This is a genomic window from Xenorhabdus thailandensis (assembly GCF_037996785.1).
In the GTDB taxonomy this organism is placed as follows: Bacteria; Pseudomonadota; Gammaproteobacteria; order Enterobacterales; family Enterobacteriaceae; genus Xenorhabdus; species Xenorhabdus griffiniae.
Genome location: NZ_JBBMXF010000009.1, coordinates 57,672 through 288,357, shown reverse-complemented (window position 1 = coordinate 288,357; position 230,686 = coordinate 57,672). Strand labels below are relative to the sequence as shown.

At 41.5% G+C, this 230,686-nt stretch carries 190 protein-coding genes, 1 tRNA gene and 13 pseudogenes (2 of these 204 only partly in view); 92 read left to right on the top strand and 112 right to left on the bottom strand.

The window, feature by feature from the left end:
- The 8 genes from AAC853_RS09650 to AAC853_RS09615 form a co-directional block, all read left to right on the top strand.
- Positions 1-591 carry the 3' portion of a cache domain-containing protein gene (locus AAC853_RS09650; RefSeq protein ID WP_338882321.1) on the top strand. 153 nt of this gene lie to the left of the window's left edge, so 591 of the gene's 744 nt are visible here — the last part of the coding sequence; its start codon lies beyond the left edge, outside the window; the stop codon is at positions 589-591.
- A gap of 36 nt (positions 592-627) precedes the next feature.
- On the top strand, positions 628-1,905 hold the full coding sequence (locus tag AAC853_RS09645) for a 4-aminobutyrate--2-oxoglutarate transaminase (RefSeq protein ID WP_338882320.1): 1,278 nt from the start codon (positions 628-630) through the stop codon (positions 1,903-1,905).
- A gap of 80 nt (positions 1,906-1,985) precedes the next feature.
- A complete protein-coding gene (locus AAC853_RS09640; RefSeq protein ID WP_338882318.1) occupies positions 1,986-2,378 on the top strand; it encodes a DUF805 domain-containing protein in 393 nt (130 codons plus the stop codon).
- A 51-nt stretch (positions 2,379-2,429) separates the two neighbouring features.
- Entirely contained in the window at positions 2,430-3,965 is a 1,536-nt protein-coding gene (locus tag AAC853_RS09635; protein WP_340614425.1) for an NAD(P)/FAD-dependent oxidoreductase, read from the top strand.
- A gap of 465 nt (positions 3,966-4,430) precedes the next feature.
- A complete protein-coding gene (locus AAC853_RS09630) occupies positions 4,431-4,778 on the top strand; it encodes an ASCH domain-containing protein (protein ID WP_338882314.1) in 348 nt (115 codons plus the stop codon).
- 204 nt (positions 4,779-4,982) lie between these two features.
- Positions 4,983-5,270 (top strand): glutathione binding-like protein, encoded by a 288-nt coding sequence (locus tag AAC853_RS09625; RefSeq protein ID WP_340614424.1) that lies wholly within the window; start codon positions 4,983-4,985, stop codon positions 5,268-5,270.
- A 207-nt stretch (positions 5,271-5,477) separates the two neighbouring features.
- Complete coding sequence (locus tag AAC853_RS09620) at positions 5,478-6,281, top strand: helix-turn-helix transcriptional regulator (protein ID WP_340614423.1); 804 nt, start codon at positions 5,478-5,480, stop codon at positions 6,279-6,281.
- Positions 6,282-6,323: 42 nt separating this feature from the next.
- Positions 6,324-7,043 (top strand): transglutaminase-like domain-containing protein, encoded by a 720-nt coding sequence (locus tag AAC853_RS09615; protein WP_340614422.1) that lies wholly within the window; start codon positions 6,324-6,326, stop codon positions 7,041-7,043.
- A gap of 117 nt (positions 7,044-7,160) precedes the next feature.
- Here the strand turns inward: AAC853_RS09615 and AAC853_RS09610 are convergent, their stop codons facing one another.
- On the bottom strand, positions 7,161-8,264 hold the full coding sequence (locus AAC853_RS09610; RefSeq protein WP_340614421.1) for an alkene reductase: 1,104 nt from the start codon (positions 8,262-8,264) through the stop codon (positions 7,161-7,163).
- Positions 8,265-8,348: 84 nt separating this feature from the next.
- Between AAC853_RS09610 and AAC853_RS09605 the strand changes: the two are divergent.
- Together AAC853_RS09605 and AAC853_RS09600 are read left to right on the top strand one after the other, a co-directional pair.
- Positions 8,349-8,909: pseudogene (locus AAC853_RS09605) on the top strand (GrpB family protein); the annotation flags it as partial.
- Between the two features lie 78 nt (positions 8,910-8,987).
- A pseudogene (locus AAC853_RS09600) lies at positions 8,988-9,782 on the top strand (DMT family transporter); the annotation flags it as partial.
- A gap of 399 nt (positions 9,783-10,181) precedes the next feature.
- Here AAC853_RS09600 and aptA read toward each other — a convergent pair.
- Positions 10,182-11,513 (bottom strand): annotated as a pseudogene (gene aptA, locus AAC853_RS09595) (omega-aminotransferase AptA).
- Between the two features lie 318 nt (positions 11,514-11,831).
- On the opposite strand from aptA, the gene AAC853_RS09590 reads away from it, so the two are divergent.
- The 3 genes from AAC853_RS09590 (at position 11,832) to AAC853_RS09580 (ending at position 15,519) form a co-directional block, all read left to right on the top strand.
- Positions 11,832-12,812, top strand: a complete 981-nt coding sequence (locus AAC853_RS09590; RefSeq protein ID WP_340614420.1) for a hypothetical protein — start codon at positions 11,832-11,834, stop codon at positions 12,810-12,812.
- Positions 12,813-13,034: 222 nt separating this feature from the next.
- Entirely contained in the window at positions 13,035-13,436 is a 402-nt protein-coding gene (locus AAC853_RS09585) for a DUF2946 domain-containing protein (protein ID WP_340614419.1), read from the top strand.
- Positions 13,437-13,518: 82 nt separating this feature from the next.
- Positions 13,519-15,519 (top strand): TonB-dependent copper receptor, encoded by a 2,001-nt coding sequence (locus AAC853_RS09580; protein WP_340614418.1) that lies wholly within the window; start codon positions 13,519-13,521, stop codon positions 15,517-15,519.
- A 140-nt stretch (positions 15,520-15,659) separates the two neighbouring features.
- Here the strand turns inward: AAC853_RS09580 and AAC853_RS09575 are convergent, their stop codons facing one another.
- Complete coding sequence (locus AAC853_RS09575; protein WP_338882302.1) at positions 15,660-16,154, bottom strand: MarR family winged helix-turn-helix transcriptional regulator; 495 nt, start codon at positions 16,152-16,154, stop codon at positions 15,660-15,662.
- Between the two features lie 215 nt (positions 16,155-16,369).
- Here AAC853_RS09575 and AAC853_RS09570 point away from each other — a divergent pair, with 215 nt between their 5' ends.
- Entirely contained in the window at positions 16,370-17,230 is an 861-nt protein-coding gene (locus AAC853_RS09570; protein ID WP_340614417.1) for an EamA family transporter, read from the top strand.
- 29 nt (positions 17,231-17,259) lie between these two features.
- Positions 17,260-17,856: an NADPH-dependent FMN reductase gene (locus tag AAC853_RS09565; RefSeq protein WP_340614416.1), complete on the top strand. Its 597-nt coding sequence runs from the start codon at positions 17,260-17,262 to the stop codon at positions 17,854-17,856.
- 95 nt (positions 17,857-17,951) lie between these two features.
- Here AAC853_RS09565 and AAC853_RS09560 read toward each other — a convergent pair whose 3' ends face one another.
- Positions 17,952-18,068: a GNAT family N-acetyltransferase gene (locus AAC853_RS09560; RefSeq protein WP_340614445.1), complete on the bottom strand. Its 117-nt coding sequence runs from the start codon at positions 18,066-18,068 to the stop codon at positions 17,952-17,954.
- Between the two features lie 98 nt (positions 18,069-18,166).
- The gene (locus tag AAC853_RS09555) at positions 18,167-19,573 is read right to left on the bottom strand and encodes an MFS transporter (protein WP_340614415.1); all 1,407 of its coding nucleotides are present in this window, start codon (positions 19,571-19,573) and stop codon (positions 18,167-18,169) included.
- A gap of 105 nt (positions 19,574-19,678) precedes the next feature.
- Here AAC853_RS09555 and AAC853_RS09550 point away from each other — a divergent pair, with 105 nt between their 5' ends.
- The 5 genes from AAC853_RS09550 to AAC853_RS09530 all read left to right on the top strand — a co-directional run bounded on the left by AAC853_RS09550 (position 19,679) and on the right by AAC853_RS09530 (position 26,730).
- Complete coding sequence (locus AAC853_RS09550; RefSeq protein WP_340614414.1) at positions 19,679-20,461, top strand: helix-turn-helix transcriptional regulator; 783 nt, start codon at positions 19,679-19,681, stop codon at positions 20,459-20,461.
- Positions 20,462-21,094: 633 nt separating this feature from the next.
- Entirely contained in the window at positions 21,095-24,178 is a 3,084-nt protein-coding gene (locus AAC853_RS09545) for an autotransporter domain-containing protein (protein WP_340614413.1), read from the top strand.
- A gap of 185 nt (positions 24,179-24,363) precedes the next feature.
- Positions 24,364-24,786 carry a trypsin-like serine peptidase gene (locus AAC853_RS09540; protein ID WP_340614412.1) on the top strand — a complete coding sequence of 141 codons (423 nt, stop codon included), beginning with the start codon at positions 24,364-24,366 and terminating at the stop codon, positions 24,784-24,786.
- A 79-nt stretch (positions 24,787-24,865) separates the two neighbouring features.
- Positions 24,866-25,627 (top strand): IS5 family transposase, encoded by a 762-nt coding sequence (locus AAC853_RS09535; RefSeq protein ID WP_340613458.1) that lies wholly within the window; start codon positions 24,866-24,868, stop codon positions 25,625-25,627.
- An 83-nt stretch (positions 25,628-25,710) separates the two neighbouring features.
- A complete protein-coding gene (locus AAC853_RS09530) occupies positions 25,711-26,730 on the top strand; it encodes a hypothetical protein (protein ID WP_340614411.1) in 1,020 nt (339 codons plus the stop codon).
- A 54-nt stretch (positions 26,731-26,784) separates the two neighbouring features.
- On the opposite strand, the gene AAC853_RS09525 is transcribed toward AAC853_RS09530, so the two are convergent.
- Positions 26,785-27,531 (bottom strand): class I SAM-dependent methyltransferase, encoded by a 747-nt coding sequence (locus AAC853_RS09525; protein WP_340614410.1) that lies wholly within the window; start codon positions 27,529-27,531, stop codon positions 26,785-26,787.
- Between the two features lie 123 nt (positions 27,532-27,654).
- Here AAC853_RS09525 and AAC853_RS09520 point away from each other — a divergent pair, with 123 nt between their 5' ends.
- Complete coding sequence (locus AAC853_RS09520) at positions 27,655-28,842, top strand: MFS transporter (RefSeq protein WP_340614409.1); 1,188 nt, start codon at positions 27,655-27,657, stop codon at positions 28,840-28,842.
- Between the two features lie 62 nt (positions 28,843-28,904).
- On the opposite strand, the gene AAC853_RS09515 is transcribed toward AAC853_RS09520, so the two are convergent.
- Positions 28,905-29,801, bottom strand: coding sequence for a LysR family transcriptional regulator (locus AAC853_RS09515; protein ID WP_340614408.1), 897 nt, complete (start codon positions 29,799-29,801; stop codon positions 28,905-28,907).
- 138 nt (positions 29,802-29,939) lie between these two features.
- Between AAC853_RS09515 and AAC853_RS09510 the strand changes: the two genes are divergently transcribed.
- Both AAC853_RS09510 and AAC853_RS09505 read left to right on the top strand, forming a co-directional pair.
- Positions 29,940-30,554 carry a LysE family translocator gene (locus AAC853_RS09510; RefSeq protein ID WP_340614407.1) on the top strand — a complete coding sequence of 205 codons (615 nt, stop codon included), beginning with the start codon at positions 29,940-29,942 and terminating at the stop codon, positions 30,552-30,554.
- A gap of 45 nt (positions 30,555-30,599) precedes the next feature.
- A complete protein-coding gene (locus tag AAC853_RS09505) occupies positions 30,600-31,379 on the top strand; it encodes a class I SAM-dependent methyltransferase (protein ID WP_340614406.1) in 780 nt (259 codons plus the stop codon).
- 70 nt (positions 31,380-31,449) lie between these two features.
- On the opposite strand, the gene AAC853_RS09500 is transcribed toward AAC853_RS09505, so the two are convergent.
- From AAC853_RS09500 to AAC853_RS09480, 5 genes are all read right to left on the bottom strand, one after another.
- Positions 31,450-32,334, bottom strand: a complete 885-nt coding sequence (locus AAC853_RS09500) for a radical SAM protein (RefSeq protein ID WP_340614405.1) — start codon at positions 32,332-32,334, stop codon at positions 31,450-31,452.
- A gap of 12 nt (positions 32,335-32,346) precedes the next feature.
- Complete coding sequence (locus tag AAC853_RS09495) at positions 32,347-33,345, bottom strand: hypothetical protein (RefSeq protein ID WP_338882289.1); 999 nt, start codon at positions 33,343-33,345, stop codon at positions 32,347-32,349.
- Complete coding sequence (locus AAC853_RS09490) at positions 33,342-34,193, bottom strand: TauD/TfdA dioxygenase family protein (RefSeq protein WP_340614404.1); 852 nt, start codon at positions 34,191-34,193, stop codon at positions 33,342-33,344. The genes AAC853_RS09495 and AAC853_RS09490 overlap by 4 nt, the downstream gene beginning before the upstream one ends.
- 577 nt (positions 34,194-34,770) lie before the next feature.
- Positions 34,771-36,714 carry a pyridoxal phosphate-dependent decarboxylase family protein gene (locus AAC853_RS09485; protein ID WP_340614403.1) on the bottom strand — a complete coding sequence of 648 codons (1,944 nt, stop codon included), beginning with the start codon at positions 36,712-36,714 and terminating at the stop codon, positions 34,771-34,773.
- 459 nt (positions 36,715-37,173) lie between these two features.
- Complete coding sequence (locus tag AAC853_RS09480) at positions 37,174-38,061, bottom strand: dimethyl sulfoxide reductase anchor subunit family protein (protein WP_340614402.1); 888 nt, start codon at positions 38,059-38,061, stop codon at positions 37,174-37,176.
- A gap of 266 nt (positions 38,062-38,327) precedes the next feature.
- Between AAC853_RS09480 and AAC853_RS09475 the strand changes: the two genes are divergently transcribed.
- Complete coding sequence (locus AAC853_RS09475) at positions 38,328-39,083, top strand: FNR family transcription factor (RefSeq protein WP_340614401.1); 756 nt, start codon at positions 38,328-38,330, stop codon at positions 39,081-39,083.
- A gap of 129 nt (positions 39,084-39,212) precedes the next feature.
- Complete coding sequence (gene uspE / locus AAC853_RS09470) at positions 39,213-40,157, top strand: universal stress protein UspE (protein ID WP_338882283.1); 945 nt, start codon at positions 39,213-39,215, stop codon at positions 40,155-40,157.
- 118 nt (positions 40,158-40,275) lie between these two features.
- Here uspE and AAC853_RS09465 read toward each other — a convergent pair whose 3' ends face one another.
- The 6 genes and pseudogenes from AAC853_RS09465 to AAC853_RS09440 all read right to left on the bottom strand — a co-directional run.
- Positions 40,276-41,139 carry a DMT family transporter gene (locus tag AAC853_RS09465; protein ID WP_340614400.1) on the bottom strand — a complete coding sequence of 288 codons (864 nt, stop codon included), beginning with the start codon at positions 41,137-41,139 and terminating at the stop codon, positions 40,276-40,278.
- A 116-nt stretch (positions 41,140-41,255) separates the two neighbouring features.
- Positions 41,256-42,173, bottom strand: a complete 918-nt coding sequence (locus AAC853_RS09460) for a tyrosine-type recombinase/integrase (protein ID WP_340614444.1) — start codon at positions 42,171-42,173, stop codon at positions 41,256-41,258.
- Positions 42,174-42,503: 330 nt separating this feature from the next.
- The gene (locus AAC853_RS09455; RefSeq protein ID WP_340614399.1) at positions 42,504-43,430 is read right to left on the bottom strand and encodes an SMP-30/gluconolactonase/LRE family protein; all 927 of its coding nucleotides are present in this window, start codon (positions 43,428-43,430) and stop codon (positions 42,504-42,506) included.
- A gap of 5 nt (positions 43,431-43,435) precedes the next feature.
- On the bottom strand, positions 43,436-44,806 hold the full coding sequence (locus AAC853_RS09450) for a glycoside-pentoside-hexuronide (GPH):cation symporter (protein ID WP_340614398.1): 1,371 nt from the start codon (positions 44,804-44,806) through the stop codon (positions 43,436-43,438).
- 30 nt (positions 44,807-44,836) lie between these two features.
- Positions 44,837-45,120, bottom strand: a pseudogene (locus AAC853_RS09445) (class II aldolase/adducin family protein); the annotation flags it as partial.
- A gap of 2 nt (positions 45,121-45,122) precedes the next feature.
- Positions 45,123-45,509 (bottom strand): annotated as a pseudogene (locus AAC853_RS09440) (Ldh family oxidoreductase); the annotation flags it as partial.
- Positions 45,510-45,822: 313 nt separating this feature from the next.
- On the opposite strand from AAC853_RS09440, the gene AAC853_RS09435 reads away from it, so the two are divergent.
- Positions 45,823-46,209 carry a DUF1440 domain-containing protein gene (locus tag AAC853_RS09435; protein WP_422824202.1) on the top strand — a complete coding sequence of 129 codons (387 nt, stop codon included), beginning with the start codon at positions 45,823-45,825 and terminating at the stop codon, positions 46,207-46,209.
- A gap of 380 nt (positions 46,210-46,589) precedes the next feature.
- Positions 46,590-48,263 carry a cyclic peptide export ABC transporter gene (locus tag AAC853_RS09430; RefSeq protein ID WP_340614397.1) on the top strand — a complete coding sequence of 558 codons (1,674 nt, stop codon included), beginning with the start codon at positions 46,590-46,592 and terminating at the stop codon, positions 48,261-48,263.
- Positions 48,264-48,306: 43 nt separating this feature from the next.
- Here the strand turns inward: AAC853_RS09430 and AAC853_RS09425 are convergent, their stop codons facing one another.
- Genes AAC853_RS09425 through AAC853_RS09410 form a run of 4 tightly spaced genes read right to left on the bottom strand, consistent with a single transcriptional unit; the run spans position 48,307 to position 52,905 of the window.
- Positions 48,307-49,542: an HlyD family secretion protein gene (locus AAC853_RS09425; protein ID WP_340614396.1), complete on the bottom strand. Its 1,236-nt coding sequence runs from the start codon at positions 49,540-49,542 to the stop codon at positions 48,307-48,309.
- A complete protein-coding gene (locus AAC853_RS09420) occupies positions 49,535-50,986 on the bottom strand; it encodes a TolC family protein (RefSeq protein ID WP_340614395.1) in 1,452 nt (483 codons plus the stop codon). The genes AAC853_RS09425 and AAC853_RS09420 overlap by 8 nt, the downstream gene beginning before the upstream one ends.
- Positions 50,979-52,175, bottom strand: coding sequence for an ABC transporter permease (locus tag AAC853_RS09415; protein WP_340614394.1), 1,197 nt, complete (start codon positions 52,173-52,175; stop codon positions 50,979-50,981). Before AAC853_RS09415 ends, AAC853_RS09420 begins: the two co-directional genes overlap by 8 nt.
- On the bottom strand, positions 52,168-52,905 hold the full coding sequence (locus AAC853_RS09410; protein ID WP_340614393.1) for an ABC transporter ATP-binding protein: 738 nt from the start codon (positions 52,903-52,905) through the stop codon (positions 52,168-52,170). The genes AAC853_RS09415 and AAC853_RS09410 overlap by 8 nt, the downstream gene beginning before the upstream one ends.
- Before the next feature lie 349 nt (positions 52,906-53,254).
- Between AAC853_RS09410 and AAC853_RS09405 the strand changes: the two genes are divergently transcribed.
- Positions 53,255-53,557, top strand: a complete 303-nt coding sequence (locus AAC853_RS09405) for a hypothetical protein (RefSeq protein ID WP_340614392.1) — start codon at positions 53,255-53,257, stop codon at positions 53,555-53,557.
- Positions 53,558-53,863: 306 nt separating this feature from the next.
- Here AAC853_RS09405 and pntB read toward each other — a convergent pair whose 3' ends face one another.
- Together pntB and pntA are read right to left on the bottom strand one after the other, a co-directional pair.
- Entirely contained in the window at positions 53,864-55,252 is a 1,389-nt protein-coding gene (pntB, locus tag AAC853_RS09400; RefSeq protein ID WP_340614443.1) for a Re/Si-specific NAD(P)(+) transhydrogenase subunit beta, read from the bottom strand.
- Positions 55,253-55,277: 25 nt separating this feature from the next.
- Positions 55,278-56,813, bottom strand: coding sequence for a Re/Si-specific NAD(P)(+) transhydrogenase subunit alpha (gene pntA, locus AAC853_RS09395; protein ID WP_340614391.1), 1,536 nt, complete (start codon positions 56,811-56,813; stop codon positions 55,278-55,280).
- Positions 56,814-57,196: 383 nt separating this feature from the next.
- On the opposite strand from pntA, the gene ydgH reads away from it, so the two are divergent.
- The 7 genes from ydgH (at position 57,197) to AAC853_RS09360 (ending at position 65,805) form a co-directional block, all read left to right on the top strand.
- Positions 57,197-58,150 (top strand): DUF1471 family protein YdgH, encoded by a 954-nt coding sequence (ydgH, locus tag AAC853_RS09390; protein WP_338882270.1) that lies wholly within the window; start codon positions 57,197-57,199, stop codon positions 58,148-58,150.
- Between the two features lie 527 nt (positions 58,151-58,677).
- Complete coding sequence (locus tag AAC853_RS09385; RefSeq protein WP_340614390.1) at positions 58,678-60,069, top strand: basic amino acid/polyamine antiporter; 1,392 nt, start codon at positions 58,678-58,680, stop codon at positions 60,067-60,069.
- 714 nt (positions 60,070-60,783) lie between these two features.
- Positions 60,784-61,314: a fimbrial protein gene (locus AAC853_RS09380; protein ID WP_338882267.1), complete on the top strand. Its 531-nt coding sequence runs from the start codon at positions 60,784-60,786 to the stop codon at positions 61,312-61,314.
- An 81-nt stretch (positions 61,315-61,395) separates the two neighbouring features.
- Entirely contained in the window at positions 61,396-62,082 is a 687-nt protein-coding gene (locus tag AAC853_RS09375) for a fimbrial biogenesis chaperone (protein WP_340614389.1), read from the top strand.
- A 24-nt stretch (positions 62,083-62,106) separates the two neighbouring features.
- On the top strand, positions 62,107-62,475 hold the full coding sequence (locus AAC853_RS09370) for a FimD/PapC N-terminal domain-containing protein (protein WP_340614388.1): 369 nt from the start codon (positions 62,107-62,109) through the stop codon (positions 62,473-62,475).
- Positions 62,412-64,661, top strand: a complete 2,250-nt coding sequence (locus AAC853_RS09365) for a fimbria/pilus outer membrane usher protein (protein ID WP_340614442.1) — start codon at positions 62,412-62,414, stop codon at positions 64,659-64,661. Before AAC853_RS09370 ends, AAC853_RS09365 begins: the two co-directional genes overlap by 64 nt.
- 145 nt (positions 64,662-64,806) lie before the next feature.
- Positions 64,807-65,805 (top strand): fimbrial protein, encoded by a 999-nt coding sequence (locus AAC853_RS09360; RefSeq protein ID WP_340614387.1) that lies wholly within the window; start codon positions 64,807-64,809, stop codon positions 65,803-65,805.
- Between the two features lie 140 nt (positions 65,806-65,945).
- Here the strand turns inward: AAC853_RS09360 and hrpA are convergent, their stop codons facing one another.
- The gene (gene hrpA / locus AAC853_RS09355; RefSeq protein WP_340614386.1) at positions 65,946-69,866 is read right to left on the bottom strand and encodes an ATP-dependent RNA helicase HrpA; all 3,921 of its coding nucleotides are present in this window, start codon (positions 69,864-69,866) and stop codon (positions 65,946-65,948) included.
- A gap of 288 nt (positions 69,867-70,154) precedes the next feature.
- Between hrpA and AAC853_RS09350 the strand changes: the two genes are divergently transcribed.
- Positions 70,155-70,793: an FMN-dependent NADH-azoreductase gene (locus tag AAC853_RS09350; RefSeq protein ID WP_338882262.1), complete on the top strand. Its 639-nt coding sequence runs from the start codon at positions 70,155-70,157 to the stop codon at positions 70,791-70,793.
- A 471-nt stretch (positions 70,794-71,264) separates the two neighbouring features.
- Here AAC853_RS09350 and AAC853_RS09345 read toward each other — a convergent pair whose 3' ends face one another.
- From AAC853_RS09345 to AAC853_RS09335, 3 genes are read right to left on the bottom strand one after another with little or no spacing between them, the layout of a single operon-like run.
- Positions 71,265-71,585, bottom strand: coding sequence for a YdbL family probable chaperone protein (locus tag AAC853_RS09345; RefSeq protein WP_338882261.1), 321 nt, complete (start codon positions 71,583-71,585; stop codon positions 71,265-71,267).
- A 10-nt stretch (positions 71,586-71,595) separates the two neighbouring features.
- The gene (locus tag AAC853_RS09340; protein ID WP_338805397.1) at positions 71,596-71,781 is read right to left on the bottom strand and encodes a YnbE family lipoprotein; all 186 of its coding nucleotides are present in this window, start codon (positions 71,779-71,781) and stop codon (positions 71,596-71,598) included.
- Positions 71,782-71,816: 35 nt separating this feature from the next.
- A complete protein-coding gene (locus AAC853_RS09335; protein WP_340614385.1) occupies positions 71,817-74,429 on the bottom strand; it encodes a YdbH family protein in 2,613 nt (870 codons plus the stop codon).
- 228 nt (positions 74,430-74,657) lie between these two features.
- Between AAC853_RS09335 and AAC853_RS09330 the strand changes: the two genes are divergently transcribed.
- Positions 74,658-75,662 (top strand): 2-hydroxyacid dehydrogenase, encoded by a 1,005-nt coding sequence (locus AAC853_RS09330; RefSeq protein WP_340614384.1) that lies wholly within the window; start codon positions 74,658-74,660, stop codon positions 75,660-75,662.
- 132 nt (positions 75,663-75,794) lie between these two features.
- Here AAC853_RS09330 and AAC853_RS09325 read toward each other — a convergent pair whose 3' ends face one another.
- The 5 genes and pseudogenes from AAC853_RS09325 to AAC853_RS09305 form a co-directional block, all read right to left on the bottom strand.
- The gene (locus AAC853_RS09325; RefSeq protein WP_340614383.1) at positions 75,795-77,135 is read right to left on the bottom strand and encodes a phosphatidylinositol-specific phospholipase C domain-containing protein; all 1,341 of its coding nucleotides are present in this window, start codon (positions 77,133-77,135) and stop codon (positions 75,795-75,797) included.
- 604 nt (positions 77,136-77,739) lie between these two features.
- Positions 77,740-78,045 (bottom strand): annotated as a pseudogene (locus tag AAC853_RS09320) (YcgN family cysteine cluster protein); the annotation flags it as partial.
- A gap of 18 nt (positions 78,046-78,063) precedes the next feature.
- A complete protein-coding gene (locus tag AAC853_RS09315) occupies positions 78,064-78,720 on the bottom strand; it encodes a fumarylacetoacetate hydrolase family protein (protein ID WP_340614382.1) in 657 nt (218 codons plus the stop codon).
- Positions 78,721-78,757: 37 nt separating this feature from the next.
- Positions 78,758-79,846: a lytic murein transglycosylase gene (locus AAC853_RS09310; RefSeq protein WP_340614381.1), complete on the bottom strand. Its 1,089-nt coding sequence runs from the start codon at positions 79,844-79,846 to the stop codon at positions 78,758-78,760.
- A 46-nt stretch (positions 79,847-79,892) separates the two neighbouring features.
- Entirely contained in the window at positions 79,893-80,174 is a 282-nt protein-coding gene (locus AAC853_RS09305) for a YcgL domain-containing protein (RefSeq protein WP_338882253.1), read from the bottom strand.
- 154 nt (positions 80,175-80,328) lie between these two features.
- Here AAC853_RS09305 and minC point away from each other — a divergent pair, with 154 nt between their 5' ends.
- From minC to minE, 3 genes are read left to right on the top strand one after another with little or no spacing between them, the layout of a single operon-like run.
- On the top strand, positions 80,329-81,012 hold the full coding sequence (gene minC / locus AAC853_RS09300) for a septum site-determining protein MinC (protein ID WP_340614380.1): 684 nt from the start codon (positions 80,329-80,331) through the stop codon (positions 81,010-81,012).
- 23 nt (positions 81,013-81,035) lie between these two features.
- The gene (gene minD, locus AAC853_RS09295; protein WP_338882249.1) at positions 81,036-81,848 is read left to right on the top strand and encodes a septum site-determining protein MinD; all 813 of its coding nucleotides are present in this window, start codon (positions 81,036-81,038) and stop codon (positions 81,846-81,848) included.
- Between the two features lie 3 nt (positions 81,849-81,851).
- Positions 81,852-82,121, top strand: coding sequence for a cell division topological specificity factor MinE (gene minE, locus AAC853_RS09290; protein WP_340614378.1), 270 nt, complete (start codon positions 81,852-81,854; stop codon positions 82,119-82,121).
- Positions 82,122-82,301: 180 nt separating this feature from the next.
- Here the strand turns inward: minE and rnd are convergent, their stop codons facing one another.
- From rnd to AAC853_RS09265, 5 genes are all read right to left on the bottom strand, one after another.
- A complete protein-coding gene (gene rnd / locus AAC853_RS09285; protein WP_340614377.1) occupies positions 82,302-83,459 on the bottom strand; it encodes a ribonuclease D in 1,158 nt (385 codons plus the stop codon).
- A 271-nt stretch (positions 83,460-83,730) separates the two neighbouring features.
- Positions 83,731-85,422 carry a long-chain-fatty-acid--CoA ligase FadD gene (gene fadD / locus AAC853_RS09280; protein WP_340614376.1) on the bottom strand — a complete coding sequence of 564 codons (1,692 nt, stop codon included), beginning with the start codon at positions 85,420-85,422 and terminating at the stop codon, positions 83,731-83,733.
- Positions 85,423-85,896: 474 nt separating this feature from the next.
- Positions 85,897-86,481: a Slp family lipoprotein gene (locus tag AAC853_RS09275; RefSeq protein ID WP_340614375.1), complete on the bottom strand. Its 585-nt coding sequence runs from the start codon at positions 86,479-86,481 to the stop codon at positions 85,897-85,899.
- 124 nt (positions 86,482-86,605) lie between these two features.
- Positions 86,606-87,301 carry a tRNA (adenosine(37)-N6)-threonylcarbamoyltransferase complex dimerization subunit type 1 TsaB gene (tsaB, locus tag AAC853_RS09270; protein ID WP_338882241.1) on the bottom strand — a complete coding sequence of 232 codons (696 nt, stop codon included), beginning with the start codon at positions 87,299-87,301 and terminating at the stop codon, positions 86,606-86,608.
- Between the two features lie 80 nt (positions 87,302-87,381).
- Positions 87,382-89,298 (bottom strand): DNA repair helicase YoaA, encoded by a 1,917-nt coding sequence (locus AAC853_RS09265; RefSeq protein ID WP_340614374.1) that lies wholly within the window; start codon positions 89,296-89,298, stop codon positions 87,382-87,384.
- 100 nt (positions 89,299-89,398) lie between these two features.
- Here AAC853_RS09265 and AAC853_RS09260 point away from each other — a divergent pair, with 100 nt between their 5' ends.
- Complete coding sequence (locus tag AAC853_RS09260; protein ID WP_340614373.1) at positions 89,399-89,743, top strand: RidA family protein; 345 nt, start codon at positions 89,399-89,401, stop codon at positions 89,741-89,743.
- 92 nt (positions 89,744-89,835) lie between these two features.
- On the opposite strand, the gene mdtI is transcribed toward AAC853_RS09260, so the two are convergent.
- The 3 genes from mdtI to zwf all read right to left on the bottom strand — a co-directional run bounded on the left by mdtI (position 89,836) and on the right by zwf (position 92,793).
- Positions 89,836-90,168: a multidrug/spermidine efflux SMR transporter subunit MdtI gene (gene mdtI / locus AAC853_RS09255; protein WP_338882235.1), complete on the bottom strand. Its 333-nt coding sequence runs from the start codon at positions 90,166-90,168 to the stop codon at positions 89,836-89,838.
- Position 90,169: 1 nt separating this feature from the next.
- Positions 90,170-90,580: a multidrug/spermidine efflux SMR transporter subunit MdtJ gene (gene mdtJ, locus AAC853_RS09250; protein WP_338882234.1), complete on the bottom strand. Its 411-nt coding sequence runs from the start codon at positions 90,578-90,580 to the stop codon at positions 90,170-90,172.
- A gap of 737 nt (positions 90,581-91,317) precedes the next feature.
- Positions 91,318-92,793 carry a glucose-6-phosphate dehydrogenase gene (zwf, locus tag AAC853_RS09245; protein WP_340614372.1) on the bottom strand — a complete coding sequence of 492 codons (1,476 nt, stop codon included), beginning with the start codon at positions 92,791-92,793 and terminating at the stop codon, positions 91,318-91,320.
- Between the two features lie 341 nt (positions 92,794-93,134).
- On the opposite strand from zwf, the gene AAC853_RS09240 reads away from it, so the two are divergent.
- Complete coding sequence (locus tag AAC853_RS09240) at positions 93,135-93,983, top strand: MurR/RpiR family transcriptional regulator (protein WP_338882231.1); 849 nt, start codon at positions 93,135-93,137, stop codon at positions 93,981-93,983.
- A gap of 231 nt (positions 93,984-94,214) precedes the next feature.
- Positions 94,215-95,657 (top strand): pyruvate kinase, encoded by a 1,443-nt coding sequence (gene pyk, locus AAC853_RS09235; protein ID WP_338882230.1) that lies wholly within the window; start codon positions 94,215-94,217, stop codon positions 95,655-95,657.
- A gap of 82 nt (positions 95,658-95,739) precedes the next feature.
- On the opposite strand, the gene lpxM is transcribed toward pyk, so the two are convergent.
- From lpxM to znuA, 3 genes are all read right to left on the bottom strand, one after another.
- Complete coding sequence (gene lpxM, locus AAC853_RS09230) at positions 95,740-96,708, bottom strand: lauroyl-Kdo(2)-lipid IV(A) myristoyltransferase (protein WP_338882229.1); 969 nt, start codon at positions 96,706-96,708, stop codon at positions 95,740-95,742.
- Positions 96,709-96,831: 123 nt separating this feature from the next.
- Positions 96,832-98,151 carry a murein DD-endopeptidase MepM gene (mepM, locus tag AAC853_RS09225; protein ID WP_338882227.1) on the bottom strand — a complete coding sequence of 440 codons (1,320 nt, stop codon included), beginning with the start codon at positions 98,149-98,151 and terminating at the stop codon, positions 96,832-96,834.
- Between the two features lie 19 nt (positions 98,152-98,170).
- On the bottom strand, positions 98,171-99,127 hold the full coding sequence (gene znuA, locus AAC853_RS09220) for a zinc ABC transporter substrate-binding protein ZnuA (RefSeq protein WP_340614371.1): 957 nt from the start codon (positions 99,125-99,127) through the stop codon (positions 98,171-98,173).
- A gap of 85 nt (positions 99,128-99,212) precedes the next feature.
- Between znuA and znuC the strand changes: the two genes are divergently transcribed.
- Complete coding sequence (gene znuC / locus AAC853_RS09215) at positions 99,213-99,962, top strand: zinc ABC transporter ATP-binding protein ZnuC (protein ID WP_338885562.1); 750 nt, start codon at positions 99,213-99,215, stop codon at positions 99,960-99,962.
- Positions 99,959-100,744: a zinc ABC transporter permease subunit ZnuB gene (gene znuB, locus AAC853_RS09210; protein WP_189759472.1), complete on the top strand. Its 786-nt coding sequence runs from the start codon at positions 99,959-99,961 to the stop codon at positions 100,742-100,744. The genes znuC and znuB overlap by 4 nt, the downstream gene beginning before the upstream one ends.
- 179 nt (positions 100,745-100,923) lie before the next feature.
- On the opposite strand, the gene AAC853_RS09205 is transcribed toward znuB, so the two are convergent.
- From AAC853_RS09205 to aspS, 20 genes and pseudogenes are all read right to left on the bottom strand, one after another.
- Positions 100,924-101,649, bottom strand: coding sequence for a thioesterase II family protein (locus AAC853_RS09205; protein ID WP_340614441.1), 726 nt, complete (start codon positions 101,647-101,649; stop codon positions 100,924-100,926).
- Between the two features lie 30 nt (positions 101,650-101,679).
- Positions 101,680-104,991 carry a non-ribosomal peptide synthetase gene (locus tag AAC853_RS09200; RefSeq protein ID WP_340614370.1) on the bottom strand — a complete coding sequence of 1,104 codons (3,312 nt, stop codon included), beginning with the start codon at positions 104,989-104,991 and terminating at the stop codon, positions 101,680-101,682.
- Complete coding sequence (locus tag AAC853_RS09195; RefSeq protein ID WP_340614369.1) at positions 104,988-106,208, bottom strand: aromatic ring-hydroxylating oxygenase subunit alpha; 1,221 nt, start codon at positions 106,206-106,208, stop codon at positions 104,988-104,990. The genes AAC853_RS09200 and AAC853_RS09195 overlap by 4 nt, the downstream gene beginning before the upstream one ends.
- Positions 106,208-107,212 (bottom strand): ketopantoate reductase family protein, encoded by a 1,005-nt coding sequence (locus AAC853_RS09190; RefSeq protein ID WP_340614368.1) that lies wholly within the window; start codon positions 107,210-107,212, stop codon positions 106,208-106,210. Before AAC853_RS09190 ends, AAC853_RS09195 begins: the two co-directional genes overlap by 1 nt.
- Position 107,213: 1 nt before the next feature.
- The gene (locus tag AAC853_RS09185; RefSeq protein ID WP_273559014.1) at positions 107,214-108,464 is read right to left on the bottom strand and encodes an MFS transporter; all 1,251 of its coding nucleotides are present in this window, start codon (positions 108,462-108,464) and stop codon (positions 107,214-107,216) included.
- Positions 108,461-112,684, bottom strand: coding sequence for an aminotransferase class III-fold pyridoxal phosphate-dependent enzyme (locus tag AAC853_RS09180; protein ID WP_340614367.1), 4,224 nt, complete (start codon positions 112,682-112,684; stop codon positions 108,461-108,463). Before AAC853_RS09180 ends, AAC853_RS09185 begins: the two co-directional genes overlap by 4 nt.
- The gene (locus tag AAC853_RS09175) at positions 112,684-113,316 is read right to left on the bottom strand and encodes an aminotransferase class III-fold pyridoxal phosphate-dependent enzyme (protein WP_340614366.1); all 633 of its coding nucleotides are present in this window, start codon (positions 113,314-113,316) and stop codon (positions 112,684-112,686) included. Before AAC853_RS09175 ends, AAC853_RS09180 begins: the two co-directional genes overlap by 1 nt.
- Before the next feature lie 53 nt (positions 113,317-113,369).
- The gene (locus AAC853_RS09170; RefSeq protein ID WP_340614365.1) at positions 113,370-113,972 is read right to left on the bottom strand and encodes an acyl carrier protein; all 603 of its coding nucleotides are present in this window, start codon (positions 113,970-113,972) and stop codon (positions 113,370-113,372) included.
- Positions 113,973-113,979: 7 nt separating this feature from the next.
- Positions 113,980-117,866: pseudogene (locus tag AAC853_RS09165) on the bottom strand (beta-ketoacyl synthase N-terminal-like domain-containing protein); the annotation flags it as partial.
- Between the two features lie 172 nt (positions 117,867-118,038).
- Positions 118,039-118,245 (bottom strand): hypothetical protein, encoded by a 207-nt coding sequence (locus tag AAC853_RS09160; protein WP_340614364.1) that lies wholly within the window; start codon positions 118,243-118,245, stop codon positions 118,039-118,041.
- Complete coding sequence (locus tag AAC853_RS09155; RefSeq protein ID WP_340614363.1) at positions 118,238-118,900, bottom strand: AMP-binding protein; 663 nt, start codon at positions 118,898-118,900, stop codon at positions 118,238-118,240. The genes AAC853_RS09160 and AAC853_RS09155 overlap by 8 nt, the downstream gene beginning before the upstream one ends.
- A gap of 135 nt (positions 118,901-119,035) precedes the next feature.
- Entirely contained in the window at positions 119,036-119,998 is a 963-nt protein-coding gene (locus AAC853_RS09150; protein WP_340614362.1) for a TauD/TfdA family dioxygenase, read from the bottom strand.
- A gap of 25 nt (positions 119,999-120,023) precedes the next feature.
- A complete protein-coding gene (locus AAC853_RS09145) occupies positions 120,024-121,193 on the bottom strand; it encodes a pyridoxal phosphate-dependent aminotransferase (RefSeq protein WP_273559021.1) in 1,170 nt (389 codons plus the stop codon).
- A gap of 14 nt (positions 121,194-121,207) precedes the next feature.
- Complete coding sequence (gene blsG / locus AAC853_RS09140) at positions 121,208-122,422, bottom strand: arginine 2,3-aminomutase (protein WP_340614361.1); 1,215 nt, start codon at positions 122,420-122,422, stop codon at positions 121,208-121,210.
- A gap of 668 nt (positions 122,423-123,090) precedes the next feature.
- On the bottom strand, positions 123,091-124,098 hold the full coding sequence (ruvB, locus tag AAC853_RS09135) for a Holliday junction branch migration DNA helicase RuvB (RefSeq protein WP_340614359.1): 1,008 nt from the start codon (positions 124,096-124,098) through the stop codon (positions 123,091-123,093).
- Positions 124,099-124,114: 16 nt separating this feature from the next.
- Positions 124,115-124,732: a Holliday junction branch migration protein RuvA gene (gene ruvA / locus AAC853_RS09130; protein ID WP_340614358.1), complete on the bottom strand. Its 618-nt coding sequence runs from the start codon at positions 124,730-124,732 to the stop codon at positions 124,115-124,117.
- Positions 124,733-124,810: 78 nt separating this feature from the next.
- Entirely contained in the window at positions 124,811-125,332 is a 522-nt protein-coding gene (gene ruvC / locus AAC853_RS09125) for a crossover junction endodeoxyribonuclease RuvC (RefSeq protein ID WP_273559025.1), read from the bottom strand.
- 108 nt (positions 125,333-125,440) lie between these two features.
- The gene (locus AAC853_RS09120) at positions 125,441-126,184 is read right to left on the bottom strand and encodes a YebC/PmpR family DNA-binding transcriptional regulator (RefSeq protein ID WP_273559027.1); all 744 of its coding nucleotides are present in this window, start codon (positions 126,182-126,184) and stop codon (positions 125,441-125,443) included.
- Positions 126,185-126,214: 30 nt separating this feature from the next.
- Positions 126,215-126,649: a dihydroneopterin triphosphate diphosphatase gene (gene nudB / locus AAC853_RS09115; RefSeq protein WP_189759477.1), complete on the bottom strand. Its 435-nt coding sequence runs from the start codon at positions 126,647-126,649 to the stop codon at positions 126,215-126,217.
- Positions 126,649-128,418 carry an aspartate--tRNA ligase gene (gene aspS / locus AAC853_RS09110; protein ID WP_340614357.1) on the bottom strand — a complete coding sequence of 590 codons (1,770 nt, stop codon included), beginning with the start codon at positions 128,416-128,418 and terminating at the stop codon, positions 126,649-126,651. The genes nudB and aspS overlap by 1 nt, the downstream gene beginning before the upstream one ends.
- Positions 128,419-128,686: 268 nt before the next feature.
- Here aspS and AAC853_RS09105 point away from each other — a divergent pair, with 268 nt between their 5' ends.
- The 3 genes from AAC853_RS09105 to cmoB all read left to right on the top strand — a co-directional run bounded on the left by AAC853_RS09105 (position 128,687) and on the right by cmoB (position 131,053).
- The gene (locus AAC853_RS09105) at positions 128,687-129,085 is read left to right on the top strand and encodes an MAPEG family protein (RefSeq protein ID WP_338885488.1); all 399 of its coding nucleotides are present in this window, start codon (positions 128,687-128,689) and stop codon (positions 129,083-129,085) included.
- 214 nt (positions 129,086-129,299) lie between these two features.
- Complete coding sequence (cmoA, locus tag AAC853_RS09100; RefSeq protein ID WP_340614356.1) at positions 129,300-130,085, top strand: carboxy-S-adenosyl-L-methionine synthase CmoA; 786 nt, start codon at positions 129,300-129,302, stop codon at positions 130,083-130,085.
- Entirely contained in the window at positions 130,082-131,053 is a 972-nt protein-coding gene (cmoB, locus tag AAC853_RS09095; protein WP_340614355.1) for a tRNA 5-methoxyuridine(34)/uridine 5-oxyacetic acid(34) synthase CmoB, read from the top strand. The genes cmoA and cmoB overlap by 4 nt, the downstream gene beginning before the upstream one ends.
- Positions 131,054-131,144: 91 nt before the next feature.
- On the opposite strand, the gene cutC is transcribed toward cmoB, so the two are convergent.
- From cutC to AAC853_RS09065, 6 genes are all read right to left on the bottom strand, one after another.
- A complete protein-coding gene (gene cutC / locus AAC853_RS09090; protein ID WP_340614354.1) occupies positions 131,145-131,897 on the bottom strand; it encodes a copper homeostasis protein CutC in 753 nt (250 codons plus the stop codon).
- 28 nt (positions 131,898-131,925) lie between these two features.
- A complete protein-coding gene (locus tag AAC853_RS09085) occupies positions 131,926-133,218 on the bottom strand; it encodes an MFS transporter (RefSeq protein WP_340614353.1) in 1,293 nt (430 codons plus the stop codon).
- Between the two features lie 106 nt (positions 133,219-133,324).
- Positions 133,325-134,473, bottom strand: a complete 1,149-nt coding sequence (gene dgoD / locus AAC853_RS09080; protein ID WP_340614352.1) for a galactonate dehydratase — start codon at positions 134,471-134,473, stop codon at positions 133,325-133,327.
- Positions 134,470-135,087 (bottom strand): 2-dehydro-3-deoxy-6-phosphogalactonate aldolase, encoded by a 618-nt coding sequence (locus AAC853_RS09075; RefSeq protein WP_340614351.1) that lies wholly within the window; start codon positions 135,085-135,087, stop codon positions 134,470-134,472. The genes dgoD and AAC853_RS09075 overlap by 4 nt, the downstream gene beginning before the upstream one ends.
- Complete coding sequence (locus AAC853_RS09070; protein WP_340614350.1) at positions 135,038-135,949, bottom strand: 2-dehydro-3-deoxygalactonokinase; 912 nt, start codon at positions 135,947-135,949, stop codon at positions 135,038-135,040. The genes AAC853_RS09075 and AAC853_RS09070 overlap by 50 nt, the downstream gene beginning before the upstream one ends.
- Before the next feature lie 206 nt (positions 135,950-136,155).
- Positions 136,156-136,704: a VOC family protein gene (locus AAC853_RS09065; RefSeq protein ID WP_340614349.1), complete on the bottom strand. Its 549-nt coding sequence runs from the start codon at positions 136,702-136,704 to the stop codon at positions 136,156-136,158.
- A gap of 194 nt (positions 136,705-136,898) precedes the next feature.
- Here AAC853_RS09065 and argS point away from each other — a divergent pair, with 194 nt between their 5' ends.
- Positions 136,899-138,629 (top strand): arginine--tRNA ligase, encoded by a 1,731-nt coding sequence (gene argS, locus AAC853_RS09060; RefSeq protein WP_340614348.1) that lies wholly within the window; start codon positions 136,899-136,901, stop codon positions 138,627-138,629.
- A gap of 56 nt (positions 138,630-138,685) precedes the next feature.
- On the opposite strand, the gene AAC853_RS09055 is transcribed toward argS, so the two are convergent.
- The 3 genes from AAC853_RS09055 to murJ form a co-directional block, all read right to left on the bottom strand.
- Positions 138,686-144,163, bottom strand: coding sequence for an inverse autotransporter beta domain-containing protein (locus tag AAC853_RS09055; protein ID WP_340614347.1), 5,478 nt, complete (start codon positions 144,161-144,163; stop codon positions 138,686-138,688).
- Positions 144,164-144,282: 119 nt separating this feature from the next.
- The gene (locus AAC853_RS09050; RefSeq protein ID WP_340613462.1) at positions 144,283-145,044 is read right to left on the bottom strand and encodes an IS5 family transposase; all 762 of its coding nucleotides are present in this window, start codon (positions 145,042-145,044) and stop codon (positions 144,283-144,285) included.
- A gap of 303 nt (positions 145,045-145,347) precedes the next feature.
- Positions 145,348-146,886, bottom strand: coding sequence for a murein biosynthesis integral membrane protein MurJ (gene murJ, locus AAC853_RS09045; RefSeq protein WP_340614346.1), 1,539 nt, complete (start codon positions 146,884-146,886; stop codon positions 145,348-145,350).
- 373 nt (positions 146,887-147,259) lie between these two features.
- Here murJ and AAC853_RS09040 point away from each other — a divergent pair, with 373 nt between their 5' ends.
- The 3 genes and pseudogenes from AAC853_RS09040 (at position 147,260) to AAC853_RS09030 (ending at position 149,948) form a co-directional block, all read left to right on the top strand.
- Complete coding sequence (locus AAC853_RS09040; RefSeq protein WP_340613576.1) at positions 147,260-148,021, top strand: IS5 family transposase; 762 nt, start codon at positions 147,260-147,262, stop codon at positions 148,019-148,021.
- A 424-nt stretch (positions 148,022-148,445) separates the two neighbouring features.
- Positions 148,446-148,905 (top strand): annotated as a pseudogene (locus AAC853_RS09035) (IS6 family transposase); the annotation flags it as partial.
- 128 nt (positions 148,906-149,033) lie between these two features.
- Positions 149,034-149,948 (top strand): serine/threonine protein kinase, encoded by a 915-nt coding sequence (locus AAC853_RS09030; protein ID WP_340614345.1) that lies wholly within the window; start codon positions 149,034-149,036, stop codon positions 149,946-149,948.
- Here AAC853_RS09030 and rimJ read toward each other — a convergent pair.
- On the bottom strand, positions 149,943-150,521 hold the full coding sequence (gene rimJ / locus AAC853_RS09025) for a ribosomal protein S5-alanine N-acetyltransferase (RefSeq protein WP_340614344.1): 579 nt from the start codon (positions 150,519-150,521) through the stop codon (positions 149,943-149,945). The genes AAC853_RS09030 and rimJ overlap by 6 nt on opposite strands.
- Positions 150,522-150,696: 175 nt before the next feature.
- Between rimJ and mdtH the strand changes: the two genes are divergently transcribed.
- Both mdtH and AAC853_RS09015 read left to right on the top strand, forming a co-directional pair.
- On the top strand, positions 150,697-151,902 hold the full coding sequence (gene mdtH / locus AAC853_RS09020; RefSeq protein WP_340614343.1) for a multidrug efflux MFS transporter MdtH: 1,206 nt from the start codon (positions 150,697-150,699) through the stop codon (positions 151,900-151,902).
- Between the two features lie 69 nt (positions 151,903-151,971).
- A complete protein-coding gene (locus AAC853_RS09015) occupies positions 151,972-152,535 on the top strand; it encodes a lipoprotein (RefSeq protein ID WP_340614342.1) in 564 nt (187 codons plus the stop codon).
- 93 nt (positions 152,536-152,628) lie between these two features.
- Here AAC853_RS09015 and AAC853_RS09010 read toward each other — a convergent pair whose 3' ends face one another.
- Both AAC853_RS09010 and ghrA read right to left on the bottom strand, forming a co-directional pair.
- Positions 152,629-153,171: a TorD/DmsD family molecular chaperone gene (locus AAC853_RS09010; protein ID WP_338885467.1), complete on the bottom strand. Its 543-nt coding sequence runs from the start codon at positions 153,169-153,171 to the stop codon at positions 152,629-152,631.
- 84 nt (positions 153,172-153,255) lie between these two features.
- Positions 153,256-154,203 carry a glyoxylate/hydroxypyruvate reductase GhrA gene (ghrA, locus tag AAC853_RS09005; RefSeq protein WP_340614341.1) on the bottom strand — a complete coding sequence of 316 codons (948 nt, stop codon included), beginning with the start codon at positions 154,201-154,203 and terminating at the stop codon, positions 153,256-153,258.
- A gap of 317 nt (positions 154,204-154,520) precedes the next feature.
- Here ghrA and AAC853_RS09000 point away from each other — a divergent pair.
- A tRNA-Ser gene (locus AAC853_RS09000) sits at positions 154,521-154,610 on the top strand.
- Between the two features lie 67 nt (positions 154,611-154,677).
- On the opposite strand, the gene AAC853_RS08995 is transcribed toward AAC853_RS09000, so the two are convergent.
- Both AAC853_RS08995 and AAC853_RS08990 read right to left on the bottom strand, forming a co-directional pair.
- On the bottom strand, positions 154,678-155,682 hold the full coding sequence (locus tag AAC853_RS08995; protein WP_340614340.1) for an NAD(P)H-quinone oxidoreductase: 1,005 nt from the start codon (positions 155,680-155,682) through the stop codon (positions 154,678-154,680).
- A gap of 80 nt (positions 155,683-155,762) precedes the next feature.
- The gene (locus AAC853_RS08990) at positions 155,763-156,272 is read right to left on the bottom strand and encodes a DUF6622 family protein (protein ID WP_340614339.1); all 510 of its coding nucleotides are present in this window, start codon (positions 156,270-156,272) and stop codon (positions 155,763-155,765) included.
- Between the two features lie 270 nt (positions 156,273-156,542).
- On the opposite strand from AAC853_RS08990, the gene AAC853_RS08985 reads away from it, so the two are divergent.
- Complete coding sequence (locus AAC853_RS08985; protein ID WP_338885463.1) at positions 156,543-157,139, top strand: hypothetical protein; 597 nt, start codon at positions 156,543-156,545, stop codon at positions 157,137-157,139.
- 378 nt (positions 157,140-157,517) lie between these two features.
- The gene (locus AAC853_RS08980) at positions 157,518-158,426 is read left to right on the top strand and encodes a DUF1266 domain-containing protein (RefSeq protein ID WP_340614338.1); all 909 of its coding nucleotides are present in this window, start codon (positions 157,518-157,520) and stop codon (positions 158,424-158,426) included.
- Here AAC853_RS08980 and AAC853_RS08975 read toward each other — a convergent pair whose 3' ends face one another.
- Positions 158,427-158,693: a tail fiber assembly protein gene (locus tag AAC853_RS08975; RefSeq protein WP_340614337.1), complete on the bottom strand. Its 267-nt coding sequence runs from the start codon at positions 158,691-158,693 to the stop codon at positions 158,427-158,429.
- A 17-nt stretch (positions 158,694-158,710) separates the two neighbouring features.
- Here AAC853_RS08975 and AAC853_RS17835 point away from each other — a divergent pair.
- Both AAC853_RS17835 and ltrA read left to right on the top strand, forming a co-directional pair.
- Positions 158,711-158,844 (top strand): annotated as a pseudogene (locus AAC853_RS17835) (IS982 family transposase); the annotation flags it as partial.
- A gap of 554 nt (positions 158,845-159,398) precedes the next feature.
- Positions 159,399-160,736, top strand: coding sequence for a group II intron reverse transcriptase/maturase (gene ltrA / locus AAC853_RS08970; RefSeq protein WP_340613479.1), 1,338 nt, complete (start codon positions 159,399-159,401; stop codon positions 160,734-160,736).
- A gap of 152 nt (positions 160,737-160,888) precedes the next feature.
- Here ltrA and AAC853_RS08965 read toward each other — a convergent pair whose 3' ends face one another.
- A complete protein-coding gene (locus AAC853_RS08965) occupies positions 160,889-161,278 on the bottom strand; it encodes a VOC family protein (protein WP_340614336.1) in 390 nt (129 codons plus the stop codon).
- A 77-nt stretch (positions 161,279-161,355) separates the two neighbouring features.
- On the bottom strand, positions 161,356-162,048 hold the full coding sequence (locus AAC853_RS08960) for a helix-turn-helix transcriptional regulator (protein WP_338885458.1): 693 nt from the start codon (positions 162,046-162,048) through the stop codon (positions 161,356-161,358).
- A 254-nt stretch (positions 162,049-162,302) separates the two neighbouring features.
- Between AAC853_RS08960 and dauA the strand changes: the two are divergent.
- Positions 162,303-163,990 (top strand): annotated as a pseudogene (gene dauA, locus AAC853_RS08955) (C4-dicarboxylic acid transporter DauA).
- A 127-nt stretch (positions 163,991-164,117) separates the two neighbouring features.
- Positions 164,118-165,029, top strand: coding sequence for a pepsin/retropepsin-like aspartic protease family protein (locus AAC853_RS08950; RefSeq protein ID WP_340614335.1), 912 nt, complete (start codon positions 164,118-164,120; stop codon positions 165,027-165,029).
- Positions 165,030-165,096: 67 nt separating this feature from the next.
- On the opposite strand, the gene kdsA is transcribed toward AAC853_RS08950, so the two are convergent.
- From kdsA to hemA, 5 genes are all read right to left on the bottom strand, one after another.
- On the bottom strand, positions 165,097-165,951 hold the full coding sequence (gene kdsA, locus AAC853_RS08945; RefSeq protein WP_273570881.1) for a 3-deoxy-8-phosphooctulonate synthase: 855 nt from the start codon (positions 165,949-165,951) through the stop codon (positions 165,097-165,099).
- 190 nt (positions 165,952-166,141) lie between these two features.
- Positions 166,142-166,951 carry an invasion regulator SirB1 gene (gene sirB1, locus AAC853_RS08940; RefSeq protein WP_340614334.1) on the bottom strand — a complete coding sequence of 270 codons (810 nt, stop codon included), beginning with the start codon at positions 166,949-166,951 and terminating at the stop codon, positions 166,142-166,144.
- A complete protein-coding gene (gene prmC, locus AAC853_RS08935) occupies positions 166,935-167,795 on the bottom strand; it encodes a peptide chain release factor N(5)-glutamine methyltransferase (RefSeq protein WP_340614333.1) in 861 nt (286 codons plus the stop codon). Before prmC ends, sirB1 begins: the two co-directional genes overlap by 17 nt.
- Positions 167,795-168,877 (bottom strand): peptide chain release factor 1, encoded by a 1,083-nt coding sequence (gene prfA / locus AAC853_RS08930; protein ID WP_189759986.1) that lies wholly within the window; start codon positions 168,875-168,877, stop codon positions 167,795-167,797. Before prfA ends, prmC begins: the two co-directional genes overlap by 1 nt.
- Before the next feature lie 30 nt (positions 168,878-168,907).
- Positions 168,908-170,170: a glutamyl-tRNA reductase gene (gene hemA / locus AAC853_RS08925; protein WP_338885453.1), complete on the bottom strand. Its 1,263-nt coding sequence runs from the start codon at positions 170,168-170,170 to the stop codon at positions 168,908-168,910.
- 298 nt (positions 170,171-170,468) lie between these two features.
- Between hemA and lolB the strand changes: the two genes are divergently transcribed.
- From lolB to AAC853_RS08900, 5 genes are all read left to right on the top strand, one after another.
- Positions 170,469-171,086, top strand: a complete 618-nt coding sequence (gene lolB / locus AAC853_RS08920) for a lipoprotein insertase outer membrane protein LolB (RefSeq protein WP_338885452.1) — start codon at positions 170,469-170,471, stop codon at positions 171,084-171,086.
- On the top strand, positions 171,086-171,991 hold the full coding sequence (ispE, locus tag AAC853_RS08915; RefSeq protein WP_338885451.1) for a 4-(cytidine 5'-diphospho)-2-C-methyl-D-erythritol kinase: 906 nt from the start codon (positions 171,086-171,088) through the stop codon (positions 171,989-171,991). The genes lolB and ispE overlap by 1 nt, the downstream gene beginning before the upstream one ends.
- Before the next feature lie 58 nt (positions 171,992-172,049).
- Positions 172,050-172,997: a ribose-phosphate diphosphokinase gene (gene prs / locus AAC853_RS08910; RefSeq protein ID WP_120211349.1), complete on the top strand. Its 948-nt coding sequence runs from the start codon at positions 172,050-172,052 to the stop codon at positions 172,995-172,997.
- 776 nt (positions 172,998-173,773) lie between these two features.
- Positions 173,774-175,828, top strand: a complete 2,055-nt coding sequence (locus AAC853_RS08905) for an autotransporter outer membrane beta-barrel domain-containing protein (protein WP_340614332.1) — start codon at positions 173,774-173,776, stop codon at positions 175,826-175,828.
- A gap of 229 nt (positions 175,829-176,057) precedes the next feature.
- Positions 176,058-178,040 (top strand): autotransporter outer membrane beta-barrel domain-containing protein, encoded by a 1,983-nt coding sequence (locus AAC853_RS08900; RefSeq protein ID WP_338885449.1) that lies wholly within the window; start codon positions 176,058-176,060, stop codon positions 178,038-178,040.
- Positions 178,041-178,194: 154 nt separating this feature from the next.
- Here the strand turns inward: AAC853_RS08900 and ychH are convergent, their stop codons facing one another.
- Positions 178,195-178,470 carry a stress-induced protein YchH gene (gene ychH / locus AAC853_RS08895; protein WP_338885448.1) on the bottom strand — a complete coding sequence of 92 codons (276 nt, stop codon included), beginning with the start codon at positions 178,468-178,470 and terminating at the stop codon, positions 178,195-178,197.
- Positions 178,471-178,732: 262 nt separating this feature from the next.
- On the opposite strand from ychH, the gene pth reads away from it, so the two are divergent.
- From pth to AAC853_RS08875, 4 genes are all read left to right on the top strand, one after another.
- The gene (gene pth, locus AAC853_RS08890) at positions 178,733-179,323 is read left to right on the top strand and encodes an aminoacyl-tRNA hydrolase (RefSeq protein ID WP_340614331.1); all 591 of its coding nucleotides are present in this window, start codon (positions 178,733-178,735) and stop codon (positions 179,321-179,323) included.
- A gap of 213 nt (positions 179,324-179,536) precedes the next feature.
- Entirely contained in the window at positions 179,537-180,628 is a 1,092-nt protein-coding gene (gene ychF / locus AAC853_RS08885) for a redox-regulated ATPase YchF (protein ID WP_099132307.1), read from the top strand.
- Positions 180,629-180,897: 269 nt separating this feature from the next.
- Positions 180,898-181,866, top strand: a complete 969-nt coding sequence (locus tag AAC853_RS08880; RefSeq protein WP_340614330.1) for an AraC family transcriptional regulator — start codon at positions 180,898-180,900, stop codon at positions 181,864-181,866.
- A gap of 80 nt (positions 181,867-181,946) precedes the next feature.
- On the top strand, positions 181,947-182,525 hold the full coding sequence (locus tag AAC853_RS08875) for an NAD(P)H-dependent oxidoreductase (RefSeq protein ID WP_340614329.1): 579 nt from the start codon (positions 181,947-181,949) through the stop codon (positions 182,523-182,525).
- Positions 182,526-183,422: 897 nt separating this feature from the next.
- On the opposite strand, the gene AAC853_RS08870 is transcribed toward AAC853_RS08875, so the two are convergent.
- Positions 183,423-184,253 (bottom strand): alpha/beta fold hydrolase, encoded by an 831-nt coding sequence (locus tag AAC853_RS08870; protein ID WP_340614328.1) that lies wholly within the window; start codon positions 184,251-184,253, stop codon positions 183,423-183,425.
- Between the two features lie 335 nt (positions 184,254-184,588).
- Between AAC853_RS08870 and AAC853_RS08865 the strand changes: the two genes are divergently transcribed.
- From AAC853_RS08865 to lhgO, 3 genes and pseudogenes are all read left to right on the top strand, one after another.
- Entirely contained in the window at positions 184,589-185,623 is a 1,035-nt protein-coding gene (locus AAC853_RS08865) for a TAXI family TRAP transporter solute-binding subunit (RefSeq protein WP_340614440.1), read from the top strand.
- A 73-nt stretch (positions 185,624-185,696) separates the two neighbouring features.
- A complete protein-coding gene (locus AAC853_RS08860; RefSeq protein WP_340614327.1) occupies positions 185,697-187,667 on the top strand; it encodes a TRAP transporter permease in 1,971 nt (656 codons plus the stop codon).
- Positions 187,660-188,849, top strand: a pseudogene (lhgO, locus tag AAC853_RS17830) (L-2-hydroxyglutarate oxidase). Before AAC853_RS08860 ends, lhgO begins: the two are co-directional and overlap by 8 nt.
- A 72-nt stretch (positions 188,850-188,921) precedes the next feature.
- Here lhgO and AAC853_RS08845 read toward each other — a convergent pair.
- The 3 genes from AAC853_RS08845 to AAC853_RS08835 form a co-directional block, all read right to left on the bottom strand.
- Positions 188,922-189,863: an omptin family outer membrane protease gene (locus tag AAC853_RS08845; protein ID WP_338885440.1), complete on the bottom strand. Its 942-nt coding sequence runs from the start codon at positions 189,861-189,863 to the stop codon at positions 188,922-188,924.
- A gap of 252 nt (positions 189,864-190,115) precedes the next feature.
- Positions 190,116-190,685, bottom strand: coding sequence for a HutD/Ves family protein (locus AAC853_RS08840; protein WP_340614324.1), 570 nt, complete (start codon positions 190,683-190,685; stop codon positions 190,116-190,118).
- A 126-nt stretch (positions 190,686-190,811) separates the two neighbouring features.
- Positions 190,812-192,233, bottom strand: coding sequence for an aminotransferase-like domain-containing protein (locus AAC853_RS08835; protein ID WP_338885436.1), 1,422 nt, complete (start codon positions 192,231-192,233; stop codon positions 190,812-190,814).
- A 371-nt stretch (positions 192,234-192,604) separates the two neighbouring features.
- Here AAC853_RS08835 and yegD point away from each other — a divergent pair, with 371 nt between their 5' ends.
- Complete coding sequence (gene yegD, locus AAC853_RS08830; RefSeq protein ID WP_340614323.1) at positions 192,605-193,957, top strand: molecular chaperone; 1,353 nt, start codon at positions 192,605-192,607, stop codon at positions 193,955-193,957.
- 271 nt (positions 193,958-194,228) lie between these two features.
- On the opposite strand, the gene AAC853_RS08825 is transcribed toward yegD, so the two are convergent.
- From AAC853_RS08825 to ribA, 10 genes are all read right to left on the bottom strand, one after another.
- Positions 194,229-194,939 (bottom strand): class I SAM-dependent methyltransferase, encoded by a 711-nt coding sequence (locus AAC853_RS08825; RefSeq protein ID WP_340614322.1) that lies wholly within the window; start codon positions 194,937-194,939, stop codon positions 194,229-194,231.
- A 21-nt stretch (positions 194,940-194,960) separates the two neighbouring features.
- Positions 194,961-196,163 (bottom strand): MFS transporter, encoded by a 1,203-nt coding sequence (locus AAC853_RS08820; protein ID WP_340614321.1) that lies wholly within the window; start codon positions 196,161-196,163, stop codon positions 194,961-194,963.
- Positions 196,164-196,173: 10 nt separating this feature from the next.
- Entirely contained in the window at positions 196,174-197,382 is a 1,209-nt protein-coding gene (locus AAC853_RS08815; protein ID WP_340614439.1) for an ATP-grasp domain-containing protein, read from the bottom strand.
- A 38-nt stretch (positions 197,383-197,420) separates the two neighbouring features.
- Entirely contained in the window at positions 197,421-199,106 is a 1,686-nt protein-coding gene (locus tag AAC853_RS08810; RefSeq protein WP_340614320.1) for a WD40 repeat domain-containing protein, read from the bottom strand.
- 12 nt (positions 199,107-199,118) lie between these two features.
- Positions 199,119-200,102 (bottom strand): formylglycine-generating enzyme family protein, encoded by a 984-nt coding sequence (locus AAC853_RS08805; protein ID WP_340614319.1) that lies wholly within the window; start codon positions 200,100-200,102, stop codon positions 199,119-199,121.
- A gap of 127 nt (positions 200,103-200,229) precedes the next feature.
- Complete coding sequence (locus AAC853_RS08800) at positions 200,230-201,408, bottom strand: ATP-grasp domain-containing protein (protein WP_340614318.1); 1,179 nt, start codon at positions 201,406-201,408, stop codon at positions 200,230-200,232.
- 4 nt (positions 201,409-201,412) lie between these two features.
- The gene (locus AAC853_RS08795; RefSeq protein WP_340614317.1) at positions 201,413-202,624 is read right to left on the bottom strand and encodes an ATP-grasp domain-containing protein; all 1,212 of its coding nucleotides are present in this window, start codon (positions 202,622-202,624) and stop codon (positions 201,413-201,415) included.
- A 72-nt stretch (positions 202,625-202,696) separates the two neighbouring features.
- The gene (locus tag AAC853_RS08790) at positions 202,697-203,662 is read right to left on the bottom strand and encodes a pyridoxal-phosphate dependent enzyme (protein ID WP_340614316.1); all 966 of its coding nucleotides are present in this window, start codon (positions 203,660-203,662) and stop codon (positions 202,697-202,699) included.
- Positions 203,663-203,725: 63 nt separating this feature from the next.
- On the bottom strand, positions 203,726-204,265 hold the full coding sequence (locus AAC853_RS08785; protein WP_340614315.1) for an NADPH-dependent FMN reductase: 540 nt from the start codon (positions 204,263-204,265) through the stop codon (positions 203,726-203,728).
- A complete protein-coding gene (ribA, locus tag AAC853_RS08780) occupies positions 204,266-204,904 on the bottom strand; it encodes a GTP cyclohydrolase II (protein ID WP_340614314.1) in 639 nt (212 codons plus the stop codon).
- Positions 204,905-205,357: 453 nt separating this feature from the next.
- Here ribA and AAC853_RS08775 point away from each other — a divergent pair, with 453 nt between their 5' ends.
- The 5 genes from AAC853_RS08775 (at position 205,358) to AAC853_RS08755 (ending at position 208,998) form a co-directional block, all read left to right on the top strand.
- Complete coding sequence (locus AAC853_RS08775) at positions 205,358-206,707, top strand: cytochrome ubiquinol oxidase subunit I (RefSeq protein WP_340614313.1); 1,350 nt, start codon at positions 205,358-205,360, stop codon at positions 206,705-206,707.
- Positions 206,697-207,704: a cytochrome d ubiquinol oxidase subunit II gene (gene cydB / locus AAC853_RS08770; protein ID WP_340614312.1), complete on the top strand. Its 1,008-nt coding sequence runs from the start codon at positions 206,697-206,699 to the stop codon at positions 207,702-207,704. Before AAC853_RS08775 ends, cydB begins: the two co-directional genes overlap by 11 nt.
- The gene (locus tag AAC853_RS08765; protein WP_422824201.1) at positions 207,661-207,843 is read left to right on the top strand and encodes a DUF2474 domain-containing protein; all 183 of its coding nucleotides are present in this window, start codon (positions 207,661-207,663) and stop codon (positions 207,841-207,843) included. The genes cydB and AAC853_RS08765 overlap by 44 nt, the downstream gene beginning before the upstream one ends.
- Positions 207,844-208,243: 400 nt before the next feature.
- The gene (locus AAC853_RS08760) at positions 208,244-208,555 is read left to right on the top strand and encodes a type II toxin-antitoxin system HigB family toxin (RefSeq protein WP_338885421.1); all 312 of its coding nucleotides are present in this window, start codon (positions 208,244-208,246) and stop codon (positions 208,553-208,555) included.
- The gene (locus AAC853_RS08755) at positions 208,552-208,998 is read left to right on the top strand and encodes a helix-turn-helix domain-containing protein (protein ID WP_338885420.1); all 447 of its coding nucleotides are present in this window, start codon (positions 208,552-208,554) and stop codon (positions 208,996-208,998) included. The genes AAC853_RS08760 and AAC853_RS08755 overlap by 4 nt, the downstream gene beginning before the upstream one ends.
- Before the next feature lie 34 nt (positions 208,999-209,032).
- On the opposite strand, the pseudogene AAC853_RS08750 reads toward AAC853_RS08755, so the two are convergent.
- A pseudogene (locus tag AAC853_RS08750) lies at positions 209,033-209,254 on the bottom strand (RNA-guided endonuclease TnpB family protein); the annotation flags it as partial.
- A 578-nt stretch (positions 209,255-209,832) separates the two neighbouring features.
- Here AAC853_RS08750 and AAC853_RS08745 point away from each other — a divergent pair.
- Positions 209,833-210,111: pseudogene (locus AAC853_RS08745) on the top strand (type II toxin-antitoxin system RelE/ParE family toxin).
- Positions 210,111-210,425: a HigA family addiction module antitoxin gene (locus AAC853_RS08740; protein WP_338885409.1), complete on the top strand. Its 315-nt coding sequence runs from the start codon at positions 210,111-210,113 to the stop codon at positions 210,423-210,425. The pseudogene AAC853_RS08745 and the gene AAC853_RS08740 overlap by 1 nt, the downstream one beginning before the upstream one ends.
- A gap of 268 nt (positions 210,426-210,693) precedes the next feature.
- Here the strand turns inward: AAC853_RS08740 and AAC853_RS08735 are convergent, their stop codons facing one another.
- The 10 genes from AAC853_RS08735 to adiA form a co-directional block, all read right to left on the bottom strand.
- Complete coding sequence (locus tag AAC853_RS08735; RefSeq protein ID WP_340614310.1) at positions 210,694-210,999, bottom strand: hypothetical protein; 306 nt, start codon at positions 210,997-210,999, stop codon at positions 210,694-210,696.
- 281 nt (positions 211,000-211,280) lie between these two features.
- On the bottom strand, positions 211,281-212,060 hold the full coding sequence (gene phoH, locus AAC853_RS08730) for a phosphate starvation-inducible protein PhoH (protein WP_340614309.1): 780 nt from the start codon (positions 212,058-212,060) through the stop codon (positions 211,281-211,283).
- Positions 212,061-212,388: 328 nt separating this feature from the next.
- On the bottom strand, positions 212,389-213,363 hold the full coding sequence (locus tag AAC853_RS08725) for an endonuclease (RefSeq protein ID WP_338885405.1): 975 nt from the start codon (positions 213,361-213,363) through the stop codon (positions 212,389-212,391).
- Positions 213,364-213,676: 313 nt separating this feature from the next.
- Positions 213,677-214,114, bottom strand: coding sequence for a universal stress protein (locus AAC853_RS08720; protein WP_340614308.1), 438 nt, complete (start codon positions 214,112-214,114; stop codon positions 213,677-213,679).
- Between the two features lie 90 nt (positions 214,115-214,204).
- Positions 214,205-214,633, bottom strand: coding sequence for a universal stress protein (locus tag AAC853_RS08715; protein ID WP_338885402.1), 429 nt, complete (start codon positions 214,631-214,633; stop codon positions 214,205-214,207).
- Between the two features lie 130 nt (positions 214,634-214,763).
- Entirely contained in the window at positions 214,764-216,020 is a 1,257-nt protein-coding gene (locus AAC853_RS08710; RefSeq protein WP_338885401.1) for a NupC/NupG family nucleoside CNT transporter, read from the bottom strand.
- Positions 216,021-216,129: 109 nt separating this feature from the next.
- Entirely contained in the window at positions 216,130-217,074 is a 945-nt protein-coding gene (locus AAC853_RS08705) for a pseudouridine-5'-phosphate glycosidase (protein ID WP_340614307.1), read from the bottom strand.
- Positions 217,071-218,162, bottom strand: coding sequence for a PfkB family carbohydrate kinase (locus AAC853_RS08700; RefSeq protein ID WP_338885398.1), 1,092 nt, complete (start codon positions 218,160-218,162; stop codon positions 217,071-217,073). Before AAC853_RS08700 ends, AAC853_RS08705 begins: the two co-directional genes overlap by 4 nt.
- A gap of 436 nt (positions 218,163-218,598) precedes the next feature.
- Positions 218,599-219,942 (bottom strand): arginine/agmatine antiporter, encoded by a 1,344-nt coding sequence (gene adiC / locus AAC853_RS08695; protein WP_340614306.1) that lies wholly within the window; start codon positions 219,940-219,942, stop codon positions 218,599-218,601.
- A 17-nt stretch (positions 219,943-219,959) separates the two neighbouring features.
- The gene (gene adiA, locus AAC853_RS08690) at positions 219,960-222,233 is read right to left on the bottom strand and encodes an arginine decarboxylase (protein WP_340614305.1); all 2,274 of its coding nucleotides are present in this window, start codon (positions 222,231-222,233) and stop codon (positions 219,960-219,962) included.
- Between the two features lie 393 nt (positions 222,234-222,626).
- On the opposite strand from adiA, the gene AAC853_RS08685 reads away from it, so the two are divergent.
- The 11 genes from AAC853_RS08685 to AAC853_RS08635 all read left to right on the top strand — a co-directional run.
- Complete coding sequence (locus AAC853_RS08685; RefSeq protein WP_340614304.1) at positions 222,627-222,959, top strand: phage holin, lambda family; 333 nt, start codon at positions 222,627-222,629, stop codon at positions 222,957-222,959.
- Entirely contained in the window at positions 222,940-223,335 is a 396-nt protein-coding gene (locus AAC853_RS08680) for a structural protein (protein WP_340614303.1), read from the top strand. Before AAC853_RS08685 ends, AAC853_RS08680 begins: the two co-directional genes overlap by 20 nt.
- Positions 223,336-223,617: 282 nt before the next feature.
- Positions 223,618-223,833 (top strand): transcription antiterminator/RNA stability regulator CspE, encoded by a 216-nt coding sequence (gene cspE, locus AAC853_RS08675; protein ID WP_074021785.1) that lies wholly within the window; start codon positions 223,618-223,620, stop codon positions 223,831-223,833.
- A 694-nt stretch (positions 223,834-224,527) separates the two neighbouring features.
- Positions 224,528-226,636 (top strand): condensation domain-containing protein, encoded by a 2,109-nt coding sequence (locus tag AAC853_RS08670; RefSeq protein ID WP_340614302.1) that lies wholly within the window; start codon positions 224,528-224,530, stop codon positions 226,634-226,636.
- The gene (locus tag AAC853_RS08665; protein ID WP_340614301.1) at positions 226,534-227,013 is read left to right on the top strand and encodes an AMP-binding protein; all 480 of its coding nucleotides are present in this window, start codon (positions 226,534-226,536) and stop codon (positions 227,011-227,013) included. The genes AAC853_RS08670 and AAC853_RS08665 overlap by 103 nt, the downstream gene beginning before the upstream one ends.
- Positions 227,014-227,124: 111 nt before the next feature.
- Positions 227,125-227,286, top strand: a complete 162-nt coding sequence (locus AAC853_RS08660; RefSeq protein WP_340614300.1) for a hypothetical protein — start codon at positions 227,125-227,127, stop codon at positions 227,284-227,286.
- Positions 227,287-227,389: 103 nt separating this feature from the next.
- Complete coding sequence (locus AAC853_RS08655) at positions 227,390-229,024, top strand: condensation domain-containing protein (RefSeq protein WP_340614299.1); 1,635 nt, start codon at positions 227,390-227,392, stop codon at positions 229,022-229,024.
- Positions 228,987-229,310, top strand: coding sequence for a hypothetical protein (locus AAC853_RS08650; protein WP_340614298.1), 324 nt, complete (start codon positions 228,987-228,989; stop codon positions 229,308-229,310). The genes AAC853_RS08655 and AAC853_RS08650 overlap by 38 nt, the downstream gene beginning before the upstream one ends.
- Positions 229,311-229,401: 91 nt before the next feature.
- The gene (locus AAC853_RS08645) at positions 229,402-229,581 is read left to right on the top strand and encodes an AMP-binding protein (RefSeq protein ID WP_340614438.1); all 180 of its coding nucleotides are present in this window, start codon (positions 229,402-229,404) and stop codon (positions 229,579-229,581) included.
- A 9-nt stretch (positions 229,582-229,590) separates the two neighbouring features.
- A complete protein-coding gene (locus AAC853_RS08640) occupies positions 229,591-229,773 on the top strand; it encodes an AMP-binding protein (protein WP_340614297.1) in 183 nt (60 codons plus the stop codon).
- Positions 229,774-229,843: 70 nt separating this feature from the next.
- Positions 229,844-230,686: the 5' portion of an AMP-binding enzyme gene (locus tag AAC853_RS08635; RefSeq protein WP_340614296.1), read on the top strand. Its footprint extends 39 nt past the window's final position; the window shows 843 of its 882 coding nt (coding positions 1-843); it begins with the start codon at positions 229,844-229,846; its stop codon lies off the right edge, out of view.

Genomic DNA, 230,686 nt, shown 5'->3' with positions numbered 1-230,686 from the left:
AAGCAACGCAGCGCATTGCAAAAACATATTCATGATGTACTTCGTAACAATATCTGGTGTAACGGGGCGGGATTTGCCAGTTATGCAGTAACAAAGGCGGTTGGAAAGGAAAACGACGATTACTGGACGCTGGAGTGGTGGCGTCAGGAAGGAAATACTATTCAGTATGCGCAGCTGGAGAATAATCAGGAACAGCGTAGGCGTTTGGATTTCCGATTGTTTGAATGGTTCCGGCAACCTGCCAGTCGTCATCTTCCCGTTATCGACGGTCCTTATGTGGATTATGTCTGTAATGGTGCCTACACGATTACGGTAGCCCATCCGGTACTTATTGGAGAAAAATTTGCCGGTGTGGCAGCAGTAGATATTCTCGTCTCGACGTTGGATCGGTTACTTCTGCCGATTCTGAGTGCTATCGGTAAGCCAGCATTAATTATTAATGACGATGCGCGTGTCGTAACTTCAACAGTACCAGGAGTCCGTTCAGGTTCGCTATTGAAGAACCAAGACATTAGCCAGTCGACCGATGGTGAAATACCCTCACTGCGTTTGGTGATCCTACCTGAATCACCCAAGGCATTTATCTGCTAAAGCCCACTTGTTCAGATTGCTTAGGAGATTTTATTTATGACTGAATCTATGTTAGCTAAAAGGCGTAATGCGGCTATCGCAAAAGGCGTAGGAGTAACCACACAAGTCTATGTTGAACGCGCAGAAAATGCTGAGATTTGGGATTCCCAAGGACAACGCTATATTGATTTTGCCGCCGGTATTGCTGTAGTAAATACTGGCCATCGTCACCCGCGCGTCATTGCCGCAGCCAGAGAACAATTGGAGCAATTTACCCACACCTGTCATCAAGTAGTGCCTTATGAAAATTATGTAGCGCTAGCTGAACGACTGAACCGTCTGGTGCCGGGAAATTTTGCGAAAAAGACTGTCTTTGTGACTACTGGGGCTGAGGCAGTAGAAAATGCCGTGAAGATCGCACGTGCCGCTACCGGACGCAGTGGAGTATTGGCTTTCAGCGGGGCTTTTCATGGCCGTACCTTTCTCGGTATGTCATTAACTGGCAAAGTTACACCGTACAAAATGGGGTTTGGCCCACTGGTTAGTGACGTTTACCGTATCCCGTTTCCGGTAGGACTGCACGGTATCAGCGTAGAACAGACACTAAATGCACTGGATAATCTCTTCAAAACCGATATTGAGCCTACGCGCATCGCTGCCATTATCATCGAACCAGTACAGGGAGAAGGTGGTTTCTATCCTGCACCTCCCGAACTGCTCAAATCCTTACGCGAAATTGCGGATCACTACGGTATCTTACTCATTGCCGATGAGATTCAGACGGGTTTCGCACGTACGGGTAAACTGTTTGCTATGGAACATCATGAGGTTGTGGCCGACTTGACCACGATGGCGAAAGGGCTGGCAGGGGGATTTCCACTGGCGGCTGTAACGGGGCGATCAGAGCTGATGGATGCTGTCGTACCTGGTGGTTTGGGAGGAACCTATGGAGGTAACCCGGTAGCGATTGCAGCTAGTCATGCGGTTCTGGATGTGATCGAAGAAGAAAAGCTGGCTGAGCGTGCTACACAACTGGGGGAGCAGCTAAAAAAATGTCTGCATGAACTACAGCCGCGTGTTCCGCAGATAGCTGATGTGCGCGGACTTGGGCTGATGATTGCGGTGGAATTTAACCGTACGAACAGTCAGGAGCCCGATGCTGGCTTCACCAACGCAGTGCGTCAGAAAGCGCTAGAGCGTGGCCTAATTCTATTGACGTGTGGTGTACATGGCAACGTTATCCGCTTCCTTCCACCATTGACCATACAAAATGAAGTTTTTGATGAGGCGCTCAACATTCTGAAATCTGTATTGCTCGATCTCACTGAACTATAAAGAGGAAAAGTAATATGGGTTATTCTGCCGCTTAAACAGAGACAAATAAGGGATATATGCTCGTAGCGGCAGGGGAGGACATGTACTGGAGGGCAACAATGCACTGGTATTTAAATGTGTTAAAGAATTATACCTGTTTCCGAGGGCAAGCTCAGCGTAAGGAGTTCTGGTATTTCTTTCTATTTCAGATCCTCGCTATTCTCATTATTTCTTTCTTGGAAAGACTGTTTGCGGTTGCCAACCCCGAAATTTATATGGGGTGGTTCAGTTTTATCTATCTACTGATGACCTTTTTGCCGGCACTGGCGGTGAATGCTCGCCGTCTACATGATATCAACTGTAGCACCTGGTGGTTACTGTTACATCTTATTCCGTTTGTCGGCACTGTTATTTTATTGATTCTCGCTTCTTTGAAAGGGCAGTCTTGTAGCAATAAATATAGTTCAAATACTAGGATTCACTCACAGGCATAAGGAAATCCACCGTCTGCTAGCGGTAATTTCCGGTCATAAAGGAGTGCTGAAATGGCAATGAACAGAAGAGATTTTATCTCTACTGCCGCGACCTTTGCAGGGGCAGGAGTACTTTCATCCATATTTCCCGTTACATCTCTGCTCGCACGGACTTTAACTGCGATTGATGATCCGGCCATCAATATTAACCAACTCCGGCCGGCTCTGTTGCAAGATGCACAGTACAGAACCAGCCGATTGGGGTTAGATCCCCGCATATGGAACTGGCATAGAAACGTGGCTGAAAACCCAGCTAACTACTATGAAGCCTCCTTGGCCAATTGGCCGGCTTTTGGGAACCTTTTCAGAGACCAAAGCTGCGAAGTTGTAGTTATTGGCGGCGGGTTGTTGGGGGCTTCTACTGCGCTGCATCTTGCTGAAGCGGGTGTAGATGTAATTTTGGTTGAAAAAGATCACATTGGTTCAGGAGCTTCTGGTCGTAATGGAGGGCAGATGACCCCTGGCATTGCTCGCTGGGCGGCTGAAAACATACAGGAAAAATTTTCACCAGATGAGGCTAAGCGTTTATGGCGCTTTGCATCAATTGAAGCGATGGATCTTGTGGATGAACTCCGCGAACGTTACGGTTTTGAGTGTGACCGCAAATATGGTCACATCACTGCAGCGATACATCCAGGTCATATGGGGCCATTGGTAGCTAATGCTGATGCCAGGCGCCAACTGGGAGATAGGGCAGTAAAGGTTATTGGGCCACATGAATTGCAGGAAGAGTATGTGCGTTCGAGTATCTACTATGGTGCCAATATCGATAGCATCGGTGGACAGGTTCAGCCTCTGGCGTTGCTGCGAGGCCTAATTTATGGCTTTGTCGGACTGGGAGGGCAAGTGTATGACAATACAAAAGTAAAGGGCATTAGGCAAGACACCAACGACACGATCATAGAAACTGAATGGGGAATTATCAGAGCGAATAAAGCTGTGGTACTGGGGGTGCACGGCTCCACCGATGAGTTTATCTCAGGCTCCTCTACGACTGTGCCTTTTTTCACCTATGTGGCGGTAACTTCCCCGTTGCTGGTGGATATCAAAGAGCTTATTCCGTCAGATCTGCCGGTCTACGATACACAATTACAAATAGATTATTATCGCGCGGTGCGTGGTAACCGTCTGTTATTTGGTGGACAGGGTACAGGTAACTCCTGGTCACCGCGTGATGTGAACAACTACTTACTTGATCGTATCAGAACCGTGTTCCCACATTTGGAACAACCTGAACTGGAATATTCTTGGGGCGGTATCAGCGATCTGACCCTGAACGGTGCCACTGATGCCCGTAAAAGTAGTAACAGCATCCCTGTGTACATGGTGCATGGCTGGAGCGGACATGGGGTAGCACAAACGGTACGCATTGGCAAAGCCATCAGCGATGATCTCATTGGACACAACCACGATTTTACTATGCTAACCTGCATTGATCACATGAAGATTCCGTTAGGTTCCTATCTCTCTCCGATGGCTATCCCATTAATTAAAGGCGCTCTGGGGGTAATAAGCACTCTTAATCCAGCAGATATAGTTTCATTTTGAGTAGTGGTTTCCATAGCTAGGAGGCTACAAAAAACGCAAGTGCCTCCTGGTTTACCGGTGTAGCACCAATATTCGCTACTTAAGCGATGGGTCTATTGCTACAAATGTATAGCCGAATTCAAGATCTGTTGGCTTGAGTTCGAATTCAGTGCCAAGAGTTTTCCATTCCTGATATATCAAATCGACATCGTTGCGGGAAACATCAGACTGGCATATTTCAAACCCACCAAAATACAGAGAATTCCTCATAGGTTTCCAAAGGCTCAGATTTTAATATTTTTCTATAAAACTCAGTACCTAGGGAAACATTATCGACATAGATAATTAAGCTATTTGGTTTAAACATGCTGTCAAGGCTAAGTAGAAATGTCCACCTGTTAGCAAAGTTGAAGTTTCCTAATTTATACATGTATTATAAATAATTACAGAAGGCTCTACGAAGAATAACATGAGAAAATCATACTGATGAAAGCCATATCTATAGTCGCACCAGCAGGTGAAAATATTGTGGCAGGAAAAAAGACGTTAGAAATAAGAAAATGGGCACCAAACTTTGATTGTAATGAAGACTTGTTGATTGTTGAGAACCAACATTATCTTTTAAAAGAGGGTGATGAGGAAATGGGGAAAGCTGTCGCAATCGTCAAAGTTAAAAATGTTAGGCCATTTGTTGAAAGTGATATTGATGCAGCTTGCGCATCGTATTACGAAGCGGGTTGGTTAGCTTGGGAGCTAACGGATGTCAGAGCTATTGAAAAACCAATAAAAATGATAGCAAAACGCAAGATTTATGAGGTTGAGCTGAGAGCCTAACGATCATAAACCAGCTTGAAGCCTTACTCATTACAACTACGTACATGTTGACAGTAAACATGTTATAGTTTCTATCTAATAGAATGTGATTAGTGATTTGTATACAACGCCAATTAAGAGGGTTTTTAGGGCAAACGAGATCGGGTACTCAGGGTCAAACCTCAGTACGTTTTTAAAAGGCACGTTTGTCAAGGCTAAGTTAAAATGTCCGCCCCTCAGCAGGATGTAGAAGCTATCAGATTGGCAATTGACCAATTTGAAAATAACTTAATGATTGCCGAAGGGATATTAACTACCAGAGATTACCTAGCGAGTGAATATTTTTCATTAGCTGACATCCAATTTGGACACGTATTATATCGTTATTATGATATTGATATAAAAAGAAAATCACTCCCATACATTGAGGCATATTATAAACGCCTTCTTAAGAGACCTGCTTATCGTGAGCATGTCGCTATTTCGTATGATGAACTCCGGCCAGCAACATAGTAGGACATTACAACTTTGCTATTACATCATTGATTCGCATAATGTATATTATGTTAAATAATGGAACTAATGACAAGATTATCGTCATCCACCCCTTACCTTATCCATACCAAGATAATAAAAAAACTGGTACAGATATTAAGTGAAAGATAGCATCTCGCCTGTCTACTCTGCTTAGGCAGTAACGGTGATGAAGAAATTGTCAGAATGGATAAGGGAGAAGAAATGCCAACCAATACAGTCACAGTCGTTGCGGAAAATCATTTGTCATTGCTAGGTGAAAGTATAAGTACATCTGCTCACCGCCATGCTTTCTTACATCTGATCATATCTCGAACTCATCAACCGATAACTATAAATATTGAAGAGAACTCTATTGTCAGTAAAGCCATATTAATCAATAGCAAAGTAATGCATACAATTTCTCTAGTTCGACAGCCATTTTGGTTAATATTAATTAATCACACTTCCTCACTAGCATACTGTTTACAGCACCAGTACCTACCAGAGAACAAATCTTTTTCTTGTTTTTCTAACTTCATTTCTGATGCATTATCTTTTAATGCAAGAAACCTTCAAAATGGAACACTAAATGTTTCGCATTATAATAGAAAATGGGAAAAACTACTTGCTATCTTAGCAATTAACCATTGTTATCTTCCCCATGATATCAGTGATCAACGTATTCAACAGGTGCTTACAACGATTTCTTTAGCAAATGAACTTCCTGTTCAACAAGATTCACTATTAGAAGATGTTTATTTATCTAAAAGCCGCTTATCACATCTTTTTACAGATATAACCGGCAGTAGTTTAAAAAACTATCTACTCTTTCAGCGTTTGATGCGCGCCCTTTGGCTGATTTCACAAGGCAATCGCATCACTGATGCTGCACTACAATGTGGATTCGACTCCCCTTCTCATTTATCTGCCACATGTCGAAAACTAATGGGAATAAAACCAAGTTTTGCCAAATATGTCAGCCAATTTTTGAAAGTTACGGAGGAATAAATTGCTTACATTGTTCTTTATTTACCCACTAGGAGAATAATGATGGATAGATATTTAGTAAAAACACATTTGCTAGATTTTGAGGCTGAGAACATCCAGCAATTAGTGGAATCACGCCATTGGTGGACTCTCTCTGAGAATGAAAAAGTCAAGTCCATTTATAATTTTGTCCGTGATGAAATTGAATTTGGCTTTAATGAAGATGATTCATTAACTGCGTCATCGATCTTACGATCTGGCTATGGACAATGTAACACAAAATCTATCTTATTTATGGCGCTGTTGCGCGCACTTCAAATACCTTGTCGTTTGCATGGCTTTACAATCGATAAAACCTTACAAAAAGGAATTATGAACGGAACGCTATACGAACGGATGCCTAAAGAAATTTCCCATACTTGGGTTGAGGCTTATATAGATGGACAATGGCATAACTTTGAAGGAGTTATTCTTGATTTGCCTTATTTGTCAGCATTACAAAAAAAATACGCTGATCATAATGGAGTTTTTATTGGTTACGGTGTGGCTATTGAAGAGTTACAAAGCCCACCGGTTGAATGGAACGGTGATAATGATACCTATATTCAGCGTGCAGGAATTACGCAAGATTTTGGCCTATTTGATGATCCTGATAGCTTTTTTGCAAAACATTCACAGAAACTCAGTGACGAAGATAAAGCCCTATTTGCTAATAAGTTACGCCATAAAATTAATAAGAACATTACCAAAATTCGGCAACAAAATTTTAGCGAATTAGAATGATTTTTCCATAAAAGACAGAAAAGTTTTCTGTCTTTTATACAATTTTTTTAGGGGTTAGGATTACCTTTTATTTACCATTGCTTTTTCTGAAATTATTCAGCTAAGCCGCCGATAAAATTAATAATTCGCCTTTAACCAGTCGGTATATCCTTTTGCTCCATTACCGTAATAAGCGTCATTATTGATATCAGTCAGTTCAATCCCGTAGCGTAAACGTTCCACCAAATCCGGATTAGATATAAACGGGCGCCCGAATGCAACTGCATCTACCTTACCTTCCGCACGACGGGAAATCGCCATTTCAAGGTCATAATTGTTGTTACCGATATAAGCCCCATCGAATAATGATCTTAGTTTATCCAAATCAACACCTTCAGGAATATCACGGCTTTTTCCTGTTGTTCCTTCAACAAAATGGAGATAAGCCAGTTTGAATTTATTGAGTTGCTGAATCAGATAGCCATAAGTTGACATCACATTACTATCAAGCGGAGTATCTCCTACTTCTGTTGTCACTGGAGACAATCTAATGCCAACCCGTCCACTCCCCCAAATATGGGTTACAGCTTCAACAATTTCGAGAATTAATCTAGCTCGGTTTTCAATTGAACCACCATACTGATCGGTGCGATGGTTAGTGGAATCACGCAGAAACTGTTCCAATAGATAATTATTAGCAGCATGAATTTCTACACCATCGAACCCTGCCCGTTTAGCACATTCCGCCGCATGTTTATATTGCTCTATAACATCAGGGATTTCGTTGGTTCTAAGTGCACGTGGAATGGACGCTTTCTCAACACCACGATGAGTATAAACGTTACCATCCGTTTTAATAACAGATGGTGCTACTGGTGCTTCTTTATTAGGTTGAAGATCAACATGTGAGAAACGACCAACATGCCACAATTGTATTACAATCTTTCCACCAGCAACGTGAATAGCATCGGTGATTTTTTTCCATCCTGTTACCTGATCTTCTGTCCAGATACCGGGGGTCATGGCATAGCCACGTCCCTGTGCTGAAATATTAGTTGCTTCTGAAATGATTAAACCGGCACTTACTCGCTGAGCATAATATGTAACATTAAGTTCGTTTGGGACACCCTCCTCATTCGTACGGCTACGTGTTAAAGGTGCCATAACAATGCGATTGGCAAGTTCAATTTCCCCTAATTTGGCAGGCGAGAAAAGATCGGTTCTAGTACTATTATAAGTCATAGTATTTCCTGTTTTTTATATTGATATAATGATTCGACCAATATACAAAATGATAACATTATGAAATTATGATTGGAGAAATATATGTCAGAATCATTGATTTCCCTAAAGCCACTTATTATGTCTTTCTGTGATGGGAATCCGAATGAAAACCCTTGGGTTGATGGTATTAATCAGATACAAGATCCTATTATTATCGTTCCCTACAATACAGAATGGAATACTATTTACAATGAAGAAAAAAACAAAATACAGAAACAATTTCAAGATAAAATTATTAGTATTGAACATATAGGTTCTACAGCTGTGCCTGGTTTATCTGCGAAACCTGTTATTGATATCGATTTAATCGTTGCTGATCCTACACAAGAAGCGGACTACATTCCTGCTCTAGAAAAATTAGGTTACCGATTAAGGGTAAGGGAACCTTCTTGGTATCAGCATAGAATGCTGAGGCTTGATTTACCGCGCGTAAATTTACATGTATTTGGTGAAAATTGCCCAGAACATATTCGACATCTTCTCTTTCGTAACTGGTTACGCAATTATGAATGTGATAGACAACAATATGAGATAGCGAAACTAGCAGCAATTGAAGGAGCAGAACATGTTATGAATTACAACGATAATAAGCATTTGGTGATTAAGAATATTTACGGAAAGATTTTTAATAACATAGATAGGTGCTTATCTGAACTAAATTATGGGAATAATGATCATGTTGCAACAAAATTAGCGGTTATGGATTTTGATCCTATTTTTTTAACGGTCGCTCGCGCATCCATTGCGGGTTTATTAGCAGTCATTCTTCTTTTCGTTTTTAAAGAAAAACGCCCCGAATTCAGTCAACTGTTTTCATTATTTATTGTTGCCGTAGGCGTTGTTGTTGGATTTCTACTCTTAACCGCATTAGCTCTTCAGTATGTCACTTCGGCACACTCAATTGTATTTCTTGGTTTATTACCTCTTACTACAGCCATTTTTGGTGTCTGGAGAGGTGGAGAACGCCCTCGCCCCGCTTTTTGGGTATTTTCTATTATTGGAAGTTTATTGGTGATCGGGTTTGCCTTTTTACAAGGCTTATCTGCTTCATTGATCGGAGATGTATTAATGCTTGCTGCTGTCCTTGTTTGTGGACTTGGCTATGCAGAAGGCGCAAAACTTTCTCGTATATTGGGAGGGTGGCAAGTCATCTGTTGGGCGTTACTTATATCATTACCAATAATGTTTATTCTGACATTTCTATTGATGCCAAACTCATTTGCGAATGTCAGTACTCCTGCATGGATTAGCCTTGTCTATGTATCCCTATTTAGTATGTTGATTGGTTTTATTTTTTGGTACCGTGGCTTAGCGCAAGGAGGCATTGCTGCTGTTGGCCAACTTCAATTACTACAACCTTTTTTTGGCCTCGCCCTATCCGCTAGTTTACTTGGTGAATCAGTAAGCCTATTGATGATAGTTGTCACTGTCGGGATAATTTTTTGTGTAGCTGGCTCACGCAAGTTTGCAAAGTAAAGGATCTATACTGTAGAGGATGTTGCCCCCTATTTTTCGAAAGCAAAAGAACTTGGTTTGAATATTATCGAACCGCCCCGAGATTTGCCTTACGGCCAGCGGCGTTTTTTGAATCCAATAACGGCTATTTCGGTAGTAATAACACCAAAAACTGCGATTGATAAGGTCAGCAATAGGATAGAGCTTTTATTTTGCATAATGAAAATCTATTCGGTTTTAAAGAGGTAAAATGATGACAAACCACCAACAAGAATAGAAGGACGCTTTCGTCTACTGTCTGTAGACATAATTTCCCCATGCATGGCAGAAGACCCAATGCCCAGTTTTGGATATTTAGATGATTTTGATGTGGGTTTGGGCGGTTAGGATACCGCCCATAGAATAAGTTAATAATGACCTTTATTGAATTTGGTGCAGAACATCACCAACCGCATTGAACAGACGATCAAGATCATCAATTTTAGCATTGAACATGGGACCAAATTGCAACGTGTCACCACCAAAACGGACATAAAAACCCGCTTTCCATAATGCAATACCGGCATCAAAAGGCCGGACAACTGCATCTCCATCCCGTGGGGCAATTTGAATGGCTCCCACCAGCCCGCAGTTACGAATATCCACGACATTTGGGCAGTACCTTAGTGCATGTAGTTTTTGTTCAAAATGCGGTGCCAATTCCGCGGCTTGTTGAGGCAGCTTTTCTTTTTCCAGCAGTTCCACTGAGGCTAATCCCGCTGCACAAGCAACTGGATGACCTGAATAGGTATAACCGTGGCTGAATTCAATCATATGTTCGGACAGAGATTGTGACATAAAGGCATCGTAGATCTCGCTGGACGCAATCACACCTCCCAGAGGAATTGCACCGTTGGTAATTTGTTTGGTAAAAGTAAGGATATCTGGGGTCACACCGAAATATTCAGCACCACTCCAGCATCCCAGACGTCCGAAACCAGTAATCACTTCATCAAAAATCAGCAAGATATCGTATTGAGTACAGATTTCCTGTAAACGTTGTAAATAACCTTATGGTGGGATAATAGCGCCGGCAGATCCAGAAAGTGGTTCGACAATAACAGCAGCGATATTACTGGCATCATGCAATTCAATGAGTTTTAGTAATTCGTCTGCCAGTTCAATGCCACCAGCTGCTGGCATCCCTTTAGTAAAAGCCATATTCGATTGTAATGTATGCGGAAGATGATCAACATCCATAAACTGACCAAACATTTTGCGATTACCCCCAATACCGCCAAGACTGGTTCCTGCGATATTGACACCATGATAACCCCGTGCCCGACCGATAAATTTAGTTTTTGCAGGTTGTCCTTGAATCCGCCAGTAAGCACGAGCCATTTTTACTGCGGTATCGACAGCTTCTGAATCTGAACTAGTAAAAAATACATGATTTAAATTACCAGGCATAAGGCTGGCAATTTTATCTGCCAACTTAAATGACAAAGGGTGCCCATATTGGAAACCTGGGGAATAATCCAATGTTCCCAGTTGATCTGAAACAGCTTGACGAATTTCAGCGCGTGAATGGCCTGCTCCACACGTCCATAATCCTGATAAACTGTCATAAATTTGACGACCTTGATCATCAAATAACCAACTTCCTTCTGCTGAGACAATCAAACGTGGATCTTGTTGAAAATGACGATTAGCACTGAACGGCATCCAGTGTGCTTTAAAGTTCAGTTTTTGGAAATGATTTCTATCTGGCATCTTATAGCTCCTCGCACAAGGTTGTAATCAAGAGGTTGCAATGAAATACCTCAATTATCGAATCATTATTGATGAGTTTACTCACAAAAGTGAAACTCACAAATTTTAAAATAGATATAATCATAAAAATATGATGTTTTCCATCCGCTGATTGCTTTTATTACGAGGATTGATAAACTAATTAATTATGCACATTAGGAGGAATTAAATTTAATGAATAAGAGTAAAATTACACGTTAAGTTAAATATATAAAACATTATTCACTTCATATCAAATTGTATATATCCATTAAGTTTATTAAAAATAGGATGGGTGTTATGAATGATAAAGCATATTTTAAATTTCTATTATTAATGTTTACAAGGGTGATTTATTTTTTCTTTATTTTAAATGCAATGGAGGTTAACGCTAATGAGATAATAAAATATAGAGCTAGTATCACACAAACTGATCAAGATGAAAATAATTATAACCCAGTGGAAGCTTATGGAGGGGAGATTCGCTATACTATACCGCCTAATGGAGCTGTAATTCATGCTGAAATTTATGATGCTACGAGTAGAATTGATTACTCCGCAGAAATTGAGGCTGCTATAGATTTTTGGCGAAATGTCGCTCGTGATCTATATCCACAATTAACTATTAGGCGCGCAAATAATTCTCAGGAAGCAAACTTCAGGATTGGTCATTCTTCGGCATTAAGTATGTTAGCAGGAAGACCTGGTCTTGAACCTGCTATCGCTTATATACCACAAACTGGATATATAAATACATTGGCATTAAGGAATGCTAATCTTGCAGGACAATATGGTATATATATTGATAATTTCCTTGTAGGAATGAATGATGAAATAATAGAAGCGATAATGAGAACATTTAGTGATATTTATAATCCACATGAAGCAGTAAAAAGATATATGTATATATTATTAGTACGTCATTTTGGTTATGCTCTCGGTTTCGTTCCTGATAATCCAGTGGTTAACTTATTTGGTAATGATATACCTTGGTATTCTCCAGAAATTTATTATATATCATTATATGATGGGGTAACGCCTAGGCTTATGTATAGAAATAATACATTTGAATATATCAACGACTTGATTAGGATTAACAACGAGGAAGATGCCTTTACCATTAACGATATACGTCTTTCACCTCAAGAAGAATTTGTCATAAGAATATGTTCAAATACTGGGTCATGTATGTTCAAAACTGATAAAAATACGCCAGGTAAATCAATAATGAAAAATTATGATTATGGCGATATTAAAGGACAAAATGGAAATACAATGTAATGGAGAATGAGTTACAGTGATATGGGTAGGAGAAGATGCAGGCCATATCTGAACAGGAAGGCGGGTCTTCTTGGAAGAGAACAGATAAATCCAGCGTTCTAGTGAAATTACGATGCACTGGAACGCTGGTGACTGATACAAGATCCTAAAATATTTTAACAATCCCATCCCAAATGCAGTAAGATTAGCCCTCAATCGTAGAAATTGATCCGGATCATTAGCTTGTTATCGCTTTTTCGCCTCTCACAAAACCGAACACCTGCTATCATCGCCTTACTGGCGATTTTGATGTTGTTCATTGCACCGGTGGTATCAAAAACACTGGAGCACCACCGTGAAGAAATAAAAAGTGAAATAAATCATTGTGTGTTTGTGTCTGATATGCCATCGACACACACGATGAATCATCATGGTGTAGATCATGTCCATATGGGCATAATGGACGATATCGCTTGTGGTTACTGTCAACTTCTGATTAATCTGCCATTATTAGCTGGTGGTTTTATTCCTTTCATTTTACTGACACTCATTGTGTTCAGGGCACCACCAATATTGCGTTTCTTTGGCCCTGTTATTCGGCTGTTTTATGGCGAATCACAACCACGCGCCCCACCCCTTATTTAGTCGGTCTGCTTGAAATAAACCATTTTATTTTCCTTGCCTTACGCAATTTGTATGGCAATGTTACTAATTAAGGGATTTTTTTATGTTTATTACGCAACTATTTCGTATATCACCTCTGACAGCAGCTTTGACTATCGCACTCACAATGCCAAGCAGTGGCTGGGCTGCCAATACCAAAGAAACAGAAGGAAAACACATTACTCATGAGCACGATAATGAAACTGTGATAACGGTAACTGCACCGGCAGTTTCACCACTTGAGGTCGTTTCTTCACTAAAAGTACCTCGTCAACCAATACCTGCTAGTGATGGTTCTGATTACCTGAAAACCATTCCAGGGTTTTCACAGATCCGTAACGGTGGCACTAACGGTGATCCTGTATTCCGTGGCATGTTTGGTTCTCGCCTGAGAATGTTAATTGATGACAGTGAAATCTTGGGCTCTTGCGGTGGACGTATGGATGCGCCAAGTTCTTATATTTCACCAGAAAGTTTTGATGTTTTGAGTTTAGTTAAAGGCCCACAAACTGTACTTTGGGGGCCAGGTAATTCAGCGGGAACGATCCGTTTCGAGCGTATTCGCCCTCAGTTTGAACAATTTGGTGCTCAAGGTAATGTCAGCACAGTTATTGGCTCTAATAGTCGTTGGGATGGTAACGCTGATCTCAGTATTGGCAATGAACTAGGATATATCCGTTTGATCGGTAATAAATCCCGCTCCAATGATTATAAAGATGGTGATGGCAATCACGTTCCTTCCCGCTGGGATAAATGGAATACCGATGTCGCCTTAGGTTGGACACCTGATGAAAATACGTTACTGGAGTTAAGCGCTGGACACGGCGATGGTGAAGCACGTTACGCCACGCGAAATATGGATGGTACTCAATTTAAGCGCAAAAGTTTTGGTGTGCGTTTTGAGAAATCCAACATTGGCGAAGTGTTTGACAAATTCGAATCCAATTTTTATTACAACTACACCGACCATGTGATGGATAACTATTCCATGCGTCATTCAAAAATGAAAATGGCCTCAGAACCTGACCGCCTGACAATGGGTGGCCGTATGATGGGAACTTGGGTGTGGGAAGATTTCAAGTTACAGAGCGGTGTGGATATGCAAACTAATATTCACCGTACCAATACCGATCGCATGATGGCTGAAGCTGAAAGAAATGGCTGGATGAAAAATGTCCGCTTCCGTGATTACGGTATTTTTGGTGAATTAACCTGGGATGCAACTACACAGAATAAAGTTATCGGTGGTGTGCGATTAGATCGTGCAACAGCGTATAAATATACGACTCAACAAGAACGTAAAGAGACCCTACCTGCTGGCTTTATTCGGTTTGAACATAACCTGAAAGAATCTCCGGTGATGCTCTATGTCGGCCTGGGTTATACCGAGCGTTTTCCTGATTACTGGGAGCTGGTTTCGGGTAAAGCAGGCAGCAATGCTTTCACTAATATCAAGTCTGAAAAAACAACCCAATTGGATATCGGTGCACAATATAATGATAACCGACTGAAAGGTTGGATATCAGCGTATATAGGTAAAGTGAATGACTTTATCTTGTTCGATTATCATAACAAGAATGTGGTGGCTGGTAACGTGGATGCCACCATTATGGGTGGAGAAACGGGAGTTTCTTATAATTTTAACGAAAATTGGAAAACTGATGCCAGCCTGGCATATTCCTGGGCGCAAAATACCACTCATCATCGCCCATTACCACAAACCCCACCTCTGGAAGCGCGTCTCGGCCTGACTTGGGAATATGGTGACTGGACTAGCAGTGGTTTGTTGCGTTTGGTAAATAGCCAGCACCGAGTGGCAATCAATGAAGGTAACGTTGTCGGCAAAGACTTTGATCGTAGCAAAGAATTCGCCATCTTATCTGCAAATGCAGCCTATCAGGTGACCAAAAACATTCAAGTTAGTGCTGGTGTTGACAATATTTTTGATAAAGCTTATAGCGAACACCTTAACCTAGCGGGCAATCAGGGCTTTGGTTATTCCGGCAATACAGCAGTAAATGAGCCTGGGCGCACTTACTGGGCAAGAATTAATGTTAAGTTCTAATATTCTTTATTCTTAACTCTACCTCGCCCTGGGATAAATCAGGGCGAGTGTTTTGGAAAAAATCTTTAAGTAAAGATATTGAGTCAATTTATTGATATCTTTATGGAAAGCTACTTTCAATTTGTCTGAAAACTTCGTTCTTAAAAACTCTCTGACTCATTCTCCAGCAACCAATGTCGTAGCAGTGTTGCCAGTTGTTCTTGTTGGGTTTTTGTCAATGGCTTGAGAATCGCAGTTTGGTTCTCCAAATGGCTTTCCACTGCTTTGTCTATCAATGCCCTTCCTTCTGGAGTCAGAAAAATTTTGCAACTACGTCGGTCTTCTTCGTTGGCAATACGCCCAATCAATCCCCGTTGTACCATATGCTCAATACGCGTGCTCATTGCGCCAGAAGTTAACATAACGGATTGATATAGCTCAGTAGGTGTAATTGGTATGTTATTACGACGCAATGTCGCAAGAATATCAAATTCAATGAGACTTAGGCTGTGTTCTTTGAAAGCATGTTGCAAGCGTTGTTCAATAATTTTGTGAATGCGACATAACCGCCCAATAACGCTTATCGACGACGGATCAAGATCTGGGCGCTGCTGTTCCCACTGTCTCAGTAATCGGTCAACGTGATCGTACTTCATGCTTTTTCCCTATTCATTTTATTTCGACAAAAAAGATACTTGATAAAAATCAATTAGGCTATTATTTTAATTTATCTTTACATAAAGATACTTTTATTGATGATTTTTTTAGGTAGTAAGCACTAAAAAGGAGTACTAAAAAAAGTGATGTTAAGAACAAAAAACGAACAAATCAGAAGGACAACAGCATGCTAGAAATTAGATCTATCCATAATATGTTATTGACTGCATTAGCCCCAATTGTTTGGGGAAGCACTTACATTATTACGACAGAAGTATTACCACCCAATATGCCTTTGCTAGCTTCTACCATTAGAGCATTACCTGCTGGTATATTATTACTGTTGATTTGCCGTACTATGCCCAAAGGAATTTGGTGGTTACGTATTATGGTGTTGAGCTTGCTCAATATCGGTGTCTTCTTCTATTTTCTCTTTGTTACGGCAGGATATCTACCTGGTGGTACGGCATCATTAATCATGGCTTGCCAACCCATAATTGTTATCTTGTTAAGTACTTACATATTGAAAACTTCTCTCACAATCAAACATATTATTTCGGCAATATTGGGCGTTGTCGGGATTGGCTTATTAGTATTAAACTCAGCCAGTAGCTTAAATTGGCAAGGCGTTATTACGGGGTTCGCGGGGTGCAGTTGTATGGCTTTAGGGGTTGTGCTTACTAAATATTGGAACCGCCCCACCAATTTATCATTACTCAGTTTTACCGGCTGGCAATTAACTCTTGGAGGGTTAATGTTATTGCCTGTTGCTATTTCTATAGAAGGTTTACCACAACACCTCACTGTAACCAATATTTTCGGCTATAGCTATTTGTGTATAATCGGAGCGGTGTTTTCTTATATTATTTGGTTTCGAGGAATTGAAAAGTTACCCGTTGTAACAATCTCATTTTTGGGATTCCTTGGTGCCCTATCTGCTTGTATTTTAGGATATTTGTTTCTAAATCAAACATTTTCCTTGCCACAAATGTTAGGTGCATGCACGATTATTATCGCTGTTTGGTTTTCGATTCCTCGAAACCAGATAGAAAAAACCGATAATCCTACGATTTGATTAGCTATTACAGAATGACAGGAAAATCAATGAAACTTACTATAATTTCAGGTAGTCAACGCCCAAACTCTTTCAGCCAACGTGTAGCGTGTTATTTACAAAAGTTAAGTAGTGAGTATGGGTTTACTAAAATAGAAATTCTGGATCTCTCCAGTGTAGAATTACCATTACATGATGGTTTTACAACAGATATATCAGCAGAATCTCATCCCTGGCAGCCAATCGCACAACATTTAAGAGAAAGTGAAGCATTTATCTTTGTCACTCCAGAATGGCATGGAATGTCAACTCCGGCGTTGAAGAACCTTTTATTGCATTGTTCTATAGCAGAATTAGGCCATAAACCAGCACTATTGGTGAGTGTATCACATGGAATTAACGGTGTTTATCCTCTTTGTGAATTACGGATGACGGGTTTTAAAAATAATCATGTTTGTTTCTTGCCTGATCATTTAATCTTCCGTCAGGGTGAAAGTTTGATTTTAAAAGATCTCATTTGCAACAATGAGGAGTTTGAAAGTCGCGTTAACTATACACTGAAACTACTTAAATCTTATGCTAAGGCACTGAAGCAAGTTCGTGAAGATGTTGGTGAAGAAAGCAGAAATTATCTGTATGGTATGTAGATAAACAATATTCAGTCCCTTATGCATACTCTCGGCTCAAAAATTTTAGCCGAGAGTATGTGGCTCCCTTATTTAAATCCATTTTCTCTTTTTTATCACAGCCCGTAATAGACCGATAACGTGAGTTCAGTTCTTCGATTTTTAGCATCATTCACTAATGCCTTACCAATTCCCTGCCCCTGTTTATCTGGCGATACAAAAACCGCGGCCAAACTATCAGAATTCAGCCGCCACAAAATTATGAGCTTTGATAGAAGCTTCGAGCCAAACCATATCTGCTCCTGTAAATGGTCTGTTCACTTTTTATATCCTATTGATTTAACTTATTTTTATTTAATCTTTTCAATAAGTAAAATGCAATAAAAGTCGCTACGACATTGTAAAGCATACTGTGAACAAAGGCTTTTTGGTATGTAAACAGAAGCAATGTTTCTATTTCATCAAAATGCCATTGAATTAATATGCTAACCACGGTAACCCCAAAAGCAGCGCCAATTTGTTGCAACGTTGCAATTACTCCTGATGCCATACCTGCGAATCTCACGTTAACAAAAGCCAAAACGATATTAAGCAATGGCGTCATAACAAAACCTTGACCATATCCAAGGAATATTAGAATTGGTACTATCACAAATATCAATGAATTTGTTGGTGACAGGGTGGCAATGGCAACAATCAAGGCAATGAAAGAAAGCATATAAAGTAAGCTTCCAGTAATGATGGCTTTACTACCAAAGCGTTTAACCCAATAAGGGGCATTGAGTGAAGATAAAACAAAACCCACGCTTGCTGGAGCAAAAATCAATCCTGCATTGAATGGATTGAAACCTAAACCATTTTGTAAAAGTAAGGCGAAAACAAGGAAAAATGAACTTGATGTTGAATAGATAAACAAAACCAATAAACAACCTAAACTAAATTGTTTGTTTTTCAATAAATCAAAATTGAATAATGGTGTTTTTCCTTTGGCTACATAACATTTTTCATGATAGAAAAATTGCAGCAGTGTCAGGCAGGCTAAAAAGAGAGATACCCAGCACCACATTGGCCAGTTCAATGTTGGTCCAATCAAAAGTGGTAACAACAAAGCAAAAATGCCAATACTGGAAAGTGCTACTCCAATTAAATCTAATTCCGTTTTTTCTTGAGCAATGCTTTCGTTGAGATAACCTGAGAAAATTAAGGATAATAAACCGATTGGTACATTAACCAAGAAAATTGAGCGCCATTGTAAATCCAATAAATTGGCGGAAATCATCCACCCTCCCAAGGTTTGACCTGCAATTGCTGCTAAACCTAAAATCATTCCTAATAACCCAAATGCGCGACGGCTATTTTCTGCGTCAAAGCTGACACGGATACTGGCATAAACTTGAGGAAATAACAGAGCTGCTGATAATCCTTGTAAAAACCGGGAAAAAACCAAAAAAGTTGCTGTAGGTGCAAAACCGCAAAGCAAGGATGTTAAGATAAAAGCGAGCATACCTAATTGAAATAATCTCCTCCGCCCAAATAGATCCCCTAAGCGCCCTCCTGTAATCAGTAACAAACCAAATCCAATTTCATAGGTTACGATAATAAGTGTAATTTGGAATAAACTGGCTTGTAAGTGTAATTGAATATTGGCGATAGCAACGTTGACAACAAAAAGATCAAAAATAGTCACAAATCCAGCTGATAACAAAACCGACAAGGCTAAATAGTCCCTTTTAGTCATGATAAAAATCCTCACCATGTTTGAGATAAACAGATTTTAATCACCCTATTAGCCTGTTACAATTTAACCATTTATACTATTACTAAAAGTAATGGGTTGAAATAAATGACAAAAATGAAAAGATCTCGTATTGAATTAGCTAACTTTTTACGCACAAAGAGAGAAAGTATCAGCCCTGAATCCGTTGGATTGCCTCATATTGGACGTCGTCGTACTCCTGGGTTGAGGCGCGAAGAGATAGCTGCTTTGGCTGGTGTTGGCGTCACTTGGTATACATGGCTGGAGCAAGGCCGAGAAATTGGCGTGTCCGCTGCTTTTTTAGATAACCTCGCCAAAATATTAAAACTGACCACCGCAGAACGCAGGCATTTATACCTACTGGCACACATGCGTGAGCCTATCGAAACTGGGCAAACTTGGTGTGTTGTTTCTCCATTGATCAAACAGATTATGGATGATTTATCACCTCATTTAACTTATGTGCTGAACTTGCATTGGGATGTTTTAGCTTTTAATCAACCAGCAGATGAATGCTTTCGTTTTAGTCTATTTACAGGAGAACAACGTAATTTTTTGTGGTTATTATTTACCAGTGAGTATTATCGTGAACTATTGTGCCATTGGGAACGAGATGCTTATCGTCTACTCGCTAGCTTTAGGCGTGATTATGCTCTTGTCGCTAAAGACAGTTATATTCAAGAGATTGTGAATAAGCTGATTAAAATATCACCGGATTTTTGTGATATGTGGCATAGACATGAAATCTATGAACCTTGTAATGGAATACGGGAGTTAAATGTAAATGGACAGGAAACTAGTTTCGATTACACATCAATGGTCACTGATTTAGAAAGACATTTACGATTAATTGTTTATGTAAAAAGATGATGAGTCATTCGCATTCGGTTATGATTATTTGTTATGGTTTTTTAAAAATGTTTAATTTATATTGGATAACAATTTATTCACACGGGATAATTTATTTTTGAAAATAAATTATCTACTCTAAATAGAGTAAAAAACCAATAATAATTATTAAAACGAAAGCAATTAAATTTAGAAAAATTTTATAAACACCTTGATAGAAACAGTCATTTAATAAATCATCACTCAAGTTAGTATCGCAAGTGGTGATCACATACATGTAACACAAATAATTAACAATATACAATCAATAAATTAACATTATGCCAAAACCATGCCATTTTAAAGAAGATTTAAGAAGGATGATACTATGTGCATGATCTTTTTATTGTTATAAAATAGTTATAATAAAGTTAATTTTTTCACTTGCATTTTTAGTCTTATTATTATGCTATAGCAACTTGTAGGCAGAGAATATTTATGGTCTGCATTGCTCTGTAGCTAATCAAAATATAGGTCAATCTCACCATAGCTTACTTATTGCATTTCAATCATCGTCATCGGTTTCATTAATAATAACTTTTCAATGAGCAATTTGAAAAACAGCAAATTGAAAGTTGCCAATTTTGCCAATTTTTGAAAAATGGAACTTCTATTATGAAAAAAAACAATTCGGCACGACCGATTTTTTTGTGGATGACATTATTTTTTGGGGTATTACCTATTAACACTTCAATAGCTGCTACTGAATATCAGGAACAGGGTAAGAAAAACTCACCGGATAGCTGGTTATCAGATGAATTTAATCATCAGTGGGGATTGGCTGCTATTGGTGCCCATTATGCCTATGCTCGTGGTTACACGGGTAAAGGCATTAATGTTGGTGTATTGGATGAAGCTGTTACCAACCATCCTCAATTTGCCGGAAAACTGAAAATTTTGAGCCCAAACGATACTTGGAACTACGATAAAGATCCCTACACAGGGATTATCAGTTTTGGAGCTCACGGTAACCATGTTTCTGGGATCATTGCAGCAAACCGGGACGGCAAGGAAATGCATGGTGTGGCATTTGATGCAGGTTTGATTACTGGGAAATATTTACAAAACCCGTATAACCGTACAGAAGCCATGATCCAAAGCAACGCACGTGTCATTAATAACAGCTGGGGCGTTCGTCCCTCTTATGAAACTGATGAAAATGGTAAGCCTAAGAGATGGGAAAATGGGACTGTTAAGTATTACCCAGTCACACTGCAAGATCTCATTAATTATGTCACACCAATTAAAGATGATTTGGATAGGCTAAGCCGTTCCCCAATTCCAGAACTGGACGACTATACGACGAAAACTGCGGGTCTATTGCGGGCAGCGCGTCAAGGCAAATTAGTTGTTTTTGCTGCGGGGAATGCGAATAACTATAACGTCACTTGGTTACATGCGGGTATGCCCTATTTCTTTCCTGACGCATTGAAAAATTATCTCAGTGTTGCCAACCTAACCAGGGAAAACGAGATTAACGTTTCATCAACCCGTTGTGGTTATACCGCCAGCTATTGTTTGTCGGCACCGGGCACAAAAATTTACAGTAGTACGGGAAAATTCGTTTCTAACGTGAATGGAAAAATCGACGAAAAGGCTTTCCAAAATGGTGAGTTGACGATAGATCCTACCCATGATGCCTACACAGGTACATCAATGGCATCACCGCATGTGGCTGGAGCCGCTGCCGTTTTGATGCAACGATTCCCTTATATGACTGCTGGGCAAATCGCAGATGTCCTTAAAACCACGGCAACCGATTTAGGTAAACCGGGTTTGGATGATATGTATGGTTGGGGAATGTTGAATCTGAAAGATGCTATTGATGGCCCTAAGATGTTTATTACCGAAAAGGATATTCCGAAGAAATACTATATTCCTGGTTCTTATTCTGAAACTCAATTTATTGCCAATATTCCAGGTATTGGTGGCATAGTTGAGAAAGGCACTACTGTAGAACGAATCTGTAATAGTATTGAATGTGCTTATGACAGCTGGGGAAATGATATCTCCGGTCATGGTGGGTTGACAAAAACCGGTAACGGTATACTTGAGTTGGCCGGTAAAAATAGCACTTATAAAGGGCCAACTTTGGTTGAACAAGGTCATTTATTGGTTAGCGGCTCCATAACTTCAGACGTTACTGTGCAAGATAACGCAATTCTTGGCGGTGATGGTACTGTCGGTTCAATCATAGCCAACTCTGGTGCCAGTATTGCACCAAGCAGCTTAAGTTCTAACGCTGTCAGTTCCAGTGGTACGTTGAACGTTGATCGTAATGTGACGTTCCAAGCTGGTTCACGTTATCTGGTAAAAGTGGCGCCAAATACCCAGGGATATAGTGATCGCATTATTAGCAATGGTTCGGCTATGCTGAAAGGCGGTGAAGTGCAAGTCACTCTGGAAAATAGTAACAATTTGTTATCGAAGCAAGAGGTTCGTAGTTTGCTTGGGCAGCAATATAATATTCTGCAAGCAACCGGGGGAATCAACGGCAAATTTGCAACTGTAGAGCCAAACTATTTGTTTATTGGTACTGAACTTAGTTACCCGTCCAGTTCTCAATCTAATCGGGTAATGTTGGATATAAAACGTAATTCCACCACATTTGCTAGTTTAGGAGTAACTGCTAATGAACGTGCTGTAGCTAATGCCGCTGATAAGCTGAGTTTGGGGCATCCCGTTTATGAAAGTATCTTGATGTTTGATACAGCGGCACAAGCTCGCCAAGCATTTCAACAACTTTCTTCCGGCCAGATCCATGCTGATATTGCTGCGGCACAAATCAATAATAGCCGCTATCTGCGCGATACGCTGAATACCCGTTTGCGTCAGGCTAATGGTGGAACTATCGAACAGAATATTAAAGTAAATAAAAACGGCGCTTGGGGACAAGTAATAGGTAACTGGCAACGTGCTAATGGTAACAGTGAAGTCAATGGTTATCGTGTATCTAACTATGGTGTGTTATTAGGAGCAGATAAAGAGTTAAGTGATAATTGGCGACTCGGTATCGCTACCGGATATACCCGCTCTTCTTTGAACGGTGGATATCACACTTCAGCACGTAGTAACAATTTCCATTTGGCGCTATACGGTAGTAAACGGATTGATGCTTTGGCATTACGTGCCGGCGCTACTTACAGTTGGCATCGTTTTGATACCAAACGCTCAGTTGCTTTTGGTCGTCAATCAGACAATCTGAAAGCAAAATATGATGCTCAAACCGGTCAATTGTTTACTGAAGCAGCTTACGAAATAAATACTTCCTGGCTGAATCTGGAGCCATTCGCTAATCTGTCTTATGTTAATTTCCGCAATGAGGGTATTAATGAACATGGCGGTGCCGCTGCATTGAACGGTAAGAAACAATCGAAAAATGCAACCTTCTCCACACTAGGTTTACGTGTCGATCAAAAATGGCAATCCGAAAATGAAATCACTGTAGCAGCATATGCTGAATTGGGTTGGCAACATCGGTTTGGTAAGGTAGATCAAGGCACTAAATTAAGTTTTAACAATAGTGATGCCACCTTTACTGTCAACAGTGTTTCAGCCGCGCGTGATGCTGCTGTAATCAAGGTAGGTACGGAATTGGAAACTAGTAAAAATACTAAACTGTCACTGGGGTATAACGGTGTTTTATCGGACAGCCATAAGGATAATGGGGTATTCCTGAATGCCAACTGGAAATTCTAGTTAATAAAAATTGCATTTTGATAGCAGAAACTCACTGCTGGCGAGGGCTGGTAGTGAGTTTTTTTATTCCTCGATATTTTTAGGTCTTTGTATCCACTTTGGCACAAATCACCTTGGTAGCACCAAATAATGATTAAATTAGATAATGTATTTGAGTCATTAAATCGATCCAAAGGAGGAAAATTGTGGCTTATCATAAAATCTTATTAATCAGTTTATTTTCCGTTGCAACAAGTTCTTTAGCTTTAAATAATAATGGTGCTCCATTGATGAAATCAACCGATCCTGGCGCTGAAAAATTTAGAACTGTTGGTAAATTCAATGGAACCTCACACTGTACTGCAACCTTGATTTCTGGTGAAAATGTACCGAATGAGGATACACCAGCTTTGATACTTACCGCAGGGCACTGTGTAGATAGCAATGTAGGTACAAATGATGTCATCGTTGATCAACCTGCACCTGAATTTTGGCGATATACACCAGACTATTTCATTGATAAGAAAGAAGAGTTATCACCAATAAAAGTCAACCGTATTTTATATTCAACGATGAAATACGAAGATATTGCGGTATTACAATTGGATGCAACTTATAGGGCGTGTTGACGTTTCGTGGAGGGAAGTTTGAACAGCATGATGATCTGGTATCATTGTCTTCGCGAAAAAACCATTACCCCAGCTCATCATGCCAAGAACAATGTTATCAAAATCTTTATGGAATACGCTAGCTGTATTAATGCAACAACATGGATGTATTTACCACAAAGACGCGCATTACCTGACTTTCGAAGGGATCCTTTATCGAATGAGAACGGGATGTCCGTGGCGGGATTTACCCGATGAATTTGGCAAATGGAATACGCTTTTTAAGCGCTTTAACGCCTGGTCAAAGAAAGGTGTTTTTGAATTATTATTCAAATTGTTATCTGAAAATACAGACACCGAATGGTTATTCATTGATGGGAGTATTATCCGCGCTCATCAACATAGCTCAGGGGCAGCTTCAACAGAAGATGAAGCCATCGGTAAAAGTCGAGGTGGACGTTCGACTAAAATTCATTTGGCCGTAGACAGTTATGGTTTGCCTGTCCATTTTGAGCTGTCAGGGGGTCAAACGCACGACATTGTACATGCAGAAAGTTTGGTCACCCATTCACCCGCATCCGATTTTGTGATCGCGGATAAAGGTTACGATAGCGGTACTTTCAGAGATTTCGTTGAAAAACAAGGTTCAAAAACGGTCATTCCCTATCGAAAAAATAGCCGAAAACCCGATAAAAGTATTGATGAAGTTTTATACTGTTATCGGCATTTGGTCGAAAATGCGTTTGCCAGAATAAAACATTTTCGAGTTATTGCGACAAGATACGATAAATTGGCGCGAAATTACGCCAGTATGTTGGCACTGGCGTTTGTCATTATATGGTTACCGATGTGGGTTGAGTAAATGGTGAACTCAAAACGTCAACAGCCCCTAGTGATTTAGCGAAAAAAGGCTATCATCCTTTGAAGTTGAAAAAAAACCTAGATATGAAACATCAACCTATTGTGTTGACTCATATTCCTGTCGATAACGTTGATTACAATTACGCTTATCTCAGAAAATCTGAGTGTAACATCACCGGAAAATCACCCGTTTTATATGAGGGTGGCTCTCCATGGATTTGGACTCCGGTTTTCTCCGTGAATTGTGATGGAGTCGCTGGTGGAACGTCTGGTTCCCCTGTTTTCGAAAACGATAAAACAGACGTGATTGGTGTGCTGAATACAACCGTAACACCAGGAATGACCGGTTGTGGCCTTGGCAGGCCTTGTACTATCGAAAACAATACAGGCGTTCCAACAGAAGGTGCCAGCTATTTTATCCCTGTCGATAGTATTGCCAATGCGTTGACCAGGGATAACAAGTTAGATCTGTCTAAATTGGAAAATAACAGCGGTAATATTCTGGAAAGAAGTCCTCTTTGGTCACGTTGGATAACTCAGAGCGTTAATCCTGTTGACGGCGAGAAAGCAAAATGGGACATCGTTATCAAGGAAAATGTTAACGTTAAGAATATTCGATATAAAACAGGATTAATCAGTGATATCGATTGTTCTGCTGAAGCAGGATACAGTGCTTCTATTCCTGCAAACCAAAGCCCGCTGCAAAACATGCTGCTTCCTGATAAAGAAGGTATCTATAAACTCTGTGTTATTCACCAGGATAATGATGGACAATGGCAAAAGACAAAAGATGCTTCTGTCATGTTGCGAGAAATTGATAATACTCCTCCATCAATTAAGCCCGTGTTAAATAAGGATGATTATGGGGATGTTTGGCGTATAACCGTTAACACTCGCCCGTATGATATCTCAAGTGTACAAATTAAATATGGGTCTAAAGCAACAACAAATTGTGACGATAAAACAGGTTATAGCTATCCCTGGAGGCTAACAATGTTAGCAAAATCTGAAGCACCATGGCGTGTTTGCGCATATGGTGAAGATATGGCAGGAAATGCTGGCCCGATTAATGTACTTGATATTGAAGCAACTACGACGAAGTAAAATGTAAATAACTCACTGCTGGCAAGGGCTGGCAGTGAGTTTTCTTTTATCGTCTCATTTATTCTTGCTTACGATAAAAATCATTTCTTCTGACTGATCATGATAAGTTTCTCCTTGCCAGTTACCGAATACATTTGTCGCAATTAAATTCGCGTCAGCCAATGCTTGCTGGATCTCAGCAAAACTGGCAAATGTAATTGCTGAAAATGCCTGGTATTCCTGCTTGTTATTTAAAATTTGATAGTAAGTGCCGTAAGTCACAGTAGTATTGTGAACTCGAAAATCATTCCATGCCAAAACAGGGCCGAATGTTGGATGGATAAACTCACGTTTAGAATCTGCTATTGTCCAAGTCAACCACTCTTTTGCTAAAGGATTACGGCTGTCAAAGATACATTGTCCTCCTTCTGCCAAGTGTTCATAAATCCGTTTAAGCACGGTAACTCGCTCTTGATGAGTTAAGAACACTTGAAAAACGTGACCGGATAAAATGATTAAGTCGAATTTCTGAAATAATGCCAACTGCTTAGCATCGGATTGTACCCAAGTGATTCGTGCTCCTGCTGATTTTGATTTAGCGATATCCAACATGGAGCTAGCAATATCACAGCCAAATACCACTTTATCGGGATAAGTGAGGGCAATTTTATTCGTGAGTGTTCCAGTGCCACAGCCCAGATCTAAAATGGCATGAGCATTTTTAGCAAGTTCAACGTAATAATCGTAATCTGGTCCCCATTCGTTATCGAAATCATAAAACTGGGCTAAGTCACTGTCTTGGTAAAGTCGATCAATTGCCATATATAATAATCCCTAGTATGTTATTTAATATCATCGTACTAACTTCCCCTATTTCTCGTTCTTTTTTCATCAAATAATTCTACTGTTACCAATCCCATTTCTTATATTGAAGGAGGCTTAACTATGCCACCACGTACTGTTCTATCTATGATGCTACTTATATTTTCACTTATTGTATTTTTCATTGGTGCGACAGAATTTATGTTATCCCCCATGCTAAAACCCTTGGCCGATGCATTTAGGACAACAACAGACAAGGCCACTTGGCTGGTATCTTGTTATGCCCTCGCCTACGCACTTGCAGCACCAATTTTCGGTTGGTTATCTGATCGGATAAATCGACGCAAATTATTGTTGGTATCATTACTGTTTCTATTCCTTGATGGATTAGCATTAACGATAGCTCCCAACTTGGAGATTGCAATGGGGTTACGTATTTTGGGTGGCATTGCTTCAGCCGCTTTAATTCCGACCATATTTGCGCTGATCGCAGAACTTTTCCCATCCCATAAACAGGCATCGGCAATGGGCATTGTTATGCTTGGTATGACAGCTGGAATTGCAGGAGGTCCTATTTTTGCCGGTGTCTTGACAGAGTTATTTGACTGGCAAGTGCCATTTTTAGTGAGTGCGGTAGGTTGTTTGTTGCTCTATGTTTTAAGTAAAAAAGTTTTGAGAAGAAAATATATTCCAAACAAGATTGACGCCCTAAAAACAGTTCATAAAAAGACAATGTTTCAAATTGGATGCCAAAGAAATTTAATATACTTCCTTATTGCGAAAGGGCTTTGGAATGGTACAGCAGTATCTGCCTTTATATTAGCCGGAGAGGTTTTAAGGCATCATTACGTGATGGGAACAGGAGTTGTCGGTATTTCTGTTTCTGTATTTGGCATCGGGCTTGGTTTGGGTAATCTATCCGTAAATATCGTGAAGCACCTGATTATCAGAGATGAATGTGCTCTTTTGTTAGCCATAATTTTAATTTTCATCACCAGTATTGCATTTATGTTATTTCCCCTGTTTTTGATTTTTAGTTTGGCTTGTCTGATGTTATGGGGATATGCACTTGGACTTGCTGCTCCGATAAGCACTTCAATTCTTGCAAGTCGTGCAAAGCAGGATAAAGGTCAAATACTGGCTATCTCAGAAAGTTTGAATAATCTAACCATTTTATCTTTACTTCCTGTCGCTACTATGTTGCTGACAAAATATGGTACTGAAGTAACGGTGATGCTACTGGGAAGCTGTTTTATCGTAGCAATTGGACTAACACTGAAAGATATGTTAGTGACACCGTCACCTAATTAACGTCATTAACTGCTATTAAAGATAGTAAACACCTTCACAAAATAATAACTGCCAGCAGGCGATTAATGACGGCAAAAATCAGTAAGTCGAATTTGGGTTTCATGGAATGTTTTTTTCAACCATGCAAGAAAAATAGCTTGTGGTGTATTAACCTCGAAAATTTCAGGTGATATCAAATAATAAGCAGAACCATCTGGAATGAAGCCATAAGGTGCACTTATTCTCCTATCACTCAATTCTTGTTCAATCATATATATGGAGCTTATTCCAACGCCATGTCCAGCCATCACTGCTTCTAATAAAATATAAAAGTGTTCAAACCAGAGTTCATTCTGTTTTGGGATAATTTGCTTAATTTCTGACATCCAGTCATTCCATGCTTCAGGACGAGTACGGGTATGTAATAAGGTAAGTGGCTGGTGTGTGGTAACATGATTTTCTGCGTTAGGTAAACAAATCGGGCCTATCCATTCCCTTCCCAACTGTTCAGCAACATAACGTTTATCCCAAAGAAAATCATTGCGGCGAATAGCTAAATTCACTGAATTGCGTGAAAAATCGATATTTCCACCCCCAGAGACTAAATGAATTTCGATATCAGGATGATTTGCTTTAAACGCTATTAGCTTTGGAATGAGCCACTTCATCATAATCGTGGGTTCACATGAAACAACTAATGGTGTTAATTGTGAAGATTGTTGAAGCCCATCAATTGTCAATGTCAGTAATCCAAATGCTTGTTGGCAGGCTTGTTTGAGTTTTTCACCTGCCGTTGTCAAGAAGATCCCCCTATTTCTCCGTTCAAACAAGATTACCCCCAAAGTAGCTTCTAATTGTCGGATTTGACGGCTTACCGCCCCCTGGGTGACGAATAATTCTTCCGATGCTTTAACTAAACTTTGGTAACGGGCTGCTGTTTCAAATACTCGTAGTGCATTTAATGAGGGAAGATTTTTCATTGCTGTCCTTTTGAGCGGTGTTGCGCATTATCGTTGATTTTTTCTCAATCATTCTAGCGTAAATTAATCGTTATTCTTTAGCCAAAAAATAAAGAAAATAAGTCAGTAAAATGTGATAAATGATGATCAGAGGACATAATGACAGAGTTAATTGCTGTAGCCGTTATTACTATTCTTGCTGTTATCAGCCCTGGCGCTGATTTTGCGATGATTACTCGTAACAGTTATCTTTATGGCCGATGGGCAGGTATAGTGGCGGCTTTCGGGATAGCGTCAGGTGTCTTGGTTCATGTTACTTATTCCATTCTGGGTATTGGTATTTTGATTGCTCATTCTCCCAATATATTGCTTGCTATAAAAATGGCTGGAGCGGCTTACCTGATCTATATCGGCTACAAAACACTTATCTCAAAAACGACAGTTGGTGTTGATATTAACTTAAACAAAACTGCTTCAATGGCATCTTTTAGGACAGGTTTTCTAACTAATGTATTAAATCCAAAAACAACACTTTTTGTTGTCAGTATATTTACTCAAATTGTTTCACCATCGACTGGTATTGGATTACAAATTGGTTATGGGATCTTTATGTCTCTTATGCACCTTATCTGGTTTATTGGCGTGGCTGTTTTCTTCTCTCACCATAAACTCAGAGCCACAATGTTAGAAAAGCAAACCGTACTTAATCGTATCATTGGCATTATTTTAATGGGATTAGGTGTTTCTTTGGGGGTAATCCCTATCACCAATTGATACGTTACAAAAGTGATTTTAAAACAACCGTAAGAGGTCACGATTATGCCAATCAACTTTAACGCACCAGAAAATAAACATACTTATTTTGGTCGTGAGGCTCAACAAGAATGGTTCGATTTAATGCAGAAGTTGGTCGATCCATGTGATAAGGAAATCGCGGATATTGGTTGTGGTGGTGGTATTTATTCTCTGGCCTGGCGGAAAATGGGCGCTAAAAAAGTCACTTGCGTTGATTTTTCCCAACAGATGTTAGCTGATGCAGCGGAAAATACCCAAGGTTTGCCAAATATCGTTATCAAACAAGGTGATGCTCTTTGCACTGGCTTACCTGATAGTAGCCAGGATATTGTCTTTGAAAGAGCGCTGATCCACCATATCCGTCGAGAAAATAGAATCTCTTGTTTTGCTGAAGCTCATCGATTATTGCGTTCTGGCGGAGTATATCTCTTGCAGGATAGAACCTTGCAAGATATCCAATTTCCTGGATCGCCTGAACATATTCGTGGTTATATCTTCGACGTCTATCCTCACCTGATGAATTTTGAAAATCAACGCAGGCCAGACAATATTGAAGTGATTGATGGCTTACAATCCGTTGGTTTTAAACAAGTTAAAGCATTTTCTCTTTTGGAAAAAAAGACTGTCTATAAGAATTTTTCACAATTAGCCGTAGAGCTTCAGGCGCGTAAAGGGCGCTCTATATTGCATGAATTAAGTGATGAAGAGATAGCTTATCTAATCAAGCATATTGAAAAATCGCTGGGTAATGATACAGATATCGTTGAGAAAGATTTTTGGACTGTATGGATGGGAATAAAATAAAGAATATCTGCGATGGATGTCTTGTGGAGCATCCATCGCACGAGCCAATTGATGACGTAATAGTGACACATTACATAATTCGGTACTTACTGCGAATATCCCTGACTTGAGATTTTAATTGTCCACAACCTCCCCAAATTTCTGTTCCATCACTTTTATCTGATATACACCGAAAACCGGCTTCGGTAAGTGATTGGGCAAAAAACGGCATATTTTCTGAAGGATTCAATGTTATGCCATTGATATCACTCACTTCATTCAAGTACTTTAACTTGATAATGAATGTGTCTTTATCCACCAGATCTTTTAACCGTGCCAAATCCTCTTGGGAATCATTGATTCCCTCTATCATCAGATAATTGACGATAACAGGTACACCTGTATGGTGATGATATGTTGAAAAATGGTCAAGAAGGTCTTTGATACCAAATTTTGCTTTTGATGGAATGAGCATGTCACGCTGTTCGTCTGTGGTGGCATGAAGAGAAATGGAAATCATATCAAGCGGAAGCTCATAAATTTTATCTCCAGCGTGGCGAATACCCACTGTTGTCAGGGTAACCCTATTTGCCAATGTTTGTTTTTTGAACTCAGTTATTGCCCCGCTGATCTCTTTCAGATTCAACATTGGCTCACCCATTCCTGCAAACAATATCGTATTAAGCCTTTGGCTGTCACCCAATGCTCCTGAATGCAATAAATGTTCATGACATAACAAGACTTGCTGTACTATTTGTTCTGTTGTCATATTTCCCAACGGCTGTTGTCTGCCTGTTTCACAAAACACGCAACCAACCGCACAACCGTATTGGCTGGATATGCAGAGATAAGGCAAATGTTGATCTGTATGCATAAAGAAAGTCGATTCAACGCTTTTTCTTAAATCTGAGTCATTTGCTGATAGCAAATATTTCTTGGAGCCATTTTCTGACTCTACTATTTCGCTGATTTTCATTTTTACACCTTCTCAATATTCTTGGGCACGGCGATGCATATCAGAGACTCCGCACATTTTTGGACTGGACAACGGCAAGTTAGATTGCATAACTTCTTGATGTGTTTTAACGGGATCAAGGAATAATTGATGGATTTCATCCATATCCAGTTCGGAAAGATAACCACTATTAATCCCTTGATAATTTTCTGGAACAGTGGTTGTGGTAGGAAATACGAGCTGATCAGGGTATAACCGACCACTCCAAAATTCGTCGCCTTTATCCAATGGCTTAACCATATCAGGATCAACAATTTCAGAAATTTTAGCCTTGTTAGGGAATCGCAAGCTGTTTTCGGCTGCCGGATAGTCATGAATTACCATCCAATCGACAATATTTTGTTGTCGTTCCATCAATCCAATATCTTTAAAGAATGTTGTTAACACAATGGGGATCACGATCCCTCCTGCGTTGCGATAATACTCAATAAAAGCGAGCCGTTTCTTTAATTGCTCATTGGTATCTAATGCACTAACCGAAACTCTCATCTCAGCCTTTACCGTGATTAAACGCTGCGCAATATCATCAGTCATCTTTTTAAAGAATTTGGTGATGAAAATCATTAAGATCCCAGTTTCTCGTGCCAATTCAGCCATTCGCGTAGATACGGCCCAATTCCATGAAGGATCACTATTCCACCCGCATCTGACGTATTTTTGTGAATCAGGTAATGCTTGTAGATCGCCGGAAAAAATATCTTCATCCAAGTGATTATCGATACGTTTACCAAAGTCGATCCCATTTTCCCAACTAGAGATAGCGGAAAAACACATGCCATAACAAGCCATACTTTCTGGTAAACAACCAGTTACGACATCTGTGGTTAAGCTATTAAATGGCAAATCACCCGCTATTCCTGCCCTGATTAACATAGGTTCGGCAGGACTAAGATTACGCCCATGAATATATTTTTTATTACTATCTCTAATCAATTGAGTAATGGATTTCTCTTTTTCTCTTGATAGGTTCATATCAAATTCCCCCCAACAGTCCAACCAGGTATCTCCGGTTGGTAGGATGTATCAGGATATATTTTCAATCCTTTGATAAATCTATTTCCGGTAAAACATTCGCGGCGATGTAAAAGTTGGCTATTGTCATATAGTAACAAATCGCCTTCTTCCCATTGATGGGAATAAATATTTTCTGGTGACAAGATCTTATCTAAAATGGCGTTTTTGAGTATGTCTGAGTTTGGTAATATTTTCTTATCGAGAAAAAATGCGATAGTATTTTCACTAACATAAACAAAACGTCGTTTCGTTTGTATATTTTCGAGCATGACCGGATGAGCAACGGTAATATGAGGCACATTGTCATGTGAAGCTGCTGGCTGGCGAGTAGAATACAAATTATTCATTATCGATATTTCATCATGGGTGAAACCAAGGTGGTTTACCGCTGTTGAAGCAAAGGATGTATTGCCCCCACTAAACTGCACAACTTCACCATATAAGATGCTAACGGAGGCCGGATTAATCCTAAACTCCTGATCAGAATGCCAAAAGTCGGTATCATTTCCGGCAAAACCCAATTGTTCACCATTGCTATCACAAATATTTGTTAAATAAGCGATGTATTTTCGATTGTCTGATAATGAAATTTTTCTGGCTGGTTCTTCGAGTCTTCCGCTTCCTATATACTGTGCAAAATTCACTAGTGCCTCATCATCCATCTTTTGATTTTTGAAAATCAATAGAGCGTATTCTGATAAGTATAACTTTATTTTTTTATATTCTTCTGATGATAACTCTGAAAGACTTTGGCAGGTTATATAAGCACCAAATCTTCCCTTGATAGGCTCGATTTTAAACGACATATATTATTCCTTCTTTAGTTAGAGATTATTGGTGATTTTATGTTTTATAAAAAAATTAATATAAAATGATAAAATATTTTAATCTTTTTTGATTATATTGACTCTTTATTCTTTGATGATTTGGTTAATTTATTTGATGTGTAATAAAAATCATATTTAAATAATAAAAGCCGTTAATTTATATTTAATTTCTATTTTTTAATTAATAAATATTATGTTTTTATTTAGAATAAATTTAATCGTGATGATTTATGATTTAAACATCAATAATTTCAGTTCGCATTGATAATATCTTTATTTTGTGATAATAATCACATTATTATGTTGATAGATTGTTGTTTTTATTTATTGTTTTATATTTCAAATGATTATGTTTGTGTTGTGGGTTTTTGAAATAAGAAAGAGCTTAGATAAATATAATTCTTTTTTTAATTAATAAGCAGTTTTTCAATTAGTTAAACAATATCGATATACGCACAATTTACAACACGCTGTGAAACGTGATTTCTCCCTGCAAAGCAGGGAGAAATCACATGCATTTTGAAGTTATTGGTATAAACATTTAAATTGATATTTATTAACCAATAAATGGTGTATCTAGTTCTAATTTTAACCGGGACTTTTTCTCTTCTTCATCAACAATCTGGTTCAATTTCTTCACAAAGATAGCTTGAAGTTGCTGCCAAAACTCTTCAAAGTGCTCTTCATTGCGTAAGCAATAAGTCATTACCGCTGCGCGTAGTACATAGATATTGCGTACTTTTTCCCATTCATTACGGCTAAAACCGCATTTCTCTGCATAGTGCCACGGTGTATCACCATATTCTTTATAATCTAATATGGTTGAGGAAGTGAGAAAATCATTGGCATAAGCACGTCCTGTGGAATATGAGCAAAGCTCGTATAAACGCTTGTTAAGCGCATTATGATTGCTCAGACTTTCGCTGCCAATTTCTTTGAACGTAAAGTTGATCATATGGAAATCAGGGGATGGAAAGATATGTACTTCAAATTGATGTTTACCAATCTCTATTGGTGGTAAGTTTGCCAATTTATTCAACAACCTTTGTGCTGTGACGATACCCGCCGCAATTATTTTACCATATCCATTAATATTCAAAGGTAACAGACGATGAGCAGCCCAAAGTGCCGCTGCTGTTGCTCCCGATTTTGAACCTTCCATGATGGATGAACCAAGAATTCCCCGACTGACGCTATTTGTTTTTTCATCGTGGTCTTCAAATACATAGGCTGCATGTGAAGAGATCAATTCGAGAATACGCTTGTCTTTCATGCAGACAGCTCCCGCTGCATATTGAATGAAACCAACTTTATGTGGATCCACAGTAATCGAATCGACTTCTTTTAATGCCTTGAAGCTTTGGTAAACTTCAGGTTTTGGCCAATTGATATTTTCCGGCATAATCCCCACCGAACGGTGGTAACTGGCCAACTCATCATATTCTACAAATTCACCCTGCTCATTTAGGAGCATGGAACACGCATATCCTGCATAAGCTGCATCAACGTGAATGTAGAATGATTCGCCATAACGTTCCTCACACTCTTTCCTCAACGCAATGATTTCATCAATCCGATCAATGGCTCCAACTTCCGTTGTGCCCACCACGGCAATCATTGCCAGGATTGGTTCACCTTGTTCAATTAATTCAAAGATGATTTTCCGTATTTGGGCAATGTCAGTTTGATAGTTATCATTTACAGGTAATGGAATAATGTTTTCTTGGCCAATACCAAAAATATCTGCAGCTTTCATCCAAGAATAGTGCTTGGATTGTGGAACCAGTAATTTGCCTAGAATTTCTGCTTTAACTCCCGTACCACGGCATGTCATGTCGCGAATTTCTTCAAACAATTCACGTTCTTGTAGCGCGGTAATCAGATCTAAAAGTTCAGCGGTTGGCATATTTTTCAATTGCCGGGACGTTTTATGTTCGATGAGATCTTTTGCTTTAGGATGCTGAGATATAGCAAAGGGCAATGTTTTTAAATTCCTGGCTACCCACAGCCCTTCATAATTAGCTACTGTGCCACCCGATGTGATATGTCCCCAGGACTTTTTCGGGTCATAACCAAACATGCGGCAAAGATCTAATCCTGATTCAAGCTCTAATTCTGTTGTTGTTGGAGACGCTTCGTAACTACAGTTATTCGGGTTGTACATCATGGCCATAACGTAGGCAAGATTAGAAACCATTAAGGTATCGCTATTAATATGGCCAAGGTAACGAGGAGAAAAGAAAGGAATAGACGTGTTTTTCAATTTTGCTGACAGCTGATTTAAGATCCCTTCTGTACGATAAAGTGTTTCTCTATAGTTATGTTCATAGCGATCAACGGATGTGACTAGGGTTGAATCTTCGGGGTGAAAACCTGAACGCCAGTGTAAATGTTCGCTCACTGCATAATCTATCATCTCTCTAAAAAAAACAGCGTTTTCTGATTTTGGTCCCAAAAATAATGCATCTACATTTAAATTAGGATGAAATTGTTTAGTCATGATGAGTAACCTTTTTAATTGATTATTTTTATCTTGTCTTAAATTGAGTTTTTATAAAATCATTAATGGATTTATTTTTATTTTCTGTTTTTAACGACAAGTGCATTGAGGAAGTGATAAAACCCCTACAATAACTAACCGAAAACGATTTTTTAATTTTCTGCCACAGAAAAAACATTCTGTAATATTATGCTGGCGAATCAACTTACTTTATATAGATATAAAATATAATCCTTATTACATTAATAATTAACTTATTATTAATTTTGTGCGCTACCACAAAGAAATGAAAAGACACCCAATAGTAACTAATTACAAATATCTTTTTTGAAAATATAAATGTGGTGACTTTTATGCATAACAGAAACTATGACATTGCCATAGTTTCTGTTATGTCGAAAGAAGAGTGAAAAGAGTATGATAACCAGTTGAGATAGTATTAATTGTTTATCATATTTTTCACATAATAAAAAATGTATATTGATTGATTGTTTCTGCAACAAACATAAGTGCCGTCCCAGAGATAATATAATAGTTATTATTAATCAATGAGTTATATTTTTCCTTCCATAGGGAATAAGTCCAGATTGCCATTGCGATAATATACAGGCACCATGAAATCATTCTTAATCCAAAGGCACTTTTGATATTAAATTCAGCTTGATGTGGAAAAATGATATTATTATTAACAATTGTACTTTCCGTTAACCATTCCATATAGGCAGGTTGTTCGATCAGTCGCATTGTGACGCTAATGAAAACAACCAGTAAAGCTGATATCACTAATTTGAGCGCTAATCTTCCTCGAAAATATTTTCCTACCGGGTAGTAAATAACTGACAGCGCTAATGCCGGTCCTAACGTAAATACTGCGCTATAAAATAGAAAATAGGTATTAATGTTTGTCCAAGTCAGCATGGCATTATTGACATAAATAATTGTCATATAGTAAAGATCAATTAAACCAATAATTCCAATTGCCAAAACAATGTAGATATAGGTACGTTTTGTGATCATAAAAAAAATCGTATATAAAACCAGTAGACTAAAATAAATGATTGCAAAAATTGTTTCTGTGTTTGCCCATTTCTGTATTACATTTTGCAATGTGTGATAAATACTAAATGGGTATTCTTCTATCTTCAAAGAAGCAGATAACCCTATTCCTGCCAACGTGCTGCTGATTAATAACGTTCTTAGGAATATTTTTTGAGCAAAAATGGTCGCTGAATGTTGCAGCATGTTTAACCCATGCTGAATCCAGTAAATATAAAGACTGCTCATCAATACGAACCCTACTGAGCTTTGTACTATCATTGTAAATGCAATTAACGACCATTCATTCATCTCACAATCCTCTATTCCATTTCTTTGTAACCAGATAACGTCATCGACGCATATTATATCCATATATTGTTAACTCAATTTCAGTTTTATTGAGATATTATATTGAGTGGTGTAAATTTCATGCAGGCTCGATATTGAACAAAAAAATTTCATTTTTTCATCTGGTGATGATAAATACCACGATTAATGGCAGTATCTTGCTCTTATCAGAGCAACCTAAATATGTTAAGTTTACGTATATTAATCACTTCTAATGAGCACTCCTTATGATCCCGGAAAAACGTATTATTCGTCGGATTCAATCTGGTGGTTGTGCAATCCACTGTCAGGATTGTAGCATTAGCCAGCTTTGCATTCCTTTTACTTTAAATGAACATGAACTTGACCAGCTTGATAACATCATTGAACGTAAGAAACCTATCCAAAAAGGGCAAACGTTATTTAAGGCCGGTGATGCACTAAAATCACTCTATGCCATCCGCTCTGGAACTATTAAAAGCTATACTATTACTGAAGAGGGTGATGAACAAATTACAGGTTTCCACCTTGCTGGTGATTTGGTTGGATTTGATGCGATCATTAATATTGAACACCCAAGCTTCGCCCAAGCGTTGGAAACTTCAATGGTATGTGAAATTCCCTTTGAAACTCTAGATGATCTTTCTGGGAAAATGCCCAATCTTCGCCAACAAATGATGCGTTTGATGAGTGGAGAAATTAAAGGCGACCAAGAAATGATCCTGTTACTCTCCAAAAAGAACGCAGAAGAAAGATTGGCTGCTTTTATTTACAACCTGTCACGTCGCTTTTCACAACGCGGTTTCTCACCGCGTGAATTCCGCCTCACTATGACACGCGGTGATATTGGTAACTACTTAGGCCTGACTGTTGAGACAATTAGTCGCTTACTTGGCCGTTTCCAAAAAAATGGAATTTTAGCCGTCAAAGGTAAGTATATCGCGATAGAAGATATGAATAAATTGACCGTGTTGGCTGGTAAGTCTCCAGCTAATGTTTCTTAATAAACGTTAGTTAAATTTTAGGCCAATCACGATATTTTGCTGATTTGGCTTATTCTTACCCTGTTATAGTTGTCCATATTGGTTTATCTTCTTATGAAAGAGGTATTCAGACTCTGCGAGGAACCTTATATGGCAAACTATCAAAACCTCTTGGTTGCAATTGACCCTAATCAGGATGATCAGCCCGCATTAAGGCGCGCAGTCTATATCGTGCAGCGTAATGGTGGGAAGATTAAAGCGTTTTTACCTATTTATGATCTTTCATATGACATGACCACCTTGCTTTCCCCAGAGGAAAGGAATGCTATGCGGAAAGGGGTCATAGGCCAACGAGTCGCTTGGATAAAACAACAAGCCCATTACTATCTTGAATCAGGCATTGATATTGAGATAAAAGTGGTTTGGCATAATCGCCCTTATGAAGCCATTATTCAAGAAATTATTAGTGAAAATCACGACTTATTATTGAAAATGGCACATCAACATTCCCGATTGGAATCAATGATTTTTACACCACTTGATTGGCATCTGCTACGTAAGTGCCCTTGTCCAGTCTGGATGGTTAAAGATCAAGTATGGCCAGAAAATGGTTCCGCTGTTGTTGCTGTCAATTTATCTAATGAAGAACCTTACCATAATGAACTGAATCTGAAATTGGTGCGTGAGACACAAGAACTCGCCAATCGAGTTGTAAAAGACCCTCTGATCCATCTTGTTAGTGCTTATCCAGTAGCCCCTTTAAATATTGCAACTGAATTGCCTGACTTTGACCCTAATGTGTATAACCAGGCGTTGCGTGGCCAACATTTAATCGCAATGAAAGAGCTGAGGCAGAAATTCTATATTGATGAGCAGCAAACTCACGTTCACGAAGGTATACCGGAAAAAGTCATCCCTGAAATATGTGATGAACTCAACGCTGGTGTGGTTGTTTTAGGTATCCTTGGTCGAACTGGGTTATCAGCCGCGTTTCTTGGTAATACTGCCGAACATGTCATTGATCGACTAAAATGTGATTTATTAGCTATAAAGCCTGATGGTTTTGTTTGCCCAATCAAGATAGATGTTGAGTAATGTGTTTAGTCGTTGATAGATTGCCCGGATTTTATTTCGGGCAGTCATAAATTGTACATAATGATTCATATAAATTCACAATGATTTTAGCCAGTTGAATTTATTTAAGATGATCAATTTACTTTGTTTTTTTCTTACGAAAAACCAGAGCCAAACCGATTATTATTGCGAACATTCCAAGGATGCTTAAAGTAGATAATGTATTACCTAGAAATAAGTAATCCATTATTGCTGTTACTCCTGGAACAAGGTAAAACAAGCTAGTGACATTAACCAGATTACCAGCTCTGATAAGTCGATAAAATAATAATTGAGCGACTACAGAAATCACTAAACCAAGCCATAATGCAGGTACAATAAAACCGATGACAGGTTCAATATGAAAGGGAGTGAAAGGTATAAATAACAGGCAAAGCAATAAACTTACGCCATATTGTAATGGTAATACTTCGGAGGGATCTTGCTGGATTTGTTTCTGAAAAATGGCGCCAATACTCATACAGGCCAGTGCAGCTAAAGCGAAAAAAGTCCCGGAAAAGGAAAATCTTGTCAAAACTAATCCTTGAAAAACAACAAGTACTAATCCAATGAAAGACAGGGACAATCCTACTAAACGGTACGCAGTGAAGTTTCTTTCTATCACCCACAGTGTAATAATTGGCTGAATTCCCATTACTGTAGCCAGGATACCAGGGGTTATGCCATTTTCTAATGCCAGAAAATAAAAAATGGAATATCCTCCAATGATCAACAATCCCACTGCGGCAATTTTATTTCTGCTTCCAGAAGCAGGAAGAAAACGTTTTTTGAACATGCAGAGTAGTAGCAAAAATAGAAACGCAATCGTAAAACGCACTATCAAAATGGCAAAAGGAGAACTATGATCCAATCCCCAACGAGAAAAAATTGCGCCACTACTCCATAATAAAACAAAAAAGGAAGTTGAACCGTAGGCACTCCAAAGTGTCGTTTTTTTGGCCATACAAATATACCTATTATAGTTATTTATAAAAGGTTAATAATTAACACTGAATGAAGTAATTTGTCGAATAATATTTGACCGAAGAAAAATAGAACAGAATCTCGGTCATCTTTTTATCAAAAATCCAGATTTTTGGCCGCATTTCTTAGACGTTCATCTCCACGGCGATCATACTTTTGGGTTGTCGTGATGCTTGAATGCCCCATTGCATCTTTGACAGTCACGATATCTTCACCATTGTCCAACATGGCTGACGCAAAAGTTCTGCGCATATCGTGCGGGGCAAATTTTTCCAATCCGCTTTCTATTCTGCGTATTTCAAGAATGTGATAGATAGCTTGATCTGATAAACGATCATCAGTGACATCATCATGACGACGAATTCGGGTAAAAAGTGGGCCTGGGTGATCTCCACGTACTTCCTCTATCCAACGATTTAAACGTTCCCAGGTTCCTTCTGGCATATAGGACAACCGCTCTTTATTCCCTTTTCCCATGACTCTTAATGCTTGTTCGCGATGAATAATGTGCTTCATATCGAGTGAAACAATTTCTGAGCGACGAAGCCCGCACCCCAAAAGCACACCGATAATGGCAGCATCGCGTAACCCTTTTGTGCTGATATCATTTTCGCAGGTAAAAAATAATGTTCTGATTTCAGAACGCTCAAGTGCCCTGCCTTTTGGCAGCCGATTTCCCCTGACAGATCGCACCTGTTTTATATGCTGAAAATTGTCGGTATCGAGTTGTTTCATTGTCCATGCTTCTAATGCAACTCCTTTCAAGGCCGAAAGATAAGTATTAATTGTTGCGGGAGCTTTACCTGAAGCTGAAAGCATTTCCATAATGGCTTGAACATGGTGGCGACGAAGTGCATGCCAAGTACAGTCCTGCACATTTTGATATCCCAACATTTTTGCCACGATATCTAGAAATGATTTCATAGTTTGGCGGCTGCGTTTTGATCCCAGACTGACAAGATAAGCAATGGCGGGGTTGTTATGGAACTGTTTTTCCGATGCTGATAGTGACATCAGCATCCCTGTTTCTTGTTGGGAATCGATCGGTACAATCAATGATTTTTCATCATTGCTATTTTCGTGGTTGAACGGAATAGACATTTCCATTTTCCTTATGGTTTATTTTTGTTCAATTTGGTGAGGGTTTGATGGTTGCGCTCTGTAAAAATCACAGTTTTCCCTTTGCTCATCTTATGCAATAAATCTTACTTTTTCAAATGGCTCTTTTAATAAGTAGAAGTGTTTTGAAGAAAAAAGTCTAAATATAATCCATGATAACAAATTGAATTTAATGAAAATTTATTACAAGAGGTTAAAAATTACTCTGGAGAGTATTTTGTTGAATTACTCTTCGCTCTCTTTGGTATTTCGGTACCTTGTATTACACACAATGATCGTTTTCCACCTGGCTGATCTGTGGTCACTTGGAGAGAGAAATGCAATAGGTATCCGGTACAACGATGTTGTGGCTGTAATATATAATTGGTCACCGTCAACACCGCCCAATGTACAATTCGAGACTTGTTCTGGGACTTTAATCTTACCTATCTGTGCACCAAATTGATTAAAGATGATAACACCGTCTAAACAACTGCAATAGATATTCCCTAACTTATCAACACAAAAACCGTCAGGAAATCCGGGTGATACAGTAGCAAAATGTTTGCCCGCGCCTAATGTTTTGCCTTGTACTGGATAGATACGAAGTTCATGTCTGCCATTCCTAGGAAAATCGATAATAGACATATCAGCAATATATAGCCATTTCTCATCTGGAGAAAATGCCAGTCCATTTGGACGTTGAACATCACTGGTTACAATCGAGATACGACCATCATCTGGATCATAACAATATACATAGCACCCAATAATCTGGCTTTCTGATTTATACCCTTCATCATCACTGATAATTCCGTAAGGAGGATCAGTAAACCAAATCGTTCCGTCAGAACGCACAACGACATCATTGGGTGAATTGAATCTTTTACCATCTATTTTATCCACCAGCATTATGACGCTACCGTCTTTCTCTGTGCGAGAAATACATCGCCTACCATGTTCACAACTGATCACCCTTTCTTCTTTATCCAACACATTGCCATTGGCGTAGTTAGAGTGTTGCCTCCAGACACTGACCCCATCATTTTCTGACCAGCGAAACATCTTATTTCCTTTCACATCACTAAAAATAATAGCATTTTCAGTTGGGAGCCAAACCGGACCTTCTGCCCAGATAGCAGGAGAGCAGAGTTTTTCTAAATATGTTTCCATTATCGTTACCCTTCTATTTTAGGAATGTCGGTTCTGGCTCTTCTCTTCTTTAATCCATTTGCAACTTCTTGCATCACAAAATGATCCACTTTTAGTAACTTCACAGAGAGAGCAGTCAGAAAATAACCTATTGCAGGAATAATGGTAAAAAGCATGATGATTGATAACTGAACATGCTCACTCTGTGCCATTTGATTCGCATCATAATTAACCAATGTCAGTAATCCGCTGACTAATGAACCTGAAAAAGCCAAGCCTAATTTAAGCGCTAAAAAATTACATGAAAAATTAATTCCAGTTAAACGCTTGCCTAATTTATATTCACCGTAATCATCAACATCAGCCATAATTGACCAATTAATCGGTTGAGCAATTTGGTGAATAATATTGAGTATAAAATAGATGACCAATGTTAAATAAAACATATCTGGGGGGACGAAATAGAGTAATAAGGAAAGCAGCGCCATAACCAAACTCACCCAATAAAATATCCTGAGTTTACAAAAACGATCACTTAACGGCTTGGCTAAAGCGCTGCCAATCGTCATACCAATGACGCCTAAACTCAAAAATAGGGTGGAAAATAGCTCAGTGGCGTGCATCACCCATTTCAGGAAATACATGGCAGCAGCCATTCTGATAAAACCGGGCAATGCGTTAATGAAAGTGATAAGCAATAAACGAGGCCATTGATCATTGCGCAAAATATCACGATAGTTTTTTAAGATTGAATCCCGCGTCGGGATCATCGGACTCACCCGCTCTCTGACTAAGGAAAAACAGAGCACAAACATAACCAGGCCAACCGAAGCCAGCAGAATAATCGCACCATGATAGCCTTTTGCTTTATCACCCTGACCAAATAGGCTGACCAACGGCAGTAACGATGATGTCAAAATAAGAGTGGCAACACCAACCCCAATGAATCTGAAACTTTGGCAAGCAACACGTTCGTGGTTGTCATAACTCATCACACTCCCCAATGAACAATAGGGAATATTAATAAATGAATAACTTATTGACATCATTAAATAAGTGATGAATGCATAGATAGCTTTGCCAGTGTAGCCCAAGTTTGGGGTAGTAAACATTAATACCGTAAATAAGGCATATGGGAAGGCAAAAAAGAGAATATAGGGCCTGAATTTACCCCACCTTGTCTGCGTCCTGTCTGCAAGATAGCCAATGATGGGATCTGATATCGCTTCAATGAGCCTGACACCTAGCCAAATAGCGGCAACTGTACCAGCATTAAGGCCATAAATATCTGTATAATAAAAGTTTAAAAATAGAAATACAGCCCCACCAACAATATTACAACCTGCATCGCCAAATCCGTATCCTATTTTTTCTAGAACAGAAATTTTCTCTTTCATAATTAAAACCCATATTTTATTCGCAAAAAATTACAGGCTATCTTTTTGTCCATAATAAGCATTGACTCCATGCTTACGTAAATAGTGTTTGTCCAGTAATTCTTGCTGCATAAATGTAATGGGTTTAATTGCCAGGAAAATAAACTCATATAAGCGCATTCTTCAAGAACAACGGCATTATGTACCGCATCCGCCGCATTTTTCCCCCATGTAAAAGGCCCGTGGGAATGAACCAAAATGGCAGGAATTTTCATTGGATCGAGATTTTGTTCGATAAATGTTTTAATAATCACCTCACCCGTTTGGCGTTCGTAATTTCTGCGGCTTGCCAGCCGTAGCTTCCTCCCCGCATCCAGTGATTGGCATTACGTAATGCCACCAAACCTATGCCATGTTCCGCTGCTAATTCTGTGGCTCTATCCATCATTGCCTTAGCAGTGAGGTTGCCAATCGCACGTTGTGCATCCCACTGTTCAATGGCCCCCAACGATGCCACACATACAGGCTTGGCCTCGGGAATGATATCGCCGGCATCAAGCTGCTGGACAAAGCGGGGAAAGCGGTTTATGCCGTGTGAATACACACCGTACTCGGTGGTGGTGGCGAACATCTCCGCACATGCATCTGCGGTTTCAGCTTGAACACCATGAGCAAGCAATATCTGAGTAAGTTGCGCTTTTAATTGCTCAAAGGTGATTTTCATCCCAACCTCCTCAACACGGATCCTAATGATAGTAATCCTATGAAATAGATATAAGATGGGAGTATTGTATTTATTCAAACTTCAACATTGGGGTAATAAAATCTGTAATTTTTGACGTTATTACTGGTATAACAAGGGAGAGAAGAAAGAGAATGCTGAATAAAAATATTTTATAAGGAAGTACTATGAACTCTCTTTTGGCAGCAACTAAAAAAAGTACCCGGCATTACGGTATTGCATTATGGGCGGGTTTTCTCGGTGGAAATATTGCCAGCTTTGTGAAATCTTTGTGAAATGGGGAACAGAAAATCTTATGCCCCCCAGAACCCCCGACAGAGCTATCCCCCCAGTTGAAATGCTGCAAGATTGGGGATTTAAAGTAAACGATATGGTTTATCATTACTCTGGACATATTGTTAATTGGGGAGTGGCAAGCGTTCACCATCTCTTCTCCATCATTTTTGCCATGGTTTATTCTATTTTTCCGACCGTAAAATTATGGCACAGTGTCGCCTTTGCCCTGCTTATTACCGTTGTTTTCCACGGCATGGTGTTGCCCATGAATGGATGGTCACCACCTTTCTGGCAATTGCCTTTCGATGAGATTTTCTCTGAGATCATTGGCCATATTATTTGGATGTGGACAATTGAAGTGTTTAGACGTGATATCCGTAACCGAATGACCCCAAAAGCTGAGTGATTATTTTTAACGTGTCAGTGCGATAAATCCCTCTTCCAGGCCATGAACCTCTATCCCTTACCCGAAAATGGCGCTTTGATTTCTTTATGTAAGTATTGTTCTTGTAATTGGTGTGCCTGTATTTGTTTCCAATGGTGAGTAATTACTCTGAAAATGGGTTTAACTGATTTACTTTGTGACATCGTCACTTATTTTACCTGACAAGCTTTGGAGAAAATCGGATTGTATTAATAATTATAATGTATTTAGGGTGCATTGAGGATACTTTATGAAACAGAGTGGTACAATTTCATCACCTTAGCCAGGCTTACGGGACAAGCGCCTTCGCCAGAAAGGATAAATACTTTGGCTAGTAACCTACAAAATTTATGGATCCATAAATGAATATTTCGACAATAAAGCAACCAGCCTATCAGATTTTATTCTTACTTTTGTTTCGTTCGCGCTGGGCATTTATCATTGCTATCTTTGCCAGTATCGCCAATGGTATTTCTAGTGTTTCTTTGATTACATTAATTAATAGAGCTGTGACGATCCCCAAAGAAAGTTACTCTTCACTCGCTTGGTATTTCGGTATCCTGGTTGTGTTGGCTATTACTTGTCGCATATTGAGTGGCGTGATTTTCGCTAAATTAAGCCAGAACACAATAGCGAAAATGCGCCAACTTATTTCAGAGCGCGTTGTTAGTGCCCCCTTTCGCCAGATTGAGCTATTTGGCTCGTCTCAAGGTCAATCTATTATTACTGATGATACAACTAATGTATCAATATTATTCTTCACTTTACCTAATATCATAATGCAGGGATCTATTGTACTAGGCTGCCTCGGTTATCTGGCTTGGTTATCCTGGCCTATATTTTCCTTAGCATTGATTGTAGTCATCATTGGTTCAGTGGGTTATAGCCTTGGTGGAGCTAAAGCTATCTCTTCGTTCAAAGCCGCGGGCAAGGCGCAAGATCGTCTCTTTAGTCACTTCAATGCGTTATTTTCTGGTGCAAAAGAGTTGAAGTTACATTTCTCACGTGCTCAGTCTTTTTTTACCCACTCGCTTAATAGTGAAATTGATGCGGTACGCCAGCATCGTACTCGTGCTTTTAGTGTTTATGCCTTTGGCACTGGTTGGATCCTCTTCTTATTTTATGTGTTCTTGGGCGTGGTAATATTCGCTCCGATAGTAATGCCCTCTCTTGAAACAGCAAGGTTATCGGGTTATCTAATTATCTTTCTGTTTATGTTGATGCCCTTGGATGGGTTGCTAAACAGTATTCCAGCACTGAATGCTGCTCGTGTGTCGCTAGACCGAATTGGAAATGTACTTTCTGAATTGAATGCACAAGATCACTTTGGTCAACAAATCTCTGCTAATGAATTTGGGAAAGTTCATTCACTACGCCTGTCTGGTATCACCCATAGTTATTATCGAGAGAAAGAGGATGAAGTATTCCAACTTGGCCCCATTGATATGGAACTTAAAAGGGGAGAAATTACTTTTCTGATCGGTGGGAATGGTAGTGGTAAGACGACTCTAGCCAAGTTATTAGTCGGCCTCTATACACCGGAAAGTGGTGTCATTACTGCTGATGGACAGGTAATTACTGACAACAATAGGGCAAACTACCGACAATTATTTTCAGCGATTTTTTCTGATTTCCACCTTTTCGAAACTTTGGTCGGTCTGGGTGACTCGGATTCAACATTGGATGCACGTGCTAATGCGTTACTCGCTAAACTACATTTAGATCACAAGGTAAAAATTGAGAACGGTTGTTTTTCGACCCGTGATTTATCGTTAGGACAACGGAAACGTCTTGCCTTGGTGGTTGCCTATTTGGAAGACCGGCCATTTTATCTGTTTGATGAATGGGCGGCTGATCAAGATCCGCTGTTTAAGGCGGTATTTTATCAGGAATTACTGCCCGAATTAGCCGCGCGAGGTAAGGCCGTGTTGGCTATTACACATGACGATCGTTTTTTCCACTTGGCTGACCATTGTATCAAACTGGAAAATGGCCGACTTCTTAGTAAAGATGACCGTACTGAAATAGCTCAGTGATATATTTATATGCCTTACCAAATAGAAAGTTGAGTGATTATTTTTAACGTGGCAGTGCAATAAATCCCTCTTCCAGGCCATGAACCTCTATTCCTTCCGGCATAGCTTCGCCAACAGTGACCTGACGAGTTACAGCCTGCTGTTTTAAATCCGGGCGCCAGTTTACGGTTAATTGTCCATTATTAGCGCGAGTTAGCGCTGCTTCGGGTACAACAATTCCCTGTTCATTGCGATAAATAACAATATTGACTTTGGCACTCATTCCAGATCTGATAGGATGACTTTGATTCATAGATGAAATCACTTTGATCACAATATCATAATAAATTGCTGATCCTGGTTTATCCGTACTCACACTTTGCATCGCAATAGTCTCAATTTCTCCATCCAGAGGATGTTGAGAAAATCCCTCTCCAGTAATTTTTACTGCCTGCCCTTCTTTAAGTTTAGCGAGATCGGTTTCTTCTACCTGCGCCAATACCTGATATTGGGTTGTGTCCATAATTTCCAGTAATGGCATACCTTCGGTCACTCTAACGCCTGTTTGAATCGTTAACAGCTTCTTACTTTCTCCCTGTGTTGCCCTAAGTACGACACCCGAAAATGGCGCTTTGATTTCTTTATGTAAATATTGTTCTTGTAATGTCTGATAGCGGCTTGTTGCATTCTGAAGTTCCATCTCTGCAACACGCACATTATTCACGCTTCCTTTTTGTCGGATGGATGCAAGATCGTCCTGTACTGAAGCAAGTTCCGTTAATTGTCGGCGAAGTTGCTGCTGGAGGTTTTCCACTTCCATTTTTGGCACGATGCCCCGTGAAAACAGAGCCTGAGTTTTGGCAAGATTGTTTTTCAGTTCCATAACCATATGGTTGGCATTTTCAACGTTTCTTCTGGCGCGGATAACTTCCTGGCTGTTTTCCCAGTCATGCAATTGGTCAACGACTGATGAGGCTTTTATCATCTCAACTTGCGCTTGCCGAAGATCAATATCAATCTTTCGGGTATCAAGCGTCACTAATGTTTGGCCAGCTTTCACCCACTGCCCTTCTTTGGCCGAAACTTGTTTGATAATCGCATCAAATGGAGTAGGTATAGTTTCAAGACGTGCAGATTGTAGATTGCCGACCAAACCAAGTTGTTTTTCTATAACGGTTTGTTTTACTTCAATCCATTGTACTGACTCCTGAGCTGGTGATTGCTTTAAGGATAAAAAGACTAAAAAACAAGCCGCCACAATAAATATGCCAGCAATGGTCCATCGATAACGTTTAATCATTGAGTGTTATCTCCCAGCTTTCCAGTGTAGTACCAAGAATTTGATCGAGTTCAGCTTGAGCATTGAGATACTGAATAAGTGTGTTCAGGCGTGCATTTTCAGCATTTCTTAGGTCAGTTTCAAAACTCAGAACCTGAAAGTTGCTGGATAGGCCAGCCTGTAATTTTTCCTGTTCAATTTCGAGTTTCTTTTGAGAAAGTGAACTGGCTTTTATCGCTAATTGATATTCCTGCCAGCGTGATTCTGTGTCGCGGATTGCATTGATTATCTTTTGCTCCAGATTCGTTTTTGCCTCTTCCAAGCGTAAGGCTTGCTTCTGGACATTGACTTTCGCCTGAACTTCTGCTTGTTTCTGAGTCATATCTCCGATTGGAATATCCAATCGTATACCCACAAAATTTTCCCAGTTTCGGGTTTCAGAAGAGGATGAACGATTCTGCGATGTGCCACCAACCAATGATAAATCCCAGAGCCGGTCATTTCGTGCCTGCAATAATTGAATATCGGCTGTTTTTGCAGAAAGTAATTGAATAAGGTAGTCAGGCTGCTGGGCCTGTGCCTTGGCAATTGATTGTTCAATATTCAGATTAACATGCGTTCCTTTTAGCGTATCTGTAGCATAGATGGGAGTTTTATGGTTTAGGGCAAGTAACTTGAGTAATGCCAGCCTGGTGGAATGCACATTGTTTTCCGCCTCTTTGGCCGAAAGTTCCTGCATCGCCAAATCAGCCTGTGTTTGTATGATATCTGTCTGGGCCATTCTGCCTGCATCAATCAACTCTTTGTTAATCTCGACTAATTTTCGCATCCGCTTAAGGGAAGCGATAGATAATGATTGTTGTTCCTGAGCACGAAGTAATGCATGGTATGCAAAAATAATTTGCGTGATGGAATCGGAAATAGTCGCTTTTAAATTCAACCTATTGGTTTGTTCCTGGAGTTTAGCCAATAAGATCGGAGCATTATTAACATCGGTTCCTACTCCTCGTAAGAGAGGCTGTACTACAGTAATACTTGCGCCATCATTGTGAAGGCTATTAATCCCAGATCTCGTGCTTTCACGCGTCCAGGAAAGAGTAAAACGAGTTCCCAACGGGGTGAATAGTGTAGCATTCGGTGAAAGGTTAGTTTTCTTGAAATTTGCATCCTGATTTTTACCCGCAATGTAACGCCCACTTAGCTGTAGCTTTGGTGTAAATCGATCTTCTGCTACCCGTAAATCAAATTTTTGGGCGATACGATCCAGATAAACACTACGTATTGCGTAGTTATTTCTTAAACCCAGTGATATTGCATCACTCAACGATAAGCCTATAGCCTGTTCTGAGGCTTTCCGGTGCAGACTGTAATCAGGTTCTCGTTCCTGTTCAGATGCAGAGAGCACTGTTTGAGGAAAAATGAAAAACAAGGTCAGAGCGCCATAAAGAAAATATTTTTTAATCATCACGTAATGCCTGTACGGGTTCCATTTGAGAGGCTTTATGTGCGGGATAAAAACCAGAGATAAGTCCCGCCATGATTGAACTACCTATCCCTAAAGGAATAGATAAAGGGGCTAAAGAAAATGACCAGCCAGAATAAAGGACAAAAAGAAAGGCGACGATAATACCTGCCAGTGTCCCAAGAATGGCGCCGGCTAAAGTCAAGGCTGCTGCTTCATACAAAAAAAGGCGCCTGATATCTTGAGTTCTTGCTCCCAAAGCCATACGTAACCCGATCTCTTTTCTGCGGGCGGAAACGTTCATCAGCATTACATTGGAAATTGCAATACCGCCGGTGAGCAACGAAATACCCGCCAGCCCGATCAACATAAAAGAAAAGGTTTTGCTTTGTTCTGTCTGCCCTTTTAGTAATTGTTGGGCTACCCGAACATTAATATCAACTGCCGGAAATTTGCGCTTGAGCAAGGCCAATAAATCCTTCGCATCACTTTCTGTGGTTGCGGTCGTTATCGTGCGAGCAATGATGCCATTTAAATCGGTATTGGGTGAGATTTTACGCATGGCATTGATGGGCGCAATCACCACCGAATCCAGCGAAAAAGGAAAGATAGGGTTTTGCCCTTTTATAGCGAAAATACCAATGACGGTATATAAATAGTTGCCAAGCTGAATCTGTTTGCCAAGCATACGGGATGCGTCCCCTTCACCCAGGGTAACTGCGACTTCATTACCAATGACCACATAAGAAGAGTGCTGATCATAATCTGTGATAAATCGGCCATAACGAAGTCGCAATTGCATGACTTCCTCAAGTTCCGCAGAGGAGCCTATCATGGTAAAGGTTTCTGTTTTTCCGTTATAGCGACCGGGCGAAGGATAATAAATCCAGGGGGCTGCGGAAGATAATCCCGGAATAGCGGTTGTCAGATCGGCCATTGTAATTGACTCACTACCAATCCCATGATTATAGGAATTCAGATCTGCTGTAATGACATTGATATCCAGCCCGCTGAACATTTTCAACGCAGCCAGTGTCGCGTTATGTCCGGTATTCACAAATGCCACAATAGAAGAGCAACCAATAGCAATACCCGATAAAGCCAGCAAAGTGCTTCTTCCAGTTGCCATTAAGTTACGCCAAGCTTCTCTCCAGATCATTAATATCGACATGCCATAGCTGCTATCATGCATGTATTGTCATCCCTCTGGTTTCATGCAACTGACCGTCAATGATGCGTAATTCACGCTGCATATGGTTCGCAACCATAGCATCATGGGTTATTACGACCAGCGTCATCGCCTTATCTGTATGAAGAGAAGAAAGTAGTAATAAAATTTCTTCTGCGGTTTGGCGATCCAGATTGCCGGTAGGTTCATCAGCCAATAATAACGAGGGGTCTCCGACCAATGCTCTGGCGAGCGCAACGCGTTGTCGCTGTCCGCCAGATAAGTCTGCCGGATAGCGAGTAGCACGATGTGAGAGACCAACCAAATGTAGTTTTTCTTTGGCAATTTTATGAGCTTGTGAGGTAGGAATGCCGCGGTAAAGAAGCGGCAAAGCGACATTCTCTGTGGCTGTCATTCCGGCTAACAAATGGAAGCTTTGAAAAACAAAACCAATTTCTTTATTGCGCATTCTGGCTCTGAGATCAGTATCTGCTGTTGACATATCAACGCCGCAAAGAAAATACTCACCGGTGGTGGGTTTATCCAGCAAACCAAGGATGTTTAGTAAGGTGCTTTTACCTGAACCTGATGTTCCGACAATAGCGCAACTCTGACCAGCATAAATTTGTGCCGTTATATTTTTTAGAACGGGTATTGGGTTCTCTCCACCCTGTTGATAAACACGGGTTAACCGCTGCATATTAATGACAGGTGATATCGGTATTGTGGGATGAATCGAATTTATAGTATCCATTGTTTTTATAATATCCCCTTTTTTTAATATCTATCTTTATCTAATATTTCCAACTTAATTAATAAGTGGATAATTAGATTGCATTAAATCAATGTTGTTATTATGAATTATATTGTAATTTCCAATAATTCATTCCCATCTTGAAAAGAGTAGAAAAATAATTATTGATTACAAATGATGATAATGGGGATTATATTTCCAATCCAGAATATAAAAATATAATAAGTTTCCAAATTTTGAAATTGCAATATCGTTAGGTGGTGATTTAGATTTAACGTGCGTTATCAAATAAGACTTTATAAGTACTATATTTAAATAGAAAATTATAAAATATTACAGGAGAATGTTTATGTTTAAGAAATTATTGACTGTTGGGGCATTAGCCGCAAGTATTGCATTAACTGGAGGAATTGGGACTGCATTGGCAGCAGATAAATGTCCGAATGAAACACCCAAACCTCTTTATGGTTCTAATGGCTCTAAGTGGGAAAGAGTCGTTGTCAATGATAGAAACAATTTTGCTAGTTCATTTGAACAAAAATATAATGGTAAAACAATTAAATGGTATTTAAAATCTAAACCACGTGATAATGCTTGTTTGCATAATGGAAAAGTCGCTTATTATGCTCGCTATGAAGGTAGAGTAATATAATTAATGGTTTGATTAAAAATATTTTAATAAAGTCATATAAGCCTCGTTAAAAATAACGAGGCTTATATGACTTTATTATGGATAAAAACATTTTTACTCGTGAATCATAGTTATCAAATAACCACATATTTATCATCATCAGTAAAATTCATTGAAAGCGCTGATACCGACTTTGTTGTCAACTTTCCATTGCTGTTTCTTTTCTCACGAATAACATAAGTCTATCGCAGATAGTGAACATCATCAAATCATAAAAGAGCTTCGTGTTATAACGCGAAGCTCTTGAGATTTTAAGGTTGGTTTGAGTTATAAAGTTCGAAGGATGGCTTCTACACTTTCTTTCGCATCGCCAAACAGCATTTGTGTATTCTCTTTAAAGAATAATGGATTTTGTACTCCAGCATATCCCGTATTCATCGAACGTTTAAATACGATGACATTTTGTGCTTTCCAGACTTCTAAAATTGGCATTCCAGCAATAGGGCTTGAAGGATCTTCCTGAGCGGCAGGGTTTACGGTGTCATTAGCCCCTATAACTAAAACCGTGTCTGTTTCAGGAAAATCGTCATTAATTTCATCCATTTCTAAGACAATGTCGTAAGGAACTTTAGCCTCGGCAAGTAATACGTTCATATGACCTGGTAATCGTCCCGCAACGGGATGAATGCCAAAACGAACATTGATGCCCCTCTCTCGTAATTTGGCTGTAATGTCATGAACAGGATACTGCGCTTGAGCGACTGCCATACCGTAGCCTGGAGTAATGATGACCGAGGTGGAATTTTTCAACAGTTCAGCGACCTCTTCTGCTGTTGTTTCGCGGTACTCTCCCAACTCTTGATCATCACCTGAAGTACTACCATCTGTACCGAAACCGCCAGCAATGACACTGATAAAGGAACGGTTCATCGCTTTACACATAATATAAGAAAGGATTGCCCCCGAAGAACCTACTAAAGCACCTGTAACTATCAGTAAGTCATTACTTAGCATGAAACCGGCGGCGGCGGCTGCCCAGCCTGAATATGAGTTCAGCATGGAAATAACGACAGGCATATCTGCCCCACCAATCGAGGCGACTAAATGCCAGCCAAAAGCGAGTGCGATAACTGTCATCACTAGTAAAGTGAAAACTTGCAAGCCAATACTTCCTGTTTTAATAAAGATGAGCATTAAGATAAAAGATACAATCAATGCGCCCAAATTAAGTTTGTGCCGATGTGGCAACATCAATGGCTTGGAAGAGATTTTTCCGCGTAATTTACCGAATGCGACAACTGAGCCAGTAAAGGTTACAGCACCAATAAATACCCCAAGAAAAACTTCTGTCAGATGAATGTTTTCCATAATGGAGCTGGTAAAATTATTATGGGTGATAAAACTGTTGAACCCAACCAGAACCGCCGCCAATCCGACAAAACTGTGCAGGATAGCTACCAATTCTGGCATTTCGGTCATCTCTACTTTTTTGGCGAGACGAATACCAATAACTGCACCGATAACCATCGCTAAAATAATCCAGCCAATTTTACCAGTATCGGGTCCTAATATTGTGGCAACCAGCGCAATGGCCATACCAACGATACCAAAAATGTTACCGCGTCTAGAGCTTTCGTGATGGGAAAGTCCGGCAAGACTGAAAATAAACAAAATGGCGGCAACAATATAGGCTGCTGTAACTATTCCATTTGATATTACTCCGCTCGACATAAGTTACCCCCTATCCTTTACGAAACATTTTCAGCATACGTTGAGTGACAGTAAAGCCACCAAAAATATTGATGCTGGCAATTAACACGGCAATGAATGAGAAGAAACTTACCCATCCTCCTTCTCCAATTTGCAATACGGCTCCAACTACAATAATCCCTGAAATGGCGTTGGTAACAGACATTAATGGCGTATGTAATGAGTGACTGACATTCCAGACAACGTAATAACCCACCACACAAGACAAGGCAAAAACAGTAAAATGAGATAAAAATTCTTTTGGCGCAACGTGTGCTATCCAGCCATACAGAATTATCGCTAGTACGAGCGTTCCATACTTCAGCCACGGAGATTTAGGTTTTTCTGCTGGTTTCCCCTCTTTTTTTACTGACGTCGGTTTGGCAACTGTAGGTTGTGCCGAAACTTGGATAGGCGGGGCTGGCCATGTGATTTCACCTTCTTTAATGACAGTGACACTACGTATAACGACATCATCAAAATCAATGGTGATTTCTCCATTTTTTTCTTTGCACAATAGTTTCAGTAAATTGACCAGGTTTGATCCATAAAGTTGTGATGCTTGCGTCGGCAATCGGCTGGGCAAATCTGTATAGCCGATAATTTTCACCCCATTTGTGGTCACGACAAGATTATTGGCTTCCGTATATTCACAGTTACCCCCATTTTGGGCAGCCAGATCGACAATTACGCTGCCAGGTTTCATGGAATCAACCATTTCTTTCGTGATAAGTCGTGGTGCCGGTTTCCCTGGAATTAATGCAGTTGTAACGATAATGTCAACTTCTTTTGCTTGTGCAGCAAACAGTTCCATTTCTGCTTTGATAAAAGCGTCTGACATCACTTTTGCATAACCATCACCACTGCCCGTTTCTTCTTTGACATTTAATTCTAAGAATTCAGCCCCCATGCTTTGAACTTGCTCCTTAACTTCTGGGCGTGTATCAAAAGCACGGACAATTGCACCAAGGCTACCGGCAGCACCAATTGCAGCCAATCCTGCAACACCTGCTCCAATAATCATGACCTTAGCTGGTGGTATTTTGCCTGCCGCTGTAATTTGCCCTGTGAAAAAACGGCCAAATTCATGGGCAGATTCGACAATAGCGCGATAACCCGCAATATTTGCCATTGAGCTGAGGGCATCTAAAGATTGAGCACGAGAAATTCGCGGAACTGCGTCCATAGCAAAAACAGTGATCTTACGTGCCGCTAGTTTTGCCATTAATGACGGATTTTGCGCTGGCCAAATAAAACTAACCAGCGTAGCACCTTCATTCATTAAGGCAATTTCATCCTCTTCAGGGGCGTTTACTTTTAAAATAATGTCTGATTGCCAAACTTGGTGGATTTCTGCTATATCAGCCCCTGCTTTTTGATAAGCAACATCACCAAAACTAGCAAGTTGCCCTGCTTTTGTCTCAACTGTGACGTCAAACCCCAATTTCTGCAATTGCTCCACGGTTGATGGGGTGGCAGCAACGCGCGATTCATTGGAAAGTCGCTCTTTTGGTACACCAATACGCATAATGTATCCTTATCTAATGAAATATTGCTGATTATTACCTCTTTGGAACCTATTTAACGATTAGATTAACTTTATTGCTGCTATCAACAAGACCTATCAATAGAATACCAAATAGTAACTTAAAGAAAATAATGTCAACGAATTATCATAAAATGAGAGAAACAAAATGACCTTTTAATGTAAATAATTATTTATCTTGTATAAATTACTATATTTATTAAAATTCTTAGCATCTTATACTAAGGGCTAGCAAACGTTTCTTTAGTAGGCATAATTTCTTGCGGTAATTAGCATTATTACATGTAATAATTACGACCTATGTGATATATAACAATGTTCAGCACGTTATAAATATTTTAATGCGCAAGGCGAAAGGATTTTTTATGAAGCTGAAGACAACGATCATCGCTACTGCGATGTTTTCACTAACCACGATAACCGCTGCACATGCAGCTAAAGAATTAACACCAGAACAGGCGGCAGAGCTTAAACCTTTTGAGCGAATTTCAGTTACTGGCCGCTTTAATGCAATTTATGAAGCAGCGGATGCAGTTTCCCGTCAGGCAGATAAAAAAGGGGCTGCCAGTTTTTACATTCAGAGTCTCGATGATCTTAATGGAAGTGGTAATTTACGTGTTGTCGCCGATTTATACCACAAAGATGCGGAAAAAGCAGATAAAACGCCTCACTATCGTATCTATCGTGGCATCAAAGAGTTACCTAAAACTGAAGCTATTACTTTAGAGCCTTTCGATACTGTAACTGTTAATGGTTATTTCCCGACTGATCCTGATCTGAAAGAAGCCATCGCCAAAGCAGCTAAAAAGAAAGATGCTGTGTCTTTCTATATTGTCCGTGATATTTCACCAAATAATGGTGGAAATCAAATAGTCACAGCATATGTTTATAAAGAAGATGCGCCAAAACGTAAGGTTCAGTCTAGTGAAGCTGTGATCCCAGCCGATTCTGAAGCGGGGCGCCAGGCTCTGGCAAAAGGTGGGGAAGAATCCAGAAAAGTTGAAATTCCAGGTGTTGCTTCTTCAACTTCAACAAGCAGTATAGTCGGGCGTTTTTTTGAAACTCAGTCATCAAAAGGTGGTCGTTACACCGTTACTCTACCTGATGGCACTAAAATTCAAGAGCTGAATAAAGCATCAGCGGCTCAAATGGTCCCATTCGATTCTATTACCTTTTATGGTTATTATACTACCGCACCGGAGGTTTCTTATCAGGTTGCCAAGCGTGCGGCAGAAAAAGGGGCAAAATACTACCATATTACTAGAGAATGGCAATCTAATGGTGGTAATGTCACCATCAGTGCAGATTTATTCAAATAATCATATTATTATCGTTCAGCAAGCGATAAAAAAGGCACAAAGAAAATTTGTGCTTTTTTTATCTTATCTATTTGATATTACATCATTTATAGATAAAAAATTCACTAACATTAAAATACAGAAAGATTTGTAAACTACCCTATTTATCCTTCATTTTCATCAATACCCCTCATATAAATGTTTATTGCTTGTTTTAATATTGTAAAATTTACAGCCAATATTATCCAATATGCTTATCTTGTAAGCACTTCCATGTTGATTAAGGTAATAACATGCATTAAAAAATTATCTGTAATCTGTTTTCTTATTCCTACCCATGATTTTGTGCATAAAATTTATGTTTTTTTGCATAGTCAACCATTGCATCCAGCTCTTTCACTCCGTAGAATCGCCCTGCTTTTAGATTTATCTACTGAATTTGTTCTGCAATTCATAGCATGGATGCAATAAATGTCCAATATGTGTTCGATATTCAGGACAAGTATTCTACCCAGTCGTGTCGATTATATTATTTTTAGGAACTATCTTTGGAAAAGAAATTAGGCCTTACGTCTCTGACTGCACTGGTACTCAGTTCTATGGTCGGTGCCGGCGTATTCAGTTTGCCGCAAAACATGGCACAAGTAGGCAGTCCTGCTGCATTAATGATTGGTTGGGGAATAACAGGCATAGGTATTCTCTTTTTAGCCACTTCCTTACTTTTACTCTCACGACTTCGTCCTGATTTGGATAGCGGGATTTTCACTTACGCAAGAGAAGGTTTTGGTGAGTTAGTTGGATTCTGTTCTGCATGGGGATATTGGTTCTGTGCCATTATTGCCAATGTCTCTTACTTAGTTATTGTTTTTGCCGCATTAAGTTTTTTCACTGATACCGAACACTCAGTAATTTTTGGCGATGGCAATACCTGGCAATCGTTAATCGGTGAGTCTATTTTACTTTGGTTTGTTCACTGGTTGGTATTGCGTGGTGTCCAAACGGCTGCGGGAGTTAACCTGTTGGCGACAATGGCAAAATTATTACCATTAACGCTATTTATTATCTTAGCTGTTATCGCTTTCAAAATGGACGTATTTTCTTTTGATTTCAGCGGCATTGAGATGGGCGTTCCTGTTTGGCAGCAAGTTAAAGACACGATGCTAATCACACTATGGGTTTTCATTGGTGTTGAAGGTGCTGTTGTTGTTTCCGCCAGAGCTAAAAAGCGTAAAGATATTGGTATCGCAACTATACTGGCTGTTATTTCAGCATTAGGGGTATATGTGTTGACTACTTTGCTTTCACTAGGGTTGGTCACCAGACCAGAGTTAGCGGATATGCGTAATCCTTCTATGGCCACTTTGATGGTTAAGTTAATAGGCTCTGCGGGTGAAATCGTGATTGTTGCTGGCTTGATCATCTCTGTTTGTGGGGCTTATTTGAGCTGGACAATTATGGCAGCAGAAGTACCGTTTATCGCTTCCTTACACGACTCATTCCCTAAAGTATTCAAAAAACAAAATAGCAAGAAAGCTCCTGAATCATCACTTTGGATCACAAATGGTGCCGTTCAACTTTCTTTGGTTTTAATTTGGCTAAGCGGCAGTAATTACAACACATTACTCTCTATTGCTTCTGAAATGATCCTTGTCCCCTACTTTCTTGTCGGGGCATTTTTAGTGAAAGTTTCCTTTCAACGTAGTAGCCGTGCTTTACTCTTTATTGCTCTGGGTTCTTGTACTTATGGGTTATGGTTGCTTTATGCTTCGGGGCTAATGAACCTCTTACTTTCAGTAGTACTATACGCTCCTGGATTACTGGTTTTTCTATATGCACGCAGACAAAATCAAGAAAGAGTACCGTTAACTGTTATAGAAAAAACAACCATTTTGGTTCTGTTTCTGGTAACAATTCCATCTATATGGCATTTAATGCATTAGTATTGAAATAGTTTTAGGGAGGATTTATTTTCTCCCTTTTTTGTTTTTTAAAAAGTATGTTGTAACTAATGTAATAAGGAGCAGGTTACATTGTAGCCAAATCATAACCATTACTTATGTTTCTACATCAATATATTTTTAAAATAAATGGGATTTAAGCTGTAACAAGGTATTTATTATAAATAATTAGTCAATAAAAAGTTAATTTTAAGTAGATATAAGTTATTTTCATTTAGCCCAAGTATAGATTTAATCTCTTAATTAATTAAAATAATTAGATTTAAAAATCTAAAAACAAAATATGCATTACAAATAAATAATAATCTCTTAATAATTTATCTAAAGTTTTAACAAAGGGTTAAAATTAAGATATATTCTGTATACAGAGTGCTATCAATTAATAATTAATCTTATAAGACAGAATAAAAATTCATTGATGTTCAGAAAAAAATCCATGTTATGCATAACAATTCTATTAATTTTTTCTTAATAGCAAAAAACTTCAAATTATGAGATTAGTCAAGTTATTATTTTGATCTTTGTTAATTACTCGCTACTATATTTTTATCTCATCGGTTGATGAGAGAATATGAGTCGTTAATTTTTAGAAGTAAATCTAGTAATCCGTGGCCGTATTTATGTACGGAATTAACATTAACCTAATAATCTGTTTCTCTGTCGAGTAAATTCGTCAGAGGTAGGATGTATTAAAACATGAAAGCCAAGCTAATTATTTCATCTTTATTTGTTTCATCTGTACTTATGTCCGCAGCTCATGCTGCTGACGGGCAAATTAAATTTACTGGAAAAATTACCGCCACTGCGTGTAAAGTCGATTCAAATTCGGCTAATCAAACCGTAAATATGGGAACTATCAGCTCAAACTCATTTTCTGGAGCTTATAGTACTTCTGCCCCTACCCGTTTTAGTATTAAATTGACCGACTGCCCACAAAATTACCAACACGCACAGGTCAAATTTGACGGCCAGTCAGACAGAGCTAGTAGCCGATTTTTAGCGTTAACTGGTAATGGAGGAGAGAATCCAGCTCAAGGTGTCGCAATTGCACTTTATGAAGATGATAGTAATACCATGATCAATCTGGCAGAAAATTCACGTCCTCAGTATTTCTCGCAAAGAAAAACCGAAGAATTGAGATTCGTTGCCAAATACATTGCAACAGCTAAAACTGTGACTCCAGGTGCGGGTGACGCAGTAGCTAATTTCACTATTATCTATAACTAACTTACCTATAAGCAAAGGAAGTTATGGCAGGGAAGCCAAAACAATATCACTCTGGTCTAAATATTGTTTGGAGCAATCACTTTGAAATACTTTCGCATTTTAATTTTTATTCTCATCTACATTTTCAATACGAATATCTCTTTTGCTGGCGTCGTCATTGGCGGCACACGTGTTGTTTATATTAGTGACCAGAAAGAAGCCTCTATTTCTATTAATAATCCAGAAACTGATATCTCTTATCTCATTCAATCGTGGGTTGAAAGTGAGAATGATAAAACCAAAACGCCTTTTATTATTACCCCCCCTCTTTTTAAATTAACAGCCGAGAATGAGAATGTTTTACGAATTGTTAAAATTGGCAATGATTTACCTGATGACAAAGAGTCTTTGTTTTGGCTCAATATTAAATCTATTCCTGCTACAACAAAATCAGAACAAAATCAATTGCAAATCACGGTAAAATCTCGGTTTAAGCTATTCTATCGCCCTGCCAACTTATCTGACAATGCCGGTATTGCTTATAAGACCCTGAAGTTTAAAACCAATGGGAACAAACTCATTGCAGAAAACCCAACACCCTACTATATCTCTTTTTCTGAGTTAGCTACCAGCAACAATGTAGAAAATTACAAGATTAAATCTGCGGGAATGATCCCACCTTTTCAACAATTGAGTTGGGATATTCCTATAAAAAATATTAATCACGTAACTTGGAAAACGATTAATGACTTTGGTGGTGTAACGTCAGAAGAAAGACGCAAGTTGTAATTAAAAAACTATTAGAAATTTATTATGGATAACTATCGTCATTATCTTCAACAAAATAGTCCTGATAATTGGACGTTGCTTATCAAGCTAAGCTTGCATTGTCTATATTGTAAAGTGCCTCTTTGTGCATTGTTAACCACATCCCTTTGGATGTATAACAATAAAACTTACGCTGAAGAGTATTTCAACATCAATGCGTTAGAAATTCATTCAGGTTTTGAAGATATTGATCTATCTATCTTTACCCAAGATGATCAACAACCTCCCGGTCGCTATTGGGTAGATATCTACCTTAATCGGGAAAAGGTGATACAGGGAATGTCGATTTTATTATCCTCAATAACAAGCTATCTCCCAAAATTAAGATACAACAACTCAAGGATATTGGGGTAAATATTGACTCATTCCCCGTACTACTTACTTTGCCTGAAGAAACTGAACTTTCTGATCTTGGACAATATATTCCATCCGCATCAACGTCTTTCGATTTCAAACATCAACGTCTGGATATTAGTATTCCCCAAGCAGCTTTGAAAAATCAGGCAAGAGACTATGTGCCACCTCATTTATGGGATCAGGGACTCACGTCCCTGTTGGTCAACTATAGCTATAGTGGCTCGATGACTTGGCAGGATGAGCAAGCAGGTTCAACGAAAAACCATTTTCTCAATCTTAGAACGGGCATTAATTGGGAAGCGTGGCGTTTGCGTAACTATTCAACTTACAGTAGTCAAAATAGAAAATGGCAGAATATCAATATATATCTTCAGCGAGATATTCATGCATTGAAAAGCCAATTAATATTTGGAGACAGTTATACTCCCTCACTTATCTTTGATAGCGTTCAGTTTCGTGGTATGCAATTGTCTTCCGATGATAATATGTTGCCCGATAGTCTAAAAGGATTTGCACCAATAATTAGAGGGATCGCCCAAAGCAATGCCCAAGTCACCATCAAACAAAATGGTTACATTATCTATGAATCTTACGTTTCTCCTGGACCTTTTGTCATCAATGATCTTTATCCAACAACTTCAACCGGGGATATAGAAGTTATTGTCAAAGAAGCTAATGGGAAAGAACACCGTTCTGTGCAGAGTTTTTCCACTGTACCGATTATGTTACGAGAAAATAGCCTACGACATTCGCTAACCTTGGGAAAATACCAATCTAATTCACACTATGGAAAAGAACCCTACTTTATGCAAGGTACGGTAATTTATGGTATTTCTAATCGTGTCACTGCCTATGGTGGAACTACAATCGCCAAAGATTATCAATCATTAGCTTTAGGGACAGGTTATAGCCTTTTCGACTGGGGTTCCCTTTCTTTTGATGTAACTTATGCTAAAACCAGTTTAATGTCGAATTCCAGTCATTATGGTCAATCTTATCGTTTCCAATATGCTAAAGATCTCTCTCAGACAGGCACTAACCTCACTCTTGCAGGTTATCGTTATTCGACACAAAATTTTTACGATTTTAAAGAAGCAAATGAATTGAATACTGCAATAGATGGAAGGAGCAGCAATAAACGCAGTAAATTACAATTACATATTAATCAATCCCTTAGTGATTGGGGAACCCTTTATTTATCTGCTTTTCAACAAGATTACTGGTATCAAAAAGGCTACGAAAGAAATATCAGTGCGGGTTATAACACAAGTTACAATTCAATCAATTATAGTTTGAATTATTCTCATAGCTCTTTCCCCGGTTCAAATCGCAGTGAACAAATCGTTTCATTCAGTGTGCAAGTTCCCTTTGATCGTTGGCTGAAAAATAGTTGGGTAAGCTATAGCATGACTAGCAACAAAAGCAGTGATACATCTCACCAAGTCAGCTTAAATGGTACAGCTTTTGAAGATAGCAATCTGATTTATAGCATTCAGCAAAATTATACTGACCGTAATCAAAGCGTTGGCGGAAATATCAGCGCAGAATATAAAGGAACATATGGCCAGGTCAACGTTGGTTACAATTACGACAAATACGCCAAACAACTTACTTATGGTTTAAATGGTGGGATTGTCGCACATCCTTATGGTATCACCCTTTCCCAGCCTTTGGGGGATACACCGGTATTAGTGCGCGCCAATGGTGCTTCAGCAATCAAAGTGCAAAACCATGCTGGTATCAAAACTGACTGGAAAGGCTATGCCATTGTGCCTTATGCCAGTAGCTATCGGAAAAATCGCATTGCCCTGGATACACATTCAATGGGTAATAACGTTGATATTGATATCAATACGCAAACTATTATTCCAACTCAAGGCTCACTGACACTGGCTAATTTCCAGACTCGTATTGGTTATCGCGCTTTACTGATACTTTCTCATCAAGGCAAAGAGATCCCATTTGGTGCAACTGTGACACTGGAAAAACAGCATGATATTGATGCTTCCAACAATGCAATTGTCAGTAATAATGGGCAAGTTTATCTCAGTGGTATTCCTAAATTTGGTCGGATATGGGTTAAATGGGGATATAAAGAAATACAAGAGTGTTATGCCAACTATCGACTCTCTGATGAAGAACCTGCTTCAGGTTTGTATATGGTTGAAGCTTCTTGCAAATAATCTCTTGCAAATGGCATATACCAATCTAACTTCAAGATGCGTGTGATGTCTTCCCGCTTCGCGGGAAGACATCAAGCTTCACATAATGTTGTAAATTGCAACTTGAAGTTTAATGCATATATATAAAAATAGTGGAATTTATTCTATGGCCAACAAATTAAAATTATTATTGGCAAGTACATTTCTCATCGGCACGATGAGTAGTTTTTCTAGCTTAGCGAACCATTATTGCCAATATTCTGCGGGTTTTGTACCTGGTATGACTCCAGTTTCTTTTGGAATAATTACAATTCCTAGGGAGCATCCTATCGGGACAACTATCAAAGAGATACGTCTGGATCAAGTGGATGAAAAAGACAATATTGCCCTCTGCAATACTTCCTTGCCTACAATATGGGAACAACCCGACCTCACACCTGCAAACTATAATCAGGATGCCATTTATGAATCCGGTGTTCCAGGAGTGGGTATCCGCATTAACACCTGGGAAGCGGGTCATGGTATTGATTGGTTCCCCAGAACTGCCACCTATCCTATTACTTGCCCTGCTCCGTCCAAATTTCATTGGAAAAAACAATATTGCGGTAAATCATGGGGTTATTTAACTGTACAGTTAATCAAGACTGCACAGACAACCGGTTCGGGGATGGTTAAGCCGGCAAAACTGACCCGTGCGACATTAGGCCACAATCTCCCCGTCCATACTTTCTATTTGTCGAATACCTATATCATGACCAAAGGTTGCTCTCTCAATCAAAAAAATATCTTAGTCAATATGGGGGATATTAAAAAAAGTGATTTTCGCGGCATTTACAGTACAGCGGGAATGCAACGTTTTGATATCAATATAAATTGCGATGCTAATGTGGATGTTGGGTTGATGCTAGATGGCCGTTCGGTAAACTGGAATACCCAAGATATCTGGGCATTGGACAATAATGACAACGTCGCGGCAAAAGGAGTTGGTTTACAAATATTATATCAAAACCATCCCATAACGATGCGTACTCCCGTTGTATTTGGCTCCACGCAGTCTGGTGGAAATATAACTATCCCATTAATCGCCCGTTATATCCAAACGGAAGCAGAAATTAAGCCGGGCAAAGCAGATGCAACAGCAACAATCACTTTTACATATCAGTAAATGATAGTTATCTCCTGCTTGATAGTAATGTTGTTAAGTGGGGGGTGTTAGTGAGTTAAACTAGTATGTTGTAACTAAAATAGTAATGGATTCTTTTAAGCGTATTTTGGGCAGCTGTAAGCCACAACTGCCCCTATTTATCACGACGCGATATTTTCCATCGCCTGTAAAATACGCTTATCCGATATTGGATACGCAGTACCCAATTGTTGGGCAAACAGACTGATCCGAAGTTCTTCAATCATCCAACGAATTTCTTTTACTTCCGTTAACTGCTTCTGTTGAACAGACAATTTTGCCAACCATTGTTGCCATTGACGCTGGATATTTTCAACTCTGCTCATATGCGCCCTATCCTTATTAGGATCTACCGCCAATTTTTCCAATCGACGTTCGATACCATTCAAATAGCGCAAGACATCTGCCAGGCGTTTCCAACCGTGGGAAGTCACAAATCCATTAAATACCAGACCAGAAATTTGTTCTTTAATATCAGATAACGCCAGTGCGAGAGAGATATCCACCCGCCCTTTCAGGCGCTTGTTGATATTAAAGACCGCAGTCAAGATTTGCTCAACTTGTTTGGCAATATCAACCACGGCGTCATTCAAATTAGCACGAACTTTATCATGCAAACTGGAAAATGCCTGTTCATCCCAAGCTGGTCCACCATTTTCTGCAATCAATCTATCAACACCACAGGAAATACAATCATCAATCAAATCCAATACTTTTCCATATGGATTGAAATACAGCCCCAGTTTAGATTTGTTTGGTAATTTTTCATGCAAGTATTTAATCGGCGATGGAATATTCAACAATAACAGGCGGCGCGTTCCTTCCCACATAGCATTCTGTTGTTCGGACTCGGTTTCGAATAGTTTAATACCGATACTGTCTTTCTCATCCACCAATGCCGGAAATGCCTTAACAGAATAGCCCCCACGCTTCTGCTCATAACATTCAGGCAATGTTCCAAAACTCCAGATATGCAATCCATTTTGCTCTATACCATCATCTGCAACTGCGGAAAGCGTTTCCTGGACTTTTTCTTTCAATTTCAGTTTCAATGCAGACAGATCTTTGCCTTCTGCTAACGATTTATTTTTTTCACCCGTTTTCTTCTCTCCAATAATGCGGAATGTGATCTTTAAATGATCAGGTACTTGTTCTAGCTGCCAGTCATCACGTGACACTGTCACCCCCGTCATGCGACGCAACTCTTTCTCAAGGCTATCCAGTAAAGGGGCCTGGGGTTGTGTCACACGCTCCAGAAATGCCTGCGCATAGTTAGGTGCCGGAACAAAATTACGACGTATTGGTTTTGGCAATGACTTAATCAACGCAACAACCAATTCATGGCGAATGCCCGGAATTTGCCAATCAAATCCTTCATCTTTGACCTGGTTCAATACCGGTAAAGGAATATGCACTGTTACGCCATCAGCATCGGTTCCCGGTTCAAATTGGTAACTCAAACGGAATTTCAAGTTATCTTGGTGCCAGTAATTTGGATAATCCAACGCACTGACTTTGTTTGCATCTCCCTTGATTAACATACTCTTTTCAAAGTTGAGCAATTCAGGCTGATCCTGGCTGGCAACTTTCCACCAGCGATCAAAATGGCGCGATGAAACAACGTCTTTGCCAATGCGCTGATCATAGAAACTGAACAAGGTTTCATCATCCACCAGAATATCCCGTCGGCGAGATTTATGTTCCAGTTCTTCTACTTCTTCACGTAATTTCAAATTAGCGCGGAAAAACGAATGACGAGTTTGCCAATCGCCTTCTACCAGTGCATGGCGGATAAATAATTCGCGGCATAACATGGGATCGATTCGGCTGTAATTGACCAGACGCCCCGTCACAATTGGCAAACCATATAAGGTAACTTTTTCCATTGCCATTACCGCTCCCTGAGATTTCTGCCAGTGCGGTTCACTATAGTGTCTTTTAATTAAATGAACCGCCAATGGCTCTACCCATTCAGGCTCGATGCGCGCGGCAATACGTCCCCATAAACGGCTGGTTTCCACCAATTCAGCCACCATCGCCCACTTTGGTGGTTTTTTAAATAACCCAGAGCCAGGAAAAACGGAAAAACGGGCATTGCGCGCACCGGTATATTCCTGTTTATCCGTATCTTTCTGCCCAATATGGGATAACAACCCTGACAGCAAAGCAACATGGATACTGCGATAATCAGCTTCTTGGCTATTAATCGGCAACCCAATTTCTTTCACAACCTGCCGTAGCTGAGTATAAATATCCTGCCATTCCCTCACACGAAGATAATTCAGATAATCCTGCCGACAAAGTTTACGGAACTGGGAACTGGAAAGCGCGTTCTGCTGTTCCACCAGAAAATCCCATAACTTCAGGAAGGCGATGAAATCTGAATCTTTATCCGCAAAACGGCGGTGTTTTTCATCAGAAGCCTGCTGTTTTTCTAACGGTCGTTCCCGTGGATCTTGAATTGACAATGCAGAAGCAATCACCATCACTTCACGAACGCAACCATGTACCTTAGCTTCCAGTACCATACGTGCCAAGCGGGGATCGATAGGCAACTGAGCCAATTGTCGCCCCATTGAAGTCAGTCGATAACCCCCTTCTGACAATGACTCCGGATCAATAGCCCCCAACTCCTCCAACAGACGAACTCCATCCTGGATATTACGTTTATCCGGCGCTTCAACAAACGGGAAGGCGCTGACATCCCCCAACCCAATGGAGGTCATTTGCAAAATAACGGAGGCCAGATTGGTGCGCAAAATTTCCGGATCGGTGAATTCTGGACGTGATAAAAAATCCTCTTCCGAATAAAGGCGAATACAAATCCCGTCCGAAACACGGCCACAACGCCCTTTCCGCTGATTGGCAGAGGCCTGCGATATCGGTTCTATCGGCAAGCGCTGCACTTTGGTGCGATAACTGTATCGGCTAATACGTGCAAAACCGGTATCAATCACGTACTTGATGCCAGGTACAGTCAGGGACGTTTCCGCCACGTTGGTGGCCAGAATAATACGGCGGCCAACATGGGGTTGAAATATTCTGTTCTGCTCGCTGTTAGATAACCGTGCAAAAAGTGGCAAGATTTCGGTATGTGGGAAATTTTGCTTATTGAGGGCATCCGCCGTGTCACGAATTTCTCGTTCACCGCTCATAAATACCAGTATGTCGCCTGAGCTTTCACGCCCTAATTCATCCACCGCATCAATAATAGCTTCAAGCTGGTCGCGATCACTGTCATGCTCATCACCCGCCACGGAACGATAACGCACTTCTACCGGATAAGTACGTCCAGATACCTCAATAATCGGGGCATTATTAAAGTGCCGGGAAAAGCGTTCAGGATCGATAGTTGCAGAAGTAATGATGACTTTTAGATCTGGGCGTTTTGGCAGTAATTGGCGCAGATAACCGAGGATAAAATCGATATTTAAGCTGCGTTCATGGGCTTCATCGATAATTAACGTATCATATTGCAATAACAAGCGATCTTGCTGTAATTCTGCCAGTAGAATACCGTCAGTCATCAATTTGACCAGCGTATTTTCACTGACCTGATCGTTAAAACGAACTTTATAACCAACCGTCGAGCCAAGCGGTGTTTCCAGTTCATCCGCAATACGATTAGCAACCGAACGTGCTGCCAAACGACGGGGTTGAGTATGGCCGATCAACCCCTTAACTCCCCTTCCCAATTCAAGGCAGATTTTGGGGATCTGAGTTGTTTTACCTGAACCGGTTTCCCCGGCAATGATAACAACCTGATTATCCCGAATAGCCTTATAGATATCGTCTTTCTTCTGGCTAACCGGCAGGTTTTCAGGATATTGAATCGAAGGACACGCAGCCTGGCGATTCATAATTTTCTGTTTTGCCGTCGCTATATCCGCAGCGATGGATTGTGCTACAGCCTGCAAGGAGACTTGATTCTTAATTTTTGCTGCTCCATGCAGACGTTTTTTTAAACGGAACTGATCGCGCAGCGGTGTGTGATCAAGTTCAGCGAATAATTCAGCAAATGGTGCTGTCAAAGGTGATTTCACGTGATAAATCCTTGTGACGTTTTTTAACTGAGTAGCGCTGTCTTTGCAGGCTCAGAGGATTGTTTTTTTATGACATAACAATATTAGAAGTGTAACATATCTTGAGTGATCTCACGTACTCCCCTCACCAATTCATCGCTTAATTCAATAAATTTGAATGAATATCTCAAAATATTAAGCTATTGACTGAACAATTCCCTATATAAAATATGCTTCACAAGCAATATTATCAATGAAGTTATTAGTATCTTAGGTAACTTGGGTTGTAGATAACTGAGGAAGTAGAGAATGAGTAAAGTACTGGTTCTGAAATCCAGCATCCTGGCGCAATATTCCCAAAGCAATAAACTGGCTAACTACTTTGTTGAAAAATGGTTAGCTGATCATTCAGAGAGCAACATTACCACACGTGATCTGGCTGAAAACCCAGTTCCAGTACTAGACGGAGAGTTAGTCAGTGCCTTGCGTCCAAGCGATGCAGAATTGACAGAACGTCAAAAAACAGTATTGGCCCTGTCAGATCAATTAATTGCAGAGTTAAAAGAACATGATGTTATTGTCATCACCGCACCAATGTATAACTTCACAATCCCTGTTCAACTAAAAGCCTATTTTGATCTGATTGCCCGTGCTGGTGTAACTTTCCAGTACACTGAAAAAGGCCCACAAGGGTTAATACAAGGCAAGCGCGCTGTTATTTTGACCAGCCGGGGCGGCATTCACAAAAACAGTCCAACAGATTTGGTGACACCCTACTTACGCACTTTCTTTGGATTTATCGGCATTACAGATGTGGAATTTATATTTGCTGAAGGCTTAGCTAAGGGAGCCGAATCCGCTAACCAGACACATCAAGATGCCCGTGACGCGATAGATGATATCATAGCGAAAATGGGACAGAAGCAATCTGAAAAAACCGTTGCTTAAAAATATCACGAAATTAAGAGAAGTAATAAAAACTTATACCAATCGCCTTTCAAGATGCGTCTTATTATCTCCCCGCGTAGCGGGGAGAAATCAGGTTTCATATCGTGTTGTAAATTGCAATGCATATATAGTATTTTAGAAGGTGACTTTTAATTTATTTAATAAAGTCATACCGAAGAATAAATAATACATTGATTAATATAAATGCAGTATGCATAAATCTACACAGCTTGATGTAAAATATTATCCTTTGTTACATTATGCTTATACTCAATTAGAACACAGCGCACATAAAATATATACATATATTGATTGGTTCGGTACTTCCTTACCAGTAGCTATGTCACACGCCAAATAACTTCCACTCTTAGAAAAACAAAGAAGGATAAGTGCAATAAATGTTAACTAATTATATAGCACATAAAATGTAGAGCTTAATTTTTTTATGTTCTAGTCAAACCGATCATTCCCCTATTTTTGCACCCAATTACCATTAATACCAAGCACATATTCACCTGAAGCTGCGCGGTTTACCAACTTCTCTCCTGCCATCCTGGCAACTTGCTCTGTCGTCATGTTGTTTTGAGCCGCGATCTCCGCATATTTCTTTTGCCGCTCATTGTTAATTTTTTTCACTACTGTTTGGGCTTCTTGGGCATTCTTTACTGGTGCCAGATAGCCACTGAATGTCTCTCCCACCAGCCCTTGTTGTTTTGCTTCATTCAACGTCATGCCATTAGCAAAAGAACTGAATAACAGGCTTAACAGAAATATCATTCCTACTTTTTTCATGTGTTAGCCCTTAGAATAAGTTAGAATTATTTTTAAGCATATCTTCAATTTGCCTGTCAACTTTAATATGAATTTCATGCTCAATTTTCACGTTCATATTGATGTTGATAGGCTTATCCGGTGTCGCCACTTCCAACCTGAGACAGCCCATCAATGCCATACAGAATAAGGCTATGCTAATCCACATTACACTCATTCTTGCTATTGGCAACTTGAATCCAATATTTGTTATCATTTATCACTCCCACTTATCACAGATATATTTTTCTGCAACCATTCTTCCAGATTGCTGCCAAAACGCAGACTACGCCATAATTGAAAAATATTCTCCTCATGATGATAGTTAAGCCTGACTTCACGTTTTCTATCCACCACGGGATTTACTCCACTAATCTCTGAATGCAATGTTAAGATCCCCAAGTTATCGAGCGTAACGTAAGCTTTTGACCGATCGATTTCTAAATAACGCAACCAATCCATTGCCATACCTGCCGATAAGTCATTTTTTCCTATAGAATCAACTGTGTCCTTATCCAACCTTAATGTCAGATAATCTTCATTGGATACCCATCCTCGTTGAATAATCCAACGTTTATCGTTTAATAATACGGGTAATTCACCATAAATTTTTCCTGACATCGCCATTTGTTTGACTTTCAATACGCCAAATAATTTGCTCAAATTCAGTTTGTTAAACCGCAATACCGCAGCTTCTTTTTGTGGGATCTGTAATTGATCCATCGCCAATTTTCCATCCAGCATATCTACATTCACATTGGTCAACGTCAATGGCTGTTTGTCTGTTGCGGGATAGTATCCTAGCAGATCGGCTGTTACATTTTGCATATCAAACAGGCCCTTAATTGCCTTGATCCGCAACTGGACGGGCGATCTCAACCCTAATTGCCACGTGTCCTCCTGTAAACGCCATGGCAAAACAAAATTCAGGTCATTAACTTCCCCATTTTTCAGCCATATACCCGCATTTTTGACCACCCAATGACCACCAGCCAGCAATCCTTGCCCCTTTGCTGCGGAAAAAGCAGCCTGAGCATAGAGAGTTCCACCAAGCACGGTAATCCCCAAATCTGGCGGAATTAAAGATTGAAAGGCTAATAAAGATTGCCTCGGCCAGCGGGCTTCTCCCCTTAATCGCTCTCCATCCCAACGACTATAAAAGGGAATGGGGCCAATGCCGTTAGAATACAGCTTACCATTCAACAGAAAGTTATCAGGGGATCCTCCTGCAAGCGTGGCTTTAAAATCAAAAGCAGGTAAAAAACTACCAGAACGAAATTCTGTTTTCTGGGCAGATAATTGTAAATCTCCCGTTAAGCTGGGACGATCTACCGCCCGCTCCCAAATTAACGCATTTGTCAGTTTTAATCGCGGTGCTTGCATCTTCACGAAACCATATTGGATAAGATCAAAGCCGGTATTTAATGTATCTACTGTTATCTTTGATTGATTCCAACTTCCCCTGCCCGCGATATCCCATTTGGCTTGTAACGGTGGTAAATGCCCATTTCCCCAATAACGCCAATTCCAATTTCCCTGATCGGGTATAAAATCCTTTGCATAACCATCCAGATGTAGCTTAAATCTCCCCCAATAGCTGTCTTGTGCCGTCACAATGGCTTGAAGGCGACCAGTAAAACCACCAAGAGTCAAATAAGTGCCCGCTAAAGGTAATCTGGCTTCCTTGACAGTCAATGTTTCACTGACTCTCCCCCATGCCCGAAACAGGGCACCTGGACGAAAAATAATTTTAGGATCAACCAATGGCCCTGTTATAACAGCAGGCAATGACATCGTCATAACCATCCTGCCGCTATTCATTTGCCCGGTAACCTGAAACGGAATATGAGCATTGGTTATATTGATTGGGGTTGGTTTCACGGAAAGAACAACATTGCCTTTACCCTGCTTATTTTGAGTAACTAGACTTATCCGCCCACTGGCAGACATGCCTGACAGACCTTTTTTCCATTGTTCAAGTGTAATATTTACTCGTCCAGACAACGCTTGATGACTCTCCAACCATTGCCATTTTCCATTAACAATCTGGAGCTGCGATTCGTCGAATGACCAAGGTAATTCTGCCAATAGCTGCTGATTTTTTTCTTTAATAACGGTGAACAACCCGCGCTGTTCCTGCCAACTCAATGCCATTTGCAATGGTTCGGGATATTGGCTCAAAGATACGTGCGCTATGATTTGGCCATGTCTTGGTAGCGTTGCAGTATTTAAGGGCAATGCAATATTTCCATTCAGGGAAATCACCTGTTCAGGTAGCTTCACAAAAAAACTCTGCACAATGAGATCTTGTTTATCTGCAATATGTGCATTGAGTTTTAATTTTTCCCCTTGATAAGAGAACATTTGCCCTTGGGATGATGAACTCAATTGAAGTTTGCCAGCAAATTCGAGCCAAGGCATAAGAGCCAGCCGATCAACAGTAAGACTAAGCGAAGGTATTGCGGATAATATCTCTTGCACAGATAGCGGGGCTGATTGCTCTTCTGCTACAGGAAGTTGAGCCAGGCATTGGTTCTGGCTGTCAATATTGGTGGCATGAATATTCCAATGGCGATTCCCGGATAAGTATTCCACAGATAACCCAGAGATCCTGACCCATTCACACTCTTTTGTCTGCAATGACAGTTCGTCTAACCACAATGCACTATTTTTCCATTGAGGTTGGCTCAAAGAAAAAGTGACACCCTGTGGCAACCAATAACTGGCAATCAAAGGTAACCAACGTGGAAGTGTATACCATCCCACCGATCCCAATAACACCAACAGAACTACCATCACTGCAAACACTTTTAGTATTTTTGCCATTAAACCCTTGTCTCTTCTTATCACCCTGAGAACAACTTCCTGTTATGATAATCTCATATCAGGCTCTAAGCCGATTTATTATACAAGCTATCCCGATGAATAGCTTATTCGGCGATTTATTCGAGTATAGCGAAAGATAACGCTTAGAACCTTCAGGAGCGTCATTATTGCAGGCAGTTTTTGCAGGCTCGAATGATTCTATAGTTACTGTATAGTGGAGATGTTGTTATGAAACTGGTTGTTTACAGTACAAAGCAGTATGATCGTAAGCATTTTGAAATGCTCAACCAAAAACTTGGCTTTGATTATCATATCGAGTTTTTTGATTTTCCTTTAAGTCCACAAACCGCCAAAAATGCCGTTGGAGCAGATGCCATATGTATTTTTGTCAATGATGATGGTGGCCGGGAAGTGCTGCAAGAACTGGCAGAGATGAACATCAAAATCCTGGCACTACGCTGTGCCGGATTCAACAATGTCGATCTGGATACAGCGAAAGAATTAGGTATCCAGATTGTCAGAGTGCCTGCTTATTCTCCTGAATCCGTTGCTGAACATACTGTTGGATTGATGTTATGTCTTAATCGACGTATCCACCGCGCCTACCAACGTACCCGCGATGCCAATTTTTCTCTTGAAGGATTAACTGGTTTTAACATGTATAAACGCACTGCGGGTATTATCGGAACAGGAAAAATCGGTATTGCTACTTTACGAATTTTGAAAGGCTTTGGTATGCGTTTACTGGCACATGACCCCTATCCCAATCCTGAGGCCTTGAATATAGGTGTGGAATATGTAGATCTGGATACTTTATATGCGGAATCGGATGTAATCTCCTTGCATTGCCCCATGACACCGGAAAACCACCATTTATTGGATGAAACAGCGTTCAACAAAATGAAAGATGGCGTGATGATTGTCAATACCAGCCGAGGTGCCTTAATTGATTCTGTGGCTGCTATTAATGCACTAAAACAACAAAAAATTGGTGCGCTGGGTATGGATGTTTATGAAAATGAAAGAGATTTATTCTTTGAAGATAAATCAAATGACGTTATTCAAGACGATATCTTCCGCCGCTTATCTTCTTGCCATAATGTGCTATTCACCGGCCATCAGGCATTCTTAACCGAAGAAGCCTTAACCAGTATCAGTGAAACAACTTTGCAAAATATTCAGCAATTAGTTTCTGGAAAGGTTTGTCCAAATATTGTTGATAATTTTCAATAATCACTAACAAACGCTTCTACGGTTATGATTATTCAATATTAACTGGGTAATCTTTTTAACCAAAATACAATGCTACAAATCTCACGAACAGAAAACACAATGTATCCTGTTCGTGAGTCTTTTATGATAAAATTAATTGCCTGATTTGTTTTCAAAAGTCATTTTCCACTCATCCTGTGCCACTTGATCGCCCGGAGCCCAACACGGGACAAGTTTTCTATTCTCTGCATATGAAAGACTGCTTTCATAGAGATAACATTTATAGTATTCATTATAAATGTTACCATCTTTTATAGTCCAGACGCTTTCGCTCGTTGGCACACCATTAATCCAGGTAAACACAGTTCTTCTATTATCCTCAATAAAAGTACTGGCATACAAAAACTCTTTATAATAGGTGTTAAATATATAATATTGCTCATTGTTTTCATCGTAAGGAATTAACATCCAAAAACCGTTAATTACCTTATTTCCCGGAGCCCAGCCAAAAACCTGTCTCCTGTCCCCTTCTGAATCCATATATAAAGAAGCATAGAAATAATGCTTCCCATAATATTCGTTAAAAATAGAATATATCGGAAAATTATATAGGTCTCTATTTTCATTCCTCTTTACTATCTCGACAACCAGTGCACTAGTATAAAAGTCCATTGCAATTATCCCAATGTGTGGTGCCTCATTTTTCGAGTTATCTACCAAATCACAACCCACCCCTTCTTTAAATTCCTTGGTCAGAATGCGTAGAAATACTCGGGCAAACAGTTCTGGGCCTCCAGTGACTGGGAATTCTGGTGCGCTACAGTGATTTAAATATATTTCAGATGTATCATTATTTCGATTTGATTTCGTTGACTCATTAATCAGGTTAACTACTGCTGATTTTTTATTTTCTTCATTGAAACCAATATTCTTCCCATCCTTATCCTTCCCATCCTGAACGTTTATAGAACTATAGGGAATTCCTGGCAATGTAGATACCTCTGAAAGAATAACAATCTTTCCCCTTACTTCACCAAGTGTTGGAATAGTAGACTCCAGATACATGCTGCTATGATAGCTTGAATAATGTGTATTAAATATTTTTAAAAATTCACTATCAAGAATAGATGATCCTTCTTGTTTTATTCTCATAACAATGGTTTCAGAACTATTATTCTCCAAAAAGGAAATGCATTCATTTAAAACATCACCAAAGTTTATATTGAGATAAAACTTACCAAAATGGATGGCGAATACGTCATTAATGGCACAACATCTAATATCCAGATAACGGATACCGTCTTCCAGTTGTTTTGTTATTGTGCAATCCGAATTTTGTGTAGCAATACTTCTATCAATAAAGCCCGGTTGCCCCGACGCTCCTTTTTTGGCACAACTGATGTGAGTTCCCGGAATAGATATGCACGCTAAACTTTTACCGTCATCGACGCAACTCATCCAGTTGTTAGTATTGCTCAATAACGAATATCTCATACTTACCTCCCCAAAAAATAATACTGAGATACCTTTTAATCAAGGAATCTAAGTTCCACTCAACAGTCTGATGCTATTTCCCTATTATCGAGAAAGCTTAGAGAAATAGGTGATTAAGGAAAAAATAAAGAATGGCTACCTCCAGATAATCGGATATTATATCTGATTTCGACATTCTTAGGGCAAGATGATAGTTAGTATTAAATAGCTTATCTACTCCTGTTCATTTTTAACCTGGTTCATCTCGTCCTCAGACAATAATCGTTATATAGTCATTATTCATGTTAATAAAAGTTTTCTGACCCAGAATGATTACCATAAAAATAAATAATAAACATTTGTAATTATAACAAAAGCAACCTTAATAAATGTGCTCAATTTCACAAAACTGCACAATTTTTCTACATATTATTTGACTTATATTTGAAGCAACAACATCCGATGCATGATATAAAATCCCTTTTATATCAAACAAAAGATAATTACATGGGTTTATTAAGGATATGCTCTTCCCAATGCTCGCTTGACGCCGTGATTTTCTGTTCGCCACACAAGTATCTGCGAAGCGGGACGACAGTTAAGCACCAGGTCACTTATTAGGAAGGAGTCTTTGTCCCTCGCCAATCAGACGATAAGCACACGTCTTTGGCAGCCATTCAAAGGTATTCATATTCTCACGGGTCAATTTGATACAGTCAGGCTCGTATCTGAAACGATCTTCATAATTCTTGCACTGGCAGGTTTTAATATTCAGTTGATTGCAAGCAACATTGGTAAAATAAATTTCATCCGTATCCTCATCCATCAACTTATGCAGGCAGCACTGACCACAACCATCACATAATGCTTCCCACTCCTGATCTGTCATTTGTTCTAAGGTTTTCACCTGCCAGAAAGGTTGAGACATAATTTCTGTCATTCCTCGTAGTTAAATCACTCTGGTTGTCAAAACGTGCTCATTGAGAGAAACATTTAACACATCACCAGATTGCAATGGCCCTACGCCTTCAGGCGTTCCCGTCAAGATAATATCGCCCGGACGTAAGGTAAAAAAACGCGACATGTAGCTAATCAACGGGATGATAGGCATTCGCATGTCACTAGTATTGCCGTTTTGACGTAATTCACCATTGACTGTCAAAGAAAGTTCGGCATTTTGTGGATCACCAAAGGCATTGACAGGAATAAAGCCTGATATCGGGCATGATCGATCAAATGCCTTACTTTTTTCCCACGGTTGCCCCGATTGTTTAAATTCACGCTGCAAATCACGTAATGTCAAATCCAGTGCAACTGCGAAACCTGCAATCGCCTGACTAACTCGTTCTTCATTGGCATTCTTAAGTGCTGAACCAATCAAAACAGCTAATTCTATTTCATGGTGCACAACACCTAATTCCTGTGGAATGAAAACAGGCTGGCGCAGATCACACAGCGCGGTTTCAGGTTTGATAAATATCACAGGCTCTTCAGTGGATTGAGAGCCCATTTCTTTCATATGCTTGTCATAATTACTACCGACACAAACAACCTTATTAGCAGGAAAATCCACCAATACCCCCTGCCAATCCCGATGTTGATACATAACATGGTTCCTTTATCTTGTTTTCAGGATTTGATTTTCAGCGAGTGAGAAAATAAGTACGTTGCATAATACCGTCTGCCATCATACCAACACTGAGGGCAAAATAGTAAGAACGATTCCAGTGCATAATGGTGCGGAAATTTTGTGTCACCCAAAATGCCCGTTGAGCCGAATCATTAGGGATAACTATCCAGCCTTTAGTCTCTGCCGGCAACTTAGCAAAATGTGGAGATGAAATCCCCAATGCCTGCCACTGAGCAATGGTTTTTCCTTGTTCGGGTTTAACACCTTCTAAAGCGATATCAAAGCCTGTAGGTAACGAAATGGCATACCCCCAAGGCAAGCCTGGTTTCCATCCTTCCTTATGTAAGTAATTGGCAGTCGAGGCAAAAACATCTGCTTTATTACGCCAAATATCAATTTGACCATCACCATCGCCATCGGCACCATACGTTAAGTAAGAGGTTGGCATAAATTGGTTTTGTCCCATTGCGCCCGCCCAAGAACCTTTTAGTGCCCGATCTTTATCAATATATTGATTTTCAATTATTTCTAACGCTGCCAGTAACTGTCTGATAAAAAACACTTCTCGACGTCCCTCAAAAGCCAGCGTAGATAAAGCCGAAATGACATCTTCATTTCCCTGAAATTTGCCAAAACCGCTTTCTAATCCCCACAAAGCAACAACATAGGCTTGAGGTACACCATATTTGTGGCTGATCTTTTCTAACAGGGAGTTATTCTCTTCATATGCCTTGGCACCCTGTTCAATCTTCCAGGCTGGTAAAACGCGGTTTAGGTAATCATCCAGAGTCACTTTTTTTTCTGGCTGGTTACGATCGGCTTTAATGACGCGCGGAATAAAATGGATATTGGCAAATGCCCGATCCAACGTTTTTTCACTGATCCCCTGCTCTCTAGCTTGCTGTTTTAGCAAGATCACATAAGCGGGAAACTGTGATGGCTCACGAGTATTCAATGGAAAATCCTGCGCCAATGCCCTGGCTTCAGCTTGGGATCGTGAAGTCAACACGGATGGATTGTACAATTGTTTACCACTTAATGTACTGCACCCTGCTAGCAGAGTTGCTGTCAATAAGGTTAGCCCAGTAGTGATTAATTTCATAAATCGGCTCCTCCTCAATTCAGGATCAGACAGTTGCCAGCGATTTTTATTGCTTAGACGGCTTATTTGGTGCCAGATGCGCATTGAGCAAATTTTCCACTGGTGGTGGCACTTGCAGGTAAAAACCTTGCTCATTCAACGCGGTTTTTACTTTTTCAATATCAGCATTAGCCAGTTTTTTTCTTTCTGTTAATGAAATCATCATTGAATATTGAGGTTCACCAAATGCGTTTAACAAATCTTCAGGAACGCGCGAAAAATCCCCTCTTCTTTCAATATATAGATATGTTTGGTCACGTTTTGGGCTTCTGTAGATTACACAAATCATTGTTATAAACTCTTTTAAATTAACGCTGTGACTTGCTTGAATAATTCACTAACTATAACATGCTTATTATATTTAAGAATATTGTCTCCCCGAGGCTTGGAACATATTTGTTAAACTACCTTGGGAAACTTAACCTTGCTGAGTCAGAATATCGATGTCACAATCGCCAATTGAGCTAAAAGGCAGTAATTTTACACTTTCGGTCGTTCATTTATATGATGACCAACCGGAAGTTATTCATAAAGCTATGCAGGAAAAAATGGAGCAAGCGCCCGAATTCCTGAAAAATGCTCCCGTTGTTATCAATATATCTGCCCTCCCTGTTGATGCAGATCTTCTCGCACTCCACCGAGCCATTGAATCCGTTGGGTTGCGCATTGTTGGCATCAGCGGTTGTCAAAACGAAGAACAACGAGAATTTGTTCTAAAATCTGAACTTCCTTTATTGAAAGAAGGTAAAAGTCAAAAAGCGTTTGCTCAAGAAAATAAACCGACTGAACCTATTTTCAAAAAAACTCGTATAATTAATACACCTGTTCGTTCAGGACAAAGAATTTATGCACCAAACAGTGATCTTATTGTGACAAATAATGTGAGCGCTGGTGCAGAGTTAATCGCTGATGGAAATATTCATATATATGGTGTGCTGCGTGGACGCGTATTGGCAGGCGCATCTGGTGATCAAGAAAGCCAGATTTTCTGTACCCATTTAAACGCTGAGCTCACCTCTATTGCAGGTCAATATTGGCTCAGCGAGAAAATTCCAGAAAATTTTGTCGGCAAGGCGGCAAAATTTCGTCTGGTGAACAATGAATTAACTATTGAAACTTTAGTCTAGCCCTTATAACAAGGAATCGCTTCATGGCACGCATTATTGTTGTTACATCTGGTAAAGGTGGCGTTGGCAAAACCACTTCAAGCGCGGCCATTGCTACCGGCCTAGCCCAAAGAGGAAAAAAAACCGTCGTTATCGATTTTGATATCGGTTTACGAAACCTCGACCTAATTATGGGCTGTGAGCGCCGCGTGGTTTTTGACTTCGTGAACGTCATTCAAGGTGACGCCAGCTTGAATCAAGCACTGATTAAAGATAAACGCACTGATAATCTCTATATTCTGCCCGCTTCCCAAACCCGCGATAAGGAAGCACTCACCCGAGATGGCGTTGAGAAAATTCTGAATGAATTGGCTCAACAGGGATTTGATTTCATTATCTGTGATTCACCTGCTGGTATTGAAAGCGGTGCATTGATGGCGCTCTACTTTGCCGATGAAGCAATTATTACAACTAACCCGGAAGTCTCTTCTGTCCGTGACTCTGATCGTATTTTAGGGATCCTGGCATCCAAATCACGCCGCGCAGAGCAAAGTGATGAACCTATCAAAGAGCACCTTTTGCTGACACGCTATAATCCAGGGCGTGTGAACCGCGGCGATATGTTGAGTATGGAAGATGTACTGGAAATTCTGTGCATTCCTTTGCTTGGTGTTATCCCGGAAGATCAATCTGTTCTCCGTTCATCCAACCAAGGGGAACCGGTCATTTTGGATAAAGACTCTGACGCGGGTAAAGCATACGAAGATACTGTTTCACGTTTACTCGGTGAAGAGCGGCCTTTCCGTTTCATCGAAGAAGAAAAAAAGGGCTTTTTAAAACGCCTGTTTGGGGGGTAACGCATGGCTTTGTTAGATTTCTTCCTGTCGAGAAAAAAACCGACAGCCAATATCGCCAAGGAGCGGCTACAAATCATCGTGGCAGAGCGACGCCGTGGTGACTCTGAGCCTGCCTATTTGCCCGACATGAAACGGGATATTCTGGCTGTAATTTGTAAGTATGTACAAATCGATCCAGATATGCTTTCTGTGCAGTTTGAGCAAAAAAATGATGATATTTCTGTACTAGAATTGAATGTAACACTACCAGAGGCTGAGGAATCGACAAAATAACAGTATCAAACGCCGTTATTTAATTTAAGGCGGTGATTCTTGTAAAACAATTGGCTATCTGAATAATAGATCAGGAAGTAAAGACAATTTCCCTGCCTGATAGATAGGCAGGGAATAAAATTTACATCTTAAGCACTACATCCCATAAATAAGACCATGATTGTTACTGAATTTACGCTATTACTGCGAATAATTTGCCAATATTTCAGCGATAGGTTCAGCCAGTAACTTACCTCGCCAACCACTAATTAACTCAGGTTGATACTCCGATGCTTTCAATTTCCAATGCCAACAAAGTAATTGATTAATCTGACGGCGAGAAGCCAGTAATTCGGCACTGAAATGAAGGGATCCCCCTACCTGAATGACCAAGGATTTAATTTCTTTAAATGCCTGACGATAACCAGGGTAATCAACCAAATTCACAATTTGAGCCGGGCATTCTTCTTCTGGAATATCCCTACTCTCTGCAACTATTGCCAATAACCGGCGACCATGGCAACGAATTTCTTGTCCACTCAAACCCAAGGCATTTAATTCTGCCAAAGAAGTTGGCATATAACGGGCAACCTGCCATAAATTTTCTTCACGGATCACGAAATTAACTGCCAGGTCACGCTCACGAGCCTGATTTAAACGCCATGCAGCCAGTTTTTTCAAACACGCCAATTGTCTTGGGCGCAATTGCCATGCGTTACCAATATCCTTATAAGCATATTCCGGCATTAATACTTCTTTACGGCGTTGGGCTATCAAGTTACTTTCATCTCTTGCCGCATCCAAATATCCCACCTGCCCTGTTTTTTCCATCAAAATATCGGCCAATGGTAATAAATAGTAGACATCTGCCGCAGCATATTGACATTGCTTTTCGCTCAACGGTCGAGCCAACCAATCAGTGCGGGACTCACTTTTATCCAATTCGGTATGTAAATACTCAGCAACCAATGTCGCAAAGCCACATGACATAGGATGACCAATAAATGCAGCCAGCACCTGAGTATCAATCATAGGTTCCGGCAAGCACTGAAAACTATTACTAAAAACCTCTAAATCTTCACTACCAGCATGGATAAACTTTAATACGTTCGGATCAGTCAATAACTCTCTAAAGGGCTGCCATTGCGAAATTTCGAGGGGATCAATCAGAGAAAGCTGTTCACCATCAAACAATTGTATCAAACCTAATTGAGGATAATACGTCCGTGTACGTACAAATTCAGTATCTAGTGCAATTCTTGCGTGTTTTTTTGCCTGCTCGCAGGCTGACTGTAATTGGGCATCGGTAGTAATCAACTGACAATGACAACCAGACAATAAAATATCCTTTAAATACATTATGTTACACAACCATAAATACTAAAAAAACATAACAATGTACACAGTTATGTACACACAATAAAAATCTCTAAACGTCCTTCACCCGGATAGCGGTTTGTATAGTATTAGACATATTTTCCACTTACCACAACTTTGAGAGCTCGAACGTAATACTAGCCTGATGGGGTATACACAACAACACCGGTAAAAAACCGGTGTTGTTCATGTGATAAGCAATCTTAAAACACTTTACTATTTCTATTCCCACCTCTTTTAAGCGGCGGCTTTGTTAATTTGTAGCTGTATTACCCACTTTTGCCAACTCTTGAGCGCGAAGTTCTCTGCGAAGAATTTTACCTACATTGGATTTTGGTAATTCATCACGGAATTCAATGATCTTCGGCACTTTATACCCTGTCAGGTAACGACGGCAGTGAGTTTTCAGTTCATCATCAGTCAAACTGGGATCTTTGCGTACCACAAATGCTTTGACAATTTCTCCTGAGTTTTCACTCGGAACACCGACTACAGCAGACTCTAACACTTTAGGATGGGAAGAAATAATATCTTCTATTTCATTTGGATAAACATTAAATCCAGAAACTAGGATCATGTCTTTTTTCCGATCAACAATACTGATAAAGCCTTTTTCATCCACGCTGGCAATATCCCCTGTTGCCAGCCAACCATCTTTCAATACCTCATCCGTTGCATCAGGGTGATTCCAGTAACCTTTCATTACCTGTGGTCCACGCACCCACATTTCACCTGCCTCGCCCGGTGAAACTTCATTGCCATCATCCCCTACCAACTTGATTTCTGTAGAAGCAATGGGGAAGCCAATGCTACCACTGTAATAGGTCAAGTTATGCGGGTTAGCTGAAACCAGAGGGGAACACTCCGTCAATCCATATCCTTCCAGTAGACGACGACCTGTCAAGTTTTGCCATTTTTCAGCCACTACTCGTTGTACGGCCATGCCGCCACCAACAGATAAACGTAGTGAGGAAAAATTCAACTTCTGGAATTCCGCATTATTCAGCCAAGCGTTGAATAATGTGTTAACACCTGATAGTGCGGTAAAGCGATAACGCGATAGTTCCTTGATCGTGCCGTTTACATCACGAGGGTTGGTAATCAACAAATTTTGCCCACCCAATTCAATAAAGAACAGACAATTTATTGTCAAAGCAAAGATATGGTACAACGGCAATGCAGTTACCACTAACTCTTGCCCAGGCTTTAATAACGGAGAATAACAGGCTTTGGCCTGCTCGAGGTTTGCCAGCATATTACGATGGGTCAGCATTGCACCTTTTGCCACACCTGTGGTTCCCCCCGTATATTGCAGAAAAGCCAAATCCTCGTTTTTCACATCCGGTTTGACATACTGCATACGGTAGCCTTGATGAATCGCACTACGGAACGAAATAGCCTCCGGTAAGTGATATTTAGGCACGAGTCGTTTGACATATTTAACGACAAAATCAACAAGGGTTCCTTTGGGGCGAGAAAGTTGGTCACCCATGCGCGTCAAAATAACGTTCTTGATTTGTGTATTAAAGACAATTTTTTCTAAGGTATGTGCAAAGTTAGAAACGATAACAATAGCAGATGTACCACTGTCATTAAGCTGATGCTCCAATTCACGTGGAGTATAGAGCGGGTTCACATTTACAACAATCATACCTGCACGCAGAATACCAAATAGTGCCACGGGGTATTGCAATAAATTAGGCATCATCAATGCCACGCGATCCCCTTGTTTCAAGCCCAGGCCATTTTGTAAATAGGCAGCAAAGGCACGGCTACGCTCTTCCAATTTACGGAAAGTCATTACCTCGCCCATATTGATAAATGCGACTTGATCGGCATAACGCGTTACAGCATTTTCAAACATTTCAATCAACGATGAATAACGATCGGGATCGATTTCTGCTGGAACATCTGCCGGATAATGTTTTAACCAAACTTTTTCCAAGTTGAATACTCCTGAAATCTAATTGCGATGTAACCACTGACCATAAAAAAACTGACTCGTATATTTAACAAATTATTAACTCAGCGTACCAGTTTGCAAAGCAACAATGTTCAGGTTGGCGATATACATCACTAATTTAATGCTACCAATGACTACAAAAAAATAAGGCAGCTTTTGCCGCCTGAGTGTTTTTTATTATTTATCAATAAAATAGTTAAATTATTAGCACTTGGACTTATAATTAGTTAATTATACACTGCTTTACTAATTTTTTGACTTGGTGTCTTACTATTATTCCAAATAGTTATAAATAAACATATCCTTCAAAAATATAATTATTAGAAGTTCGTGTCACTAAATGACGGAAAGCCGTCCCTTATACAGATGGGATAATCCTAGGTATCGCCAGTGGCAGGTTTGTTTTTGTTATGAAACAAATACCTGCCATCAGGTACTTTTGGGGTGACAAGAGGTTTATTCAGTTAAAATTGTTTCAACTGATACGGGCTGGAGTGGTGAATAACCGCGCCAAAACGGATCATAAGGGTTGCCATAATAGCTCCATGGATCCGTTCCGACAGCAGGAGGAAAAATCATTCTCTGAGATTCATACCAACGTTTCACTCCTGTTGCATTCATCACAACGTAATTATACGGACTATTGCCTACTTTCCCTTTTTCAAGGCTAGTAATCAAACCTACAACGGTCACATAATGATCTTTAAAATCACTGGGTTCTAAAAAAGTATTTACGTAAGCATAAACTCGCCCCAAAGAAGGTGCATCCAAACGGGGGGAAGCATTGCCTGCTAGTGGCATAGCCGATATTTCCAAACGAGTCTGGTTTTTTTCATTCAAGACACTAAGAACTTTGCCACCAAATCTTCCTTCATGCCCAATGTATAACTCAGGCATGTTCTTGACAGAAAGCAAGTTTTCCACCGGTGTTTTAGTCGTTCCTTTAATAACATCAGGAACTGACACACAGCCCGCAAGTAGCAGGGTGCCCAATAATGTTACCGTTTGCAGTATGCTTCGATAGTGTGTTCCATTGAGCATAACGCCTCCAAATCTTATGAGACTAACCATCCATTGGGTTAGCCATACACTAAGCCCTTTATACTCATGGACACCGCTTTCTGCCACAAGTTGCATGAATTTCATGGCGCCAGACAGAAGTTCCTTAACGGCCGGGCAATTTTTTCCATGTCACTTCATTACGCAAGTAAACGGGTTCAGCATGTTCAACCGCTGTCGCTTCCCCCATTTCCCACATTTGAATTGCCAATGGCAGCATATCTTCCGCATGGGGTAAAGTAACATCGCTTGCTGTCAATATTAAGTGGCTGTCTAATAGTTGAGGATAGGCTTCCCATCCCGTGCCAGCAATTCCCCATTCTCCTGATAAGGAACTCATAATCTCTCGCACTTGTTCAGGTTTCAAAACCGCTTCCGTTTCATCACCCTGCCATTCACCTTGTGAATTACGCGTGTATTGTCCCCAGTAAACTTCTCCCATCCGCGCATCAATAGCAACCAAAACGTTTGTTGCCCCTTTTAAGCGAAAAGCCCCTTGTGCCATTGTTTTCAGCGAGGAAACACCAATCATCGGTAATTCAGCGCCCAATGCCAGCCCTTGGGCGATGCCAATACCAATCCGTACACCGGTAAAACTGCCCGGTCCACGGCCAAACGCTAACGCATCCAATTGTTGCAGGTTCACTCCACCTTTTGATAAGACCGCTTGAACCATCGGTAAAATACGTTGGGTGTGTTCCCGTGGGGAAATTTCAAACTGTGCCTCAATAGCACCTTCGTTCCAAAGCGCAACAGAACAGGCTTCAGTTGCAGTATCAATAGCTAAAATTCGCGTGGACATGCCTTAACTCCGGCAAGATATAGGATTCAAAACAAGGGGCTATACTACCATAGCCCCAACATCATCGCCCTGACATTTTATTACTCAGACCGCAGTGGGCGTGAGTTCAGAAAAGCAATTGCTTTTGATAAATCACGGGTACGGGAAGCGGGAGGCAGGCTGTTTAGAAAAACCTCACCGTATGGACGCATCACCAGCCGATTATCACAAATGACGACAACGCCATAATCATCAATATCACGGATCAGGCGCCCAACCCCCTGCTTCAAATCAATCACGGCATCAGGAAGCTGGATCTCGTGAAAAGCATCTCCTCCCTTAAGTTGGCAATCCTCAATACGGGCCTTAAGCAAAGGATCATCCGGCGCAGTGAACGGCAATTTATCAATAATGACACAGGACAATGCATCACCACGGACATCCACCCCTTCCCAAAAGCTGCCGGTCGCCACCAGCAATGCATTACCCGCAGAGATAAATTGTGCCAACAATTGTGTCTTGCTCGTTTCACCCTGCACCAATACCGGCAATGTCATATTGGCACGGAACTCCTCCGCCAAACTGCGCATCATCTGGTGAGAAGTACAGAGGAAAAAACAGCGCCCTTTATTGCTTTCAATTAATGGTTTCAACATACGAGCAAGCCATTTTGCACCACCATTTTGATTCGGTGATGGTAAATGACGCGGAACACATAATAACATTTGACGTTGATAATCAAATGGACTCGACAAGAGTAATGTTTGGGCTTGGTTTAACCCCAAACGTTCAGTGAAATGACTTAGCTGTTCATTAACCGATAATGTTGCCGATGTAAAAATCCAACTACCTGATTGTTCACGGATCATCTCACTGAATTTGTCGGCAACAGATAACGGTGTTAGTGCCAACAAAAAATGCCGCCCATAACTTTCGAACCAATAGCTGTAATTGGGTATGTTGACATCAATCAGACGCTTAAGACGATGGCGGTAAACCGTTGCCCGTTCAAAAGCCGCATCTAACATGACTGAACGCCCTAAAGAGAGTTTCATCACGTCATAACAAAGTTCAAGAGCATCATCCAACCGCACTAATGCCCTCTGAACTGGCTGCTGCTGCAAAACCTCACGAAGATTGCCCCGATAGCTGTTTTCACCTAGTGACAAACGGAAATCTTGTGCACTTTGGCTGAGACGATCTGCACTTTTTTGCAGTTGTGCCTGATCCCGCACTTCAGTACGGTAAGCCATGATGATATCGCGCGATAAGTCCATCAATTGGCGGCTACTTAACTGCTGACCAAAATACTGGCTGGCAATATCAGGGAGCTGGTGCGCTTCATCAAAAATCACCACATCAACCTGCGGGATTAATTCACCAAATCCGCTATCTTTAACCACCATATCTGCCATAAATAGGTGATGGTTAACAATCACCACATCAGCTTCCATCGCTTTTCGACGGGCTTTCAGAACGAAACATTCCTGATAGCATGGACAATCACTGCCAAGACAATTGTCATTAGTACTCGTGACCAATGGCCAAACCGTGCTATCTTCCGCCACTTGATGACAGGTGTTGATATCACCATCTGTTGTATGGCCTGACCAATGCCTCAATTTGATGACTTCCGCCAGAACTTCAGCTTCTAACTGGGAATTGCCGATTGACTGTTGTTCAAGGCGTTCAAGGCATAAATAATTTGAGCGCCCTTTTAATAGCGCCAGATTGCCAGTAAAACCTAACGCATCAACGATAGTGGGTAGATCTCGACTGTAAAGCTGATCCTGCAATGCCTTAGAACCAGTAGAAATAATCACTTTTTTACCGGAACGCAAAGCAGGGACCAGATAAGCAAATGTTTTACCGGTTCCAGTTCCCGCTTCTACGACCAATTGTTGCTGTTTTTTAATCGCAACTGTAATAGCCGAAGACATTTCCCGCTGGGCATCGCGTGGCTTGAAACCGGGTATGGCTTTGGCTAGTATGCCATTTTTCGCAAAATCGTCTGACACAAACAGTCTCTTTCAATAAAATGTAGCAGAATTATGCCAATACTAAGTTGTAATAACTACTCAATTCAGCAAAAAACTGGATAAATTAACAGGAGATTTAATGACTATTAGACGCATTGATCCAGATACCCGTTGGTCAGAAGCGGTCGTTCACAATGACACTATCTATTATACCAGCGTGCCAGAACAACTGGACGGTGATATTACAGAGCAAACCGCCGATACTCTGGCAGCCATTGATACCCTGTTACACCGTCTTGGTTCAGATAAAAGCAAGATCCTGGATGCGACGATTTTTCTGGCGGATAAGGCTGATTTTGCAGGTATGAACACCGCCTGGGACGCATGGGTGGTTGCCGGAAGTGCTCCAGTCCGCTGCACGGTTCAAGCAGCATTGATGGATCCTAAGTATAAAGTCGAAATCAAAATTATCGCCGCTTTATAATCCACACCGACCAAACAAACATGGCATTGAATGAGCTATTGCTCGTTCAATGCCATGCTTAGAAATAAAATTTAAGGAATGGAGAGTAAAAATCAAGCCATCTTAATAATAATCATGCCTATCAATAGCAGCACAATACCGCTCCATCCCTTAAAATTCAGTCTTTGGTTAAACATTATCCAGCCCGCTGCCACTGTAGCAATAATGCCGAATGCCCCCCATAAAGCATAAGCAATGGAAAGTTCTATCCCTTTTACTGCCTGGGCCAACGCACTAAATGCGCCCAAAACAGCAACCAGAGACAGCATACCCATCCAGAAGCGCTGAAATCCATTGGATAATTTCAATAAAATATTAGCCACAATTTCCAAAACAACAGCCAAAACTAAGAATGCACCATGCCACCATTCAAATTGAATTTGCATATCATGCCTCCCTGATTTGCTTGTTCGAAACATTATTTACTACTGTTGGTGGATTATCTTGGGATGCATTGTTTGAAGCCTGACCTTTACTCTTTTTCTCTCCCATCTTGATCAAGGCGATTCCGGCTATCAACAATACTAATCCACTCATTTTCATCGGTGACAGTGACTCGTTGAACCACATCACACTAAACGTGGTAATAAACAGGATCCCAATACCTTCCCAAAGTGCATAAGCCACGCCCAATGCCACTTTTTTTATAGCAACGGCCAGCAAAATATAAGAAGTTGTGATCATGGTATACATCACGATCATACCTGTGAAATCACCCGATACGCTGGCATGTTTCATCGACAGAGTGCCAATCACTTCTGTCATGATCGCCAGTACAAGAAATATCCAATAAATCATTTTTTTCTCCTGAACATACTGATAAGCATGCCAAGATATCAAGCTATAGATGCCAACAAAGTCGGCTGCAAATGCGATTATGCAATATCAGAATCAAACTGACTTCTTAGCGAAATATTTTGGCAAATAAAAATTGCCGGTGAAGAACCGGTTAGTAGGAGAAGGCCCTAAAGAGCGCCGCACCAATAGTGCTCACTGGATAAAATAGTTGAGAGGAAAAAAACATGGGTACAACGTTGAATTTTATTACTATGTTGAATGTTGACGCTTTTGGCGCTATTCATGATGTTTTATTCTTTCATCACACGACAATCGTATAACTATCGCATGATATACTACGAACCCTCATATTAGTAAATGAATGATGTATTTCTATCATAGTCCAAAATAAAAAGCAATGGTTTGTATTTAGTTAATCAAACTCTACTTTTAGTAAGAAAAATTGAATAACCGTTTATTTATACTGAATTTTATTTATTCATATAACAAATTTAGTCTCTTGCTTCGGCAAAAATGAACATCATTTTCTGCCCCTAAAATTTCGCAAATACAAAGCATAAGTATTTATATATACTAATCTAACTTCAAGATGCGTGTGATTTCTCCCCGCTTCGCGGGGAGAAATCAGGTTTCATAGCGTGTTGGTAAATTGCAACTTGAAGTTTAATGCGTATAAATATCAAGTCCGGCTGTTATTTTCTTAATGAGTAAGTTAATGCGAATTAAAAACGCGCAGGTTATTCAAACTCATTCCATGAACGGCCATCACGCGTAATCATAGCAATAGAAGCCACTGGCCCCCACGTACCTGATTGATAAGGTTTCGGTGGTTCATTATCCGCCGCCCACGCATCCATAATGGAATCCACCCATTTCCAGGCTTCTTCCACTTCATCACGACGGACAAACAATGCCTGAATACCGCGCATTGCTTCCAACAATAACCTTTCATAAGCATCAGCAAGATGCGTCTGGTTAAATGTTTCAGAGAAACTCAGATCCAGTTTGGTCGTTTGCAAACGGTGTTTATGTTCCAATCCCGGCGCCTTATTCAGCACCTCAATATCAATACCTTCATCTGGCTGCAAGCGGATTGTCAATTTGTTTTGCGGCAATTGCTGGTAGGATTCAGCAAACAGATTTAGAGAAGGCTCTTTAAAATAGACGACAACTTCAGAGCACTTAGCTGGCAACCGCTTTCCAGTTCTCAGGTAGAAAGGCACACCAGACCAGCGCCAGTCATCAATATCGACACGAATCGACACAAAAGTTTCCGTTTTACTGGCTTTATTCGCTCCCTCTTCTTCCAGATAACCCGGAACTTTCTTACCATGCACAAAACCTGCGGTATATTGCCCGCGAACCGTTTTTTCCCTGACGTTGGTTTGATCAATCCGACGCAATGAACGCAGTACTTTCACTTTCTCATCGCGAATGCGATCTGCTGTCAGGTCAGCCGGTGGTGACATAGCAATCATAGTCAGAATTTGCAGAAGATGATTTTGGATCATGTCGCGCATCTGCCCTGCCTGATCGAAATAGCCCCAACGCCCTTCGATACCCACTTCCTCAGCAACGGTAATTTGCACATGATCAATCGTGCGATGGTCCCAATTATTGACGAAAAGCGAGTTGGCAAAACGCAACGCTAACAAGTTCAATACCGTTTCTTTTCCCAAATAATGGTCAATACGGTAGATTTGATTTTCATTGAAATATTTTGCAACTTCATCATTAATCGCTCTGGAAGAAGCAAGATCTGTTCCTAGTGGTTTTTCCATCACCACACGGTTGGGTTCCGCATTCAACCCCGCAACGCCTAATCCATGACATACTGCTCCAAATGTACTTGGAGGCATGGCAAAATAGTGAATAGCGGGTAAGCCATCTTTATTAATTATTTTTGCCAATTCGGTAAAATGTTTTGTTTCATTTACGTCCAAATTACAAAATTCCAGACGCGAACTGAGCCTTTTCCACAATTCAGAGTCTAGTTCCTCAGACATAAATGTCACCAATGCTTCTTCAATGACTTTGATATAGGTTTTTTTATCCCAATCAGCTCGACCGACGCCGATAATTCGGGTATCAGGATGGATATAACCCGCTTTTTCCAACTGGTAAAGGGAAGGCATTAATTTCCGGCGTGCTAAATCTCCTTTCGCCCCAAAAATTACCAAATTACAAGCCTGAGCTGTAGACGTCACCGCCATGTTGCATCTCCTCAATTACGGGATATTGTAATTTTTTTACAAAATTTGTAGATAATGTACTCTTTTGGTTATATGCAGTAAACACTGATTGCTCATTATCGTATTCACTGACAATATGTCCATAATTTATACGAATAACGTTCGTCAATTGAAAGTTTACAACTATTAAGAAGTAATCTTACTAAGATGAAAGTTAGACACTTGTCATATTTTCATGAAAAATCCTAAGTTATCTTGTTATGCCACTGCCAGACTTCAATAACAAGTAGTATATTTTCATAAAAATGACATAGATTTCTCCTGTTAATGAAATCGTTAAAACCGAGGTTGAACTTCGTTTTATGAACACACTGGAACGGCTCCAAAATAGTCTTGATGTTTTGAGTAAATCAGAGAAAAAGGTTGCTCAAGTCATCCTTGCTTCACCACAGACCGCCATCCATTCAAGCATTGCTACCCTGGCTAAAATGGCGAATGTGAGTGAACCGACAGTTAATCGTTTTTGTCGTCGCCTCGATACCAAAGGGTTTCCTGACTTTAAATTGCATCTGGCACAGAGCCTCGCCAATGGTACACCTTATGTAAACCGCAACGTGGAAGAAAGTGACAGCGTCACCTCTTATACAAATAAAATTTTTGAGTCGGTCATGGCAAGCCTGGAAACGGTCAAAAGTGATCTAGATATTGCAGCAATTAACCGTGCAGTCGATCTTCTGACACAAGCCAGAAAACTCTCTTTTTTTGGTTTAGGAGCATCAGCCGCTGTAGCCCATGATGCCATGAATAAATTTTTTCGCTTCAATATTCCAGTGACCTATTTTGACGATATTGTGATGCAACGAATGAGCTGTATAAACAGCACTGAAGGAGATGTCGTCGTATTAATTTCCCATACAGGAAGAACAAAAAGTCTTGTAGAAATTGCTAAACTGGCCCGTGAGAACGATGCAACAGTGATTGCCATCACCTCAACAGGTTCCCCATTAGCACATGAAGCTACCCTCTCCATCCTGTTGGATGTACCCGAAGATACAGATATTTATATGCCGATGGTTTCAAGAATTGCTCAATTAACCATCATTGATGTGTTGGCCACAGGTTTCACTCTGCGCCGAGGCTCAAAATTTAGGGATAATTTGAAGAGGGTCAAAGAGGCGTTGCGTAATTCGCGGTTTGATAAGCATGAATAAACCTGAAAATAGACTGTGTTTTTGTTCACTATTTATCAACTCTTCAGATTGATAACATAATAGATCTTTCCCCATCTACATATTCACAGTACAGGGGTTAATAAGCAATAAATTAAAGGGTTATTCTACGGTAATCAAAAATTCATATACCCAATGGATTTCAAGTTACCGCTCAACGAGACGGTAACTTGAAAAACAAAAGGTATGCTTCATAGGTCAACGGAGTAATACATGTCCAGACGGCTCAGAAGAACAAAAATCGTCACTACACTTGGCCCAGCTACAGATCGTGACGACAATCTAGAAAAAGTTATCCAAGCGGGAGCCAACGTCGTCCGCCTTAATTTCTCTCATGGCACTGCGGAAGAGCATATCCAACGAGCCAATAAAGTGCGCGAAATTGCTGCCCGCTTAGGTTATCACGTTGCCATCCTTGGTGATCTTCAAGGGCCCAAAATACGCATATCCACGTTTAAGGAAGGAAAAGTTTTCCTGAATGTTGGGAATAAATTCCTGTTGGATGCCAATCTGGGTAGAGGAGAAGGAGATAAAGAAAAAGTCGGTATTGACTATAAAGGCCTGCCGTCTGATGTCACGACAGGCGATATCCTACTATTGGATGATGGACGAGTTCAATTGAAAGTCCTGGATGTCCAGGGAACGAAAGTGTTCACGGAAGTAACCGTAGGAGGCCCACTTTCCAACAATAAAGGAATTAATAAACTGGGCGGCGGGTTATCAGCTGAAGCACTAACAACAAAAGATAAGGAAGATATCATTACAGCAGCCAAAATTGGGGTTGATTATCTTGCTGTTTCTTTCCCTCGTTCAGGTGAAGATTTAAATTATGCCCGTCGTCTTGCACGGGATGCCGGTTGCGAAACCCAAATCGTCGCAAAAGTTGAGCGAGCGGAGGCCGTCAGCAGTGACGAAATTATTGATGAAATTATTCTGGCATCAGATGTTGTCATGGTTGCTCGTGGTGATCTCGGTGTTGAAATCGGTGACCCTGAACTGGTTGGTGTACAGAAGAAATTGATCCGCCGTGCTCGCCAATTAAATCGTGTCGTGATTACGGCTACGCAAATGATGGAATCCATGATTACCAATCCAATGCCGACGCGTGCTGAAGTCATGGATGTTGCCAATGCGGTACTAGACGGTACTGATGCTGTTATGCTCTCTGCTGAAACAGCGGCAGGTCAGTATCCTGCGGAAACCGTTGCTGCTATGGCACAAGTTTGTCTTGGGGCGGAAAAGATGCCAAGTGTTAATGTTTCCAAGCATCGCTTGGATATTACATTTGATAGCATTGAAGAAGCGATTTCAATGTCTACTATGTATGCAGCCAACCATCTGAAAGGTGTTAAGGCAATTATTGCCATGACTGAATCTGGCCGCACGGCTCGCATGATGTCCCGCATTAGTTCTGGCCTACCTATCTTCTCTATGTCTCGCCATGAATCAACCTTAAACCGTACCGCCCTTTATCGTGGTGTAACCCCCGTTTATTGTAGCTCACATACTGATGGGATCGCTGCGGCTAGCGAAGCAGTAAATCGTCTACGCGATAAAGGTTATCTCATCCCTGGGGATTTGGTACTCGTGACCCAAGGTGATCAAATGGGAACGATTGGCAGTACCAATACCTGCCGCGTACTTGAAGTAGAATAATGGGCTATGCATAAAAACAAATGGTAAAGGATAAGGGGCAGTACACTGCCTCTTATTATGATTAATTTTATTATCCCAAACATCACAGATCTTCCCTTTTATAAGGCTCAATATCCCCTGCTTTCCGCGTCTTAAGTAATTTTAAGATCCAAGTATATTGTTCAGGATTCGGCTTCACCAATTCCTCCAATTCCTCATTCATTCGGCGAGCAATATAGGTATCATCCTGCCCTGCAATATCCTCCATGGGTGGACGGATATAAATATCCAATTGATGAGTTTGGCAATTATAAACCGGAAATAACGGAACAATAGCAGCACGGCAAACCTTCATTAAGCGCCCAAGTGCAGGCAACGTAGCCTTGTAAGTGGCAAAAAAATCAACAAATTCACTATGTTCTTCGCCATGATCCTGATCGGGCAAATAATATCCCCAAAAGCCTTCACGCACTGTAGAGATAAAGGGTTTAATTCCCGCATCACGGGAATGCAAACGACCACCAAAGTGACAGCGCGCTTTATTCCATAAGTAATCAGCCACAGGATTATTTTGATGATGAAACATCGCTGACATTTTTTGGCCACGTGCAGCCAATAACATCGCGGGAATATCAACAGACCAGCCATGTGGAACCATAAAAATCACATTTTTGCCTTGGGCATTTAAGGCTTGAATAATCTCCTCGCCATGCCATTGGGTACGTTTAAGTGTCGATTTTGCTCCCCGGAGACAAAGTTCCGCCAGCATAACAAATGATTGAGGAGCAGTAGCAAACATGCAATCAATCAGCTCTTCACGTTGTTGTTCCGTTAACTCAGGAAAGCAGTAAATTAAATTGATTTTCGCTCTGTGACGAGCACTGCTCGCTTTTTTTCCTGCCCAAATACCTATTCTAGCCAGAAATGGATCACGCCATTTTACAGGGACATAAGATAACCCTGCCAATATTCCTACGCCAGCCCAAAGCCCCCAATAACGGGGATGTAAATAAGCTCGATGAAATCGAGGGACATATCCCAATTTACTGTCTGTATCTTTTTCTTTATTCATGAGCTAGCTCTGATGATTCCAACACTTGCTATCGAAGAACAAGTTTATAACAAAAAATAATATAAAAGCGGACGATAGCCATCATCCGCTTTTATGTCTGTCAATAATCGGGATTTAATGCACTTAATCCAGCAATAATTGAGGCTTAATTTCTTTAACCGCAGCGATATATTCTGTACGTTCTTTACCACTCAGACCACCAGAACGCGGTAATTTTGCCGTGAGAGGATTCACAGGTCGCTGGTTATCCCAGAATTCAAAGTGCAAATGTGGGCCTGTTGAACGCCCCGTATTTCCTGATAGCGCAATACGCTCACCCCGTTTCACTTTCTGACCCGGTTTTACCAATATTTTCCTCAAGTGCATATATCGCGTTGTATATTGGCGACCATGCCGAATGGCAATGAAATTACCAGCTGCCCCATCAAATTTGGCTACAACGACTTCACCATCACCTACCGCTAGAACCGGAGTTCCCACTGGCATAGCAAAATCAACCCCTCTATGTGCTGTAATTCTGCCTGTTACCGGATTTAAACGACGAGGATTGAAAGAAGAAGACACTCTGAATTGTTTAGTTGTGGGAAAGCGCAGGAAACCACGCTCCAAACCGGAAGCATTGCTGTCATAAAAACGACCATCATCGGCACGGAAGGCATAATAATCGTCGCCACCACTCTGTAAGCGAACGCCTAACAACTGGCTTTGTTCACTTTTTCCATCAAGCATTTCGCGGGACATCAACACAGAAAAACGATCCCCTTTACGCAATTTGCGGAAATCTATCTGCCATTGCAGTGCTTTAGTCACTTCTCTGACTTCACCACTTGTTAGTCCAGCAACCAAGGCACTACTATTAAAGCTGCCATCGATTATGCCTGTGATAACACTGTTCTTCCATTCTCCCTTCTGGAACTCTTGCGTTTCGTTAAAAACATCCCCTTCACGAGTATAAACGCGGGTTTCACGACGTGATATATTCCATGTCAGCGTTTTTAGATTCCCATTATCGTCAGTAGACCACGATAATGATTGACCAATACCTAAATTACGCAACACCTTATATTGATTTGCTAACAAAGCGACATCAGAGGAATCAATTCCGAACTGAGTTAAAATCGAACTCAGGGTATCACCACTAGAAACAACATATTGGTGCGGAACATTTGCTGCTGTATCAACAGCACTACCATCATCATCCCCAATACCTTCATTGGGAAGTTGTTCATTAGCATCCCCAGCAACATCATCCGTCGCATCTGGAATGCTATCGGGGGTACTGATAATGATATTACCTGTCCGTTGTTCTTCTCGTTCATGATAAACAACAGGCCGCCATATCGCGATAGCCAAAGTGACTAGCGTTAGAGACCCTAGCATGATCTTATGGGGTTTAGGCAGGTTGTTGTATACCAGAACGATAGTTTTAGCTATCTGCTGCACTAAAAAATTCCTTATTGTACTAACTTAGGCAGCTCGCATATTGTTTTGATAGCTGAGTTATAAATTTCATGTAGCTATCTTTATCCAATGTGATACCGCTCCCTAAAGGGTCAAGTATTCCAATACGTACATCAGTACCTTTTGCTACGGCATGAATAACGGCTGGCCTAAATTGAGGTTCAGCAAAAATACACCTTGCTTTTTGCTCAACCAATTGTGTTCGTATCTTGTGTAGTCTCTGCGCACCGGGTGGTATTTCAGGATTGAGCGTGAAAACACCGAGTGGAGCCAATTGGTAATGTTTTTCAAAATAGCCATATGCATCATGAAAAACAAAATAACCCTGTTTTTGTATGGGTTTTAAAACATAAGTAATATTCTTATCAGTTTGTGCAAGCTGTCCATTGAATTTACGTAGGTTTACTTCTAATTGCTGTTTTTGTTGAGGATACTGCTCAATAAGCTGATCGTATATTGCCTGAGCGGCTTTTTCCGCGATCTTTGGAGAAAGCCAAATGTGCATATTATATTCACCATGATGATGGTGATCGTCCTCATGTTCATGCTGATATGATTCAGCACCGGAATCATTACCATTTTCTTCACTATTTTTCAATAAAAGTGGCTTAATGGTAGATAATTCAGCCAGTGACAGTTGTTTACTTCGTTCAATTTTAGCTATGGGTTTTGCTAAAAAAGTTTCCATATCTGGGCCAATCCAAACAACCAAGTCAGCTTGGTTAATTTTCCGTACATCCAGAGGCCGTAACGCATAATCATGTGGAGAAGCGCCATCAGGAAGAAGTACTTGAGTATTTGTTACGCCATCGGCAATGGCAGCAGCAATAAAGCCCAATGGACGAATAGATGTGACAACATCGGCCTGTGCGGAGCAATTTATTCCTACCATTAACATAGTCGCTAATGCGATGTTATGAAAAAATTTATGCGGGTATTTTTGTGAGTTGTGTAACATATTATGAATATTCCATGCAGAAAATTAAATTATGTTATATTATAACATTTCAATAATTCTGCAAGACACGTTTAACTCATCAATTATGATTACCCTAAAAAATATTACGGTTGAATTTGGTAACCGCAAGGTATTAAACAATATTTCATTCAATCTCAAGCAAGGGAAAATTCTGACCCTGATCGGCCCAAACGGTGCAGGAAAATCAACGCTGGTTCGCGTCGTTCTTGGTTTAATCCAACCCACTTCGGGCACGATTGAACAGAACCCCACATTAAGAATTGGTTATGTTCCACAAAAACTTAACCTTGATCCCACTCTACCCCTGACTGTTAAGCGGTTTATGCTGCTAAGGCCAAACGTAAAACCAGCAGATATCATACCGGTATTAAATCGAGTCAAGGCTGCTCACTTATTAGAGCAACCCATGCAAAAGCTGTCTGGTGGAGAAACTCAGCGGGTATTACTCGCCAGGGCCTTACTGAACCACCCCCAGCTTTTGGTTCTTGATGAGCCAACACAAGGCGTGGATGTCAATGGCCAACTGGCGCTTTATGACTTAATCAACCAAATCAGGACAGAGCTTAATTGCGCTGTACTGATGGTATCCCATGACCTGCACTTAGTCATGGCGAAAACAGACGAGGTTTTATGCCTCAATCAGCACATTTGTTGTTCTGGCACACCAGAAGTGGTGTCAATGCACCCAGAGTTTATTGCAATGTTTGGGCATCATGGCGCAGAGCAACTGGCAGTTTACCGCCATCACCACAATCATCATCATGATCTGAGAGGGAAAATTATTTTGAAAAATGTTGGGGAATCACGTCGATGATTGAATTATTGCTTCCCGGCTGGCTCGCCGGTATTTTTTTGGCAATTGCTGCGGGGCCTCTTGGTTCTTTTGTCGTTTGGCGCAGAATGTCCTATTTTGGTGATACACTGGCACACGCATCACTGCTTGGTGTTGCATTTGGTTTCTTACTGAATGTGAACCCATTTTATGCGGTGATTGCAGTGACTCTTATCTTAGCCACTATTTTAGTTTGGCTGGAAAAGCGCCCGCAATTGGCAGTTGATACCTTATTAGGCATTCTGGCTCACAGCGCCTTGTCGCTGGGCTTAGTCGTCGTGAGTTTTATGACCAGTGTCAGGGTCGATCTAATGGCTTATTTGTTTGGCGATTTATTGTCCGTAACTTACGAAGATCTCTGGCTCATTGCGGCCGGTGTCGCGATTGTTACTGGATTACTGACATGGCAATGGCGCGCCCTGCTATCAATAACAGTTAGCCAAGATTTGGCCTTTGTTGATGGCATTAAAATTCAACGTCTGCGTATCCTGCTGATGTTAGTGACAGCATTAACTATTGGGCTGGCAATGAAATTCGTTGGGGCATTAATTATCACCTCCCTGCTGATTATCCCTGCCGCTACCTCCCGTCGTTTCTCCCGCACACCTGAACAAATGGCCGTTTTTGCAATTATTGTCGGTATGCTTTCTGTTACGGGAGGGTTAACATTATCGGCATTTTATAACACACCGGCAGGACCTTCCGTTGTACTTTGTTCGGCAGTGTTATTTGCATTGAGCTTAACGTTCAAGGCAAGAAACTGATTTTTAGCGACAATTCAAATACAACTATACCAATCTCACTTCAAGATGCATATGATATCTCCCCGCGAAGCGGGGAGATATCGAGCTTCATAGCGTGTTGTAAATTGCAACTTGAAGTTTGATGCGTATAACAAGGGTTATATTTAGGTAAGTTATAACCCTTTCCGATAGGCAAGGTGTCACATTGGTGATAATGCAGACAACATAACCTCTATAACCCGCCTTCTATTTTGATCAATAAAAAAATGATCTCCCTGAATATATTGTATCGTTAAATCTTCGCTGGATAATTCTGACCAGGCATAAAGTTCAATTGGTTTAACGTCAGGATCGGAATCACCACTTAAAACAGTTACTGGGCTTTTTAGGACGAATCGTGCTGGCTGATAGGTTTCAGCCATCTTGAAATCAGCCCTTAAAACCGGCAGCAATATATCCATAAGTTCATCATTTAACAATATCTCATCAGTGGCGCCATTCATTTTTTGTAGCTCACGGATAAATTGGTCACGAGGCAAGTTATGAGTATAAGGATTATTATCCTTCAAATGTGGAGCTGGACACCCTGACGCAAAGAAGTGGACAGGAATGGGATAAGCACGGGATTGCAATTGACAAGCAAGTTCAAATGCCACACGGCATCCCAGGCTATGTCCAATAAATACATAAGGGATCTGCGTAATAAATGCAGCATGAGCGATTAACTCATCGACCAGAGAAGGCAAATCTTCATACAAGGTTTCACCAATTCGAGTTGCCCGCCCTGGCGGTTGAACTGCCACTATCTCAATATCATCATTAAAATACGTTGCCCAATCAAGATAAGTTCTCGCAGATCCCCCCGCATATGGAAAGCAAAAGAGTCTCAGCCTCGGACTACTGATCGGTTTTGGTATAATAAACAACTTATTATTTTCCAAACTACACTCCTCAAATCACTTGCCAATATGTCTATTACCATGACGGATCCTTTCTTCTACCAACGTAATCAAATTTTTCAGGGATGCCTGTTGATAGAACGTCTTGAGTTTTACTTCAATAGCGAAATGTACGTTGATTTTTGCCAGCAGGTGCACTGCCATCAGAGAATCTCCCCCTAGTTGAAAGAAATTATCCTCTAGCGAAACAATATGGCGATTTAGCGCCTCACTAAAATGGCTCAAGACTTGTTTTGCTATATCAGAATCCAAGTCATGTTCCAGATGCTCCTCTGCATCAGAAGAGATTCGGTTCCCCCCTAATGCCAATAATGCAGCAGTATCGATCTTATTGTTAATTGTATAAGGAATGGCTTCAATTACCCGCCATTGTGTTGGGATCATGTAATCCGGCAATTGGCCTTGCAGATACTGTTTGACCTTATCAATAAGTTCTTGCGCACTTCCCATAAACCGTGAAGATGCAACCAGGTAGCCACAAAGCCGTTCATGGAGCTGTTTTTCAATCACGACCACAGCCTTATCAATATCCGGCACCTGCTTAATCCACGACTCAATTTCTTCCGGTTCAATCCTGTAACCACGAAGCTTGATCTGATTATCCTTTCGCCCCAGACATAAGAGTTTATTATCCATGGTAAAACAAGCCAGATCGCCAGTTCGGTAAAGCCATTTCCCATTAACTTTTGCGAATGGATCGGCAATGAATGCAGCGGCTGTTAAATCCGGGCGTTGCCAATATCCTTTAGCTACTCCCTCCCCACCAATACATAATTCACCAATCACGCCAGAGGGTTGATGGCAACCTCTTTCATTCAACACATACATCTGTGTATTAGCTATGGGAGAACCTATCGGTAACACGCCATGATAATATTGGTTTGATTCAGCAGCGATATTCAACCGCTCCACGCAACAACCAACAACAGTCTCTGTCGGTCCATATTCATTAAAACACCTACTTTCTGGCGCGATTGTTTTGAGATAGCCCAGATGGGCACGACTCATTTGCTCACCCCCGATCACTATGACCTTAACATCCAGCGGAGTCTGCTTCTGCCCCATGCTTAATGCTAAATGCTCCAATTGTGAAGGCGTCGTTTTCATCAATCCTAAAGGCTGATTTAGCTCAAATAAGCGCAATAATGCCGCATTTTGGCTGGCCTGCGCAGAAAAAAGGATGACGTATCCTCGCGCAATTAATGGCAGAAGCAAACTCGTAATAGTGGCATCAAACCCGAAGGAAGTGGTCACTGGCACACCCAATCCCCCCAAATCAGACGTACCTGGCGGCATATAAGCCTGTGTTGTCCAATTGAGATAGTTGTTAAGGCCCTTGCGATAAATTTCGACACCTTTTGGCTTCCCTGTCGTACCGGAGGTATAAATCATGTAGCAAAGGCAATCATTTTCTGCAATGAGTTTCCAACGAGGAATCAAAGGGATGCAGCCTATATGATTATTATCATCTCTTATTTCCCATTCGCTGTTTAACTCAATAACGGGTATATCGAAACGCTCCATTGCCGCCAATAAAGATGCATTTTTGCCCGCGATCTTATCTTCTATCACTATGGCATCGGGGATGGCATCTTGAACAATCAGCAACAGACGGTTGAGGGGTAATTGGCTATCTACCGGTATCCATACAATACCTTCAATCAAGCAAGCAACAATCGTGGCTAGGGACAAGGGGGTGACGCCAGAGAAAATGACCACCTTAGCCTGCCGTGATGAACCTGAAATAATATGGCTGCGTAATTCGTCAGCTACCCATTGGCTTAAGTGGTACAGTTTTTTATAACTGAGTCGTCCAGTTCGCGATTCGTCCCAATATTCAACCGCCGTTAGCTCAGGTTCAGCGTCCAATTGACGGAAAAAATGATGACAAAAATCATCTTGGAAGACAGTGTCAGTCTGGTTGAATGCCAGGACTTGGCGTTGATAATCAGCTTCATTCAACAAAGGTTGCGCCAACACTTCCTGATCAACATCAAAAACCATCGCCGTACACAATTGCTGATAACTGTCGCTTAATACTTCAGCATAATCTGCGGCAACATGTGCGTATTGATATTCAAAACTTAGCTCTACGGTATCAGCGTGATTAACCACAAACAACGTCAATGGGAATTTTCCCCCAACAGGTATCAACTCATGTTGACGAGATCGGGTTCCGGGCAATACCCAATCTCCCTGACCAACAAAATAGTTGTACATCACATTGAATAAGGGGGACTGCGGGATTTGCTGGGCATGGCTGACACAACGTACAATATGGCTGTAAGGCAATTGCTGGTGTTCAATGCCATTGTAGAGCTGGCGACTAAGCTGGGCTGCAATATCAGCAAAACTGATTTGCGGATGGAATATCACTTTAATCGGCAACACATTGATAAAATAACCTATCGTTTTCTCCAAACGCTGATCATCTCGCAAAGAGGCCGGTACCCCAAACACTATGGTTTGCTGCCCCGTCAGCCGATACAAAAGAGAAGCATATAGGGTAAAATAACCCAGTGCTGGTGAAATACCCAAAGTAGCGGCACAATCATTGAAGGAGGTAACTAAAGAAGGGGCTAGCTGGCACCGGATCATACCACCTTGCTCACTTTTCGATGGAACAGGATTACCAATAGCCAGTTCCAAGCGTCCATCTACCCCTTCAAGTTCTGTCAACCAATATTCTTCATCATTAGCCAGATAATCACCGCGCAGCAATTCATCCTGCCAGCTGGCAAATTCAGCGTATTCAAGGCGATCAGTATCACCGCTCGGTAACGAACCACCCGCATACACTGTCGCAATATTATTAAGAATCAATGCCACTGAATCATTGTCGCAAATCAGGTGATGGAGGCAAAAATGCAAAATGTGGCTTTGCTCTCCTAACTTGATCAATAAAAAACGTGCCAAACCGGGTTTTCCCAAAGTAAATGGGGTTTCCAAATTATGCTGACAGTGCGTCAATGCCTGTTGCAGGCGCTCATCATTATCTGATGCTATGCCTTGCCTAGATAGATCTATCACAGTAACGGGTAATTCAATCTCAGGGTAGATATGCTGAACCAATCCCTGATCGCTTTCGACAAATGCGGTACGGAAAGCTTCACTGTTTTGTATCGTCTGGGCAATCGCATCCAGCAATTTATCCTGATCTAATGAGCCAACTAATTCGTAGGTTACGGGTACGATGTAAAGCTGTTTTGCAGTTAATTGTTCTGCCAACCACAAATCTTGCTGGCCAGCAGAGACCGGCACTTCATCAATCTCAAAACCAGCATGCTCCAGATCTCTTATCTCACTCATACCTTGTTTGCTCCCTTACCACTTTGGTTCAAAATGGCTGCCAAATTGCGATGCAACTGCACAATAAGGGATTCCGCTTCGCCATACAGCAGACTCGGCGCGGTGCATACTTCCAGATTTCTTTGGACTTGCTCAATCGCCTCGTAATCTTCTTCAAGGGCTTCTGCCAGATATTCCACATCCAGTTGGCATACCTCGCTTATCGCCTCATCTGTTTTATGGATAAAGTTGAACGTCTTCGACCAGGTTTGGTTTACCGACACAGGATGATAAAAAGAGACAAAAACATGATAAGGCTGTACCCCGATAATCACATTGGGGAACAGCAAATAAGTGGCTACCATCTCCCGACGTGTCTTATGTGGTGTTTGTCGACGAACCTGAGCCAAATTTTTCAGTGGGGTCAAAATCCGTCCATGCTGGGCAAAAGAATCCAATGAATAAAGCTGGCCATTTAATGTGGGAGCCAGGCTGTTTCGGTGCAGAGACTGGACATGATAATATTCAATAAAATTTTCAATCAGTAATTTCCAGTTAGCTTTAATCATCCTTTCACGGGAATTCAACAATTGGTGCTGTTCAAAGCCGATAGCGGAAATTTGATCATCAATGGCAGAAAACCAATGTTCCAGCGAAAAGTCAGGCATAGATTCACCCGGCATTTGCCACAACATACTAAACTTTTGTAGCGTATCAATTGCATTAAGTGAACGATATTGATCGGGTATTTCAGGGAAAGCTTCTCGCCAACGAGCAGCTATCAGATGGCCTTGATGACTGAATGACCAACTATGATAAGGGCAAACAAAAGCTTTTTTGCACCCTTCCTTATGATGTTCAAGTCTGGCTCCCCGATGAGGACAGACATTTTCAAATACAGCACAACGATTATCATCGACTTTACTCACAATCATCGGAACACGCCCCTGATAATCGACTGTAATAAAATCCCCTACTTTTTCCAATGATTGAATGGGCGCTATAAACTGGGGAATACTTTTCCACAGTTCTTTCTGTTCGTAATTGAAATAATCCTGGCAAACATAATGTTTAATTTGGCTCTCATATATTCCAACCGGTTCAATCGCAATATGAGAGTGACGCTGGTCGATCATGTCGACAAAATAATCAGCATAAGGAGAAAATACGTTATTCAGAACACCTTCACCACCTTCAGGTAACATGACTGTAGTATCGATTGTAGTATTATTACTCATTAGGCATCTCCTTCGACCAGGATCGTTTTCGTGCATGTCTGGGATTGGGTTATATATGTGTTATAAAAATCGAAATAACGATAAACAAAATTCAGATTTGGCGTGGCAATGTCTATTCGTTGGCTAAGTTTGACCAAGGAAGCCAGTAAGGTATCTGCCTCTGTTTCCCTGCCATTGATCACATCCAATACCAAAGAAGAATTAAAATCGGGAATTGACATTAAATACCCCACGGACTGACGCCGGAAACTTTCGCTATCTTTGACATATCCGGTTTTTTCGCCAATGGCAGCACACTCGTCAATAATCGACTGAATAACAGATCGGGAAGCATAATTACGCATCGCTGTATATACACCGATACGGACTAATCCGCACACCGAGGCCGCCGCATTGAGCGTGTTTTTGGCAAACGCTTTATGTCCGATATCTTCACAACCTTCGAAGGGAATGCCGACTCGGTTGAGTAAATCCAAAACCGCCAAAATATCCGCTTCTGCCTGTTCAGTGAGTTCAATGCATCCAAGATAGCTGGTTTTAAGAAACATCAATCTCAGGTTTTGTTTGCTATGCAAAGTCACCGAAAAGTTGAGTACACCACGGATGACCGTGACACCTAATGCCTCATCAATAAAGGTTTGTTCTGTGGTAAAACCATTTTGGAATATGACCACAGGGCTACGGAGCCGATGTTTATTGCGCGATAATTGCTGGCAAATATGTTGATTGGATACCGTCTTGCTGCACACATACAATTGATCAAAATCTTTAGACAGAAAATCTGCATAATCAGTGAAATGACCATCAATAACGATACTGCCGAGATCCTTGCTGATTGCCTGCTTATGATTTGTATCATCACTGAGTTGTATGTGACTGATAGGTAATGTCTGGTTCCTTATTCCTCGTGAAGATAATAAAAAAACCTGACATCCTTGTTTCTTGCATTGATGAGCCAAATAACATGCAACCGCACCTGTACCGATAATGCCTATCTTCAGCATATTATTTCCCCCCTATCGCTAATAACAGTTTTTGTGTCGTGATAAGCAAGGGAGGTAATATCAGAAGGGTGATCCCAATAAAATAAAGATCCATCGGGTTACTTTGCCCCCAAATCGCCCACCCTCCCTCTTGAGCCAGTAATATTTCCAAGACAATCCCAGTGATAAGATAAATAATGAAGCTACTGAATGTCTTAACCAAATTACGTAAGGCAAAAACACGACCATGATAGATTTTCGGCACAATGGTTTGCCATAACGTTTGCATTTTAATAATGCTTATTCGCATCGTGATAAAGCTGATAGCAATACAAGCCCCTAAGACGTAAACATTTTTTATCTGCGTCAATATCAAAAAACCAATCGCAAATAAAAACTCCAATAACAGCAATGGCATATATCGCAATATAGAGGGCTTCCATGCCGACATCAGGCTGACTATCACCATAGAAACTCCGCCGACAGACATCATGTAGCCTGCATCTGCGACAGAAAAATAGGTGGTAAAATAAGGAACAATCGTGATTAGCGTTCCACCAACCAAAATTGACTTAAAGAAGGTATACCCGATCATATAAGTCATTTCTGGCGATGCCTTAACCAAACGAACACATTCCATATCAGGAAAAATGGCTTTCCAGTTCAACTTAGATAATGTGCCATCATCGTGCGGCAGAAACTGTACAGACTTCACCCTGAACAATAACCCTGCGGCGAACGCACTTACCATAAAGGTTAAAAGATCAACCGTCAGCACCATACCCAGGCCATAGTGAGAAAACAGAAACGCACCAACAACCGGAGCAAGCATTTGTGGCAATGAATCGCTAAGACTGCCCAATGCATTTGCCCGATTTAATGAAGATTGTGGAACCAGCCGAAAAACCAGAGTGCTGTAACAGTCAATCTGCAACGCGGTCAGCACGCTGGTCAGGGCGATATACAGATAGACTACGATGGAATTGATATAGCCAAAATGATTGCACAAAAGCACAATTGCCAAGGCCAAACCCGCAATCCCTTCAGTGAGTAGCAGCACCTTGCGTTTATCGTAGTGATCAATCACATAGCCCACTAACGGCATCAATAAAAAGGCCGGAAGCACTAATACTAAATACATATTCGTATAAGCCATGACTGACATTTGTTTCTGAAGCAGCCATAACCCGAAAGCAAATTCCGTCAATTCACTACCAAATATCGACACCGCGATGCCAATCCAGAGCGGATAAAATCCATGTATGCCCTTCATCCAACAATTCCCTTTTTGTTACGACGACGAGCCTGTAATACAGGTTTTTCTTTTCGCCCTGCTATCTGCTTATGGCTATCCGACACGAATGTTTGTGATACAACCTCTTCTTTGTTCACAACCAATGTTGAATCTATCCATTCGATCAGGCTAGCCAATGTTGGACAAGCCATAAACTCCGGCAACTTAAGGGTGACTCCATGCTCTTTTTGCAATGCAGATAAGATCTTGATCGCGGTTAACGAATCCCCGCCCGACGCCACGAAACTTTCGCCCATATCCAGTTCACGTTGCCTAAGATGAGTCATCAGCAAACGCCCCGCCGCACTGTTAAGATACTGTAAAGGATCATTGGGTACAGTTCGTTCCGGCAAAGGGAACTGCTTTATCGAAACTTTGCCGTTAGCGGTTTTAGGGAATTCAGCCAGATAGACAATGCGATGTGGTTGCATATAATGAGCAAAATTACAGTTGATGAACTGCCGGATCCGTTCACTTAATTCTCTTTGTACCGCTTTGTCGGCTTGGGTTTTCACATAACAAAGCAATTTTGTTTCTGCCACAGGAATAGTCGGATCAATCACGCTGTTTGTCGTCAGTACAACTTGTTCGATTTCTTCCCACTGACCAATGGTACTTTCCAGCTGGGTTGGCTCAATGCGATAACCTCGTACCTTGATCTGAAAATCTGTTCGACCAAGAAAAGACAGACATCCCTGTTCATCCATGCTGACCAAATCACCGGTTTTGTACATAAGTGGTGCTGTCTGGTTGCAAATTTCAGCAGGGATATAAGGATCAACTACATATCTGGTGGCTGTCAGAGTGTCATTGCCATAGTATCCCTTAGATACCAGCGGACCACCGATATACAATTCACCAGGCTCACCGCGTGGCACTGGTTTGCCTGACTCATCCAGCACATAAAATCCGGTATTGGCTAGCGGCCTCCCAAGCGGCACAGTTTCTCCCACCGGTGTATCCCTAGTAATCACTGAATCCGTAGCGGTAATAGTGGTTTCAGTTTGGGCGTAAGCATTGGAGAAAATTACCCCTTCAGGTACAAATTTCTGCCACTTTTTCAACGTCTGTGGATCAACTTTTTCAGTTCCCACTAAAATACGCCGTAAGTGGGATGGGTAACCTATGGCAGGATTTTCCAAACTATCCACCCATCCTTGCCAATAGGTAGACGGTAAATCGGCCAACGTAATCTGTTGTTCAATCAGCAATTGGTTGAAATCAGCAAACGTATTTGGCGGGGTATCACCGAAAAATACAACCCTGCCTCCTGCGCTCCAAACAGGAAAAAGTTCCTCAAGAACGATATCCCAGCACAAATCGGTAAATTGAAGCATCCGATCTTCCGAACAAATCGCCAGATATTCCTTCATCATCAAACAGTGATGGGCGATAGCCCCATGGGAGTTCATCACGTTGTTAGCATTTTGGGTACTTCCTGAGGTACAGGTAATATAGGCTGTTTGCCCCGCAGGTATTACTTTTCCCGGATTTTGCAGTAACGCGGTATCCCCCGGGGCAACCCCACATTGACGCAGCAACATCCCTTCATCGTAAAAGTTGAAATACCGGACATGAGATAGCGTTTTCAGCAACGAAATATGGTCAGAGTTTCTCACCTCATTACCATCATTTAAGCCTCCATAATCCCCATCGAGCAGGGCAAATCGCGGAGTAAGTTCTGAGAGCAAGAATTCGACTTGGGTAAGAGGTAGCTTCTTATCAATAGGAACGTACACGCCCCCCGCTTTCAGTACTGCTAATACCGAGATGGCTAAGGGTATCCCACGACGTACACTGATAAAAACAGGCTCTTCTGGCTGTAAACCTTGTTGCAGCAAATGATGTGCCAATGCATTTGCCTGTCGGTTCAATTCGGCAAATGAAAGCTGACGCTGTCCTTCTTTCAAACTGGCATCGATTAATGCACATGCCTGTGGATCATCGGCGGCTTGCCGTTCAAACAAGGCATGGATTGGTGCCTTGTACAGAAAATCCTTCCGCAACGGCCCAATGGCAATAGAGGGTGTATCCAGCGAGTTCAGATAAGTGACAATATCAGCCAGGGTCAGTGTATCCCTCTCCGGAGAGTTAATGAGATAATCCAGTAACTGTACCAGCTTACCTGACAGCGTTTTGATTTGCGCCTTGTTGTAGGCTTGTGCTGCATATTCCCAATGTAAATACAGATCGTGCTCGCTCTGAAATACATCCAAAGACAATTGACCAACAATGTAGCGTTTGGGGTTATCCAACAACAAAGACCAACTACCACTTTCATTAAGCTTAAGTTTACGGGGACTGAAATTGAAGTCGTAATTAAGATAACGGTTTACCGTTTCCGAATGATGCCCCAGGCTGCAATTCTGCACCGTCAAATCTTCAATCGTGACATCCTGGTTAGAAAAAATATCCAACAATTGTTCACAAGTAAGGTCAAGATACTCACTGAAACGTTGTTCACCATTGCAGGTATTTACCCGAACGGGCAACATTGCCGTCGTCAAGCCCACCAGATTGTCGAAATTGTCAAAGTTACGCCCGGATACCGAAGTAGACATAACAAATTGGGATTGTTTGAGTACCGTACCCAAAAAAATAGAGTAGACGGTATACATCAGCATGTAAGGAGTCGCACGCTGTACAGCCGCATAAGCCAAAATCTTAGCCGTCAAGTCAACCGATAATTTCTCAAGATAAAATCCCCCCGTCGCGAGTACATTCCCCTCTTCTGTCAGCACGACAGGAGCCGGTTCGGGTAAATTTGCCAAATCCCTCTGCCAGCCAGACAGGTACTTGTGCCAAAATGATTTCTGGTGAATAAAATCCGGGGTCTTTTTGAATGCAGCCAGACGCTCCAAATAATCATGATACTGACAGGCTGGTGGCAAATCGCCGGTGCCATGATAAACAGCCACCAGCTCATCAATTAATACATCCAAAGAGACACCATCAACAATAGCATGGTGGGCAACCAAAAAAATCATATCCACACGGCTATAGTTAAGTGCATGTTGTGCTAAAGGTGTTTCACTCCATAATGGCAGAGCTAAATCAATCTGTGCTACATGCACTCTAAACATCGGTCCACGATCAAGCGCAAACTCTTCATCCAGACAACTTTGCCGCCATTGTAAAAACTGTTCTGGTGAATCCATGATCGCCGGTTCAGTCCGTATTGCGGCATGGTGATCAAATTGGCCGGTCACCGTTTTAAAGGTTTCAGGACAAAAAACCTGGCGCAATTGTTGGTGACGATTGAACAAATACTCAATAGTGCTGTTTAAACGATGCAGCTGCAATCCATCAGTGATCACATACTGAACGAATTCATTGTAAGATTTTGATGCCGCCGGATCGTACCAACTGGACATCGCCAAATTCTTCTGCATCTTAAATTCGGGTACGACAACGTTCACTGGCGCTTTTGATTCTACAGGTACGTTCAGCAAGCGGGGTTTGGCAGAAATCTTCTCGATGGTTTTTTCAAAAGCATCGAAACATTCATTTAACACGTTATCATCATGAGCTGTAGAGAGGAAACAGGTACGCCCTTCCCAAGTATAAACCCCATTCATTAACAAGTTATGGAAAAATAGTTCGTGTGTTTTTTTCTGATTGAACTTGAATAATGAGCCAAAGTTCGCAACTTCTATACCGCAATTTGCTGTAGTGAACAACGCATTGAGCCGCTCAACAAAGCCTGAGGTTCTGTCATTCAAATCAGTTTGTAATGCAGGCCCCATCGTTTTCATATGTAATAACGTTGCCTCAGCTGCGGCCATCGCCAGCGGATGTTTACAAAACGTTCCGGCAAAAAAGGTGGTCTCATTGGGTGGATAAGACGCGTCACCAAATTGCCAGAAACCACCATCAAGGTAATCCATTATTGCCGCATCGCCAGCCAAAACACCGATAGGCATACCACCCCCGATGACTTTGCCATATGTCACCAAATCAGCCTTGACCTGATAGTAATGTTGCGCCCCTTTTGGGTGATAACGAAAACCAGTAATGATTTCATCGAATAGCAATACCACATTCTGCTGTGCCGTGATTTTTCGTAACGTCTGAATAAAAGATTTAGGCCGTAGGTTGATATTGCGCGATTGGACGGGTTCAACCATGACCATAGCAATTTCATTTCCGTGAGCGGTAATATAGTCCAGGCTTTGTTGTTCGCCATAATTGAGTATCACTATATCCCGCCCCAAATCTTCAGGAATGCCGCTAGATTGAGGGAATATCTCTCCCTCTTCATTCCTCCCATAAAGAGGATTTCCGTATAGTGACCATGGTAGGCATTATTGAAGATAACAATCTTCCTTTTCCCGCTAGCAGCCCTGGCTACGCGACAGGCAAGCATAATTGCCTCGGTGCCTGAATTAGTGAAAGCCACTCGCTCAACACCCGTGATTTCAGCGATTAAATCCGCAACAACCATACCAGACTCATCAAGCGGCCCGAGATGAAAACCACGTTGAAGCCTTTTTTGTAAAGCCTGTTGGATAAAATCAGGATTATGCCCAAAAAAGTTGACGCCAAACCCCATCGCAATGTCAATAAAGACATTGCCGTTCAGATCAGTAAAATGTGCTCCTTTTGCGGTTTTTCCCACAATCGGATAACACAATTCTTTGAGCTTACTGTTGAACTGAATCGAATTGCGGTTATCACAGAGCACCCTCCGATATTTCTGGATAGCCGCTTTTGATGCACTGGTTTTCGCGTTGTAATGCTGAATAAATGCCGTCGTTTCAGCATCACACTGTACAGGCTCGGCAGTATCAACGGGTTTGTAGGTAAATTTGGCTTTTTCACCAGATGTCACTAATGGCTCGCTAACAACACTCTCTTTAGATGAAAGGTTGCTTGATGCTGAAATTAAAGTGGGATCTGGTGCTGAACGGCGGCGGGTAGCTGGTCACCAGTCGTCGGAACAGCGCTTCCTCCCCCAAGATATTGCAACACTGCCAGCTGCTGTTGAAATAATTGCTGCATGGCGTTTAATTGGGCAGCCATAATGCCGTGTTTGATCTCCATGCCTGGGCTATTGCTAATAACAGTCTGGTTTTCGCGGCTAGTAACAATCTGTTTGTTAGACATCATCGCCGAAGGAGATACAGAGGGTGATAACGATATTGTTGGAGGCGTTAGAACATGCGCTTGTACCTCCGGCTCTGCTATTGGCGGTATCGGCACAGATACTGTCTGTGGTTGATTGCTCAAGTTATCAACCGAGGCAGGTTGTGCCTGCTTGCTAACAAAATTAGCGACCTTATCAATAGTCGATAATCCTTTAAAAAACTTTCCAATACCGATATCAACACCATATTGAGATTTAATATTGTTTTTCAGTCTAATCAATGTGAGAGATTCAATACCCAGTGCCAAAAAGTCAGTATCGGTAGGCACATGTTCACTTGCTAATTCTGACTGTAACCAACTTTGCAGAGAGTGTTTAATTTCATTTGGCAATTGAGTCATTATGTTACATTCCCTTCATAATTTCTGATTGAGCCTGGAAGATAGCGTTCATACAGTCAATTTGTTGTTGCATGATGGCGAGAGGCTCACGCTCAGTCAGGTTGAAATGTTCGTCAGGTTTTTGTTGCCTTGCCCCATTCAATGAAGGCGCAATGGCAGTTCCCGTAAACCAGTAATCTTCTGTCAATAATTTTCTTGCTGGTAATAAGGCAGGTTTCGGCGTGAATGGCGCATACATTGCCAGCCAATCTCTTGGTGAACCAGATAAATGCTCACTGGCTAACACTGCTACTAAATCACCATAATTGAGCTGCTGGTTTTTCTGGGCAGGACAATACGCTAAAGCCAGATGATGTTGCGGAGCTTCATCGAGCAACGCGCCGATCATACTTTTGGGGCCAATCTCAATGATCTTCAGCCCAACCATGGCAGTTAATTTATTCAGGTTATGACGGAACAGTACACGACCTAACATATGCTGTTGCCAATATTCTGCCGTAGCGAAACAATCTGTTTCCGGTTGCCCCGTCAGATTAGACAAAATGGGTATATCTGCTGCCTTAAGGGGGATATTGGCGAGAAATACTCCAAATTCGTGGGCTGCATTTGCCATCATCGGAGAATGGAATGCCCTATTGGTACTGATAAAGCGAGAATGGAAACCATGCCGCTCTAATTGCGACTGGAAATGATCAAGTACACTACGTGAGCCACTGATAATTGTATTGGTTTCACTATTTTCAACAGCAATAGTCAGGCTAGCGCCCTCCTCCACTCCATTGTCGGTTTTAACCGCCTCCATGAAGGTGCCAAGTTGCTCTGCTGAACAGTTCACCATCATCATGGCACCATTGGGATCACTCGCCTCCATCAATTGGGCGCGTTTAATGATGATCCTAAGCCCCTCTTTCAATGAAAATACATTGGCTATACAGGCCGCGACATATTCGCCAAGACTATGGCCAAGCAGAATATCGACATGCCCGATAGCAGGGCGCAGGCATTGGTACAGTGCATACTCGAAAGCAAATAAAATCACCTGTGCAAATTCGGTACGATGGATCGTCTGTTCATCCACCTGCTCAGTCAGCAGATGTTTTACCTTCACCTTTGGCTGCCCGCTTTCATGCGCTATTTCAGAACACAATTGATCGATGTGATCGAGCCACTGTGCAAATTGCACATTATGACGATACAACTGTTCCGCCATTGCCACCGATTGGGTTCCCTGTCCGGCAAAAACCAATGCCAGGGTTGTCGTATTATCCTGGCTATTGGCTGCACTGGCACGATAACCAACAAGCTCCCCGCTGGCTATTGCAGATAACTGTTCAATCAATTGTTCAGCACTATTTACCCCCAAAGTACAAACAACCGGTAGCACCGTGCGTTGAGCCAACGCCTGACAGAAATGCATTAGGACAAATTTTTGTTGCATCACTTGCTGTTGCACATAAGTTAATAAACTGGTGGCAATAGCCTGGAGATGAGCTTGATCACATCCACTCAACACACAAGGCAACGTTTCGCTTATTTGTTCCGCATCAGAAAAAGGGCGGTTGCCATTACTTTTAATGACTACATGCGCACCCGTTCCTCCCATACCAAAAGCACTGACAGCCAAACAACTTTTTTCAGCAGGTAACGGTTGTATTGTCGTAGGGATCTCCAGTTGCCCTTCGGCCAGCGAGATCCGGGGATTCAATTGGCTAAATGCTGCCACTGGTGGCGCTATTCTGTGCTGGTCAATCAATAGTAATTTGATCAGCCCGGTAATACCTGCGGCGGCTTCAAGGTGGCCAATATTGGCTTTGATAGCCCCAAGATAACAGGGAGCCTGCGTTTTTTGGTCATGAAAACAAGCACTAATTCCAGCCAGCTCGATAGGATCACCCAAACGTGTGCCAGTGCCATGTGTTTCGAAATAAGCGATATCACTCGCTCTTATGCCTGCGTTCGTCCAACACCGCTCCAATAACTTTTGTTGTGAAAGTGGATCTGGTGCTGTAATACCGTTACTACGGCCACCATGATAAACCTCGGAAGCCAGCAGGATTGCCTTGACATCATTTTTATCACGCATGGCAAGATCATGGCGTTTAAGGATCACCACCCCTGCGCCCTCACCCAGCACAGTTCCGTTCGCCTCGGCATCAAAAGGGCGGCACATTCCATCACTGGATAACACTTCCAACTGGCTCATTTCCCTAAAATGAGCCATATCCAATTGCAGGTGCACTCCTCCGACAATGGCAGTATCACATTCTCCCCTTTCAATACTCAAACGCGCTTGGTGCAATGCCACCAATGATGATGAGCACAAGGTATCAACAACTAATGAAGGTCCCCTTAAATCCAGAAAATATGACAATCGATTGGCGCATATACTATTCTGATTGTTAATTGCACTACTCGGATAACCCTCTTCCCCCGTCTCGGCCTGGTAATCATGTAACAATTGCCGATAGCCATTTTGGCTGATACCGATAAATACACCTGTTCGGCTCTCCTTCAAATCATCCAGGCTCAGATTAGCCTGTTCAATGGCTTCCCATGTCACCATCAACAATAACCGGTGCTGGGGTCCATCAATCGGGCGTCTTTAGGATTGATTTGAAAAAAGCGATGGTTAAACTGACGGATGCTATTGCAAAATGCCCCACTTAATTGGGTGCCTTTGGCTGCAAATTCTGCCAGCAACGTAGTCATAAAGGGGCGATCGTCAGGGCAACGACTAAACATACTTTTGCCTGCAAGCAAGTTTTCCCATAACTGCTCACAATCCTCAGCGCCGGGAAAACGCCCTGCATAGCCGATAATCGCCACATCGGCCTGATCCTGTCCTGACAGCATCTGTTCTGTGGTATTGGCATGGCAGAAAGTTTTCCCCGTCGTCCGTGTCACTAATCTTTGCCAAAGTTGATGGATTGACGAACTGGAGAACAGCTCTATTTCTGTGACGACTTGACCGCTAGCCTGGCTTAAACTCTCCGCCAATTGAACTATCGTCAATGAATTATAACCAAGGTCAAGCAAGGATCTCTGAGTATCATCACCTGACAGATTTTGTCCTCTGACTTGACCAATGATGTGTATAAACCCTTCCCAATTAATAGAGCCTGTCAGTAGGTTATCTTGGAAAATAATGGGCGAAACAAGGTGATTTTCTGAAACTTTCAAAAATGAACGACATGCCGGATTTAAATTGAAAGATCTATCAGTGTCATATAGTGCATCAAGCACAGCACGGTAATTTTCCCGCACGGTACGCTGGGAGACTTTAAATGATGGCGTGATTTCACCTTTATCAGCAGACAGCGGTGTTTCTGTGATCGCAACCGCTATCAACTTATGGGAAATTTCCGTCACCTGACGATTGTGTTGCTGCAAGATCTGTAAGATATATTCCCGCAAACGTGTTGAATGCTGGAGTGTACAATCCTCTCTTAACGTCTGGCGACGAAGCTCAGGATTGATAAACAATAACGCTGTGGCGTATGGCCTTTGCTCAATCTCAATAATGGCATGGCTAATAATATCGGTCTTAGCAAACAAACTCTGTTCGATAGTATCACTGGAAACCTTTTCACCATTAGACAGTTTCCTGACGGCATCTAACCGCCCCAATAGCACCAGTTCTCCATTAACCATTTTGCCGAGATCGCCAGTCCTGAACCATTGTTGCTTGAAACAGCGCTGGGTCGCAGCTTCATCAGCATAATAACCCAGCATAACATTCGACCCTTTAGCCAAAATTTCCCCAGTTTCTTCATCAATACGGAGTGTCACATTGGGTAAAGGGCGGCCTACACTGTTCGGTTCTTCATAGCCCGGGCCTTTAAGTGTCAGGCATGGGCTGGTTTCAGTCAGCCCCCAGCCCTCAGCAACCTGAATGTCACAACGGTTGAAATAATCTTCAATGTCCGCAGACAGTTTGGAAGCCGCAGAAAGATCATTTGCAATGAAGGAGCCACCTCGTGGTAAAAATTCGCTGAATCCTTCATCTTATTGGCAACCGCGGTCAGTATTTTCGGTACACTGAAAAACCGCGTCGGCTTTAGCTGGCTTAGGTTGGCGCACATCCGCGCAATATCCACCCCCGGCTGTTATCAATATGTAATACGGCCTGACTAAAAATAGCTGTATATTTTTCAAATAAGCCACCAAAACTATGGTGCCACGGTAAATAACTGAGAAAAGATTGTGGGCCATCGAAATGCCATAACTCTTTCAGAGCTTGTTGCTGTGAAAGAATATTGGCCTGACTAAGCAATACCCTTGGGTTTCCCACTGGAGCCTGAAGTGAACATCAGGCAAAAAGCTTGCTCTGCCTGTGTCGCCCGTAAATCTGTAATCAGCGAACTGTGCAACTCTGCCCCAATCCCCTCATCACTGACCGTCTTATCCTCGGTAACTTGGTGAATGTCGCTATCAATGGTGGAAAAATCGGTAAAAACGTTGGAAGGTTCCAATGTAATGACATGCCACGAAGAATTCCGCGGCAAGGATTGCACATGCTCCGCGGTTTCAGTAATAACTAAAATGGGTTCTGTCAGTGACAGGCAATGGGCAATAATTTCTTCAGGATAACTGGCATACAGTGGGGTATAAATCGCCCCTTTAATCTGACAAGCAAACTCAATGGCCAATAACTCCCAGCGATTATGTGAAATTGTCACTACCCGTTGGCCACGTGCAACCTCCAGCTCACATAAGTAACGATAAACGCGGACAATGCTGCACAGTAATTGGCGCCAACTTAGCTGACGCTTAGATTGCATGTCGTTAAATCGTATTGCATCAACATCGCCAAGTGCTTTTTTCAATAACGCCAGAATAAGGATATTATCCGTATCAAGCCCCTGTAAGCAGGCTTGCCATTGCTCGATAAAACGCTCATTCTCTGCATTTTTGTTTTGTTTATGCATAACTATTAAGCCAAATAAAAAATAAGCCAAATAAAAAAGATGACATAGATACAATCCGCACAGGCTTTTGTTTCATTTATCAACCTGGCAATTCATGGTTTAAAGAAAGCAAAAGCCTAATCCCTATGCTTAGATTTAAGGCAATACGTTAATGCGTCCGGGTAGCATCATGTGCTTGAAATCACGCAACCTCGTTAATATTTGGGTGCGCTTTAACCAACGGTCAGTTCCGTCGTATTTAGGTTGATACGCCTTGCGGCCATGAGCACAACGATAATTATCAATAAAGGCAACTTCACCTGGGCTTAAAACCAAATCAAATACCGCTGCCTCAGTTAATTCCTCTAGTTCGGCCACAGCTTCACGCTCTTCGTCATCCAAGGCTTCTTTATCCAGATACAGTGGATCATAACGCATATGGATATTATCGCCACCGCCGGTAAGAATGGGACAGATGGTATAATTTTCGTCACGCTCTTCTTTCGACAGGCAAGGTCGGTCATTAAAAATACGGAATTTATTTCTTTTGAGGATGGTGACCGTTTTTTCACTCAATTTGGAAAAATCCGGTATTGATACACAAGTTGGAATTCGATAGTTGTTACGGATACACATAAAACCGAGATAATCCGCCCGATAGCCTAGGGAAGTATCTTCAGTATGCAGTAATAGGTTTACCGAACCTGTACCCAATTGCTTACCGGCATCCTTTTTGATTGGGAATATTTCCTGAACCAGTTTTCCTTCCTGCAAATCAGAAAAACCCACCACATCGCCACACAGGCTCGACATCAAACAACAATAATAATCATAGTTACTATTCGTATTGTAGACATCCTTCCAATGATTGGGAGTTGGCCCTATAGTCCCTGACATATCAGGGTATCCCTTTATTACAGCCAGTGGATAACCCTGATTACGGAATCTCTTCAATTCAATACGCAATCGGGTTGGTAATGATTCTACCCACTCTGGCAAGGTGCTAACAAAATCTTGATCATCAGTAGAGTGATAACGTTTTTGCAATTGCCCGATGAGGGCTTGAATTTCATCAATTTCTGAAGTTGACAATTCAATTGAATATATAGATTGGTTCATGGTTATTAATCCTCATTGTCATAAGTTACCGCAATGCAGTTGCTATCCTTTCAAATCCCTGTTCAATAGCATCCATTGATGCAGCAAAAGAGATACGTATATGTCCATGATAAAGACAGGCTTCTGCGGGAATTAGCGCGACCCCTGCATGAATGAGCAAATATTCACATAATTGAGTTGCGTCGCGATGACGACCGTTGAGGTATTTTTTGACATTCGGGAACAAATAAAATGCGCCATTAGGTAATTCACACTCAAAAAGTTCGCGGGCATATCGGTATGACAGATCCCGTCTCTGTTTCAGTATTTCCAGCCGCTCTTGATATAAATCCTTTGGCATCTCAAGTGCAGCAATAGCGCCATATTGTGCAAACGTACAAACGTTGTCAGTCATATGGCCGTGCAGGTCAGAAACCCTGCTGACTAACTCAGGATGGGCAACCATATAACCAATGCGGTATCCCGTCATGGCAAAACTTTTGGAAAATGTTTGTACCGTTATAATGTATTCGTTGTCATCAATTGCAGCTAAGCTGTGGTGTTCAACATCAAATACAATTTGTTCATAGGCTTCATCAGATAACACGAAAATCTGTTTTTCTTTAATCAATTGACACAATGTTTGTAACGCTGATTTTGAGTAAACAGCGCCTGTCGGATTATTCGGTGTATTGATAATGATAAGTTTGGTCTTGTCAGTCACTGCCTGTCTGATTTTTTCTATATCCAGATCCACACCAATATTTTCAATTAAAACTGCTTTTCCACCCGCTAATTTCACCGCTTCTAAATAGGTTGCCCAACAGGGAACAGGAATAATAACCTCATCACCTTCTTCAATTAATATCTGTAGTATTTCATAAATAATTTGCTTTGATCCATTGGTCACTATGATATTTTCAGGTGTCGCTTTAATTCGGTTATCTTCAAATATTTTATGGCAAATCCTCTCTTTTAATTTAGGTTCACCATCAAGCCAACTATAACGTGTCTTGCCATCTATCAATGCACGAATAGTTTCATTGACAACAGTGGCACTGGTATTAAAATCCAACTCACCCTCATTCAATCCAATAATATCACGACCTTCACTTTTTAGTTTAGCAACGATATCTGCCAACCCTACTGTTACTGAGGCATTAATATTTTTTGACCTGCTTGCAATGCGGGTTGAGAAATTTCTCTCTTGCATCATTATGAATATCTCTATTAATTTACATTTAAATTAATCAGATCGCTCTTTTTATAATCGACAGCCTTGAAGGGAATAATTTCACCATTACTATGTGCTTCGGCGCCATAATTCAATACAGAGGGAGGTTTAATATATTCAGTAATATCTAAATATTCTTGTTTATAATTCCTCGCAATAATGCGACCATTTTCATGCGTGTTAATATATTTTCGGTTAACAGCCAACTTGCCTAATGTGGTTGTGACGACATACTGAGGTACACTAAAACCTGTTTCGAATCCTACCAGTGCATCCATAATCTCCTGCCCTTTCTCCAGCGTCGTCATGAAATGAGAAACACCAGATACATTATCGCAATGGTACAAATAATAAGGACGAACCCTAATTCTCAAGAGGGCCTTCAGCAATGAGCGCATCGTTTCCACATCATCATTGATACCCTTTAACAAAACAGACTGGTTCTGCACTGGAATGCCATGTCGCAGCAATCGGTCACAAGCAGCAGCCGCCTCTTCGGTCACTTCTTTAGGATGATTGAAATGTGTGTTAACCCAGATAGGATGATACTTTTCCAACATTTGGCAGAATTTTTCTGTCACTCGCTGGGGAGCAAACACAGGATAACGGGTTCCAATACGAATGATATTAATATGTTTGATGCTTCTTAGTCTCTTAATAATGGCTTCAAGAAATTTATCATAATGTATTAAGGGATCACCGCCAGTCAGGAGGACATCATCAATTTCGGGATGGCTCTCAATATAAGCAAAATCTTCTTCATATGATGCAGCAATATCGGCCCCAAAATAGGTTCCGTTAACATCTGTCGTATGAAATTTACGTGTACAATGGCGACAATAAACAGGGCAAGTATCGGAAACAAGTAAAACAATTCGATTAGGGTATTTATGGATCACTCTGGCTGTTTTAAGGTTTGAAGTATCGCCTACCGGATCATTATCAGAATTGTACTCTATTTTCATCTCTCTTAAGTGAGGAATAGTTTGCAATCGAATGGGACAATTCTCGTCATATTTATCCATAAGCGAAGCATAATAAGGCGTGCTCTGCCATAAGTATTTTCCTTTCACAGCCTCAATCGCTTTCTTTTCTCCATCCGTTAATGCAATCCATTTACCTAAATCCTCAGATGTTTTAATTAAGTTACGTAATTGAAATTTTGGGTCATTCCACTCCTCATGACTGAACGATTCTTTACTTAAGAACATATCATCTTCCTCATATGCTTTTGAATACTCTTTGGGATGTGGGTTCTAAATTAGAATTAAAACATGCACATTGATTTACAGGAAGGCATGATACTGTGTATTTCTGCAACCTCTTAATCAATTTCCAACTATACGCATTAAACTTCAAGTTGCAATTTACAACACGATATGAAACCCGATTTCTCCCCCGCTTCGCGGGGAGAAATCACACGCATCTTGAAGTTAAATCGGTATAGAATTTATAATAGCTATAGATGACAATGTAAATAAATCTTACACATTTGTAACCTTTAAAATAGATACCTCTGTTAAAAATAAGTATTATTTTAAAAAAACAAATCATACAATTTAAAATCAAGAAAATTTTTAAAGGTAAATGTCATCCTTTAAAATAAAAAATATATTAAAAGGAAAACATCCTTATCAAAAACAAAGGTTAATTTAAAATATTAAATACAACCATTAAAAAATGGCATTCTTTTAAATAGCGTTTCAAAACGATAGGAGTATTCCTTACCCCGCGCTCCGCGCGGGGTAAGGAACGCCAACATCTGATACTCTCAGTATTATGAAAACCTATTTAAGAGGAAAATAGATTGATTTTTTACAATATAAGAAATATATCCAGCCCCTGGTAATTAACCGGAGCTGGTATGTCAGAATGATTATTATTCGGCTTCCTTGCTCAATCCAAAATGCCGGTAAGCATGATGGGTTGCAATACGCCCGCGTGGCGTTCGTTGGATAAATCCTTGTTGGATCAGGAAAGGTTCCAGTACATCTTCAATCGTTTCTCGTTCTTCACCAATCGCCGCGGCCAAATTATCCAACCCAACGGGGCCACCCATAAATTTATCAATAATGGCAATCAGCAACTTACGATCAAGGTAATCAAATCCGGCCGAATCGACATTCAGCATATCCAGTGCCTGAGATGCAATATGACTATCAACTGTGCCATTACCTTTCACCTGAGCAAAATCACGCACACGACGTAATAATCGATTCGTAATACGGGGAGTGCCACGAGAACGCATCGCGATTTGCCTTGCACCATCATCTGAAATGCCTAATCCCATATAGCGTGCACTACGGGAAACGATGCTCTGCAAATCATCAACATTGTAAAATTCAAGACGCTGTACGATACCAAATCGATCACGTAATGGTGAAGTTAAAGAGCCTGCACGAGTGGTCGCACCAATCAAAGTAAAGGGGGGAAGATCAATCTTGATGGAGCGGGCGGCTGGCCCTTCACCAATCATAATATCCAGTTGGTAATCTTCCATTGCCGGATAAAGGATCTCTTCCACAACCGGCGATAAACGGTGAATTTCATCTATAAACAAGACATCGTGTGGTTCCAGATTAGTGAGCATAGCGGCAAGATCCCCTGCCTTCTCCAATACCGGCCCAGATGTAGTACGAAGATTAACCCCCATTTCATTTGCCACAATATTTGCCAGCGTGGTCTTACCTAATCCAGGGGGGCCAAAAATCAATAAGTGATCCAGTGCATCACCACGCTGACGTGCCGCTTGGATAAAAATTTCCATCTGTTCACAAACATGGGGTTGTCCAACATATTCAGACAGAAATTTCGGCCGAATAGCACGATCAATCGCTTCATCATCTTGCAGAACGCCTGCTGAAACTAGACGGTCAGCTTCAATCATCACTTAACTCCTGTGATTACAGAACCGCACGAAGTGCTTCTCGAATAAGGGTTTCACAATCTGCACCTGGTTTAGCTACCTTGCTCACCATCCGGCTGGCCTCCTGTGGTTTATATCCCAGAGAAACCAGTGCCGCTGCGGCTTCTGCTTCAATCTCGGCAGCGGAATTCGCTTGTTTGCTGACAGCCGGCAAATTAACATCACTACTTTGGTTAAATAGATCGCCATTAAGCCCCTTAAAGCGATCTTTCATCTCTACAACCAGCCTTTCAGCCGTTTTTTTGCCAACACCCGGCAACTTAACCAATGAAGCAATAGCTTCTTGTTCTATCGCTGTAACGAATTGCTGGGCCGACATGCCCGAGAGAATTGCCAGCGCTAATTTAGGCCCAACACCATTGACTTTAATCAGTTCACGGAACAGTGCACGCTCTTGTTTATCATTAAAACCGTATAATAACTGAGCATCTTCACGCACAATAAATTGTGTAAATAAAATCGCTTCCTGGCCAATTTCAGGCAGTTCATAAAAACAGGTCATTGGCATATGAACTTCATAACCGACACCGTGAGTTTCCAATAAAACCAACGGTGGCTGTTTTTCCAACACGGTTCCTCTCAAACGCCCTATCACTGTTTACCCCCTGAAAATAAAATAAATCGTTCCGCTAGCTTATAGCACAAAAAAAGCTGGACGTATATCCAGCATCAACTATTTCAGACGACCACGCGTTAAATTTAACCGCGCATCACCCACCCGCAGCAAATTTTGACTGAGATGACAATGTGTAATAGCAATGGCCAACGCATCAGCGGCATCGGCCTGTGGATTAGCAGACAATTTCAACATCGAACGTACCATGTGCTGAATCTGGCTCTTTTCGGCCGCCCCCGTACCAACCACCGTCTGTTTAACCTGACGGGCTGCATATTCAAATACCGGTATGGATTGGTTAGAGGCTGCAACAATTGCGACTCCACGCGCCTGCCCCAATTTCAAGGCTGAGTCTGCATTTTTTGCCATGAAAACTTGCTCTATTGCAAAAGCATTGGGCTGGAATTGAGTGATGATTTCAGTAACTCCGGCGTAAATCTTCTGCAAACGACTGGGTAAGTCATCGACTTTTGTCCGAATACAACCGCTGCCGAGATAGATAAGTTGCCGTCCCTGCTGGCGAATAACGCCATATCCCGTGACTCTGGAGCCAGGGTCAATACCAAGAATAATCGCCATATCGAATTATTCGCCTAAATCGGTTTGCCTGTGATATGGGATAAAAACGTTAGAGAAAGTGCCCTGATTTGAGGAACACTTTCTCTACGCTGTGAACCCTAATGCCAATTACAGCAGTGCTGCAACCTCATCAGAAATTTCACCATTATGATAAACTTCTTGCACATCGTCAGAATCTTCAAGCATATCGATCAGACGCAGTAATTTAGGCGCAGTTTCTGCATCCAGTTCTGCTTTCGTTGACGGGATCATAGAAACTTCTGCGGAATCTGCCTTGAAACCGGCTGCATCCAATGCATCTTTAACTTCGCCAAAAGACTCTGGAGTAGTATAGACGTCAATCGCACCATCATCATAAGTTTCAACATCGTCAGCGCCTGCTTCCAATGCGGCTTCCATTACCGCATCTTCGTCCAGGCCTGGTGCGTAGGAAATAACCCCTTTTTTGGTGAACAGATAAGAAACAGAACCGTCAGTCCCCAAGTTGCCGCCTGCTTTGGTGAATGCATGACGAACTTCAGAAACAGTACGGTTACGGTTATCGCTCAGGCATTCAACCATGACTGCTGTACCACCAGGGCCGTAGCCTTCATAAATGATGGTTTCCATGTTATCTGATTCGTCGTTACCAACACCACGGGCAATTGCACGATTCAACGTATCACGAGTCATGTTGTTGGACAGCGCTTTATCGACGGCAGCTCGCAAACGTGGGTTAGAATCGGGATCACCACCGCCCAATCGTGCAGCCGTTACCAATTCACGGATAATTTTTGTAAAAATCTTACCACGTTTCGCATCCTGTGCAGCTTTGCGGTGTTTCGTATTGGCCCATTTACTATGACCTGCCATGCAAATATCTCCGATAAAACGTCTTATAGACTAAATGACAAACTCTTCAATTGCTTGCCGATTGCTCCACGACTTCGTCAATGTGGCCGCTTCTTCCGCCGCCAGCCATTGATAAGCCAGATGTTCGGTCAGCAAAATTTCTCGCTCTTCAGGTAATGCCAGAGAGAACCAATGTTCTTTATTCCTCGTGACCCCAGGAGCATATCGATATCGTAGGTGCGAGAAAATCTCATAATAAAGACAGCGTTGACAATCTTTCAGTTCAAGATTTTCATTGATAATATCAATACCTATCTCTTCCTGTACTTCACGTAACGCCGCCTCCCACGGTTTTTCGTCCTTCTCAAGGCTACCTGTCACAGATTGCCAAAACTCAGGATCGTCCCGTCGCTGTAGCATCAGCACCCTTTTGCTGTCAACGGCATAAATCATAACCAGTACAGATTCAGGGCGCTTATAAGCCATTATTCGTTCTCTTTTTTAACGACTGAAATAGCCAATTCTTCCAACGCGGCTGAATTCGCCGGGCTTGGTGCATCCGTCATCAAACATGCCGCTGCCGTTGTTTTCGGGAAAGCGATCACATCACGAATATTATCTGTATCAGTCAACAACATAACGAGACGATCCAAGCCGAAAGCCAAACCAGCATGTGGCGGTGTACCGTATTTCAGGGCATTCAGTAAGAAACCAAATTTCTCCTGCTGTTCCTGCTCATGAATACCCAGAATGCGGAATACCGCCTGCTGCATTTCGTTACGATGGATACGGACAGAACCGCCCCCAACTTCATAGCCATTGATCACCATATCGTAAGCGTTCGCAATAGCAGATTCTGGGTTACTTTCCAATTCAGCCGCCGACATATCACGCGGAGAAGTAAATGGATGATGCATTGCCGTCAAACCACCTGCGCCATTGTCTTCGAACATGGGGAAATCAATAACCCAAAGCGGTTTCCAGCTTGCCAGATCGGTAATATTCAAGTCGCGGCCCAGTTTCAGACGCAGTGCTCCCATAGCATCAGTGACAACATTTTTCTTGTCAGCGCCAAAGAACAGGATATCACCATCCTGAGCATTGGTACGGGACAACAGGTCTTCAACCACTTCCGCAGACAGGAACTTAGCTATCGGGCTTTGCACGCCTTCTAAGCCGGTAGCACGGTTATTCACTTTCATCCATGCCAACCCCTTCGCGCCATAAATGCCAACAAATTTACCGTACTCATCAATTTGCTTACGGCTTAACTCTGCCCCGCCGGGAACGCGAATAGCCGCAACACGGCCTTTTGGATTGTTTGCAGGTTCAGCAAAGACAGAGAATTCTACGTCTTTAACCAGATCGGCAATATCCACCAATTCCAGAGGGTTACGCAAGTCTGGTTTATCTGAACCAAAACGACGCATGGCTTCTTCAAATGTCATAATGGGGAAGCCGCCCAAATCGACACCTTTCACATCCAGCCACAGTTCACGGATCATTTTTTCCATGATTTCGCGAACTTGTTCAGCGGTCATAAACGAGGTTTCAACGTCGATCTGGGTAAATTCAGGCTGACGATCGGCGCGCAGGTCTTCATCGCGGAAGCACTTTACAATCTGGTAATAACGGTCAAAACCAGACATCATCAACAACTGTTTGAAAAGCTGTGGAGACTGCGGCAGTGCATAAAATTCGCCTTTATGCACACGGCTTGGCACTAAATAGTCACGCGCACCTTCTGGTGTTGCTTTAGTCAGCATTGGCGTTTCAACATCAATGAAACCCGCATTATCCATAAAACGACGCACAAAACTGGTGATCTTGGCACGGGTTTTCAGACGCTGCGACATCTCAGTGCGACGCAGATCAAGATAGCGGTATTTCAGGCGCTGCTCTTCACTGTTATTCTGGTTGCTGTCCAGTGGCAATGGCTCCGAGCGGTTGAAAACCATCAGGCTTTCTGCGAAAACTTCAATTTCGCCGGTTGCCATATCTTTATTGATTTGGTTATCAGGGCGCGCACGCACAATCCCCGTAATTTGAATACAAAATTCATTACGCAGTTCAGAAGCCTGAGCAAAGACCTCTTTCTGGTCTGGGTCAAAAAATACCTGAACGATACCCTCGCGATCTCGCATATCAATAAAGATCAAGCCACCTAAATCACGGCGACGATTTACCCACCCACAAAGAGTCACTTTTTGGCCTTCATGGGCCAGGTTCAACTGCCCACAATAATTAGTACGCATACAATATCCTTTTACTCAGCTCGTTATGCTTTCTGCTGCGGAAATTTTGGCATTGTTCTTTCTAGGAAGAATTGCAAAAAAGGTCGCTATTATACTGGAAATTCTAACCGGAGATAAGGCCATAACGCCGTTCTTGACAAGACAATTTTTTGCTATCCGCTAACATTCATAGAATTTATTATTAAATACTATGATTTATAGCGACAGTTTTCTTTTTGCGGTTTATCATCATTTAGCCGTTTTTGGGTTGGGCAATTGGAGTTAAGAAATGGTTAGCTCGCTTTATATCGTACTGGGCGCACTACTGTTAATTAAGCTGTCTCTGGATGTAGTCAAATTAAGAACGCAATATCGGGTCGCTTATGGCGATGGCGGTTTTTATGAATTGCAAACCGCCATTCGGGTTCATGGTAATGCAGTTGAATACATTCCAATTTCAATGTTGTTATTGATTGTAATGGAGATGAATGGCGCCCCCGTTTGGATGCTGCACATTTGTGGATTAGTATTACTTTCAGGCAGGCTCCTACACTACTTTGGCTTACGTCATCGAGAAATACGCTGGCGGCGTATGGGCATGGCGGCAACCTACATCTCAATGATAATAATGATTGTCAATAACATTTACTATTTGCCGTGGGAGCAGATCTTTTCTCTCTACACATAAATAGAGCTATTTCTTATATAGAGTTCCCTACATCTTTTCTGCGTATGTTGCGTTGTAGCTCGATGGCAAAAACCTTATCAGCATAGGTGATTAGAATGATACCCAAGGCGGTGCATTACCGCCTGAGGGGGCATCCATTGATGATCCCCTTTCTGCCTTTTCCTGCATTCTGTTAGAATAACCGCTTCTTATTGTTTCCAAAATCAATGCTGTTATGTCAAATCAAGAATCTCATAATCAACGGGATAGCCTGTTCTCCGCCCCAATTGCCAATTTAGGTGACTGGCGTTTCGATGAACGTGTTGCCGAAGTTTTTCCCGATATGGTGAAACGCTCAATTCCCGGTTATTCCAATATCATTTCCATGATAGGTATGCTGGCAGAACGTTTTGTCACGCCAAATAGTCAAATTTATGATCTTGGGTGTTCCCTTGGTGCAGCCACGTTATCAATCCGCCGTGCTATTAGCGCCGAAAATAATAGTGTCCATTCCCATACAGAGGGTTGCCGTATTATCGCCGTCGATAACTCACCGGCAATGATCGAACGCTGCCGTCGCCATATTGACTCTTTCAAGGCCAACATCCCCGTTGAAATCATCGAACAGGATATTCTTGATACCGACATTCGCAATGCATCAATGGTCGTTTTGAATTTCACATTACAGTTCCTGCACCCTGATGATCGCCAGAAAATGCTGGATAAAATCTATGCCGGTTTAAAGCCTGGGGGCGTTCTGGTACTGTCTGAAAAATTCAATTTTGACGATGAGCAGATTGGCGAGTTGCTCTTCAATATGCACTATGATTTCAAGCGCGCCAATGGTTACAGCGAACTGGAGATCAGCCAAAAACGCAGTATGCTGGAAAATGTTATGCGGACAGATCCAGTTGAAACGCACAAATCACGCCTCAAACAAGCCGGATTCCAGCACGTTGAAGTCTGGTTCCAATGTTTTAACTTTGGCTCATTACTGGCAGTAAAAGGAACTGGACAATGATTGATTTCAGTAACTTTTATCACTTGATCGCCAAAAACCACTTAAGTCATTGGCTGGAATGCCTGCCCGCACAATTAAGCCATTGGCAGCAAACCTCATTGCATGGCCAATTCAGCTCATGGGTCAAAATTCTGGAGAACCTGCCTGACATAAATCCCACCCAACTTGATCTGAAAAATGGTGTGATTGCGAACCATAAACCCGAGTTATCAAACGGTGAAAAAGCCCGTATTCAAAATATCCTGAAACTATTCATGCCGTGGCGTAAAGGACCTTTTTCACTGTACGGTGTAGAAATTGATACCGAGTGGCGTTCTGACTGGAAATGGGATCGCGTCCTTCCGCATATTTCGCCTTTAGAAGGCAGAACTGTCCTTGATGTCGGCTGTGGCAGCGGTTACCACATGTGGCGTATGGTGGGGGAAGGTGCTCAGCTCGTTGTGGGAATTGATCCAACCCAACTTTTTCTTTGCCAATTTGAAGCCATCAGAAAATTACTGGGTAACGACCAACGCGCCCATCTTCTGCCTTTGGGCATTGAACAATTACCAGAGCTAAAAGCCTTCGATACGGTGTTTTCAATGGGCGTGCTTTACCATCGCCGTTCCCCCCTCGACCACTTATGGCAACTGAAAAACCAGTTGGTTTCCGGCGGTGAATTAGTTCTGGAAAGCCTGGTTATTGAGGGTGACGAATATCAATGCCTCATTCCCGGTGAACGTTATGCACAAATGCGGAATGTCTACTTTATTCCGTCGGCCAAGATGCTAAAAGTTTGGTTAGAAAAATGTGGTTTTATTGATGTTCGCATTGTTGATCATGCGGCCACAACACTGGATGAACAACGCCGGACAGAATGGATGCAACATGAATCGCTGATCGATTTTCTTCATCCAGACGATAACAGTAAAACAATAGAAGGCTACCCAGCACCACTACGGGCTGTCCTTATTGCCCGTAAGCCATAGTCTTTTTCTTCTTTTAGTTTGTAGCTTACTGGCTATCCCCGTTACATAGTTGACTATGTAACGGGGAATTTCCGATGAAACACAAGCTATTTTATTTTTTCCGTTGAACCAAACTGATCATTCCCTTCATCGACTCAACCAATTGCCCATCAACACAATGGTAAGCATATTCATCTACCTCTCTGTCATCAGAACTCATCGTCACGCCGACTTTTCGATATTTCATAGCAGAATGCACCATTTTACCTGCCGAACTGTGAATTTCTGTTATGCCAATTTCCAAAAATTTACAGATATTACTCATTCTGACACCCGCCCCAGGCATAATAATTGGCCCCTGGCTGGCCTGTAACAATTCTTTTAACAAGGGTAATCCCAACTCAGCACTTTGTTGTTGGCCTGAAGTTAAAATACGCTGTACACCCAGCTCTGTCAGTTGTTCTAACGCAATATGTGGACTGAAACACATATCGAAGGCACGATGGAAAGTGACTTCCATATTCCCTGACAATGACATCAATTGCCTCATGCGAAGCCGATCAATATGACCTTCTCCATTTAACACGCCAAAAACAACGCCAGGAAATCCCATATCACGGATACGAGCGACATCATTTTTCATTACTTCAAAATCAGTGTTGCTGTAACAGAAGTCTCCTCCTCTTGGCCGGACAATGGGATGTACAGGAATTGATAAATGCTGTCGTGCATGCTGCAATGCACCGAAACTCGGTGTTACCCCACCTTCCGATGGGCTTGCACACAATTCAATGCGATCAGCTCCTGCCTGTTGTGCAACCAAAGCACAGTTTATGCTATAACAACAAATTTCCAGCTTTATCATTCAAAGCCCCTCGGATATAAACGCCCAATTAGCCTACACGTTTCACCTCTCCCACAAGAAAGATATAGGAGAGAGCACCAATCAATGTGACGACAGAAATGTAAACCAGTGCTGGAGAAAAACCATAGCGCTGAGCCAAATAACCAATCACCAGTGGTACAGAGATCCCACCCAACCCACCGACAAAATTAAAAATGCCACCGATCAAACCAATCAAATGCATCGGTGCCAGTGAAGAAACCAGTGACCAGGTAATAGACGCAAAACCGTTACCAAAAAACGCCAGCGCCATCAACACCATGATCCATATTGGATTGTTAGTGTAGTTGGCTCCCATAATACAGGCGGAAATTATCAAACCACAAATAATCGGGGTCTTACGTGCCGCTCCCAAAGAGAACCCCCTACGTACCATGTTATCAGCCAACCAGCCAGAGAGCAGTACACCCAAAAATGCGGCCAGAAAGGGAAGGGTCGTCATGAAACCCGCTTTTAGGGCGCTAATTCCCTTCTCTTGGGTCAAATAATTTGGGAACCAGGTCAAAAAAAACCACAATGTTGAAGCGACTGCAAATTGCCCCAGATAGACGCCCACCAGCTTAGGGTGGAACACCAGCTTCCAGTCCGCGATAGTAAGAGGCTGTCGAACCGCTTTCTTAACTGGCGAATCACCATCGACTATCCCTCCTCCACTGCGGATATACTCAAGCTCTGTTTGACTCATATTTTTTGTTGATCGTGGCTGTCGATAAACGTTAATCCAGATCAGTGACCAAATAAACCCGATGCCCCCTGTTACGAAAAAAACCCAGCGCCAGTTACTTAATTCCTGGAGCCCTATGAGAAGCGGCGTCAGAAAAGCAAGCCCCACAAACTGGCCTGATGTGTAAAACCCAACGGCAGAGGCACGTTCATGTTCAGGGAACCAACTTGTTACCATCCGGTTATTGGTGGGGAATGTCGGGGCTTCAAAAATACCAGTAATGGAACGTAAGCCTATGAGTGATATCAGACCGGTTGCAACACCCTGTAATAGGGTCGCCACCGACCAGCCAAGAATGGCAATAAAATAGGTCAAGCGTGAACCAACGCGATCAAGGAACCAACCACCGGGAATTTGACATAAGGTATAAGACCAAGAGAAAGCAGAAAAGATGTAACCCATTTCCGTTTTTGTGACCCCAAACTCTTTCTGGATATTGGCTGATGCAACCGCAAGATTAGCTCGATCAACATAACAAATGACGACCGTAATAAAGATCATTATCAACGTCAGATAGCGCCGACGCCCAATTTTCGTCGTTGTTACTGAAATATTCATCTCAATCTGTCTCCAGATTTTGGGCATAGTGAAACCCGCCACCTTGCCTTGTCGTTAACAGAGGGTGTAAAAGAACGCATTGATTTAGTTAGTTAATAAGGGGCAATTACCATTCAGCAACGGAACCATCTTTATGTCGCCATATTGGATTTCGCCAGTCCGATACATTTTTGCTGCGCTCAATGACCTGTGCTTCGTCAATTTCAACACCCAGACCGGGTTTCATCAAGGGTTTAAAGAAACCACCTTCCATACTGAAATCTTCTTTATTTTTCACAAAATCAAGTAACTCCGCTCCTTTATTGTAATGAATGCCCATGCTCTGCTCCTGGAATACCGCATTACGTGATATGAAATCGATGTGCAGGCAAGCGGCCAGCGCAATCGGTCCCAGTGGACAATGCGGTGCCAGTGCGACATCATAAGATTCAGCCATACCTGCAATTTTATGGCATTCAGTAATACCTCCCGCATGCGATAAATCTGGCTGGATAATTGCCAGACCACCCACTTCCAGTACACGTTTAAATTCAAAACGGGAAAACATCCGCTCGCCTGCCGCAATGGGAATATGGGTCTGCGCCGCCAGACGTGGATAATATTCCGCCTGTTCCGCCAGCACCGGTTCTTCAATAAATAAAGGCCGATACGGTTCTAACGCTTTGATTAATACTTTCGCCATTGGTGCGCTGACACGGCCATGGAAATCAAGCCCAAATTCAATTTCATGGCCGAACGTTTCACGGATCTGCGCTACCGTATTGACAGCAGTATCGATTTTTCTCGAATCCTCAATGATGCACAGTTCTTCACAACCATTTAATTTGAATGTATCAAAACCAATCTTCCGTAAGGTTTTAATACCGTCAATCACCTCCGAAGGACGATCACCTCCCACCCAGCTATATGCTTTGATCTTATCGCGCACCAATCCACCCATCAGTTGCCACACGGGTGCATTCAAGACCTTACCTTTGATATCCCATAAAGCCTGATCGATGCCCGCTATGGCACTCATCAAAACAGTCCCGCCACGATAAAAACCTGCGCGGTACATCACCTGCCATAAGTCATTGATACGGGCTGGCTCCCGTCCAATCAAATATTCACTTAGCTCGTGCACTGCCGTTTCCACTGTCCGGGCACGGCCTTCAATTACCGGCTCTCCCCAGCCTGCAACACCTTCATCTGTGTCAATTTTTAGGAACATCCAGCGTGGAGGTACACGATAAGTCGTGAATTTAATTATTTTCATCGTACGGCCTCGCGATACGCATTAACAAATAAGGTTGCTTGCCGTACAGTACGATCAACAGATTGACCGGTGCGATAAAGATCACTGCCTAAACCGGCCCCTATGCAACCTGCGTTAATCCATTGAGACAAATTATCTGGCGTTACCCCCCCCACGGCGAAAACAGGTATGTCTGGTGGTAACACCGCTTTCAATGCCTTGATATAGTTCGGGCCGAATGCCGATGCTGGAAAAATCTTTAATGACTGTGCTCCAGCTTCCAGCGCGGTAAACGCTTCTGTCGCTGTCGCGCAACCTGGACATACTGCCATACCATAAGCGACTGCTTTGCGGATCACTTCGCAGTGGATATTAGGCGTGACAATCAATTTACACCCCATTTCCGCCAACACATCTACCTGCTCTGGTTTCAGTACAGTTCCCGCCCCAATCAGTGCCTTACGGCCAAACGCTTGCACAATGGCTGGAATACTCTGTTCCCACTGAGGAGAGTTAAGCGGGATCTCTACTATATCGAACCCAGCGTCAATGACCGCCGCGATGTGTTCAAGCGCTTCGTCGGGTCTAATACCGCGAAGAATAGCGATAAGCGGAAGATTGGCTTGCCACAGCATTTGCGATACTCCTTATACCTGCCTGAAAAACGGTATCGCCGTCTGCCAAAGAGATATTTCGTCCGATAGCGTTAAACGCCTGCTGATAACGAGCAGCTAACGAAAGTCCGGCGACGAGTGTGATAGTCTGTTGATCAGCAAAATAGTGACTCATGCTCGCCACTTCTGCACCAATCAACAGGCCGGATAAAAATTCACTGACATATTCGCGCGGCAGGGCACCCAGTATGTGCGAAGCGCGAACTTCGAATAAAAAAGGCAAAAGCACCGGAGAATCTATTCCCCGTTTAAGACCAGCGTTAAAAACTTCGGGACAGACTGCCTGTTCGGGCAATCCCGCGCCCACCAGTGAATGATGCAAAAGTAAATGGTGGAGTTCACCGGTCATCACAGTACGGAAATCGTGGATTTGTTGGTCATCAGCGGATACCCATTTACAGTGAGTACCGGGCATGACATAAAGGGAAGAAGGGAAAAGCTGGTGAGCGCCTAATAATTGTGTCTCTTCGCCTCGCATCACGTTGTGGTTATCTTCACGTGAAACACACAATCCAGGAATAATCCAGACATTATCGGCGACTGGGGTTAATTGCTCGCCGATTGCAGAGAACTGAATGGGAACCGACAGATATGGAACTGTTTTCCAGCCCATGTTGCTACCGATCATCCCTGCCATGACAATCGGCGTTTTGTCATTTCGCCAGCCTTGGGTCATTTCTGCTAACACTACCTGTGGCGATTTTCCATTAAGGCGGGTGACTCCCGCTACCGATTGCCTGCTTTCCAGACATTCATCGCCCTGATATAGCCAGGCGCGTAAATTGGTCGATCCCCAATCAATCGTGATGTAGCGTGCTGTCATGTGACTTCCTTAAGCCTTCTATTGGCTGGCAATCATGGCAAATGCAGCCTGCTCCGCTGCATTCCCGCCCTGATACTATCGTATCAAACAGCGCTTTATTTTTTAGTCGCCCACCCAGATTCGTTCAAATATCATTCATCCAGACGAGCTTATCGCTACGCGGAGTTGCAGTGCTACGATAAAGATCACAAAAAGAACACGTATGTTTAATTTTTGATAATCTCTTTGAGAGAAAAAGGGTGAAATTTGATGGTGATTTCACCATTTGTTACCGCTAATGTTGGATTGGGTAATCTTTCACTATCCCCTTTCGGCTGACTCTCTTTCGTACGAAAAACAGCGGGCAGCGGATCAGGCAGTAATTTATAGGCTTCGCGAATCAGTTGTTCTGGTGGCACAGGCAGGACAAATTCGACATGTTCCCAGCCTGCGTGAAGATATTGCTTTTTACCCGGATAAGGTAATTCGACACAGTCAATTTGCCAGCCAAGTAAAGTGATTGGCTGTTCTAACTCAAATAAGCAGATCGGCCGGCCATTGATCATGCTCTCAGACATCAATTGACCACATTGCAGAAAACCTTGCCGCCAGCGATCAGCGATTGAAATATCATTACAACGCAGGGAAATATGATCCGCTGCATACTGTGTAAGTTCCAGGCCAAGATATTCACCAAACTGTTTTAGCTTTTGTTCAAACTGATATAAATCAACCACCAAATCCTGTAATTCAGGAATTGTTGCAAAGTGTGTCATCTTTCCCCCAGCAAAAAACTATCACCTGAAAGGCGAGCTAAAAAACCCAAAGTCGTACCGCAAGCGGCGGCTGATAGTAGCATGCAGGATAATGAATATGGTATAAAACCCGTTATTTTCTCATAACTCACACGCTTAAAAGTATTTGCATAATTCAAATGCAAGGGCTTTTGTGCGTAATTTAAGGTACTACGGTGAATATTCAGGCCATTCTTTCAGAAAAAATCAGCCATGCGCTGATTGCTGCTGGTGCTCCAGCCGACAGTGAAGCTCACGTTCGTCAATCTGCAAAAGCTCAGTTTGGTGACTACCAGGCAAATGGTGTCATGGCGGCAGCGAAAAAAGTGGGAATGCCACCCCGACAATTGGCAGAAAAAGTCGTCAGTTTGCTGGATCTGCAAGGAATTGCCAGCAAAGTTGAGATTGCCGGTCCTGGTTTTATCAATATCTTTCTGGATAAAACGTGGGTTGCTGCCAATCTCGAAACTGCGCTGAAAGATGAAAAACTGGGCATCACGCCGGTCGCGCCACAAACCATCGTTATCGACTATTCTGCACCGAATGTGGCAAAACAAATGCATATTGGGCACATTCGCTCCACGATCATTGGCGATGCCGCAGCCCGTACTATGGAGTTTTTGGGACACAAAGTCATTCGAGCCAATCACGTTGGTGACTGGGGTACTCAGTTCGGAATGCTGATTGCTTATCTGGAAAAAGTCCAGAACGAAGATGCCAGTGATATGGCATTAGCCGATTTGGAAGCCTTCTATCGTGAAGCGAAGAAAACTTACGATGAAGATGAAGAATTTGCGGCTCGTGCCCGTAGCTACGTCGTAAAACTGCAAGGCGGTGATGAATACTGCCGTACCATGTGGCGCAAACTGGTTGATATCACCATGTCGCAGAATCAGGAAACCTATCATCGCCTGAACGTGACATTGACAAAAAAAGATGTCATGGGTGAAAGTTTGTATAACGATATGCTGCCTGGCGTTGTTGCCGACCTAAAACAACGTGGACTTGCCGTCGAGAGTGATGGGGCTATCGTGGTTTACCTTGATGAGTATAAGAACAAAGAAGGCGAACCAATGGGGGTCATCATCCAGAAAAAAGATGGCGGCTACCTTTATACCACCACGGATATTGCCTGTGCCAAGTACCGTCATGAAGTCCTGCACGCTGATCGGGTTCTCTACTACATCGATTCACGCCAACACCAACACCTGATGCAGGCTTGGACAATCGTACGCAAGGCGGGTTACATTCCTGAGTCGATGTCACTCGAACACCATATGTTCGGCATGATGTTGGGCAAAGATGGCAAGCCATTCAAAACCCGTGCGGGGGGAACAGTCAGATTGTCTGATTTGTTGGATGAGGCCATCGAACGCGCAGATGCCCTGATCCGTGAGAAAAACCCAAATATGCCGGAAGACGAACTGAAAAAAGTTGTCAACGCCGTCGGTATTGGCGCGGTGAAATATGCCGATCTTTCCAAAAACCGCACTACCGACTATGTATTTGATTGGGATAACATGCTCGCCTTTGAAGGTAATACCGCACCTTATATACAGTATGCCTATACCCGCGTAAATTCTATCTTCAAACGTGCAGAAATTGACGAAAGCAGCCTGATCCACCCGATGCTTCTGAACGAAGAACGTGAACAAGCTCTGGCGACGCGCCTGTTGCAATTTGAAGAAACCATCACAACTGTTGCCCGCGAAGGCACTCCTCACGTGATGTGTGCTTACCTCTATGATCTGGCAGGCCTGTTTTCTGGTTTCTACGAACATTGCCCAATCCTGAGCGCGGATAGCGAAGAAGTGCGTCAGAGCCGCCTGAAATTAGCCCTGCTGACAGCGAAGACCTTGAAGCAAGGTTTGGATACCTTGGGTATCGAGACGGTAGAGCGGATGTAATTACCTGTCCCAAACTGGCATGACTAAACCATGCCAGTTTTTAATCAGGGCTAAAATTAACCGTGATCGACACACATAGCATATCCTTGAGTCGTGTCATCACTAAATGAATGGGTGTTATTTTTTAGGTTATATATAAAATTCTGTCCCTTATTTTGAGACTGACCAACACCAATAATAAATTCAGGATTACCGACTATTCCATATTTAGAAATATCGCCAAACTCTGTTATAAGATCAATATCAGATCCAGATCCCCTATAGAGTTCATAATCTGTCATTTTTTGTGTAGCACCCGTGTCCGTAGCGCAATTAAAATCATTTGGAATGGTAATTAACCCATCGGGGGAGCCAAAAAAATACCTTTTTACTTTAAATTCATAGGTATATATATATTTGGCATTATTCGTCTTTTTAACCGTTGTTATCACTTTTAAGTTAGAAACAGCTGTAGATATAAAGTTAAATGAAATTATTCCCTTATCCCATCGACTATTAGTAGATGTATCACCAATGGATGTACCACCAGAATCTATCACTTTAGGATTCGCATCATAGTTCACGCTCTTGCTATTTTCGGCAATCGGTTTTCCTGTAGAAGCATCCACTAATTCGCCCTTCAGATTCTGAAATGTATTGTAGGGTTTATTCTGCTCTTTAAATATTTTTCCTGTTGGATATTTATCACTGAATACATGCAGCCCAGCGTTCAACGTCGGTGCTTCAAAAGCAACTTGTCGATTTTCCTGACTGGAAGTTGTTTTCCCCCTTCCTGCCGGTACTTCTAATTTTACCGTCAGACCGTCAGTAACTTGACCATTACTAATATCACCAATACCCACCTGGCTGCTTAGGGTGGCCGTAATTTGACCATTTGTGACTATATTGTCATTGTCACCTTTAATTTCCCATTCAGCCTGACCGTTATAGGTTCCAGGGGCAGGGTCCAGAGTCCACTTAGCCCCTTCTACCTTATACCCGTCAGGTAGCGCAGTACCGTCAGCGTTAACCACTTTCGCCGTATAAGTATAATGTCCACCACTCCCCCCCGTTATGGGATGGTTAGGATCAAACGCAACATCAAGGCTGTCTATCTTTAAATTTTCCGTGTCAAAATCCACAGCATCAGCACACTGTTCTGTTTCAGAAATCTCAACAGAGTTTTCATCAACAGCAGAAAGACACACGATAACGCCTGTCGCTACCGGATTTTTCTCACTGCTCCGCAGTTGAACTTTTAATGTGCCATCAGATTGAGCAGTCACTTCTCCCTTCTCTGATAACCAGGTATTTTGTGGAGTACCTTTTAACCGCCACTTAAATTTAATCTCTTGCCCGGTATAAGGTGTTTTACCATCAGCACCAACCACATGCGCAGTATAGTGATAAGCGTGTTGCGGATCTTTATCTCCATCCGCCGGAACTGTGCCGGTTTTTTCGGCAACGGTGGGTTTATGAATAGTTGGCCATTTGAATTCCACATCCACCGACGTCGCTGTTTCAACGCCTTCGACAGAAGCCTCTACCGTCACTGTTTGCGCCTGCGTACTGGTTAATGTTGTGGTAGCACTCCCATCACCCTGAGTTGTGCTGCTTGTTGGACTCAGTGTTACTCCTTTTTGATTGGGATTTTTTAAGGTCCAGTTAACTTGCTTATTAGGCTCCGAATTTTTACCCGTAGCATCCTTAACGTTAACGGTCAGGATATAATTGTTACCCACCAATATGGGGCTTGATGGTGTCGGTGTTATTGACACCTGTTCCGGTTCGAAATCTACAGGTGGCTTTGCCTGAATCGGCGGTTGTTTTCCCACCGTGAGTGAAACGACAACCCCATTGACTGCCTTAGTACTGGTTAAGGTTGCCGTTAATTGTCCTTTGTCATCGGTTGTCTTATCTGATTGATCTAGCGTGAGTTCAGGCATATTGTCGGGATGTTCTATCTTCCACGTCGCATTCGAAATGTTTTTCTTGGAAACAGGGTTTCCATCAAGACCTACGATAATCGCCGTATAGGTATATTTCTGGACACCATCTGCCGTGACTATCCCTCCTGACGGCTTGACCTGAATATCCCCTTTAACCTTATAATCTTGGGTATCCTCAGTAAAGGTCACCGGAGGTTTTGCAAGAACAGGCTGTTGGCCTTCAATGGACAGTGAAACCACCACATCTTGTATTGCCTCAATGCTTTTCAGGTAGGCAACTAATTCCCCCTGCTTACCCGTTGTATCCCCGTCATTCGTCAATTTGAGGTTCGGATTGGCACTCAAATCATGACCATCCTTTGTCTTAACACTCCACTTCACGTCGGTAATTTTTTGATTATTCACATTATTACTCTGCCTATCAACGATGACAGCCGTATAGGTATACGTATCCTGGCCGTTCGCAACCAAAGGACCTTTACCTGGCTGCCCAACACCCACTACTTTAATATGATATTTCGACGTATCCGCAGTAAAGGTCACCGGAGGTTTTGCAAGAACAGGCTGTTGGCCTTCAATGGACAGTGAAACCACCACATCTTGTATTGCCTCAATGCTTTTCAGGTAGGCAACTAATTCCCCCTGCTTACCCGTTGTATCCCCGTCATTCGTCAATTTGAGGTTCGGATTGGCACTCAAATCATGACCATCCTTTGTCTTAACACTCCACTTCACGTCGGTAATTTTTTGATTATTCACATTATTACTCTGCCTATCAACGATGACAGCCGTATAGGTATACGTATCCTGGCCGTTCGCAACCAAAGGACCTTTACCTGGCTGCCCAACACCCACTACTTTAATATGATATTTCGACGTATCCGCAGTAAAGGTCACCGGAGGTTTTGCAAGAACAGGCTGTTGGCCTTCAATGGACAGTGAAACCACCACATCTTGTATTGCCTCAATGCTTTTCAGGTAGGCAACTAATTCCCCCTGCTTACCCGTTGTATCCCCGTCATTCGTCAATTTGAGGTTCGGATTGGCACTCAAATCATGACCATCCTTTGTCTTAACACTCCACTTCACGTCGGTAATTTTTTGATTATTCACATTATTATTATGCCTATCAACGATGACAGCCGTATAGGTATACGTATCCTGGCCGTTCGCAACCAAAGGACCTTTACCTGGCTGCCCAACACCCACTACTTTAATATGATATTTCGACGTATCCGCAGTAAAGGTCACCGGAGGTTTTGCAAGAACAGGCTGTTGGCCTTCAATGGACAGTGAAACCACCACATCTTGTATTGCCTCAATGCTTTTCAGGTAGGCAACTAATTCCCCCTGCTTACCCGTTGTATCCCCGTCATTCGTCAATTTGAGGTTCGGATTGGCACTCAAATCATGACCATCCTTTGTCTTAACACTCCACTTCACGTCGGTAATTTTTTGATTATTCACATTATTATTATGCCTATCAACGATGACAGCCGTATAGGTATACGTATCCTGGCCGTTCGCAACCAAAGGACCTTTACCTGGCTGCCCAACACCCACTACTTTAATATGATATTTCGACGTATCCGCAGTAAAAGAGACGGGTTGTTCTGCCAGCACAGGTTTGTGGTTACCAATGGCGAGTGAAACCGTGATATCCTTTATTGCCTCTGTACTGGCCAAGGTGGCCGTTAATTTTCCTTCCCTATCCGTTGTGACGTCACCATTTGATGGGTTCCAAATCAGCCCATTCTGGTTCCTATCCTTACTCCAATTTACATTGGCGATTTTCTGGTTTTTCACCGGATTGTTATCATCATTTAACACCACCGCACTGTAGGTATAAGCCAGGGAACCGTTGGCTATCCGTGACGGTACTAGCGGTGAAACCTTAACTTTATCGACGTGGAAACTGGCCTGATTTTCATCAAAGCTGACCTCCCCTACTAATTGTGGCGGCTGGCTATTCAGTTGCAGGTACACTTTGACGTCTTTATGGGGCTGGGAACTGATTAAGACAGGTTTGCGTTTGAAATATCCGTTTTCATCCAATGCTACAGAACCTGATGCTTCCCAATCAATCCATTGCAACCCTGTATCCGGTCCGGTTTTTGGATCGGTTATCCACTGAACATGGCTAATAGTGGCATTTTTTATCGGTGCACCATTAACCGTATTAAACGTGATCACCGGGTTAAACGTATAGCCATCCTTTTTATTCCCCGTCGCAGGCAATGGCCCCGCAGGGGTAAAATAAGCCCCTTCCTGTTTTTTCAGCATAAAGGGCCTGACAATCACGTGCATCGCAACCGGCGCTGATTTTTGACCATCGTCCAATTCAGCCAGGGCATAGATGGGGTAATTGTTATGCGGGTTATCGCCGGATAAATAGGTTGGCAGGGTGACTTTTATGGTGTGACCGACACGGGAAGAAAGTTTCCCGCCGTTTTTTTCAAAATCTTTGTTCGTTGTCCAGTAGATCTGCTTAACAAAATCATTAGACGATAATTTGACGGTAATCTCGCGCTGTTCCTGGCTGTATCCAACAATCGTTTCCGGTAACGACAATTGGACAATCGGTTTTTTCTGATGCTCAAGCACAATATGATTATTTCTTTCTACCAAATCATAACGGCTACCCGCTAATGCCCTTGCCGCCGCCACATTTTCTGGCGATAACTGCATACTTAGGGGAACACCCAGTTTATAGTTAAAATTCGCCAAAAACTGTGTTTCGCTGTGCCCACTTCCCCCTTGTTTATAATCCACCCCCAAGGTAAACAGTGGAACCGGAGTGTAAGACAGTCCCAATGTCGCCAGAACGGGGTTTTTCTGTTTTGTGTCACGATTGAATAAGGTCACGTCATCGCCAAAATACTGCTGATAAGACAGTTTGGCGCCCAAATGAGGATAAACAGGTAAGAAAAACTCTCCATTAATATCATAACCATTGGCTGGGCGTTCGTAATAACCGGCAAAATTCCGTGAGTTTTTCCAGTTACTCAAGCGATAATAGGTGTTAGCGGACAATTTAATATAATCTCCCCCTATTTCTCCGCCCAGCCCAAGGCGTTGATTTTTCCCCGTCAGGTCATGGTCATAAAAGATATTCAGACCATACATCCAGTCCTGATAAAAATAACGACCACCTAACCCCAGATTCATAGTATTCCGGCTGTCTTTATTACGATAACCTAGTTGAGAAAAGAACAACCAGTCTGCTTGATTATCATAAATGGGCAGTAACAGATCGAATGAATTGTTTTTTAGCGTTCCCTTTCTATCCAGCCCAAAATTAATTCTGACAGTACCAAACTGTGATAACCATTTTTGTGCACCGGAAGCGACTGCACTGTTAAATTGCCCTATCGCGTAGGATTTAGCTTGTTCTGCCAGTTCTGAAGGTGAGGATGACAGGATATTGCCTGCCATTTGGATATTTTTAGTAATCACACTGGGTGGAGGAGGATTGTTTTTTTTAACGCTCTCTTTTTTTTCAGATGCCAAATAACTATCGGCAAAGGAGTTTGTGATCGTATAGGGTACTAATAATGTGTAAAGGAAAAAGAATAAAACAGTGCCTTTGCCAATATACGATAACATATATAAACACCTTATAAGTTTTGATATTAACTCACTTTTTTAGTTACCCTTACTCATAAAATAATTCAGATCTACGCCTATTATGATACTAGGGCGTGTTGACGTTTACCGTTTATCATTTACTCAACCCACATGGGTAGCCATATCATGACAAATGCCAGCGCCAACATGCTGGCATAATTTCGGGCTAATTTATCGTATCTTGTCGCAATAGCTCGAAAATGTTTTATTCTGGCAAACGCATTTTCGACCAAATGCCGATAACGGTATAAAACATCATCAATATTCTTATCTGATTTTCGGCTGTTTTTTCGATAAGGAATCACTGTTTTCGAACCTCGTTTTTCAACGAATCTTCTGAACACGTTACTCTCGTAACCTTTATCCGCAATCACAAAATCGGATGTGGGTGAATGTGCAACTAAACTTTCCGCATGGACAATGTCATGTGTTTGGCCCCCTGACAGCTCAAAATGCACGGGCAGCCCGTAACTGTCTACAGCCAAATGAATTTTTGTAGAACGCCCACCCCGACTCTTGCCAATGGCTTCATCTTCCGGTGATACGGCTCCTGAACTGTGTTGATGAGCACGCACAATACTGCCATCAATGAATAACCACTCGGTATCCGTATTCTCAGATAATAATTTGAATAATAGCGCAAAAACCCCTTTTTTTGACCAGGCATTGAAACGCTTAAAAAGGGTATTCCATTTTCCGAATTCCTCGGGTAAATCCCGCCACGGACATCCCGTTCTCATTCGATAAAGTATCCCTTCGAAAGTTAGGTAATGTTCTTCTTTGTAGTAAATGCATCCATGTTGTTGCATCAATACAGCTAGCGTATTCCATAAAGATTTTGATAACATTGTTCTTGGCATGATGAGCTGGAGTAATGGTTTTTTCGCGAAGACAATGATACCAGATCATCATGCTGTTCAAATTCCCCTTTCAAAACGTCAACACGCCCTAGTTATTTATTCTATTTTTGCGTTATTAAAAACAGTTATCGCGTGATAACTGTTTTTAATAACCTATACCAATCTAACTTCAAGAACTGCGTGTGATTTCTCCCCGCTTCGCGGGAAGAAACTGCCCGCCAAAAGAAATTATGCAAACGTTGGTGCATTTCTCCCCGCTTCGCGGGGAGGAACAATATGCATATTGAAGTAAGATGGGTATAGTTACATCAATCCTCGTTGGGCAAAATCCTTCAATCGGAACCCCATCAAAGCCAATGCGGCAAAATAGCTCCCTGCTCCCGCAATCACAACCCCCATCAATCGTAGCAGGCGCAATGCCATATTGCCCTGATCCCAGGCAGGCATAAACCACAATATTATCAGTAATACCCCAACCATAACGGCAATTGCCACCGCCAACTTCAATAAGAATAGCCCCCATCCTGCCAGCGGTTTAAAAATCTCACGCTTGCGCAATTGCCAATAAAGCATACTGGCATTGAAACAGGCAGCCAAACCGATAGAAAGCGCCAATCCCGCATGTTTTAATGGGCCAATAAAAGCAAGGTTCATTAACTGAGTCAAAATCAGGGTTGCAATCGCAATCTTGACTGGGGTTTTAATATCCTGACGGGAGTAAAAACCAGGAGCGAGGACTTTAACCACAATCAATCCCATCAAGCCAAAGCAGTACGCAATTAACGCCCGTTGTGTCATTTCTGCATCAAAGGCAGAAAAATTGCCGTATTGAAAGAGTGACACGGTTAAGGGTTCTGCCAGAATACCCAACGCCACCGCGCAAGGTAATGCCAACAAAAAGCAAAGGCGCAATCCCCAATCCATTAATTTTCTATATTCCTGGTGATCCCCGTTAGAAAAACTCTTTGCCAATGAAGGCAGCAGGATAGTGCCTAGTGCCACTCCCAGCACACCCGAAGGTAATTCCATTAAACGATCAGCGTAATACATCCACGAAACCGAGCCAGAAACCAGAAATGAAGCAAAAATGGTGTTGATGATCAATGAAATTTGACTGACAGAAACCCCCAAAATAGCCGGCCCCATCTGGCGAATAACCCGCCACACCCCGCTGTCACGAAAGGAAATTCGTGGCAATACCAGCATTCCTATTTTTTTCAGGTGCGGAAGCTGATAAGCCAGTTGCAAAATACCACCAGCAATCACGGCCCAACCTAATGCCATCACAGGTGGATCACAGTAAGGTGCCACAAACAGCGAGAAAATGATCATGCTGATATTAAGCAATGTTGGTGCAAAAGCGGGCACAGAAAAGCGATTCCATGTATTGAGAATCGCTCCTGCTAACGAAGCCAACGATATCAAGAAAATGTAAGGGAAAGTAATTCTGAGTAAATCACGGGTTAAAGTGAATTTATCCGGCGTATCTGTAAAACCTGGTGCCGTCACATAGATGACCCAAGGAGCGGCTATCACCCCTATCACGGTGACTATTGCCAAAATCAACGTCAACATTCCTGATATATAGGCAATAAAAGTGCGTGTCGCTTCATCCCCTTGCTGATTTTTATACTCAGCAAGTATGGGCACAAACGCTTGTGAAAAAGCGCCCTCAGCAAAAATACGACGCAGTAAGTTAGGCAGTTTAAAAGCAACGAAAAAGGCATCCGTCGCCACGCCAGCACCAAATATACGAGCAATGATGGCATCACGAATAAAGCCCAGAACGCGGGAGAACATCGTCATTGAGCTAACCGCTGCCAGTGATTTCAATAAATTCATGGTATTTTCTAAGATTAATTTTTATGAAATGAGCATAAAAGATGTAAAGCGATTAGCTCAAAGAAATCAAGATAATATTATCGAATATTAATAAATTCCTTTCATTTCAAGGTTGGAAAACATAACAAACAATTTACATACCGCTAAGCGGCTCCTAAATGTTAATTTATTGCTTCAAAAATGTTAACGTCTTTTCTATTCATAGCATAGCAGGTATCTCTCATCCATGTTTTTTAGCAAAAAAAGGCAACATCATAAAAAAAATAAATTTATATCTCTAATAGGGCGTGTTGACGTTTCGTGGAGGGAAGTTTGAACAGCATGATGATCTGGTATCATTGTCTTCGCGAAAAAACCATTACCCCAGCTCATCATGCCAAGAACAATGTTATCAAAATCTTTATGGAATACGCTAGCTGTATTAATGCAACAACATGGATGTATTTACCACAAAGACGCGCATTACCTGACTTTCGAAGGGATCCTTTATCGAATGAGAACGGGATGTCCGTGGCGGGATTTACCCGATGAATTTGGCAAATGGAATACGCTTTTTAAGCGCTTTAACGCCTGGTCAAAGAAAGGTGTTTTTGAATTATTATTCAAATTGTTATCTGAAAATACAGACACCGAATGGTTATTCATTGATGGGAGTATTATCCGCGCTCATCAACATAGCTCAGGGGCAACTTCAACAGAAGATGAAGCCATTGGTAAAAGTCGAGGTGGACGTTCGACTAAAATTCATTTGGCCGTAGACAGTTATGGTTTGCCTGTCCATTTTGAGCTGTCAGGGGGTCAAACGCACGACATTGTACATGCAGAAAGTTTGGTCACCCATTCACCCGCATCCGATTTTGTGATCGCGGATAAAGGTTACGATAGCGGTACTTTCAGAGATTTCGTTGAAAAACAAGGTTCAAAAACGGTCATTCCCTATCGAAAAAATAGCCGAAAACCCGATAAAAGTATTGATGAAGATTTATACTGTTATCGGCATTTGGTCGAAAATGCGTTTGCCAGAATAAAACATTTTCGAGCTATTGCGACAAGATACGATAAATTGGCGCGAAATTACGCCAGTATGTTGGCACTGGCGTTTGTCATTATATGGTTACCGATGTGGGTTGAGTAAATGGTGAACTCAAAACGTCAACAGCCCCTAGAAAAAAGCAGTTACTGATTTAAAAAGCCTAAATTTTAGATTTATTTCAGTCACTAATATCAAAGCAGACTTTCCTAATAGAACTATGTTAACCAAATTAAAAAAATAATCTTTCTGATAAGACATTCAAGATTAACCAGCCAATTCATCCTGTTTTTAAATACATATAATAATTAATAGGTTATACATTAAAACTTTAGCCAATAAATTTTCACCAACCTACCTGAGCTATTTATAGCGTTAATTAAACTTGTGGTTTTTAAATATTAACAAACATATAGACAGGCATAGTAATGAGTTTTAATTAAATAAAAAAATAAACTTATATATTTCATCAACAGAATTACACCTATAGATTGCAAACAGTAAACATTATGCTTAACTCATAAACAGCATGGACGAAACCTATATTAAAATCAAAAGACAATGGAAATATTTGTACCAAGAAGTCGATACAACCGGGCAAACTATCGACTTTCCGCTGACGGCCAAGCGGGATGCTCCCGCCGCGTTGCCCTTCTTTCGCAAGGCGATCCGCCATCACGGTGAGCCTGAGATCGTGACCCTTGATAAAAGTGAAGCGAATACCACTGCACTGGCAACGCTCAACGCCGATAGACCCAAAAAGGAAACCATCACTATCCGACAAAGTAAATACCTTAACAACTTGGTGGAGCAAGATCACCGTAATATCAAACGTCGGATACGGCCGCTGTTAGGTTTTAATCGTTTCGTCGGGTTCAAACGATTTTAGCGGGGATAGAACTCGTTTCATGCTGCTTAAAGGACAATCTTCACAATCAGAAGATAAAGCATTGTCACCGGCAGAAATGTTTTATCGATTAGCTAAATAAAATACAACCAACCCCACATTGACTCAGATTTTCTCTGTTAATACGACAGAACCCTTCAACTTTATCTCGAACAAGGTGAGTTTCAATGTCAATTCACAAACTAAGCAGATAACTGAGAGGCTATCCATTTGCAAAATTTTCAGAGAACACATATCGATGACAACATTGGTTTTATTTACCCACTTCCAATTGGGTACTGCCTTAATGAATTTGAAATCGAAGAAGTCATTGGCAAAAGTAGGGGCAGTATTGTTTATCGTGTTTGGGATCATCATCTCAAACAATCTATTTCTATCAAAGAATACACGCCCCACTCTTTTGCTACACGCAATCAAAATATGAAACTCAATTTACGAGGAAAAAAGTTGGAAAAACGCTTTTATGCTGGGTTGCAAGACTTTATCCGTGAAGCCCACTTAATGTCCTGTTTCGAACACCCCTGTCTTCCCCATTTTCTGCGTTTTTGGCAGCAAAACTGCACAGCGTATATAGCCGCGTCCTTTTACAAAGGGATGACATTAAATAAATTGAGGATAAAAAATCCACATTTCATCAATGAAAATTGGTTTCGTCAGATACTGTTTCCTTTGTTAAATGTTCTTGATACGCTCCATCAAAGGAATTATTTACATGGTGATATTTCCTTAGACAATATTTTGATCCAAGAGAATCAATCACCCATATTGCTGGATTTAGGATCTACCCGCCAAACAACAACACGCTTGTCTGATGATACAGAAATAACCATCCGATCCGGCTTTACTCCTGTTGAACAATACACTGCCAATGAAGAAAACCAACAAGGACCCTGGACAGATCTTTATGCGTTAGGAGCAGTACTCTATACCTTGATTGTAGGTAACCCCCCTCCGGTCAGCATCGTACGCAATCTTGAAGATAATTATCAGCCGCTGGTCAAACTGCGGCCAGCGGGATATTCCTTACCGTTTCTGCTTGCCATTGACTCTGCTCTGGCAATACAGCCCTCAAGACGGCCACCGTCTATATCCGAATTCATTACTATTTTTTCAACACATTTATAACCCCCAAGAATCATCAACCAATGATGTCAACACATGATCTTGCCAAACACCGTCAATCATTAAATAGTTCCTAGCATAGCCTTCTCGTTCAAAACCTAATTTCTTCAGTAAATTTCCACTGCGATGATTATGTGGCATGTAATTAGCCATAATTCGGTGCATTTTTTGATGGCGTTGCATATAACGGATTGTCGGTTGCAAAGCTTCATACATTAACCCTTGGCCTTGCCATTTCTCGCCCAAAGAATAACCAAGGTAACAGGAATAAAACGCTCCCCGTACAACATTAGTGAAGTTAGCAATCCCCATCACTTCATTTTCATTAGGATCTAATAACAAGAAATTAAATGCCGAGCCCTGCCGCTGTAATTCTGCAATATAATTCAGCCTGTTTGTCCACCCAGAAGGTTGATAAAAACTACCATCTCTTGTCGGTTCCCATGGCTTAAGAAAATCTTTATTTTCTGAATAATATTCAGCCAACCTATAAGTATCCCGTTCATATACCACACGAATAACCATTCTATTCGTAATAAAGCGAATCTTGGGAGATGTAGAACGATAACCAAACATATTTTCTCCTGATATTTACCCTGGGAAATTTATTAAGTAATTTAGCGCTTACGGCATTTTTAATCACCCTCTGACGATAAAAAAATATCATCTATATCTCTCTATCTTAATACTCAAATTAAGTCCAAAATAACAAAGTATTCACATTTATCTTTTCGTACTCCAATGGTGCAAAATGTCATTAGTTTCACAAGCGCGTAGCTTGGGTAAATATTTTCTTTTATTTGATAATCTGCTCGTTATTTTAGGGTTTTTTGTTGTTTTTCCCCTAATTTCTATTCGTTTCGTCGAACAACTTGGCTGGGCTGCCGTTATTGTCGGTTTGGCACTTGGTTTGCGCCAACTGGTACAACAAGGGTTAGGTATCTTTGGTGGTGCTATAGCGGATAAGTTCGGTGCTAAGCCCATGATTGTCACAGGTATGTTACTACGGGCTGTAGGATTTGCCTTGATGGCTGTGGCAATTGAACCCTGGATATTACTCCTTTCCTGCATTTTATCTGGATTGGGGGGGACATTGTTCGATCCGCCAAGGGCTGCATTAGTCATAAAATTAACTCGCCCTCATGAACGTAACCGTTTCTATTCGCTTTTATTAATGCAAGATAGTGCTGGTGCCGTCATTGGCGCACTGATAGGAAGCTGGTTGCTGCAATATAATTTCAATATTGTCTGCTGGATTGGCGCAACAATCTTTGTCTTAGCCGCTCTATTTAACGCTTTGTTTCTGCCGGCATACCGTATCTCAACAATTCGCACCCCCATCAAGGAAGGTCTGGGACGTGTGATCAAAGATCGTCGATTCTTTTACTATGTACTGACATTAGCAGGTTATTTTATCTTGTCAGTTCAAGTTATGTTAATGTTTCCTATTATAATCCATGAAATTTCCGGTACAGCTACCGCCGTTAAGTGGATGTATGCCATTGAGGCTGTCATCTCCCTGACACTGCTCTACCCCATCGCCCGCTGGAGTGAGAAATATTTTCGGCTGGAACAACGCCTAATAGCAGGCCTGTTTTTAATGAGTCTTTGCATGTTTCCAATCGGTTGGGTCAATCAATTGCATCTTATCTTTGGCCTGATTTGTCTGTTCTATCTCGGCCTGGTAATAGCAGAGCCAGCACGTGAAACCCTGAGTGCTTCACTGGCTGATCCACGGGCGCGCGGCAGTTACATGGGATTCAGCCGACTGGGGCTGGCATTAGGAGGCATGTTGGGCTATACCGGCGGTGGGTGGCTTTATGATACAGGCCATGCCTTAAATATACCGCAATTACCGTGGCTCCTGCTAGGATTGGTGGGTTTAGTGACCATTTATGCCCTGCATCACCAATTCAACCAGAAGAAAATTGAACCTATCATTATTAACAAGCATTAATCATATAATGAGCTAATTAAGTATTAATTAGTGTAAATATCTGCTCATTGAAAACAAAAGGAGACAACAATGAGAAGATTTTTCTTAGGGACTATCTTGCTACTGGTAGGATTAGTCAGCGGCTGTGATCAATTTAAGGAAGTCAGTATCAATGAAGGTTTGCTGAATGATTATTTACTAAAAAGAGTTCATTATCAAAAGCAAATTAACCTGCCCGTGGCTACCGAAGCTAATATCACACTGGGAAATTTGACCAGCCAAATTGGCCGCCAAGATCCAGAAAAAATTGAATTATCAACTCTGGCAAAAGTTCAATTAGTGACCTTGCTGGGGACGGTTCATGCTGATATGAAACTGACTATTAGGGCTAAACCGATATTTGATGCGGAAAAAGGGGCTATTTTCATTAACGGGTTGGAAATCATAGACTACCAAACCACACCAGAAAAAGTCGCCACGCCAATTAAAACGTTGCTCCCTTATTTAAATGTGTCTTTAAGTGAGTTTTTTGATGACCATCCGGTATATGTCTTAAATCCGGAAAAAAGTAAATCTGAAGCCGCTGCTTTAAAATTAGCTAAAAGATTAAAAATTCAACCCGGTAAATTGGTCATTGATTTGGTTGATAAATAATTTCCATTGTCGATGAAATAGTAAGAGCGAATTATTAAATAAGCCGCTCTTACTTATTGTCGCTAGTTACCGATTGGCTTATCTATAGTGTTGTCACTCTACTTCCAGCTCTTCACGTAACGCTTGCAATGCCTCTCGAGTCATCATCGCCAATGTCCGATAAAAGCCACTGGTCGCATGAGCTTCAACTTTACCAAGAAATTGTCCACACCAAGGCAACAAATATTCATCAAATAACTTAATCTGAGCCTGGATCTCATCCTCTGCGGCCTGATCTTCCAACCATGATGCAGCTAACAATAAGGAACCAAATTGATCAGCAGGGATATCAGTCAAAGGCATACCTCGCTCCACCAAAAACTGGCGTACTTCACTTTCATCCTTATCAGTATAATCAGAGCGGCAGACTGCAACGCCCGCAGATTCTCCAGTAAATAAGGCATGATAATCGGCTTCAATTACCGATAATTCACTGCTTTTCTGCAACCTATCCAATAACTCATCTTGCTCCAAAGGCCACAATGGTTTCAATTTTCCCTCAGCAATCAGGGTGATTACCGGTTGCAAAACAGGATCTTGTGGTGCTCGGTTAAACAATGTTCCCAAGATGCGGCAGACAATAGAAAATTCGTTCATGGTTTAATTCATCTCCAATAACTTATCTAAATAATAAATATCTGTTATTGTCCCTAATCGTCTGCCTTGCTGTAAAGCGAGTTGTTAATAACCAAGGGTCACATCAACGAGGCCAATGGGTGATTCACCTTTTTCCATTCGTCGAATATTGTCACAAATCATATCTATAGCTTCATCAAGAATAGTCTTAGCCGCGATATGTGGCGTGATATTAATGCGTGGGTGAGTCCAGAAAGGATGCAAATTTGATAGCGGTTCTTCAACAAATACATCCAGGGTTGCGCCAGCCACATATCCGTTATCAATGGCTGTCAGCAAATCTTGCTCTACCAATTGGGCACCTCGTGCAATATTAATCACATATGAGCCAGATTTTAACTGCCTGAATAGTGCAAGATTTAAGAGACCACGCGTTTCTGGCGTATCCGGCAGAATATTAATCAATACCTTACATTCAGAAAGGAAATCATTCAGTTGCGTTTTCCCATAAAAACTCTCGACATGATCAATTTGTTTTGGTGTTCGGCTCCAGCAGCGAACATTGAAATCAAATTCTTTCAATTTTTCAATAACGCTACGCCCCAAAACGCCTGCCCCCAGGACACCAATAACAAACTCTTCTCGATTATGGGCAGGAATGGGGTTCCAAAGACGCTGTTCTTGATATTGTTTATATTCATCCATGCGGCGAAAATAGTATAAAACTGAGGAAACCGCATATTCCTGCATTTGCTGTGCCATGCCCGTATCTTCAAGACGTATTAGCGGGATCCCTTTAGGCAATGTCCCTGGATTGGCTAATTCTTGCTGAAGGATGGCATCCACTCCAGCCCCAAGTGAAAATATGCCTTTGATATCCTGACGGTTAGCTAACATTTCATAGGGAGGTAACCAAACTAATGCATAATCAGCCGGGGCATTATCACCACTAATCCATTGCCGGATGTTAGCTTCAGGTAATCGAGCTTGTATTCCCTGAATCCATTCATCGCCATTAAAATTAGGGGAAGAGTGAAAGAAGATGATGTTCATAAAATCTCATTCCTTTTTGTTTTTCTAATAGGGTTAACTTATTGCTGAAAGGTTGCAAGCCTCCTATAAGGAAGACAGGAATAAAAATAATGATAATGTTATCTGGTTAACAAATTTGCCATAATCTGTTGCAACAAAAAAAGCATCTTTACTCCCCGTAATTGGCTATCCACCACACAAATTGTTTTTTATTTGTCTAATTGGTCAAAAAGCCTGAAAAAATCGTCATAAGCCTGTTGACGCCTGCCCTGTTTTTCCCTATAGTAGCGCCCCGTTGCAGCGACGAACTCAAGAGAAATCACTGCAATATGAAATACGGTGAGGTGTCCGAGAGGCTGAAGGAGCACGCCTGGAAAGTGTGTATACGTGAAAACGTATCGAGGGTTCGAATCCCTCCCTCACCGCCATTTTCTACGAAACAGCCTGAATTGATATTCAGGCTGTTTTTCCATCCCAAATACCCAATAAAATCGCCTATACCACCAGCATAATTTTCCCAATATGCTCACTGCTTTCCATCAGTGCGTGCGCCTTTGATGCCTGGCTGAGTGGGAACGTTTTAAATATCTGTGGCTTAATTTTCCCTTGCTCTAATAAAGGCCAAACTTTTTCACGTAGATCACGAGCAATATTGGCTTTATCTTCAACACTACGAGAACGCAGTGTAGAACCTGTGATTGTGAGACGTTTTTGCAGTAATGGCATCAAATTAAGTGCGTTCGCCTTTCCATGCTGCACACCTATTTGAATAATTCTGCCCTCTGTAGCTGCCGCCTGAAAATTTTTTGCCACATAATCACCAGCGATAAGATCAACAATCACATCTGCACCGTGTCCATTAGTCGCTTGTAAAGTGAGTTCGACAAAGTCCTCCGTTTTATAGTTGATAGAGACATCAGCACCTAACGCCAAACTGGCTTGACGTTTCTCTTCAGAACCTACAGTGGTAATCACATAAGCACCAAATGTTTTTGCCAGTAAAGTAGCAACAGTGCCAATACCCGAAGTGCCGCCGTGGACTAAAACCGTTTCACCTGCTTTCAACTTGCCACGTTGAAATAGATTCACCCATACCGTAAAAAATGTTTCCGGTAATGCCGCAGCTTCCAACAAACTATAACCTTTAGGGATTGGTAATGCGTTACTCTCATGTACTTTGCAATATTCAGCGTACCCTCCCCCTGCAATTAATGCACATACCTGATCACCAACAGCATAGCGCGTTACAGCTGGATCAACAGCAACAACTGTCCCTGAAACTTCCAAACCTGGAATTTCAGAAGCCCCCGCTGGTGGGGGATAATATCCACGTCGCTGTGCCACATCGGGGCGATTGACACCTGCGGCTGCCACTTTAACCAATATTTCCTCTTCGCTAAGTTCAGGAATAGGCATTTTTATCAGTGTTAAAACATTAGGCTCTCCTGGCTGGCTAATCTCAACCGCAACCATTTCCTTATCAAACGAATATACTGACATTTGTTTCTCCTTATTCGATCATATGGGTATGACTATCAGACAACCATTTTTATTAAAATAAAATATAAAATAGTTTCACCTTATTCCTTTTTATTATTTTTTACATAGTGAATAAATAAATTAAGCGTTCCTCCCCAAAAGACACCATCCGATAGTCCACAAATAAAACCAAACAGTAAATTAAAATTGAAAGAATATAACAAATTAGAGTTAATACTCATCATGGCAGAAATAATAAACTTCACTATAAAAACAGTAAGGATCAGACTCAAATTCAAAGGCGTTCCTGAACGAATGATTGAGCCATCTCCATTACCTTTTCTTAATCTTGGTTGACTACGCCATAAGCCCCATCCGATACCCCCTCCCACAACAATACCGACAATAAGCGCCAGGAATGCCGAATTTGGAAATGTCGTTTCATTTAATACACTGTAAACTGCCCATATTAAAAACAAAACCGGCATAAAAAACAGCCGATCAATACGCATTTCCCTGTCATATAACGCATTGATACCCCGTTTAATCAGAAAAACAAATAAAATCCAAACCCAAATAGGAGTACCTTTAATAATGGCTAAAATTGACATATTACTCATCCTTATTACATTAAGCATTAAGCCCTTTACATTTTAAATAAAATAGTCCATCCTCCATATTTATTCATCATTAAGCGGTCAATTCTTAATATGATATGGGCAGAATCATTATGTCAGCATCAGTTACTGATAACAGGCAAGGGTAAAAGTAACAGATAGAAACAATATCAAAGATAAACCAATTACACTTTGATTGACATTACCAGTAACTCTATGAAAAATGAAAATTTCATATCTTTACTACAATACAGGAGATAAGCAGTGACATTTTTAGGAATAGTCAATAGTAAAGAATATAAGACATGGAAACACCCAACACCTTTTCTCCCTTGCTTTCATTTTCATGAAATCCATGAATCAGAATCGATAAAGATACCAGCGCAAGAAATAATCCAGGCTGTAAAAGACTTTGAAATGACCGATGATTTATTTATTAAAACTTTGTCCAAAATGAGAAATCTGCCAACTTATTTACTGAATAAATTAGGAAGAAAAAACAATGACCAAGAATTTGGCTTAAAAACTTTTACTTCACTTAATGAAAATAGTCATGAAATATCAATGGGATTAACGGGCAGATTTTGGCAAGCAGATTTAGGTATTATACCCCAACCTGACCTAGCATCATTTATCAGTTTTGATGATCATAAATCAGCTAAATTGGTACTGCGCTTTTTAGTCAAGGAACATCTTGATGGTTATCACTCACTAGTGACCGAAACATTTATTTTTTGCCCTAGTGATAGTGTTAAGAAAAAATTTACTTTTTACTGGTTTATAATTAGGCCAGCCAGTGGATTTATCCGCCAAAGAACGCTATCTGTAATAATTAACAAGTTAAAAAATAAACATACCTGAGACACGATTAATTTTCTTGTCAGGCAAATTTTTGTTATTTAACCCAATGAATATTAACTATACGCATTAAACTTCAAGTTGCAATTGACAACACGATATGAAAATTGATGTCTCCCCGCAAAGCGGGGAGACATCACACGCATCTTGAAATTAGATTGGTATAAATTCATTAAAATTAGTTAAGTCACCATTGTATGTCGTGTTTGATGCAGGAAACCTAAGGCCAGAGTGAATAACGTGAATTATCCAACCCAAACCCCGTCTTACGCCAGAGATATTACATTGATAACCTGAAATTAATCCGTTCTCTTTCCATTTTATAACTTATTAAAAATCTTTTTATCACCCCCCTTCAAACCACAAATAAAGGGATATTTTATGAGCAAATTACGTACAGCTGGATTATTCCTCGTTCTGCTGATGATTGGTTATAACCTTTATACTCATATTAATAGTATGGCTAACAATATGAATGGAGAAGCAGTTACCTTCTCACAAAACACCCTCCCACCCGTGACGAACGACGATTGGGGGATCATTGTAGGGGCACCTTATGCGCATTTAAATGATTATGCAGTCAACGACTATGCCCCCGAAACAGCAGAAGATAATGGTTTAACATCTTCATGGAAGATAAAAAACAGACAGGATTTAATTCATCAGTTATTTTGGCTTTCTATGGGTGGCCCTACTCGTGTTTTTTATGATATGAAAAACGAACTGGCAGGCATGACTAAAAATGAATTCGACAAACTACTTGCTGATATTGAACAAAGTCAGGAAGATGAGACTAAAAAACAAGAAATTATCTGGCAATATAAAATGATGTATAACAATACTCAGAATATTCAAAATATGGACTATTGGGTCTGGGATTATGTTAGATTTAGCATGCTCTGCCTGGAAGGTAGCCGCCTAAAATATATAACACCGGACGAAGCCAAAACGTGGACGCGTATGCTTGCACCACGTTTGCGTAAAACATATCGTAACTGGGCTGACTTGTGGCACACTTTTCTCATTAGCCGTTGGTTTTGGGCTGCTCAGGACAAAGCGTGGATGCAGAATCAGTCAAACATCAGTGACATTATTGATAATTTATTAAAGGAAAAAGACAGCCCCGCAAATATGATCTCGTGGGATGCGCAACTTTCTTCTACTGATACTTTACCCTTTGCTAAGGCTGTTGCCAGCTTGCAATTAAAAGATGAGAATGGTGAGATTGTCAGTACTGACGAAGTGAATAAAATTCTCCAACTATATCTGAATATCACAGATACCAATTAATTATCGCATCGACAATGAACAGGGGTCATGGTTATTCCGGCTGCCCAGATCATGGGATATCGGATGCGGTGGGGCAATCCCCCGTTTGAGCAGCACTCGGTATTTTCGCCAGGCAATTAATACGGATTTTTCGGCATCGGTTACGATATTTAGATTAATTGCATCCTGACAGATAACCTGAGATTTGCTTAAGAAGAGAACTAAAATGCCTGAGGCACGATCAACGTTTTTGCTAAAGAAAACAAAATCGCAGAGATCCTCAGGCATGTATAATTTAGAAGAACTGCGTCGATAACTGTTGCCAAAAATTTTGGCCTCTCTGGCATCAACAGCTCATTGAAAACAGATTACTCAAACGCCACCGTGAAGCTTCCACTTTCTCAGTGAGGTCATGATGATTTCCCATTTTGAGCGGTTCGCTAAGCTGCTCAGTGTCTTGCAGGTGAAAGTCCTGCCGCAGTAGTTGGTTGATTTGACTGCGTAGCTATGGCGTACGTGTGGATGGTGACTGAAACACGGGAGCAACGCCGGATAAACGTGACCCCTGACCCAGACTGTGGGTGCGCGCAAGTATGCAGCCCGTAACGCAAGTGAACCTGAACAAGCCTCGTAAATTTCAGCCATACAGTTATGCTGGGAGAGTGTGGTGTAGGGTGATCCTGCCGAGCCTTTAGAATGGGGGCGAAGGCCAGTGAATCATGATGGATTAACAACCATATGAAGTCATGACAGGGATCCGGGGTATTGAGGATGGGATGCATGTATAGCACTGAGTGGAACGAACGAGACCTCTACCTGTCGTAGTCTAACCCACTGCGTAATCAAAGATATAAGGTAACCGCTGAAATTCTGAGAGATGCAGGATAGAGGAGTCGGAGGAGGTCATAGTACTGTTGATGGTAGGGACAACATAACCTTACCGTAGGGAAGGACCTCTACTTCTGTCATGCCTGTTGTTACAGGAGGTACTACGTGATTGCGAAAGCTCTAAACACGGCATTTGAAAAGGTACGAGTACTGCAACGCAAGCTATACCTGGCAGCCAAGGCGGATCCAAAACGTAAATTTGGTGTTCTGTATGACAAGGTATGTAGTGGTCGTGTGCTTGTTATGGCATGGACGCAGGTTAAAGCCAATAAAGGTTCTTCAGGAATTGATAGGTTAACAATCGATAAGATTGAAACTGAAATTGGTGTAGGTAACTTTCTGCAAGACATCCAGAAGAAGCTAGTTCAAAAGAAGTACTCTCCTCAACCGGTGCGTAGGGTTTACATTCCTAAACCGGATGGAAAGGAAAGACCACTGGGCATACCTGTTATTGAAGATCGTGTAGTTCAGGCAGCAGTAAAGATAGTCATAGAACCGCTTTTCGAAGCGAGTTTTAAAGATTTTTCATATGGCTTTCGGCCTCGCAGAAATGCGCAGCAGGCGCTGAGAGAAATCTATAAGTGGCTAAATTTTAAATGTTACTGGGTGGTAGATGCTGATTTGAAGTCTTATTTTGACACTATCCCCCATGATAAATTGCTGTTATCGGTGAGAACCAGAGTCATAGATCGCTCAGTTGTGAAACTGATTGAAATGTGGCTGAAAGCTGGAGTAATGGAAGAGGGAAACCTGAAAGCGGGGATAGCAGGAACTCCACAAGGAGGCGTGATATCTCCACTACTGGCTAATCTTTACCTGCACTGGCTGGATCATATCTGGGAAAAAGAGGGATTCAATCAGCGTGAGCATGACGCTCATCTTGTTCGTTATGCCGATGACTTTGTCATTTTGTGTAAGAAAGCACCGAGGTTTTATCTGGCTCAAGCCTGTAAGGTACTTGATCAGCTTGGATTGACGCTAAATACCGAAAAGACGAAAGTCGTTCATGCAATAAAGTCACCGTTTGACTTTCTGGGGCACAGGTTTGCAGTGCAGCCGTCCAAAAGGGATGGAAAATTGAGAACCTATTACTACCCCTCACCAGAAGCGATGAAAAGAGTAAAGCGAAAGATTCGTGAAGTGACACGAAAAGGTCAGCATCGGGATCTTCCGGAGCTAATCAGAACAGAAATAAACCCAATCCTTAGAGGGTGGGGTAATTATTTCAAGACGTGCAACTCCCGGATGCATTTCAAAAGCATCGCAAATTACACGATATGGACACTCTGTATTATGTTGAGGAAGAAGCACAAGAAGCGAACTAAAGGATGGAGGGACCATCCGCCGAGCTGGTTCTACAAGTATCACGGGTTATTTAAGTTGTATAGTCTGTCGATAAACGGAAACGAAGTCAGTCGGTATGCTCGCCTTGTAACGTCGTAATGCAGCAGGAAGAAGACAGTCGGAAAGCCGTGTGCGGGAAAACCGCACGCACGGTTTGACGAGGGGCCGCTGGGGAGATGACATCAAACTTGAGGCCTACTCTACATTCCATATGAGCCATTATCGTGATTTTAAAACGTTTTATCATTCCCTTAATCCAAAGGACAAACCCGAATCATATGACCATCGGGATCTTTCACGAGAAAAGTGCGGCCAAAAACATCAGTGTAGGGTTCCTGCTGAATATCAATATTGGGATTTTGTTGCCATTTCTCAAAAAGTTGATCAACCTCTTCGCAAGTGGGCAACATAATACCCATTTCTGAAAATCTCGGCACGGTATTGTCTGGCTTTATTCCTCCACTCCAAATAGCAAAAATAGCTTCTTTACCCGCAGTAAATGCGACATAACGCGGGCTGGAAAAAACCGGTTCAGCATTAAAAATAGTTGAATAAAAGGCTGTAGAACGTTTGATATCAGAGACATAAATCAGTTGAAGATTAGGGCTTAACTTAAGCTTTGAATGTGTCAAGGTTAACATAAAAAACTCCAACAGTCAGATAACGGATTCAGTACATTAAGAACCCCCAAAGTAACAAACCCGTGTGACAGTTTTTGTCAGCAGCTAACACGATATTTTTCCGTTTCCCGCCATTCTTTAAGTAAAGACAGTCTTGAACGGGGATAACACCGTTGTTCTATCTTCAAATGACGCATTCTATCCGATCTGAAATGACGAAATGTTTTTCTTAATTCACACCAACCAATAACAATACTGATATTCTCAAAATATCCCAATGCAAATGGCCATATTGTTCTGGTTGATTGATTGTTTTTCAGATCTAAATAAGTGAAAGTAATTTTATGCCGATGACTGATCGCTTGCCGTATTTGCGAAATATCAACGGAAGGCGTAATTTTCGTAGCGGCAGGCCCAATTAATAGTGCATTTTCCTCAAGATATTGTTTGAGTTCTGTTGGGATCACGGCGGCAATTTTATTGATTGCACTATTGGCAGATGCTTTCAATTGTGAATCAGCGCGCCTAGTCACCCAACTGGCCCCTAATGCCAGGGCTTCTATCTCATTTTGCGTTAACATTAATGGAGGTAAGACAAATCCCGGCCGTAAGACATAACCAATACCCGCTTCTCCCTCGATATTTGCCCCTTGAACCTGCAAGGTCGCAATATCCCGATAAAGTGTCCTTAAACTAATCTTCAATTTCTGCGCCAATACTTTGCCCTGTATGGGAAAGTGATAACTACGTAATATTTCCATCAGAGTTAGCAAACGTTGTGCTCTAGACAATTTATCATATCCTTAGCTTTAACAAATTGATTTATATATATTTTATAATCATCATTCCATAATGGCTTTTAAACTGCATAATAGCAGTAAATCTGTCACTGATATCAATTTTATACGACGATTCACTCAAGGTGAAATAGGCACGTTAGTTAACTTTTTGACATATAACACTTTTCTGAGCTGATAAAAGCGATATGCTAATATCACTTTTATCAGCTCATCATCTGCTATCTTATTTCTGGGTTCTCAATTAAATGAACACTCGTAAAATTAAGGGAATACGTCCATTTAGTGCGCTTATTGACGCTTGTTGGAAAGAAACTTACTCTTTTCACCGTTTTATCAAAGATATAATTGCTGGGATCACCGTGGGAATCATTGCTATTCCACTAGCAATGGCTCTGGCAATCGGCAGTGGTGTTGCACCACAATACGGCCTGTATACTGCGGCTATTGCCGGCATGATTATTGCTGTGACCGGAGGATCACGCTATAGCGTTTCCGGCCCAACAGCTGCTTTTGTGGTGATACTCTATCCTGTATCGCAACAATTTGGCCTCAGTGGTTTGCTCATTGCCACGCTCATGTCAGGCATTATCTTGCTTATCATGGGATTAGCGCGATTAGGCCGATTGATTGAGTATATTCCACTCTCTGTTACGCTTGGATTCACTTCTGGTATTGCCATTACCATCGCTACCATGCAAGTGCAAAATTTCTTCGGCCTGAAATTAGACCATGTACCGGAAAATTATATTAATAAGGTGATTGCCCTTTCCCAAGCGTTTCCTTCATTACAACTGAGCGATACCCTTATTGGTTTAACAACCCTGCTGGTCTTGATTTTCTGGCCAAAACTCAGGATAAAGTTACCAGGTCACTTACCCGCTTTAATAGCAGGTACAGGTATCATGGGGATCATGCATCTGTTAGGTCATGATGTGGCAACAATTGGTTCATCATTTAGCTATACGCTGGAAGAAGGTACACAAGGCCAAGGTATTCCCCCCATTCTTCCCCAATTTGTCCTGCCGTGGCAATTGCCTGACACTCATTCTCTTGATATTAGCTGGAATACAATATCAGCATTACTGCCCGCTGCATTTTCTATGGCAATGTTAGGCGCAATTGAATCCCTGTTGTGCGCCGTTATTCTTGATGGCATGACCGGAAAAAAACATCATTCCAACAGTGAATTGATCGGTCAGGGAATGGGTAATATTGTCGCCCCCTTCTTTGGTGGGATCACCGCAACTGCGGCTATCGCGCGTTCAGCCGCCAATGTGCGGGCAGGGGCAACCTCACCCATTGCCGCTGTCGTTCACTCCCTGCTGGTATTGTTGGCCCTGCTGGTTCTTGCCCCAATACTTTCTTATTTACCGCTTGCCGCTATGTCAGCCATTTTGTTGATTGTGGCGTGGAATATGAGCGAAGCCCATAAGGTTGTGGATCTCATCCGCCGTGCCCCCAAAGACGATATCATCGTGATGTTGCTGTGTATGTCATTAACGGTGCTGTTTGATATGGTAGTGGCAATCACGATAGGCATTGTGCTGGCTTCACTGCTGTTTATGCGCAAAATTGCCAATATGACACAAATCAGCATTTCTCCCGCAACGAATCATGATGCCGGTTTATTGGTTGTGCGAATTAATGGCCCCCGTTTTTCGCAGCCGCAGAGCGTATTTTTACTGAACTGAAAGAACAAGGCACCGATTATCACACCATTATTATGCAGTGGGATGCTGTTCCGGTTCTGGATGCAGGTGGGCTACATGCTTTTCAAGCATTCGTTCGGGAAATGGGAAAAGAGAAACATCTCGTTGTGTGCGATATCTCCTTCCAGCCTTTGAAAACGCTGGCACGAGCCAAAGTCGAGCCAATTAAAGGACAATTGAGTTTTTATGCCACTTTATCCAAAGCACTGAAAGAAATAGATTAATCTAAATCCCCAGATAAGAATATTGGATGCTTTTTTTGGTCTAATATTCTTATTGCGAATTTCAAGAGAAGCCCATTTTTCACCCCAAAGTTTGACTTAAATCTAAACGCAGATAGGGAGAATTTTCATGCTTTTTTCATTCAATAAACGTCTCACGATAATTGCACTTACCGTTTTTTCTTCCATTACGCCATTGTTTGTCACAAACTCCATGGCTGCTGAAGAAGTCATGTATATAGATTTTCAGTTTGATGAATTTTCTATGCCGATAGCAAATCTCGAAATTGATGGAAAAAAGCAAAACTTAATGTTCGACACGGGATCATCTCGAGGATTCCATTTAACGAAAGAGGTTATGTCGAAAATCTCAGGCTTAGTGATAATGCCGGAAAAAGCACGCTCTACTGACATTACTGGCAAAGTTTATTTTAATGACCAATTTAACATTCCCAAACTTTCGATAAACGGAATGGTATTTAAGGATATTACCGGCGTTTCGCTAAAACCATGGGGAGTGACCTTGTTAGGTAAAGAAAAGAAACTTCCCACTTCGATGGTAATGGGCCTTGGTTTATTCAAAGATAAAGTTATTATTATTGATTACAAAAAACAACGATTGTCAGTTTCTGACCATTTGCAAGCATTGGGCGTCAATGTGGTTAATGGTTGGCGCGAATTACCGCTGAGACTCACGCATGAAGGTATTGTTGTCAAAGTTTCACAAAACACCAAGAGTTACAACATGATTCTGGATACTGGTGCAACAGCTTCCGTTTTTTGGCAAAAAAGGCTGCAATCACCTCCCGTTATTCTTCCCTGTGGGGCATTAATAAAAGAGCTGGCCAATGAAAAATGTACTGTATCGGCATTTCAACTTGATGAGGCAGGCACTAAAGACATAAAACTGAATTCAATGCTGGTTGATGGGGATTTTAATCAGTTCAATGCGGATGGACTCATTGGAAATAACTTCTTCAATCAATATGCAGTATTAATTGATTTTCCCGGCAAGAGATTATTTATTAAAGATAATGCGTAAAAAATAAGCGGTCACAGGGCAATATTTCTGCAACCGCATTATCAAAAAATCAAAACAGCTCCCGTGATTATTTGCTGGTATCCAGCTCTGGGAAACTTTTCACTACATCGTCAATGGCTTTCATCTGCATCAGGAATGGTTCCAGTTTTGCCAATGGTAATGCTGATGGGCCATCACATTTTGCATTTTCTGGATCAGGATGAGCTTCAAGGAACAAACCGGCAATTCCTACCGCCATACCAGCACGAGCCAGTTCTGACACTTGCGCACGACGACCGCCGGAAGCCGCACCCAATGGATCACGGCACTGTAATGAGTGAGTAACATCAAAAATCACTGGCGAACCCTGGGTTGCCTGTTTCATGACACCAAAGCCCAACATATCGACGACCAGGTTGTCGTAACCAAAATTACTGCCGCGATCACACAGTATTACCTGATCGTTACCACCCTCTTTAAATTTTTCAACAATATTTCCCATCTGCCCTGGGCTAACGAACTGCGGTTTTTTGACATTGATAACTGCGCCCGTTTTTGCCATCGCCTCAACCAAATCAGTCTGGCGGGCAAGGAAAGCAGGAAGCTGGATAACATCAACCACCTCTGCAACAACTTGGGCTTGGGCGGGTTCATGTACATCCGTGATGATTTTCACGCCAAAAGTCTGTTTCAGCTCCTGAAAGATCCTCATCCCCTCTTCCAGACCAGGCCCGCGATAGGAGTGGATCGAAGAACGGTTAGCCTTATCAAAAGACGCCTTAAAAACATAAGGAATGCCCAGTTTTTGCGTTACGGTCACATAGTGTTCACAAATACGCATGGCCAAATCCCGTGACTCAAGGACATTCATTCCACCAAACAGTACAAAAGGCAGATCATTTGCGACCTTGATGTCACCAATATTAACCACTTTCTGTTGCATGTTTATACCTTCTCTTGTTAAGGACAAATAATTTGCTGTATCCATAAAAATAAATAAGGAGCAAGGAAATGCTGCCTTATATACCAATCGTCTTTCAAGATGCGTCTTATATCTCTCCACGTAGCGGGGAGATATAAGCAATCACATTGATTTGCAAGCTGCAACTTGACGTTGGATTGGTATAACACCTTTAATGGAGAATGATCGCTCTCTGATCAATGGTGTTAATCTGCATTTTTATCATTTCTGAGATCGGATCCTCAGGGCAATGTTCGACAAAATAACTCAAATCTGAAACAGCAATGTGATTACAATCGAGTTGCGCATAAATTAGCCCTCGGTCGCGAATTTCATATGGGTCTTCGGGATCGAACATCAGCACGACTTCGCTGGCTTTTAACGCCAATTCCATTTTTTTCTCTTCCATTAAGGAAATTTTGATAATATCAGTCACTTTTCGCACAATGCTGTTATTATCGGCTTCCTGTAAGTCCTTATTTTCTAAACGAACCATCAGGCCAATATTACATTTCAGCCAGACATCAAGGATATGTTCGTTGAGCATATCGCCATTCATCGGGTTAATAAACCATGTCGGCTCATCAGCCAAATCAATCCGTAAGATTAACTGTGTCGGGAATATAACAGGCTGTACGGGCAATGCCAGCGCCTGAGCTATATGGGTAAATATCGTTCCCAATGTGACGGGAGCGCCTTGGCGTGAACGCAATACATTATCCAACCACAAGGTATCAGATAAACAATACACCCCATTCGCGCCACCAAATTTCCATTCTCGATAAAACAGCATCAATAATGCGTGTAATTTTGCTTTGGTGTCAGTAATAGAGGTAAGTTTTTGGCGCGCTTCTTCAACCAATACCGTTAATTGCTCAGTCACCATTGTGTGGGGGAAATCAGGACGAATGGCCCGTGTTACCAGAATAATACCATCTATCAGGGAGGCATTATTGAATTCATAATTAACTATGGTTTGCATTTTTATTCCATTGACCTACCGTGATACGTTCGTTACCACCATAATCCTGAAAAGTTGCTATCTGTTGATAACCTTTTTCCAAAAATAGGTTTCTGACAACGATTCCCTGTTTCCAGCCATGTTCCAATAATAGCCATCCGTTTGGTAACAGGAAGTGGCGAGCCTGCTCTATAATTGTCTGCAAATCTGCTATGCCATTTTGTGCAGCGATCAATGCAGTGGCTGGTTCAAACCTGACATCTCCTTCGCGCAGATGAGGGTCAAGCTCATCAATATAGGGAGGATTACTGACAATCATATCAAATTGTCTTTCCCCAACCGCAGAAAACCACTCACTTTGCAGAAAATTCACATTGTGAACAGACAATTTTTCCGCGTTTCTGGCAGCATTATGTCTTGCCAATGCGACTGCATCAGGGTTGATATCCACCCCAGTGACATAGCAATCATGTCGCTCACTTGCCAGCGCCAATGCAATTGCCCCTGTTCCCGTGCCAAGATCCAGGATTCGAGCCGATGATGCAGGCAATAGTTCCAAGGCTTTTTCCACCAGGCATTCCGTATCAGGACGCGGGATTAACGTTGCTGGTGATACAGTCAGGGGCAGCGACCAAAATTCACGCTCTCCCACAATATAAGCAATCGGTTCACCCTGGATGCGACGAGCCAGCAAGGTATCAAGCTGGCTAACTTCTTTTGGAGAAATTGGTGTCTCATGGAATGCAATTAAATAAGTGCGGGAACGCCCTGTTACGTGTTGCAACAGAATTTCTGCATCACGCTTAGGGCTGTCACTTTCAGCCAACTGTATAGTTGCATGTCGAAGCCAATGTTGATAATTCATCAATCCTGCTCTGACAATGCGGATAATTGGTCTGCTTGATATTCAGTAATGATAGGTTGGATAAGCATATCCAGTTTGCCTTCCATCACTTCTTCAAGGCGGTATAACGTCAGGTTGATACGGTGATCGGTAACGCGTCCCTGTGGGAAGTTATAAGTGCGGTTGCGATCTGAACGGTCACCGGAGCCAAGCAAGTTACGGCGTTCAGAAGCCTCCGCTTCCTGACGCTTTTGCATCTCAGCGGCACGGATACGCGCAGCAAGCACAGACATCGCTTTGGCTTTGTTCTTGTGCTGTGAACGCTCATCCTGACATTCCACGACAATCCCCGTCGGCAAGTGGGTAATCCGAATTGCCGAGTCAGTGGTGTTAACGTGCTGCCCGCCCGCGCCGGAAGAGCGATAAGTATCAATTTTCAGATCGCCTGGATTAATGTCCGGTAATTCCGCTTCCGGGATTTCTGGCAGGATAGCGACTGTACACGCAGAAGTATGGATGCGCCCCTGGGATTCTGTTTCCGGCACTCGCTGAACACGATGACCACCAGACTCAAATTTCAGGTGTCCATAAACTTGCTCACCAGAAATTTTGGCAATCACTTCTTTATATCCGCCATGTTCACCTTCATTGGCACTCATGAGTTCCACTTTCCAGCGACGAGATTCAGCATAACGGCTATACATACGGAATAAATCTCCGGCAAATATCGCAGCTTCATCCCCCCCCGTTCCGGCACGAACTTCAAGGAAACAGTTGCGCTCATCATCCGGATCTTTCGGTAATAACAACAATTGCAATTGCTGTTCCAACTCTTCATTACGAATTTTTGCGCTTTTGAGTTCTTCCTGCGCCATTTCCCGCATTTCGGGATCATCAAGCATCATCTCGGCTGTTTCAATATCATCCTGAACGCTTTTCCAGGCTTTAAAACAGTTAGTCACATCCGTCAGTTGAGCATATTCTTTTGATAATGCGCGAAAACGCTCTTGATCAGCAATGACTTCAGCATCACCGAGGTGAGCCAAAACTTCTTCATGGCGTTCTTGTAGTGCTTCCAATTTAGCGACAATAGAAGGCTTCATTCGTAATATCAGACCTTATTAAGAATAGGGTTAGTTATGATCCAGCCCAAGGCTGTCCCGTAATAGATTCAGGCGTTCCAAATCGCCATCACTGGCAGCCTGTTGGAGAGATTTAGTCGGTGTATGGATCAGACGATTCGTCAACTGGTAGGTCAATTGGTTAATGATCTGTTCAGCATCAGCACCCTGCCTTATGGACATCAATGCCTTTGCCGTCATCTCAGCCCTAATTTTCTCTGCCTGCTCTCGATATTCGCGAATTGTATTAACAGCGCCTTGAGAACGCAACCAATCCATGAAATGGCTGCTTTCTTGTTGCACAATCCCTTCCGCAACCACTGCCGCAGCTTTACGTTGGGCAAGATTTTGCTGAATGATAGCCTGTAAATCATCCACGCTGTACAGATAAACATCACTCAATTTTTCCACATCTGGTTCAATATCGCGAGGAACGGCAATGTCAATCAGCAACATGGGTTGGTTACGACGTAATTTCAATGCCCTTTCGACCATACCTTTGCCAATGATCGGCAATGGGCTGGCCGTGGAGCTAATGACAATATCCGCTTCAGCCAATCGGGTATCGATATCCGGCAGGGAAATGACTTCGGCGTTGACTTCACTGGCAAGCATCTGTGCCCGCTCTTTTGTCCGGTTGGCGATCATCATGTGGTTTACGCCATGCTCTTTTAGATGACGGGCAACCAGTTCAATCGTTTCCCCCGCGCCCACCAGCAGGATATTCAGTTGGGAAAGGGATTCGAAAATTTGCCGTGCAAGTGTACAGGCCGCAAATGCGACAGAAACAGCATTGGCGCCAATTTCGGTTTCTGTTCTGATCCGCTTAGCCACCGAGAAAGATTTTTGGAATAAGCGTTCCAGTTCACTCGACAAAGAGTGATAATTTTGCGACTCAGAAAAAGCCTTTTTCACCTGTCCCAAAATCTGCGGTTCCCCCAATACCAGGGAATCCAGGCCGCTTGCAACTCGCATCAAATGGCTGACGGCCTCATTGTCCAAATGCCAATAGAGGCTGCCTGTCAAATCATCAGGGTTAAGCTGATGATATTTGCATAACCAATTAATTAACTGTTCTTTTAAATTACCCTGCTGTTCAACGCTGAGATAAAGCTCTGTACGGTTGCAGGTAGACAGTACGACGCCACCTCGCACCAGGGGTTGCTGGAGCAAGTCATCAAGCGCTAATCCTAGCGTGTCAGGAGAAAAGGCCACCCGCTCACGTAAAGAAACAGGCGCTGTTCTATGGTTGATACCGAGTGCTAATAAAGTCATCTTAACTACATTGAGTTATCACGGGAAGCAAGACTATGATGATATTGATAATTATTCTCATAAACTCACACCCTTCATAAGGACTCTCATTGGTCGAGCATTCTACTTGATGCATCAGTTCAATAAAAGTCAATCAGGTGATTATGCGATAATTTTATTCGAGAATTCTCAGCGAACTTTCGCTAAATTACCTTCTATGATTATAGTTTCGGGAGAGCATACTTTAAGTTGTTATATAAATATTGCCATATTTATAATCGACAAAATGCTAAACTCGCTTACCACCAAGGGTTACCGTATGAAAATGTCTGTTTTTTTTCGCTTACTTCCCCTCTCCGGCGTTTTACTGACTGCCTGTACAGTCACACAACCCCCTATGGGCACGGGATCAGCGGATACACCACAATGGCACGCCCGTGAACAGCAACTGCAAAAATTAGGGCATTACCAAACCCGAGGTTCTTTCGCTTATCTGGCCGATGAAAAAAAAGTGTACGCCCGATTTTTCTGGCAACAATATTCCTCTGACAATTATAAGTTACTGTTGCTCAATCCATTGGGTACAACAGAATTGGAATTATTCGTCGAACCAAATATGATTCAGGTCACTGACAATAATGGTAAAAAATATCTCAGTGATAAACCCGAATCTTTGATTTACCAACTGACCAATATGAATATTCCTCTGGATAATCTACGAAGCTGGATTATCGGTCTACCCGGTAGTGCCAAAGATTTTCAGTTGGATACAAATTACCTGCTTAAATCCGTTAGTGACAAAAAAAATGGGGAGATTTGGCGCGTAAATTATCAAGGATACGATACAACGATCACGCCAGCTTTACCTACTCGACTGGAACTGACACAAGGGAACAACCGTATAAAATTAAAGATGGATAATTGGACGATTCAATAATGACTTTAACCTGGCCTTCTCCGGCAAAATTGAATTTATTTTTGTATATAACAGGGCAGCGGCCTGACGGCTACCACGAACTGCAAACACTGTTTCAATTTTTAGATTATGGCGATGAAATCACCATCTCCCCACGTCAAGATAACCAAATCCGCTTGCTGACTCCGGTTGCAGGCGTAGCCCATGATGACAATTTAATCGTGCGGGCAGCCCGGTTGTTGCAAAACCATCTATTACAAAAACGTGCCGTACCGAATCTTAATGCGAATATTCAATCTGTCACCGAACATTTGGGAGCCGATATTCGCGTTGATAAATGTCTGCCAATGGGCGGAGGTTTAGGGGGTGGTTCTTCCAATGCCGCGACGGTATTGATTGCCCTCAATCACCATTGGCAAGCCAATCTGTCCGATGATGAATTAGCACAGCTTGGTGTATGCCTGGGGGCAGACGTTCCTGTCTTTGTCAAAGGCCACGCCGCTTTTGCCGAAGGCATTGGAGAAAAACTCCAGCCTGCTTCACCGGAAGAAAAATGGTTTTTGGTTGCTCACCCTGGAATTGAAATATCAACCCCAACAATTTTTACTGATCCTGAATTAAAAAGAAATTCTCCGATTCGCTCTCTACCCGCATTATTACAGGCCCCATTTGCAAATGATTGTGAACCAATCGCAAGAAAACGTTTTCGTAAGGTTGAACAGCTTCTTTTATGGCTGTTAGAATACGCACCGTCACGCCTGACTGGAACCGGTGCATGTGTTTTCGGCGAGTTCGAATCAGAAGCATCGGCCCGTAAGGTGTTAAATGAAACTCCAGAGTGGATGCAGAGTTTTGTTGCGCGTGGCGTTAACATTTCTCCATTGCATACATTCCGCTCTGGGATACCCATGTTATTGAACCAATGAGCATATTTGTTTGATTGGTCAACAATATCTCTCTGGACGCAAGCCTGAGGTTTTTCTCGTGCCCGATATGAAGCTTTTTGCTGGTAATGCCACACCTGAACTAGCACAACGTGTTGCCAACCGCCTATATACTAACTTGGGAGATGCTGCTGTCGGTCGTTTCAGCGACGGTGAAGTTAGTGTTCAAATCAATGAAAATGTACGCGGTGGTGATGTTTTCATCATCCAGTCTACCTGTGCCCCCACCAACGACAACCTGATGGAATTAGTGGTTATGGTCGATGCGCTACGTCGTGCTTCTGCCGGCCGTATTACCGCTGTTATTCCTTACTTCGGTTATGCCCGTCAGGATCGCCGTGTCCGTTCGGCACGTGTACCTATCACTGCAAAAGTTGTTGCTGATTTTCTGTCCAGCGTTGGTGTAGACCGTGTTCTCACTGTTGACCTACACGCCGAGCAGATCCAAGGTTTCTTTGATGTCCCGGTTGATAATGTATTTGGTAGCCCAATCCTTCTGGAAGATATGCTCCAGAAAGAACTGGAAAACCCCATTGTTGTCTCGCCAGATATCGGTGGTGTTGTTCGCGCCCGTGCGATTGCTAAGCTGTTGAACGATACAGATATGGCTATCATCGATAAACGTCGCCCACGTGCAAACGTTTCTCAGGTGATGCATATTATTGGCGATGTTGCTGGCCGTGATTGCGTTCTGGTCGATGACATGATCGATACAGGTGGCACACTGTGCAAAGCGGCTGAGGCATTGAAAGAGCGCGGAGCGAAACGGGTGTTTGCTTATGCAACCCACCCTATTTTCTCTGGCAATGCAGTGGAAAACATCAAGAACTCAGTGATCGATGAATTTGTGGTCTGTGACACAATTCCTCTGTCTGATGAGATTAAGGCGTTGAACAAAGTTCGTACTTTGACACTGTCTGGTATGCTGGCTGAAGCCATTCGCCGTATCAGCAATGAAGAATCAATCTCTGCGATGTTTGAGCATTAATGTTTAAGTTTTAGCGTCAATATTAAACGCTAACTTATTCAAGTGATTAAATAAATCATTGCTTGAAAAACCCCGTTGCTGCATTTGCAGCAGCGGGGTTTTCTGTTTTTTTAATATATTTAGCTAATGTTTTCTCTTTGAATTAATAACAATTAAAATATTATTATCTAAAAAATAATTAAAAATATCAAAATGTTAATCTAATGCCTTAAATTTCACCCAATAAAATAAAACGATTAAATAACCATATAATCTAATGTTAATATCCCATAAACATTTCAATCCATCTGGTACGTCCAGTTCCTAACACTCTAACAATACTGGTGTCATTGAATAGTTACTGCTAACCTGTCGCACGCTTAATGGAATTGGTTTTATTTCTTTACATCACACAACAGTATCTGAAAACAGGTATTATTTCTTCTCTAAAAAAATAAATTATCCTAATAGATAAGCTACCAATATCCAGGAATGAAAGAGATAATTTTTCGGTTGGCTATTTTATGTACGCACTTAGGCGTTAAATTTTTTAAGATCACATTTTTCATAAAAAGATGCAATGCAACATGGAAGTTCAATAACCTGAAACCATAATTAATCGTAGGCAGCCGTTACCAATAAGTCAGCTGTCTTATATGGGTTTATCTCAATATTAAACATATCAACATCTCTAACCTACTGAGGAAGAGTTGCGGGATGCTTTTTGCCCAAAAACCCGCTTTTCTAAAGACAAGATGTTGATTAATAGCAAAAACTACTTTTTAAGGAGAGTGCCAATGAAAAAGGCATTTTTATTTACACCTGCACTGTTAGCGCTTTCAATCAATGCTATTTCTAATGCTCATGCTTATGATCAAGTCTATGTCGGTGGGGGGGATAGCCTGAGCGATGGTGGGAATATAGGGCGATATATGTCAGATGGAGAAGATAATCCGTTATATCTTGAAGAATTCTCTCAAAACATTATGAATATTAAGCCAACACCATCCAAAGATGGTGGCACTAATTATGCCCAAGGTGGTGCGACGGCTCTTAAACAATACAGTAAAGACGGTTTTAATACGCAAGATCAGGTAGATAACTATCTTAATGCTCATAATGGAAAAGCTGATCCTAACGGCATCTATATTCATTGGATAGGGGGTAACGACCTTGCCAAAGCTTTGGAAGAGGCAGCGAAAGAAAAAAATCCACTACAAGCTCAAAAAGTTGCCACTGACATTGTCATCACCAGCGCTACCGCAGCCGCAAATCAAATCAATCAACTTGTCAAACAAGGTGCTGGGTTAATTATTGCTCCAACCGTTCCTGATGTAAGCACTACACCTAGATTTCTAGAAACATTGATTAGGCAAGCTATAATTCGTCAATCTTTAGAGTCTAAAGGTATTAAAAATCCTGAAGTTTATGACAATCTACCTGAAGACCAGAAAAATCCCATCGAACAAAAAATCAATGGCACTTTGAAATTAGTTCATGATGGCATTAATACATATCTTACTCCTAATAGTGATTACCGCCGTCAAGTGCTTGAAGGGACACTGAGAACAATTGCAGAAAAATCGTATCCAGATAACGCCGCCAAGGCTACAGAAACCTATGAAAAACTTCTCGCTGCCTATGATGATGCAAGTCAAGGGGCTACAAAACTCACTGATATATATAATGAGCTAGTCGACAAATTGATTAGCGCAGGAAACGGCAATATCTTACGTGCCGATATCAATGGATTACTACGTGAAGTGATCGCTAACCCTATGATTTATGGCATCCAAAATACATTGGGTTATGCTTGCGAGCAAGGTAAAAGCGCGGCTCAATGCTCTTCCAAGGATCCCAACTTTACTAAAGACAAAGAATTTTTATTCTCTGATTCTTTCCACCCAACCCCGTTGGGACACAAGATAATGGGACAATACATTACCTCTATTTATAATGCCCCATCACAGGTAATGACATTGAATCAAGTCAACCGCGCACCAGTGAAAAGTGCCCTCTCTTCCCTTGATGGTCATCTGCAACAACTGCGTAACGGTGGCAACGAACAAGGTAAAGTCGGTGTCTTTGGTGGCTACACGGGTAACCAAGATAAAACCTTTACACTGGGTAGCGATTATCAGCTGATAGATAACCTGCTATTGGGTGCAATGTACTCTAACTATAAAGAGGAGCGCTCACCGATTGCTGACTTCTCTTATGCAGGCCGTGGTCATGTTTTGACAGCGTATACATTGTGGAACTATTACAACAATGGTTGGTTAAGCGGTGACTTCCATTATTCACGCACTAACTATGATAGCCTGACTCGTACCATCCAGCTTGGCGAAGCGACGCGCAGGGAAACCGGTTCTACCACAGGTAAACAATGGGGCGCACGCATTACCGCTGGTTGGGATATTCCTGTTACTCACTATCTGACCACCAGCCCAATCATCCAGTATGCCTGGGATAAAGGTGAAGTTGATGGCTACCGTGAATCCGGTAACAATAACACTTCCATGCATTTTAGTGATCAAGACTACACTTCTAAAGTTGGCACCCTGGGTTGGCGCATAGATACTAAATTAGGTCGTTTCAATCCTTACGCTTCTGTCCAGTTTAATCACCAATTTGGTGATACAAGCTACAAACTGAGCAGTGCCATTAACTCCACCAAAACTTCCTTTGTGCAGGAAAGTGGTAAACAGAGCACAAACTGGCGTCAATATACAATCGGCGTGAACGCAAACCTGATCAATAACCTACGCGGATTTGCTTCCGTTACCCGCAATGACGGCAATAGCCAAGATCCTAGCTACAATTTCAGCTTAGGTATCAACGCAAGTTTCTAAGAAAACATTTATTCAGGGACGCAAGGCAAAATGACTGCCTTGCGTTTTTGTTAATTATCACACAAACATTAACGTTCTGTTTAATTTTTGTATATGCAATTGCAAGTAGTATCGAACTGAAATAATCAGAGAATCAGCCATTAACCCAAGAAAAATGAGCAAGTGCCTTTTTAAATCAAGGTATTTTGGCTGGCATGAAAATAATGCGCTGTTTTTTCAGGAGAACTACATGAAGAAAGCACTCTTTTTAGTATCAGCCACCACTGCACTATTCGTTAACCTCATGACAAATGCTTATGCCTATAACAATGTATATGTTTTCGGGGATAGCTTAAGTGATGGCGGGAATATCGGCAGATTTACAACAGATGGCAAAGACGCTGAGCTATATGATGAATACATAGCCCGAAACCTTACTGGCAAAAAAATAATACCCTCTGAGGAAGGTGGAACCAATTATGCGTATGGAGGAGCAACCGCTAACGGTTCTGGTGATCCTTTCTGGGATTATTTTGCACACCCAACAAAGAAACAGCTTGATGACTATTTGAAAGCACACTCTGGACGGGCTGATCCGAATGGTTTGTACATACATTGGATAGGCGGCAATGATGTAAAGGACGCTCTGCAAGATTTAGCGAAGGGCGATGAAAAAGCAGCGCAACATCGTATCAATGATAGTTCTGCATCCGCAGCATCGCAGATCAATCAACTCATTAAGGCTGGCGCAGGGTTAATTATTGTGCCTAATGTCCCTGATGTTGGGACAACCCCCAAAATTATGGAAGCCGTGCTTCAAGGCGCTTTAAAAAAAAGCAAAATACCCGATGACAAAATCGCCCAAATTCTGAAACAAGCCCACGAAGCCATCAATAAATACCCCACACCGAATAAGGAAATCAGAAATAAAATCCTCCAGGGCGTTTTTAAAAAGATTGCTGAGGGTGCTTCTCCCCAAGATCCAGAAGCCGCGAAAGAAATTTACCGCCAATTACTTGATGCTTATGATAATACCAGCAAAATTGCTTCCCAATTTTCCGACGAATTTAACCAAAACGAAGAGAATCAACTCATTCACGGCAATATCCTGCGTGCCGATGTCAATCATCTCTTAAGGGAGGTTATTGAAAATCCGACCATTTATGGTATTGCTAATACCCTTGGTTATGCCTGTCCACAAGGTACGAGGGCTGATCTGTGTTCTTCTTCCCAGCCTGGATTTGATAAGAGCCAACCCTACTTATTTTCCGATGACCTCCACCCAACCCCTTACGCACACAAAGTCATTGGCCAGTACATTATGTCTATCTACAACGCCCCTTTACAAGTGATGGCGTTGAACCACATCAACCGTACCCCAACCACAACTGCGCTAAGCTCACTTGACGGTCACCTACAACAGCTTCGCAATGATCATCAGGCCAAAGGTAAAGTTGGTGTATTCGGGGGTTATACCGGCAATCACAATAATACCCTCACATTGGGTAGCGATTATCAACTGACGGATAATTTAATTTTGGGAGCCACAATTTCACGTTATAAAGATGAACAAAATGCAACACCTAATTTCAGCTATGCGGCTACAGGTCATGTCATAACCGCTTACACACTCTGGAACTACTATGGTAATGGATGGCTGAACGGTGATGTCCATTATTCACGTACCAATTATGACAATCTGTCACGTTCCATTCAGCTTGGTCAAGCCATTCGCAGGGAATCAGGTTCAACGATGGGAAAACAGTGGGGTTGGCGGATTACAGCAGGCTGGGATATTCCCATTACTCACTATCTGACCACCAGCCCAATTATCCAATATGCCTGGGACAAAGGGGATATTGACGGCTATCGTGAAACAGGTAACAACAGCACTTCCATGCACTTTGCGGATCAACGCTATCATTCCAAAGTTGGCTCGGTGGGCTGGCGAGTAGATACTAAACTAGGCCGCTTCAATCCTTATGCCTCTATCCTGTTCAATCATCAATTCGATGACGAACGCTATACTCTTCGTAGCGCAATCAATGCGACCAAAACAAGTTTCGTTCAACCGGGAGAGAAACAGAATAGAGATCATATCCAATATACAGTCGGTATTAATGCCAATCTGACCAATAATTTTCACGCATTTGCCGCCGTCTCACATGAAAAAAATGATAATGAACCGAATCATGACTACTATTTCAACCTCGGTTTCAATGTCAATTTTTAATCTACGTGTTACCTTTCAAGTTGCTCATTATAATCATTGTTTCTCCTCGCTTCGCGGGGAGAAACAATATGCATCTTGATGTGAGATGGGTATACACTGAACATAACTAATAAGGATAAGGCGGTAATGGTTACCGCCTTATTTAAAATAATAATCACAAATGTCGATGTTTTTTACGGCAACAACGTTCATCGTAATTCTTCAACCACCAATACTTATCAGTAACCTGTTCTCGGCCGCCAACACTGGCTCCTACCAACCAAATAAATGCGCCAACAAACAACCCCATTAATGAGAGGCTTATCAAAATCTCAGAAAGGCCAAAATTGAAGATATGGCTAAGCAATAGATAGGCTAAACTAATGAACATTGCCGCCATTCCTGCTCCCATAAGAATATTACCAAAAATAAAAGCCTTTTTACGTCTCATGGCCAACCTCCAATACTTTTTGTGAACGCTAATTTGCAAATGCAACGAACGCAAAAGCACGAAAGTAGATATCTTCTTTAAAATTAATTATAGCCTTATTATATGAAAGGTTATTGCGGTGGTGATCACAAGCTGTACAAATTTAAGCCTGATTTTTTACATTCCATCACAATAACCTTTGTTAAATGAATTTTGTACTCAAGCCTTGAGGTAGGTAAACTAATCCCCTTTTTGTTCTATTTCCAATAAGCGAAATTAAACCGTGAATAACATAAAATTAATCGTTGGCCTGGCAAATCCTGGAGCTGAATATGCACAGACCAGACATAATGCTGGAGCATGGTTTGTCGACTTGTTAGCGCAACGCCATAACCAATCTCTGAAAGAAGAGAGTAAATTTTTTGGCTATACTGCCCGTATCAACATGAATGGGCAGGATATTCGTTTACTGGTACCCACCACTTTCATGAACCTTAGTGGTAAATCCGTTCTTGCCCTGGCTGGATTTTATCGTATTCAGCCAGATGAAATCTTGGTTGCACATGACGAGCTGGATCTGCCGCCTGGGGTAGCAAAAATGAAACTGGGTGGCAGCAATGGCGGTCATAATGGCCTAAAAGACATTCAGAACAAATTCGGAAATAACCCTAACTTCCACCGTCTGCGTATCGGTATTGGCCATCCAGGCGATAAAAACAAAGTCGTAGGCTTTGTCCTTGGCAAGCCGCCTGCCAGCGAACAAAAACTGATTGACGATGCCATAGATGAAGCGTTGCGCTGTACTGACATCCTGATTAAAGATGGCATGAACAAGGCAATTAATCGCCTACATGCCTTTAAAGCCAGCGCTTAACCGGGAGTGCATGGCGGATCGGGCTATTGCGTGTATAATAGCGCCAATTTTGTAAACTGACCGACAAGCCTATTCTTGTTGGTTTATACCAATCTAACTTCAAGATGCGAGTAATTTCTCCCCGCTCCGCGGGGAGAAATTAAGTTTCATAGAATGTTGTAAATGGCAACTTGAAGTTTAATACGTATATAAGTGATTTAAGGTGATAAATATATGGGATTCAAATGCGGTATCGTTGGCCTGCCTAACGTTGGGAAATCTACATTATTCAATGCGCTGACCAAAGCAGGTATCGAAGCAGCAAACTTCCCGTTCTGCACTATCGAACCAAACACAGGTGTTGTGCCGATGCCAGATCCACGTCTCGAACAGTTGGCTGAGATTGTTAAACCACAACGCACCCTGCCAACTACTATGGAGTTCGTCGATATTGCCGGTCTGGTAAAAGGTGCTTCAAAGGGTGAAGGCTTAGGTAACCAATTCCTGACCAACATCCGTGAAACAGAAGCAATCGGCCATGTAGTACGTTGCTTTGAAAACGACAACATTGTCCACGTTTCTGGTCAGGTTGATCCTGCCTCTGATATTGAAGTTATCAATACAGAACTGGCGCTGTCGGATCTGGATACCTGCGAGCGCGCTATCCATCGTATACAGAAGAAAGCCAAAGGTGGTGATAAGGACGCTAAAGCAGAACTGGAGGTCTTAGAAAAATGCCTTCCACACCTTGAACAAGCGGGTATGCTGCGCGCTTTAAACCTGAGTGCGGAAGAGAAAGCGATTATTCGTTATCTGAGCTTCCTGACTTTGAAACCAACCATGTATATTGCCAACGTCAATGAAGACGGTTTCGAAAATAACCCGCACCTTGATACCGTTCGCGCCATTGCTGAAAAAGAAGGCTCCGTTGTTGTTCCCGTTTGTGCAGCGATTGAAGCCGATATCGCTGAGTTGGAAGACGCTGACCGCGAAGAATTTATGGCGGAATTAGGTCTGGAAGAGCCAGGTTTGAACCGTGTTATTCGTGCAGGCTACCAATTGCTGAACCTGCAAACCTACTTTACTGCGGGCGTGAAAGAAGTTCGTGCCTGGACGATCCCTGTGGGTGCAACCGCCCCACAAGCGGCGGGTAAAATCCATACTGATTTTGAAAAGGGCTTTATCCGTGCCCAAACTATTTCGTTTGAGGATTTCATCACTTACAAAGGTGAACAAGGGGCGAAAGAAGCGGGCAAGATGCGAGCTGAAGGGAAAGATTATATCGTTAAAGACGGCGATGTGATGAACTTCTTGTTTAACGTCTAATTTGCTTTTGTTGTTTCACAGCCTCTCAGGGTGATTCGTGAAGGCTGACAAACTCATTAAAATCCACGCAATGGCGTGGATTTTTTTATTTTTATAATTTGCCTTTCAGGGATATGCTGCATAACACTCTAATAATCATGGCTTTGATACGCATTAAACTTCAAGTTGCCATTTACAACACGATATGAAACCTGATTTCTCCCCGCTTCGCGGGAGAAATCATAGGCATCTTGAAGTTAGATTGGTATGTATAAGTAAGGAAATGAACAATGAGTGTCTCGAATCAACAACCCGATAGAACAGAAATTGAAATCCAGCTACAGCAACTGGCTGGCAAAGTAGCCAAGTTAGCGTCCCCCAATACACACGCTGCAAAAACAGCAATTCCTCAATTGACACTCTGCTACTTGGAACAGCCAATCGAACCAGTTAGTTGGCTCTATGAACCCAGTATTATGGTTATTGCCCAAGGGACGAAGCGGGTAACGATTGGTGATCGCTCATATTGTTGCGATCCCCAACAACTCTTAGTGACTTCGACAAATATCCCCACCATTACCCAGATTTGCACCGCATCCAAAGAAAAACCCTTTTTTGCTTTGATGTTAAAACTGAATATTCAGGAAGTATCAAGATTAATGGTTGAAAATAAGGTCACGATAAAGCAGCAAACTCAGGATACATGTGGATTGGCCGTAACTTCTGCTACAACAGATCTTTTGCTCTGTTTTAATCGTCTATTGGCTATATTAAGCACACCGGAAGATATTCCCGCCCTTTTTCCTCTAATATATAAAGAAATCATCTATCGGTTACTGAAAAGTGAATTGGGAGGACGTTTACAACAAATGGCGACCCAGGAAAGCCCAAGCCATCAAATCAGCCATGCGATTCAATGGCTAAAAGAACACTTTGCTGATCCGGTTAACGTCGAACAACTGGCCAAAATCGCCAAAATGAGTCTTTCTTCTTTTCATCATCACTTTAAGGCTGTCACTTCTATGAGCCCATTACAATACCAAAAATGGCTGCGTTTACACGAAGCAAGGCGCATATTACTGACCCAACACCACAATGTGACAACAACCGCCTTTCAGGTTGGCTATGAAAGCACTTCCCAATTCAATCGTGAATATAGCCGTCTTTTTGGTGAATCTCCCTGCCGAGATATGAAACGGTTTCGGCTAACCCACCAGGAGAAGAAAATAGATATTGCCGGAGCATTGGGCAATAATTGACAATAAATAGGCATACATTCAATCAAAACCAGTTCTAAGATAATCCTCAGTTTATCAAAAGAATAAAACAGAGGATTATTATGGGCCATATTTTAGTTATCAATTCAGCCAAAATTTTTGATGAATCGAAAGGAGAGCTGAATAATGCCTTAACCGAAGTTATCAAAGAGCACCTGACAGAGATCGGTCACAAAGTTCAGGTAACACATGTGGATAAAGGTTATGACATTCCCGCAGAGGTGGATAAATTTCTTTGGGCGGATCGTATTATTTACCAGATGCCGGGTTGGTGGATGGAAGCACCGTGGATTTTAAAGAAATATGTCGATGAGGTTTTCTCGACCGGCCGCGGTGCCTTGTTTAAGAATGATGGGCGAACCCGTGATGATCCTACCAAAAAATACGGTTCAGGTGGCCTGATACAAGGCAAGGCTTATATGTTTTCGGTAACCTGGAATGCGCCACTGGAGTCATTTGAAGATCCCAAACAATTTTTTGAAGGAAAAGGCATTGACAGTGTTTACCACCCTTTCCATAAGGCAAACCAGTTTTTAGGTATGTCTCCAATACCCACATTTGCTTGTTATGATGTGATAAAAAACCCACAAATTTCTCAAGACATTCAACGACTGAAAAAACATTTATCCGCATTTTTCTAACTGTTGATTTATTTTCTATACCAATCGCCTTTCAAGATGCGCCTTATATCTTCCCGCTACGCGGGGAGATATAAAAAATTACATTGACTTGCAAGCTACAACTTAAAATTCATTGGGTGTATACCAAGTGGATTATTATCCCTTCCAAAATCATTTAATCAAAATGAAAAAGTAACATCATGAATTATCACAAAAGAAATAAAACATTTCCTTAACGTTATTTAATAAATAAATTCATCCAAAATAATTTTCTTATCTCTTTTGCACTCATTTTCCCCATAAAATAATAAAAAACAAATTGTTAAAAAATCGTAAATAAAATATCAATGCAATAAAAAAATCAATAGTAAAAAACACGGAACACTTGTAAAAATGAGCATGTTGACGTCAATACTAGTTCTAATGTCAACTCTGTTTATACATAATTTATCGTTATGCTTTTATTCATGTTAACCCCTAATTCTATGAGGTACAGATCATGAAAAGAAAATTAGCTGCTTGTATACTCTCATTATTCGTAGGAACAATCATTACAACTAACGCAAATGCGTTCTTCTGTAAGCTTTTTAATGACGATGTAAAGGCAACATGCGACGGTTATTGTAATTTAATACCTGATAGTAGTGTTAAACTTAAAGCCGCTAAGCTATTTTGCTTGTAACAATAACTTAGTATGACACTGTAAAAAAACAAAGATATTCTTGTTTTTATTTAATCATATTCTAGCCTGAATTTTGTTGTGACAGTAAAAAACTGAAGTTAGAATAGAGATAACAGTGAAGATATGTCATTATAAAATATAATAGAGGGAGCACTTTCACGTGTTTTATTAAATAAACATGTAATAAAAGTCTCCCGCTATTATTTGTCATAATCAATGAGTTACCACATTTGATTTCATTGAAAATCCTTAAGGAATTCAATTAAGATAGAATTAAATAATTCCGGTGTTTCCCAGAACGGGGCATGACCAACTCCCACTAAATTAACTACCTTCCCTCTCCAAAGATTTCGGTAACTTAGACCATTAATATAGTCAAAATTAATATAGGGATCATCTGCCCCATTAACAATCGCTAACGGGATTTGGCTGGTTTCGGCCAATAACTTTTGATCTGTTGCTTGGGGGGAAAGAAAAGCCTCAAACATATACTGCCGTGCCAATCCCTCGGTTCTTATCACGGCTTCAATCATAAAAGGCTCATGAGGGGTATTAACACCATAGATATCAGATACAAAAATTTTGATATCCTCCTCAGTAAATTCCGCCTTGCCGGCGAGTCCCAAACCAGGACGGAAGCCAAGCGCTACATTATCTGCACCGACGGATACTGGCGGCGTACCGCAAATCATTAAGCCAATCATCTTAGGGAACAACGCCAACATTTCTAACCCAATATGTCCACCTAATGACCAACCAAATACCACCACTTTGTTAATACCTATTCTTTCTAATACCTCAATAACCGTATGTGCATAACCAGGCATTGAATATGCCTGACGTGGATCACTGGCATTAGATGATGAACCATGCCCTGGCAAATCTAACACCAAAACCCGATACTTCCCTTTTAACTGGTTAATTTGGTGACGAAATATTTCTTTACAACTTGAATTACCATGAATTAATAAAACGGGTAATCCACTACCACCAGTATCTATTACCGATATATTGGCATAACGGGTTCGGATATTATGGTGATGAATATGCTGATGTGGAGTAATCATTATTTATCTCCTCAAGAGTCAATAACAGATTGGTTTAAAGAAATGTTAGAAATTTCGACTGATCGACTAAATTGAGATTACCTTAACGTTAATATAAATTTTATTTATAAAAACTGATTTCTTTATTCTCTGCAATATATATAGTGCGCTTCTCTCACTTAAAATCTATCAGTGATTGTATATTTTTTGCCTATTTTTTAGGTATACAAAACACCTATCACAAATTTTCAACATCAAACTCTGAACCAGATAAGTAATGTTGTATACAAGTGAATGCAAATATTTAACATTTATTACACAACTCATCTGGTAACCACATTATGACGATAAAGAATATGGCTTCCACACAAGTAAAGCGCCTATTGACAGCTATTGCTGTCATTGCTCTGGTCATCATGGCCATAACAGGCAAAATAGAAAATGCCAATAAACGTTTTCTCTCCGTTGCTACAGCTTCTACAGGCGGAACTTACTATCCAATGGGAGTCGGCCTGGCCAATGTCTGGAGTCACCATCTAAAACAGGAAAATATTCAGGTTACAGGGCAATCTTCAGCCGGTTCGATTGAAAATATTGATCTACTCCAAAAAAATGAAGCCCAACTCGCGATTTTACAGAGTTTAATTGCTGTCGAGGCCTATCAAGGTGTCCGAAGTTTCAAAAACCATCCTTATCAGGATCTGCGTTCTATCTCTGTTCTTTGGCCAAATGTTGAACACTTTATTTTAGTCGACGATAAGGTCAAGGATGGCACGCTAAACGATATTGCCGGAACACGTTTTTCTGTAGGACCTCAAGCCAGTGGTACTGAACAATCTACCCTGATTATTCTGCAAGGTGTCAATCTCAGCAAACAAAAGATTCACCCAGAATATCTCGGCTATGGCGATACCGTTTCAGCCATGCGGGACGGCCGTCTTGATGGCGGCGCCTTACCTGCGGGTGTCCCCGCTTCAGCAGTCACCGATATGTATGCCAGTGGTGTTCCTGCCCGCATTCTCAATGTGACAGATGAACAACTGAAAAAGATTAACGCTATTGCCAACTCATGGTTTCGCTTCATCATAAAACCAGAAACTTATCCACGCCAAAAACAGCCTATCCACACGATTGCACAACCCAATATTCTGATGACAACCCGCAAAATAGATGAAAAAACCATCTATGAATTAACAAAAGTGATGTTTGAAAACCAGAAGGAAGTCCATCAGATCCATAGCTCCGCAAAATACATTCTGCCTGAAAACGCATTGAAAGGTGTTTCCGTACCATTACATCTTGGGGCATACCGGTATTATCGCGAAATTGGCCTGAATATTCCTGACTATCTTGTGCCACCAGAACTTAAATCGACAAACAACCAACACTGATTTTTGACCTGAAATTATAAGGCCTAACTTAATTTTCCCAGCATGTTATTGACCATAATATTATGGAGTCGCAATGAACACTGATAATGTAACGCCATCCACAATGGAGCAGGATAAAGAAGCAGGATCAAGCAACCGCCAATTACGCGATTTCTATTCGAAGATCACGATAATACTTGCCATCGCTATTTCCCTTTATGCTATCTATTCCAACGCGTTATCCAATACGCAGGAATTTTATCGTAATGCAACATTTCTCGCTGGCATTCTGGTATTGGGCTTTATTCTGTTTCCGATTTCCAAACGTCATGCAACAGCCAAATTTAATTATTGGGATTACCTGTTTATTCTGCTCACATTAGTCAGCTATGGGTATTTTTATTTTACTTACACTGACTTGCATGTTGTACGCAACAGCATTCCCAATACCACAGATTATGTGATGTCCGTCATTGGCATCGCTGTACTCTTTGAAGCAGCAAGGCGTACAACCGGCTATTTCATACCGGGTATCTCCCTTTTTGCCATCATCTACGCCCTATTCGGTAATTATTTCATGGGTATTTTCGGTCATGCCGGATTTTCACTTGAACGTCTGTTATTCCGCTTATTTATGACCAGTGAAGGCATTTTCGGCATTACCCTATCTACAGCATCAACAGCTATTATTGTTTTTATCTTGTTTGGTGCATTCTTAAGTGCCAGCGGCGCGACGGCATTGTTCAATGACCTCGCTATGGCAATGGCTGGACGCCGTCGTGGTGGCCCTGCCCAGGTTGCGGTCATCTCCTCTGCCCTGACGGGTTCACTGAGTGGCAGTGCTGTCGCCAACGTTGCTACAACCGGAACCTTCACCATTCCCCTGATGAAAAATATCGGCTTGTCTCCCCGTTTTGCCGGCGCTGTCGAAGCCGCGGCATCAACAGGCGGCATGATCATGCCACCGATTATGGGGGCAGCCGCATTTATCATGGCGGGTTTCCTGGGCATTTCTTACACCACGATTGTAATTGCCGCCATTATTCCAGCACTGCTCTATTATGCCGCCCTGATTATTGCTATTGATCTGGAAGCCAAAAAACAAGGATTGAAAGGTGTCAGCAAGGAAAATATTCCCCAAGTCAAAGCGGTACTCAAAGCCCGTGGCCTATTATTGCTGCCACTCTTTATTGTGATTGGAACCCTATTGACCGGGAAAACACCGATTTATGCCGGTTTCCTCGGTATTATCGCGATTATTATTGCAAGTTGGATCACACCCGATACTACCGTTCGCATGACTCCCAAGAAAATCGCGGCGGCCCTGAATGAAGCGGCTCGCGGGGCTATTCAGGTGACTGTCGCCTGTGCAGCCATTGGCGTTATTATCTGTGTTGTCACCATGACAGGTATTGGATCGACCCTCGCTTTCAATATCGTCTCCCTGACCAACAATACCCTATGGATGATCCTGCTGGTTGTCATGATAGTTTGTATCGTCCTCAGTATGGGGCTGCCTTCGACTGCCTTGTATATTGTTGTTGCCGTGACGGTGTCACCGATATTAATCAAAGCAGGCGTTTTACCCTTAGCGGCTCACTTCTTTGTTTTCTGGTTTGGTGCACTTTCCAATATTACGCCACCTGTCGCACTCGCCAGTTACACGGCTGCTAGCATTGCCCGTGCAGATCCAATACAAACTTCATGGAGCGCGGTTTATCTGGCTCTGCCCGGTTTTATCATTCCCTTTATTTTGGTGTACAACCCGGCCTTATTGATGCAAGGTGATGATTTAAACTTCCTCTCCATTAGCTATATGATCCTGACTGCACTGATTGGCATCTATTCACTTTCTGTTGCCAGTGCTAATTTCTGGATGTACAAAACCCATTGGCTAGAAAGAATTCTCTTCGCCATTGCCGCGATCCTGTTAATCAAACCAGGGATACTCACAGACCTGGCCGGAATAGTACTGATTATCGTGGCAGGAACCCTGCATTTCTTACGCAATAAATTGGAACGTGTAAAAAACAAGCATAATGAGGAACCCCCTAAAAATGTATGATGTGATTGTTATTGGTGCGGGATTGGTCGGGCTTGGCACCGCTAATGCCTTACAGGAACAGCATCCACACTTACGCTTGCTGATATTAGATAAAGAAAATGGCGTAGCTGTACATCAAAGCGGCCATAATAGTAACGTTGTGCACTCCGGCATTTATTACACACCCGGCAGTTTAAAAGCTCGACTGGCGAAACAAGGCAACCGTACGATATATGAGTTCTGTCAGCAGCATGGCTTATATTACGACCGTTGCGGTAAGGTGATTGTCGCCACACAACTCAAGGAGCTTCCCTTGCTGGAAAATATCTACCAGCGAGGCTTAAAAAATGGCCTTGACGTCAGCCATCTTTCGCAAGCCCAATTGAAAGAGCGCGAGCCTTATGTCAACGGCCTTGAAGCGATATTGGTGCCGGATGCAGGGATTGTGAATTACCCAGAAATTGCAGCCAAACTGGCTGAAATTATTCAAACCCAAGGGGGGGATATTTATTATCAACAGCAAGTCCAGGGTATTCATGAACATGGTGATTATGTTGAGGTACAAACTCAGCAAACCCATTATCAGGCAAAATGGCTGGTGAATTGTGCTGGACTGCACAGTGACAGAATTGCCAGGTTAGCCGGCTATAAGACAGATATGAAATCGTTCCTTTCCGCGGTGAATATTATGTGCTGGACAGCAGTAAAAATTATCTGGTTAATCATCTGATTTATCCCGTACCTAACCCTGATTTCCCTTTCCTCGGCGTTCACTTTACGCGGATGCACAATGGCAAACGCGATGTTGGCCCGAATGCAGTATTAGCATTTAAGCGTGAGGGATATAACAAAACAGATTTTAATTTACGGGATTTAGCAGAGGTACTGACTTACAAAGGATTTTGGAACATCGCCACACGTTATTTCTGTGAAGGCATGGCAGAAATGCGGCGTTCTTTTTCTCGCCAACTTTTTACCGAAAATGCCCGCCAGCTTATTCCTGATTTGCAGCCGGAAGATATCACACCAGGTCCAGCCGGTGTACGTGCGCAAGCACTCACCGCTGATGGTAAATTAGTGGATGATTTTCACTTTGTGAAAGGCCGCCGTTCACTGCATGTCTGCAATGCACCTTCACCGGCCGCCACGGCTTCGATGGAAATTGGCAGGGAGATTGTGAGGCGATATTTCACTGAACTGTAAGAGTTGGCCTGTTTTTTTAAACTGACAGATACTGCAACAATGGTAACTGTCAGTGATTTCATTATAAGAAAATTAAAAATGGTACTGTAATCCAAGATCAATACTGTAATTTCGGTTTTCAATTCCGACAGAATTATCACCTAAATCTTCGGTGTAGTCAGCATCATAATAGATGAGCCTAGTTTGACCTTTACCTTCGCGATATTTATTCCAGGTAAATGCTGTATATACCTTCGTATTTTGAGTTAAATAATAACCGGCATCTATACTAGCACCAAAATAACGCACCTTATCAGATCGCTGAGGAAGCGTTAAACGACGCATATAGTGTTCATCGTTACCCCAGGCTTTTACCCACGGGCTATATTTTAGTAAAAGGTTAAATTCAAAATCCTGATAACGGTACTGCCCGGTTAACCCAATATAAGGCAGGCTATATTTTTGTTTATAGCCAACGCCAGCCATCCCGGCGGGAAATTCTCCGATATCAGCGCCATTATTATAGACATAATGACCACCATGTGACGTCCAACTGAAACGTGTTTCTTGATAACCCAATACCGCCCCTAATTTGTAATTGGATTGTTTAATTAACCAACCTGCGGCATTTAAATCAAATTCATTGGCATCGTTTAGAGAAGTATCTGGGCTGGATGACCAATGGGTCCAATGACTCTGGTTGACATCGAGCCAATCGTAATCAACCATTTTGCTATTGCGTGACGATAACCTAACCCAACCTCCCGCACTCACAGTTAGCCTATCAAGTGGATCCCAAGAAACTTTGCCTCTGGCAATTAGAACGTCGCCAATTTTCCAATTCAATTGACTACTTTTGTATTTTGGATCTTTGGAATATCCATAGAGATGTTCGTTAGATTCTCCTTTTAACCAACCAAGTCCAAGCACAAAAGATACGCTGCCATCGTACCAATCCAATTGTGATAAAGCAGGTTCTGCCATAATCCCAAAAGAAAAGGTCAGTAATGGAGTAGCTATCAAGATTTTTTTCATAATTATTAATAACCTTACCGGAGTGTGAATTGAGTTTTCATAATTTTTGTTACCTTGATGGCGATTCATCTTGGGTATATTACTTTTACCGTTATATACCTATAGATTAAGATTATACTCTTTTAGTTATTTTTCATTTTTAGGTAAGTTTTTTTAACCAAAATTTTAAATAATTTTTTTTAATCACATAAAAATCAACGGCCTACTTTATAGCAGATCATTGATTATATTAATTTTCAATGATTATCCCATTTATCCAATCGGACGTAAGTCAATCCACAAAAGTTTACTATCCGCAATCAATGGCTTAATTACCCCTTCCCGTATATCCGGTAACCACCACGCACCTTGACCAAAAGCAAGCTGGACACAATTCGCGCCTGTCATTTCCCAACGCCCTTTTAAAACATAAAGTACACCACTGTGTGATGTTGGTAGTAAACGTTCATCAGAAATCACAGAAACCTCAGAAGCCCAACATGAACGGCGAGTCATGATATTGAAACACTGAACAGAGCCATCCATTAATTCCGCATGGGCCAAAATATCGCCTGAAAAATTAAATGGGGTCATCTTTTTCACCAATTCGTGTTCCAGAAAACCTGGACTGGTTAAGCGGATACCCTTTCCTTTTAATAAAATGATTGAACATTCAACATCAGGGAATTGCCCCAATACCCCACTTTGATGGACAGTCGTAAAACAAGCTCTCCAGGCAAAATCATCAGACACAGGCCAGCAAACAATATCCCTTGTTTCGCCTTCCCCTCCAGACCATTGCACCCTTGGTAATGTTGCATAATCGAAGCATTTCATTTTCATCCCACTCCCTCACCGCTTTAAGATTTTATTTACAGCACTAAAAGATAACTAGTGTCAACTTGTTAACAGAAACATTGGCAAATAATTTCTCTTACGACAATATTGAGATAGTTGAAATGTGATTGATTACCCGCATTCTTTTAAGAGCATATGGCACATATTCCCCAATTCTTTTACTGCCAAGGCATGTGTTTCATTCCAGGCAAATGAAGTATTTAAACGAAAGGCATGATCAAACTGGGCGCTAGTGGAAAACATACTACCCGGTGCGATGCTAATATTCCTTGCCAATGCCAGTTGATAGAGTCGATTGGCATTAAACGGTGATTCGAACTCCAGCCAAAGAAAATAACCCCCACGCGCGCTATTGACTTTCACTGATTGGGGAAAATATTCACTGATTGCCCATAGCATCCGATTTTGCCGTTGTTCCAATAACCGCCTCAATCGACGCAGGTGATTGTCATATTTTCCCTGCGCCAAATAGTCCGCAATCGCCAACTGTGTCGGTGTACTGGCAGAGACCGTACTCATCATCTGTAATTGCTGAATTTTCTTCGCATGTTTACCTGCTGCAACCCAACCTACCCGATAACCGGGAGCAAGACATTTTGAAAATGATGAACAATGCATGAAATTATTTTCTGTATCCCATGCTTTTATGGGGGCTGGAGGCTCCTGCTCGAAATACAATTCACCATATACATCATCTTCAATCAAGGCGATCTGGTTTTGGTTCAAAATCTCGACTAATCGCTGTTTATTTTCAGGTGGCATTGTGCTGCATAGCGGATTTTGAAAACGCGACATCAACCAACAAGCTTTTATTGGATATCTTTGCACAACTTCTTCCAAGGTATCCAAATCAATGCCTGTATGGGGATCTGTCTTAATGGCAATGGCTTTCAAACGTAACCGCTCTATCGCTTGCAACGCCCCATAAAAAGCGGGCGATTCAATCACTACCCAATCCCCTGGCGAAGTGACAGATTGCAAACTGAAACTTAATGATTCCATGGCCCCAGCAGTAATAACAATTTCCTCAGGGGAAACATGAATACCGTGGGAAGCATAGCGACGGGATATATTACGTCGTAACTTTTCATTACCTGGAGGTAAATTTGCCAGCGAACTGTGTGGCACGAAACGACGAGCAACTGAAGCCAATATTTTTGATAATTTGGGGTCGTCCAATAAAGAAGGATCGGGAAATGCCGAACCGAAAGGAATAATTTGCGGATCTTTGCATGCCTGTAATACATCAAATATGGATGCATTGATCTCCACATTTTCACTTAAATTGAGTCCCTTCCCCCCTTTTGCTGCCGCAAATGTTTTTAATCGAGTAGCAACATAATACCCTGATTGTGGGCGTGCCACGATCCATCCCTGGCTTTCCAGTAATTGATAAGCTTGTAGTACCGTCATCAAACTCAAGCCCGACGATTTCACGGATTCCCGCAGTGATGGTAATCTATCACCTACTTGCCAAATATCGTCCTCTATCTGTTGGCGGATCAATCCAGCCAATTGTTCGTAACGTGTCATATGTCTGGCCTTTGTTTAAATTGTTATAGGTATAGAATGAAAAATTACCAGTATTATACTTGGTATTTTCTGAAACAGAAATCACTCTATGATTAGAATGAATAAATTTACCTGAAAAAGATAACTTCCATATCCCAATAATTAAAAATTGCCTAATAAACAACGCATATTAATTAATGCTATTTTCGATACTGTTAATAATAAATTTATTATTAACACCCTCCTTCTCTATGGTTTTGGAGTCATACATTCTAAGAGAAAATAATGAATCATTTCAGTCTTTATGATTACTCTATCTATTATTCAGCACTAATTTAAGATAGCATCTGCTCCCTTTTTAAAGTTTTCTACGATTAAATATGAGGAAACCTATGTTCATCGGTTTTGACTATGGCACATCAAATTGCGCAGTAGCAGAAATGATCGGAGATACGCCACAGCTCATTGCTATTGAGGATGATAACTTCTATATGCCTTCAGCTCTGGCGGCACCGACCAGAGAGTCTGTTTCCGAGCACTTATTTCGCCACTGGAATATCAAACCAACTAATCAAACAGGTGAGCAATTACTTCGTAGCGCTATCACAGCAAACCGAGAGGAAGGCATTGAACTTTTGCCAGGCGATCTCGTCTTTGGGCAAAAAGCACTCGCTCAATATTTGGAAGATCCTCAAGAGGTTTATTACGTTAAATCGCCAAAGTCTTTTCTGGGTGCAATGGGATTAAGAGATACTCAAATCAGTTTTTTTGAGGATCTAGTTTGTGCCATGATGGCAAATATCAAACAACAAGCAGAAGCCAATAAACAGCAAGTTATCAACGATGTTGTCATTGGGCGTCCAATCAATTTTCATGGGCGTGGTGGTGATAAATCGAATCAACAAGCTGAAGAAATCTTACTGAATGCGGCCAAACGGGCAGGTTTCCGCAACATTGAATTCCAATTTGAACCCGTGGCAGCAGGCTTGGAATATGAAGCCACATTAACAGAAGATAAAACGGTATTGGTTGTCGATATTGGTGGCGGAACCACAGATTGCTCAGTTATCCAAATGGGGCCAAGCTGGAAAAATCTATCTGAGCGCAATGAGAGCTTACTGGCGCACACAGGTCAACGCATCGGGGGAAATGATTTAGATATTAATCTCACCTTTAAACAACTTATGCACCCTTTTGGATTAGGCAGCAAAGTCTCTTCAGGTATTGACATGCCCCTGACGCAGTTCTGGAACCCGATTGCCATCAATGACATACAGGCTCAGAAAGCATTCTACTCTCGCCAGAATTTAACGACATTAAAATCCTTGCACAGAGATGCCCAAGAGCCAGAAAAACTCGCCCGTTTATTGAAAGTACACCAAGAGACGTTAGGATACAGCCTGGTTCGCAGCGCAGAGGAAGCCAAAATTGCACTTTCAAAACGGTCTGAGTATGGCGTTAAACTTAATTTATTAACAGAGGTTATTGAAGTTAATATTCAGCGTGATCAGATGATTACGGCAATCGAATCCACTAAAGAGAAAATGGCAAAATTGGTGAGTGAAGCCGTGGCACAAAGTGGAACTCAACCAGATGTGATATTTATGACAGGAGGCTCAGCCAGTTCCCCTATTCTGCGTCAGGAAGTTGAACAAAAATTGCCGGGTATCCCGCTGGTTGGCGGGAATTACTTCGGTTCAGTAACAACAGGGTTGGCACGCTGGGCAAAAATTTGTTTTGCGTAATAGACATAAGCAGACTCAATGATACTGAGCCTGCTTTAATACTACCGATAATTTTTTGCTCAGTCATGTTCTTCCAGCTTAAATAATAGGAATATCACTAACCTATTTATTCTTAGGGTTAATTTCTACATCAAACAGTGCCATAGTAATAAACTTCACCCTGTTTTTTAAAGAGACAAATTAGTTTCATTATCGCTATACACATTAAACTTTAAGTTGCCATTTACAACAGGATATAAAACCTAATTTCTCCTCGCTACGCGGGGAGAAATTACACGCATCTTAAAGTTAGATTAGTATATCTATTTTTAATATTATTGATGTTATGATTGTTTTTCTGGAATATACATAAATAATTGGGTAGTGGAAAATTGTCCCGAATATAACGTTCCAGATAATACAAACTAAATTTATTCTGAAGAAATAATCCCATAATTTCCGAAGCACTAAACTCTTTTCCTAATCTACCATCCTGATGGAGATAAACGTTCCCTTTATCTTGATTTTCATCTTCTGTTGCAAAAATACTAATAGCAAAAAATCCCTCATCTTTTAAACAACCATAAACTTTCTCCAAATAAATCAGATAAAGTGACGGATGTTGATGATGAAAACAGCCATTATCCAGAATGGCATCAAACTTTTCAAATATAATATTATTATCAAGAAAATTACCATGCTTGAATTCAATATTGAGCAAATCATAATCAATGAAATCAAAACTATCAATGATATCAAGAGCTAAAACTTTATGACCTTGATCAGCAATGACCTTAGATTCTAACCCTCTACCGCAACCAATATCCAATACTGATGAAGCATTTTTCAACAAAGACAAAAGCTTTAATGTTGTTTTTCGGCTAGCTTCTGCTCCAGACCAACTATCACGCCCCTCTTTGTAATATTGTTTAAAACTGCAATAAAGTGTTTTTTCGTATTCTTCCAATTCTGGAAGGTGTTGTATAATGTCACTCTTTTTCATAGAGAATAACCTTAATCTATTTTATTTAGATTCATTACGGTAAAGAAAAATAAATATAATAACAACGACAGAGATAAAAAGATAGAAATACGCTAAATAGGTTAACGCAATATGAAATCCATTTTTTTCGATCATGACGCCGATAAATGGTGCAAAAATCATAACAGAAAAACGTTTTATAAGACTTAATACTGAATTTAAAGAGGCAATCATTTCACCTTGATATGAACGATTGATAGCATCCACTATATAAACTTCAATTAAATATTTGACAACTTCTAATAATAAGATCCCAATAATAAAGACAAAAACTACATTATTAATTAACAAGAAGAAAGAACACAGAGTTAATAAAATTATGAATATTAGTGTCTGTTGTATAGAAAGTGATAATATTTTTTTAGACAATAATTTCGTGATAATAATCCCTCCTCCACCTAATCCACCAATGATTAAACCTATGTACTGAATTTCAAATTTTTTACTCAATAAAAACATCTGGGCTAGATTTGAAGATTGGCTAACAATAATATTAAACATTCCAGATAAAGAAAATAAAAACAAAACCAACCCTTTATTCTTCGGAAAAGAAAAAAAACCTTTAAAATTAAACGCAATAGAATTATTGATTTTTTTTGTTTTTTGTTTTTTGTTTGTTTCTCTGTTTATTTCTTTAAATCTTGAATCATTAGAGATAAATGAAAATATTAATGCAGGTGTACAGGCAACTAAACCATTAATCAATGCTGCCAACTCCATTGAATATTTCGCAATCCAAGAGCCAAGAAAAATAGAAATATAAAAACTAAAATTCCCCCATTGATAAATGTTAGAAATAAAATCTGTTTTTTTTCCTTGAGATAAATATGAACGATAAATCACTGATACATTGGTTCCAGAATAAAAGCTATTGGCTAACCCAATAAACCAGGCAATCATCATTGGGACAAAGCCTTCCATTGCCCAAGCCATAATACCACCAATACCTTTAAATATTCCCGCTAAAACCAAAGCCTTTTTAATACCAAACTTATCTGTGAATAAACCACTGGGTACTTGCGTAATAACAATAGAGAATGCTAAAACGCTTTGAATGAAAAACACTTCACTGACTGACAACCCTTTATGGGTTAAAAATGGGAAAGAGATACCATTTAACAATAAACACCCCCAAGGAATGGAAGCAAGTCTAATTAACTTGACATCTTTTAAGCTATAATTCACATTATACTCCCTACTCTTGCGATGGTAAAATAGCTATATTCATTTTCACAATAATATTGTTCACTTTTTTATTCAAAAGAGATAAATCATCTGAAGATATTATTAAAAACCCAAACCGATCAGTATTACTTTTAATTTTTGACACTGTAAAAGGCAATGTTTTGGATAAAAAAATATCTGCATCAAAATTATCAGGAAGCTCAATGCTTGTGACTATTCCATCTAGTGTGGAATACAATGCTTTTGCCATTGAAAAACGGGTTGGAATGGGTCTAGTTTTAGAAAACCCTTGAATAAACAATTCAATAATTAAACTATCTAAATCAATTCCTAAAGCTTTTGACATGTTAGCAGGAGCAGGACCGTTAGGAAAACGAGGGTTGATTTCCACTAAATAAATATTATCTTTGTGTACTAAATATTCAATGTGAAAAGCACCGAATAACATATTTATCGCTGGAATAACAACTCGGCTAGCATTATACAACTGAGTTTCAAATAGCTTATAGGGGAAAATACCACCTAATTCGACACAACCATTTTCTCCTCCTAGCAGACGGCTGCTACAACCTAAAAAATGAATTCCTTCTCGATCTACAAACCCCTCAACACTAACAAGCTCAGCGTTTTCAATAAATTGCTCGATAATGTAGGGAAAATAAAAGCAATCAGATGATTCTTCAAAGAAATGATCCACTTCTGCCTGATGAAAAAAAATATGTATTCCCAAAGAACTATGTCCTAAAAGGGGCTTGAAGATAAGTGGGAAACCTACAGTATCAGCTAGTGAAATTGATTTTAACTGTCTTAAATTATCAACTTTTACAAAATTGGGCTGTTTGACGGTTGTCCTACTAACTCGTTTACGAGTGATATATTTATTACGACAATCGGCCAATACTTCTAGTGGAGTATGAGGTAACTCAAGATATTTGGCAACTTCAGCGCCAATCTCAAGATATTGATCAGAAAGCGTAATGACAGCTTTTGGGCGATGAGGTAATACATTTATAATATGTTGAGCTGTCAGTTGACTCACGGATAATAATGTACAGTTTATATTTTGTTCACTTAAGTGTGTTTGCCATTCTTCACGTTGTTCTGTTACAACCCAAGGGTAATATCCCAATTCTATCGCTGTTTTTAAAATCCCAGTCGGGTTCATTCCACGAGTTTCAATAAATAAGATTTTATTCATTGTGTTTAGTTCAAGTGACATTTGCACGGCTCTTTCTCCTATTATTTTTGTGACATAAATTATTCTGTTACACTTATTTCGTAACATCGCCCATCATAAGAGGCGGCAATAAATATGTGATTATTCTCACTCCAAGCTAAAGACGAAATCCCACTACTAGTCGGACGCCTGGGCTGGCCTATCCACTGTTTGTTAGCAACCGAATAAACATCGACAACACCACTATAACTACCACAAGCGATAAAAAAACCGTCATCACTAGCAGCTACACATTTAATCGAATGTGTATGGCGCGTCTTTATTTTATCGGTATGCTCTTCATCACCCCAAAGCCCGAGATGCAAGTCACGAGAAACTGTCGCAAAACCATGTGCAAAAGGTGAACAATCATTCAGTATACTTTCGTGGGCTTTCTGTATCATGTGTAAGATAATAAGATTATCTGGATCAATAATACTTAATTCACCATCGGCACAACCACAGAACAACTCCTTGCTATTGTAAGAAATACCCTTAATAGCATTCCGGTGTGCATAGATAACAGTCAGGAGTTTGAGACATTGTTTTTCTGAAAAGATAAAAACATTGCCTGAGTAGGTTCCAACAGCCAATAAAACTTGATTATTTGATGTAAAGCTAATACCGCAGTTAATAGGCGAATCGAGTTTATAGAGTAACTTACCAGTGATAGCATCGTATAATTCAGCAGACTGTCCACCACAAACTAAGCGGGATTGAAAACGAGTGATAAAATTACATAACGTGCAAGGGCCACCTATAATGAGTCCATTTTTCAAGGTATATCCAGCATCACCAATGGTATAAATATCATTGCCTTCAATATGAATGGAATTAAGACTTTTTGATGGGATGAGATTTTCATTAGCCCATTGTTTAGTATACGGATTCCAGACAAGGTAACTAGAGGCAAATGTACCGATAACTAAGGTATTATCATCCAAAAATGCGATAGAACGTGGCCATGCGATTAGAGGCAACTCAGCTTCAGAAATTTTTTCTACCTGATGATCATCCGTAAGCTTCCACATAATAATATAACCATCATAAGAGGTGGTTGCAAAAAAACGGCCGTCATTATTAATAGCGATTTTTTTAATCGACGAATTATGTGCTTTTATTTTTATTTCTTTACCATCTCTAATTAGAGAGATATAACCTTCATTATTGCCAATAATCTTATTCTTATCAGAAATACAGGCAATGGCATCTACATCTGTGTTACCAATGTAGATAATATCTAGTAATTTCCCAGTCTTGGTATCCCAAGTTCGAATTGTGCCATCCATACCAACAGATGTTAATGTTAAGCTATCTTGCGACCAATCAAAACTCTCAATAAGATTTTCATGTCCGACCATCCGGCTAATTAAATTACCTGCCAAATCAGACACAGCCAAAGTACAATCATAAGAACATGTTGCAATATAATTACCAGAAGGACTGAAAGCAGCTTTTGATACATCATCTTTGTGTATATTAATTACCTGCTGAAGTTTCATCTCCGGCAATTGCCAAATTCGGGCACTATGGTCACTACTAGCGGAAATTAATTTTGTTCCGCAGGGCGAAAAGGCGCATTGATTAACCAAATGATCATGCATACCCATTGCTAACGATTTATGTGTTTTGGCATCCCAAAGAATTAAACGATTATCGTATCCTGCTGTGGCAACATAAACATTTTTATAGGCGGCAATGCCGCTAATTGGTGCTGAGTGAATCATTTTATTTATCCTTTATTTAGCAAGTCTAAAACCCATTGCGAATATTTCACGATCAAAATGCGGAAATTTACCATGACGGCGAGTCGTTCTTGCTAAATCAGAAAAACGGGCAAAGCTACCGCCCCGTGCCACTCGATAAGTTTCCGTCATTTCATTTAAATGATCTTTTTGCAGTTCTCCACCGGGATAGACGTAATAATTGTTATCGACAAACTCTTCAACATTACCCGCCATATCCATGACACCAAAAGGAGACTGTCCAGCAGAGAACATACCAACAGGTGTTGTCATATAAATTCCTGTTTCGACCGTATTTAATAAAAAAGCATTAAATTTGTCGCCCCAAGGAAACTCTCGTTTTTGCCCTCCAGATGCTGCTAACTCCCATTCCACTTCTGTAGGCAATCGATAATTTTCCTGTGTTTTTTGATTTAACCATTCAATATATTTTTCGATATCGAACAACGTAACGCTATAAACAGGATGATTAGCTTTTTCAATAGGAAATTGCCCTAATCGCCATGAAGAAGGAATACCCGTATACTTGGTCTCTAATAAAAATACTCTGTATTCAATATTGGTAATAGGATATTTAGCAATACTGAAAGCCGGGCATTTGACTTTATGTTCTGGACATTCTTTATAAATCCATTTAGACATCACACCAAGTTTTTTATATTGTTCAACAACTTTATCTGCTTGTTCTTCACTAATACCCATCACAAATTCAGTTGCATCAATATGGATCATTGTTGGATTTAAAGGATCGATACGGGGATCACCTATTAATGATAAAAGCAATCCTGCATAATAGCGCTCTGCTATTGGTTTTTTACTTTCAACAATATTGACTAAACTTTTTATGTCTTGTGTCATTAAATTAATTTTATTAAAGTTATTTTTAGAAATAATATTGTCAATATAATTATCGGGTAAACCAACAGCTTCACGGTCTGTCATTTCTATTTGACACACAGATTTAAGTTGGATATTCAATTCTGTACTCCTTTCCATTATTATTACCATAACGGTATAAACACAAAATTATCTATACTCTATACTTCTGATGATTTATTCATTTGCTATTTTATTGCAATCATGACTCTATCGAACATAACTTATTTTATGGTTTATTTTTGAGAAATTTGTTAATATTAAAGCAATCTCTTATTTCATTCATTAACTGCTTGTTAGATTTTGAAATGATGGCAAAACCATATCGAGTAAATGAATTAATTGTTTTTGGTAACAAATCACCTAACTGATAGTTAAATTGCAACCAAAACAATTTATCTCCACATTTATCCCGAATATTATCCAAGAATTCCACATTGTTCAACTTTCCACCATCACCAAAAAAATAAATAATAGAAATTTGTTGTGGACTATTTATTTTAGTCGGAATAGATACTGTATCCCCCGCAATGCTATGCAGGTTTTCTTTTACAAGATCATAACCTGTTACCTCATTAATCAGAATGGGAATTTTATCACCTCCTGCTCGGGTATGAGATTCGATTAATACTACCTGCTGATTTTGTATTTTGAATTCAGTATGAGAAGCTCCATTTTGATAACCTGCCAAATCCAGCATGGTACAAATCACATTAACTATATTATTCTGCTGGCTTTCTGACAAAGTAGCAGGAAATGTATGACTTATTTCAAAAAAATAGGGATTACCCGAAGTTATTTTCTCTGTAATACCTACAAGATAATGCCGCCGATTTATTGAAATAAATTCCGCGCTATATTCGTCACCATAAATAAATTGTTCTGCTAGCAAAGGAAAAGTCGTTAATTCCTCGATTTCATTTTCGGTACGGATCTCTTTGATATTGGTGCTTCCCATACCATCGTGTGGTTTGAGAATAATTGAACCTTGCGCTTCTGCCAGAAATGTTTTTACTTCTGCTCGTGTATTGACCTCCATCCATGGCGTAGAATATTTTGGCAATAACTGATTCAATAATTTCCTGAAAGCAAATTTGTTTCTGAAAGTATGTACAGCATGAAAAGTTCCTCCTTTGACTCCCAGTTTTTCAGCCAGAAGAGAGGCTTTTTCCTGATAAATCTCCTTATGCGAATAGATGACATCAAAACAATATTGCTGATAATGAGAAGGAATTACCTCTTCTAATTGATTTTGATGTGATAGCTTCATCGCCAAATTGCAGCACTTAAGATTAATCTCACTGAAACTATCGTCATCAAAATAATAGAGGTAAAGTTCATGCCCTAGACTGATTACTAAATCGATAAGACTATCCCAGCCACCTATTAATGCTATTTTCTTCTTCATAAGGCTACTCACATCTGAATCTATTAATCACATCATTAATTCTCGCGCGTAATAAGGGTTCATTGGGAGCAGCAATAACAAAATCAGCAATAGAATCTCCTGTCATATAAGGGATTGATAATAAATCGCCGATTTGCTTTTTATTAACAGCAAACTTAATCCATTCATCAGCAAATTCATTGACATCAGATAAGCTAGAAATCTTCAACGGACGTGGATGAAATTTCAGCCATCCCCCATATTGGGTTTCTTGAATAACAGTGAAATCAATAATTTTACCTAACTGAAATTGTACCATGAATGTATTAAGATCGATCCCTGATAGCTGATATATAGCTTCGCTAATCACACCACCACCGACTCGCTTTGCCACTTCACCAAAAACAACTTCACCTGATGGCGTGTAAAAAAATTCAGTATGTGTAACACCATCTTGAATATTAAAGGCTGAGATAACTTGCCGATTAGCTTGATAAATAGCTACAGCCACTTCAGGGGCTGACAACATGATAGCTGCTCGTGGCTTGGAATCTGTGAATTGCATTGGTGGGGAGAGATATTCAAAGCCAATTTCAAAAATAACATTGCCATGGGAAATAACAGAATCAATGTGAAAAACCCCGCCTTCAATATAAGTCTCAATCAAATAACTGTCTAAATCAATGGAGTGCGCTTTAAGTTTATCAATGATCAAGAAAAAAGCGGATGCATCTTTCGCGTGATATATCCCACGCGATCCCATACCTCTTCTCGGTTTAAGAATTAATGAATCTTTTGTAGATAAAACAGAAGCACAACGTTCATAATCACTTGCCAGCCACTGTTGTGGTGTTTTGATACCACTATTTCTTGCAATATCATGCATAATCGCTTTATCACGAACACCGATAATATCTTGGTAGCGATCTCCTTCACAATCCATCATTTCCCGTAATTGAGCAGCAACTAGCAACAAACGTTCAGAACAAGCAATAACTCTATGAAATGGGGTCTTAGCATGAAGTTCCATCGCAAATGCGATGAGGCCAATTTCATCGTTATCGGTATCCCACAGATGAAGCTCATCATAAAATGTTTCATAAAACTGAGATATTTTTGAAGCATTTGTAATCACTACAACATAGAACTGAGAGCGATCTATAGTAGAATTAGAGTCTTTTTTACGTAAATATTGGCCAATTCCCCCACGATCGAGGAGCAATAATGGTTTTTTCATGATAATTGCACCGACTAGAGATGTTTCAGGAATTCTATCGAATTAATTACCCAGACTTAGACTATCCCATGATTAATGGGGTGGGACAATTTTTGACCATTCTTCATTGTTTGTTCCGGAAGGAAAAACAGTAACGACACATTCATGCTTTTGTAGATCACGAGCTAACAAGGTGGCAGCCAGCCAGTTTGCACCTGAAGATGAACCTACTTTCAATCCCGTCAGGGAATAAATTTGTTTTACAGCATCCATAGCTTGTTCGAAGCTGTAGTGAAAATGCCCTGTGACAAGATCTTCATATTCTTTGATAAATTTCTGCTTAATACCATAACCTACACCGCCGGATCCCAAATATTTAGGCAAACCATTTGGTTCACTAAAACTACTATAAGGTTGTTCTGAAGGAGTAATGCCATATATTTTACACTGTGGCCAGACTGTTTTTAATCCTCGTCCTGTTCCCATTAAAGTGCCAGCAGTACCCATAGAAGCACACCAAGCATAAATTCCCTGCTCCCCTTGACATTTCAACTGGTCAATAATTTCTGTGGCCGTCTGTGTTCGGTGAAATTCAGGATTAGCCGGATTTTCATGCTGAAAAAGAAAAGTAAACATCGGATTTTTTGCAGCCAATATTTTGGCTTCTTCAATTACTTGATAAAATCCTGCCTGAGCCGGAACCTTAATTAGATTAGCACCATTGTCTATCATTTGTTGCTGAAGAGATTCAGCCGTTTTATCCAATAGAACTAATGTTAACTTAATACCAATCTGCCGACAAAGTTTAGCCAGACAAACACCTAATGTGCCTCCCGTATATTCAAGGATATGGGCATTCTGCAATTCTTCATCTGATTGTTCAGCGATGACCTTAGACATCATGGCATATACGGTACGGGCCTTAATAGTCTTGGCATAGTTTTGATTTTCCAGTTTAACAAATATTTTTCCACCCCCCTGAAAACGTGATGGAACTTGAATAAGATCAGTATTAATGACTAATGGCAAAAAATTATCTAATATACTGCGAGCCTTCATTTTGAAAGCACCATGATGATTTACTGATGTTATTTTTCTATCACTGTACATAATCTTGCCTATTTATTTCTGGCCAAAAAGCTCTCTGATAGCAGAACGACAGCGTTCCTGGACATTTTGACTTACGAGTTCAATGACTTCTGCTTTCTGTGAAAAATCTGAACCACCAGCGGAAATATGTTCTATTAAACAGTTTTCCCCTAATGCTCTGATAATAGAACGGAGAGCATCACATGTTGGTGTACTACTTCTTATTCCACCGGCAACACTGGCCACAATAATCGCTTTACCTGCGAATATCCCTTTTTCCAAATGATCAAATGCATTTTTTAATACACCGCTGACTGTACCGTGATAAGTTGGGCTCGCGAATATCACAATATCAGAGGTATTAATCGCGGTAATAAACTGACGTACATTCTTATTTGGCTGTTGTTCAATTTCACAACCATAATACTCTGGATCCATAAAAGGCAAAGGCGTGTCTTCAAAAGACCAGTAAAAAATATGATTACTTTCATCAAACAATGATGAAAAATAATTAATTAGTGCCTTTGTATTGGAACTTTTATTTAGACTTCCATTAATGAATAAAACATTCATTTACATCTCTCCTAATCCATTAATGGTAATATTATGATAAGTATGTTCTTTTTTTGCCTTTAAGTAACTAACATTATTTTCATTTAAGTGGCATCCGGTATTTTTTACTTCCGTCACTTTTATTCCATATTTTTTTATTTGTGTGACTTTATCAGGATTATTAGTCAATAACCTGATACTATTTATATTCAATATTTTAAGCATTTCAGCCGCAGGTTGATAATCTCTTAAATCATCAGGAAAACCTAATTTATTATTAGCTGCATAAGTGTCCATACCCTGTTGTTGCAATTCATAAGATTTTAGCTTATTAAGCAAGCCAATTCCTCGTCCTTCCTGCCTTAAATATAATAAAATCCCTCCGTAATTTGATAAAATCCTTAATGATTCACGCAATTGTGGACCACAATCACAGCATTGTGAATTAAATACATCACCGGTCAAACATTCTGAATGAATTCTCACTAAAACATTATCTTTTCCTTCAATATTATCAAAAGCAATAGCAACGTGTTCTTTTCCATCAGAAAAATTATCAAACCCATAAAAAAGAGCATTCTTATTTATGTCATTATCCAAAACAATAGGTATTTTGACTTTACATACGACCGACGTCGATTTCATATCTTTATAAATCATTTTTATTATTTCCTTATATTAAACTAGAATAATAAAAAACTACAAATACTTACAATGCCAATAAGTTTTAACTTATTGAGTTTAAAATCTATTACAAAGTTAATCAATTTCAATTCAAACAAAAAATTAACACAAAATTAACATATCATTGTGATTATAGTATGTCAATATAATCACCATTAATTATTAAAATAAGATAGGCTCCTACTCCAATAGGGTTGTTTAAATTATTATTTTTCAAAATGTCAGTGAAATACTCTCAATACCATCTGTACCTGTTTTTCAAACAATACTCATTTCCCACAACACAACATGTAACTGACTTCACTCAAAACTGTTATAGTCAATAAACGAATAATTGTCACTATTATACCAAAATGCCTTGTGTTCTACTTGTCTGTACCTTCTAACTTCGTTTATCCATATATCCAAAGATTTCAATAAGAGGTCACTATGTTAGGGTTGAATGCCCTTGAACTCGCAAGGATACAATTTGCATTTACGGTTTCTTTTCACATTATTTTTCCAGCCATTACGATAGGCTTAGCGAGCTTTCTGGCAGTATTGGAAGGTTTATGGCTTAAAACACGTAATACGGACTACAAAACGCTATATCACTTCTGGTCAAAAATTTTCGCGGTTAATTTCGGTATGGGCGTGGTTTCCGGCTTGGTGATGGCCTATCAGTTCGGCACCAACTGGAGTTTCTTTTCTGATTTTGCCGGCTCTATTACCGGCCCGTTGTTGGTATATGAGGTGCTGACCGCATTTTTCCTTGAGGCTGGATTCCTTGGCGTCATGCTGTTTGGCTGGCATCGGGTCGGAGAAAAGCTACACTTTTTCTCAACCTGTATGGTGGCGCTCGGCACGATTATCTCGACATTCTGGATATTGGCCTCTAATAGCTGGATGCAGACACCACAAGGCCATGAAATTATAGATAATCAGGTTATTCCTGTTGATTGGCTCGCGGTGATCTTCAATCCCTCTTTCCCCTATCGTCTACTGCATATGGGAACAGCGGCATTCCTGGCTTCAGCATTTTTCATTGCGGCTTCTGCTGCCTGGCATTTGCTAAAAGGCAATGATTCATCCGCTATGCGGAAAATGTTGTCAATGGCGATGTGGATGATCCTGATTATTGCCCCATTGCAAGCCATCATTGGCGATATGCACGGATTGAATACATTAAAACATCAACCAGCTAAAGTCGCTGCCATGGAAGGTCATTGGGAAAACCATCCTGGTGAAGCCACCCCACTCATTCTATTTGGCATTCCTAATCAGGAAGCGGAAGAGACACGTTATGCAATCAAGATCCCCTATCTTGCCAGCCTGATTCTGACACACAGTCTGGATAAGCAAGTTCCAGCACTGAAAGAATTTCCCCCAGAAGATCGCCCAAATGCTTTTATGGTGTTTTGGTCATTTCGCATCATGGTGGGATTAGGCATTTTGATGATCCTTGCCGGCGTCTGGGGGTTATGGTTGCGTCATAAAAAACGCCTGTATGAAAACCCGCTCTTTCTCCGCTTTATGCTCTTAATGGCACCTTCTGGCCTTATCGCGATCCTGGCGGGCTGGTTTACCACAGAAATTGGCCGTCAACCGTGGGTCGTCTACGGCTTAATGCGCACCAAAGATGCGGTATCAGCACACGGTGAAATCCACATGAGCATCAGCCTACTTATTTTCTTTGTCGTCTATGGCGCCGTATTCGGCGTGGGTTACGCCTATATGATGAAACTCATCCGTAAAGGGCTTCCACAAGCCCCAAATAAGGAGTCAGTAAATGGGTATTGATCTTCCTCTCATTTGGTTCCTGATCATTATATTTAGTACCATGATGTATATCGTAATGGATGGTTTTGATCTTGGGATCGGCATCTTATATCCAGCGATTAAGGAACAACCCGATCGTGATTTGATGATGAATTCTGTAGCTCCCGTCTGGGATGGCAATGAAACCTGGCTGGTTCTGGGAGGTGCAGGATTATTTGGTGCGTTCCCACTGGCTTATGCGGTAGTTTTGGATGCACTGGCAATTCCATTGACTATTATGTTATTAGGTTTGATATTTCGTGGCGTTGCTTTTGAATTTCGTTTTAAAGCCACACCAACGCATCAACACCTCTGGGATAAAGCATTTATTGCCGGTTCAATTCTCGCCACCTTTATGCAAGGTATCGTCGTTGGCGCAGTTATTACGGGCTTTCCTGTCGAAAACCGTGTTTATATCGGTAGCTATTTTGATTGGCTGGCTCCTTTTCCTCTCTTTTGTGGGATTGGGCTCGTCATCGTTTATGCCTTATTGGGATGCGGCTGGCTAGTGATGAAAACAGAAGGTCATCTACAACAACAGATGTATCGTGCTCTGCGCCCCTTGACATTGCTGATGCTAACAATTATCGCCATTATCAGTATTTGGACACCACTCGCTCACCCAGCAATTGCTGAACGTTGGTTCAGTTTGCCAAATCTATTTTTCTTCATGCCCGTACCATTATTGGTATTGTGGTCAAGCTGGCAACTATTGAAATCTCACCCAAACTCAAGTCATTACACCCCATTTTTGACAGCACTGATATTGATTTTCATGGGCTTTACTGGATTGGGGATCAGCATTTGGCCAAACATTATCCCTCCTTCTATTAGCTATGAAGAGGCGGCCTCTCCTCCCCAATCATTGGGCTTTATGCTGGTTGGTGCTCTGTTCATTATCCCGATAATTTTGACTTATACCTTTTGGAGTTATTATGTCTTCCGAGGAAAAATCACTCATGAACAAGGCTACCATTAAAACAGCACCACAACGCCCATCACTATGGAAGCGCTTAGGTTGGATGGTGGCAATTTGGTTTTGCAGTGTATTAACTTTATACGCCGTATCTACGTTATTTCGCACTCTAATGACAATGGCGGGAATGAAGGTCAAGTGATAACTCACTTTTTTAATTACTGAGAAACTATCTGAATTAAGGTTTTGATCAGAGCAACAGCAAAATTGTTTAACTGATTAAAACCTTTCTCTGGCAAGTTATATTTATATACCAAGCCAACTTCAATTTGCAGCTTGCAAAACAATCTAACTTCAAGATGCTTGTGATTTCATAGAGTGTTGTAAACTGCAACTTGCAGTTTAACGCGTATAAGACGCATCTTGAAATTACTTAATTTTGACACCCTCTGAAGGACGGGGTTTTACGGCGCACCTGATAAACAAACCAAATTCTTATACTAAACGAGTCGTCACTTTTTGTGAACAAAATTATGTCCACATATTGTGAACATGAAAAAATTTTAGTATAATTCTCTCATACTTTTCAGACAGAGGGATTTATGAGGGTTATTTCAAAAAAGCCTTTTGACGAAGCAGGACGCCGATTTCCTAATGATTCCTCTGCACTCGATGACACGTACAAGGTGCTTAACACAGAGAGATTTTTAACCCCGGAACACCTTAAAGCGCGTTTTGGTAGTCTAGATAGGTTCAAGTATAGGGAGAAATGGTGGGTAATTGATATAGGAGGTAACAATCTTCGCATCATTGCATACATCAAATTTGAAACCCAGAACGTGTTTATAAAACACATTGTGACCCAAAAAGAATATGACCGGCTCACTGATCACTACCGGAGAAATCCAGAATGATGGCTGTAAACAATTATGAGAACTATGAAGTAGCATTAAGCGCTACCGCAATCCTGATAAACGCCATTCCCTTGTTGGGCGGAAGCAATAGACGCGATGATTATGAACAAGCGCTTGAGATAGTAGAGCGATTAATCGATACCGATGATGAAAACCCGCTTATCGACCTGCTGGCGAAAAAAATCGCTGACTATGAGAATACAGCGCCCGAATTCGCCGAATTTAACGCGCGTATTACCGCCGTACCGCAGGAGCTGGCAATGTTGCGTACCTTGATGGATCAACACGGGCTAAATCAAAGCAGCTTCAAAAATGAAATTGGCTCTCGTTCTTTGGTGAGCATGATTTTGAAAGGTGAACGTAAGCTAACGTTAGAGCACATGAAAAACCTATCAAAACGTTTCAACCTGTCAGTATCAGAGTTTATTGATGAGAACGAATAATGTTTCTAATCCTGTAATATGCAGGCTTTTTTATTCGACTGGCATTGATGAGATGGCGGGGATTCGGGGTTTTGTCACCATTCGATTTAATGGCGTAGTGCGAGAGTCCCATATCAATACCCGTAACAGTTGATATCAATGTGGGTTTCGCCGGCGCTTCTGTCCCGTCATCGCAGAGTATTGACGCATAATATTTCCCCGTTGCGCTGCGGCTCAGCGTGATACTTTTCAAGGAGCCTGTCATTTCACGATGTAAAAATATCGTGATCAAATGACAGAGCACACAAAGAAAAAGCAGACAAGAAAGCAGATAGCGGATTTACACAGACAAACCAAGCGTTAAAACTTTGCGAATGTCTGGGAATCGTGTCTTATACTGGTGATAAAATCAGTATGGGTTATGGTGAGTATAAAATCAACACAGAAAACGATTTAGTTAAATACTTAAAATCCATTTTTACCAAAGATAAAGAGACACAAAGCGAGTTAGATTTATCAATCGAAAAATAAAAATCAATTACTTTTACAAAATCCGCTACTCTGAGCGGATTTTTTTGTTTTTTACTGTCTTAAATACTTTACCAGATCCCCACAAACCACGTTTACAGCATTTTGATTATATTCCTTAATATCTACCAGCCAACAACAAAACACACTTAAAAGCGTTTCTATGGCTTATTTAGCCAATAGAACCATAAATAACGCGCTTAATTAATATATTAAGTTAAATAAGTAGTAGTAACTTTGAAAATCTTATTCGAAAACAAGTATTGCATGATGTGTAACACTCAAGTATAGTATTACACATCGCGTAACATGAGTCGTAACGTAACAATGATCAAATCATTTAAGCACAAAGGATTGAAGTAACTTTTTGAAAAAGGGGTTACTTCTGGCGTTCAGGCGCAAGATGTCGAGAGAATTAACGACCGTTTACAAGCTATTGATGCAGCAAATGAAATAGGTGAATTAAATCGCCAAATATATAAACTTCACCCGCTGAAAGGTGATCGCGAAGGTTATTGGTCTATTACAGTTAGGGCTAACTGGCATATTACTTTTCAATTCATCAACGGTGATGCTTACATTTTAAATTATGAGGATTATCACTAATGAGACAGTTTAAAATTTCCCATCCCGGTGAGATTGTCGCCAGAGATTTAGCAGATATGGGGATAAGTGGTCGCCGCTTTGCGAACAATATTGGAGTAACACCAGCTACTATATCGCGTTTTCTTGCCGGTAAAACGGCATTAACCCCATCGTTAGCGATTCGTATAGCCGCCGCGCTAGGAAGTACTCCTGAATTCTGGTTACGCCTTCAAAGTGCTTATGACCTGCGCCAGTTAGAAAATCAAATTGATACATCAGGGATCATTTTATACGGCGATCAAGACGAAACCTTACAGGTAAAACCCAATCATTAAACAAAAAAATACGCGGGGCTAATATAGCTCCGTTTATTGACGGTTATTGCAACCACCGAGCCATTATCGACTCGCGGCCTTGTACATGACGCAGCTTCTCCCCGTTTCCCTTTCCCGTAAGCGGTCGCTTCCCTTTTCTGATTTTTTACCGTGACACACAGTCAGTTCGCTTCGGTTTCCCGTCGGTCTGTAGCTACATAAAAAACCCCGCATAGACTCAGCGAGATTTTTGGTGCGGATAATCACATCCACAATTTATTGCACAATACTACAGCGTAAACAGATTACGGCTAAAACATTTATTCAAGATAAACAAATCGCGCCCATTTGAGTAAATCGGTGTTTTATCCAATAGACTAAATGAATGGGATAATTTTTCGCAGGCCGATGGATGCTTATGGGTTTCTTTTTCTTTTCGTATCTCGTCAGCAATACGCAATTTCAAATGCAGGTGACGGCGGTTTTCTTCCCGTTCTTGAACAATTAAGTTATCTAATTCCATTTCCCGCTCAAGCGCGGCATGATCAATATATCGATTTCTAACGTTGTTGTGGCTAAAGGTGCGAAACTTCATATTATTCACTCCATTTAATTATTTATTTTGTTTTCTTAATGAAGCTATTTTCGCACACTGAATAAGGCAGAAAATAAACAATCATCGGGAGTGGAAAACAATATAGGTCTGATTATAAAAATTTTTAATAACCCGTAATGTAACATTCTTTTATATTCATCATGTCATTATCCAATGACTTAATTGAATACATGCATACTGAAGTCTATTAGCAAACACTATACCATCCCCCCAGCCACAAAATTAACTGGGGGGTTTATTCCTATACTACGTTTCTATGATCATCCATAAGCCATCAACGCTTTCTGACATAATTTAGAGCGAATACAATCTTGTTGAGAGAAATGGATCACACTGATAGCTTCGTCATCAGAAAACCGCTTCAATGCATCCACCAACCCCGATGTGATATTTGTTGGCAAATCACACTGGCTAACATCACCATTTACAATTACGGTTACATTTTCTCCTAACCGCGTTAAAAACATTTTCATTTGATTAACAGTGACATTTTGCGCTTCGTCGAGGATCACAAATGCATTTTCAAATGTCCTCCCGCGCATATAGGCAAAAGGGGCAATTTCTACTTTGCCAATTTCAGGGCGCAAACAATATTGCAAAAATGAAGTTCCCATACGTTTTAATAACACGTCATAAACCGGGCGGAAATAAGGGGCAAATTTCTCTGCCATATCTCCTGGCAGAAAACCAAGATCTTCTTCTGCCTGTAATACCGGCCGCGTCACAATAATCTTATCAACCTCTTTATTGATTAAGGCATCGGCTGCCATTACGGCGCTAACGTAGGTTTTGCCACAACCCGCTTCACCATTAGCAATAATCAATTGCTTGTTATTGATCGCCCGCATATAGCGATACTGTGCTTCACTGCGAGGCATAATTTCTGAAGTATCCCTGCTTTCACGCGCCATTCCGATAGCCTCCACACCTCCAATCTGTACCAGTGAAGTGACATTATCGCTGTTCCGATAACGTGATTCCCTTTTTAACATTCTTCTAACTTCACGGCGAGATTTAACCACTGCTTTCTGTCTACCCATAGTTGCACACCTTATCGTTAGTTTCACTTTGCGGTGTCTTAACATCGATGTTATAGATAGGAGCTCCCTTTTAAGCTCATTAAAGACCAATAAAAAAACCGACGTTAAGATCGTCACTTTTTATCAGTGACATGAACTTAAGCGTCGGCTCCTAACCGAGAATGCAGTTTCAGTATCTGTCATTAGCATTCCTCGCATCTTTCCGTTTCTTTGGTGTAATGTAACGGACTATGATGTCAGTATAATGACAGTTTTTTCTTTATGACAAGCGCAAAGGTTAAATTTTACTGAAATGTTGTTTGATTTTTTATTCGCAATGCATTAACAGCTACTTTTTACAATTACCTGCCAAGCGATATCCTGCTTTTTTGGCTTCGGCTTCTGAGTGGAAGTAAATTGCGTTTTTATCTGCTACCGTTTTATAGCCAGAGCAGTATGAAAAATGATAAATCTGGCTATTTTTATTCCCTTTAATTATCTCATTTTGCGCTATCTTTGATGGCGCCCTTTGGGTTGATATCTGGCTATTCCCTGCATACAAATTATTTTGCTTTGACGCACGGCTCTGCCCCAATTCCCACTTTTTGCTACCAGTCACAAAGGGGTTATGGTGCCCCATAATCTTGGCAATTCGGTTATCTCTTTCACGCTCCCAGGCATCTACTGGATACTGGCGATCCCACGCCATCATCAACTGTTGCTGTTGGCGTGACATAGTCAAATTATAACGGTCATGCATATAGAAATAGACTCTGGCAACCATCCCTTTTACTCTATTGCGTGGTTCAAACAAATGTGATTTAAAATCCACCTTACTGCTACATGAACCATACATATTCGGTGTGTTTCTGGCGAGCATTCCGTAACCAAAATTACTGCGATCACCGTTAACTTCACCGATTGATGGAGCCAGGTTATGCATGTCTGATTCCATCATGCGAAATACAGGATCGGTTTCAACGCAATTTTTCCGACCACCATTTTGCCAACATTGGCGCTGATGCCCAAATACCCAGGCTGGCACCATATGTTCCCATTCAATACGTGCCGCCCTTGTTTGCTGTGATCTAACATGATAACCGCAAGAAGCCAGATCAACACGTCCACCACTTTTGCCAACCCATTGCCAATCACATCCACAATATAGTGTGCCTATACCTGACTTTGTTTGTCCGCTATAAACATTTTTTCTTGATTCAACTTTAGCTTGTTCGAAGCTGGTCGGTGCACTCCATGCATGAAAAGAGAGGGTTAATCCAAAAACCAAAAGATAACGTGCCAACTGACCAATTTTACTATTCAAAATAATACCTGTTTACTGATTGTGCATAACATCCCTCTATTATCCTGCCTGATAACGCCCTAAAATGACAAATATTATTCGTCGATTTATCTTTAACAACCAAGAAAACGTTAATGCATTATTTGAGCTAATGAATAGTAATATACGCATTGAACTTCAAGTTGCATTTACAACACTCTATGAAACCTGATTTCTCCCCGCTTCGCGGGGAGAAATCACACGCATCCTGAAGTGAGATTGGTATATAATTTAAGTGACTGAAAAAATAACCGTGCTATGTTCAGGCACGGTTTTATGGATAATAGACAATCGGTTATCTCACTACCAAAACAGAGATATTGGCATGTCCTACAATGCCCGATGCATTGGAACCCAGTAAGTGAGTTGAGATATCAGGCCGACGAGAGCCGACAATAATCAAATCTGCATCAATCTCACGCGCTGTAGACAACACCTTATCTCGTGGAGAGCCGAAGGCAACAGAGAATGACACCCTATCTTTAGATACATCAATTCGTTCCACGACTTTTTTCAGTTCCTCTTCAGAATTTGCTATTGCTTTTTTAGCAAAAGCACTCAATAAATCATAGTGGTAACTATAATTCACGGAAAATCGGGAAATATCTGGCACAGAGTGAAAAAGATGAATCTTTGCATTAGATATTTTTGCTAAATATTCAGCATGTTTGATTGCATTATCAGTTAATATATCTTCCGCAATATCAATTGGAACTAAAATCGTGTTATACATACATACTCCCCCTGTAATCGGATATAACCACTAGCTATCGGTCATCATCTAAAATCAGTAAAATCAATAAGTTATTATTTACATCAATAATCATCGCACTACTAATACAGATGTTTTTGCATATCGGACAACTCCAGCAGAGTTGGAACCCAACAGGTGAGTCGTGATATTAGGTCGCCTTGAACCGATAACAATCAAATCAGCACCAATTTCATCCGCTGTAGCTGTAATTTCGTCTCTTGGTGAACCAAATGCAATCGAATAGGAGATCTGACGAGTTGGTAATTCAATGGAATCAACCAGCTTTTTCAAGTCCTGTTCTGCCTTGATAGTCGCCTTGTCCTTAATTTCCATATAGCCTAGTGCATAAGCATTAATAATCGCCGATGAAATGGGTAATACATGTAAAAAATGTAATTTGGCTCCCGTTTCCCTGGCGATTTTAAGAGCGCAGTCAACTGCCTTGTTAGTTAGATCTTCTTCGGAAATATCTACTGGCACTAAAAGAGTTTTGTACATACGCACGCTCCTACTTACCGAAATACCAAGTTATCCTGATTTCTTTTAGTATATTGAAATGTGGAAAACTTACTGTGAGTTATCTAACACCTAAAACATGTTAGCCCCTATTCAGATTCATGGATAGGGATTAGCCAGATAAACTCATAAACATCCCTGCAATCGTTGCGCTCATAAGGTTAGATAAAGTCGCTGCCAGTAATGCTCTAACACCAAGCCGTGCGATATCTGATGTCCGTTCAGGGACGACTGAGATAAATGCCCCGACCACAACGGCAATCGAACCAAAGTTGGCAAAACCACAAAGAGCAAATGAGATAACAGCAATAGTTTTAGCATCCAAAACCACTATCGGATCGTTTAAATAGGAAGAGAAGTTCACATAAGCCACAAATTCGTTGATTGCCAGCTTCTGCCCAATCAAACTCCCAGCTAAATCCGCATGTTCCCAGTTAACGCCCATAATGTAGGCTAATGGTGAAAAAAGATAACCAAACAACTTCTCCAAACTTATACCTTGCCAGCCCAACATCTCACCAAAACCACCAATAAGGCCATTAATTAATGCTATCAGGGCAACAAAAGTCATGACCACCGTTGCTACGCCAACCGCGATCTTTAGTCCCAACATAGCACCACCCGCGGCGGCTTCGATAATGCTGGCAGGCCGTTTTTCACTAAATGAAATGTGTTCAAATTGGACTTGTGAAGGCTCTATCGCAGGGCTGAGTAAACGAGCAAATAAAATACCACCTGGGATCGCCATCAATGATGCAGCCAGAAGATATTCTATCGGGACACCTAATCCGGCATATCCAACCAGCATCGAACCAGCAATTGATGCCATGCCGCTGCACATCACTGTGAAAAGCTCATTGCGATTCATTTTGTTAACAAAGGGTCTTAAAACGGCCGGGAGTTCATTTTGCCCAAGGAATATTGTTGTCACTGCGGCAAAAGCTTCTATTTTGCTAATTCTCATCGCTTTCTGGAACGCATATCCCAAGATATTAATAATCCATTTCATGATACCAAGATAATAGAGGATCGATATTAGTGAAGTAATAAAAATTATTGCTGGCAAAACTTGAAATGCAAAAATAAACCCTGCACCGTCAAACAACTCATTCATTTTAGGGCCAACTAAACTGCCAAAGATAAATGAACCTCCTGCTGAACTGTAAGAAATAACGGCATTGACGCCATTAGCCACATTATTAATCAGCCATTTCCCAGCAGGGATATAAAGCATAATCGCCCCAAGCGCTATTTGGAGAAATAATGCAGCCCCTACTGTAGGTAAGTTGATTCTTTTTTTATTGACTGAGAATATATAACCGATAGAAAGCAATATCACCACACCCAATAAGCTGCGTAAAATATCCATGATTACATTCCTATTTTTTAGCCAACCCAAAAAAGAACGAATATATTGCTAAGTTTTTTCAGGCTGGCATTTATTTTATTATAATTTTGGATGAAAATTTGGATGGAGTTTATTGTGTTTTATTTATCTCTTGATAAGCAACAGCAATTTTAGCTGCTAACCTAGCATTATTGAAAACCAATTCAATATTCGCCTGTAAACTTTCTCCACCGGTGATTTCTGTAACTCTCGCCAGCAGGAAAGGCGTACTTTCTTTACCCAAAATACCCTGGTTTTCTGCTTCATGAACCGCCTGTTCAATTGCGCTATTGATCCGTTCTTCCGGCATAGCAAATGGCTCAGGAATCGGATTGGCGATCACAATTCCACCATTCAGCCCTGAGTGCCATTTTACTTTCATAGCCTGGGCTATTTGTTGAGGATCATCAAGCCTTACACTGACAGGAAATTGACTGCTACGACAGAAGAAGGCGGGTAGTTTTTCTGTCTGGTAACCCACCAAAGGCACACCATGAGTTTCCAGATATTCCACCGTTAACCCTAAATCAAGAATGGATTTAGCACCAGCGCATACAACGGCAACATTGGTCATAGCCAATTCTTGTAAATCAGCCGAAATATCAAAGGAACGTTCAGCACCGCGATGAACACCACCAATACCTCCTGTCGCAAACACAGCAATACCTGCCATTTGTGCAATAATCATGGTTGAAGCGACCGTCGTTGCACCATGTTTGCCCGCCGCAATAACAAAAGGTAAATCACGACGGCTAACTTTGCTAACCAGATGCCTTTCTTTCGCCAAGAATTCAATTTCATCATGGGATAACCCAACTTTTATTCTTCCCTCAATAATCGCGATAGTTGCCGGAACTGCACCATTTTCCCGAATACACTGTTCAACTTTTAAAGCGGTTTCCCTATTTCGTGGATAAGGCATACCGTGAGAAATAATTGTCGATTCCAGCGCAACGACAGGACGATTCTCTGCCAATGCGTGAATCACCTCTGGAGCAATATCTAAATACTCATTTAATGCAACATTCTTATTCATGATGTTAATTCCAACAGTTTTTTTACTCTACTACAGGATAAATTTGGGTAATTAGTCAATTCTGAAGATAAAGTCAGCGCAGAACAGCCTTGTGAAAAACGGATGCTCTCTTCTAATGCCATCCCTTCCAACCAACAATATGCAAGGCCAGCCATCATGGCATCACCCGCCCCATTGGCATTGACAATATTGATGGGAATGGCTGGCGAACACCCAGCAACACCGCCAATTTCACTGTAATACACCCCTTCTGTTCCCATACTCAAGGCGAGTCGCTGAACACCTTGCTGATGAAACCAGGCAGCCGCATCAATAGCATCAGCCAATGTCGTAATTTTTATTCCACTCAGTATTTCAGCTTCAAGCCGATTGGGTTTTAAGGTATGGATGTAAGATAACCAATGACGGATTTTGTTCGCTTTAAATGTCGATACGGTATCAACAAAGATCGGAATATTTTCTGCGTGATTGAATAACCACTCTAATGCATCTTGTGTTAAATTACAGTCAATGATCAATACACCCGCGTTTTTAATTAAAGACTGAGATTGAGATAATAAGGCAGGCGTAAGTTGTTCCAATATATCCATATCATTAACAGCAACCCGCATTTCACCTCGCTCATCTATCAATGAATGGTAGGTCGATGTATTTTCACCGGGCAATTGATGAAGATAATCTGTATAAACACCCGATAATTTTGTTTGTTCAAATAATGTTTCTCCATAAATATCATCACCAATAACAGAAATTAGATAACTTTCTTTGCCTAATAAAGCAATGTTATGCGCAATATTTCGCCCTACCCCACCTGCCGTAGATTTATTTTTCCCTGGGTTAGAATCTTCATAGATTAATTCAGAAAATACGTAACTGGTAACATCCATGTTAGCGGCACCGACCGTTACAGCATAACAATTTTCTGAAAGGATATACCCTTTTCCTTTAACATTCCCTTTTTTAGTCAGATTCATAATATGCCCCGCGACACATGAACGGCTAATTCCAAGAATGTCGGCGATTTCCTGCTGCTGAATAAAAGGGTCTCGCCTAATAATCTGCAATATCTGTTTTTCTCGATTTGCCATATCATGTCCTTACTCATGTTTGAACATGACAGCTTTTTATTTCATCGTTGCGTAACAGTAAAGTTTATTTATGTAGTTTATTGTCATTGTGAGAAAGTGATCGTAAGCCATATGAAAAAGTATTTACTCACGATAAATGTGACAGAAATAACAACATTAATAATGAAAGTTTACTAAAGGAAAGGATTTTATACCAATTAATCGAACATATAATGTTTTATATTGTGATAATAACTGTAAAAACAATCAGATGCATAAAACGCAAAATTAAACCAACATCTGTTTGTTTTTCTATTATTCTTAATTTTTAGATAATTAGAGAATGGCTTGTTACATCCAATGATGATTTATCTCACAAACCTTATTGGTTAAGAAAATCAGCATAAAAAAAGGTGCTGAAATAACAGCACCAAAATAGTGACACCCAAAATCGAAATTAATCTTTTTTATCTAACGGAAAAGGAACAGGATGTTTCGTATTGTAGTTAAAGGTATACATTGCTGTTATGACCATCATGACAACTAGCGTCCATACCACTTCTTTGGCTCCGGTTCCCAAAACTGCCCAGATGCAATAAACAAAGGCAATAAACGTAATAGTGATATATCGCGTTTTCTCTTGCCCAAGATGACCATGACCAATTAACAGCAAAGCTGCACAGGTATACAGGTAAGGTATCAAGGTAAAAATCACGGAGACAGACGAAACCAACCCAAATTCTCTCGCTGCATTTGGTGAAATACTGCTGAGTTGGAAAATCGTCATTAAAACACCCAATATCAACAACCCCGCAACTGGCGTTCCTGCTTTGTTCACTTTGGCAAAGATTGAGGGAAACAGCCCATCATCTGCGGCAGCTTTGGCTGTTTGCCCTGCAAGCAATGTCCAGCCACCCAATGATCCTAAACAGCCTGCCGCTGCACAAAAGGCAACTACGGCTCCCGCGGTATCTCCCAACGCCAATCGAGCAGCATCGCCAAATGGTGAAGATGAGATTTTCAACGCCGCGTTGGGGATCATGCCCATAATCACGCTGCTAGACAGCACATAACAGACAGCCGCAATCAGCACACCGCCGATAGTCGCAATCGGCACGTTACGCTTGGGATTTTTAACCACGCCAGCCGCAACAGAAGCACTTTCAACGCCAATAAAAGACCATAATGTGACGTTTAAAATACTCTGAATCGCGCCAAAGGTATTTAACCCACTGACGTTCCACGCGTCCATATAGGTCTTGCCGTTGAACCAGAACCACCCCAATACAGCAGTTGCGACAATCGGAATCAATGCTAAGGTTGTCGCTACCGCTTGCACTCGGGTAATAACATGTGGCCCGATAATGTTCAAAATGACAAATATCCACAATATGACTGTACAAGTGATGGTTAAAATAATGGGATCTTTCAGGATAGGGAAAAAATAGCTCAGGTAACCAACGCCAATCACAACCATGGCGATATTGCCGATCCAACACGCCAGCCAATATAAAATATTGGTCTGATAGCCTAAAAAAGGACCAAAAGCCCGTCGTGCATAAGCATAAGATCCCCCCGGGCTATCATCCAGTGAGGAGACTTTCGCATAAACGATTGATAACCCCACAGCACCAATGATAGTCACCAACCAGCCAAGGATCGCAATACCGCCTGTTGATGCCAGGCTGGCAGGCAAAAGAAAAACACCCGATCCCATGATGTTACCCGCAACCATCAGAGTAACGGGGATCAATCCGACTTTTTTTGCCTCTGAAACATTTGCCTCTGAAACAATAGCCATAATTTATCTTCCCGTTTTCACTTTTTTATACACATGACGTGATAAATGCCGTTGATAATCTCTGTGCCTTCCGTTTCATGCTCAAAACCAGGAAATTCGTGATCCCATTTTTGTAACGCATGTAAATATCCAATTTGAGAACCAGTTTTATCACCAAAGTTTTCGCCTGAAAGCAGCATGGGAATGCCGGGTGGATATGGGATGATAGAGTTCGCCGCAATACGATGAGGTAAATCGTCCAATGCCACCATTTCCACATTATTGGCCACAATGGCCTGGTAAGCAGCTCGCGGGGTCATTTCCATTTTAGGTAAGCCCGCATACGCCCGATTCAATTTTTCACCCGGATTATTCTTCCGCAAATAATCGAACATTTTATCGCCTAACTCTTTCAACCCTAATTGCTCATATACTTCTGGGTATTGATCTACCAAATCTGGCAAGACCTTATTCAAGGGAGTATTGGCATCATAGTGGTGTTTGAAAGACAACAAGGTGTTAAGCAATGTCCCCCATTTTCCTTTGGTGATCCCCATTGAAAACAGGAACATAATTTGGAAATCCGTAGTACGGGTCGGTACAATACCGTGCTGGCTTAACCATGCGGTAACCAATGCGGCTGGCACGCCCTGTTTTTTCAACTTACCGTTTTCTCCCATGCCTGGAGCCAATATGCTGACTTTAATCGGATCAAGCATACTCCAGTTATCCGGTAAATCTTCAAATCCGTGCCAACTGTCCCCCGGACGCATGGCCCAGCAACTTTGTTCTTTCGCCAGTAATTCCTTGGGCGCATCCTCAAAAGCCATTTTCTTCCCGGTGGCAGGATCGGTCACTTTTTCCTGATTCCAGGGCTTAAAGAACCAGTCCCCCTTCTTATTGAAATCTCGATTTAAACGCGCTAATGCCTGACGAAAATCAATGGCTTCCTCAATGACCTCCTGAGTCAATGAGTAACCGCTATTGCCATCCATCATTGCAACCGCGATATCGTTTGAAGCGCAAATCGCATACAGAGGAGAAGTTGTTGCATGCATCATGTAGGCTTGATTAAACCGTGAAAAATCCACCGGATTGCGTCCGTCCCGTACGTGGATAAAGGAGGCTTGAGAGAGCGCATTCAACAATTTGTGGGATGAATGGGTAGCAAAGACTGTCGGCCCGGCGTGGTTTTTCGGATCGCCGCGCATGGCAAAATGATCATGATAAATCGGGTTAAACCGCGCATAACCATACCATGCTTCATCAAAATGGATTCTATCGACGCTTTTATCCAATAACGCCTGTACATGTTTGGCGTTATAACAGACACCATCATAGGTACAGTTTGTCACTACGCTATAAACGGGTTTCTGGTTCGCTATATCCTGAGTCAGCGGATTTTGTTTCAGTTTTTTCTGTAATGTCTTGGCTTGCATTTCTTGCGGATAGATGGGGCCGATGATGCCATAGTGATTACGGCTCGGCAGCATATAAACGGGTTTGGCGCCGGTCAGTATCAGTCCCTGTTCAATGGATTTATGGCAATTCCGGTCAATGATGACCACATCATCTTCGGTCATACAAGCCTGCATAATCGTGCGATTAGAGCCTGACGTTCCCACCACGACAGAATAAGAATGATCTGCGCCAAATACTCTGGCTGCGTTTCTTTCACTTTCACCAAATGCACCGGAATGATCTAATAGCGAACCCAATGAAGCGCGTTCAATTCCCATATCAGTACGGAAGAGGTTTTCCCCATAATAGTCATGATAAAAGCGGCCAACCGGTGTTTTATTAAATCCGACTCCCCCTTGATGTCCAGGTGCCGCCCAGGAATATTCATAAGTTCGGCTATATTTCATTAACGCTGACATTAAAGGCGGAAATAATTGTTGGCGATAACGCTGCATGGCGGCAATGGCACGACCCGCAATAAAATCCGCAGAATCTTCCAATATCCAGGCAAATTCAGTTAACTGTTCCAGTAATTCATGATTTAGCAAAAATACCGCTTTTTCCCGATCACTCAACAAAAAGACTGGAACATTTTCCTGTCGTTCAAATAATTTATTGAGTAGTTTCTGTATTTGAAAATATAAATCATCATCTATGAGTGCGCAGCTTATCATTACACAATCGAACGGTTCATTGGCTGAAATTATTGTATAGCTATCATCAAAAGACTCAGCAATAACAACAGCCACGTCTTTTTCAATTAATTTATCAGCCAACCTATGCACAGCATTTTCCACATAGTGACTATGATATCTTGTACCCACTTCGTTTTCTGCTATCAATACTTTCATGACATGATTCCTTACTCTATCTCTACTTGAACTGACAGGATAAATTCAGAGTTATTTAGCAATGACCATCGAATAATTGATACGATCAAGAAAATTTAACGATGCTAAATATGTCACAGTAAAAGTTATCAACAATATAATTGTATAAATAAACTATTTGTTAAAATATAATTTTATTATTAAAAATCACACTGATTAATATAGTGTCTATTTGAATTTGTGCAATCCATTTGTTTTTGTCCATCTCTCAAACTTGGCGTTTATGGATTTAGTCAGAGCCAGAGCACAATAGCGTAACCCTGTGGATTTTCTTTACCCGCGTTACCATGGAAAGGTACGGGATATCATTAAGTCAATGCTAATGATGCCCATCACTAAATTATGGGGACAATAATGAAAGAACATCCTGACTTATGGGCCGATTTATTAAACGGTCTAAGAAACGCTTGGCCACAAATTTCTGGCTCTATTTTGGCCATCATGATTTGTTATGGCCGACTTATTTATGATGGTGTAGAGCGAAAAAATCGCTGGGTTGAGCCGCTATTATGTGGAGCGCTATCGTGGGGATTTTCCAGTGGACTGGAACTATTTGGTATTCCCAACAGTATTTCACCTGCACTCGGTGGTACTGTTGGTTTTATTGGCGTAGAGAAAATACGGGAGTTTGCTATTCGTACCATCAATAAACGCTTAGGAGATCACAATGACAAGAGGAATTCGTAACCACAACCCCGGCAATATCCGTCATGGTGACAAATGGCAGGGTTTACGTGATATCCAGACAGACAAATCATTTTGCCAATTTGTGGCGCCGGAATATGGTATACGGGCAATGCTAAAAATTCTGCGCAACTACGAACGCAAATACGGAGACAATACTATTCGCCAGTTTATTTCCCGCTGGGCGCCACCAAATGAAAATGACACTGAGAGCTATATCGCTTATGTATGTCAATCAGTTGGCATAGCCAGCAGTGCGGTGGTCGATGTAGAAAATGTCGCCATGATAAGCCGACTGGTTAAAGCTGTCATTCAAATGGAGAACGGCCAACAGCCTTATTCCGATGAGATCATTAAGCAAGCATTTGAATTGTTATGAGTTCTTAATCACCGCCTACAGGCGGTGATTTTATCCCCCGTCATCCGCAATTTTAGCGACCAGGTAGCAAAAATATAACTTGCTTAATATTCGGGATCATGCGTTAATAGCCAGGTCGGTTTGAAAGACAGACCTCATACAAAGCAGTTTATTAAAGCAGTTCTCATCCTCAGGCGTTATCCCAGATATCCCCTTCTTTTTGAGTTTCTCCATTAAGCGCTAAGTAGTTTCTGTAAAACAAGCCATATTCACCTAACAAGGCTCAATCAAAGGAAATATCACATGTCTAATAAAATGACTGGTTTAGTAAAATGGTTTAATGCGGATAAAGGTTTTGGTTTTATCTCCCCTACCGATGGCAGCAAAGACGTGTTCGTACACTTCTCCGCTATTCAGAGTAACGACTACCGCACTCTGTTCGAAGGCCAGAAGGTCGAGTTCTCCATCGAGAACGGTGCTAAAGGCCCAGCAGCAGTAAACGTTGTGCCTACAGCGTAAAATCTTCCCTGAATCCCTTCCTCTGCGACAACGAAGACGGCCTCTGGCTTGAGTTAGCAGAGTGACGGGATGTCAGAATATTTTCAGTTGCCGGTATGGATAAAGCCGGGCCGGTTTCTGAAACATCCCTCTTTGACTTCATTATCAATAAAACTTAAGCGTTCTATCCGTTGAAAGCTTAATCTTAATTTCCTGAACTACTAAAATCTCCTGCTCCCACAGTGTTCCCGTGCCAGTTAATCCTCCTTCTAACGAAGAGATATTTATGCCAATCCAATTTCAAATTGCAGCTTGTGATTGTTTATATCTCCCCGCTACGCGGAGATATAAGACGCATCTTGAAAGACGATTGGTATATGTCAGAAATGCCCGCCATAGATTATGTAAGAACAAAACATTATATAGCGGTTTTTAAGAACTTAATTCTTAAGAGCCAGTATGTGATAGCCTCCTAGAGCGCCATGAGTGTTCTGTTAAGCCCCGCCCAAAAAAGCTCCACACAAGTACACCATCAGAATTTTTAAAAACCACTATCAAAAATAGATGGTCTAAGTCCCTTTTATAACTGAAATTTAAAAAATAAAGTACCTACTCATAAAGAGTTAGTTCTTCATCTCCAGTGTGGAGTAATGCCACACAAATCATTTTTAATTCATCAACCAAGCTAACCAGTCTTGCGAGCAGGAGTTAAGCAATGCCTATGTCATGCAATAATATTAACAACGAGAACCAACTTTCATTAGAGAATGCTTCTGCATCTCCCTCTTACAAATTCCCACTCAGTTCTCCCCAGCAAGTTGTCTGGCTCGACCAGCTCTTCCGTCCTCATAGCACCTGCTATAACTTGGGTTCAGTGATTCTGGTTGAAGGAAAGTTGGATGACGCGCTGTTAGTACGCGCTGTTGAAACCGTTGTTTATCGTCATGATGCATTGCGTTTACGACTCATTAAAACGCAGGAATTACCGCTGCAAGCGCTTACTAATACCTTGCCTGTATCCGTGACAATCCACGATTTCTCAGATCATGAAAACGCCGAAGAGCAGGCTAAACAATATATCCGTACTGCCTTCATGCGACCGTTCGATTTAAACAGTGAACTATGGCGTTTTGCCCTGTTACGGGTGAGTGATCATCGTTGGTACTGGCATTTCTGCTGTCATCATCTCATCGGAGATGGGAACACGTTAGGGCTTATTCCCGAAGAAATAGCCAACACGTATACCAGGTTAAGCAGGGAAGAAGAATTTACTGAAACGGCGCCCTCTTATCTTGACTTTATTAATGAGGATCATGCCTATTTAAACTCACCGCGCTATCGACAAGACCAGCAATTCTGGTCAGAGCGTTATAAAAACTTACCGCCTGCTTTAATTCAACCTTCAAATTTAGAGAAAACAACAGATAACGAACATGCCGAACCGCTAATTTGTCCACTGGATAAAACGCTCTTCCAGCGAATCGAAGAAACTGTCGCTGCACACGGATTATCTGTCCTGCATTTTATGTATGCCGCGCTGGCCTGCTATTTTTCACGCACGGCTTACTCACTGACAAACCATCCCGAAGATGAAGATATTGTTATTGGTATTCCCGTACATAACCGTAAAAACAACAAACAAAAACGCACGGTAGGGATGTTTTCGTCGGTGATCCCGGTCGGTATCACGGTTTCGCCCCATGATACTTTCCTTGATGTGATGGGGAAAACGGCAACAGAATTGCGTCGTTGCTACAAACATCAGCGTTTGCCACTCTCGGAAATCAATCGGCTTATACAAATCCAGCAGCAGACCGGACGTACCCAGTTATTCGATATCATGCTGTCATTTGAGTGGATAGATGTGAACGCCGATATACCCGACGCCACACTCAAATACTGCCAAGTACAACGTGGTGCACCATTCCCGCTTGTTATCGCTGTCCACCAATATGCATTTGCTAACAGTGAAGATGCCCAGAAACCGGTCACACTTGAGTTTAATTTTTCCCCCAATTACCTGAGTCGTGCTGAAGTGACAGCACTCCACTCCCGTCTTATGGTGTTAATTGAAGCCGCCCTGACGTCCCCGCAAACCCCGATCCGACGCTTACCTCTATTACCGCCAGAAGAGCAACAATTGCTGGCAGATTTCAATGCCACACAGATGGATTTCCCGCCAGAGACCTTAATCCATCCCCCGTTTGAAGCACTGGCCGCGCAACAACCCAATGCGCCCGCTGTGGTATTTGAAGAACAAACGATAAGTTATGGCGAACTGAACCGGCGCGCTAATCAGTTGGCCCATTATTTGATTGCGCGGGGCGTCCGTCCAGACAAGCGCGTGGCGATTTGTGTTGAGCGCAGTCTGGATATGGTAGTCGGCTTACTGGCTATCCTTAAAGCTGGCGGCGCCTATGTCCCGCTCGATCCGGCCTACCCGACTGAACGGCTAACCTATATGCTCAACGATGCGGCACCTGTGGTTCTGCTGACCCAGGGCACGTTAGCTAACACCCTGAACAGTACAGACACCAGTTATCTCACCCTGCTGCTTGATGCGCCGGCAATGTCTCTCGCAGAACAACCGACTGACAATCCTGACACGCAGAATATGGGGCTGACACCCCACCATCTGGCCTATGTTATCTACACGTCTGGCTCCACCGGATTACCCAAGGGCGTAGAAATGCCGCTGGCCGCCTTGTCAAACTTACTGCAATGGCATCGGCACGCCCTTCACACCCCGCTGGCACGGGCAAAACCCTGCAATTTGCCGCGCTGGGATTTGATGTCGCTTTTCAGGAAATCTTTACCACCCTGAGTGAAGGCGGCTGTCTGGTTCTGGTTAATGAAACCCAACGGCGGGCGCCGCAACAGCTCCTCCGGCTGATTCAGCAACAACAGATTGACTGCGTTTTTCTGCCCTATATTGCGCTCCAGCATCTGGCTGAAGCCGCCAGTGACAGTGAAGAGGATTTTTCCTGCCTGGCGCATATCATCACCGCCGGCGAGCAATTGCGTATTACGCCGGCCATTGCGCGTTTCCTGCAACGGGCTGATTGCCGGTTACATAATCACTATGGCCCGACAGAAAGCCACGTTGTCACAGCATATTCATTGGATAAGGCAATGGCACCATGGCCAACACTGCCCCCCATCGGTCGCCCGATTGCCAACAACCCAAATTTATATCCTTGATGGCAGCGGCCAGCCCATACCTTTGGGCGTGACCGGAGAAATCCATATCGCCGGCGCTGGGGTGAGCCCGTGGTTATCGAAACCGGCCTGAACTGACCGCTGAGCGTTTCCTTGCCCGACCCGTTTTCCCCAAATCCCAATGACCGCATGTACAAAACCGGCGACCTCGGCCGCTGGCTGCCCGATGGTAATATTGAATACCTCGGCCGCAATGATTTTCAGATCAAGCTGCGAGGTTTCCGCATTGAACTGGGGAAATCGAAGCCAGACTGAGCCAATGTGACGGGGTACGCGAAGCGGTGGTGATTGCGCGCGAAGATGACGCTCGGCCAGAAACGGCTGGTGGCCTATCTGCGGCCGCAGGAAGGAATTGAACTTGCTGCCAACTGAACTGCGCCAGCAACTTGCCCAATACCTTGCTGACTATATGTTACCCAGTGCCTTTGTTACGTTGGACACTTTTCCATTGACGCCCAATGGCAAACTCGACCGTCACGCTCTGCCTGCGCCTGATTTATCAGCAATCGTCGCTCGCAGCTATGAAGCGCCCATCGGTGAAATAGAAACCGCTCTGGCCCAAATTTGGCAAGAGTTGTTGAGCCTGGAACAAGTCGGTCGTCACGATCATTTCTTCGAGCTCGGTGGTCATTCCCTGCTGGCTACCCAATTAGTGGCACGGGTTCGCCAATTATTAGCGCGCGAGTTGCCGTTACAGCAACTTTTCGAGCAACCGGTTTTAATGCAATTGGCTCAAACGCTCACAAGCGCTTCGACAATGGCACAGATCGTGATCCCGGTCGCTGACCGCAGCCAGCCATTGCCCCTGTCCTTTGCTCAACAAAGGCTCTGGTTCCTCGGTCAACTCGATCCGGCAGCCAGCCTGGCTTACCATATTCCTGTAGCATTGCGCCTGACTGGGCCGCTTAATCGCCCAGCCTTAACTTGTGCATTCAACCAATTAATCGCCCGCCATGAAAGTTTGCGTACCCGCTTTACGCTGGTTGCCGGCCAACCTTGCCAGCACATCGATTCGGCGGATATCGGTTTTACCCTGACTTATCAGGATCTGCGTTCATTACCCGCTGAAGCACAGAGCAATTGTATTGCGGAATTAACGGCACTCGATGCTCAAACGCCTTTTGACTTTACCCAAGGCCCGCTACTACGGGGTCATTTACTGCAACTGACCGATGAAGAGCATATATTGCTATTTACCCAGCATCATATTATCACTGATGGCTGGTCCGTCGGTGTGCTGATGCATGAGCTCAATGTGCTTTATCGCGCTATCCTTGATGGTCAAGACGCACCCTTACCGCCCCTGCCGATCCAGTATGCCGACTATGCCGTCTGGCAGCGTCACTGGTTGCAAGAGGAAGAGGCGGCGTTCACGGCACAACGTGATTTCTGGTGCACCCAGCTTGAAGACGCACCGGCCTTACTAATGCTCCCAACCGACCGGCCACGTCCGGCAGTACAATCCTTTGTTGGCAGCCAAGTGCCTGTGCACGTTGATGCAGGCTTATTGGACTCACTGAAAAAACTGGGACAACGCCATCACACCACCTTGTTTATGACGGTGCTCAGTGCCTGGAGTCTGGTACTGGCCCGGCTTAGTGGTCAGGATGATATCGTTATCGGCACCCCTGTCGCTAACCGTCCGCACCATGAATTGGAAGGGTTAATCGGTTTCTTCGTTAATACACTGGCTTTACGCATTACCTTCAATGATGATCTCAGTGTGGCCGATCTGCTGGCCCAAGTTCGGGAGCGGGCGCTGGCCGCCTATGCCCATCAAGATTTGCCCTTTGAGCAGGTGGTGGAAGCGCTCCAGCCCGAACGCAATCTTAGCTACAGCCCAATATTTCAGGTGATGCTGGCCTTAAATAACACCCCCGCCCAGTCGTTGGCATTGCCGAGATCCAATGTACGCCAATTGAACAAATGCACCCCAGCGCTCACTTTGATTGACCTTGTCACTGACCGAAACCGAAGCCGGTTTGATTGGTGAGCTGGAATATGCCAGCGATTTATTCGATGCCGCCACGGTTGAGCGGATAGCTGGTTATTTCAACAATGTGCTGGCCGCCATGGTGGCAGATGACGCCCAACTCATTGCCACGTTGCCGATGCTGCCCGCATCAGAACGGCAACAACTGCTGGTGGATTTTAATGCCACTCAGACCGATTTCCCGCAAGACGCGCTGATCCACCAATTGTTTGAAGCGCAAGCCGCACAGTATCCCGATACGCTTGCAGTGATCTATGAAGACCAGACATCAGCTATGGTGAATTAAACTACCGTGCCAATCAATTAGCCCATTATCTGATTACGCAAGGGGTGTGCCGGATGATCGGGTAGCCCTTTGTGTTGAGCGCAGTCTGGACATGGTGGTGGGCTTACTGGGTATTCTTAAGGCCGGTGGCGCTTATGTGCCGCTCGATCCGGCTTATCCGGCCGAACGGCTGGCTCTATATGCTTGGAGATGCTCAGCGCCCGTGGCTTTACTGACCCAAACAAGTTGGCTCGATACAGTTTACTACCCTACCCACCGTCTTGCTGGATAACCCTGAACCGTGCCTGTCAACTCAACCTACCACAATCCAGATGCGCAGGCACTGGGTTTGGCATCACATCATCTGGCCTATGTCATTTACACCTCTGGCTCGACCGGTCAACCTAAAGGCGTAATGATCGAACACCTTAGCCTGTGCAATTTCCGCCACCCAACAACATGTGCTGGCACTGACCCCAGATAGTCGCGTCTTACAGTTCGCTTCAAACAGTTTCGATTTGCCTGTATTTGGAATCTTTATGCTTTAATGGCAGGTGGTACGGTCTCATCCTGTTCGAGCCGATCTGCTGACGCGGAGTCCTACTATCAGCTACTCAACCGAGCAGGCTATCAGCCTGTTCTCTTGTGCACCCACTGCGTTAGCCGCGATGGATTCCCTACCCGATACCCTGCAAACCTTGCTGGTGCTTGAGCCGGAGAGGCGTGTCCGTCAACCCTGGTTGAAACGCTGGTCACCTGGGCGGCAAATGCTTAATGCCTATGGGCCAACGGAAATCACGGTCTGTGCCACACTCTACCCTGTGTTTCCTCCACAGAGGATAATCCGCCACCGATTGGCCGCCCAATCGCTAATACCCGGATTTATATTCTGGATGCACACGGCCAACCCGTTCCGCGCGGTGCGGCGGGGAAATTTATATCGCCGGTGTCGGGTTGCCCGTGGTTATCTGAATCGCCCTGAACTCACCGCTGAACGCTTCCTCGCTGATCCGTTCTCTGCCACCCCGAATGCCCGGATGTACAAGACTGGTGACCTCGGCCGCTGGTTGCCCGATGGCAATATCGAATACCTCGGCCGCAATGATTTTCAGGTCAAATTGCGAGGCTTCCGTATTGAGTTGGGGGAAATCGAAACTAAACTCACGCAATGTGGCGGGGTACGTGAGGCGGTAGTCATTGCTCGCGAAGATGAAACAAATCAGAAACGACTTATCGCCTATCTGCTGCCAAAGGAAGGAGCTGAATTGGTGCCCGCTGAATTGCGTCAGCAACTCGCCCAACACCTTGCTGACCATATGCTACCCAGTGCCTTTGTCACACTGGACGCCTTTCCTCTAACGTCAAACGGAAAACTAGACCGTCAGGCCTTGCCTGCC

Coding starts and splice junctions, on each gene's coding strand:
- AAC853_RS09645 (WP_338882320.1), top strand. CDS start 628: ATGACTGAATCTATGTTAGCTAAAAGGCGTAATGCGGCTATCGCAAAA.
- AAC853_RS09640 (WP_338882318.1), top strand. CDS start 1,986: ATGTACTGGAGGGCAACAATGCACTGGTATTTAAATGTGTTAAAGAAT.
- AAC853_RS09635 (WP_340614425.1), top strand. CDS start 2,430: ATGGCAATGAACAGAAGAGATTTTATCTCTACTGCCGCGACCTTTGCA.
- AAC853_RS09630 (WP_338882314.1), top strand. CDS start 4,431: ATGAAAGCCATATCTATAGTCGCACCAGCAGGTGAAAATATTGTGGCA.
- AAC853_RS09625 (WP_340614424.1), top strand. CDS start 4,983: ATGTCCGCCCCTCAGCAGGATGTAGAAGCTATCAGATTGGCAATTGAC.
- AAC853_RS09620 (WP_340614423.1), top strand. CDS start 5,478: ATGGATAAGGGAGAAGAAATGCCAACCAATACAGTCACAGTCGTTGCG.
- AAC853_RS09615 (WP_340614422.1), top strand. CDS start 6,324: ATGGATAGATATTTAGTAAAAACACATTTGCTAGATTTTGAGGCTGAG.
- AAC853_RS09610 (WP_340614421.1), bottom strand. CDS start 8,264: ATGACTTATAATAGTACTAGAACCGATCTTTTCTCGCCTGCCAAATTA.
- AAC853_RS09590 (WP_340614420.1), top strand. CDS start 11,832: ATGAATGATAAAGCATATTTTAAATTTCTATTATTAATGTTTACAAGG.
- AAC853_RS09580 (WP_340614418.1), top strand. CDS start 13,519: ATGTTTATTACGCAACTATTTCGTATATCACCTCTGACAGCAGCTTTG.
- AAC853_RS09575 (WP_338882302.1), bottom strand. CDS start 16,154: ATGAAGTACGATCACGTTGACCGATTACTGAGACAGTGGGAACAGCAG.
- AAC853_RS09570 (WP_340614417.1), top strand. CDS start 16,370: ATGTTATTGACTGCATTAGCCCCAATTGTTTGGGGAAGCACTTACATT.
- AAC853_RS09565 (WP_340614416.1), top strand. CDS start 17,260: ATGAAACTTACTATAATTTCAGGTAGTCAACGCCCAAACTCTTTCAGC.
- AAC853_RS09555 (WP_340614415.1), bottom strand. CDS start 19,573: ATGACTAAAAGGGACTATTTAGCCTTGTCGGTTTTGTTATCAGCTGGA.
- AAC853_RS09550 (WP_340614414.1), top strand. CDS start 19,679: ATGACAAAAATGAAAAGATCTCGTATTGAATTAGCTAACTTTTTACGC.
- AAC853_RS09545 (WP_340614413.1), top strand. CDS start 21,095: ATGAAAAAAAACAATTCGGCACGACCGATTTTTTTGTGGATGACATTA.
- AAC853_RS09535 (WP_340613458.1), top strand. CDS start 24,866: ATGCCAAGAACAATGTTATCAAAATCTTTATGGAATACGCTAGCTGTA.
- AAC853_RS09530 (WP_340614411.1), top strand. CDS start 25,711: ATGAAACATCAACCTATTGTGTTGACTCATATTCCTGTCGATAACGTT.
- AAC853_RS09525 (WP_340614410.1), bottom strand. CDS start 27,531: ATGGCAATTGATCGACTTTACCAAGACAGTGACTTAGCCCAGTTTTAT.
- AAC853_RS09520 (WP_340614409.1), top strand. CDS start 27,655: ATGCCACCACGTACTGTTCTATCTATGATGCTACTTATATTTTCACTT.
- AAC853_RS09515 (WP_340614408.1), bottom strand. CDS start 29,801: ATGAAAAATCTTCCCTCATTAAATGCACTACGAGTATTTGAAACAGCA.
- AAC853_RS09510 (WP_340614407.1), top strand. CDS start 29,940: ATGACAGAGTTAATTGCTGTAGCCGTTATTACTATTCTTGCTGTTATC.
- AAC853_RS09505 (WP_340614406.1), top strand. CDS start 30,600: ATGCCAATCAACTTTAACGCACCAGAAAATAAACATACTTATTTTGGT.
- AAC853_RS09500 (WP_340614405.1), bottom strand. CDS start 32,334: ATGAAAATCAGCGAAATAGTAGAGTCAGAAAATGGCTCCAAGAAATAT.
- AAC853_RS09495 (WP_338882289.1), bottom strand. CDS start 33,345: ATGAACCTATCAAGAGAAAAAGAGAAATCCATTACTCAATTGATTAGA.
- AAC853_RS09490 (WP_340614404.1), bottom strand. CDS start 34,193: ATGTCGTTTAAAATCGAGCCTATCAAGGGAAGATTTGGTGCTTATATA.
- AAC853_RS09485 (WP_340614403.1), bottom strand. CDS start 36,714: ATGACTAAACAATTTCATCCTAATTTAAATGTAGATGCATTATTTTTG.
- AAC853_RS09480 (WP_340614402.1), bottom strand. CDS start 38,061: ATGAATGAATGGTCGTTAATTGCATTTACAATGATAGTACAAAGCTCA.
- AAC853_RS09475 (WP_340614401.1), top strand. CDS start 38,328: ATGATCCCGGAAAAACGTATTATTCGTCGGATTCAATCTGGTGGTTGT.
- uspE (WP_338882283.1), top strand. CDS start 39,213: ATGGCAAACTATCAAAACCTCTTGGTTGCAATTGACCCTAATCAGGAT.
- AAC853_RS09465 (WP_340614400.1), bottom strand. CDS start 41,139: ATGGCCAAAAAAACGACACTTTGGAGTGCCTACGGTTCAACTTCCTTT.
- AAC853_RS09460 (WP_340614444.1), bottom strand. CDS start 42,173: ATGTCACTATCAGCATCGGAAAAACAGTTCCATAACAACCCCGCCATT.
- AAC853_RS09455 (WP_340614399.1), bottom strand. CDS start 43,430: ATGGAAACATATTTAGAAAAACTCTGCTCTCCTGCTATCTGGGCAGAA.
- AAC853_RS09450 (WP_340614398.1), bottom strand. CDS start 44,806: ATGAAAGAGAAAATTTCTGTTCTAGAAAAAATAGGATACGGATTTGGC.
- AAC853_RS09435 (WP_422824202.1), top strand. CDS start 45,823: ATGCCCCCCAGAACCCCCGACAGAGCTATCCCCCCAGTTGAAATGCTG.
- AAC853_RS09430 (WP_340614397.1), top strand. CDS start 46,590: ATGAATATTTCGACAATAAAGCAACCAGCCTATCAGATTTTATTCTTA.
- AAC853_RS09425 (WP_340614396.1), bottom strand. CDS start 49,542: ATGATTAAACGTTATCGATGGACCATTGCTGGCATATTTATTGTGGCG.
- AAC853_RS09420 (WP_340614395.1), bottom strand. CDS start 50,986: ATGATTAAAAAATATTTTCTTTATGGCGCTCTGACCTTGTTTTTCATT.
- AAC853_RS09415 (WP_340614394.1), bottom strand. CDS start 52,175: ATGCATGATAGCAGCTATGGCATGTCGATATTAATGATCTGGAGAGAA.
- AAC853_RS09410 (WP_340614393.1), bottom strand. CDS start 52,905: ATGGATACTATAAATTCGATTCATCCCACAATACCGATATCACCTGTC.
- AAC853_RS09405 (WP_340614392.1), top strand. CDS start 53,255: ATGTTTAAGAAATTATTGACTGTTGGGGCATTAGCCGCAAGTATTGCA.
- pntA (WP_340614391.1), bottom strand. CDS start 56,813: ATGCGTATTGGTGTACCAAAAGAGCGACTTTCCAATGAATCGCGCGTT.
- ydgH (WP_338882270.1), top strand. CDS start 57,197: ATGAAGCTGAAGACAACGATCATCGCTACTGCGATGTTTTCACTAACC.
- AAC853_RS09380 (WP_338882267.1), top strand. CDS start 60,784: ATGAAAGCCAAGCTAATTATTTCATCTTTATTTGTTTCATCTGTACTT.
- AAC853_RS09370 (WP_340614388.1), top strand. CDS start 62,107: ATGGATAACTATCGTCATTATCTTCAACAAAATAGTCCTGATAATTGG.
- AAC853_RS09360 (WP_340614387.1), top strand. CDS start 64,807: ATGGCCAACAAATTAAAATTATTATTGGCAAGTACATTTCTCATCGGC.
- AAC853_RS09350 (WP_338882262.1), top strand. CDS start 70,155: ATGAGTAAAGTACTGGTTCTGAAATCCAGCATCCTGGCGCAATATTCC.
- AAC853_RS09345 (WP_338882261.1), bottom strand. CDS start 71,585: ATGAAAAAAGTAGGAATGATATTTCTGTTAAGCCTGTTATTCAGTTCT.
- AAC853_RS09340 (WP_338805397.1), bottom strand. CDS start 71,781: ATGAGTGTAATGTGGATTAGCATAGCCTTATTCTGTATGGCATTGATG.
- AAC853_RS09335 (WP_340614385.1), bottom strand. CDS start 74,429: ATGGCAAAAATACTAAAAGTGTTTGCAGTGATGGTAGTTCTGTTGGTG.
- AAC853_RS09330 (WP_340614384.1), top strand. CDS start 74,658: ATGAAACTGGTTGTTTACAGTACAAAGCAGTATGATCGTAAGCATTTT.
- AAC853_RS09325 (WP_340614383.1), bottom strand. CDS start 77,135: ATGAGATATTCGTTATTGAGCAATACTAACAACTGGATGAGTTGCGTC.
- AAC853_RS09315 (WP_340614382.1), bottom strand. CDS start 78,720: ATGTATCAACATCGGGATTGGCAGGGGGTATTGGTGGATTTTCCTGCT.
- AAC853_RS09310 (WP_340614381.1), bottom strand. CDS start 79,846: ATGAAATTAATCACTACTGGGCTAACCTTATTGACAGCAACTCTGCTA.
- AAC853_RS09305 (WP_338882253.1), bottom strand. CDS start 80,174: ATGATTTGTGTAATCTACAGAAGCCCAAAACGTGACCAAACATATCTA.
- minC (WP_340614380.1), top strand. CDS start 80,329: ATGTCACAATCGCCAATTGAGCTAAAAGGCAGTAATTTTACACTTTCG.
- minD (WP_338882249.1), top strand. CDS start 81,036: ATGGCACGCATTATTGTTGTTACATCTGGTAAAGGTGGCGTTGGCAAA.
- minE (WP_340614378.1), top strand. CDS start 81,852: ATGGCTTTGTTAGATTTCTTCCTGTCGAGAAAAAAACCGACAGCCAAT.
- rnd (WP_340614377.1), bottom strand. CDS start 83,459: ATGTATTTAAAGGATATTTTATTGTCTGGTTGTCATTGTCAGTTGATT.
- AAC853_RS09275 (WP_340614375.1), bottom strand. CDS start 86,481: ATGCTCAATGGAACACACTATCGAAGCATACTGCAAACGGTAACATTA.
- tsaB (WP_338882241.1), bottom strand. CDS start 87,301: ATGTCCACGCGAATTTTAGCTATTGATACTGCAACTGAAGCCTGTTCT.
- AAC853_RS09260 (WP_340614373.1), top strand. CDS start 89,399: ATGACTATTAGACGCATTGATCCAGATACCCGTTGGTCAGAAGCGGTC.
- mdtI (WP_338882235.1), bottom strand. CDS start 90,168: ATGCAAATTCAATTTGAATGGTGGCATGGTGCATTCTTAGTTTTGGCT.
- mdtJ (WP_338882234.1), bottom strand. CDS start 90,580: ATGATTTATTGGATATTTCTTGTACTGGCGATCATGACAGAAGTGATT.
- zwf (WP_340614372.1), bottom strand. CDS start 92,793: ATGGCGGTGACGTCTACAGCTCAGGCTTGTAATTTGGTAATTTTTGGG.
- AAC853_RS09240 (WP_338882231.1), top strand. CDS start 93,135: ATGAACACACTGGAACGGCTCCAAAATAGTCTTGATGTTTTGAGTAAA.
- pyk (WP_338882230.1), top strand. CDS start 94,215: ATGTCCAGACGGCTCAGAAGAACAAAAATCGTCACTACACTTGGCCCA.
- lpxM (WP_338882229.1), bottom strand. CDS start 96,708: ATGAATAAAGAAAAAGATACAGACAGTAAATTGGGATATGTCCCTCGA.
- znuA (WP_340614371.1), bottom strand. CDS start 99,127: ATGTTACACAACTCACAAAAATACCCGCATAAATTTTTTCATAACATC.
- znuC (WP_338885562.1), top strand. CDS start 99,213: ATGATTACCCTAAAAAATATTACGGTTGAATTTGGTAACCGCAAGGTA.
- znuB (WP_189759472.1), top strand. CDS start 99,959: ATGATTGAATTATTGCTTCCCGGCTGGCTCGCCGGTATTTTTTTGGCA.
- AAC853_RS09200 (WP_340614370.1), bottom strand. CDS start 104,991: ATGAGTGAGATAAGAGATCTGGAGCATGCTGGTTTTGAGATTGATGAA.
- AAC853_RS09195 (WP_340614369.1), bottom strand. CDS start 106,208: ATGAGTAATAATACTACAATCGATACTACAGTCATGTTACCTGAAGGT.
- AAC853_RS09190 (WP_340614368.1), bottom strand. CDS start 107,212: ATGCTGAAGATAGGCATTATCGGTACAGGTGCGGTTGCATGTTATTTG.
- AAC853_RS09185 (WP_273559014.1), bottom strand. CDS start 108,464: ATGAAGGGCATACATGGATTTTATCCGCTCTGGATTGGCATCGCGGTG.
- AAC853_RS09170 (WP_340614365.1), bottom strand. CDS start 113,972: ATGACTCAATTGCCAAATGAAATTAAACACTCTCTGCAAAGTTGGTTA.
- AAC853_RS09155 (WP_340614363.1), bottom strand. CDS start 118,900: ATGCATAAACAAAACAAAAATGCAGAGAATGAGCGTTTTATCGAGCAA.
- AAC853_RS09150 (WP_340614362.1), bottom strand. CDS start 119,998: ATGAACCAATCTATATATTCAATTGAATTGTCAACTTCAGAAATTGAT.
- AAC853_RS09145 (WP_273559021.1), bottom strand. CDS start 121,193: ATGATGCAAGAGAGAAATTTCTCAACCCGCATTGCAAGCAGGTCAAAA.
- blsG (WP_340614361.1), bottom strand. CDS start 122,422: ATGTTCTTAAGTAAAGAATCGTTCAGTCATGAGGAGTGGAATGACCCA.
- ruvB (WP_340614359.1), bottom strand. CDS start 124,098: ATGATTGAAGCTGACCGTCTAGTTTCAGCAGGCGTTCTGCAAGATGAT.
- ruvC (WP_273559025.1), bottom strand. CDS start 125,332: ATGGCGATTATTCTTGGTATTGACCCTGGCTCCAGAGTCACGGGATAT.
- AAC853_RS09120 (WP_273559027.1), bottom strand. CDS start 126,184: ATGGCAGGTCATAGTAAATGGGCCAATACGAAACACCGCAAAGCTGCA.
- nudB (WP_189759477.1), bottom strand. CDS start 126,649: ATGGCTTATAAGCGCCCTGAATCTGTACTGGTTATGATTTATGCCGTT.
- aspS (WP_340614357.1), bottom strand. CDS start 128,418: ATGCGTACTAATTATTGTGGGCAGTTGAACCTGGCCCATGAAGGCCAA.
- AAC853_RS09105 (WP_338885488.1), top strand. CDS start 128,687: ATGGTTAGCTCGCTTTATATCGTACTGGGCGCACTACTGTTAATTAAG.
- cmoA (WP_340614356.1), top strand. CDS start 129,300: ATGTCAAATCAAGAATCTCATAATCAACGGGATAGCCTGTTCTCCGCC.
- cmoB (WP_340614355.1), top strand. CDS start 130,082: ATGATTGATTTCAGTAACTTTTATCACTTGATCGCCAAAAACCACTTA.
- cutC (WP_340614354.1), bottom strand. CDS start 131,897: ATGATAAAGCTGGAAATTTGTTGTTATAGCATAAACTGTGCTTTGGTT.
- AAC853_RS09085 (WP_340614353.1), bottom strand. CDS start 133,218: ATGAATATTTCAGTAACAACGACGAAAATTGGGCGTCGGCGCTATCTG.
- dgoD (WP_340614352.1), bottom strand. CDS start 134,473: ATGAAAATAATTAAATTCACGACTTATCGTGTACCTCCACGCTGGATG.
- AAC853_RS09075 (WP_340614351.1), bottom strand. CDS start 135,087: ATGCTGTGGCAAGCCAATCTTCCGCTTATCGCTATTCTTCGCGGTATT.
- AAC853_RS09070 (WP_340614350.1), bottom strand. CDS start 135,949: ATGACAGCACGCTACATCACGATTGATTGGGGATCGACCAATTTACGC.
- AAC853_RS09065 (WP_340614349.1), bottom strand. CDS start 136,704: ATGACACACTTTGCAACAATTCCTGAATTACAGGATTTGGTGGTTGAT.
- AAC853_RS09055 (WP_340614347.1), bottom strand. CDS start 144,163: ATGTTATCGTATATTGGCAAAGGCACTGTTTTATTCTTTTTCCTTTAC.
- AAC853_RS09050 (WP_340613462.1), bottom strand. CDS start 145,044: ATGCCAAGAACAATGTTATCAAAATCTTTATGGAATACGCTAGCTGTA.
- murJ (WP_340614346.1), bottom strand. CDS start 146,886: ATGAATTTATTGAAATCACTGGCAGCGGTTAGCTCAATGACGATGTTC.
- AAC853_RS09040 (WP_340613576.1), top strand. CDS start 147,260: ATGCCAAGAACAATGTTATCAAAATCTTTATGGAATACGCTAGCTGTA.
- rimJ (WP_340614344.1), bottom strand. CDS start 150,521: ATGTTTGGTTATCGTTCTACATCTCCCAAGATTCGCTTTATTACGAAT.
- mdtH (WP_340614343.1), top strand. CDS start 150,697: ATGTCATTAGTTTCACAAGCGCGTAGCTTGGGTAAATATTTTCTTTTA.
- AAC853_RS09015 (WP_340614342.1), top strand. CDS start 151,972: ATGAGAAGATTTTTCTTAGGGACTATCTTGCTACTGGTAGGATTAGTC.
- AAC853_RS09010 (WP_338885467.1), bottom strand. CDS start 153,171: ATGAACGAATTTTCTATTGTCTGCCGCATCTTGGGAACATTGTTTAAC.
- ghrA (WP_340614341.1), bottom strand. CDS start 154,203: ATGAACATCATCTTCTTTCACTCTTCCCCTAATTTTAATGGCGATGAA.
- AAC853_RS08995 (WP_340614340.1), bottom strand. CDS start 155,682: ATGTCAGTATATTCGTTTGATAAGGAAATGGTTGCGGTTGAGATTAGC.
- AAC853_RS08990 (WP_340614339.1), bottom strand. CDS start 156,272: ATGTCAATTTTAGCCATTATTAAAGGTACTCCTATTTGGGTTTGGATT.
- AAC853_RS08980 (WP_340614338.1), top strand. CDS start 157,518: ATGAGCAAATTACGTACAGCTGGATTATTCCTCGTTCTGCTGATGATT.
- AAC853_RS08975 (WP_340614337.1), bottom strand. CDS start 158,693: ATGCCTGAGGATCTCTGCGATTTTGTTTTCTTTAGCAAAAACGTTGAT.
- AAC853_RS08965 (WP_340614336.1), bottom strand. CDS start 161,278: ATGTTAACCTTGACACATTCAAAGCTTAAGTTAAGCCCTAATCTTCAA.
- AAC853_RS08950 (WP_340614335.1), top strand. CDS start 164,118: ATGCTTTTTTCATTCAATAAACGTCTCACGATAATTGCACTTACCGTT.
- kdsA (WP_273570881.1), bottom strand. CDS start 165,951: ATGCAACAGAAAGTGGTTAATATTGGTGACATCAAGGTCGCAAATGAT.
- sirB1 (WP_340614334.1), bottom strand. CDS start 166,951: ATGCAAACCATAGTTAATTATGAATTCAATAATGCCTCCCTGATAGAT.
- prmC (WP_340614333.1), bottom strand. CDS start 167,795: ATGAATTATCAACATTGGCTTCGACATGCAACTATACAGTTGGCTGAA.
- prfA (WP_189759986.1), bottom strand. CDS start 168,877: ATGAAGCCTTCTATTGTCGCTAAATTGGAAGCACTACAAGAACGCCAT.
- hemA (WP_338885453.1), bottom strand. CDS start 170,170: ATGACTTTATTAGCACTCGGTATCAACCATAGAACAGCGCCTGTTTCT.
- lolB (WP_338885452.1), top strand. CDS start 170,469: ATGAAAATGTCTGTTTTTTTTCGCTTACTTCCCCTCTCCGGCGTTTTA.
- ispE (WP_338885451.1), top strand. CDS start 171,086: ATGACTTTAACCTGGCCTTCTCCGGCAAAATTGAATTTATTTTTGTAT.
- AAC853_RS08905 (WP_340614332.1), top strand. CDS start 173,774: ATGAAAAAGGCATTTTTATTTACACCTGCACTGTTAGCGCTTTCAATC.
- AAC853_RS08900 (WP_338885449.1), top strand. CDS start 176,058: ATGAAGAAAGCACTCTTTTTAGTATCAGCCACCACTGCACTATTCGTT.
- ychH (WP_338885448.1), bottom strand. CDS start 178,470: ATGAGACGTAAAAAGGCTTTTATTTTTGGTAATATTCTTATGGGAGCA.
- ychF (WP_099132307.1), top strand. CDS start 179,537: ATGGGATTCAAATGCGGTATCGTTGGCCTGCCTAACGTTGGGAAATCT.
- AAC853_RS08880 (WP_340614330.1), top strand. CDS start 180,898: ATGAGTGTCTCGAATCAACAACCCGATAGAACAGAAATTGAAATCCAG.
- AAC853_RS08875 (WP_340614329.1), top strand. CDS start 181,947: ATGGGCCATATTTTAGTTATCAATTCAGCCAAAATTTTTGATGAATCG.
- AAC853_RS08870 (WP_340614328.1), bottom strand. CDS start 184,253: ATGATTACTCCACATCAGCATATTCATCACCATAATATCCGAACCCGT.
- AAC853_RS08865 (WP_340614440.1), top strand. CDS start 184,589: ATGGCTTCCACACAAGTAAAGCGCCTATTGACAGCTATTGCTGTCATT.
- AAC853_RS08860 (WP_340614327.1), top strand. CDS start 185,697: ATGAACACTGATAATGTAACGCCATCCACAATGGAGCAGGATAAAGAA.
- AAC853_RS08845 (WP_338885440.1), bottom strand. CDS start 189,863: ATGAAAAAAATCTTGATAGCTACTCCATTACTGACCTTTTCTTTTGGG.
- AAC853_RS08840 (WP_340614324.1), bottom strand. CDS start 190,685: ATGAAAATGAAATGCTTCGATTATGCAACATTACCAAGGGTGCAATGG.
- AAC853_RS08835 (WP_338885436.1), bottom strand. CDS start 192,233: ATGACACGTTACGAACAATTGGCTGGATTGATCCGCCAACAGATAGAG.
- yegD (WP_340614323.1), top strand. CDS start 192,605: ATGTTCATCGGTTTTGACTATGGCACATCAAATTGCGCAGTAGCAGAA.
- AAC853_RS08825 (WP_340614322.1), bottom strand. CDS start 194,939: ATGAAAAAGAGTGACATTATACAACACCTTCCAGAATTGGAAGAATAC.
- AAC853_RS08815 (WP_340614439.1), bottom strand. CDS start 197,382: ATGTCACTTGAACTAAACACAATGAATAAAATCTTATTTATTGAAACT.
- AAC853_RS08810 (WP_340614320.1), bottom strand. CDS start 199,106: ATGATTCACTCAGCACCAATTAGCGGCATTGCCGCCTATAAAAATGTT.
- AAC853_RS08800 (WP_340614318.1), bottom strand. CDS start 201,408: ATGAAGAAGAAAATAGCATTAATAGGTGGCTGGGATAGTCTTATCGAT.
- AAC853_RS08795 (WP_340614317.1), bottom strand. CDS start 202,624: ATGAAAAAACCATTATTGCTCCTCGATCGTGGGGGAATTGGCCAATAT.
- AAC853_RS08790 (WP_340614316.1), bottom strand. CDS start 203,662: ATGAAGGCTCGCAGTATATTAGATAATTTTTTGCCATTAGTCATTAAT.
- AAC853_RS08785 (WP_340614315.1), bottom strand. CDS start 204,265: ATGAATGTTTTATTCATTAATGGAAGTCTAAATAAAAGTTCCAATACA.
- ribA (WP_340614314.1), bottom strand. CDS start 204,904: ATGATTTATAAAGATATGAAATCGACGTCGGTCGTATGTAAAGTCAAA.
- AAC853_RS08775 (WP_340614313.1), top strand. CDS start 205,358: ATGTTAGGGTTGAATGCCCTTGAACTCGCAAGGATACAATTTGCATTT.
- cydB (WP_340614312.1), top strand. CDS start 206,697: ATGGGTATTGATCTTCCTCTCATTTGGTTCCTGATCATTATATTTAGT.
- AAC853_RS08765 (WP_422824201.1), top strand. CDS start 207,661: ATGTCTTCCGAGGAAAAATCACTCATGAACAAGGCTACCATTAAAACA.
- AAC853_RS08760 (WP_338885421.1), top strand. CDS start 208,244: ATGAGGGTTATTTCAAAAAAGCCTTTTGACGAAGCAGGACGCCGATTT.
- AAC853_RS08755 (WP_338885420.1), top strand. CDS start 208,552: ATGATGGCTGTAAACAATTATGAGAACTATGAAGTAGCATTAAGCGCT.
- AAC853_RS08740 (WP_338885409.1), top strand. CDS start 210,111: ATGAGACAGTTTAAAATTTCCCATCCCGGTGAGATTGTCGCCAGAGAT.
- AAC853_RS08735 (WP_340614310.1), bottom strand. CDS start 210,999: ATGAAGTTTCGCACCTTTAGCCACAACAACGTTAGAAATCGATATATT.
- phoH (WP_340614309.1), bottom strand. CDS start 212,060: ATGGGTAGACAGAAAGCAGTGGTTAAATCTCGCCGTGAAGTTAGAAGA.
- AAC853_RS08720 (WP_340614308.1), bottom strand. CDS start 214,114: ATGTATAACACGATTTTAGTTCCAATTGATATTGCGGAAGATATATTA.
- AAC853_RS08715 (WP_338885402.1), bottom strand. CDS start 214,633: ATGTACAAAACTCTTTTAGTGCCAGTAGATATTTCCGAAGAAGATCTA.
- AAC853_RS08710 (WP_338885401.1), bottom strand. CDS start 216,020: ATGGATATTTTACGCAGCTTATTGGGTGTGGTGATATTGCTTTCTATC.
- AAC853_RS08705 (WP_340614307.1), bottom strand. CDS start 217,074: ATGAATAAGAATGTTGCATTAAATGAGTATTTAGATATTGCTCCAGAG.
- AAC853_RS08700 (WP_338885398.1), bottom strand. CDS start 218,162: ATGGCAAATCGAGAAAAACAGATATTGCAGATTATTAGGCGAGACCCT.
- adiC (WP_340614306.1), bottom strand. CDS start 219,942: ATGGCTATTGTTTCAGAGGCAAATGTTTCAGAGGCAAAAAAAGTCGGA.
- adiA (WP_340614305.1), bottom strand. CDS start 222,233: ATGAAAGTATTGATAGCAGAAAACGAAGTGGGTACAAGATATCATAGT.
- AAC853_RS08685 (WP_340614304.1), top strand. CDS start 222,627: ATGAAAGAACATCCTGACTTATGGGCCGATTTATTAAACGGTCTAAGA.
- AAC853_RS08680 (WP_340614303.1), top strand. CDS start 222,940: ATGACAAGAGGAATTCGTAACCACAACCCCGGCAATATCCGTCATGGT.
- cspE (WP_074021785.1), top strand. CDS start 223,618: ATGTCTAATAAAATGACTGGTTTAGTAAAATGGTTTAATGCGGATAAA.
- AAC853_RS08670 (WP_340614302.1), top strand. CDS start 224,528: ATGCCTATGTCATGCAATAATATTAACAACGAGAACCAACTTTCATTA.
- AAC853_RS08665 (WP_340614301.1), top strand. CDS start 226,534: ATGGCATCGGCACGCCCTTCACACCCCGCTGGCACGGGCAAAACCCTG.
- AAC853_RS08645 (WP_340614438.1), top strand. CDS start 229,402: ATGGTGGTGGGCTTACTGGGTATTCTTAAGGCCGGTGGCGCTTATGTG.